Genomic DNA, 230686 nt, shown 5'->3' with positions numbered 1-230686 from the left:
CGACCTGCGGCTCGTGTTCCGGCATGTTCACCGCCAACTCGATGAACTGCCTCGCCGAGGCCATCGGCCTGGCCCTGCCGGGCAACGGCTCGGTGCTCGCCACGCACACCGCCCGCAAGGGCCTGTACGAGCGCGCGGGCGCCACGGTCGTCGAGCTGGCGAACCGCTACTACGGCGAGGACGACGACTCCGTCCTGCCGCGCAACATCGCCACCCACGCCGCGTTCGAGAACGCGATGGCGCTGGACATCGCGATGGGCGGCTCCACGAACACGATCCTGCACCTCCTGGCCGCCGCCAAGGAGGCCGAGGTCGACTACAACCTCGACCACATCAACGCGGTCTCGCGCCGCGTCCCGTGCCTGGCCAAGGTCGCGCCGAACGTCGCGGGCTCCAGGACGTACTACATGGAGGACGTGCACCGCGCCGGCGGCATCCCCGCGATCCTCGGCGAGCTGTACCGCGGCGGTCTCCTCAACGAGGACGTCAACACCGTCCACTCCGCCTCCGTCAAGGAATGGCTGGACACCTGGGACATCCGCAGCGGTTCTGCCTCCGACGAGGCGAACGAGCTGTGGCACGCGGCCCCCGGCTGCAAGCGCTCCGCCGAGGCCTTCTCGCAGTCCGAGCGCTGGGACACCCTCGACACCGACGCGGCGGGCGGTTGCATCCACGATGTCGCCCACGCGTACTCGAAGGACGGCGGCCTCGCCGTCCTGAAGGGCAACCTCGCCGAGGACGGCTGCGTCGTGAAGACCGCCGGTGTCGACGAGTCCATCTGGACCTTCGAGGGCCCGGCCGTCGTCTGCGAGTCGCAGGAGGAGGCCGTCGAGAAGATCCTGCTCAAGCAGGTCAAGGAGGGCGACGTCGTCGTCATCCGCTACGAGGGCCCCAAGGGCGGCCCCGGCATGCAGGAGATGCTCTACCCGACCTCGTACCTGAAGGGCCGCGGCCTCGGCAAGGCGTGCGCGCTCGTCACGGACGGCCGCTTCTCCGGCGGTACGTCGGGTCTGTCCATCGGCCACGCCTCGCCCGAGGCCGCCGCCGGTGGCGTCATCGCGCTCGTCGAGGACGGCGACCGCGTGCGCATCGACATCCCGAACCGTGGCATCGAACTCCTCGTGAGCGACGAGGAGTTGGCCGCGCGGCGCGAGGCCCTTGGCGGCGTCTACGCTCCCAAGGCCCGCGAGCGCAAGGTCTCGGCCGCTCTGCGCGCGTACGCCGCGATGGCCACCAGCGCCGACAAGGGCGCGGTCCGCGACGTGTCGCAGCTCGGCTAGTTCCTGGCTTTGAAGCCAGTCCCTGTCTTCGAAGTTCGAAGAGAGGCCCTAGGGATCGTCCGCCGTGGCGGCGCCGGAAACGGTGCCGTCCGGCGCGCTCCCGTACACCCGGCCGCCGCTCACGACCGGCGCCGGAATATCGGCCACCACCCGGTCCGATCGGCCCGCGGGCCGGGGACTGCTCTGTCCGACCGGACGGCCCGTGCGCCGGTCCACGGCGAGCAGCCGGCCGTCGGGGGCCGTCACGTATACCCGGTTCGAGGCGGCGTCGACTGCGGGCGCCGAGCCCCGGCTCACCGAAGTCTCCGACCGCCACACCTGCTTGCCGGACGCGAGGTCCTGCGCCACCAGCGCGCCGCCCGCCGCGAGTAGATAGGCGGTATCGCCGTGCAGCGCCACCGTCGCGGACGGCAGCGGCAGGGACAGCCGTACGCGACGTGCCACCGCCCCGTCCGTGAGGCGATGGCCGACGAGCGCGACGGTCTCGCCCGAGGCGTTCTGCTCCGCGCACCAGACGACCCCGTCGGACACCCCGATCGGGGTCGCCGTGCCCGGCGATCGCTGCTGCCAGCGGACGTCACCCGTCTCCGGATCCACCGCGCTCACCAGCGTGTTCGCGCCGTCGGGCGCGGGCGTCGTCGCATAGGCCAGGCCCCCACCGACGTACGAGAGGGCGGGTTGGATCGTCGACGTCCCGGGGAGACGGTGGCGCCACACCGGTCTCCCGGTCGTGCTGTCGACCGCGCTGAGCGTCCCGTCGGGCGCCGCGAGGAGCACCCGCCCCGCCGCCTGACGCACCTGCCCCTGGAACCGTGAAATGTCCATCGACCAGCGGGACTTGCCCGTATCGGGCGCCATCGCGACGAGCCGGGACCCGTCCGGGGTGAGCGCGTGCACCAGCCCGCCCGACACCACGGGCGCCGCCCCGACGACGTCCCCCGCCCCACCGGACGCCTTCCGCTTCCACCGCACCGAGCCGTCCCGCGGATCCAGCGACACGGCCAGCGCACCGGGCACGGTGCAGTTCAGGCTCCCGGCCCCGTACGAGCAGGCGGGCACGGCACCGGAGCCGAGCTTCCGCTGCCAGGGGTGGAACGTGGCGGGGGAGCCGGCCGGGGCGGTCCGGGTGCCGGTGCCCGAGCCGGGGTCGCTCCCCCAGAGGAGGGGCACGGTGAGCGCGCCGCTCAGCGCGAGGATGCCGGCGAGGGTGACGAGGGTGCGGGGTCGGGGGCGCTTCTGCGGGGTGGCCGGTGAACTTGACGTCTCTTCACGGGAGTTGGCGCTGGTCTGCTCGACCGGCTCCCGCTGTGCGGGTATGAACGCCTGCGTGTCGTACCGCGCCGAGATGTGCCGCAGCCGGGCCATCAGCTCGTCCGGCGTGGGCCGCTCCTCCGGCTCCTTCGCCAGACAGGCGAGGACGAGCGGCGCCAAATCCTCGGGCACGCCGGACACATCCGGTTCGTCGTGCACCACCTGATACGCCACCAGGTAGGGGCTGTCGGAGTCGAACGGGCCCCGGCCCGTCGCCGCGTGCACCAGGAGCGAGCCGAGCGCGAACACGTCGGCGGCCGGGCCGACCTCGCGCGGGCGGCGGAACTGCTCGGGCGCCATGAACGGCGGCGTACCGATCAACTTGCCGGTCTCCGTGCGCAGTTCGCTGTCCTTGGGGCGCGAAATCCCGAAGTCGATCACCTTGGGACTGTCCTCGGCGAGCAGCACATTGCTCGGCTTCAGATCGCGGTGCACGACACCGGCGCGATGGATGTCGCGCAGCGCCTCCGCCAGTCCGGCCGTCAGGTGCCGCAGCTGGGCGGGCTCCAGCGGACCGTTCCGCTTGACGTGCTCGGCAAGGGTCGGGCCTGGGATGAACAACGTTGCCATCCACGGCAGTTCGGCCTCCGGGTCGGCGTCGACGACCGGCGCGGTGAAGGCCCCGCTGACCCGCCGAGCGGCCGCCACCTCCTGCCGGAACCGGCCCCTGAACTCGGGGTCCCCCGCGAACTCGGCGTGCACCACCTTCACCGCGATCGGCAGCCCTGCCGCCGACCGCGCCAGGTGTACGACGCCCATGCCGCCCGCACCCAGGCGCTCCTCGAGCCGGTAGTGCCCGGCGTACTCCGGAAGTTCCGCTTCTGCGCCGGTCCCGATGCTGTTGTGTGACGGCATGTCCACCCCCGTGGATGACATCGCGATCTCCGTGCGCGCGCGACGCACGGAGCCTAGTCGATGGTTCGTACGAGCCGAACGAGCCTTGCTAGCCTGCGTGTTCGACAGCTCACCACATACATTTCAACGGGCCCTCAATGAACGCAGAACGGGCTTCGTTCGACGGGGAGACGCCACGCCATGGCAGTAGACGAACAGTCCGCTCAGTCCAGCCGGCCCAGCCAGTCCGTGGAAGCGGCGGCAGCGGCGATGTACTACCGGGTGGCCCCGGGCTACAACGTGAACGTCCGCAGTGGCCCCGGAACCCAGTACCGCGTGGTGCGGGTGCTGCCGCTGAGCGCGCAGGTGCCGATCTTCTGCCAGAAGCCGGGCGAGACGGTCGCGGGCCCGTACGGCACGTCGCGGGTCTGGGACAACATCGGCGTCGGCGAGTACGTCTCCGATACGTACGTGAAGACGGGCAGTGACGGCTACGTGGCGCCGCGCTGCGCCTGAGCCGCGTTAAAGGGGCCGCGCTAGGGGGCCGGGCTGCGGGTGCCGCGGCCCGGTCCGGTGATAATCGGGGGCGTGAGCGACGAAACCGGCACCCCCAGCACCTCCCCGGCCCCGGGGCCCCAGCCCGAGGAGATCCGCTTCTTCGGTACGACCTGGGTCGACCACAGCGGCAACTACGGCCTGCGCCGGGCCGCGGTCGGCGTGGGCGCGCTGGTCCTGGCGGCCGCCGGCTGCTTCGTCCTGCGCTTCGCCTACGAGGGCCTGGCGATCGCCGACGTCGGATCCCTCGTGAACCTGCTGCTCATCGTGATGTTCGCGGTTTGCAGCGCGCTCGCCTTCGCCCGGACCCGCACCGGCTTCACCGAGCGGCACGACCCCGAGAAGCAGGCGTCGCTGCGCGGCTTCCTGGCGATCGGCTTCGTGGGCGTCCTGATCGCCTACGCCCTGCGCTGCCTGGTCGAGGCCCCGGGCGAGAAGCTCCGCCGCGAGGAGTACGAGACGGCTCGCGCCCAGTACTCCCGCCGCACGGCGCGCCGCGCAGGCAACCCGGCCAAGAAGAAGCGCCGGTAGCCCTCCGGCCGCACGCCACGGGGCTCCGCCCCGGACCCCGCGCCTCAATCGCCGGCGGGGCTGGAAAGATCGGGGCTCTGCCCCGGACCCCGCTGCTCAATCGCCGCAGGGGCTTAATTTGCCCCGCCCACCTCCCACCACCCGCCCCCTCCGGGGGCGTCGGCCCGACGGGGTACCGCCACCGCCTTGGGCAATCCGGCGGCAGCTGCGGCTCCCCACCCGGGACGGCGAGGGGCGCCCCGGCCCTGGGCGACCTCCGCCAGCCACGGCTCCCCCACCCGAGGCGGTCGACGCCGCCCCCGCCTCGGGCAACCTGCCGCCAACCCCGGCTCCCCACCCGCTGCGGTCGACCGCACGCGCCTTGGGTAATCCGCCGCCCCGCACGGCTCCCCACCTGTTGCGGTCGACGCCCACCGCCTTGGGCAATCTGCCGCCTTGGGCGGCAGGGTGGGCAAGGCGGCACCCCGGCGCCGCGCGCCGATACATCGACCCCAGCCCGCTGCCGCCGCAAAACCCCGGCGCCGCGCGCGATACAACGGCCCCAGCCCCGCCGCCGCCCCGCAACCCCGACGCCGCACGCCGATACGACCGCCCCGCCGCGCGCCCCGCAACCCCGGCCGGGCGCCACCCAACCCACACCTTGACGCCCCCACCCCTCCGGAGGATTATTCATCGTGTGATGAATAAGTCGCCGTCACCCTCCACGGAAACCGCCGTCGAAGCCACCGACCTCACCGTGGTCCGAGGCCCCCACCCCGTCCTGCGCAACCTGAACTTCACCGTCCCGCGCGGCCAGATCACCGGCCTGCTCGGCCCCTCCGGCTGCGGCAAGTCGACCCTCATGCGCGCCGTCGTCGGCACCCAGGCCAAGGTCACCGGCACCCTCACCGTCCTCGACCACCCTGCCGGCCACCCCAAGCTCCGCTCCCGCGTCGGCTACGTGACCCAGGCCCCGTCCGTCTACCTCGACCTCACGATCCGCCAGAACCTCGCCTACTTCGCATCCGTCCTGCTCCCCGGCCGGTCCGCCGCCGCCCACCGCAACGCCGAAGTCGACCGCGTCCTCACCGACGTAGACCTCACCTCCCACGCCGACGCCCTCGCCGGAAACCTCTCCGGCGGCCAGCTCAGCCGCGTCTCCCTGGCCGTCGCCCTCCTCGGCACCCCCGAGCTCCTGGTCCTCGACGAACCGACCGTCGGCCTCGACCCGGTCCTCCGCCGCGACCTGTGGAACCTCTTCCACGACCTCGCCGCCCGCGGCGCCACGATCCTCGTCTCCTCGCATGTCATGGACGAGGCCGAGCGCTGCCACCGCCTCCTCCTCATGCGCGAGGGCGAACTGCTCGCCGACGACACCCCCGACGCCCTGCGCGAGCGCACCGCCGCCCCCACCGTCGAAGAGGCCTTCCTCCACCTCGTCGACGAGGCGAACGCGACGAACGCCGCCCGCCCCACCACCCACTGACGCACCCACTGACGCCCTCGCCGACGCCCCGGGAAGCCCGCCATGAACATGTACCGCACCACCGCCACCGCGCTCCGCGTCCTGCGCCAGCTCCGCCACGACCCGCGCTCGATCGCCCTGATGCTGCTCGTCCCGTGCGTGATGCTCTTCCTGCTCCGCTACGTCTTCGACGGCAACCAGGCCACCTTCAACTCCATCGGCGCCTCGCTCCTCGGCATCTTCCCGCTGATCACGATGTTCCTGGTGACGTCCATCGCCACCCTCCGCGAACGCACCAGCGGCACCCTGGAACGCCTCCTGTCCATGCCGCTCGGCAAGGCCGACCTGATCGGCGGCTACGCGCTGGCCTTCGGCACGGTCGCCGTCGTCCAGTCCCTCCTCGCCACGGGCCTCGCCCTCTGGGTCCTCGACCTCGACGTCACGGGCTCGGCCTGGCTCCTCCTCCTGGTCGCCCTCCTCGACGCCCTGCTCGGCACGGCCCTCGGCCTCTTCGTCTCGGCCTTCGCGGCATCGGAGTTCCAGGCGGTCCAGTTCATGCCGGCGGTGATCTTCCCGCAGCTGCTGCTCTGCGGCCTGTTCATCGCGCGCGACCAGATGCAGCCGATCCTCGAGGGGATCTCCAACGTGCTCCCCATGTCGTACGCCGTCGACGGCATGAACGAGGTCCTCAAGCACACCGACCTCACCGCCACCTACCTCCGCGACGTCGTGATCGTCGCCGGCTGCGCCGTCCTGGTCCTCGGCCTGGGCGCGGCAACCCTGCGCCGGCGCACGGCCTGAGCCCCCGGCGCCCGCCCGTTCCGCCCACCGGACACCCGCGAACGGCGGGCACACCCGATGCGAGGATGCCCCTGAACGACGGGACGAGGACGACGCCGCACACGGAAGGCCCCCAGTCACATGAGCCAGCACACCCGCCACAAGGTCGCCGTACTCGGCACGGGCAAGATCGGTGAAGCCCTGCTCAGCGGAATGATCCGCGGCGGCTGGGCCCCGAGCGACCTCATGGTCACGACCCGCCGCCCCGAACGCGCGGAGGAGCTCCGCAGCCGCTACGGCGTCACCCCGGTCACCAACCAGGAAGCGGCCAAGCAGGCCGACACCCTGATCCTCACGGTCAAGCCCCAGGACATGGGCACGCTCCTCGACGAGCTGGCCCAGCACGTCCCGTCCGACCGCCTCGTGATCAGTGGCGCGGCCGGCATCCCCACCACCTTCTTCGAGGAGCGCCTCCCCGAGGGCACCCCGGTGGTCCGCGTCATGACGAACACCCCGGCTCTGGTGGACGAGGCGATGTCCGTCATCTCCGCGGGCACGCACGCGACGAGCGCCCACCTGTCGCACGCCGAGGAACTCTTCGGCTCGGTCGGCAAGACCCTCCGCGTCCCCGAGTCCCAGCAGGACGCCTGCACGGCCCTCTCCGGCTCGGGCCCTGCCTACTTCTTCTTCCTGGTGGAAGCCATGACGGACGCGGGCATCCTCCTCGGCCTCCCGCGCGACAAGGCCCACGACCTCATCGTCCAGTCCGCCATCGGCGCGGCCACGATGCTCCGCGACAGCGGCGAGCACCCGGTCAAGCTCCGCGAGAACGTGACGTCCCCCGCCGGCACGACCATCAACGCGATCCGCGAACTCGAGAGCCACGGCGTACGAGCCGCCCTCATCGCCGCCCTCGAAGCCGCCCGCGACCGCAGCCGCGAACTGGCCTCCGGCAACAACAGCTGACCTGCGTACGAGCCCGGGGCGTGAAGTTGACACGCCCTGGGCCCATCCGTAGTGTTCTCCGAGTTGTCCGCCGTGAGCGCCGACCCCGGTCGGTCCCCGGACAACCATTCCGCAAGACCTCTTAAACGCTCGACGACTGGCTTCTGCTCGGTCGTCTTCTGCATTTACGTGCGTCTTTGCGAAATGAGGAATCCACGTTCGAAAGGACGCGACCCCGATTAGCTCGGGGGCCGGGAATCCGCTAAAGTCTCACTCGTCGGAACGGCCCAACAGCCGCGAAGACAAGCCCCGCTGACTGGGAATCAGGCCCGAAAGGATCTGATAGAGTCGGACTCGCCGGAAAGCCGAAAGGCCGGAAAGCGAAGAGCAAGACCAGCAGGACCCCGAGGAAATCGGCCGGTGAAACGGTCTGATAGAGTCGGAAACACGAAATACCGAAGGGAAGCGCCCGGAGGAAAGCCCGAGAGGGTGAGTACAAAGGAAGCGTCCGTTCCTTGAGAACTCAACAGCGTGCCAAAAATCAACGCCAGATATGTTGATACCCCGTCTCCAGCATCTGCTGGGGCGAGGTTCCTTTGAAAAGTCCTGCAGGCCTTTGGGTCGGCAGGCGCACAGCGAGGACGCTGTGAACGGTCGGATTATTCCTCCGACTGTTCCGCTCTCGTGGTGTCACCCCGATGACGGGGAAACATTCACGGAGAGTTTGATCCTGGCTCAGGACGAACGCTGGCGGCGTGCTTAACACATGCAAGTCGAACGATGAAGCCCTTCGGGGTGGATTAGTGGCGAACGGGTGAGTAACACGTGGGCAATCTGCCCTTCACTCTGGGACAAGCCTTGGAAACGAGGTCTAATACCGGATAACACTCCCATTCTCCTGGATGGGGGTTAAAAGCTCCGGCGGTGAAGGATGAGCCCGCGGCCTATCAGCTTGTTGGTGAGGTAATGGCTCACCAAGGCGACGACGGGTAGCCGGCCTGAGAGGGCGACCGGCCACACTGGGACTGAGACACGGCCCAGACTCCTACGGGAGGCAGCAGTGGGGAATATTGCACAATGGGCGAAAGCCTGATGCAGCGACGCCGCGTGAGGGATGACGGCCTTCGGGTTGTAAACCTCTTTCAGCAGGGAAGAAGCGAAAGTGACGGTACCTGCAGAAGAAGCGCCGGCTAACTACGTGCCAGCAGCCGCGGTAATACGTAGGGCGCAAGCGTTGTCCGGAATTATTGGGCGTAAAGAGCTCGTAGGCGGCTTGTCACGTCGATTGTGAAAGCTCGGGGCTTAACCCCGAGTCTGCAGTCGATACGGGCTAGCTAGAGTGTGGTAGGGGAGATCGGAATTCCTGGTGTAGCGGTGAAATGCGCAGATATCAGGAGGAACACCGGTGGCGAAGGCGGATCTCTGGGCCATTACTGACGCTGAGGAGCGAAAGCGTGGGGAGCGAACAGGATTAGATACCCTGGTAGTCCACGCCGTAAACGGTGGGCACTAGGTGTGGGCAACATTCCACGTTGTCCGCGCCGCAGCTAACGCATTAAGTGCCCCGCCTGGGGAGTACGGCCGCAAGGCTAAAACTCAAAGGAATTGACGGGGGCCCGCACAAGCAGCGGAGCATGTGGCTTAATTCGACGCAACGCGAAGAACCTTACCAAGGCTTGACATACACCGGAAACGTCTGGAGACAGGCGCCCCCTTGTGGTCGGTGTACAGGTGGTGCATGGCTGTCGTCAGCTCGTGTCGTGAGATGTTGGGTTAAGTCCCGCAACGAGCGCAACCCTTGTTCTGTGTTGCCAGCATGCCCTTCGGGGTGATGGGGACTCACAGGAGACCGCCGGGGTCAACTCGGAGGAAGGTGGGGACGACGTCAAGTCATCATGCCCCTTATGTCTTGGGCTGCACACGTGCTACAATGGCCGATACAATGAGCTGCGATACCGCAAGGTGGAGCGAATCTCAAAAAGTCGGTCTCAGTTCGGATTGGGGTCTGCAACTCGACCCCATGAAGTTGGAGTTGCTAGTAATCGCAGATCAGCATTGCTGCGGTGAATACGTTCCCGGGCCTTGTACACACCGCCCGTCACGTCACGAAAGTCGGTAACACCCGAAGCCGGTGGCCCAACCCCTTGTGGGAGGGAGCTGTCGAAGGTGGGACTGGCGATTGGGACGAAGTCGTAACAAGGTAGCCGTACCGGAAGGTGCGGCTGGATCACCTCCTTTCTAAGGAGCACTTCTTACCGAGTCCTTCGGGACGAGGTCAGAGGCCACTACGTCGGCAAATGTTCGACGGTGGTTGCTCATGGGTGGAACGTTGATTATTCGGCACGATCGGTTGGCTTCACTAGTACTGCTTCGGCGTGGAACGTGAGAGTGAACAGGTCGGGCCGGGCACGCTGTTGGGTATCTGAAGGTACGGCCGTGAGGTCGCCTTCAGTGCCGGCCCCAGTGCACTCGAACTTTAAGGGTTCGGGGTGATGGGTGGTTGGTCGTTGTTTGAGAACTGCACAGTGGACGCGAGCATCTGTGGCCAAGTTTTTAAGGGCGCACGGTGGATGCCTTGGCACCAGGAACCGATGAAGGACGTGGGAGGCCACGATAGTCCCCGGGGAGTCGTCAACCAGGCTTTGATCCGGGGGTTTCCGAATGGGGAAACCCGGCAGTCGTCATGGGCTGTCACCCGCTGCTGAATATATAGGCAGTGTGGAGGGAACGCGGGGAAGTGAAACATCTCAGTACCCGCAGGAAGAGAAAACAACCGTGATTCCGGGAGTAGTGGCGAGCGAAACTGGATGAGGCCAAACCGTATACGTGTGAGACCCGGCAGGGGTTGCGTGTGCGGGGTTGTGGGATCTCTCTTTTACGGTCTGCCGGCCGTGAGACGAGTAAGAAACCGTTGATGTAGGCGAAGGACATGCGAAAGGTCCGGCGTAGAGGGTAAGACCCCCGTAGTCGAAACATTAACGGCTCGTTTGAGAGACACCCAAGTAGCACGGGGCCCGAGAAATCCTGTGTGAATCTGGCGGGACCACCCGTTAAGCCTAAATATTCCCTGGTGACCGATAGCGGATAGTACCGTGAGGGAATGGTGAAAAGTACCGCGGGAGCGGAGTGAAATAGTACCTGAAACCGTGTGCCTACAAGCCGTGGGAGCGTCGCGCAAGGAACTTGTTCCTTGCGTCGTGACTGCGTGCCTTTTGAAGAATGAGCCTGCGAGTTTGCGGTGTGTTGCGAGGTTAACCCGTGTGGGGAAGCCGTAGCGAAAGCGAGTCCGAATAGGGCGATTTAGTAGCGCGCTCAAGACCCGAAGCGGAGTGATCTAGCCATGGGCAGGTTGAAGCGGAGGTAAGACTTCGTGGAGGACCGAACCCACCAGGGTTGAAAACCTGGGGGATGACCTGTGGTTAGGGGTGAAAGGCCAATCAAACTCCGTGATAGCTGGTTCTCCCCGAAATGCATTTAGGTGCAGCGTCGTGTGTTTCTTGCCGGAGGTAGAGCACTGGATAGGCGATGGGCCCTACCGGGTTACTGACCTTAGCCAAACTCCGAATGCCGGTAAGTGAGAGCACGGCAGTGAGACTGTGGGGGATAAGCTCCATGGTCGAGAGGGAAACAGCCCAGAGCATCGACTAAGGCCCCTAAGCGTACGCTAAGTGGGAAAGGATGTGGAGTCGCAGAGACAACCAGGAGGTTGGCTTAGAAGCAGCCACCCTTGAAAGAGTGCGTAATAGCTCACTGGTCAAGTGATTCCGCGCCGACAATGTAGCGGGGCTCAAGCGTACCGCCGAAGTCGTGTCATTCATACAACAGGGCCAACGCCTGTATGGATGGGTAGGGGAGCGTCGTGTGCCGGGTGAAGCAGCACCGGAAGGTAGTTGTGGACGGTTCACGAGTGAGAATGCAGGCATGAGTAGCGATACACACGTGAGAAACGTGTGCGCCGATTGACTAAGGGTTCCTGGGTCAAGCTGATCTGCCCAGGGTAAGTCGGGACCTAAGGCGAGGCCGACAGGCGTAGTCGATGGATAACCGGTTGATATTCCGGTACCCGCTGTGACGCGAAAGACATCGAATCCAGTGATGCTAAGGCCGTGAAGCCGTTCCGGACCCTTCGGGGAATGGAAAGTGGTGGAGCCGCCGGCCCAAGCTGGTAGTAGGTGAGCGATGGGGTGACGCAGGAAGGTAGTCCAGCCCGGGCGATGGTAGTCCCGGGGTAAGGGTGTAGGCCGTGCGGTAGGTAAATCCGTCGCACACAAGGCTGAGACCTGATGCCGAGCCGATTGTGGTGAAGTGGATGATCCTATGCTGTCGAGAAAAGCCTCTAGCGAGTTTCATGGCGGCCCGTACCCTAAACCGACTCAGGTGGTCAGGTAGAGAATACCGAGGCGTTCGGGTGAACTATGGTTAAGGAACTCGGCAAAATGCCCCCGTAACTTCGGGAGAAGGGGGGCCATTCCTGGTGATTGGACTTGCTCCATGAGCTGGGGGTGGCCGCAGAGACCAGCGAGAAGCGACTGTTTACTAAAAACACAGGTCCGTGCGAAGCCGTAAGGCGATGTATACGGACTGACGCCTGCCCGGTGCTGGAACGTTAAGGGGACCGGTTAGTCACATTTCGGTGTGGCGAAGCTGAGAACTTAAGCGCCAGTAAACGGCGGTGGTAACTATAACCATCCTAAGGTAGCGAAATTCCTTGTCGGGTAAGTTCCGACCTGCACGAATGGCGTAACGACTTCTCGACTGTCTCAACCATAGGCCCGGTGAAATTGCACTACGAGTAAAGATGCTCGTTTCGCGCAGAAGGACGGAAAGACCCCGGGACCTTTACTATAGTTTGATATTGGTGTTCGGTTCGGCTTGTGTAGGATAGGTGGGAGACTTTGAAGCGGCCACGCCAGTGGTTGTGGAGTCGTCGTTGAAATACCACTCTGGTCGTGCTGGATGTCTAACCTGGGTCCGTGATCCGGATCAGGGACAGTGTCTGATGGGTAGTTTAACTGGGGCGGTTGCCTCCCAAAGAGTAACGGAGGCGCCCAAAGGTTCCCTCAGCCTGGTTGGTAATCAGGTGTTGAGTGTAAGTGCACAAGGGAGCTTGACTGTGAGACCGACGGGTCGAGCAGGGACGAAAGTCGGGACTAGTGATCCGGCGGTGGCTTGTGGAAGCGCCGTCGCTCAACGGATAAAAGGTACCCCGGGGATAACAGGCTGATCTTCCCCAAGAGTCCATATCGACGGGATGGTTTGGCACCTCGATGTCGGCTCGTCGCATCCTGGGGCTGGAGTCGGTCCCAAGGGTTGGGCTGTTCGCCCATTAAAGCGGTACGCGAGCTGGGTTTAGAACGTCGTGAGACAGTTCGGTCCCTATCCTCTGTGCGCGTAGGAATATTGAGAAGGGCTGTCCCTAGTACGAGAGGACCGGGACGGACGAACCTCTGGTGTGCCAGTTGTCCTGCCAAGGGCATGGCTGGTTGGCTACGTTCGGAAAGGATAACCGCTGAAAGCATCTAAGCGGGAAGCCTGCTTCGAGATGAGTATTCCCACCCCCTTTGAGGGGTTAAGGCTCCCAGTAGACGACTGGGTTGATAGGCCGGATCTGGAAGCACCGCAAGGTGTGGAGGTGACCGGTACTAATAGGCCGAGGGCTTGTCCTCAGTTGCTCGCGTCCACTGTGTTGGTTCTGAAACCACGAACAACCCCGTATGTCGGGCCACGACTACGGTGCGGTTGACAGTTTCATAGTGTTTCGGTGGTCATAGCGTGAGGGAAACGCCCGGTTACATTCCGAACCCGGAAGCTAAGCCTCACAGCGCCGATGGTACTGCAGGGGGGACCCTGTGGGAGAGTAGGACGCCGCCGAACAAATTTTGAAGAAAAGCCCCGGACCGGGATACGGTCCGGGGCTTTTCTGCGTTTAGGGTCGAAGATATGGGAATGCGCTATGACCTCGTCATCTTCGACAACGACGGCGTACTCGTCGACAGTGAACCGATCTCCAATACGCTCCTGGCCGGCTATCTCACCGAGCTCGGGCACCCGACCTCGTACGAGGAATCCCTGCGGGACTACATGGGCGCCGCCATGCACCGCGTGCACGATGTGGTTCTCGAGCGGACCGGGCAGCGGCTTCCCGAGGACTTCGACGATGTCTTTCATGCGCGGGTGTTCGCGGCGTTCGAGCGGGAGCTGGAGCCGGTCGACGGGGTCGTCCAGGTGCTGGAGAGTCTGACGGCCGACGGGGTGCCGTACTGCGTCGCGTCCTCCGGGAGCCATGAGCGGATCCGTGTCGGGCACCGGAAGACCGGGCTCGACAAGTGGTTCGGGGACGAGCGGATCTTCAGTTCGCAGGATGTGGGGCGCGGGAAGCCGGCGCCCGATCTGTTTCTGTACGCGGCGGAGCGGATGGGGGTTCCGCCCGAGAAGTGTCTGGTCGTCGAGGACAGTCCGCTCGGTGTGCACGCCGCCGTCGCCGCAGGGATGGATGTGTACGGGTTCACCGCGATGACGCCCGCTGAGCGGCTCGGCCGGGCCGATGAACTCTTCGACGACATGCGGGAGTTGCCGCGGCTGCTTGAGTGAGGTCACGGTCGGCCCATGGTTTTGTGATCCATCTACCCACGGGTAAGGCGGAGGCCTACGCTGTGCCGCCATGACCGATGGGACAGCCGGGACGGCCGGCACGGTGGGTGGGCGGCTGCGGTGGGGTCGCGGGACTCTGGGGTTCAGCTTCTTCGCGCAGGGTGTCGCTTTCGCGTTGCTCGTGACCCGGATCCCCGCCATTCAGGACCAGTACGGGATATCCGACGCGCTGCTGCCCGTGTTCCTGGCCGCGGTGCCGGTGCTGGCCGGGGTCGGGAGCGTAGGCACCGAGCAGTTGGTGAAAAGGGTGCGGCCCAGTCGGGTGCTGCGGTGGTCGCAGCCAGTCGTGCTCCTGGCGCTGCTCGGGGTCGGGGCCGGGGACTCGATGGCCGAAGTGGCCGTCGCGCTCGCCGCGTTCGGTCTCTCCGTCGGGGCCCTGGACGCCTCGATGAACATGCTCGGCGTCAGCCTGCAGCGGGCGTACGGGCGCAGCATCATGCTCGGCTTCCATGCCGCGTACAGCCTCGGTGGGATCGTCGGGGCGTCGCTCGCGTGGGTCGGGGCGCACTGGGATCTGACGCTGTTCGTGTCGTATCTGCCGGTGGCGTGCGTGCTGTTGCCGTTCTGTCTCGTGGCGAGCCGGTGGTACGTGGACGGGCGGGCGGCCGACGGGGAGGCGGCCGCGCGAGAGCAGGCGCAGGGCGGCGGGATCGTTTTCAAGCTGCTGTTGCCGCTCTGCCTGGTGATGTCCTTCGCGTACATCGGGGACTCGACGGTCTCGAACTGGAGCGCAAAGTATCTGCAGGACGTGCTGGGCAGTTCGGAGCAGATGTCGACCGTTCCGTACAACGTCTACATGGTGATGACGCTGGTGGGGCGGTCCGTCGGGGACGTGGGCGTGCGGCGGTTCGGGGCCGTGGCCGTGGTGCGGTTCGGGGCTGTTGTGGCTGCCGGCGGGTTCGGTGTGGTGGCGCTGGCGCCGGGGGAGTGGGTGGGAATCCTCGGGTTCACGTTGCTGGGGCTCGGGTTGTGCGTGATCGTGCCGCAGACGTTCGCCGCGGCCGGGAGGCTGTTCCCGAAGGCGTCCGATGCGGCGGTGGCGCGGCTCAATATCTTCAACTACGTGGGCTTTCTGGTGGGTTCGCCGCTTGTGGGGGCCATCGGGGACGCGTGGAGTTACCGCGGGGCGATGCTCGTGCCCATGGCATTGGTGCTGATGACGCTGGTGTACGCCCCGTCGTTCCGGGAGCGGGGCGACCGATACGGTGGCGGGCATGAGCGGCCGCGCGCAATTGATGTGGGACCCGGCGGTAGCGGGGTATGACTTCGGGCCCGGACACCCGATGGATCCGATCAGGCTTGATCTGACCCGGAGACTGGTGGACGCGTTCGGGCTCGACCGGGACCTGGAGGTCGTCGCGGCCAAGGCGGCCGGGGAGTCGACGTTGCGGCTCGTGCACCGCGAGGACTACGTGGAGGCGGTCAAGGCCGCGTCCGTCGATCCGGCCGCGGCCGACCCGGCGTACGGGCTCGGGACCATGGACGATCCGGCGTTCGCCGGGATGCACGAGGTGTCCGCGCTGATCGCCGGGCAGTCGGTGGGGGCCGCAGAGAGTGTGTGGCGGGGGGACGCGCTGCACGCCGTGAACTTCTCGGGTGGCCTGCACCATGCGATGCCCGGGGCGGCGTCCGGGTTCTGCGTGTACAACGATGCGGCGCTGGCGATCGCGCGGCTGCTGGAGCTGGGCGCCGAGCGGGTCGTGTACGTGGATGTGGACGTGCATCACGGGGACGGGGTGCAGGCGGCGTTCTGGGAGGACCCGCGGGTTCTGACGATTTCGTTGCACGAGCATCCTCGTACGTTGTTCCCGCAGACCGGGTGGCCCGAGGAGACCGGGGCGGACGGGGCCGGTGAGGGGACGGCCGTGAATGTGGCGTTGCCGGCGGGGACCGGGGATGCGGGGTGGCTGCGGGCGCTGCATGCGGTGGTGCCGGAGTTGTTGGCGGAGTTCCGGCCGCAGGTGCTTGTGACGCAGCACGGGGCCGATACGCACTTCGAGGATCCGTTGGCGCATTTGGCCGTTTCCTTGGACGCGCAGCGGGCTGTGCAGGTCGCTTGCCACGAGTGGGCGCACGAGTACGCGGACGGGCGGTGGGTGGCCCTGGGTGGGGGCGGGTACGCCGTGGTGGATGTGGTGCCGCGGTCGTGGACGCATCTCGTGGGGATTGCGGCGGGGCGGGAGATCGCGCCCGAGTCGGTGATTCCTGAGGGGTGGCGGCAGGAAGTGTTCGCCCGTACGCGGCAGTTGGCTCCGCAGCGGATGACGGATGGGCGGTGGCCCGTGTCGTATCAGGGGTGGGAGGCGGGGTACGACCCCGCGGACCGGCTCGACCAGGCGGTTCTGGCTACGCGTAAGGCGGCGTATCCCTTGCGGGGGCTGTTGCCGTGATCGGCGGGCGGCGCCGGGGTCTTTGAGCGGTGCCGGGGTCGGCGCCTTCCGTAGGTGCGGCCTGCACCGGGGTGCCGCCTTGCCCACCCTGCCGCCCGATGGGGTCTCCCCTGCTCGAGGTTGTTCGAGAGCTTGGGGAAGGCAGATTGCCCAAGGCGGAAGGGCGTTACTCCGACCGTGGGGTGTTTGCTGGAAAGTGGGGGAACGGGGCGGGGCAATGGCGCAACATCACAAGGGTGTTGAGCGTCGGCGCCCTGCGGGCGCATCTGTTGGCGGCTCGGCTTGCCGGGCCCGTGGCGACCTCCCGTGAGGAGAGTCTGCGGAGCTACCGCCTGTTCGAGGCGCGGGATCCGCGAGTGATGCTCGGGCTCGACCCCGAGTGGGCTTGGGGGCACCGGGATCTGCTCGCGTTGATGGCGGACAAGTGTGGGGTTTCCGGGGACCCGGGGCACCGCACGGGGCACGATGTCATTGATCCGGAACGGACCCTGGCCGCGCTCGACGCGTTTGCGGAGCGCCTCGGCCGGGCCGCCGAGAGCCGTTCCCCAGTGCTGTTCGGGACGGGTCATCCGCATCGACTGCTCGGTTTCTACGCCGCGTTGGCGGACGCCCTGTCGGCGGTGGGCTGCCCCGTCCTCACCCCCGCGCAGGGTCGGAGTATCGACATAACGACCCGGTTCGGCCTACGCACGTACAACCTCGACTACGACCGAGGAGTCGCGCTGGTGCGAGAACCGGGCGCGTACCCGGTGCGAAGTGAGACCGGCGCGCACACCCACTCACCACTCCCGGTTCGGCTGGTGCTCGGTGCGCTTTCGGAGGCCGGCGAGCCGCTGCCCGAGCTGGTCATCGGGGACCACGGATGGGTCTGCGGTGCAGGTCAGTTGGGGTTTGACGCCATCGGTCTGGCCGATACGGACGATCCCGCCCTGTTCGTCGGTGAGGCCGAGGGACAGGTGTCCGTCGTCGTTCCACTTGATGACGCTGTGCGGTCTGATTACTACCGACCGCTTACTCGCTATGTACTCAATCGAGCGTGTCTGTCACAGTAGGCGGCCGATCGCTGCTCCTCTTCCCCACTCGCATCACCCGCCTCTACATTGGGGAGTGAGCACGCAACGACGTTGAGTCACCGGAAGGGGAAGCCGGTGGCCGTCGAGTGCGGAAGGTTCAGGTGTGTCATGGCTGCTGACCAGAGGCCTCTATCCGAGGTGGCGTTCCTGACCGTGGCGGAGGTCGCCGCGGTGATGCGAGTGTCGAAGATGACCGTGTACCGCTTGGTGCACAGCGGTCATCTGCCCGCGATCCGGGTGGGGAGGTCATTCCGAGTCCCGGAGAATGCGGTTCATGAGTACCTCCGTGACTCCTACGTGGGGGTGGACGCAGGCTGATCCAGGGGGTCCTGCGGACCTCGATTTCTGCTCGGCGCTCGGAGCGGGGTAGGCTAGCCCCTCGTAGGTCGTGTGGGCCCCAATGCAGCCCCGCACCGAGTGATTGTCCCTGCAACGCAGGGGTTGTCCGAGAAGTGAGCGAGGGTAGTCGTGGGCTCTGTCATTAAGAAGCGGCGTAAGCGGATGGCGAAGAAGAAGCACCGCAAGCTGCTGAAGCGCACCCGCGTGCAGCGTCGCAACAAGAAGTAAGCGGCAGCTGCTGTACAGCGCGCCTTGTGGCCCTTCCACCATCCGGTGGGAGGGCCACATTGCGTTGTGCGGACCGAGTGGCGACCGAGCGGGGGCGGCACTGCGTGACAGCTCCCTTGAACAGGCAATTGTTCACTTCGGAACCTCCCGTTACCTGCGAGTGTGGCCGTCGTCACTTCCTGCATCGAGCAGACATCACAGCGCAACATCGAACCGCTAACGTGGCCCGCAAGCAGTGATTGCGGAGCGCGGCGGGGCTGGGACGGAAGGTAGGCGCTGATCTTGGGCAAAGTCGTGCTCGTGACAGGGGTGGCCCGACAACTGGGCGGCCGGTTCGTACGCAGGATCCAGCGGGACCCCGAGGTGGACCGGGTGATCGGCGTGGACGCGGTGCCGCCGGCACACCATCTGGGCGGTGCCGACTTCCTGCAGGCCGACATCCGGCAGCCGACGATCGCGCGGGTGCTCGCCGAGTACTCCGTGGACACGGTCGTGCACATGGACGTGACGGGGACCCCGCTGGCCAGCGGCGGCCGCGGCACGGTCAAGGAGACCAACGTCATCGGCACGATGCAGCTGCTCGGCGCGTGCCAGAAGGCGCCGAACGTGAAGCGCCTGGTGGTGAAGTCCAGTACGAACGTCTATGGCTCCGCGCCGCGCGACCCGGCCGTCTTCACGGAGACGACGCCGCCGAAGTCGCTGCCGAGCGGAGGCTTCGCCAAGGACACCGTGGAGGTCGAGGGCTATGTGCGCGGGTTCGCCCGGCGCCGTCCCGATGTCGCGGTGTGTGTGCTGCGCTTCGCCAACATCCTTGGGCCGACGGCGGATTCGCCGCTCGCCGAGTACTTCTCGCTGCCGGTCCTGCCGACCGTGTTCGGCTACGACCCGCGGCTGCAGTTCGTGCACGAGGACGACGTGATCGAGGTGCTGCGGATCGCCTCGCACGAGCCGGCCCGCGCCACGTTGAACAGCGGCACGTTCAATATCGCCGGTGACGGTGTGCTGTTGCTGTCGCAGTGCTCGCGGCGGCTCGGCCGGCCGACGGTCCCGGTTCTCCTTCCCGCCGTGACCTGGGTGGGCGGCGCGCTGCGTACGCTGGGGGCGACGGACTTCTCGCCCGAGCAGATCCGGCTGCTCACGCACGGACGGATGGTGTCGACGGTCCAGATGCGCGACACACTGGGCTTTGAGCCCAAGTACACGACCGCGGAGGCCTTCGCGGAGTTCGTACGCGGCCGGGGCCCGGGACTGCTGCCGCCGCAGGCCCTCGCGGGGGCCGTCGACCGGATCGCCGCGCTGCCCTTCCTGAGCGGTGCCCGCACAGGTCCCAGCCACCCCCCGACGCAGAGCGCCAACTGAGGAGCGCATCAACGATGGCGGACGCCAAGGTCATTCCGTTCGACGACGACAGGTCGCGAGGGGCGGCGGCGAAGGGTGCCGCGCGCCGCGGCCGGGGCCCGGGGAGCGGCGGGCGACGCAAGGGCGAACCCGTGGCCGTACGGAAGGTGCGGCCCTTGCAGCAGCCACCGTCCGAATCCGCGCCCGAACCCGGGCCCGAGGAGCCGGGCGAGCCGTCGCAGGGCGGCGGCTGGGAGCGGAAGATCGCGGGCGGGCTCGCGTTTCTGCGGCGGCGGATCACCGGGGACTACGACGTCGACGAGTTCGGTTACGACGAGGAGCTCACCGACCAGGTCCTGATGTCGCTGCTCCGGCCGCTCGCGGAGAAGTACTTCCGGGTCGACGTGAAGGGCATCGAGAACATCCCGTCCGAGGGCGGGGCCCTGATCGTCTCCAACCACTCGGGGACGCTGCCGCTCGACGGCCTGATGATGCAGGTCGCCGTGCACGACAACCATCCGGCGAACCGCCACCTGCGGCTGCTCGCGGCCGACTTGGTGTTCATGCTGCCGGTGGTCAACGAGCTGGCGCGCAAGGCCGGGCACACGCTGGCCTGCGCGGAGGACGCGCAGCGGCTGCTCGAGAGCGGTGAGCTGGTCGGCGTCATGCCGGAGGGCTTCAAGGGCGTCGGCAAGCCGTTCAGCGAGCGGTACAAGCTGCAGCGCTTCGGGCGGGGCGGGTTCGTGTCGACCGCGCTGCGCGCCGGCACGCCGATCGTGCCGTGCTCGATCGTCGGGGCGGAGGAGATCTACCCGATGGTCGGCAACGCCAAGACATTGGCGCGGCTCCTCGGCTTCCCGTACTTCCCGATCACGCCCACGTTCCCGTGGCTGGGGCCGTTGGGCGCGGTGCCGCTGCCGACGAAGTGGACGATCCAGTTCGGCGAGCCGATCCCGACGGACGGCTACCCGCCGGAGGCGGCGGAGGACCCGATGCTGATGTTCAACCTGACGGACCAGGTCCGCGAACAGATCCAGCACACGTTGTACAAGTTGCTGGTGCAGCGGCGGTCGGTGTTTTTCTGAAGCCGTGTTCTTCTGAAGCGGTGTTCTTCTGAACGAGAACAGGGCCCGAGGCAAGCCTCGGGCCCTGTCTGCTGCGCGGTGCGCTACTTCGCGTCCTCGCCGTCGACGCCCAGGCCCGGCAGGAGGCCCGGGAGCAGCGGGGGCACCGTCACGTCCGGCTTCGGGGAGCCGGTGTCCGTGTCGGAGTCCGGGCTGTCGTCCGAGGAGGGCGGGGTCGTCTTGTCCTTCGGCGGGTCGAGAAGGCCGCCCGTGTTCTCGCCGAGCAGGCCCTCCTCGTCCTTGCCGGTGTCGGACGTGGACGGCTTCGGCTTCGTCGACGTCTTGCCGTCGTCGGAGGCGGAGCCGGATCCGGACGGGGTGGAGCTGCCGGTGTCCGGGGTGCCCGGCGACGTACCGTCCTGGCTGGTGCCCGGGCTCGTCGCGCCGCCCTTCTCGTCCGGGGTCCGCGGCAGCAGGGAGCGCAGCGGGCCGACTTCTTCGTCTATGGCGTCGAAGACCGAGCTGACCTGGTCCCGTACGTCTCCGAGCTGGACCGGCAGGCGGTCGCTCAGGGCCGTCCAGCTCTGCCTGTGCGCGTCGGAGAAGGTGGACAGGGCCTGGATCGGGCCGAGGGCGCCGTCGCGCTTGTACGCGTCGCTGAGGAGCCGGTGGCCCTCGGAGGCGTCGTACTGCACCCCGGAGAGCGCGCGCCTGACCTCACCCACGGACTCGTGGTCGAGCTGTCCGGTGCGGCCGCGCTCCATGAGCCGCCGCGCCTCGCTCAGCCGCGTCGACGCCTGGTCGAGGTAGGCCTGCCCCTTGTCGGAGTCGCTGTGCGCCATGCCCAGCTTGAGGTCCTCCATGCCGCGCTTGAGGCCGTAGAGGTGGTCGCCCGGCAGTGCGCTGGACGACGCCGCGGCCACACCGCTGAAGGCGCCCGCGGCCACGCCGACGGTGAGCCCGCCCGCCGCGATGCCCTTGCTCAGACGGGAGCGGGGCCGCAGCTTCCGCAGTGGACTCGCCCGGTGGGCGCCCTTGCCCTGGCGCTGCTTGGGTACGGAGGTGGCCGCGCCGCCCTCTTGGACCATGGCCTCCATGGCGGCGACGAGCTGCGCCCGCTGCACCATCTTGACCTCGGGATCGAACTCCGGCTTCGGCAGCTCGCCGAGAGCCGCGGCCAGGGACAGCAGCCCGCCCTCCTCGGCCGTCGCCGCATCGCTGCGCCGGGCGGCCGGTTCTTCTTCCGGTTGCTGCGCCGACGGGTCCTGGTCGGACTGGTCCTCCAGGGCCTGGGCGAAGGCGTTCGCCCGCCGGTGTGCCGAGACGTTCGCGATCACTGGCGGCACCTCCTCTCACTCATGACGGTCGACTTCCCAGGGGGTCCTGGGGTTGCACCCCGGACCCGGATACACACCAACGAGTGAGTGAATCCCGGTCGGGAGTGACCACAGGGAGCCTGCATCCCGCACAACGAGCGGCTCGGTACTTCGGTTACGCGCGAAAGGTGATCCGAGCGCGATCCCATCTCGCTTTCACCGTAGGTGAGTTGGAGACTGCGGGCAGTAACGGCCCCAGGGCTGAAGAAGAGGCCCCGGGGCTCAGCGGGCGTCGTCCGGCAGAAGGCGCGCCAGGGTGCGCACCGCCCGGTACTGGAGGGTCTTGATCGCGCCCTCGTTCTTGCCCATCGCGCGAGCGGTCTCGGCGACGGACAGGCCCTGCAGGAAGCGCAGCGTGACGCACTCCTGCTGCTGTGGGTTGAGGCGGCGCACGGCGTCGAGCAGCGCCGCGTTCGAGAGGGACTCCAGGACGGAGTCCTCGGGGGAACGCTCCACCTCGTTCGCATCGAGCATTTCGCCCGTGGTCACTTCGAGGCGGAAACGGCTCGACTTGAAGTGGTCCGCGACCAGGTTGCGCGCGATCGTGACCAGCCAGGCGCCGAAGTCGCGGCCCTGCCAGGTGAACGTGCCGATGCGGCGCAGCGCGCGCAGGAAGGTCTCACTGGTGAGGTCCTCCGCCGTCGCCTTTCCGCCGACGCGGTAATAGATATAGCGGTACACAGTGTCGCTGTACTGGTCGTAGAGCCGGCCGAACGCGTCGGCCTCGCCCCCTTGGGCGCGCTCGACCAGATCCATCATGCGGGCACTGTCGCTGTCGGCCGCGGGACGGCGGGCCGTAGGTGTGGCCGACCTGGCCGCGGTGCCCGAGGCGCCGGCGGACCCGGAACGGGCCCGTCTGCCGACGGTGGCCGCGGTCGAATCGGCCATGGCGAAACATGGCGAGGCAGGGGCGGGCACGGCCGACGCTGCCGCAGCGGCGAGGGCGGGGACGGCGTACGCGGTAGGGACGAAACCGCGCAAGCGGTCCACGACCGTCGCGTGCAGCGTTGCCAGGCCCGAGGCGTCAACCCCGACGTGTGGGTACACGGGACTCCCAGAGGCAGAGCTTCCATCACGTGCAGTGCGGGACCGTTCACCCGTCGTACTGACGCGTGGGTACCGGTTTGCGTCTGAGGAGAATAACGCTTCGTGCAGGGAGCACTACACCCAGTTGCTCAAATCACCGATTACGTCACTTCTGTAGTCGCTCGACGGCGTTTCAAGTACCAGAGAGTGACCACTTGTTGATCGATTACGTTCAAGTTCCGGCTCTGGTGGTGACGTGTTGTGGCCGAGTGGTACTTACAGGACTGGCGGGAGCGGGACACGGGTAAGACGGTCGGAATGTCGTCCTCGACCGCTCGGTGACCGTAGGCGACCGACCGTCAGCGACGGCGCCTGTGCAGTGCGATCGCCGCCGCCGTGCCGCCCGCGACCGCGCCGACGCCGGCCGCGGCGGGGATCCCGACCTTCGCGGCCTTGCGGCCCGTGCGGTAGTCCCGAAGGCGCCAGTCGCGCTCGCGCGCGTACTTGCGCAGCTTCGCGTCCGGGTTGATCGCGTACGGGTGGCCGACGAGCGAGAGCATCGGGATGTCGTTGTGCGAGTCGCTGTACGCGGCGCAGCGGCCGAGCTCCAGGCCCTCGGCGGAGGCGAGCGCGCGGACCGCCTCGGCCTTCGCGGGGCCGTGCAGCGGTTCGCCGACGAGCCTGCCGGTGTAGACGCCGCCGATGGACTCGGCGACCGTGCCGAGCGCGCCGGTCAGGCCGAGGCGGCGGGCGATGACCGTGGCGATCTCCACGGGCGCGGCCGTGACCAGCCAGACCTTCTGGCCCGCGTCCAGGTGGGCCTCGGCGAGGGCGCGGGTGCCGGGCCAGATCCGCTCGGCCAGGTACTCGTCGTAGATCTCCTCGCCGATGGACATCAGCTCGGCGACGCGGTGGCCCTTCACGATGGACAGGGCGCTGTTCTGCGCGTCCTGCATGTGCTCGGGGTCCTCGACGCCTGCGAGCCTGAACCAGGCCTGCTGCCAGGCGAATCGGGTCAGCTCCCGGCGCTCGAAGAACTTCCGCTTGTAGAGGCCGCGGCCGAAGTGGAAGATCGCCGCGCCCTGCATCACCGTGTTGTCCAGGTCGAAGAAGGCGGCGGCCTTGTCGTCGCCCGCGACCGGGAACTCCGGTTCTTGTAGGTCCTCGTCGACCGGCGGAGCCTGGTCCTCCAGCTCCTGGGAGGACTTGCGGGCGGCCTCGGCCGAAGCCTCGCCTGCCAGCACGCTCCGCGCGGTGGCGGAGCGCCTACGGGGTGTGAGCCATCCCATTCCATGCTTCGGCACGAAGTGCCTCCTACCGGGGTGGTGGTCGGGAGACGGGCGGGACATGTCGTGAGCATAGCCAGTCTGTTCGGGGGTTCCGGAGTCGCGCGGGTTTCGGGAGCCTGTCCGCACGTGAATTCTCGGCGACAGGAGGGCCGCGTGTGGGGCGAGAATGGCCGGTATGAGTCCCATTTTTCGCAACCGCGAGAAGAAGGATCCGCGTGAGCGGATCGTCACGCTGATCGGGAAGCCCGGCTGTCATCTGTGTGACGACGCACAGTCGGTGATCGAGAAGGTGTGCGCCGAGGTCGGCGCGGCCTGGGAGAAGAAGGACATCACCGAGGACGAGGAGCTGTACCGCAAGTACTGGGAACAGATCCCGGTCGTTCTCGTCGACGGAGCGCAGCACGATTTCTGGCGCGTGAAGGAGGAGCGGCTGCGGCACGCGCTCACTCGGTGACGGTCCGCGTACGAAGCCCCAGGTCGGTCGCGGCCGGCCGTGGTCCGGTCGCACAGGTCACTGACCGACCAGTCCAACTGGTCCCAAAAGTCGCTTAGGATCGGGGGCGGTTTTGGTCTCGGGGGCGTGGATCTTGGCAACGTTGAGGAGAGTGTGCCGTTTTGGCCTCCACAGGTGAGCAACGAAGCTACCTGCGCGCCGGTTCCAGGGAGGCGCGCGGGGCGCGCGTGAGCCCGGTCACGTTGGCCGGGCAAATCGGACACCATCTTTGTGCACGCGTTCACAAAGACATAGCCTGCATTCGACGGGGCGGTCGAGTAGCAGGGTGCCGCCCACAGCCCCGCTCTACCCGCAGGAGCACCGTGGCAACTGGCCGAACTCACCGACCGGCGACCCGCAGCCGAGGAATTCCCGAGGCCACCGTCGCCAGGCTTCCGCTGTACCTCCGAGCCCTCACCGCTCTGTCGGAACGCTCGGTACCCACGGTCTCCTCCGAGGAGCTCGCGGCCGCCGCGGGGGTCAACTCCGCGAAGCTGCGCAAGGACTTCTCGTACCTCGGTTCGTACGGGACCCGCGGCGTGGGCTACGACGTCGAGTACCTCGTCTACCAGATCTCACGCGAGCTGGGCCTCACGCAGGACTGGCCGATCGTGATGGTCGGTATCGGTAACCTCGGTGCGGCGCTTGCCAATTACGGTGGTTTCGCCTCGCGCGGCTTCCGCGTCGCGGCCCTGATCGACGCCGATCCGGCGATGACCGGCAAGTCCGTCGCGGGCATGGCCGTGCAGCACGCCGACGACCTCGAGAAGATCATCGACGAGAACGGCGTCTCCATCGGCGTCATCGCGACCCCGGCCGGTGCCGCGCAGCAGGTCTGCGACCGGCTCGTCGCCGCCGGGATCACCTCCATCCTGAACTTCGCGCCGACGGTGCTCTCCGTTCCCGACGGCGTCGACGTGCGCAAGGTCGACCTCTCCATCGAGCTGCAGATCCTCGCCTTCCACGAGCAGCGCAAGGCCGGCGAGAGCCCGGTGGAGGAGGCCGAGGGCGCGGTGGGTCTCGAAGGCCCGGCCGCCAAGGTCACCAAGCCCGCCGCCGAGAGGCACAACGACGAGCGCAAGGGACCCGACGGGGACGTGCCCGCCGTGATGCCGGCATGAGTCTCCTCGTCGTAGGTCTGAGCCACCGCAGCGCCCCTGTCAGCGTTCTGGAGCGTGCCGCGCTGAACGCGGACACCCAGGCGAAGCTGCTGCAGGACACGCTCGCCGCCGAACCGGCCGCCGAGGCCGCGGTGCTCGCGACCTGCAACCGCATCGAGCTGTACGCGGACGTGGACAAGTTCCACGCCGGTGTCGCCGAGCTGTCGACGCTGCTCGCGCAGCACAGCGGTGTGGGCCTCGAAGAGCTCACTCCCTATCTTTATGTGCACTACGAGGACCGGGCGGTGCACCACCTGTTCTCGGTGGCGTGCGGGCTCGACTCGATGGTGGTCGGCGAGGGCCAGATCCTCGGCCAGATCAAGGACACCCTCGCGCGCGCCCAGGAGCTGCACTCCGCGGGCAAGCTCCTCAACGACCTCTTCCAGCAGGCCCTGCGGGTGGGCAAGCGCGCCCACTCGGAGACCGGGATCGACCGTGCCGGGCAGTCGCTCGTCACCTTTGGCCTCGAGCAGCTCGCCGCCGGGCAGTCGGTGGACGCGTGGGCGCAGGGCAAGCGGGCGCTCGTGATCGGCGCCGGCTCGATGTCCTCGCTCGCCGCGGCCACGCTCGCGCGGGCCGGAGTGGCCGAGGTCGTCGTCGCCAACCGGACGGTGGAGCGCGCCGACCGCCTTGTAGAGATCTTGAACGAGGCCGGTACGGCGGCCCGTGCGGTCGCGATGGACGCCGTGGCGGACGAACTGACACGTGCCGACGTCGCCATCTCCTGCACCGGTGCGACCGGTCTCGTCCTGACCGCCGAGGCCATACGTTCCGCCGTCGCGGGCCGCACGCCGACCGCGGGCAGCGAGGTGCCCGGCTCCACGACTCCCGCCGCAGGCAAGGCCGGAAGCGACAGCCGCTCTGCCGAGACGGTGCGCGGCGGCTTCTCCGTCGAGGGCGAGGCCGCGGTCGCCGGCTTCGACGCCGCAGCCCTTGAGCAGCACGGCGCCTGGGTCGACAACGCGCCCGGTGAGCAGGTCCGCCTCTCCGAGGCCGAGACCATCGCCGCCCTCGCCGTCGCCGGACGGGTGCCGGAGATGCGCCGCGAGCGCACCCCCGAGCCCGTACGACAGGTGGCGCTGGCCCTGCTCGACCTGGCGATGCCGCGGGATGTCGACGCGGCCGCGCACCGGATCGACGGGGTCCGCCTCGTCGACATCGAGTCGCTCGCCGACGCCTCCGCGGACGCCCCCATGGCCGCCGACGTCGACCTGGTGCGGACCATCGTGGCCGACGAGGTCGCCGCGTTCGGTGCCGCGCAGCGGGCCGCGCACATCACGCCGACCGTCGTCGCGCTGCGCACGATGGCCGCGGACGTGGTGGCGAGCGAGATCGCCCGGCTCGACGGCAGGCTCCCCGGCCTGGACGAGAAGCAGCGCGCGGAGATCACCCAGACCGTGCGGCGCGTGGTGGACAAGCTGCTGCACGCGCCGACCGTACGGGTCAAGCAGCTGGCCGCCGAGCCCGGCGGTGCCGGGTACGCGGACGCCCTGCGGACCCTGTTCGACCTGGACCAGGAGACGGTCGCCGCCGTTTCCCGGGCCACCCCCCACGAAGCAGAAGGCAAGAATCGAGGCCCGGCATGACCGCCGAGAAAGCCCTGAGGCTGGGCACCAGGCGCAGCAAGCTGGCCATGGCCCAGTCCGGGCAAGTGGCCGAAGCCGTACGTCAGTTGACCGGCCGCGAGGTCGAGCTTGTGGAGATCACCACGTACGGTGACACCTCCCGCGAGCACCTCGCGCAGATCGGCGGCACCGGAGTCTTCGTCACCGCGCTGCGCGACGCGCTCGCCCGGGGCGAGGTCGACTTCGCGGTGCACTCCCTCAAGGACCTGCCGACCGCGCAGCCCGCTGAGCTGGCCCTCGCCGCCGTACCGGTGCGCGAGGACCCGCGGGACGTGCTGATCGCGCGCGACGGACTGAAGTTCACGGATCTCCCCGAGGGTGCCCGCGTGGGTACCGGTTCGCCGCGCCGCATGGCGCAGCTGAACGCGTACGCGCGCAGCCACGGCATACGGATCGAGACCGTGCCGATCCGTGGGAACATCGACACCCGGATCGGCTTTGTCGAGAAGGGCGAGCTGGACGCGGTGGTCCTCGCGGCCGCAGGGCTCAGCCGTACCGGTCGCAGCGAGGAAGTCACCGAGTTCCTCCCGACCGACATGATTCTGCCCGCCCCCGGCCAGGGGGCACTGGCCATCGAGTGTGCCGCCGACAACGGTGAACTCGTGGCCATGCTCGCCGAGTTGGACGACCCGCTCACGCGGGCCGCCGTGACCGCCGAGCGAACCCTGCTCGCCGCCCTGGAGGCCGGCTGCAGTGCACCTGTGGGTGCGCTGGCCGACCTGCTGGCCGACGGGCAGACTGCCAAGGAAATGCGCCTGCGCGGCGTCGTCGGTACCACCGACGGCTCCGAGCTGGTGCAGCTGACCACCACCGGTCCCGTGCCCTCGTCCGAGGACGAGGCGCTGGCACTCGGGCGGGAACTCGCCGCCGAGATGCTGGCCAAGGGTGCGGCCGGTCTGATGGGGGAGCGAGCACGATGAGCCCCACCACCGCTGTATCGACCGCCTGGGCACCTGGGCACGTCACCTTCCTGGGTGCGGGTCCCGGAGATCCGGGACTGCTGACCCTCAGGGCCGTGGAGGCCCTGTCCCGAGCGGATGTGCTGATCGCCGAGCCCGAAGTGCTCGACGTCGTGCGGACGCATGCCAAGGCCGGCGTGACCGTCCTCGACGCCACGGGTGCCCCGGAGCGCCCGGCGACCGCTGACGGCTCGTCAACTGCCGTCGTGGTCCCGGCTCTGAGGGACTGGGCCAATCTTGTCATGGAGGCCGCACGGGGCGGCAAGCGGGTCGTGCGTGCGGTCACCGGGGACCCCGGCCTCGACACGTACGCGGCCGAGGAGATGCTGGCCTGCGCGACCGCCGGCATCACCTTCGAGGTCGTGCCCGGCATCGCGGCGGCCGTGGGCGTGCCCGCGTACGCCGGAGTGCCGCTCCGTGACCAGCAGGGCGCCGACGTCCGCTTCGTGGACGCGGCCACCGCATCCGAGCGCTGCTGGACCGAGGTCGGCGCGTCCGACGGCACGGTCGTCGTGTCGACGACGCTCGACTCGGTGGGCTCCGCGGCCGGTGAGCTGGTGGCGGCGGGCCGCAAGCCCGACACCCCGCTGTCCGTGACGGTCGCCGGTACGACGACGCGCCAGAAGACCTGGACGGCGACGCTCGGCACCATCGCGCAGACGCTGAAGCAGGCCAAGGTGCTGCCGTCGCCGGAGGGCAACCGCCCGGTGATAGCCGTGGTCGGCGAGCGTTCCGCAGCCGCCCAGCGCGACCAGCTGTCGTGGTTCGAGTCGAAGCCGCTGTTCGGCTGGCGCGTGCTCGTCCCGCGGACGAAGGAGCAGGCGGTCTCGCTCTCCGACCAGCTTCGTTCCTACGGCGCCGTGCCGCACGAGGTGCCGACCATCGCGGTCGAGCCGCCGCGCACGCCGCAGCAGATGGAGCGCGCGGTCAAGGGCCTGGTGACGGGCCGCTACGAGTGGATCGCCTTCACCTCGGTGAACGCGGTCAAGGCCGTCCGCGAGAAGTTCGAGGAGTACGGGCTCGACGCCCGCGCCTTCGCCGGGATCAAGGTCGCGGCGGTGGGCGACCAGACGGCGCAGGCCCTCATCGCCTTCGGCGTGAAGCCGGACCTGGTGCCGAGCGGCGAGCAGTCGGCCGCGGGTCTCCTGGAGGACTGGCCGCCGTACGACCCGGTCTTCGACCCGATCGACCGCGTCTTCCTGCCGCGTGCCGACATCGCGACCGAGACCCTCGTCGCCGGGCTCATCGAGCTGGGCTGGGAGGTCGACGACGTCACGGCGTACCGGACCGTGCGCGCGTCGCCGCCGCCGGCGGACACGCGTGAGGCGATCAAGGGCGGCGGTTTCGACGCCGTTCTGTTCACGTCGTCGAGCACGGTGCGCAACCTGGTCGGCATCGCGGGCAAGCCGCACAACGTGACGGTGATCGCCTGCATCGGCCCGGCGACCGCCAAGACGGCCGAGGAGCACGGCCTGCGGGTCGACGTGATGGCTCCGGAGCCGTCGGTGCTCAAGCTGGCGGCCGCGCTTGCCGACTTCGGCACCAAGCGGCGGGTTGCCGCGATCGAGGCGGGTGACCCGGTCACCCGGCCCAGCGAGCGGCGACCCGGGTCGCGGCGCAGGCGCGCGGCTCCGTAAGGAAGAGTGTGGGGCGGGCATTTTCCGGGCTTACGGGTCCGGGTGCCCGCCCTTCCGGTTTACTCCGTTTTCCGGGCACGGCCCTACCTGGGCCCCGGTCGGCCTGCTTGTCCGGCTGGGGGTTCGGGGGTCGTCCCCCGGGAGAACACAGCACGTAGGTAGAGGTGGCAGGTTCAGTGACTCGGTACGGTTCTTTCCCCGGTTCGCGGCCGCGGCGGCTGCGGACGACTCCCACCATGCGGCGCATGGTCGCCGAGACGCGGCTGCATCCGTCCGACCTGATCCTCCCCGCGTTCGTGCGCGAGGGGATCGACGCCCCGGTGGAGATCGGCTCGATGCCGGGCGTGTACCAGCACACCCGTGACTCCCTGAAGAAGGCGGCGGCCGAGGCCGCGGAGGCGGGTGTCTCCGGGATCATGCTGTTCGGCGTGCCGCTGGACGAGAAGAAGGACGGGCGGGGCACGGTCGGTACCGACCCCGACGGCATCCTGCAGCTCGCGCTGCGCGACGTCCGCTCCGAGGTCGGCGACGACCTGCTCGTCATGTCCGACCTGTGCCTGGACGAGTTCACGGACCACGGCCACTGTGGCGTCCTCGACGAGCAGGGCCGGATCGACAACGACGCGACGCTGGAGCGGTACGCGGAGATGGCGCAGGTCCAGGCGGACGCGGGCGCGCACATCGTGGGCCCGAGCGGCATGATGGACGGTCAGATCGGCGTCGTACGCGATGCGTTGGACCAGATCGGGCGCGAGGACGTCGCCGTGCTCGCCTACTCGGTGAAGTACTCCTCCGCCTTCTACGGCCCGTTCCGCGAGGCCGTCGGCTCCTCGCTCAAGGGTGACCGCAAGACGTACCAGCAGGACCCGGCCAACATCCGGGAGTCCCTGCGGGAGCTGGCGCTCGACCTCGAAGAGGGCGCCGACATGGTGATGGTGAAGCCGGCGGGTCCGTACCTCGACATCCTGGCTCGGGTGGCCGACGAGGCGGACGTGCCGGTCGCCGCGTACCAGATCAGTGGTGAGTACGCGATGATCGAGGCGGCGGCGCAGCGGGGCTGGATCGAGCGGGACAAGTCGATCATGGAGTCGCTGCTCGGTATCAAGCGGGCCGGCGCGAACATGATCCTCACGTACTGGGCCACGGAAGTGGCGCGCAAGCTGGACTGACGTTTCCGGGGTGCGCGGGGTGGTCCGTGCCGGAAGAATTCCGGCATGACCACGAACTCGATGTCCGCGCGGGGCCTCAACAGGTCGACTCTGGCCAGGCAGCTGCTGCTCGACCGGGCAGCGGTTGGGGCCGAGGAGGCACTACGGCGGGTTGTCGCGCTCCAGGCGCAGCAGCCCGCTTCGCCGTATGTGGCGCTGTGGAACCGGGTGGCGGGGTTCGATCCGGCGGACCTGGACGCGGTGTTCGGGGACTTCCGGGCGGTGAAGTCGACGCTGATGCGGATCACGCTGCACGCCGTGCATGTCGACGACTACCGGGACTTCCGGGCGGCGGTGGAGCCGACGGTGCGGGGTGCGCGGCTGGGGGATCCGCGGTTCCGGGCGTCGGGGTTGGTGGCGGAGGACGCGGATGCGTTGCTGCCGGAGCTGCTGCGGATGGCCGAACGGCCGCGTACCACAGGGGAGTTGACGGAGTGGTTCACGGGGCGGGCCACCGGGGAGAAGGTGGTGACCGCCTGCCGCATGCTGCGCCAGTACGCGCCGCTGTGGCACGCGCCGGTGGCCGGCTCGCCGTGGTCGTACGCCTCCGACAAGCGGCAGTCGTTCGTGGCGGCGGAAGCGGGGCGGCGCCCGCGACTGCGGGACCCGGAGGCGATGGCCGAGGGACTGCGGTCCCTGATCCGCCGCTACTTGGCGGGGTTCGGGCCCGCGTCGGTGGCGGACATGGCCCAGTTCGCCCTCGTCCAGAAGGGCCGGGTGCGGGCGGCGCTCGACGAGGACCTGGAGCAGCTGAGCGGGCCGGGCGGCGAGGTGCTGTACGACGTGCCGGGCGGGGTGCTGCCCGGAGCCGAAGTCCCTGCCCCACCGCGTCTGTTGGCGATGTGGGACAGCGTCCTGCTCGCGTACGCGGACCGGGGCCGGGTGCTCCCGCCGGAGTACCGCAAGCACGTGACCCGGGTGAACGGCGATGTACTCCCGACGGTCCTCGTGGACGGCTACGTGGCCGGTGTCTGGCGTCTCGCCGCGGACGGCGGCGGCGTGGAGGTGGGCGCGTTCCGGCCCTTGCCGAAGCGGACGTGGTCCGATCTGGAGGCCGAGGCCCAGGGCGTGGCCCGCCTGCTGGCGGAGCGGGATCCGGGGGCGTACCGGCGCTATGACCACTGGTGGGAGAAGGGGATGCCGGTGGTGGAGACGCGGGTGCTGGCGCCCGGGTCGGCATGACGAAGGGCCCCAGGACACACCTCGGCCGCGGCGGTTCCCCCTTGGTCCGCCGCGGCCGATCCCCGTCGGGATGGTGGTCTAGTTGGGCTCGGACGTCACGTGGGTGTTGTCCGGCTTGAGCTCGCCGTCGTCCGCTGCGACAGCAGCCGGCTTGCTGGTCACGTGGGTGTTGAGCGGCTGGATGTCCTCGCCGTCCTCACCACCCGTGACGTGGGTGTTGTTCGGCTCGACGACCGGGTCCGGTTCTGTGCTCATGGTGATGCCTCCCCTGTGGGCGTGCTGGGCTGGACTGGGACGAGCCCAACCGGCCGCTCCCCCGTGGGCGGCCGGTTGGACCGCGGGCACTCACCCGGACTTCAGGTGAAGCGGCCCGTCCGGCGGTCCGTCTGCCCCCCGACGCGACGGCCCGGCAAGAATGAGACTGCACCCTCGCGATAAACGAACGATGAACGTCCCGAGGGACCGCTCTGAGGGGCCGCTCCGAGGGATCGCCCCGAGGGAGCGTCGCGGCTGAAGTCGCCGCTCGCTACGACGCCTTGGCCGGCGCCAGGAGTGACCGTACGTCAACGGCCTCCGGCGAGCCCAGTTCCTCGTAGATGTCGAGGGCCTCGCGCCAGCAGACCTCGGCGCGGCCCGATTGGCCGAGGTCCCTGAGGGCCTTGCCCAGGACGGTGAGTACGTTGCCCCGGCGCCACGCCCCGCCGATGCCGCGCAGCATCGTCAGCGCCGATTCGGCGTTGCTCGCGGCGCGCGTCGGCTGCTGGGCGTTCAGGTCCACCTCGGCCAGCCGGCACAGGGCCATGCCCTCCCAGAGCCGCTGGCGGCTGTTCCGGAAGATGACGAGCGCCTGCTCCAACTGCTCGGTGGCGGCCGCGTGTTGGCCCGTGCTGCCCAGTGCGAGGCCCAACGCGTAGCGGCCGTTCGCGACCCGGAGGGAGTGGCCGAGCCGCTCGTAGATCTCCGTGCCCTGCCGGGCGAGGGTGACCGCGGAGTCCGCGCGGCCGGTGGCCAGGTGGATCCGGGACAGGTTGCACAGGGGGCTGGCCGAGCCGGCCAGGTCCCCGCACGTCGTGAACTCCTTTATGGCCCGGTTGAAGTAGACCTCGGCGTCCTTGTGGCGGCTTTGGTAGAAGGCGATGTTCCCCAGGATGTTCGCCGCCCAGCAGCGCGCCAGCGGGTCGTCATGGGTCTCGGCGAGGGCGAGCGCCTGGTGCGCCTCCTGCTCGGAGCGGTCGAAGGCGCCCGAGAAGAGCCGTGCGTTGCTCAGCACCACGCAGGCCCTGCCCTCGCCCCGGACGTCGGCCATCGCCTGGGAGGCCTCGTGCAGCAGGGCGGCCGTCGCCTCGTACTCCTTCGCGTTGGCACCCGACTCGGCCAGGTCGACCGCCGCCCACAAGAGGTCGATGCCTCGGCGCAGGGTGCCCTTCCCGGTCGCCTGCCGGGCGCAGGCGAGGAGCGGAACCGCCTCGTTGTAGAGCCAGTCACGGCCCGTCTGCCGGTCGTCGAAGGAGAGCCCCGCATGGACGGTCGGCGTCAGGTGGTCCACCAGCCGGTCGCCGGGACGCTCGATCGAGTACACCTCTGCCGCCGTCGCCAGATAGAAGTCCAGCAGGCGGGAGAGCGCCCCGTCCCGGTCCGTGCTCGTCTCGTCCCGTTCCGCGCACGCACGCGCGTAGAGGCGTACGAGGTCGTGGTAGCGGTAGCGGCCCGGGGCGGCGGATTCCAGGAGGGAGGTGTCGACCAGGGACTCCAGGACGTCCTCCGTCGACTCGATGTCGAGGTCCAGGACCGCGGAGGCCGCCGCGAGGGAGATGTCGGGGCCGTCGGCGAGGCCGAGGAGGCGGAAGGCGCGGGACTGGGCCGGCTCCAGTTGGCCGTAGCCGAGTTCGAAGGTGGCCTTGACCGCGAGGTCGCCGGCCTGGAGCTCGTCGAGGCGGCGGCGCTCGTCGGCGAGCTTCGCGGCGAGGACCGAGACCGTCCATGTGCGGCGGGCCGCGAGGCGGGAGGCCGCGATGCGGATCGCCAGGGGGAGGAAGCCGCAGGCCGCGACGACGTCGAGCGCCGCCTTGCGTTCCGATGTCACGCGCTCCTCGCCGACGATGCGGGTGAAGAGGAGCAGTGCCTCGTCGGGCGACATGACGTCCAGGTCCACCAGGTGCGCGCCCACCAGGTCGACCATCCGGACGCGGCCCGTGATCAGCGCCGCGCAGCCCGCCGTGCCGGGCAGCAGCGGCCTGACCTGCGCCGCGTCCCGCGCGTTGTCGAGGAGGACCAGGGTCCGGCGGCCGTCGAGGGTCGAGCGGAACAGGGCCGAGCGCTCCTCCAGGGACTCGGGGACCGCCGACTCCGGGACGCCGAGCGCGCGGAGGAAGGAGCCGAGGACCGTCTCGGGTTCGGCGCAGCGCGGGCTCGTGCCCTGGAGGTCCACGTAGAGCTGGCCGTCGGGGAACGCGGCGCGCGCCGCGTGCGCCACGTGCACGGCGAGGGTGGTCTTGCCGACGCCACCGATGCCCGCCACCGCCGAGACCGCCATCACCGAGCCGGTGCCCGATTCGGAGGACGCGGCGGCGAGCGTCTCGCTGAGTTCCGTCACGAAGGACGCGCGGCCCGTGAAATCCGGAACCGTGGCCGGAAGTTGGGCCGGGCGCTGCGGTGTCTGCGAGGGCTCAGGTGGCTGCGCCGAGGGCTCCGCCAGGGACGGGTCCGCCTGGAGGATGCGCTGCTGGAGCTCCGAGAGGCCGGCGCGCGGGTCCACCCCGAGCTCGTCGGCGAGGAGGCGGCGGGTGTCCGCGTAGACGGCGAGGGCCTCCGCCTGGCGGCCCGAGCGGTAGAGCGCGAGCATCAGCAGTTCGCGCAGGCGCTCGCGGAGGGGGTGGTCCGCGGTGAGCGCGGTGAGGGCCGAGACCGCCTCCGCGTGGCAGCCCTGCTCCAGGTCCATGTCGAGGCGGTTTTCCAGGAGTTGGAGGCGCCATTCGTCGAGGCGGGCGCGCTCCGTCTCCGCGTGCGGACCCGGTACGTGGGCCAGCGGTTCGCCGTCCCAGAGGTCGAGCGCCTCGTTCACCAGCGTCCGCGCCCGGCACAGGTCGGCGGACTGCCGCGCCCGCTCGGCCTGCGCCGCCAGCTCCTCGGCCGCCACGAGGTCAAGGGCGTCGGGCCGCGCCATCCGCAGCGCGTAGCCGCCGGCCTCGGTCTCCAGGACGCCGGGGCCGAGGATCTTGCGCAGCCGTGAGGCGTACGTGCGGATCGCGGCCAGCGCCTGCGACGGGGACTCCTCGCCCCATACGGAGTCGATGAGTTCGGCCGCCGTCGCCGTGCGCCCCTGGCGCAGCAGGAGGGCGGCGAGGAGGGCGCGCTGCTGCGGGGAGCCGGTGGACAGGGGCTCTCCGCCGCGCCAGGCCCGCACCGGTCCGAGCACGCTGAAGCGCAGGTCGGCGCCGGTGGCCGGGGCCGCGTCCGAGGGGTCCTCGGGCGGGGCGGCACGCCGCTGCTCCGGTACCCGCGGTCCACCGGCCATCTTCACTGCTCCCTGCTGCCACGTCCGCACATCATTCTGCCGCGCCGTCCAACCGGCGCGCCGTGTCGCGCGCACATCAAAGACAACTCCCGTCAGTTTGCCTTGTTCCTGACGGAAACGTCAGCCATGGAAGGCACCCATCACAGAGACCTCACGCACGGGCCATCGGGAACCACTGGGTCCCCACTAGCTGACGGGTCGTCAGATCGGCGCTACCGTGAGCGCATGGAGACCACGGAGACAGAAAGCACCCGAAACGTTCAAACTCCCCTGGAATCGGCCGACTTCCCGCGAATCATCTCCGTCGACGACCACACGGTGGAGCCGCCGAACGTCTGGTCCGACCGGCTGCCGAAGAAGTTCCGCGACACCGGGCCCCGTATCGTCCGCGCCCCTCTGAAGGAAATGACCTTCCTGGGCGGGAAGTTCGCGCCGGTCATGGGCGCGCCCGGCGACGACGGGCCGATCGGCGACTGGTGGGTGTACGAGGACCTGCACCGGCCGCTGACCAGGCTCGACACGGCGGTGGGCTACGACAGGGACGAGATCAAGCTGGAAGTCATCACGTACGAGCAGATGCGGCCCGGGTCGTTCAGCGTGCCGGAGCGGCTCGCCGACATGGACGTCAACCACGTCCAGTCCGCGCTCTGCTTCCCCACGTTCCCGCGCTTCTGCGGGCAGACGTTCACGGAGGCCAAGGACCGGGAGCTCGGGCTGCTCGGCGTCCGGGCGTACAACGACTGGATGGTGGAGGAGTGGTGCGGGCCCGAGGCGCAGGGGCGGCTCATACCGCTGACCCTCGTACCGCTGTGGGACCCCGAGTTGGCGGCGGCCGAGGTGCGGCGCAATGCCGCGCGCGGGGTGCGGGCGGTCGCGTTCTCGGAGATTCCGCCGCATCTCGGGCTGCCGTCCATCCATACGGACGAGTGGGATCCGTTCCTCGCGGCGTGCGCCGAGACCGGGACCGTCATCGCCATGCACATCGGGTCCAGCAGCAAGATGCCGTCGACGTCGCCGGACGCGCCGCCGGCCGTCGGGTCGACCATCACCTTCGCCAACTGCTGTTTCTCGATGGTGGACTGGCTGATGAGCGGCAAGTTCGAGCGGTTCCCGAGCCTGAAGATCATGTACGCGGAGGGGCAGATCGGGTGGATCCCGTACATCCTCGAGCGGGCCGACGTGGTCTGGGAGGAGAACCGGGGCTGGGGCGGCGTCGCCGACAAGGTGCGCAAGCCGCCGTCGGAGTACTTCGCCGAGCACGTCTTCGGCTGCTTCTTCGACGACGCGTTCGGGCTGAAGAACCTCGACTCGATCGGGGTCGGGAATGTTCTGTACGAGACGGACTATCCGCACTCGGACTCCACGTGGCCCAAGTCGAAGGAGGTCGGTGAGGCGCAGATGGGGCACCTGGCGCCGGATGTGGTGGACCGGCTGGTGCGGGGCAATGCGATTGACCTGCTCGGTCTGGATCGGGATGGGTGCTGGAGGCCCTGATCGGGGGGCGGGTGTGGGGTGGCGGGGGCCGGGTGGCGGGGGCCGGGGGCTCGGTGCTCGGTGCTCGGTGCCCGGAGGCGGGGTTGCGGTCGCGGGGCTCTGCCCCGGGCCCCGCTGCTCAATCGCCGCAGGGGCTTTATTTGGGCCCCGCGCCTCGATCGCCGGCCGGGCTTGAAAGATCGGGGCTCTGCCCCGGACCCCGCGCCTCAATCGCCGGCGGGGCTTTATTTGGGGCTCTGCCCCATACCCCGCTGCTCAATCGCCGCAGGGGCTCTATTTGGGGCCCCGCGGGCTCTCGTCACCAGAGCGGGGATTGATTTGGGGCTCCGCCCCGGGGGGCCGGGGCGGAGCCCCGTGGCGTGGGACCGTGCGAGAACTCTTGCCTGACGCACCGTCAGACCTCAGGATGTTGCGCATCCGCCGAATGTGACGGACCGTCAGGAAACCTAGTGGCAGGGGTTCTCATGGCTTCGCTCGCCTACGGGATGCAGCTCCCGATTCAGTCCCAGAGCGCCATCTACGCCGAACCCTGGGAGGCCGGCGCCGGTGTGGAGGATCTCGCAGAGGTCGCCCGCACCGCCGACCGGAGCGGGTTCGACTACATCGCGAGCTGCGACCACGTCGCCATCCCGCGCCGGCTCGCCGACGCCATGTCGACGACCTGGTACGACCCCGTCGCCACGCTCGCCTTCCTGGCCGGCATCACCGAGCGCGTGCGGCTGCTCAGCCACGTCGCGGTCGTCGGCCTGCGGCATCCGCTCGTCTCGGCCAAGCAGTACGCGACCCTCGACCACCTCAGTGGCGGGCGGCTCGTCCTGGGCGTCGGGGCCGGGCACGTACAGGAGGAGTTCGAGGCGCTTGGCGTCGACTTCGCGCGGCGCGGCGCCGTGCTCGACGAGAGCGTGGACGCGTTGAAGGCCGCGCTCGGACCCGAGGAATTCCCCGTGCACAAGGGGGAGTTGTTTCGGTTCGAGGGGCTTGGGCAGCGGCCGAGGCCCGCCCAGGCGCGCGTGCCGATCTGGGTCGGCGGCTCCTCCGCCCCCGCCGTGCGCCGGGCCGCGCTCAAGGGCGACGGGTGGCTGCCGCAGGGCGACCCGCGGGACCGGCTCCCGCAGCAGATCGAGAAGCTGCGGCGGCTGCGCGCCGAGGCCGGGATCGAGGCGCCGCTCACCGTGGGCGCGATCACCGAGCCGCTGTACATGGGCGAGCCGACGTGGGACGTCGGGCGGCGCACCCTGTCCGGTTCGGGCGAGGCGATCGCCGAGTCGCTGCGGGCCTACGCCGCGATGGGCGTCCGGCAGATCCAGATCCGCTTCCGCAGCCGGACGCGCGAGGAACTCACCGACCAGATGGCGGCCTTCGCCGCCGATACCGCTCCGCACCTGAACGACGTCACCTGATCGACGTCATCCGATCGACGTCATCCGATCGACGTCATCCGACCGACGTCAACTGACCGACAAGTTAAGGGGTTTGACGCATGGGCAAGCTCGACGGACGCGTGGTCCTCATCACCGGTGCGGCGCGCGGACAGGGGGAGCAGGAGGCACGGCTCTTCGCCTCGGAAGGGGCGAAGATCGTCGTCGCCGATGTGCTCGACGATCAGGGCGAGGCCGTCGCCAAGGACATCGGCAACGGAAACGCCGTCTACGTACACCTGGACGTGAGCAAGGAGGAGGACTGGGTCGCCGCCGTCGGCTCGGCGAAGGCCGCCTTCGGGAAGATCGACGGGCTCGTCAACAACGCGGGGATTCTGCGGTTCAACGAGCTGGTTTCGACGCCTCTGGATGAGTTTCAGCAGATCATTCAGGTCAATCAGGTGGGGGCGTTTCTGGGAATCAAGACCGTCGCGCCCGAGATCGGTGCCGCGGGCGGCGGGTCGATCGTCAACACCTCCTCGTACACGGGGGTGACGGGCATGGCGTACGTCGGCGCGTACACCGCCACCAAGCACGCCATCGTGGGGCTCACGCGGGTCGCCGCGCTGGAGCTGGCCGCGCAGAAGATCCGCGTCAACGCCGTCTGCCCCGGCGCCATCGACACCGCCATGAGCAACCCCTCCCAGCTCGACCCCGAGGCCAACACCGAGGAGGCGGCCCAGGCGCTCGACGACCTGTACCGCAAGCTCGTGCCGCTCGGCCGGGTCGGGAAGCCGGAGGAGGTCGCGCGGCTCGCGCTCTTCCTCAGCTCCGAGGAGGACTCGGCGTACATCACCGGGCAGCCGTTCGTCGTGGACGGCGGGTGGCTGGCGGGCGTCAGCGTGCTGTGACCGCCCGTCCCCTTTCGAATCGAACTCTCGCTTGAACCCTTCGGGCCACCTCTCCAGCAGTAGCTGACGATGCGTCAGGTATTGACGGTGGGCGGGTCCGGTGGAACAGTCGATCCAACCAATCTGACGATGCGTCAGAAACTGACGAGGACGGTGAACCTCCTTGGAATTCGGGCTCTTTGTACAGGGATACTTGGGCAAGCAGGCGCTGACCGACCCGACGGCCGAGCACCGCGCGCTCATGAACGAGACCGAGTACGTCATCCAGGCGGACAAGTCCGGCTTCAAGTACGCCTGGGCGTCCGAGCACCACTTCCTGGAGGAGTACTCGCACCTTTCCGCGAACGATGTGTTCCTCGGGTACCTGGCCCATGCGACCGAGCGCATTCACTTGGGCTCCGGCATCTTCAATCCGCTCGCGCCGGTCAACCACCCGGTGAAGGTCGCCGAGAAGGTGGCCATGCTCGACCACCTCAGCGAGGGGCGGTTCGAGTTCGGCAGCGGGCGCGGCGCCGGCTCCCACGAGATCCTCGGGTTCATGCCGGGTGTGACCGACATGAACTACACCAAGGAGATCTGGGAAGAGACCATCCGCGAGTTCCCGAAGATGTGGCTCCAGGACGAGTACGTCGGGTTCAAGGGCAAGCACTGGGAGCTGCCGCCCCGCAAGATCCTGCCCAAGCCGTACGGGAAGTCGCACCCCGCCATGTGGTACGCCGCCGGGTCGCCGCCGTCGTACGCCATGGCGGCCAAGAAGGGGCTCGGCGTGCTGGGCTTCAGCGTGCAGAAGGTCTCCGACATGGAGTGGGTGCTCGAGCAGTACAAGACCGCCATCCAGGACCCGGACCCCATCGGTGACTTCGTCAACGACAACGTCATGGTGACGTCCACGGCGATCTGTGCCGAGACGCACGAGAAGGCGGTGCAGATCGCTGTGGGCGGCGGGCTCAACTACCTGCAGTCGCTGCTGTTCCGGTACCACGACACGTTCCCGCGGCCGGAGGGGATACCGGAGTGGCCCGAGCTGCTCCCGGACTACTCCGAGGAGATCATCGAGCTGCTCATCGCCGAGGAGCTGATGATCTGCGGGGACCCGGACGAGGTGCTGCAGCAGTGCAAGCGGTGGGAGCAGGCGGGCGCCGATCAGTTGTCGTTCGGGTTGCCGATCGGGGTGTCGCATGAGGACACGCTCAATTCGATCAAGCTGATCGGGGAGCACGTGATTCCGAAGATCGACACGGATCCGGTGCACCGGACGACCAGGTTCAGGTCGGCTGCGTAGTCCGTTTGAGCCGCCCCGGCTTTCCCCCTCCCGGACGGGAGAGCCGGGGCCCTGTCGTTGCACACGACTCGGGGCTCTGCCCCGGACCCCGCTGCTCAATCGCCGCAGGGGCTTGATCGTTGGGGGTACCACTCATGCTCGACCACCTCATCAAGGGCGCCACCGTTGTCGACGGGACCGGGGCGCCCGGGTTTGTTGCTGATGTCGGGATTCGGGACGGGCGGATTGCCGTTGTTGCCGAGTCCGGAAAGGTCGCCGAGGAGGCGCGGAGCACCGAGGATGCCTCGGGGCTCGTGCTCGCGCCCGGGTTCGTCGATCCGCACACTCATTACGACGCCCAGTTGTTCTGGGATCCGTATGCCACCCCCTCGTTGAACCATGGGGTGACGACGGTCGCCGGTGGCAACTGTGGCTTCACGCTTGCCCCGTTGAACCCGGAGCAGCCCGGTGACGCCGACTACACGCGGCGGATGATGTCCCGCGTGGAGGGGATGTCGCTGGTCGCCCTCGAGGAGGGTGCTCCGTGGACGTGGAATTCGTTCGGGGACTATCTGGGCGCTCTCGACGGGCGGATCGCCGTCAACGCCGGGTTCATGGTGGGGCACTGCGCCCTGCGGCGGTACGTGATGGGGGCCGAGGCCGTCGGCGGGCAGCCGACTCCTGAGCAACTCGACCGGATGGTCGGGCTGTTGAAGGACGCGATGGACGCCGGGGCCTGGGGGCTCTCCACCACCCAGTCGTCCTCGCACTCCGACGGGGACGGCGAGCCCGTCGCCTCCCGGCACGCGAAGCCCGCCGAGTTGATCGCGCTGAGCAAGGCGGTCGGTGAGTACGAGGGGACGCAGATCGAGGCCATCGTGGCAGGGTGTCTCGATCAGTTCAGTGACGATGAGATCGAGTTGTTCGTGGACATGAGCGCTGCTGCCGGCCGGCCGCTCAACTGGAACGTGCTCACCATCGATGCCTCCGTGCCCGAGCGGGTGCCGCGGCAGCTGGAGGCGAGCGAGCGGGCCCGGAAGTCGGGTGGGCGGATCGTCGCGCTGACCATGCCGATCCTGACGCCGATGAACATGTCCCTCGGGACGTTCTGTGCGCTCAATCTGATACCCGGGTGGGGCGAGATCCTCGCGTTGCCCGTCGATGAGCGGATCGCCAAGCTCCGCGACCCCGACGTGCGCGGCGAGATGCTGCGGCGCGCCGACAGCAAGGAGGCCGGCGTCTTCCGGCGGCTCGCGAACTTCGGGCGCTACGTCATCGGGGACACGTACTCCGAGGCCAACGAGGGTCTGAGCGGGCGGGTCGTCAACGACATCGCCGCCGAGCGGGGGCAGGAGCCCTTCGAGTGTCTCGTCGAGATCTGCGCCAACGACGGGCTGAGGACCGTGCTGTGGCCGATGCCGACCGACAACGACCCCGACTCCTGGGCGCTGCGGGCCGAGACCTGGAGCCACGAGGACGTCATGCTCGGCGGGTCCGACGCGGGCGCGCACCTGGACCGGATGTGCGGTGCGCCGTACACGACCCGGTTCATCGGGGACTGCCTGCGGGGACGGAAGCTGCTGGGGCTGGAGGAGGCGGTGAAGATGCTCACCGATGATCCCGCGCAGCTCTTCGGGCTGCGGGAGCGCGGGCGGATCCAGGAGGGCTGGCACGCCGACCTCGTGCTGTTCGATCCCGAGACCATCGATGCCGGCAAGGCGACTCTCCTGCACGATCTGCCGGGCGACAGCCCGCGGCTCGACTCCAAGGCCATCGGCATAACTGCCGTGTGGGTCAACGGGGTTGAGGCCATGCGTGAGGACGTCGTGAGTGGTGCCGTGCCCGGGAAGGTGCTGCGGTCGGGTGCCGATACGCGGACGGTGAGCACCAAGTGAGCGAATCACAGCGGCTGTTCATCGGCGGCGAGTGGGTCGAGCCCGAGGCCGGGCACTACGACGTCGTCGATCCGGCGCGCGAGTCCGTCGTCGGGCACGCCCCCGAGGCCTCGCGGCAGCAGGTGTACGACGCCGCGCGCGCGGCCCGCGACGCCTTCGGGTCCTGGTCGCGTACGAAGCCGGAGGAGCGGGCCGCGATTCTCGGCCGGGCCGCCGACCTCATGCAGCGGGACTTCGTCGCCAACGCCGGGCTGGCGCAGGCCGAGAGCGGGGCGACGACAGGGACCGCGCGCGGCATGCAGGTCGGCGTGGGCGTCTCGCGGTTCCGGCGGTACGCGAAGGGGGCCCTGGAACCGGTCGAGGAGGCGATGACGCCGCAGATCAACGAGGCCGGGCCGATGGGGAAGGCGGGCGTGACGGGCGCGCTCGCCGTGCGCCAGCCGGTCGGCGTCGTCACCTGCATCACTTCCTACAACAACCCGTGGGCCAACCCGGCGGGCAAGGTCGCCCCCGCGCTCGCCATGGGCAACACGGTCGTCGTGAAGCCCGCGCCGCAGGATCCGCTGTCCGTGTTCCGGATGGCGGCGGCCCTTGAGGAGGCGGGCGTCCCGGCGGGTGTCGTGAACGTCGTCAGCGGGACCGAGGTCGGCGTCGGCGAGGCCGCCGTCGACTCCCCGGACGTCGACATGGTGTCCTTCACCGGCTCCACCGCCGTAGGCCAGCGCATCGGCGAGGTCTGCGGCCGTTCCATGAAGCGGCAGTTGATGGAGCTGGGCGGCAAGGGCGCCGCGGTCGTCCTCGACGACGCGGACCTGGACTCGGCGGTGGCCGGCATCGGCACCACGTACGCCTTCTACAGCGGACAGATCTGCACGGCCCCGACGCGGGCGATCGTGCACCGGTCCGTGTACGACGAGTTCGTCGCCAAGCTCACCGCGTACATCGGCTATATGAAGGTCGGTGACCCGCGCGCGAAGGGGACCGTCGTCGGGCCCGTCATCTCGGCGGCACATCGGGAACGGGTCGAGTCCTACGTCGAGTTGGGGCGCAAGGAGGGTGCGACGGTCGTCGCGGGCGGCGAGCGTCCGGCCGGTCTCGACGAGGGGTTCTACGTCGCTCCCACCCTGCTCGCCGACTGCACCAACGACATGCGGGTGGTGCGCGAGGAGATCTTCGGGCCCGTCGTCGCCGTGGTCCCGTTCGACGGCGACGAGGACGAGGCGATCGCGCTCGCGAACGACTCCGACTACGGCCTCATCGACTACGTGTGGTCGGGCGATGTCGCGCGGGCCTTCCGGGTCGCGCGGCGGCTGCGGGCCGGCGGGGTCGGCGTGAACACCATCGGCCGGAACATGGAGGCCCCGTTCGGCGGCTTCAAGAAGAGCGGGGTGGGCCGGGACGTCGGCTCGTACGCCCTGCACGCGTACAGCGAGTGGCAGTCGATCGTCTGGCCGGGATAGCGCGCCATCACCATCGGCCACCATCACCATAGGCCGGGTGAACACCATCGGCCGCAACAGCACCACCAGCCCCACGGAACCCTCGGACCGCTCTCCTGCGTGTCTACAACTGAGCATGTGAAAATGCGCAATTGTAGATGGTCACTACGGCGGAACCGGGGGTTCCATGCAGGCGCTGGAGGCGCAGGATCCGCGCACGGTCGGTGCGTACCGGGTGCTCGGCCGGATCGGTGAGGGCGGCATGGGGCGGGTCTATCTCGCCCGTAACGCGGGAGGCCGCTCCGTCGCGCTGAAGTTCATCCACGCCGACATGGCGGCGCAACCGGGCTTCCGTGAGCGCTTCCGGCGCGAGGCGGACGTCGTGCGGCGGGTCGGGGCGCCGGGGACGGTGCCGGTCGTCGACACCGGTCTGGAGGAGCGGCATCCCTGGTACGCGTCGGAGTACGTGTCGGGGCCCTCCCTCCAGGACTCGGTGGATCGGTTCGGACCGCTGCCCGCAGAATCGTTGTGGCGGCTCGCGGCCGATCTCGCGCAGACCCTGGAGCATGTGCACGGCGACCGGCTCGTGCACCGCGACCTCAAGCCGTCCAACGTGCTGCTGTCGGCCGACGGGCCGCGCCTCATCGACTTCGGGATCGTGCACGCCGCGCTCGACGCGGGTCTCACCACGGCGGGCCTCACCTCGACCGGGGCGCGGATCGGCACCCCGGCCTACATGTCGCCGGAGCAGGCGTACGGCGAGAAGGTGACCGCCGCGACCGACGTCTACAGCTACGGGCTCACGCTCGCCTTCGCCGCCACCGGCGTCCAGCCGCACCGGGGCAGCCTCGACCCGCAGCTCCCGGGTGTGGTCGAGGAGTTGCGGAACCTCATCCGGCACTGCCTCGACCCGGAGCCTGAGCGGCGGCCGGACGCGGGTCAGCTCGTCGCCCAGGCACGCACCCGCGACGCCACGAGCGACACGTGGCTGCCCGCGCAGGTCGTCTCGCTGATCGCCCGCACGTCGGGGCAGCTCCTGAACCTGGAGGCGCGGGCCGACACGGTGATGCACGGGGCCGAGGCCGGCCCCGGGTCCACGCAGCCGGACGCGGGCGGCGTGTTCGGGCCGAGCGGCGGGGACTTCCACGACGCGGCCACGCGGGGGCCGGGAGTCGGCCCCGCGTCCCCGCCGCCGCCTTCGACACCGCCCCCGGCACCGTTCCCGGCCCAGCCCTCGACGCCGTACTCGACCCCGCCGGGCGGTGCGCTCCACGGGGGCCACGCCGGGTTCCACGGCGACGCTCAGCAGTCGACGGTCGATGCCTGGTCCTCCTCGTACGGGCGGCAGCAGCCCGCGGCGTACGGGGCGCGGCCGGTGTCGGGGCCGCCCCCGCGCGGTACCGCCGAGCGGCACGACGGGGGTCCCGGGCTGCCGGGGCGTCCGTTGCTCGGTCTCTTGTGGCTGGTGCCCGCGGGGTTCGCCGCGCTGGTGAAGTTCCCCAACGTGTCGGCGTTGATCGACGGCGCCGCCGTCGTCGTGCTGATCTCCAGGGCGGTCCTGTTGTACCGGCGGGGTGGCAACGACCGCGAGTACTTGGCGTTCTGGGCCGGTCTGGGGGCCGCGGTCGTGCTCGCCCTCTGCATCTCGCCCGGGACGCCCGCGCTGATGGCGATCCTCGCGCTCCTGACGCTCGCCCTGATCTACGCGGTGCCCACCGCCGTCAGCCGGTTCCGTGGCGGGGGCCGCCCGGCGGGGCGCGCGTGACGCAATCGGCACGGGAAAATTTTGAATCGGGCGAAATCGGGCCCGGCTTCGATTACCGAATATCGAACGCCGGGCCCGCTGCCTTGCTATCTGCCGGTAGGGTGAGTCGTGCGCCTGGAGATGATGGGGCGCACGCCCGAATTGCCCATGGATAACCAGCCGTCACGGCTGTGACAATTCCTGCCAGATCCAACTAGATGCGGAAACCGCAGGACTTAACGTCCTGTTCATGACTCAGTTGGACGCAGGGCCCTCGACGGGGCGGGCCGCAGACACCACCGGGGGCGGCGGGGGCAAGGGCCTCGGCGGGAACTCCGTCGGGCTGCTCGGCAGCGCCGTCATCGGCGTCTCCACGGTCGCCCCGGTCTACTGCCTGACCTCCACGCTCGGCTCCACGGCCGGCGAGGTCGGCCTCCAGATGCCCGCGGTGTTCCTCGCGGGCTTCCTGCCGATGCTGCTCGTGGCCTTCGCGTACCGGGAGCTCAACAAGGTCATGCCGGACTGCGGCACGTCCTTCACCTGGACCGTGAAGGCGTTCGGGCCGCGCGTCGGGTGGATGTGCGGCTGGGGCCTGGTGATCGCGACGATCATCGTCCTGTCGAACCTCGCCGGGGTCGCGACCTCGTACTTCTGGCTGCTCGCGGGCGAGATCAGCAACAACGCCTCGGTGGTGGCGCTCGACGACAACAAGGCCGTCCACATCCTCACGTGCCTGGCCCTGATCGCCGCGGCGACGGCGATCAGCTATCGCGGCATGACCGCGACGAAGGGCGTGCAGTACACGCTGGTCGGGCTCCAGCTGGTGGTGCTCGCCGTCTTCGTCGTGATGGCGGTGGCCAAGGCGGGCTCCGCGGACTTCGCCGGGACCTCGGTGGACTTCTCCTGGTCGTGGCTGAACCCGTTCTCGGTGCAGTCCTTCGGCGCGTTCACGGCGGGCCTGTCCCTCTCGATCTTCATGTACTGGGGCTGGGACACCTGCCTCACCGCCAACGAGGAGACCATCGGCAGCGACAAGACGCCGGGGCGCGCCGCGCTCATCGCGATGGTCGTCCTGGTCGGCTCGTACCTGGCGACGGGCGTCGCGGCGCAGATGATCGTCGGCTCGGGCGACAAGGGCCTCGGACTCGCCAACCCGGAAACGTCCGACAACGTCTTCGCGGCGCTCGCGGGCCCGGTGATGGGCCCGACGCTCGGCATCCTCCTGTTCGTCGCCGTCCTCGCCTCGGCCGCGGCCAGCCTCCAGACGACGTTCATCCCGGTCGCCCGCACGGTCCTCGCCATGTCGACGTACGAGGCGCTGCCGGCGTCGTACGCGCGCGTGCACCCGAAGTTCCGCACGCCGGGCCGCGCGACGGTCACGGCGGGCGTCGCCACGGCCGTCTTCTACACGGTCATGACGCTGGTCTCCGAGCACGTCCTCGTCGACACGATCTACGCGCTCGGCCTCATGATCTGCTTCTACTACGCCCTGACGGCCTTCGCCTGCGCCTGGTACTTCAAGGCGGAACTGCGCCGCTCGGTCCGCGACTTCACCTTCAAGGGCCTCTTCCCGCTGCTCGGCGGCGTCCTCCTGTCGGCGGTCTTCATCAAGACCCTCGTCGACATGTGGAACCCGGCGTACGGCAGCGGCTCCTCGGTCCTCGGCATCGGCTCGGTCTTCGTGATCGGCGTCGGCCTGCTGCTCGTCGGCGTGGTCATCATGCTGGTGATGGGCCGCCGCAGCCCGGCGTTCTTCCGCGGCGAGATCCTGAACCGGGAGACGCCGGTGCTGGTGGTGGAGGAGCCCTAGGGCGCCTCAGTCCCCCAGGAAGATCGGGTTCGTGAAGGCTGCCAGGGGGCCGGGGAGGCCCTGGGTCGTGGGGGTGTGGCGGATTTCCGCTCGTGCGTACGCCGCGTAGGACGCGGTCGTCGTCCAGGTCGCCGAGGTCGCGCCCGCCGCCGACGTGAACAGGGTGCCCTGGTCCGTGACGATGTGGAGGGTGCAGTCGGGTGCTGCCTTGGCCTTCAGGTGCACCGTGACCGGGGTGTCGGGGGCGACGGTCAGGCGGTCGCCGATGCCCGCCACCTCGCCCTTGCCGCCGGTTGCCGTGAAGGTGAGTTCGACCGACGAGGACTCGGCCACGTACGAGTGGCCCGCCTTGATGCCTGCCTGGATGGCCTCGCGGGTCAGGTCGTCCGCCAGGACCACGGTCTGGGGGCCGCCGACGCGGTCCGGGTCGCGGTGGGCGTCGCTGTTGCCCATCGCGGGGATCCAGCCCGTGCGGCCCTTTGAACGGGCGTACGCGACCAGGGTGTTGTCCCAGTCCGCCAGGGACACCTCGTCGTCCGGCGTGTACGGGCCGTTCCACACCTCCACCGCGTCCGCCTCGCCGAAGCCGAACTTCCAGCCGCAGCCGATGCACGTCGCGTGCGGGTGGGCGGGGACGACCAGGCCGCCCGCGCGGCGGACCTGCTGCGCGTACTTCGCCCAGCGGTTGTCGCGGGCCCGGTAGCGCCAGTCGATGAACGTGCCGGGGGCGGTGCCGAGGGCGACCACGTGGCCGTTGCGGGTGGTGATCTCCTCGCCGATCAGCACGAGGAGGTCGTCGCCCGCCACGTCCGACCAGTGGGCGTGGGACGAATACGTGTTGTGGTCGGACGTGTTGATGAAGTCCAGGCCTGCCGCGCGGGCCAGCTCGCCGATCTCCGCGGGCGTGCGGCGGCCGTCCGAGTACCAGGTGTGGATGTGGCAGTCGCCGCGGTACCAGGCGCGGCCCCGGCCGCGGGCGCGCTCCGGCGGGTACGTCGGGCGGGGGGTCTCGCCCGGCTTCCCGTGCGTCAGCGTCACCGTCACCTCGTACGGCAGGCCCTCCGGCGCCACCGTGTACGGGCCGAGCGCGATGTTCCAGGTGCCGGGGCGGACCGGGCCCGGGATGTAGCCGGGCGTCGCGTCGTCGGCGCGGACGAAGAACTCGGTGCGGGCGCCGCCGGACCAGCCGCGGAAGCCCTTGCCGCCGAGCTCCGTGCCGCGCTCGTCGAAGACACCGATGTCGAGGGCGTTGTTCTGGGTACCGGCCGGGAGCCCGGTGGCCTTCTCGTACGTGTAGGAGACCTTGATCTCGCGTACCCCTGAGGGCACCTCGACCGGGAGGTACACGTAGTCGGGCGCGCCCGGCGGCAGGGTGCCCTTGAGCGTCTTGGTGGACTGCGAGCCCTCGGCTGCATCGGCGGCATCGGCTGCGCTGGCGAAGCTCATGCCGGTGAGGGTAAGCGCCCCCGCGGCCCCCGTCGTGAGCAGCGCGCGTCTGCCGATGCCGTGTTCGTCGCCGGGCGTCTCGTCGGTGCACATGGTGCGGCTCCCCAGGGTGTCGGATGTGACGTGGGTGACCCTGGCATTGAGCCGTGAACTCCCCTCGAAGGGAAGGGGAGCGGCAGATTGCGTACGGCTATGGCTACAGCTATTGCTACGACTTCCGGCCGCGCAGGAACCGGGTCAGGACGAGCAGCACGACGATGACGACCAGCACGAGCAGGATCAGGCCGATCACCCCGAACGAGCTCTTCTTCTTCTTTTTCTTCTTGCTCTTCTTGCCGAACGATTTGTTGACGGTCTTGCCGACCTTCGTGATGACCGTCCTGTTGGTGGCCTGTGGGCTCGTCTTGGAGGCGGACTTCGTCGCTGGACTGTTCGCGGCAGCAGCTGTCGAAGTCGTCCCGGTCGTGGGGGCGGACGCGGATGCGGTCGCCGGAACACCGCCGAGCAGCAGCCCGCCCAGCAGCATCAGTACGGTCGTGGGTCGTGCGCGCAGAAGCATGCCGGGAGCGTAGGGGAGGACGGGGGCGTCGGGAAGGGCACAGGCGGGCGCCCTCGTAGTGTCCGGATGGCGCTCGTATGCTCGGTTCATGAGTGATCAGGACGCCGTACCGCAGCCCCCCGAGGCAGACCGTCCCACCGCCAACGCGATGCGCCGCGCACTGAAAAGGGCCAGAGACGGTGTGGCGCTCGATGTCACGGAGGCCGCCGTGCTGCTTCAGGCGCGCGGCGACGACCTGGCCGACCTCACCACGTCCGCCGCCCGCGTGCGCGACGCGGGCCTGGAGGCGGCGGGCCGGCCGGGTGTCATCACGTACAGCAAGAGCGTGTTCATCCCGCTCACTCGGCTGTGCCGTGACAAGTGCCACTACTGCACGTTCGTGACCGTCCCCGGCAAACTGCGCCGCGAGGGTCACGGAATGTTCATGTCGCCCGACGAGGTCCTCGACATCGCGCGCAAGGGTGCCGAACTCGGATGCAAGGAAGCCCTGATCACCCTCGGCGACAAGCCGGAGGACCGGTGGCCCGAGGCCCGCGAGTGGCTCGACGCGCACGGCTACGACGACACCATCGCGTACGTGCGCGCCATATCCATTCGCATCCTGGAGGAGACCGGGCTGCTGCCGCACCTCAACCCCGGGGTGATGTCCTGGACGGACTTCCAGCGGCTCAAGCCCGTCGCGCCCTCCATGGGCATGATGCTGGAGACGACCGCCGAGCGGCTCTGGTCCGAGCCGGGGATGCCGCACTACGGCTCGCCCGACAAGGAACCGGCCGTCCGGCTGCGGGTGTTGGAGGACGCGGGCCGCTCGTCCGTGCCGTTCACCTCCGGACTCCTCATCGGGATCGGTGAGACGTACGAGGAGCGCGCCGACTCGCTGTTCGCGCTGCGCCGCGTCGCCCGCTCGTACCACGGCATCCAAGAGCTGATCATCCAGAACTTCCGCGCCAAGCCGGACACGGCGATGCGCGGCATGCCGGACGCCGAACTCGACGACCTCGTCGCGACGGTCGCCGTGGCCCGCCACATCATGGGCCCCTCGGGGAACCTCCAGGCCCCGCCGAACCTCGTCGACGGCGAGTACGCGCGCCTCATCGACGCAGGGATCGACGACTGGGGCGGCGTCTCCCCGGTGACCATCGACCACGTGAACCCCGAGAAGCCGTGGCCGAAGCTGGAGGAGCTGGCGGCGCAGTCGGCGGAGGTCGGCTTCGAGCTGCGTGAACGGCTGTGTGTCTACCCGGAGTTCGTGACGCGCGGCGAGCCGTGGCTGGACCCGCGCCTGCTCCCGCACGTCAACGCCCTGTCCGACACCGACGGCCTCGCCGTGGCCGACGCGCCCGTCGTCGGCCGCCCCTGGCAGGAGCCCGACGAGGAGTTCACCGCCAGCGGCCGCACCGACCTGCACCGCACCATCGACACCGAGGGCCGTACGAAGGACCGTCGCGATGACTTCGACGTCGTGTACGGCGACTGGGAGGCGCTGCGCGAGCAGGCCGCGCCCGGCATGGTGCCCTCGCGCATCGACGGCGACGTACGCCAGGCGCTCAAGCAGGCGGCCGACGACCCGACGAAGCTCACCGACGACGAGGCACTCGCCCTCCTGCACGCGGACGGCCCGGCCCTCGACGCCCTCTGCGGCATCGCGGACGACATCCGTAAGTCGGTGGTCGGCGACGACGTCACGTACATCGTCACGCGGAACATCAACTTCACGAACGTCTGCTACACCGGCTGCCGCTTCTGCGCCTTCGCGCAGCGCCGCACGGACGCCGACGCGTACACCCTGTCCCTGGACCAGGTCGCGGACCGGGCCCAACAGGCCTGGGACGTAGGGGCAGTTGAGGTCTGTATGCAGGGCGGCATCCACCCGGACCTGCCCGGTACGGCGTACTTCGACATCGCGAAGGCGGTCAAGGAGCGCGTGCCCGGCATGCACGTCCACGCCTTCTCGCCGATGGAGGTCGTCAACGGCGCGACCCGCACCGGCATGTCCATCCGCGAGTGGCTGACCGCCGCGCGCGAGGCGGGCCTCGACTCCATCCCCGGCACGGCGGCCGAGATCCTCGACGACGAGGTCCGCTGGATCCTCACGAAGGGCAAGCTGCCGGCGGCGACGTGGATCGAGGTCATCAAGACCGCCCACGAGCTGGGCATCCGCTCGTCCTCGACGATGATGTACGGGCACGTGGACCAGCCCCGCCACTGGCTCGGCCACCTGCGCACCCTGGCGTCCATCCAGCAGGAGACCGGCGGCTTCACGGAGTTCGTGACGCTCCCCTTCATCCACACCAACGCGCCGGTCTACCTGGCGGGCATCGCGCGCCCCGGCCCGACCACCCGCGACAACCGGGCGGTCACGGCGATGGCCCGCGTCCTCCTGCACCCGCACATCCCCAACATCCAGACCAGCTGGGTGAAGTTGGGGACGGAGGGCGCGGCCGAGATGCTGCGCTCGGGCGCCAACGACCTGGGCGGCACGCTCATGGAGGAGACCATCTCCCGGATGGCGGGCTCGTCCTACGGCTCGTACAAGTCGGTCAAGGACCTGATCGCGGTCGCGGACGCGGCGGGCCGCCCGTCGAAGCCGCGGACCACCTTGTACGGGGAGGTGCCCGAGGAGCGGGTGGGCGCCGCCCAGGCGTCGGACGGCCATCTGCCGGAGCTGCTGCCGGTGTTGGAGCCGTAGGAGCGGGGCGCCACAGAACGGTCGGGTCCCGGGCCCGCCGCCGCTGACAAGGTGGGCGGCCGGGCCCGAGCGCGCAGGCTCTCCCGCTCTGCCTGCGCCACAGTCCGCCGCCGTACGTGGGATGGAGGGGAGCGGCGGGTGGGCGGCGCCGACACCGTCCATCTTCCGCGACATCCCGTGAGCGGGGCGGTATCAGGAAGGTACGGCCCGCTCCCGGGGCCGGTCTCGCCGTTTTGCGCGGGTCCGCTATCCGGTTCGCGCGAGGCTTCGCGAGGCGGCGAGCGTACGGGAAGGGGGCTCGCCGAACCGGTCCCGGTAGCGCCGGGAGAACCGGCCCAGGTGGGCGAAGCCCCAGCGGTAGGCGACCTCGGTGACCGTGGTCTCGCCGGGTGCGGCGACGCGCAGCGCCATCCGCACGTGCTGCATCCGCACCTCGTGCACGTACCCCATGGGCGTCATGCGCGCCTGTGACCGGAACGCCTCCTGCAGCGTGCGCAGGCCGACCTGGGCGACGGCGGCGAGCCGGTTCGCGTCCCAGGGCTCGGCCGGGTTGTCGCGCACCGCGTCCATGACGCGCTTCACAGCGACGGCGGGCATGGAGAGCGGAGGCGCGTCGAGGGCGTCGCGGTAGCGGTGGTCGGTGGCGAGCAACAGGCCTTCCAGCAAGGTCTGTTCGATCCGCCCCCGAACCATGGGGCTCTGGAGCAAGCCGCCCGGGCTGTTCGCGTCGAGCGCGGCCCAGCGCGCCAGACCCGCCCAACTGCGGCCGGCTCCCCGGGAGATGTCGAACGACGGGCTGAAGTCGGCATTGCGGTGTGCGGGCCTGCCCAGCAGTACCTCCAGCTGTCGGTGCACCGCCGCCTTGTCGATCTTGATGGTGAGGGTGTCGCAGTCGGGCGAGAAGTCGCCGACCCGGAAGCTCTTCGGGGGATTCATCATGCCGCCCGTGCGGGCCGACACGGGGGTGTCGGGCGCCCGGCCCTGACCGATGCTGAAGGAGCCGGTCGTCGGCGCCACGACGTGGTAGCCCTCCAGGTCGGGGACGTAGACCCGGATGGAGGCGCCGAACGACATGCGCCCGATCGTCACGCCACCCAGCACCACGACGTCGGCGTCGAGCTCGAAGTCCTGTGCCGTGGGCGTGTCCAGCTTCATGTCGTAGAACTGCTGCGACAGCACGGCGCGCGCCTCGTCCACGGAACGCGTGGTGAAGCGGTTGGCCGCGCTCGCAAGACCCTGCCCCTTGTCCGCGTCCATGGCGTCCCACCCTTTCCGATGCCCCTCAGCACCAGAAGACGTGTGTTTCCAGGGTCCTCCGTCGGGAGGGGCGGTGGGGCGGTTTTCGGGGCAATGTTTCCGGGGTTCGCGGATGTGGATGGCGCTCCGGAACCCGAGTTGGCGTGATCCGGTGATCCGGTACGCCACCCCCCAAAGAAAGGGTTGGGAAAAACCAAACCCACCCACCTCACCTCCGGACGTAAGCCACCGGAGGGGCATCACTCGCGAGAGTGACGATCGCCAACTCGACTGGCGAACAAGCGAGTTCGTGGTGCACTCTCTGCCGCATATGCAAAGCGGCCCCCGCCGGGACTGGCATCCCGGACGAGGGCCTAACCACCAAGGAAGAAAGAGGCTTCCCGATGTCTGGGCAACAGATTAGCGCGCCTTCGCGCGCCCATTCCGGCCGTTCGGCCACACCGCCACGCGGCCTTCACCGCTCCCGGGAGCGCCACATGTCCGAGTTCACCGTCGTCGGGCATCACCTGGCGCAGCACGAGAACCTCTCGCTCACCGCGATCGGCCCGGAGGTCATCGTGAGTGTCCAGGCTGACGGCCCGTACGGACCGCTGATCCCCATGCCCGAGCTCACGCCGGACGCTCTGCGGGCAGCCGTCGCCAGGATCGCGCCGAGCCGGGTGCCCGCGCTCACGCAACACCTCTTCGAGGCGACGACGAATGCGCAGCAGACCCAGAGCCTGGCACCTCTGCGAGCGTTCGTTCACTCCTGGGCCGTGTTCGTGGCGATCGAGCGGCACCCCGCGCGGGCAGCCCGGCTGCGGGAGCTGGAGGGGCTGGTCGATGCGGGAGAGGGAGACCTGCGTGCCCCCATGGCCGAGATCCGGGCGATCCGGGAGACGGCTGAGGCAGAGGCCGGGTTGTGACCGACTGGACCTGGGACTACAACCCGAGCGCCGAGTACGTCATGGAAGGGCTTCCGCCGGGAGTGGTGGCGGATTCATCAGCTTCCTCGCGATTCCCCGGCACGCCTGTGTCTACATCTGCAATGTGACCTGGTACGGCTGAGTTGCCATGGGGCTGAAACTTGTACGTGTTCACGCGGACGAAGCGGACATCGCGCTGATCAAAGAAGCGTCAGGACGCCTGGGAGTGTCCGAGGACGAGCTGATCAGAGAGGGAATCCATCGCATCGCGATGGCCTGCCGTGTCTGGGACGAGCCCTTCATCGCCGATGAGCAGACCATCGATCTGGGCGAGGCGGGACCCACGAACAACCGCCCGTGCTCCGCGTGAGCGCAGGCGTCCACGATCCCATCACTTCGTGAACATTCCTGGTCGACGTCGGTCGATTACAGTGCTCGAAGCCGAAGGGTCGAGGGTCGTGACAGGAGGAGTCCCCCATGGGCGCAGCGCCCAACGCGGCGGCCGTCTGGGGCCGCACCGAACAGCAGGACTTCCGCAGCAGAGTGCGCGGGACCCTGCTCGGTGGCGCACTCGGTGACACCCTCGGCGCCCCGCTCGACGGCCTCACGCTCGACGGGATCCACGCCGAGCACGGGGACGAGGGGCTCAAGCAGCTGGTGCCCGTGTACGGGCGGACCGGCGCCATCACGGCCGCCACCCAGTTGACCCTGTTCACCGTCGACGGGCTCATCCGCGCCCAGGTGCGCCGCGACACCGGCGCCTGGCACCCGCCGACCGATGTGCACCGCGCCTATCTGCGGTGGGCGGCGACCCAGCGCGACTGGGGTCCCGACCTGCGCCGCAAGGAGGACGGCTGGCTGGCCCGCGAGGAGTGGCTGTACTCGCGGCGGGGCGCCGCGCAGGCGTGCCTGCTGGGGCTCGGCAACGACGTCATGGGGACGCTCGACCGACCCAAGAACCTGGACGCGGACGGCGCCGAGGCGGCGACCCGCTCCGCGCCGTTCGGGCTCCTCGTCGGCTGGGAGCCGCAGCTCGTGTTCCAGCTCTCCGTCGAGTGCGCCGTGCACACCCACGGCGCCGCGGAGGCCTACCTGGCGGCGGGCGCGTACGCGGTCCTCGTACACGCCCTCGCGCGCGGCGACTCCCTCGACGCCGCCGTGCAGCGCGCCCTTGCCCTGCTCGCCGCGCGCCCCGGGCACCCGCCCGTCGCGGACGCGCTCAAGCACGCGCTCGGCGCCGTACGGCAGGGCATGCCGACCGCGGCGCGGGTCGGGGAGCTGGTGGGCGACGGGGACGCGACCGGCGTGCTCGCGGCCGCCGTGTACTGCGCGCTCGTCAGCGACGACATCCGGCACGGACTCGGCCTCGCCGTGCACCACGACGGGCCCTCCGCGCAGGTCGGCGCGTTGTGCGGGAGCCTGCTCGGGGCGCTGCACGGGGAGACGGCGTTGCCGCCCGCGTGGGTGGCGGAGGTGGAGGGTCGGCCCACGATCCTGGAGCTTGCGGACGACTTCGCGATGGAGATGACGCAAGGCGCTGCGCTGCATGGGCCGGGGTCGGCTTCGGCGGGGTGGCTGGCGCGGTACCCGCGGGCGTAGGCCGCACCCCGGAAGGTGCGGCCCAGTGGTGGTTGGTCCTTCGGTCAGTCCTTCACCCGTGATCCGAGTACGTTGTCGCTCGCGCCGGCCGGTGCCGGTACCGCCGCCGCAGCAGCGCCGTCGTCGTCGGAGTTGATGGTCGCGATGATCGCGTCGCGCTCCGGGGTGTCCTCGGGCTTGATGTAGCCGATGAGGATGTAGAGGACCAGGGAGACGGCGAGCGGGATCGACACCTGGTACTGGAGCGGCACGCCGCCCTCGATGTTCCAGCTGATCGGGTAGTTCACCAGCCAGAACGCGAGCAGACCCATGCCCCAGCTGGTGAGCGCGGCGGTCGGCCCGGAGCGGCGGAACTGGCGCAGCAGGCCGAGCATCATCGGGATCGCGATCGGGCCCATCAGACCGGCCACCCACTTGATGACCACCGTGATGATGTCCTTGAACGTGGGCGAGTTGACCTGCGTGGCGACCGCCATGGACAGGCCCAGGAAGATCACCGTCGTCAGTCGGGCCGCCAACAGGCCGGTGCGGGGGCCCCACTGCCGTGCCTTCGAGGAGAGCGCGGGTGCCACGTCCCGCGTGAAGACGGCCGCGATCGCGTTGGCGTCGGAGGAGCACATGGCCATCGTGTGCGAGAAGAAGCCGACGATGACCAGGCCCAACAGGCCGTGCGGCAGCAGCTGTTCGGTCATCAGGCCGTACGAGTCGGAGCCGTCCGGCTTCTGCGCCTGCACGAGCAGCGGCGACATCCACATCGGGAAGAAGAGGACGACCGGCCAGATCAGCCAGAGCGAGGCCGACAGGTAGGCGGACCGCTTGGCCTCGCGCCCGCTGCTCGTCGCCATGTAGCGCTGGGCCTGGTTGAGCATGCCGCCGTTGTATTCGAAGAGCTTGATGAAGAGGAACGCGAGCAGGAAGACCGTGCCGTACGGGCCGACCAGCGGCTTGTCGTGGCCCTGCAGCTCGGGCCGGCTCCAGGCCTCGAAGAAGCCGATGTGCTTGTCGCTGAGCTTGAGGACGACCGCGATGAACATCGAGACCCCGGCCAGCAACTGGATGATGAACTGGCCGAGTTCGGTGAGCGCGTCCGCCCACAGGCCGCCGATCGTGCAGTAGACCGCGGTGATGGCACCGGTGATGAGGATGCCCTGGTTCAGGGACACACCCGTGAACACGGACAGCAGGGTGGCGATGGCCGCCCACTTCGCGGCCACGTCGACGATCTTCAGCAGCATCCCGGACCAGGCGAGCGCCTGTTGGGTGCCCAGGTTGTAGCGATTCTTCAAGTACTCCAGCGGGGAGGCCACATGGAGCTTGGAGCGCAGCCGGTTGATGCGCGGCGCGAACAGCCGGGCGCCGATGGCGATGCCGAGCGCGATCGGGAAGGACCAGGTGACGAAGGACGTCACGCCGTAGGTGTACGCGATACCGGCGTACCCGGTGAACATCACCGCGCTGTAGCCGGACATGTGGTGCGAGATGCCGGACAGCCACCACGGCATCTTGCCGCCCGCGGTGAAGAAGTCGGAAACGTTGTCGACGCGCTTGTGGGACCAGACGCCGATCGCGACCATCACGCCGAAGTAGGCGATGAGCACGACCCAGTCGAGACTGTTCATGTGCCCCCTCCAGGGGTTCCGCTGCACAACGGTTGCCCCCGGTAAGGGTGTTGGGGACGTGGGGGATTGAACCTCCGTGCTTGGGGCCGGTCAAGGGTTCTGCAGTCATGGATATGAACCCCGGACAGAATTCAGAACGTGGCGAAACTCGGGGAGGGGCCGGTTCACCCTGGCTGACCTGCGGTATCGGCAGGTGTCCCGAGCCGGTCGGCTACCGCATGAGTTCTCCGGCGTTCACCAGGAGCTGCTGGCCGGTGATCGCGCGCGCCCGGTCGGAGGCGAGGAACACCGCCGCGTCCGCCACGTCCCCGTCCGTCGCGAGGTCCGGCAGCGCCATCCGCTCGGTGAGCCGCCCGAGCACCTCGTCCTCGGGCACGCCCTCGGTCTGCGCGGTGATCTGTACGTAGGCCTGCACGGGCGGGCCCCACATCCAGCCGGGCAGCACGGTGTTCACCCGGACCCGGTGCGGCCCGACCTCCCGCGCCAGCGAGTACATGGCGCTCGTCAGGGCGCCCTTGGACGCCGCGTACGCCGCCTGCCGGACCTGGGAGGGCGCCGCGATCGCCGACTGCGTCCCGATGAAGACGACCGAGCCGCCGCGCTCCTTGAGGGCGGGCAGGCAGGCGCGGGTCATCCGCAGCGTGCCGAACAGGTTCACGTCGACGACCTTGCTCCAGGTCTCGAAGTCGGCATCCTCCAGGCCGCCGAAGTAGCTGTCCCAGGCCGCGACGTGGACGACCGCGTCCACGCCACCGAATCGCTCGCGCGCCAGATCCGCGAGCGCCTCGCACTGCGCCTCGTCGGCGATGTCGGTCGAGCGGAACGCGGTCCGCTTGCCCTCCGGGTCCAACTCCTTTGCGCATGCAGCGAGATGGGCCTCGGTGCGCGCCCCGAGCACCGCGTTCCCGCCGTCGCGCAGCACGGCCTCCACCACCTGGCGGCCGAGCCCCGCGCCCACCCCGGAGACGATCACGGTCTTCCCCGCAAGCAGTTCCGCATTCACCATCGGTCGCCTCCTGGCTGTAGCAGCTCATCTGACGGTGCGTCAGAGTACGGCTGGGTGTGAATGGAGGGAAGGTCCTCGGCGTACTCGGGGACGATGTGGGCGGGATTGAACGGTGCACGCCCCTTCCCGGACGGCATGACGTACACGGCCTTGAACACCTCGGCCACGATGGTGCGTCGTTGTTCGAGGTTTCCCGTCTGCCACTCGGCTGCGTAGTCGCGGATCGACGGCTCGGCGCTCCGTGCGCCGGTGGCCTCCAACTGTCGTGACAGCTCGCGGAGTTGGGCGTTCAGGGTAGAGAGTGTCAGGTAGTAGTCGTCCGGGCTCATACCCCGAAGTGCGGCGTCATCTGTGGCCCACGCCCTGACAAGGTCCCGCTTCCGCTCGGTTATTGCCGAGATGTGGTCCTGGATCTCGGTCACCGATGGGAGTGGTGTGTCGACTGGGAGGGGGTCGTAAACCTGAGCCCGCGCCCAGTCCGCGATCAGCTCTTCCAGGCGGGCGTCGACCGGCGCCGCACGACGGCTGACCTTGCCACACGCGCCCCTGACCTTGCCCGGACAGTAGTAGATGACGTGCCCACGCCGGGATACCCACTTGGCGCTCATGGGCGCCTTGCAGATGCCGCATCTGAGGTATCCGGTGAACACGTACTTGCGCTGATTGGCGCCATCGGGGTTCCGCGAGATGCCCCGTTCCTGGTCGAGGAGCCTGCGGCGGCCGAGCTCCAGCTGGCTGTGGGCCCACACCTTCTGTGAGACGACGGGCTCCCATGTGCCCGTGACTGGAGTGCCGTCCTCACCCAGCAGGACGCGTTCCCATCCGTCCCGCTGGCGGGTGTACTCGCTGCGGTGCTTCCCCCGGTAGGAGACGAAGCCGCAGTAGCGGGGGCTGGTCAGGATGCCCTTCACCGCCGCGGGTGACCACGCGCCCCCACGTGGCGAGGGAATGTTGTCCTTGTTGAGTTCGCGAGCGATCCCGGCGATCGATGCGCCGGTCGTGAAACGCGAGTAGATGCGGCCCGCGATCCTTGCCCGGTCCTGGCGGAGGGTCCCGTCCGGGTTCCATGCGTAGGGGGCCCTGCCGGTCAGCTTGCCCGCTGCGGCATCCGCGAGATGGCCTCGTGCGACCCTCCGGGCGGTGTCCTCCGAAGCTTTGAGCGCCATGATGCACTGGATGCGGGCCGTGTGCCGATCGGGGCCATTGATCAGGTTGAGGCCCCCGGTGACACCTGCGGCGGGGTGCTTGGTGTGCTCGACGACATCGATCAGGTCTTCGAGGTCCCGGGGCTGACGCACCAGCCGGTCGGTGTCGTAGAAGATGACGCCGTCGATACGGCCCGTGAGGAGGTCGGCGAGCATGCGTCGGAACTCGGGACGTACGACCACCCAGTCGACCGAGCCGTCGGTCCGCATGATTCGTCTCTTCTTGAAAGCTCCGGTGTCGTTCTCCCGGTAGACCTCGGTGAATGTGCCCCACCCGAGCTCCGTCCGCCGCTGATCGGCATCCTCGAGCTGTAGGCCGACGCCCCGTTCATCTCCTCGCCGGTCGAGCGACGTGCGCAGATACGCGCCTGGGCGCCGGGGGACGTATGCATGTGGCGGATCGTCGGCGGAACGCCTGAGCGGAGCGGGGCGACGCGCCTGTTCAGGGATGACGATGGCGTCGGGCAAAGGTCCGGACTGCGCGTCGGTCGGAACGCGGTGCTCATTCATGAAGCCTCCTGGGCTACGGGCATTCTCACGCGATGAAAACTGACGTACCGTCAGACAGGCTGAGGCGGCTGGGAGATGGAGGGCAAGCGGTGGAAGGCGATCACGAGGACACCTATCCGGACCTGTACGCCAAACTGGCGTCGGTCGGTCCCTACGGCGCAAAGTTCGGGCATGCGCTCATCACGATGGTGGAGCCGCACGCGGGGCATGAGCGGGAGTACCACAGGTGGTACGAAGATGATCACTACATCGCTGGAGCGATGGCGATGCCGTGGATGTTCGCAGGCCGGCGCTGGGTGGCGACCCGTGAACTCCAGGAGCTGCGCTACCCGGAGAAGTCGGCCGTCGCACAGCCGGTGACCACCGGATGCTTCATCTCGACGTACTGGGTGACGGACGGGCGCTACGACGAGCACATGAAGTGGACCGTCGGAATCAACAAGAGGCTGAACCGGGACGGACGGGTCTACCAGGACCGGACGCATGTCTTCACGGCCTTCCAGGATCATGAGGCGACGGTCTATCGGGACGGAGCCGCCGGCCCGAGGGACTTCCATGCGCTCGACTACCCGTACAAGGGGCTCGTGGTGGAGGTCATCGACGCTGAAGGAGCCCAGCAGCGCACCGAGTTGCTGGAGTGGCTGCGGTCGGAGCATCTGCCGGAGGTGCTCCAGGGTGGCCCCGCGGCCATGGTGGTGGCCTTCCGGCCGACGCCATTGCCGGGGGACCGGATGACGTATGTGAAGCAGGTCGAGGGCGTCGACACCCGGCTGACGCTGCTCTGGTTCCTGGAGCGGGACCCGCGGGAGTGCTGGGAAGGGAACTTCACCGGCCTTGACTCCAGGGTTGCTGAATCGGGCCTGGGCCGCGTGGAGTTGGTGGCGCCGTTCATCCCGACCGTTCCCGGCACCGATCGATACCTCGACGAACTGCGCTGAACCACTGGTCGACGGTGGCGCACAGATGGACGACAACGTGTCGATTCGTCCGAGTCGGAGTCACGGTTCCTCCCGATTGCGGTCACGGACCGTACTGGATCGATGTCGGCGGGTGTCGACGTTGTGAAGTGTCCGGCCGCTCCTCTCGACCTTGCAAGCAGTTCTTCATGATCTGAAAACTTTCACTCGTGTGAGGGTGTCGCTGCGGCTTCCGCAACTGCGAGACTTCTGCCGGGAGGTCCGCATGGGAGAAGCAACATCCGCGCGTAGACGCAGAGTTGGAGCTCAGCTCAGACATTGGCGGGTGCGCGAAGGGCTCACGCTCCAAGACGTCGCCGATCGGCTGGAGGTGAGTCTTGCCACGGCGAGCAGATGGGAGACGGGGCGTACGAAACTCTCTCTCGACGTGTACTCCCGGCTCGCGGATCTGTACCGCGTGGGCGACGACCGCCGCTACTTCGAGGGGCTGTGCCGGGACGCGGACGACGCCGGCTGGTGGGCGAGCTACAGCGACGTGATCTCGCACGGGGTGCGGGATTTCATGGAGCTGGAGGCTCAGGCGTCACGGGAGTTCGTCTTCTGCACCATGACGGTGCCTGGCCTGTTGCAGACCGCCGATTACCGGCGGGCCGTCGTGCTGGCTCGAGGGGCACCGGACGACATGCCCCGGAAGGCGGACCTGGTGGCGGACATGAACTCGGCCAGGCAGGCCCTCCTGACGCGACTGTCGGAGCCGTTCGAACTGCATGCGGTCATCCAGGAAGCCGTGCTGTTGCAGGAGTTCGAAGAGCAGCCGGAGATCATGCGGGACCAGCTGCGACGGCTGAAGGAGCTGAGCGGTAGGGGCAACGTGGTGCTTCAGATCGTGCCGCTCCGAAAGTCTGTACACGCGGGAGCCAACGGGGACTTCACCATCCTCGTGTACGACGGCGGTGGCGCCACCGTCTACAACGAACTGCTCGCTTCCAGTGTCATGACGCATGATCCCGAGGAGGTCGATGCGTACAGGGCTGCGATGAAGGCACTGGTGGAAGATGTCGCGCTGCCCGTCGACGAGTCGCTCCGCCTGCTGCGGAAGTTGGCCCGCTAGGTAGGGCCAGCCGGTCGAAGACCACCGCGTCCGTCATCTGCGGGTTGTGGCACCCCAGCGGGTATGTGTCCTGGAGCTCGGGCGGCAGACGCAGGAACCCTTTGCGAATCGACGCCGACTTCGACGCATTCACGACCTACTGGTGGACGCTCTTGGTGAGCAGGCCCCGGACAGCGCCGAGCCCCCTCGGCCAGGACGGCGGACCAGTCGAGAGGGCTCTGTCAGTGGTGCGATGTTGCGTGGTGCTGTTTTGCATGTTGCGGTCTTGCGTAGTGCTTTCTTGCGTGTTCGGTTGTCTCACGGAGTTGGCTGGGGGGTCAGCTGGCGACCCGGCTCATCTCCGTGACGAAGGCGCTCCATGAAGCCGGCGCGAATGCCAGGTTCGGGCCCTGCGGGTCCTTGGAGTCGCGTACGTCCACCGCGTGGGCGGCGGGAGACTTGATCTCCACGCACGCGCCGTTCCCTGCGGAGTACGAGGACTTGATCCAGGTGGGCTGTGCGCCCTTGGTGATTGCCATGATCTGCTCCGGTCTGGCCATTGATCCCTTGCTGAGCCGCGGACTTGCTGCGGCTTTGCGCCAACACCATGTCGGTTGGTGGCGTGATCGACGCTACTCGCCGACCGGGGGCGGCGGTGGGGCCATTCACTCGACCGGATGGCATATTCCAGGTGGGTCTTCCATGAGCCCGTGGGAAAGGTGTACCGTGCGGCGCTTTCCCACGGGCCGGGCCCGGATCGGAGGCCTGAACTCTGCGGTCCGTTACGCGAGTTGGACTTCTTCGACCTTCAGTGAGTGTGTCGGACTTCAGCGCGTGTGGCGCTTCGCGGCTTCCAGGATGAACTGCCGGGACTGCTCCACGTTCAGCGCCTGGGCGCGCAGATGCTCGTACATGACGCTGTACTTCTGCACGTCCTGCGTCTTCTCCAGGTAGAGGTCGCTGGTGACGCCCTCGATGTAGACGACGCTGGAGTCCGCCGCGTCGGGGAACTCGAGAATCGCGTACTGCCCCGTGATCCCCGGATGCGCGCCCATCTCGAAGGGCAGCACCTGCACGGTGACATGGGGGAGCCCGGACACCTCCGCGAGGTGCTCCAGCTGCTCGCGCATCACCACGGACCCGCCGACGGCGCGGCGCAGCGCCGCCTCGTCCAGGACCACCCACAGGCGCAGCGAGTTGGCCTCGTCGTCGATCCGCTCCTGGCGGCGGATACGGACCTGGACGCGCTTCTCGACGTCCGTGAGCGAGGCCTCGGGCATCGCGCCCTGGATCAGCGCCTCCGCGTAGCCGCGGGTCTGCAGCAGACCGGGGATGCACTGCGACTCGTACACGCGCAAGGAAGCGGCGTCGGTCTCCAGGCCGATGTAGACGCTGTAGGGAATGTCGCCGAAGGAGTGCCACCAGCCTTGCTGGCGCGAATCCTTGGCCATTTGCATCAGCGAGTCGATGACCCGGTGGTCCTCGACCTCGTACACGCCGCACAGATCGCGTACGTCGCGCTGGCTGATGCTGCGCCGCCCGTTCTCCAGGCGGCTGATCTTCGACTGCGACACCAGCAGGCGCTCGGCGACCTCTTCGGCGGTCATGCCCTTGAGTTCGCGGAGCCGGCGCAGCTCCTGGCCCAACCGGCGTCGCCTGACGGTGGGATTGACGTTGGACGCCACGGACGTGCACCTCCGGCTACGTGCATTTCTTTGTTCTGCATACGTTGCGTGTCTATTGCTCAGCAGATTGCCACCCCGGGGCGGCTCTGCGCTGGGAAACGGCGGATGTGCACGGGACGCACATGCGGGTTGCACGTGCCTCCTACGCAGCACAAACGCGACCGCGCGGGGTGACGTGCCGGGGCGTCGTCCTCACGCCCGGCGCATCACCCCGCGCGGTACAGCGGCTCCCGGACCGGTTCTTGGGGACTACGGTGCGGCGCTGTGGTGCTACGGGTGGTGCTTGTGGTGCTGCGGGTGGTGCTGGTGCTGCGGTTCGCCTAGTGGGCCACGGCCCGAGCCATGGAACCGCGGCGTGGCTGCATCGGAACGCCGCGAGCGGGCTCCGGTGCGCCCCGACCGGCCGAGGGGGCCGGTGAGCGGCGTGGCTGTACCGCCACACCGTTCTGGACGTCCATCACGGCGTGCGCCACGAGGCCGCCCATCGGGTCGTGCCTGATCAGGTCCCGCAGCCGGGAGCGTGAGGACCTGCCCTCGTTGCCCGGATACAGGTGCTTGCCGAGTCCGACCGCATGGGCCAGTGCGGCGAGCGCCGCGGTCCGTGGGTCCGGTGGGACCCCGGTGCGGATCGCGCTGTCCAGCCGGGCTCTGATCTCCCGGCTGACCGCCGACTCCGTCGCTTGGTAGCGAGTCGTCGGCAGTACCCCGCACATCTGTCCGGCCACGGCATGCACCATGCCGCACCGCTCCAGGTGCGAGAGGTAGGTCTGTCGCAGGCCAAGTCGTGGCCCGCCTATCCAGTGGACGGCCCGTACGGGAGCGCCACGCCTTCGCAGCAACTCCAACGCGCAGTCCAGAGTCGGATCTCCGGTCGGCCGTGGTGCCACCACGGCGATACGATCCCCGTCTGGGGCTATCCGTCCGGCCAGCGCCAGCTCTACTAGCTGTGCTCCGGCCAGACCTAGGTCGAGCGACTGCGGCTGCGCTGTGGTACCCGTGGCCGGGTCCAGAGCGAGCAGCAGAAGCTCCTCCGGAAGTGTTCTGCGGCTCCTGCCCATCCATGCCTCCCCGCGTGGATGAATGACAGGGTGACCCCTCTCACATTGGTCTGTCGAGAGTGCGTGGGGGGTTTGGACGGGAACCTGTAGGTATGTCGTTCTCGTCTACCACGTGGGTTAAGCCCCCACACAGGACACTGGTACATGGTTCGGACAGGGCTGGTCTGTCCGGCGACAAGTGGTTGAGTGGTTCATTCGGTCGAGGAGGCATCGGTGGCGGGGACCCCCGACAAGTCGGGAGAGCACAAGGCGTCGGGAGGCCCGGCTCCGGAGGACCCGCGTCTCGCGGTGTCGCGGGGCGTGGACCAGGAGACGGCGGTGTTCTCGGTCCGCGACGCGGCGGGCGAGGACCCGGATACGGGCGCCTCGGCCCCCGATCCGGACGCCGGCGACGACCGCCTGCGGGCGGCCGTGGCGGCCTGGGTGGCGGGCGACGAGAGCCCCACCGACGCGTCTGCAGTTGCAAATTCGAGCGGTGGTGACGGGGAGGCGGATTCCGCGGCCGCGGGTGCGGGTGCGGGCGCCAAGCCCACCAACTCGGCCACCGGTTCCACTGGTGACGCCGACTCCGACGCGGACGACACCACGACCGACGCCGACAAGCCCTCCGGCGCGAAGGCGGCCGCTGAGAACGACGACAAGGCGGACGCCACGAGCGACAACAAGCCGACCGACAAGCCCGCCGCCAAGGCGGATGCCGGGGGCGATGCCCGGGGCGGCGCCAAGGCCGACGGCAGGCTGGCCGCCAAGGGTGACGGCAAGTCCACCGCCGGGGCGGGCGCCAAGCCGACTGCTGAGGGCGACGCGCAGGCGGATCCCCAGGGCGAGGCCCAGACGGATCCTCGGGGCGATGCCTGGGGCGGCGCCAAGGCCGACGCAAAGCCGGTCGCTGAGGGCGACGGCAAGGCGGCGGCTACAGGCGGCAGCAGGGCGGCCGCCGCCTCGGCCGCCAAGGGCGACAGCGAGTCCGACGCCAAGGGTGGCGGCAAGTCCGCCGCCGGGGGTGGCGGCAAGACGGCCGCTACGGGCGGCGCCCAGGCGGACGCGCAGCCGACTGCCAAGGGCGATGCCCACGGCGACGGCAAGACGGCCGCCAAGGCTGACGCCACGCTGGCCGCTGAGGGCGACAGCGAGTCCGACGCCAAGGGCGACGGCAAGACGGACGCCCAGGCGGATGCCAAGGGCGATGCCCGGAGCAACGGCCGGGACGGCGTCAAGTCCGGCGCCAAGCCGGTCGCTGAGGGCGACAGCAAGCCCGGCCCCATGCCGGCCGCCAAGTCCGACGCCCGTGGCGCCGGGAAGTCAGCCGGCAAGGCGGACGCCACGTCCGGCGCTCAGGCCGACGTGCAGTCGGTCGCCGAGGCCGGTGCCCAGGCAGCCGCCAAGGCCGACGCCAAGCCGGCCGCTGAGGGCGACAGCAGGTCCGACAGCAAGTCCGGCCCCAAGGCCGACGCGCAGCCGACCGCCAAGGGCGATGCCCGCGGCGACGGCAAGACTGACGCCACGTCCGCCGCTCAGGGCGGCGCGAAGCCGGACGCCAAGTCCGGTCCCAAGGGCGACGGGAAGTCGGCCGACGGTAAGGCGGCCGCTAAGTCCGGCGCCAAGGGCGGCGGGAAGCCGGTCGACAAGGCCGACAGCGAGTCAGCCGCTACATCCGGCGCCCAGCCGGACGCCGAGGCCGACGTCCAGCCGGCCGACAAGGCCGACAGCAAGGCGGCCGCCAAGGCCGGCGGGAAGCCGGTCGCCGAGGCCGCCAGCACCGCGGACGCCAAGTCCGACGGCAAGGCCGATGGGAAGTCGGCCGACAAGGCCGGTGCCAAGGCGGGCGGGAAGCAGGCCGCCAAGGCCGACGGGAAGTCCGACGCCAAGGGTGACGGCAAGGCCGACCAGCCCACCGCCGTCTTCAAGGCCGTCCCGCAGCCCGTTGATCAGCCGACCACCACGCTCAAGGCGGCCGGGACCGCCAAGAGCAGTAAGTTCGTGCCGCTCAAGGGGCTTGATGAGGGCAAGGCCACCGGTAAGGAGTTGCCGCCGGAGGCCGAGCAGCCCACCGTCGAGCCGGCCGAGCGGACGACCCAGCAGCCGTTGCCGCCGAAGCCGCCGCTCGACCTGCTCGCCGAGCTGACCAACACCCCGCCGCCCGCGGAGACCCGGGTCCGTACCGCGGTGCGCCGGGTCAAGGTGTGGACGCCGCTCGTCATCCTGTTGATCATCGTGTTCGGGGTCGTGCAGGCCGTTCGTCCGCTGCCGACGCCGTCCCTCACGCTCACCAGCGACGCCACGTACAGCTTCGACGGCGACAAGGCGTCGCTGCCGTGGCCGGGCGAGGGCCAGGGCTGGATGGACGTCCAGGGCATCGGCACGATGGACAACTTCGGCAAGCAGACGCCCGTGCCGATCGGTTCCGTCGCCAAGTCCATGACCGCGTACATCGTGCTCAAGGACCACCCGCTGAAGGCGGGCGCCGACGGTCCGTCGATCACCGTCGACGCCACCGCCGAGAAGGAGGGCGGCTACGACGCCGACGGGCAGAACGAGTCGACGCTCAACACCGTCAAGGAGGGCGACAAGATCTCCCAGAAGGACGCGCTCGCGGCGGTCATGATCCCGTCCGCGAACAACATCGCGCGTCTGCTGGCCCGTTGGGACGCCGGCTCCGAGGAGGCGTTCGTCAAGAAGATGAACGCCACCGCCAAGAAGCTGGGGATGAAGAACACCACCTACACCGACCCCTCCGGCCTCAAGGAGAGCACCGTCTCCACCGCCGAGGACCAGGTGAAGCTCGGCAACGAGCTGGTGCAGATTCCGGCGCTGACGGACATCACCAAGTTGCCCACCTGGACCGACCCGTCCGGCAAGAAGTGGACCAACTACAACCGCCTGGTGCCCTACGACGGCGCCATCGGCATCAAGACCGGCACGACGACCAAGGCCGGCGGCAACCTGCTCTTCGCCGCCACCAAGGACGCCGGCGGCTCGACCGTCACGGTCGTCGGCGCGATCCTCGGCCAGCACAAGGCGCCGATCATCGACACGGTCAACGCGGTCAGCAAGACCGCGATGCTCGCTGCCCAGGACGCCGTCACCTCGTCCACGGTCTTGAAGAAGGGCGACGTCGTCGGTTACGTCGACGACCAGCTCGGCGGGCACACCCCGGTCACGGTCACGAAGGACGTCAAGGCCGTCGGCTGGGCCGGCAAGACCGTGCACCTGCAACTCGCCGACCAGGACGGCAAGTCCGTGCCGCACACCGGCAAGTCGGGGGAGACGGTCGGCGTGCTCGAGGTCGGCGACGGTGAGGGCGGCGCCGTGGAGGTGCCGGTGGCCCTCCAGAAGGGCCTCACCGAGCCCGGATTCGGCGCGAAGCTGACCCGCGTCGGCTGATCGCCCCAAGGACCGCCCCCCGGTCCGCTCGTGGGAGGCCGAAGCCCTTCGGCCTCCCACGGCGCCCGTTCGCGGACCCCGTGCTAGCGTCGCGAGACCGGGCAGGCGGGGGACGCCCACCCGTTCATTCACAACGGCACACGGGTAAACGGGAGTGTAGGGAGTGGCCACAGCGAGGCCGACGCGCGCCGACGACGCGAAGCCCGGGACGGGCGGGAGCCGCCCCCGGACACAAGTCCCCGAGCAGCCCAAAGGGCATGCGAACACAGCGAATGCGGCCACCGGCGAACCGGACGTCGGCACGCGCCTGGCGCGTTTCGTCCGGCACCCCGTCACCCTCGCCACAGCGGTCGCCGCACTCCTCCATCTCATCTGGTTCTTCACGTTCGCGAACAGCGGCGGGGACCTCGCGGCGCAGGACGCCTGGGCCGAGTTCGTCGGTCGGCACCCCGACTCCGCGTACAACCTCGCCTGGTACGGCGGCATGCACCCGGTGTCGTACAGCGTGGTCTCGCCGTATCTGATGTCGGTGTTCGGCGTGCGCACGACGATGATGGGCGCAGGCACGCTCTCGGCGACGCTGCTGACCATGATCCTCATCCGTACGCGGGTGGTGGCGAAGCCCCTGTGGCCCGCGCTCGCCGGCGTCTTCGCGCTCCTGTGCAACGCCGCGTCGGGGCGCGTCACCTTCGGCCTCGGCATGATGTTCGGGCTCGCGGCGACGGCCGCGGTGTTCTGCTGGCCGTACCGCTGGCGCTACAAGCGCTGGGCGAAGGCGGCCGTGGCGGCGCCGCTCGCGGGCATCGCGACCGCCTGTTCGCCGGTGGCGGGGCTCTTCGTCGGACTCGTCGCCGTGGCGCTTTTCTTGCAGAAGCGGCGGCCCGGAGCGTACGCGCTCGGGCTCGCGCCGACCGCCGTCGTCGTGCTCTCCGCGTGGCTGTTCCCGTTCTCCGGTACGCAGCCGATGTCGTTCTGGTCGGCGTTGCTGCCGATGGTGTACGGCGTCCTCGTGTACGTCCTCGTGCCCAAGGAGTGGGTGACGGTCCGGATCACGTCCGCCGTCTACACCCTGGCGACCCTCCTGGTGTGGCTGATCAGTTCGCAGATCGGCTCCAACATCACCCGGCTCCCGATGCTGTTCGCGGGCGTCGCGCTGCTCGCGGCGCTGCCGTTCACGCAGAAGCGCTCGCGCAAGTGGTACGTCCTCGTGGTCACGTTCGTCGCCTTCAACGCGTGGATCGGCTTCAAGTCGGTCGACGACGTCGTGCGCACGACCCCGGCCGCCTCCTGGGCCCGTGAACTGGCGCCGCTCGTCAACGAGTTGCAGGAGGTCCGCGCCGAGCACGGCCGCGTCGAGGTGGTGCCCGCCCGCTCGCACCGCGAGGCCTCCGCGCTCGCCCCGTACGTGAACCTGGCGCGCGGCTGGAACCGGCAGGCCGACATGGAGCGCAACCCGCTCTTCTACGACGACACCCTCAACTCGGCGAACTACCGCGAGTGGCTGCGGCGTTGGGCCGTTCACTATGTGGTGCTGCCCAAGGACGAGCCGGACGGCAAGGGCGCGGAGCGCGAGCGGCAGTTGGTGCGGCGGGGTCTGCCGTACCTGAAGCAGGTGTGGGGCGACGCCAACTGGCAGCTGTTCGCCGTCACCGACCCGACGCCGCTCGCCGAGCCGCACGCGGTCGTCGACGCGGCGGAGCAGGGCGAGCTGACCATCGAGGTGACCCGGCCGGGGCGCGTACACATCCGCGTCCCGTACTCGCCGTGGCTGTCGGTCGTCGACGCCGAGGGCAAGAGCCTGGGGGCGCCGAAGGAGACGGAGGCGTCGAAGCGGGCGCGGGAGGCGAACGACTCCCTCCCGAAGCGGTACGCGAACGTGCACGGGTGCCTGGTGGAGACGGAGAAGGACGAGGCGGGGGACGCGTGGACGGAGCTGTTGGCCCCGAAGCCCGGCACGTATCGCCTTGCGGCGCCGTACCAGTTGCCTCGGGGGACGCCGTGCCCCGAGGAGCTCAGGTAGGCCCCATTTAAGCCCCGCTCTGGGACGAGACTCGCGGGGTCCGGGGCAGAGCCCCGAGGCCTCAGCCACGGCGCCGCCTGCTCAATCGCCGCAGGGGCTTAATCGGGCGTGATCACCACTCCGCGAAAGAACCGTCCGCGTGGCGCCACACCGGGTTGTGCCAGCGATGGCCGGAGGCGGCCGCCTTGATCACGGCCTGTTCGTCGATCTCGATGCCGAGCCCGGGCCCGGTCAGCCGCGCCATGTGCCCGTCCGTGGAGTCGAAGGCGAAGACGGACGGGTCGACGAGGTAGTCGCCGAGGTCGGAGCCCACGTTGTAGTGGATGCCGAGGCTGGTCTCCTGGATGAACGCGTTCGGCGACGCGAAGTCGACCTGGAGGCACGCCGCGAGCGCGATCGGCCCGAGCGGACAGTGCGGGGCCAGGCCCACACCGTGCACCTCGGCCTGCGCGGCGATCCGCCGGGTCTCCGAGATGCCGCCCGCGTGGCTCAGGTCGGGCTGCGCGAGCGCGATGCCGGAACGCAGCACCGGGTCGAAGTCCCAGCGGGAGTAGAGCCGTTCACCGGTGGCGACCGGAATGGACGTGGACGCGGTGAACTCGCCGTACTGCGATGTGAGTTCAGGGAGCAGCGGCTCCTCGATGAACATCGGGCGCAGCGGTTCGAGGGCGCGGGCGAGCTGCTTGGCCAGCGCCGGGGACGTACGACCGTGGAAGTCGACGGCGACGCCTCCGTCGGGGCCCAGCACGTCCCGCACGGAGGCGACGCGCTCGACGACCGCGTCGATCTCGCGCGAGGGCTCGAGGTGCCGCATCCGGCCGCCGACGTTCATCTTCACGGCGCGGTAGCCCTGTTCGAGGCGCTGCGCCGCGTGCTCGGCGGCCTCGCTCGGGTCGTCGCCGCCGATCCACGAGTACATCCGCATCCGGTCCCGGACGGCGCCGCCCAGCAGATCGTGCACCGGGACGCCGTGGAACTTGCCCTTGATGTCCCACAGGGCCTGGTCGATCCCGGACACGGCGGACGACAGCACGGGCCCGCCGCGGTAGAACCCGCCCTTCGTCATGACCTGCCAGTGGTCCTCGATCCGCAGCGGATCCTGCCCGACGAGGTAGTCGCTCAGCTCATCGACGGCAGCAGCGACAGTGTGCGCCCGCCCCTCGACAACGGGCTCTCCCCACCCGGTGACCCCTTCATCGGTCTCAACCTTCAAAAACAGCCAACGGGGAGCAACAAGGTAAGTGGTAAGCGAGGTGATCTTCATGACGCATCCTTACGAATAGGCTTCGGCGGCGATTGAGCCCAATGCAGCCCCGCCGGCGCTTGAGGCGCGGGGTCCGGGGCAGAGCCCCGCGACGTTCACCCCTGTGGCCGCAACAGTTCCGCCAACAAAGGAAGTTGCTCCGGATCCTCCAACGCCGAACCAACGGCGACGACCTTCGCCCCCGCCGCCAAATACGCGGCCGCGTTCCCCGCATCCATCCCGCCCGTGGCAACGAACGGCACCTCCGGGAACGGCCCCCGCATCGCCCGGAACCACTCCGTCCCGAGCACACTCGCCGGGAACGCCTTCAGCCACGTGCACCCGATCCCCCGTGCGGCCTGCACATCCGTGGCGGTGGCCACGCCGGGCAGATGCGGCAGCGCGGCCGTGAGACTGGCCCGCGCCACCTCCGCGTTCAACCCGGGGGCCACCGTGAACGCGGCGCCCGCGTCCACCGCCCACCCGAGCCGTTCGGTCGTGGTGACGGTCCCCGCGCCGACCGGCTTCCCGCGCTCCCGGCCCGCGGCGACCACGGCGGCCAGCACTCCCGCCGCCTCCTCGGTCTGCACGGGGACCTCGACGCACTCGATGCCGAGTTCCCATGCGCGTACGGCGAGTTCGACGGACTTGTCTGCGGGCATGCCGCGCAGGATCGCCATCACCGGTACTCCGGCGAACAGCTCATCGAACGTTGTGGCTACGGACGCCATCCCAGCTCCTTGGAGATCGTGTCGGCGGTGGTCATGAGGTCGGGCAGTACTTCGGATTCGAGCGCGCCCAGGTCGGCCCTGGCCTTGAGCGCGGTCACGGACGCGGCGGCGACGACCTCGCCGCTGCTGTCCCGTACGGGTACCGCGACGCAGTTCACGAAATCCTCGTACTCGCCGTCGTCGACGGCCCAGCCGCGGGCCCTGGCCTCGGAGAGGGCCTTGCGGTAGGCGTCGGGGGAGGTGATCGTCGTGCTGGTGTGCGGCGCGAAGTCGCAGTCGGCGAGCAGCGCGTCGGCCCGTTCCCTGGGGATGTGCGCCAGGATCGCCTTGGCGACTCCGGCGGTGTGCAGGGTGACCGGGCGGCCGATCTGCGAGTAGAGGCGCACCCCGTCGACCGGGTCGACCTTGTCGACGTACACGATCCGCTCGCCCTCCAGGGCGGCGAGGTGCACGGTGTGCCCGCAGCGCTCGCCGAGCAGCCGCAGGTGTTCGCCCGCGACGTCCTTCAGTCCGAACTGTTCCAGGGCGAGGTGGGCGAGCCCGGCGAGCCGGTGCCCGACCGCGTAACGGCCGTCGGGGAGCCGGCGCGCGAGGCCGCCCTCGGTCAGGGATTCCAGGATGCGCAGCGCGGTCGAGCGGTGCACGCCGAGGTGCTCGCCGACCTCGGTCTGGGTGCGCGGGCGGCGGGCGATGAACTCGAGGATGTCGATGGCGCGACGGACGGTCTGTGACATGGGGTCAGCGCTCCTGTGTGGTGGCGGGAACGTAATCCTCGATGCTGCGCAGCGTCCGCCCGGCCAGCCGATGCCCGAGCGCGAGCCGCTCGGCGGGCGTGGAACCGCCCAGCAGCCCGCTCAGATACCCGGCAGCAAAGGCATCCCCGGCACCGACCGTCTCGACGACATCGACGACGGGCGCCGCCACGAACTCGCCGCCCGCACCGGCGAATTCGGTCGCCCCCACATCCCCGTCCTTCACCACGAGGATGCCGCGCGGCGCGAGATGTTCCCGTACGTCCTCGGCGGTGGAGGTGCCCCACAGCGTCTCGGCCTCGTCGCGCCCTACGAGTACGACATCGGCGCGGCGGGCGAGTGCACGCAGCGCATCGGCCGCCGCGTCACGTGAACGCCACAGCGTCGGGCGGTAGTTGACGTCGAACGACACCTGCGTCCCGCTGTCCGCCGCCCGCTCCATGAGGGTGTCCACGAGCTCGGCGCAGCCGTCCGACAGGGCCGGTGTGATCCCGGTGAGGTGCAGCAGCCGTACGTCCGTCAGGTCGACGCGGTCCGCGTCGGCCGGCGTCATCCGGGACGCGGCCGAGCCCGCCCGGTAGTAGTGCACGCGGGTGCCGTCGGGGCCCGGGTCCTTGAAGTACACGCCGGTGGGGGCGGCCGGATCGGCGAGCACCCCGTCGACGCGCACGCCGCGCGAGGCGACCGCCGCGACGATCCGCCGCCCGAACGGATCGTCCCCGACCCGGCTCACCCACGCGGCCTCGTGCCCGAGGTCCGCGAGGTACTGCGCCACGGTCGACTCGGCACCGGCGACCGCGAGCCGCAGCTCCCGGCTCCGCTCGAGCCCCTCGCCGTCGGCGGGGGTGACCTGCGCCATCGTCTCGCCGAGGCAGACCGCCGTACCGGACATTCGCCGTCCTCCAATGACATCCCATTGACATCCCGATGGGCCCATGAAGAACATTAGCAGCCTTCACGCAACAGGCGTGCATATGTTGCAACATCGGGTCGTCAGTCGGCCCACCGAGCCCGGAAAGAGAGTGAGATGAGCCCGACGACGAGCACATCCACCCACAAGGAGCCGTCCGCTCCGAGAGACGCGAAGGTGATGAGCGCGCGCACCCGCCAGCGCCGCACAGCCGCCGCGAGCGTCGTCGGGTCGATCCTCGAGTGGTACGACTTCTTCCTCTTCGGCGCGTCGGCCGCGCTCGTCTTCAACAAGGTCTTCTTCCCGGACGTCTCGCCGTTCGCGGCGACCCTCGCCTCGTTCGCGACCTTCGGGCTCGGCTTCGCCGTGCGCCCCATCGGCGGCCTGGTCCTGGCCCACCTCGGCGACCGCATCGGCCGCCGACCGGTGCTGATCCTCACCGTGATCCTGATGGGCGTCGGCACTCTCGCCATCGGCTTCCTGCCGACGTACCACGCGATCGGCATCTGGGCCCCGATCCTCCTCGTGCTCTGCCGGATGATGCAGGGCTTCGGCGTCGGCGCCGAGCTCGGCGGCGCGTACGTCATGTCGACGGAGGCGGCCGAGGAGGGCAAGCGCGGGTTCTACGGTTCGCTGCCCGGCGCGGGCGAGTTCATCGGCGTCGTCATCGCCTCCGGCGCGGTGGCCGCCGTCTCGACGCTGCCCGAGGACGACTTCCTGAGCTGGGGCTGGCGCATCCCGTTCCTGGCCAGCGCCTTCGTGGTCGTGATCGCCCTGCTGATCCGCAACGCCGCGCCCGAGACCGAGCAGTTCGAGCAGGCCCGCGACAGCGGAAAGCGCGAAAAGCTCCCGGTCCTGGCCGCGATCAAGACCCGCCCCAAGGCGATCGCCCTGCTCATCGGCTCCGGCTGCGCCACCGCCATCGCCTCGTACGCGATCCAGGGCTATCTGCCCAGCTACCTCACCAACCAGCTGGGCCTCTCCTCCGGCACCTCCGTCCTCGGCATCACGATCGCCTCGGCGGTCTCGATCCTCACGATCCCCCTGGCGGGCGCGCTCTCCGACCGGGTCGGGCGCAAGCCGGTGATGATCGGCGGCGCGGTGGCCATCACGCTCTTCGCGTACCCCTTCTTCTGGCTGGTGGACACGCGCGAGCCGTGGCTGATCTACCTGGCGATCACCGTCGCCTTCGCGCTGATGCTGAACTCGATCTTCGCGGTCACCGGCACGTTCTACGCGGAGTCGCTGCCGACCGAGGTCCGCTACAGCGGTCTGGTCTTCGTCCGCGAGATCAACGGCGTTATCTTCGCGGGGACTTCGCCCTTCGTGGCGACGCTTCTCGTCGACGCGGGTGGCGACCGCCCCTGGTACCTGGCCGGGTACATGGCGCTGGCGGGCCTCGCGAGCGCGCTGTGCATATGGCGCCTCCCGGAGACGGCGCCGGTCCGCAATTTCAGCCCCTCCGGCGATTGAGGAGCGGGGTCCGGGGCGGAGCCCCGAGGCGTTATCCGGATGCGCGCCGCGACCGCATCCGGCCATGATGCGGATCATGCCGATCGACATCCCGCACATCATCAAGCCCGGCACCCTGGCGTCGGGCCCACAACCGACCCTCCACTCGACGGACGGTGAACTCGTCCTCCGCACACCCGAGTTCACCGACGCCCCCGCGATCCACGACGCCTTCCAGGACCCGGCCCTGCGCTACTGGCACATCCGCGGCATGGAGTCCGTGGACGAGGCCCGCGACTGGGTGACGTCGACGCACGAGGGATGGCGGGAGGAGACGGCCGCCCAGTGGTTCGTGGCCGGGGCGGCCGACGGGGCGCCGCTCGGCAGGATGGCGCTGCGCCAGATGAACCTCATGGAGGGCGTCGCCGAGGTCGGCTACTGGGTGCTGCCGGCCGCCCGCGGCCTGGGCGTGGCCCCCAGGGCGCTGGCGGCGATGACCGACTGGGCCCTCGATGTCGGCTTCCACCGCATCGACCTCCTGCACTCCACCCGCAACGAGCCCTCGTGCAAGGTGGCGCTCAAGGCCGACTACCCGCTGGAGGGCACGCGCCGCAGCTCGGCGCTGCACACGGACGGCTGGCACGACATGCACGTCCACGCCCGTATCAACGCCTGTGTCAACTCGTAGACCAAATCCATGCGTTGAGTGCTCTACTTGCCCCGATGGGCTCTTGACAGCGTGCGTACTGTTTCGCGACCTTTGAGCCCCATGGGGGGAAGAGGGGGGCCCATGAGCAGCATGCTCGCGTATCAACGCACCTGTCCGGTTACCGGTCCGAGCGCCGGCCCATGCACCCGCGGTGAAGGGCGGTCGAACCGACGTTGAACATCACGACGTACAGAGCCGATGAGCTCAGCGCGTCCTTGCGTTCCGCCTGGCACGAAACGATGGAGCAGTCTCCGGACTTCCAAAACCCGTTCCTGGCACCGGAGTTCGCGGAGGGGGTCGCCAGGTTCAAGGGTCGCGCGCACGTGGCGGTGCTGCGGGAGGGGGCCGAACCCGTCGGATTCTTCCCGTACGAGAAGGGGCCCGCGGGCATCGGCCGCGCCATCGGCATGGGCCTGTCCGACTGCCAGGCCTTGGTGCACCGGCCAGGAGTCACCTGGGACACCCGCCAACTCCTGCGCGCCTGCGGCCTGTCGGTGTTCGAGTTCGACCACCTCGTCGAGGAACAGAGACCCTTCGGCCGCTACGTCACCGGAACGTTCGCCTCACCCGTCCTCGACCTGAAGGACGGCAGCCATGAGACGTACGAGGAGTGGCTGAGGGCGACGTACCCCGGTCAGGCCAAGACGACGCTCAAGAAGGAGCGCCGCCTGACCCGCAACGTGGGGGAGATGCGCTTCGTCTACGACGAGCGCGACCCCAAGGTCCTGCACCAGCTGATGCGCTGGAAGTCGGCCCAGTACCGCCGCACCGGCCGCATGGACCGCTTCGCCCGCCCGTGGATCGTGCACCTGACGGACCATCTCTTCCAGGTCCGAGAGGACCACTTCACGGGAGTCCTCTCGGTCATCTACGCGGGCGACCGCCCGGTCGCAGCCCACTTCGGCCCGACGTCGAAGACGGTCTTCGCGGCCTGGTTCACCGCATACGACCCGGAGTTCAGCTACTACTCCCCGGGCCTCCTCATGCACCTGCGGATGGTCGAGGCCGCGGGCCGCGAGGGCATCCGCCTCATGGACTGGGGTCGCGGCGAGAAGGAGTACAAGGACTGGCTCAAGACCCGCGAACTCCGCGTGGCCGAGGGCTTCGCGACCCGCCCCCACCCCGCCGCAGCCGCCCACCGCCTCTGGCGCCGCCCGGTCCGCGGCCTGCGCAACACGGTGCTCGCGCATCCGGAGCTGCGGGAGCGGGCGGACCGTGTGCTGCGGACGGTGGGATCGATGCGGCAACGGCAGCGGCCGTAGCCGTCGGGGCGGCCCGCTTTTCGTGGAGGGCCGCCCTCAACCTCAACAGGGGGACGATCTACACAAGCACTCGTCGGCACTACGATCCGGTCCATGGAGTGCTTTGCCGCTTGGCGCACGCGGGTCTGAGGGCCCCGACTCGCCGCCCCTCGTTCGGGGCGGGAGCGGGCCGACCCATGCCCAGTTTCCCCTGGGTCCCAAGCCCTCAGCCCTCAGCCCGAAAGGCACCCTTCGATGCGTATCCGCGCATTCGCCCACGACGACGTGGCTCCACTCACCGACCTGACCATCGAGACGTTCCGGCCGTTCTTCGAGGAGGTCTTCCGCCCCTCGATGGGCGAGGTCATCTTCACGGTCCAGCACGGCAATTGGCGCGACGACTACCGACGACAGATCGCGAAACTCCACGCCCCCGAGCGCCACTCCTACGTCGCCGTCGCCGAGGTGGCAGGCGTGATCGCCGGCTACGTGGCGTGGGCCGTCGACCCGGACCGCAGACACGGCGAAGTCGTGATCCTCGCGGTCTCGTCCGAGCACCGCCGCCACGCCGTGGGTACGGCCCTGTGCGAGCACGCCTTCGAGCAGATGCGCCTGCGCGGAGCGGAGATCGTCGAAATCGGCACGGGAGGAGACTCCTTCCACGCACCCGCCAGGGCTCTCTACGAGCAACTCGGTTGCATCCAGAACCCGGTAGCTGTCTACTTCCGGCAGCTCTAGCCAGAGGAGAACTTGAGTGACCATTTCTTGCGTCATCCTCGATATCGGCGGCGTTCTGGAGATCACGCCGGAAACCGGGTGGGTGCGACGGTGGGAAGAGCGGCTGGACCTGCCACTGGGCACCGTCGACGAGCGGATGCACGACGTATGGCGGGCCGGGAGCGTCGGGAGCATCAGTGAGCGAGAGGTACAGGAGCAGGTATCGACCCGCTTGGGCCTCGATGGCTCCCTGGCCGAAGCCTTCATGGCGGATCTCTGGGCGGAGTACCTGGGGACGCCGAACGAGGAGCTCATCGACTACGTACGAGGGCTGCGGGGAACCTGCAGGCTGGGCATCCTGAGCAACAGCTTTGTCGGCGCCCGCGAGCGCGAGACGACGCTGTACCACTTCGACGAACTGGTGGAGCAGATCGTCTACTCGCATGAGCTCGGCATCGAGAAGCCCGACCAGCGCGCGTTCGATGCCGCGTGCGCCGCCTTGGCTGTGCGACCGGAGAACTGCCTGTTCATCGACGATGTCCCAGTCAACGTCGAGGCGGCCCGGACGGCGGGCATGCAGGCGCACCTGTTCGAGGACAACGCACGGACGGTCACGCGCATTGCCGCGCATCTGGAGACCGGGCCCGTGAGCCCAGTCTCCTTCGGCGCTCGACGGGCCGAGTGACTAAGGGCGGCGTAGTCGGACGGCAAGGAAGCAAATCCTGCCGCTACATGTCCGGCCCGTCGACACCTCGTCGAGCGTCAGGCGGGTAGATCACTATCGGTCTCTCGGACGTCACCATGGCATCAGCCTTGCGGCCCGCCTCACCGGCCGCGCGCTGACCTCGTCCAGCCTGTGTGAGACCCGTAACGAATCCCCGTGATCAATTTCCATCGCGCCTGGCCCGCCGCCTAGCGTCCCCCGGACACATCGACAGCCGGGGGGCTATTTCGAGCGGAGCAACACAGTGGCCCACCTGGCATACAGCGGCACAGGTGCCGGGAGACTCATAGGCGAGCTGCTGCCCGACTGGCTGGAGCTGCCGATCGCCGGGGCCATCTTCGCCGGGTTGATCATCTACGGCGTCATCCAGCGAATCCGCAATGGGTCCCCCGCGAACCGCCCCGAGAACATCGCGATACGCAAGGGCGCGGCACTCCTAACGGTCTGCTCGTCCGCCCTCTTGGAGATTCTCGGCGTGATCGGGATCTTCGCCTTCGGGTGGCCGTGGTGGGCAGGCGTCGCACCCGCCGCCTGGTGCGTCCTCGGCGTCTTCCTGCTCCGCTCGGCGCTCAAGGCGGGGGAGCAGCGCAAGTGAACCTGCGCGAAGACAAGTGGGAGGTCATCGCCCTCGCCGGGGGGACCCTGTCCACCATCGACCTCGTCACCACGTACACCGGCTGGGCCCGCGTGTTCTGCCTGGTCCTCGGCCTCTTCGGCATCAGCGCCTGGTGCCGGGAAATCCGCGTGAAGCGCCGCAAGCGCCGCAAGCGCCGCGACCTGCGCCGGGCCTGGCTGACGCACTTCGACCGCCTCATGCGCGACGAGGTGAAGCGCCGATGCCGCTGATCAAGCCCCAGCCCATGAATGTCGAGGTGTGGGTCCGCTTCCAGCACGCCCGCCGCAAGGCCCACATCTTCGCGGGCGCCGGGTTCGTCCTCGGCACCATCGGCATCGCACAGGGTTTCACGCCCCAGGCTTGGTGGGTACTCGGCGGCTCCGTCGTGGCCGCCGTGCCCTTCGAGTTGTTCTGCCGTCGCGTCAAGGCCGCCCAGCCGGAAGGTTTCCGCCGATGAAGCCGCCCGTCCTGGAGTTCGCGGTGCCGGTCGTCCTCGCCGTCGTCGTCGGCGCGGTCGGCATCGTCATTGGCGGCGGCTGGGGTCTCACGCTCGGCGGTGGGGCGCTGTATCTCGTCGTCAAGGCCCTGCTCGACGCCCTCGGCTTCGGCCTCTGGCGGCGCCGTCACTCCGACAAGAGGGGGGACGATGAGTAGATACCTGCGCCCCCTCGCCCTCGCTACGGCTGTCGTCATGGCCGTGGTCATCGTCGGCGGCCTGTCGCCACAGTGGGGCTCGCCGCTGGCCTTCGGCGTCTTCTACGCCGGGTTCATGGCCCTCCAGCGGTACGTGGACAAGGGGGACGACGATGATCAATAAGGTGCTCGTCCGGATCATGTACGCGCTGATCTTCGGCGGCGTGATCGCCTACGTCGCCCAGGGCCTCTTCCGCGACGGCTGGGTGTCGGCAGCCTTCGGGGTCGCCACCGTCGCCGTCTTCGGCCTCTGGAACCTGCGCCGGGCCACAGTGCCCCGCGACCGGCAGCTCGGCCCCGTCGGCAGGTTCCTGATCACCCCTACCGGCCTGGTGATCGGTCTGGCCGTGGTGGCGCTCGCCGGGGTGCTGGTCTGGCTCGGCCTGGGCGACTGCCCTCCATCGCCCGGCCCCACGACGTGCGATGTGCCCAGCCACATGAACTGGTAGCCGCACAGCAAAGAGCCCCGACCGGGGTGAGCGACCGGGGCCTTGCTGGTTTGTCTTCACTCATGCCTGCGCAACGGCGCACCGTCGGGCGCAGTGGTGGCGCATGCCACGACGAGTAGGTGAAGGGCTAGCGGCCGCCTACACAGTTGCCCGGATCAGCATCGTTGCCGCGCTCTGGCCCGCCGGCGGTTCGATGATCTCGGTGCGGACGTCGGTGAATCCGTGGCGGTGCAGGAACTCGGTCCACTCGTCGGGTGTGTGGTCGTGACGCATGCCGGCCCTGCCCGGCTTGAGTTCCTGGCTGTCGGCCGGGAGGTGGGAGAACGCGAGGACACCGCCGTCGTTCATGCGGGCCCGTACGAGGGGCAGTAGCTCGTCGGGGTCGACGAACCAGACTGCGCCGAAGATGGACAGCACCACATCGAAGGTGGCGGCCTCGGTGGTCAGGTAGTCGACGGCCTCGGCCGTGCGGAAGTCCAGGCCGGGCAAGTGTCCCCAGCGCTCGCGTGCGGCGGCCTCGCGGCTTGGGGCGACGTCCACGCCCGTGCAGGTGGCGCCGAGCGTGGCCAGGTGGGCGAGGTTGTCGCCGTTTCCGGAGCCCAGCTCCAACACCTTCAGGCCGGCCAACGGCGTGCCGAGAACGCCCTCGTCGGGGCCGTGGTCCGGGTACTGGGTCCAGTTGAGCCACGTCGACTGGCCCCGTGCGTTCACTGCACGGCGAAGTGTGCGCTCCTTGGCGAAGCGGTCCCAGGTCTCGGCGAGCGACATGCAGATGGTTCCTCTCACAGGGGAAGGGGCCCGCCCCGAATGTAGAGGGGTGGGCCCCAACTCTCTGTCTTTGTAGCCTACTTGCTCTTGCCCGTGTTGGGCGAGTCGGTGCACCCGGCGTGGCACTGTGTGCACTTCACGCCCATGTTCCAAAGCTCGCGGTCGATGACGAAGCCCGCGGCCTCGATCGCCGCGACGGTGGCCTCCAGGACCATCGGCCGGCCGTCGGCTTCGGCCTTCACCTTGTCGTCGTCGCTGACGCAGGCGACGTCGCCGTGATTCTTGCCTTCGCCACCGCCGTCGTTGGTGCACTGGACGCACAGATCGGTTTCGAGTTCGGGTACGTGGTGGACGTACCGGCCGAAGTGCCCGTAGGTGAACTGGTGGTACGGGATGGTGTCGAGCATGAACGAGTGAACGCCCTGGTCCACCTCGGGGGACGGGCCCACGAGGAGGTCGGGGTTCTCTCCGGCGGCCACGAAGTACGCGATCGTCTGGCCGAAGATGCGCTCTGCCTTGTCCTGGCCGATCTCGGGATCCCGCATGATCAGCTTCACTTGCCGCGCCCACACGTCCTGGGGAACGAACGTCTTAGGGTCGCGGATCTTCACGGCGGTGCTCATGCTGGTGTGCCTCCACGCGATGGGGGATTCGTGGTGGTGCCTGGGGAGCGTCCTCCGCCTCGGCGGCATCGCGGGCAGATGCAGGGCGGCATCACACCAGTCGCCATGGGCTCTCCGCCCTCGCCCTCGTAGAGGGTCCGTGAGGTGGTCTGCGTGCCGTCTGCTCTGACCGTGTACGCGCTGATGCGGATGGACATGGCTCCCATCCTGTGGACGCGGGGCGACCATCGCGGCGACACATCTGGCGTCCGAGAGGCGGTATGTCGGCGTCACACGAAGGCGTCAAACCGGTGTCATTGGACGAGGCGCGTAGCTAGCCTCGGACCATGACCACCACAGCACAGGTACAGACGAACGACGTCCTGCGTGCCGTGCGTATCGGCATGCAGCTCTCGCAGGACGAGTTCGCGAACGGACTCCGCAAGACCGGCAAGGAGCTGGGCGAACCCAACGATGCCAGCAAGCGCCTCGTACAGCGGTGGGAGTCGGGCCAGACCCGCACATGCCGCCCGCTGTACGCCCGCGCATTGCAGCGGTTCACGGGCCGCCCGATCGAAGCACTCGGGTTCGCGCTCGCCGTGTCAGCCTCCCGCGTCCACGAGGACGGCGCAGGCGGCCACGACATGGACGCCGGGGCAACCGGTGTCGCGGAGGCGGCCGAGGCACCCGAGACGGCGCCGGAAGCGCAGGCGGTGGACTACTCGGGTATCTGGCTGAGCCGCTACGAGTTCTACTCCTCCGGCCGCGACACCACGTACGAGGGCAAGCATCATGTCCTCGTCGTGCACCGGGACAACCGGCTCACGGCCGAGTCCCTGCCGGGCGCGTCCAGCAACCCCGACAGCCCCCTGCACCTCGACCTCACGACGGACCGGAACATCGTCACCGGGTCCTGGATCGAGCAAACCGCTTCGGATGGCTACTACCGGGGCGCCCGCTACCACGGGGCGATCCAGATGCTGATCGAGCCGACCGGGCGCCGGATGGCCGGCAAGTGGGTCGGCTTCGGCAAGGACTTCGACGTGAACACGGGACCGTGGGAACTGCGGCTCCTCGACACGTCGACGTCCAAGGCCACCGTGGAGCGCTACTCCCGCGCCCCGGAGTAGGCCCCGCCCGCACCACTCGGGACGCCGGTGCCGCGTCGTGGCGTCGACTGGCCTCGCGGCTCATGCGGCGGCTTGCTCGTCGTGCTCGCGCAGCATGCGCATCACGGTCGCAGGAGACGGGTGCTCCCGGCAGGGGCGTTCGAGGTCTACTGTCTGGGCGGCATCCTCGTGTGCCGACGCTGATCATCGTGATCGCGGTGCCCTGGAGAAAGGGTCGTCTTGATCCTCCTCATACCGGTGGTGTTTCTCGCTACCGTCGCATTGGTCATGTTCTTCCTGCTCCGGGGCCTCGGGGTTGCCCTGCCAGGGGACGCGCGTTGGTCCGGACAGGGCTGGCGCCGTCCAGTCGTGGCCGCCGCCTTTGCCTGCGCGGCCACGGCCACGGCCGCCTACTCATGGGGAGCCATGGGGCTGTTGTCGACCGTGGCGGTGGCGCAGGACGGCGGGGCGGACTCGGCGCCGTTTCCGTACGACCATCCATGCAGGGAGCAGTTGAAAGGGGCGGTGGACTATGACGTCCAGTTCCTCACCCTGCGCACCGTATGCGTGATGGACGACGGAACGCGGAGAGCAGTGGATGACGTGCCGCAGGGCGTTCGGGCGACGGCAGCGGGATCGGCGGCCTCTGCCGCCGTATTGACGGGCATCCTGTTGGCCACCGGGGCCTCGCGTGCACGCCCGAGGCCGGCGAGTGACGCTGACGACGTCGACCCCGCAATTCAGTAGCGGGCGTGGGCCTCGTTTCGGACTGTGCGGGAGTTGCACCGAGAGAGGTTCGCCCGCGGGCTGCGTGTGCGCGCTTTCTCGGCAGGATTCGAACCTGCGACACCCGCTTTAGGAGCTCGAACTAGGCGGCGTTGTGCAACTGTCGGCCATGGACGCGAAGGCCAGAGAGTGGTGCTGATGAACACCACTGTCCGGCGCCGTTGATGTCAGTCTTGGATGTCAGGAACTCACGTCATCGGGCACTGTGTTCGCTGCACATTGCTGCTGTGCCGCGTGGCGCTCCCGAGCCGCCAAGCGCTTGAGTCGACGGTTTCTCTGCCCGGCTGCTCGCTGCTGAGCTCTTACCATCCTTGCGTCCCGCGGGTCGCTGACGAGGTCGTAGTCGTAGAGAAGAAGTTCATTGTCGTCTTCTGCAATGAGCTCTCGCAGAGCCGCGATGTGTCGCTCGGGGTTGACCAGCCGGCGCTTCGACTCCAACCAGGCTGCGCGTCCGCCGTCGTTTTCGGCCATGCGGGGACCGTAGCGCACCTCCGGAACGAGGGGGAGTGCCTTCCTTGGCTGGGCCGCACACGACCCCGGAGGCCCTTTGGCTCTCAGAGGAAGTCGCTGGTAGGCGCCTTACGGGCGCTCGATCGGCTGGGATCCGTCCACAGATAGTCCACGGTTCCGTGGCCACGGCTTAGTCGATGACGCCTGGCTTCGGTGGCGTGGGTTGCGGTACTTCCCTGCTGTACTGCACACCCGGACGTCGTCTCGTTCGGCGTGCTGAGTACACCTGATGATGTCGGCAACGATGGAGACGCCGCTTAGGGATCGACTCCTTTGCTGTCCTCCTCAGTGCTCCCGGCCTCATAGAACGTTTCGGCCCGCTCTTGGATCATGTGCCACTCAAGTTCAGCGAGCAGCGACAGCATAAGCATGATCGCGATGATGCAATGACCGTCGTTCATGTGCTCCAGCGGCAGGCGATGCATTACCGCGTGTCGGGACAGGTTCTGTGGGAGTGGATCTTGCCTCTCCGGGAAGTACTGACTGAACAGTGGCTCGATCGGCGTGAGGACGACCTGGTCCTGCGGCCACCATTGCGGGTGCGGCTCCATACCCGCTGCCTTCTTCAGCTCGTCGTACATCTTGTACCGGGTTCGCTCCACGCGGGCTACGAGGAACATGATGTCCTCCGCCGCTGCCAGAGCGAGGCATCCAGCAGCGAGCAGGTGACCGTCCTCCCATGCGGCGAGTACACGCCGGGCGGTTTCGGGGTAGTCGGTATGCCAGCCGTCGGAGTCTTCCGGAACCGTGCGGCGACACGCGGTGCGTAGCTTCGCTTGGTGGCTTACGAGGACATCGAGCTTCGCGGCGTGGTGGTCATCAGCCTGGACGAGTTCACGGATGACGTCGGCGGGCGGTATCCACGCGACGGGGATGCCATGGTTCCTGGCGAGTGAGTGAAGCTGACTTAGGGTCGCACCGGAGCCCCACCAGTTCCGCTGCCGGACCCAGGTGTAGAGGTGTGGGACTGGTTGAGGGCCATCAACACTGGCGTCGTACCTGTCCCATTGATCGCCCCACTCCGCCAGCTCCTTGGGGCTCACGGCCATTCTTCCGGCCGACGGGTCGCCACTGTAAGTCATATCGGGCATGGTGCCCCAAGCCCTCACTCAAGAGCGTCACAACTTCTGTGAACCCGAACCACATCGCCGGTGAACGGCCCGCCAGTCCGGTCGCTTCAACGCACCCGTTCCACTGACACTTTGAGCCGCAGGCAGGCACGATTGGCTGGACGTTGCGGGACGGTATCGAGCGAGAAGCAGCGTCGGGGGAGAGCAGTGATGGGCATCGACGTGCAAGACCCTCGCGAAACGTGGGGACAGACTGCCTACGCGGTACTGGTCGAGGTGGCGCGTACGTATCACGCTGTCATCACCTACAAAGAGTTGGGACGGGAGGTTCAGGAGCGGTCTGGCATTCACACCCGTGCTCTGCTGCACAACTGGATCGGCTCAGTCCTCGGGCGCGTGGTTCGTGAAGCCCACCGAAGAGGAGATCCGCCCTTGACCGCGCTGGTCGTGCACAGCGACGACGGCATGGTGGGTGAGGGCTACAAGGAAGTGTTGGCGGTTGCGGGACAGCCGCCTGTACCTGGTGTGCTAGAGCGCGAACGCCATGCGGCCGAAGCGCGGCTCGCTTGCTACCGGAGATTCGGTGCCACGTTGCCTCCGGGAGGAGGAGTTCCTGCCCTTGCTCCCAGGCATCAGGCTGCCATTGAGCGTCAGCGGGCCCGTACCGTGCAGCCGCCAGCCTTTTGTGACGGTTGCTTCATGCAGTTGCCAGTGACGGGCATCTGCGACTCCTGTGGATAGAGACCTTGTTCAACCTACGCAGACGGCTCCGGAGGCCCTTTTGTGCGGTGGGTAGCGTGCTGGTCAGCGCCATGATCAACACGACAGTCCAGGGTTCTGTCCACAGGTGGTCCAGACGTAGGAGGCGCCACTGCGCGACCTGTCAGCTAGCGGAGGTGCGCTTCGGTGGGCAGTGCCTCCTCGGCACAAGGCGGCGTGAACTCTTCCCACACTGCGCTGCCGCGATGGTGGGCTGTACGTAGGACCACACCGATCGAACCTCTGTCGACAGCAACTTGGCGCATCATGGGTAGCAGTAGCGTGTCGTGATTGGTGCAACATGACAAGCAAGGGGGAGTAGTGCCGCACGTTCGCGGCTATTACCGCGCCGATGGCACCTGGGTGACCCCTCATTGGCGCGAGGGCCCGTCTGCCGACTATGGAGATCTTGATCTAGAGATCAATGGGGCCACGGTCCTTCTCTTCCTGATCATCTGCCTTACCCCGCTTACCCTGCTGTGCGTAGGGCTCGGATGGGCCGCAGACGTCGACTACTTCGGTGGAGCATGGTTCTGCGCTACTGCGGATGCTGGCTGCGTTCTCATGCTGCGCAGAAGGTGGCGGCTCCAGCGCGCGCAGGAAGTAGCCCGCATGCGTCGAGAGCTTCAGCTGGCACTGGATGACGAGCGCCAGCGGCGTGAGGCCCCGCCCGCCGAAGGGAACTTGGCACCGAACCCCTACGCGGATCGAGTCAATGAATGGCTGCTGTGGCAGACACCCGATGGCAGACCTGGACCCTACGCACCCACGGCCCGCCCACGTCGACCCAGTTGCACCCGATGCGGCACGCAGAAGTACGGCCATCCCGGAGCCGAAGTCTGCTTCTGGTGTGGAGAGTGACTGGGCGCGGGATCCCTGCTACGGCTGTTGGTGTTGTTGAGGTAATCCCTGCGTGGCGGCCGCGAGCTGTGGGTGAGTCCCACTTCAAATGCCAAGCGCTTAGAAGGCGGCTGGCACGATCGTTGCCACATCACCCTTGACCTGGTGTTGCTGGGTGACTATGTGCAAGAAATCAGCGTCTTCGACACGCATTCGACAGAGCAGGTTCCGCACGCCTACCGGCCAGGAGCCGAGTGAAGCTCGTGGAGCGAGTTGACCTGCCCAATCCAGAACTCAAGTCTCGTTGTTGCAGAGGAGCTCTTGGGGAGCATGCTGAGCTGCTGCGCGAGGGCGTAGAAACCAGGCCCAGCGTCGTTCGCCCCGAGGTAGTGAACCAGTGCAGAGATCATGAGCCCGCTCTTCGGGTAGTCCCGTTCCACGATCAGTCCAAGCAGGTAGCCCATGGCGGCACGCTCGTCCGCCTGTTCGAAGTCGAAGCCGGGAAGCCCAGTCCGCCGGGCCAGCACAGAGTTCATCTCTGTGTAGGTCGTGACCTTGCGGAGCTGTGCTCGCTCAACGAGGAACTTCAAGCCGGCGTCAGTCAGCTGTTCCCATACCACGTCGCTTCGGCCGTACATCGCCACCCCCTGCACTCGCGGTCCAGTCATCAAGTATGCCGATCTGGCTGACACGGTGTGGGCGGATTCGATTGCACACAGCTCCGGAGGCCCCTTGAGTCCCAGACGAGTACGCAGGTCACGGGCTTCAAATGGGTCGGCTGGCGGCTGTTCGTCCACGAATAGTCCACGAGCTGCGATCTGATCCGTAGCTCTATGTGGCTCGGCCATCAGCGATCGCGGCGACTGAAGTAAGGGTCATGACAGACAGAGCATGTCGCAGTTGCTGCACAGTAGCTAGCTGTCCGTGGTGCGCTGCCTTGCGGCTACTCACCTGTGGCTGTGGTCAAAGACTTGGTATGGCTCTCAAGTGGCGGGAAACCTACTATGAGTACATGGAGTTGGGGACTCTCGCGGTTGCAGCCATCGGAGCGATCTTCGGCGTCGGGACGACCCTTGTTGCCGATCTCGTGCGGTCGCGCAGAGAACAAGATCGGTACTGGAGTGAGACGAAGCGAATTGTGTATGCGCGCTTCTTGACGTCCCTGGCGCAGGCGCATAGCCGCATGATAGGCGCTGCGTTTAATGACCAGTTGGATGATGCCCGCCGAAATGGGGTTCACGGCGCCTTCCACAATGATCCTCAAAACAGTGACGCCAAGTCTGTGTTGCGGGAGTTGGGCATTGTCGCTCCGGATCGGATTTACCAAGAGGCTCTGCCGGTTTATCGCCAACTTCGCGCTATTCGAGAACTCCTCGCTTCCAGGCCTCTTCGGCCAGAATCAGCGGAATACGAAGCCGTGAGGCAGCCATTTTTCCGGGACTTGGAGACTCTGCAGAGGGCGATGCGAGACGATCTGCAACCGAGATCCTCCCGCAGGTCTTAGGCTTCCTGTCCGCGTCAACTTGGTGGCTCAATGTTTGGCCCTGCCGTGTGGGGGAGCGCCCTAACGGCCCCGCGGTGCGGCCTATCTCATGCCTGCCGTTCTCCGTGGTTCCCCGGCCGATCTGGCACGGGTCTGGCACGGCCTTGAGTGGTGAGGCGTCTGACCCTTGTCGCACTTCATCTGGCGCCCTGTGGATCGGACGGAAGGATGGTCTTCTCGTCTGTGTGCACTTCCGTGAGTAGTTGAGTGAAACAGCGAACATCCGACAGGTCCGTGCCGCGTAGGTCGGCTCGCGTGAGGTCGGTGTTGGCGAGGTTGGCGTTGGTAAGTACTGCGCCGCGTAAGTCGGCCCCGGTGAGGTTGGCGCCAACAAGACTCGCGCCGCGTAGGTCGGCCCCGGTGAGGTTGGCGCCAGCAAGGTTCGCGTCGATCAGAAAGGCGTCTGTGAGCGTTGCTCCCTCCAGGTTGGCGTTGGTGAGTGTCGCGTCTTTCAGAAAAGCGCTGGTGAGGTCGGCGTAGCTTAGAACTGCACCAGCGAGGTGCAGCTCGTGGAGAGTTAGACCTGCGCGAATGGATACGTACGGGCGCAGGTCTACATCTGTCAGAAAGTTCAGAGCTATCTGGATGTCGGCGTCTGGAGCTTGGGGCAGTTCTGAGGTGGTGGCTGTCTTGGAGGTGCGGTCGCGAATGAATTGACGCAGAACCGTGGCGGCATCGGAGGCGGCTTGCTCTGGTGCATCTTGAAAGATTTGTTCCATGGCGAGAATGCCGCCGATACGTACGTACTGCTGCTCCGAGCCGAGGCGCTCCAGAGCCTTGGTGAAGCGATCCGTGATTTGCCCCCGCCGAGTGAGGTGGTATGTGCGGGCGGTGTAGAACAGGGCCATGCCTGCACCGAGGGCGGCAGTGCCAGCGACTAGTGCGGTACGCAGACCAGTCACCAGAGCGGCCGACCCCTTCGCCAGCTCGCTGCGGTCCAGATACTCGCCGTCGATGACGTAGGGGCCTCGCCACACCAGCCACGGTAGGCCGATGAGTACGGCTGCCACACAAATCACGGTGAGCGTGCGCATGACCCGACGGCGACTGTGAGATCTCTGATTGAGCCTGATTCGCCGTTGCTGAAGGCGAGGCAGGTTATTCCACGGGACGCCGTAACGTGCCTGGAAGTGGCGTGCGTGGATGCCGAGCATGACCCGGCGGAGCGCATGCTGAGTCTTCATATTTGCTACATGCCCAGTACTTGGCCGTTCGCTCGCGTACAGGCCCGCCGCAGCACGTCACCCACCGAGGCCCTCTCGCCGGTTCTGCGCGCGATTCCCACTCATACTCAGCCCACCGCTCAACCCAGCTTCCATCCCGTCCGCCGTCGACCCACACGTATGTGGTGCGGGCGTGGTTCATGGCGTCCAGGTGGAGCGCGCCACTGTACGAACGACCTGGACGCCATGGGCCACGTCTGCTCGGCTTTGCCTGGGTCGACGGCGGACGGGATGGAAGCCCTTCACGCAACCACCCGCGGACCCGCACCCGGCGGCGTTTCCCCTGGCCCCCGGTGTCGGCCGATCCCCCGCCGGAGGCATCGTCTTTGATCGCGGCTGGTGGCCTGTGTGATCAGCGGGCCACAGGGCGGTTGTGGATCAGGCAGCGTGGGCCCGCCGGTTGTCGCCACCATGATCCGGCCTGATCGGTGACCCAAAGCGTCGTTGGCCTGTGGTGCGTAAGTCCCCTTGTTTCCTACGGCTCGTTGCTGGTTGTGGCCCTTTTGGGGAGCGCCGGGCGGTCGGCGACGCGCAGCCGGTGACGGAGGCATGGAGGCGGCGGGGCGGCGGCCGGCTGGCGCCGCCCCGTGGTGGGGCCTTCGATCCTTCTGGTTGATCGTGATGGCTCGGGCCGGATGGTGGTTGATGGGGTGTTCTTGTGCGTGCGCCTCGTGGGCTTACGGGTGTTGAAGGGTTCTCCCCACAAGGTCGGATCATGGTGGCGACAACCGGCGGGCCAGAGCGGCCGTTGATCCGCGACAGCGCCCTTTGGCGGTTGGGTTGGCAATGATCGACGGCACGGGGCGCCCCGTGCCGCGAGCGGAGCGAGCCTTGATGAAGTAGGGAAAGTTCTATCGCGCTGGCGTCAGCCGCTTGCCGTTGTTGCTCCGCACGCAAGGGCTTGCCCGATCCCAGGGGCCGGTCGTCTCGACCTCGGTCATGTACTCGTACACCTCGTCAGGCGACAGTCACTCCTCGGCTGACATACGACTGTCCTGCTCAGGGAGGGGTGTGGTGACCTTCGGTGACTGAGGCCGACGATGTCAGGTCTGGATGTCAGAAGGGGCCCACCTCCGAAAATTCGGAGGTGGGCCCCTTCTGGACTGGTGCCCCCGGCAGGATTCGAACCTGCGACACCCGCTTTAGGAGAGCGGTGCTCTATCCCCTGAGCTACGAAGGCGCGTGAACAGCGTAGCGGATCGGGTTCGGGGTGTGGGGGCGGCCGTGTGTCACGCCAATGGGGGACGTGGGGCGGCCGGGGGCGGCTGGGGCTGTTAAGCCGGAGGGACGAAAGGAAACGAGGGGGGACACGTCTCGTCGGATGCCGTGCGTGGCGTCCGGCCCCACTGAGTGGAGGGCCACTCATGCTCCAGAACCCCGCCCCCAGTACGCTCGCTGTCGACTTCACTCAAGGGCTGAACGACGCGTGGTCGAAGGTCGCCGAGTTCGTACCGAAGTTCCTCGGCTTCCTCGTCGTCATGGTCATCGGCTGGTTCGTGGCCAAGATGATCACCAAGCTCCTCGACCGGGGCCTCAGGAAGATCGGGTCGGAGAAGCTCGCCGAACGGGCCGGCTCGGCGAAGATGCTCGAAGGGTCGAAGTACGACACGACCGCGATCCTCTGCAAGGTCGTCTACGTCGCCCTGATGCTGATCGTGCTCCAGCTCGGCTTCGGTGTCTTCGGTGACAACCCCGTGTCCGACATGATCAACGGCATCGTCGCCTGGCTGCCGCGCGGCATCGTCGCGGTCGTCCTGATCGTGGTGGCCATGGCCGTCGCCAACCTGGTGCGCGACATCGTCACCAACACCCTGTCCTCCGTCTCGTACGGGAAGACCGTCGGCACCATCGTGTGGGCCTGCATCGTGGTCCTCGGTGCCATCGCCGCGCTCGGGCAGGCGGGCATCGCCACGTCCGTCACGCAGCCGGTGCTGATCGCCGGTCTCGCGGCCGGGGCCGGGATCCTGATCGTCGGTGTCGGCGGCGGGCTCATCGGGCCGATGCGGCAGCGCTGGGAGCGGTGGCTGAACATGGCCGAGGAGGAGACCGCCAAGGCGAGGGGGAATGTCGGCGGGAGTGGCGGTAGCGCCGGTGCCTATCAGGCGGGGCGTGAGGATGCCCTGACCAATCAGCCCGTTCAGGAGCGGGAGCGGTTCGACAACCAGTGACCTGCGCGGTGACCTAGACCAGGTCGAGCAGGTCGTGCCGTCTCACCAGCCAGCTGATGGCGGTGAGGCGGCACACCGCGTAGTCGTGGCCCACGGGCTCGAGCCAGCCGGTCTCGGTGAGCGCGTCGAGGAAGCCGAGTGAGTAGTCGGCGAGCACTTCGGCGTCGGGAGCCGGCGGGTGCAGCGTGGCCGAGCCGGCCTCCAGGCGTTCGCGGAGCTCCGCCACGTGCTGGTCGACCGCGGCCAGGAAGGCGGGCTCGAAGGCGAATTCGGCGAAGCGCGGACCGTACGCCTCGCTCACCTGGGCAAGAGGGGACATTCGTCCAACGTATGGGCGGGGGAGATCGATTGGACGTGGGTGGCGGGTGCTGTTGCTCACAAGTACCCCTTTTGTGGTGCCTTGTTCGTCACATCCGGCGGTCCGCACGTGATCGGTGAGACTGGGGGCATGGAGTTTTCCGCGTCCGGCAGGCCGCAGCCCGAGAATCCCGCTTCGGGCGGGGGCCCCACGTTGGCGCAGGTCGTCGGGGTCGTGGGGCGGGACGTCGTCCAGGTCGTGCACGCGCCGTGCGGGACGGACGTGGTCGTGGGCGGGGTCGGGGTGTTCGACTCCGGGGAGAGCTTGCAGGAGCGGGGGCGGGTGCTCATCGCGGTGGGGGTCGATACGTCCGATCCTGCTGCTGCTGAAGTGTTGCGCGCTGCCGATCGGGCTGGGGCCGCGGCTCTGGTGGTGCGGCGGGGTGCTGAAGGTGTGGCGCCGTTGCTCGGTGAGGTGGCCGACGGGGTGTCCACGGCGTTGCTCGCCCGTGCCCCGTGGGTGGACTGGGGCGAGCTGATCGGGCTGCTGCGGGCCGCGCTCGCGGCCGGTGGGGCGCGGGTGCCCGAACCCGGCGTCGACGTGGGGCTCGGGGATCTGCCCGCCCTCGCCTCTGCGCTCGCCGCGCTCGTCGGGGGTGCGATCACCATCGAGGACCCCGAGTCCAATGTGCTGGCGTACTCGCCCACCGCCGACACCGCCGACCCGTTGCGGCGGCTGACCATCCTCGGGCGGCGGGTGCCGCGGTGGCGGGTCGAGGAGCTGGCCGAGAGCGGGTTCCTCGCGGCGTTGTGGGCGGGGGATGTGGTGCATCGAGCTGCGGATGGGCGGTTTCCCGAGCGGCTGGCTGTTGCTGTGCGCGCCGGGGAGGAGGTCCTCGGGTCGCTGTGGGCGGCTGCCGACGGGGAGCCGTTGCCGGAGGGGGCCCGGGACGCGTTGCGGCAGGCCGCCGCCATCGCCGTGCCGCATCTGCTGCATCACCGGCTGCGGTCCCGGTCGGCGGAGGGGCGGCGTCGGCATGCGGTGCGGGCGCTGTTCGAGGATCCGTCGCCGGATGTGGGCGCGGCGGGCGCTGCGCTCGGCGTCGATCCGGGGCAGCCGTGTGCCGTGCTGGCGGGTGTGGTCGTGGGGGCGGTGGCACCGGAGGTGCGGGAGCGGGCCTTGCGGGCGGCGGCGTTGCGGGTTGCTGCGCATGGCGGGTCGGCGTTTGCGTACCGGGTCGAGGAGGGGGCGTCGGGGCTCCGCCCCGGATCCCGTTCTTCAAGCGCCGGAGGGGCTGGACAGGACGGGGACCGGATCGACGTGCTGTTGGCCGACCCCCGGCCCGACGCCGCCCAGCGGCTCGCCCGGGACCTCGCCGCCGTGCTGCGCGGCGCCGGGGTCAAGCCCCTCGTCGCCGTGGGGCCCGTCGTCGGCGGGCTGAAGGATGCCGTGGACTCGCGCGCCGGGGCCGACGAGGTGCTGCGGGTGCTGTGCGAGCGCGGGGAGCCCGAGGTGGCGGGCGCCGACGACGTGCGGTTCGCCCTGGACGCGCTGCGGGTGTCGGACGCCGTCGCCGCGCAGGTGCCGTCGGTCGGGGACGCCGTGGCGGCGCTCCTCGCGCACGACGAGCGGCACGGGACGGATCTGCCGCGCACGGTCGCCGCGCATCTGGCGTTCTTCGGGGACGCCGGGGCCACCGCCCGGTATCTGGGGATCCATGCGAATACGTTGCGGTACCGGCTGCGCAGGGCCCGTGAGCTGGGCGGCTTCGATCTCAACGATCCCGACGTGCGGCTCGTCGTCGAGCTGGGGCTGCGGCGGGCCGGGCTGATCCCGCTGCCGTGAGCTGCCGTGAGCTGCCGTGAGCTGCCGTGAGTAAGCCATGAGCCGCCGTGCGCACGACGGTGAGCTGCCGTGAGCGCGCCCGATGGGGCACCCCGTAGTGCCTCGCCACCACGTCCGCCCGCCCACCGTCGTGCGCACGCACCACGCGCGCGTGCCCGTCCGCCATCCCTTGTGCCGACCCACAGCGCCCCCACCCCGTACTTCGTGCCTGCGCACGCAGACACACCACCCCGCCGCGCTGCACAGTGACGAGTGCCAGGACCACCACCCCGTACGAGAAGTACGTGAAGTACGAGACGTACGAAGCAGAAGGCAGGCCACCCCCGATGCCGCAGCCCGTGCCGCCGCAGCCCCCCGCCTCCGCCGACCGCCGCGACGCCGCCCTGCGCGCCGCCGTCGAGCAGGGGCTCGTAGGGCCCGACGCCCCCGTGCTCGGGCTGCTCGACGTGGCCGGGGTCCGGGAGGCGGCGCGTGCGCTCAAAGCGGCGTTCGCGGGTGTCGAGGCGCGGCACACCTTCGCGGTGAAGGCCGCCTCGCTCGTCCCCGTGCTCGCGCTCCTGAACGAGGAGGGCATCGGCGCGGAGGTCGCGAGCCCCGGTGAGCTGGCGCTCGCGCGGGCGGCCGGGGTGCCCGCCGAGCGGATCGTGTTCGACTCGCCCGCCAAGACCGTCGGCGAGCTGCGTGACGCGCTGGCGAGCGGCATCGCCGTGAACGCCGACAATCCGCAGGAGCTGGCCCGCATCGACGAGCTCGTCGAGGAGTTCGGGGAGGGCTGCGCGCCCGTGGGGCTTCGGGTGAACCCGCAGGTCGGCAGCGGTTCGATCGGTGCGATGAGCACCGCGACCGCCACCTCCAAGTTCGGCGTCGCGCTGCGCGACGAGGGCGCGGAGCAGTGGGTCCTCGGCGCGTACAAGGCGCGGCCGTGGATGACGCGCCTGCACACCCACACCGGTTCCCAGGGTGTCGCCCTGGAGCTGATGGCCGAGGGCGTGCGCGCCGCGTACGACCTGGCCGAGAAGATCAACGCGCATGTCGGCCGGCAGCAGATCGACACCCTCGACATCGGTGGCGGCCTGCCGGTGAACTTCGAGTCGGACGACATCACGCCCGGCTTCGAGGAGTACGCGAGCATCCTGCGCCGCACCGTGCCCGGGCTCTTCGACGGGCGGTACACCCTCGTCACCGAGTTCGGCCGCTCGCTCCTCGCCAAGCAGGGCTTCATCGCCGCCCACGTCGAGTACACCAAGACCTCCGGCGGCCGCCGGATCGCCGTGACGCACGCGGGCGCGCAGGTGGCGACCCGTACCGTCTTCGCGCCCGAGTCGTGGCCGCTGCGGGTCGGTGCGTACGACGCCGAGGGCAGGCCGCGGACGAGCGCGCCGCTGGTGCAGGACGTGGCCGGGCCCTGCTGCTTCGCCGGCGACCTCGTGGCGCGCGGCCGTGAGCTGCCCGAACTGGAGCCCGGCGACCTCGTCGCGCTGTACGACACCGGCGCGTACTACTTCTCAACTCACTTCCACTACAACAGCCTTCCTCGCCCCGCTGTGTACGGATATGTCCTGAACGGAATTGGGACGGAAGCGGACAAGGTGACATTCGCCCCTGTGCGCTCCGCGCAGTCCCTCGACGAGGTGCTCGCCGAGTCCGGTGCCCGGTACGCCGGTTCGCTGCTCGGGCTCGTGGATTAGTTGCCCCTGTGAACGGTTTAAGGTGGCGTGTCGTCGCGTGGTGAGCCCGCGGCACACCCCACCGGGATCCGTTCCGATCTCGTGATTCGCCGAATCCGGCGGATCAGTCCTGTCCAACAGGTACGTCGCACACGCCTGCCCGCGTTCGCAAACGCGGGTGCGTGCGTGTGTGCGGCATGCCGTTTTGCACGTACGTCGGAGAACCATGGAGCACACAGCACAAGCCGAGTCCGAGGCTCGGCCCGCGCACGCCCCTGAGGCTGCGACCGAGAGCGGTGTGACCACGGGCGGCAAGGCCACGGCCGGAGCCATCCGTGAGGGGGGTTACGCGGCCGGCCTGCGCAATCGTCAGGTCCAGATGATCGCCTTCGGTGGCGCCATCGGCACCGGCCTCTTCCTCGGAGCGGGAGAGCGACTGAACGTGGCGGGCCCGTCCTTGGTGATCATCTTCGCCATCACCGGCCTGTTCGCCTTCTTCATCACGCGCGCGATGGGCGAGCTGGTCATGCACCGGCCCACGTCGGGCTCGTTCGTGTCGTACTCGCGCGAGTTCCTCGGTGAGAAGGCCGCGTACACGACCGGCTGGGTCTACTTCCTGCACTGGATATGCAGCGGCATCGCGGAGATCACCGCGGTGGCGATGTATCTGCAGTACTGGGCCGCCTTCCGCGACATCCCCCAGTGGACGCTCGCCCTGGTGGCGCTGCTCGTGGTGCTCGGCGCCAACCTGATCTCGGTGCGCTGGTTCGGTGAGTTCGAGTTCTGGTTCTCGATCATCAAGGTCGCCGCGATCCTGGCGTTCCTCGCCATCGGCTGCTGGCTGCTGGCGAGCCGTCACCCCGTCGACGGCCACAGCACGGGCCCGCAGCTGATCGCCGACAACGGCGGCATGCTGCCGAACGGCCTGCTCCCGGCCATCGTCCTGATCCAGGGTGTCGTCTTCGCGTACGCGGCCATCGAGATGGTCGGCATCGCCTCCGGCGAGACGGAGAACCCGCGCAAGGTGATCCCGCGCGCCATCAACTCCGTGTCGTGGCGCATCGTGCTGTTCTACGTCGGGTCCGTGCTGCTGCTCGTCCTGCTGCTGCCGTGGAGCGCGTACAAGGCCGGCGAGTCGCCGTTCGTGACGCTGCTCGGCAAGCTGGGCGTGCCCGGCATCAGCGGCATCATGAACTTCGTGATCCTCACGGCGGCCCTGTCCAGCTGCAACTCCGGCCTCTACTCGACCGGCCGCGTGCTGCGCTCGATGGGACTCGCGGGCTCCGCGCCCGGGTTCACCACGAAGATGAGCAAGAAGGGCGTGCCCTACGGTGGCGTGCTGCTGACCGCCACCTGCTACATCGCGGGCATCATCCTCAACTACATCGTGCCCGAGCGGGCGTTCTCGATCGTCATCAACTTCTCGGCGATCACGATGATCGGCACCTGGGTCATGATCATGATCTGCCAGATGGTGCTGCGCCGTAAGTCCCTGCGCGGCGAGCTGGAGCGCCCGTCGTTCCGGCTGCCGGGCGCGCCCTACACGAGCTGGCTGACCATCGTGTTCCTGGTCGCGGTCGTGGTCCTGATGGTCGTCGGCGGCGGCGACTCCGCGATGTCGGTGTACTGCTCGCCGCTGATCGTGGCGGGCCTGGTGATCGGCTGGTTCCTGACCCGCAAGCGGGTGGCCGAGCATGCGGCGGCCGCTTCGGCTTCGGCATCCGCTTCGGTGCCGGCACCGGCTTCGGCATCGGATTCGGCTTCGTAGGAGCCCTCAAGGCTGTCGGCGGGCGGTGTGCGTGAGGACCACGCGCGCCGCCCGCCGTGCTGTACGGGCCCGTTGGCCGGTGCACGTATCTTGACGTGGGTCGGGCCGCCGGACGTACCGTCCGACCATGGACGCTGATGCCGTGGATTCCGTGGAAGCGCTGCTGACCGCTCCGGGCGCCCCTTTCGCCGTCGTACGCGGCGAGGACGGGCGCCTTTCCTATGCCGACGGGCCGCGTACGTTGCGCGAGTTCGTCGAGACGACGTGGGCGTTCGGTGACACCCCCTTCGTCATCTCCGAGAACGGGCGCATGACCTACGGGGAGTTCTTCGCGGCGGCGTGCGCGCTGGCCCGCCGCTTCCTCGACGACGAGAGCGCGGGCGGGTACGGGCTGCGGCCGGGCGACCGCGCCGTCATCGCGATGCGCAACCACCCGGAGTGGCAGATCGCCTTCTGGGCCGCGCAGCTGGCGGGGCTCGTGGCGGTGCCGCTGAACGCGTGGTGGACCCCCGACGAGTGCGCGTACGCCCTCGACGACTGCGGCCCCGCGGTGCTGGTCGTCGACGGGGAGCGCTACGAACGGGTCCGCCCGTGGCTCGACGCGGCGAGCCGCCGACCCTGGACGCTGGTCTGCCACGAGGAGGGCCGGGAGGTGACCGGCGAGCGGACCGAACGGTGGGCGGACCTGCCCACCCCCGACCCCCAACTCGGCCCGCCCGACGTGGACATCGACCCGTCCGCGGACGCCACGATCCTCTACACCTCGGGTACGACGGGCCGCCCCAAGGGCGCCGTCGCCACCCACCACGCCCACATGGGCGCCGTCACGGGGCCCCGCTACGCCGCGGCCCGCACGGCGCTGGCCCGCGGCATCGTGCCCGGCCAGGGCCCGAGCCCCGTCGGCCTGCTCACCTTCCCCTTCTTCCACGTGGCGGCGTTCACCGGCTTCTACGCGGCGATGTGGGTGGGCGGCACGATCGTGGTGCTGCGCAAGTGGGACCCGGACACGGCGCTCGCCATGATCCGCGAACACGGCATCACCAGCTTCGGCGGCGTCCCGGCCACGGCGCTCCAACTCCTGGAACGCGCAAAGGAATTGGGCGACGAACTCCCCTCCCTTACGGGGTTCAGTACGGGCGGCGCCGCGGCCCCGCCCGGCATCGTGGCCCGCCTCACCGACCGCTACGGCGAGCGCATCGAGCCGCGCAACGGCTACGGCCTCACCGAGACGCTCGGCGGTGTGCTCTCCAACGCCGGTGAGGAGTACCGGAGTTGGCCGGGCAGCGTGGGCCGTCCGGCGCCCGCAGTGGAGGTACGGATCACGGACCCCCTCGGGGAACCGCTGCCGGACGGCGAGGTGGGCGAACTCTGCCTGCGCGGCCAGCCGTTGATCCGTGGCTACTGGAACGCTCCGGATGCCACCGGGGCGGCGTTCACGGAGGACGGCTGGTTCCGTACGGGGGACCTGGCGGTGCTCTCGGACGGCCGGGTCAGTGTCGTCGACCGGATCAAGGACCTGGTGATCCGGGGCGGCGAGAACGTCCACTGCGTGGAGGTGGAGGCGACCCTCCACGACCACCCGGACGTCCTGGAGGCGGCCGTCGTGGGCATCCCGCATCCGGTCCTGGGCGAGGAGGTGGCGGCGGTACTCCGCACCCGTCCGGGCTCTGAGGCGACCCCGGACGACATCCGGGCCTTCGCGGCGAAGTCCCTGGCGGCGTTCAAGGTCCCGACCCACGTGGTCCTCCAGGCCTCCGAACTCCCCCGCAACGCGACGGGCAAGATCCTGAAGCGTGAGTTGCGGGAGTCCTTGGCGTCCGGCTGACCGGGGGCGGGGTCGGGTCCGGGGCGGAGCCCGTGGCGTGTGGCGAGTCGAGCGCCCCGGGGCGGAGCTGCGAGTCGAGCGCCCCGGGGCAGCGCCCCGTGGCCTAGCTACGGGTGACGTATACCTGGTAGTCGCCGTCGGACGTGATCCCGCCGACGGTCACCCGCACCCCCGCGGACTTGTCCCGGAACACCTCACCGGCCTGATACGCCGCATCGGACAACTCCGCATGCACGTTCGGCTGCCGCGTGCACCCCCCACTGTCCGGCGTCGCGTCCTCGACCTTGACCGGTCCCTGCCCCGTGTCCACATCCGCGTCGACCTTGTACACCAGCACCCCGGCCCGGCACACCGCCTCGTCGTTGCCCCCCTGCGTACGCACCTCGATCGCGTACCCCGTCTTCCGGGTCAGCGGCACGAACACCAGCTTCGACCTGCCGTCGTTCCGCGCCAGCGGCGACAGCCGGTACTCGGTCGTGCCGGACTGCGCGGCGCAGCCGACCTGGCTGTCGTCGAGCCACCCGAGCTTCCACTTGTGCCAGCCGAGCAGATCGTTCCCGGCTCCCCAGTCCTCGCTCATGATGTCCCAGTGCCCGGCGGCCCCACCGCCGTCCTGCGTGTAGAGGTCCGGCAGCCCGAACACGTGCCCGTTCTCGTGCGGCAGCACCCGGTATCCGGTCTTGGCGTACGAGCCCGATCCGTCGTCCTGACGGGAGTACACGAACGACGCGTTGGACAGCGGCACCCCGTCGGCGACCGGCGCCTCGTGGTTGCCCGCGAACGTCACCGACAGCACGGTGTCCAGCGCGGAGGGCCCCGCGTTCGGGGTGACCAGGATGTTCACCAGGTCGTACCTGCGGAAGTCCACCTCGGGGTCGGCCGCCGCCGCGATGTCGTCGGCGAGCTTGCGGTAGCCGGGGTCGAAGGGGGCGCCGCGATCTATCCCGTACGCGGTGAACGGCTTGGGCATCCGCAGCCAGTGGTCGACCGGGGCCTCGGGAACGTAGTCGAGCTTTCCGTACGAGCCGGCGGCGAACCAGTCCTGGGTCTGCGGGAAGAACTCGCCGAGCCGCTCCTTCGCGGAGCCCTGCCCCGGCGCGTCGGGGAAGTCGACCATGAGGTTGAGGGCCCGCACGGTGCCGGTGGACCGGGCGTAGCCGGCGGCGGTGGGCAGCCCCTCCGACATCTGGACGCCGAACGAGCCGCGGATCATGCAGGGGGCGAGGGAGGTCGTGCGCGAGACGGCGACGGGACCTGCCGCGGTCGTCGAGTCGTCGAGGAGTCTTCCGGTGCTCGCGGTCATCGTCACGGCGAGCGCCACCGCCGTGCTCGCGGCGAGCAGCGCCCCACGGCGGCCCCTGCGTATCCGACGCACTGCTCGCATCCGCACCGCCTCACGCTCGGGTCCCTTTCGATCACCCTGTGTCGGGGCGTGGCGGGCCGCTCGCTGGGTGCGCCGATCGTGGGTTTCCGAGGTCAGAGGCGTGTGAGGCAGGTCACATGAAGGCCGGGAAATAACCGGGGACGGTCTCCCCGTTTAGACCGGTGTCCGCACGAACCGGGGACCAGGTCCCCACTTCACCCGAAGTTCGTGCACCCAGACCCGTGAAGGAGGCCGCCGTGACCACCGCGACCGAGAAGACGCAGCGCCGCGCCCCCCGCCCGCGGGCCGACGCGGTGCGCAACCGGGAGCGGATCGTCGACGCCGCGCGCGAACTGCTCGTGGAGCACGGTCCCGTCCTGCCGCTCGACGAGGTCGCACGCCGTGCCGGCGTCGGCAACGCCACGCTGTACCGGAACTTCAAGGACCGCGGCGAGCTGATGCACCACGTGGTCATCACGGTCACCGACACCATCACCGAGCACGCGGAGCGGGGGCTCGCCGCCGAGGATGCCGGCGAGACGACCGCGTTCGGCGCGCTGCGGACGTTCGTGCACGCCGCCGCGGAGGAGCGGATCGGCGCCCTGTGCCCGATGCTCGACGCCACCTTCGACAAGGACCACCCGGACCTGACCGCCGCCCGCGACCGCCTCACCGGCGCCGTCGAGCAGCTCACGGAACGGGCCCGTACGTCCGGTGACCTGCGCTCCGACGTCGGCGTCGGAGATCTGATGGTCGCCCTCTCCCAGCTCACCCGGCCGCTGCCCGGCACCGGCTGTCTGGGCTTCGACCGGTACGTCCACCGTCATCTGCAGCTGTTCCTCGACGGCCTGATGGCACCCGCCCGCTCGGAACTCCCGGGCGAGCCCGCGACCTTGGAGGACCTCCGCCAGGACTGACGTCCGCGCGCCTCTCCACCTCTTCGTAGAACTTCACCTTCGTAGAACTTCTTCACCGCAGAGCTTCGTCACCGCACAGCTTCGTACCAGACCGATTTCTCACGCTTATTCACGACTTGGAGTCCCGCTGTGGGTACCCCCTTGCCGGAAACGGCACCCGATTCGCGTCGCTGGAAGGCACTCGCCTTCATCGCGCTCGCCCAGCTGATGGTGGTCCTCGACGCGACCATCGTGAACATCGCCCTGCCCGCCGCCCAGACGGACCTCGGCATATCCGACGGCAACAAGCAGTGGGTCATCACCGCCTACGCGCTCGCCTTTGGTGGCCTGCTCCTGTTCGGCGGGCGCATCGCGGACCTGTGGGGCCGCAAGCGGGCCTTCACCGCCGGTCTTGTGGGCTTCGCGCTCGCCTCAGCGCTCGGCGGCGCCGCGCAGAACGAGGCGATGATGTTCGGCGCCCGTGCGTTGCAGGGCGTGTTCGGCGCGCTGCTCGCCCCGGCCGCGCTCTCGCTGCTCGCCGTGACGTTCACCGATGCCAAGGAGCGCGCCAAGGCGTTCGGCATCTACGGTGCGATCGCCGGTGGCGGCGGCGCCGTGGGCTTCATCCTCGGCGGCTTCCTCACCGAGTACCTGAACTGGCGCTGGACGTTCTTCGTGAACATCCCGTTCGCGATCGTCGCCGCCGCCGGTGCCTACTTCGTCATCCGTGAGCCGGCCGGTGGCCGCAACCGCTCGCCGCTCGACATCCCCGGCGTGCTGCTGTCCACGCTCGGCCTGGTCTCGCTCGTCTACGGCTTCACGCGCGCCGAGACCAACGGCTGGTCCGACGCGACCACCATCGGCATGTTCGTCGCCGCGGCCGTGCTGCTGTTCGCCTTCGTCGCCGTCGAGGCCCGGGTGAAGCACCCGCTGCTGCCGCTGCGCGTCGTCGCCGACCGCAACCGCGGCGGTGTCTACGCCTCGCTGGGTCTCGCGGTCATCGCGATGTTCGGCCTGTTCCTCTTCCTGACCTACTACCTGCAGCTCGTGAAGGGCTTCTCGCCGGTCAAGACCGGATTCGCGTTCCTGCCGATGATCGTCGGCATGATCACGGGCTCCACGCAGATCGGCGCCCGTCTGATGACGCGGGTCCGCCCGCGCCTGCTGATGGGTCCCGGCTTCCTGGTGGCGGGGCTCGGCATGCTGATCCTCACGCAGCTCTCGGTCGACTCCTCGTACGCCGGTCTGGTCATGCCCGCCCAGCTGCTGCTCGGCCTCGGCATGGGTACGGCGTTCATGCCCGCCATGTCGCTCGCCACGACCGGCGTCGAGGCCCGGGACGCGGGCGTCGCCTCCGCGATGGTCAACACCTCGCAGCAGGTCGGCGGCGCCATCGGCACGGCCCTGCTGAACACGATCGCGGCCTCGGCGACCACCGCGTACATCGCGGACCACGCGGCCGGAGCCACGAGCCGGCAGCTGCTTCAGGCGCAGGCCATGGTGAGCGGCTACACCCACGCCATCTGGTGGGCCGTCGGCATCCTGGCCGTCGCGTCCCTGATCGCCTTCACGCTCGTCAACACCGCTGCCCCGGGCGCGGGTTCGGCCGCGGCCTCCGGCGACACGGAGGGTGCGGAGGACGAGGTGCTGGTGCCGGTGGTCGCGCACTGACCACCCCTGCGTACGGGGCGGATCTCACCTGAGCCAGGGGAGATCCGCCCCGGCCTCCTTCGGCTGGAGTCCCTCGGCGACGATCATCATGATCTCGCCGAGGGACTTCTGCTGTTCGGGGGTGAGCCGTGCGAAGAGGGACTGGCGGACGGTCTCGACGTGCCCCGGCGCGGTCTTCTCCAGGACCTTCAGGCCGTCGTCCGTGAGGATCGCGAACTGCCCGCGCTTGTCGGAGGGGCAGTCCTCGCGCCGCACCCACCCGCTCTTCTCCAGGCGCGCGATCGCGTGCGAGAGTCGGGAGCGGGTGATCTTCGTTTCCCGCGCCAGCTCGGTCATCCGCAGCCGGCGCCGGGGCGCCTCGCTCAGCCTCACCAGGAGTCCGAAGTAGACGTGCGGCATCTTCGCGTCGCGCTGAAGTTGCCGGTCGAGGTGGTCCTCCAGGAGCGTGGTGGCATGGAGGTATGCGCGCCAGGTGCGCTGCTCGTCCTCGCTGAGCCACGTCGTGGCCTCCGCGTCGTTGCCGCCCGTGCCCGTGTGCTGCTGCTCCATGGTTCCCATCGTAGTCCTCCTTCTTGAAGATTAAACAAAGAAGGCTTAGTTTTGTCGGTAGCAAGAGCTTGAAACTTCAAGGAGGTCGTCGTGAACCGGATGCCAGCGCTCTACCTCTCCCACGGTGCCCCGCCGCTCGCCGACGACGCCCTGTGGCCGGGCCAGCTCGCCGAGTGGTCGGCCGACCTCCCGCGCCCCAGGGCGATCCTGATGATCTCCGCACACTGGGAGAACGCGCCGCTGGCCCTCGGCGCCACCGAGACCATGCCGCTCGTGTACGACTTCTGGGGCTTCCCCGAGCACTACTACGAGGTGACGTACGCGGCGCCGGGCACGCCCGAACTCGCCGAATCCGTCCGCAAGTTGCTGCGCGGCCCCGGCATCCCGGTCCAGGACGTGCCGGACCGGGGGCTCGACCACGGCGCGTACGTCCCGCTCGTCGAGATGTACCCGGACGCCGACATCCCCGTCCTCCAGGTCTCCATGCCGACGCTCGACCCGGCCCGGCTCATGGACATCGGCCGCCGCCTCGCGCCGCTGCGCGACGAGGGCGTGCTGATCGTCGGCTCCGGCTTCTTCACGCACAACCTCGCCGCGCTGCGGCAGGGCGGGATCCCGGCGTGGTCGTCGGAGTTCGACGACTGGGGGCACCGGGCGCTGGAGGCGGGCGACGTGGACGCGCTGCTCGACTTCACGCGGAAGTCACCGGCGGGCGCCCTGGCCCATCCCCGGACCGAGCACTTCGCTCCGCTGTTCGTCGCGATGGGCGCGGCGGATGCTTTCGGCGATCTTGAGGGGACGGGGCAGCGGAGCGTGATCGACGGGTTCTGGTTGGGGCTGGCGAAGCGGTCGGTGCAGTTCGGCGGTTAGAGGGCCTTCTCGTACCAGGCCACGTCCCAGTACTCCCCGAACTTCCGCCCCACCTCCTCGTACGTCCCCACATAGCGGAAGCCGAAGCGGGCGTGCAGCCGGGCCGACGCCTCGTTCGGCTGCGCGATGCCCGCGTACGCGCGGTGGATGTCCTGCTCGGCGAGGGCCTCGAAGAGCGCCTTGTAGAGCTGCGTGCCGACGCCGCGGCCGCCCGCGTCGGGCGCCAGGTAGATCGTGACCTCCACCGAGGTGTCGTACGCGGCTTTCGGGCGGAAACTGCTGGCTGTGGCGTAGCCGAGGATCCGTTTCGACGTCGTCTCAGTGGCAACCAGTAGCGGATGCCGTTCGTCTTCAAGGTGGGAGAGCAGCCAAGGACGTCGCTCTTCGGGAGTGAAGGCGGCCGTGTCGAATGTGATCGGCGTCTCACGTACATAGTGGTTGTAGAGGTCCGTGAGGGCCTCGAGGTCGTCCTCGACTCCTGGCCTGACCTGCACCTCTGTGGACTCGGACACCATTCTGACTCCCCTCTTCGCGCGTTGTGGCGCGACAGGGTACTGCATGATCAGAAAAAAGATGGGCGGCTTGGGAATTCTGTCCGGATTCCAGTCGTTGATTCCATCGGATGCAGGGCACCCGTAAGGCCCCCCAGGGGGCGTACAGCCGACCTACCACCGCAAGGGAGCACGCATGGCAACCCGTGCCGTAGCCCGTCGTAAGTCCGCCGCGTCCGGCGAGACTGACGCGGCACGCAGTGTTCGCGCCGTAGGCGGGGAGATCGCCGACCGCGACCTGGTCGGCATGTACCTCGACGAGATAGCGCGCACACCGCTGCTCGACGCCGCCAAGGAAGTCGAGCTGTCCCAGACCATCGAGGCGGGCGTCTACGCCCAGCAGATCCTCGACGGCACGGTCTCCGACAGCAAGGCTGCCGACCAGGCGTCCCGCGAGGAGCTGGAAGCTCTGGTCGCGGCGTCGGAGAACGCGAAGGACATCTTCATCAAGTCGAACCTGCGGCTTGTCGTGGCGGTCGCCCGCCGCTACCCGCGGTCCGGCCTGCCCCTGCTCGACCTGATCCAGGAGGGGAACGCGGGCCTGGTGCGCGCGGTCGAGAAGTTCGACTACCGCAAGGGCTTCAAGTTCTCCACGTACGCGACGTGGTGGATCCGTCAGGCCATCACGCGCTCGATCGCCGACCAGTCCCGCACCATCCGCCTCCCCGTCCACCTGGTCGAGGAGCTGGGCCGGATCCGCCGCGTGCAGCGCGAGTTCAACCGCGAGCACGGCCGGGAGCCGGAGCCCACGGAGATCGCCGCCGAGCTCGGCGCGAAGCCGGAGCGCGTCGTCGACGTCCTGGACTGGGCCCGCGACCCGGTCTCGCTGAACATGTCGGTGGACGACCAGGGCGAGACCCAGTTCGGCGACCTGCTCGAGGACACGTCGGCCGTGTCGCCCGAGCAGTCCGTGCTCACGCTGCTGCGCAGCGAGGAGCTGGACGACCTCATCGGCCGGCTCGACCAGCGCACCGCCTCCATCATCAAGATGCGGTACGGGATCGAGGACGGGCGCGAGCGGACGCTCACGGAGGTCGGCAAGGAGCACGGTCTTACGCGTGAGCGGATTCGGCAGATCGAGAAGCATGCGCTTCTTGAGCTGAAGAAGTTGGCGCGCGACACGGGGTTCGACGCGGCGGCGTGACCCGGTTTTTGTTGCGCCGTAGCGGTGTTGCGGTCTCGGGGCTCTGCCCCGGGCCCCGCGCCTCAATCGCCGGCGGGGCTTAAGTTGGTCGATTGCGTCAGCCGCGCGGCCAACTCGCTTACCGCTGTTGTCAGTTCCTCCGGGCCCCGGACCCTGAAGTCGTAGCCCGTCATCGCCAGGCGGATCGCCGTCCAGTGGAGTGGGTCCGTCGAGGTCGTTCGTAGGCGGCAGCGGTCGTCCGGGAGGGCTTCCGGGACGCCGACAGCCGCCGGGATGCGCTCCGCGACCGCCTCCGCGGGGGCGTCGAACTCCACGTCCAGTTCATAGGCGGCGCCTGCGCCCCACGAGGACACCGAGCGGCGTACGTACTCCGCCGCGTCCCCCTCCGGCACCTCCCGCGGAGCGAACCGCGCGCCCGTGGCGAACGGGTCCGCGATGCGGTCGACGCGGAAGGTGCGCCAGTCCTCGCGGTCGATGTCGTACGCGACGAGATACCAGCGGCGGCCCGTCGACACCAGCCGGTGCGGCTCCACCAAGCGGCGCGATTCCGCGGTGTCGCGCGCCCGGTAACCGAAGCGCAGACGTTCGCTGCCCGCGGCCGCCGAGGCGATCACGGTGAGCGTCTCGGGCGCGATCGTCGCGCCGTCTCCCGAGGTCAGGGGGATGGTGGCCGTCTGGAGCGTGGCCACCCGGTGCCGCAGCCGCGAGGGCAGCACCTGTTCGAGTTTGGTGAGGGCCCGTACCGAGGCCTCCTCGACGCCTTCGACCGCGTGTCCTGCCCCGGCCCGCAGGCCCACCGCGATCGCCACCGCCTCCTCGTCGTCGAGCACGAGCGGCGGCAGCGCCTTGCCCGCGACGAGCCGGTAGCCGCCGTCCGCGCCGAGCGTGGCCTGCACGGGATAGCCGAGGTCGCGCAGCCGGTCGATGTCGCGGCGCACGGTGCGCCGGGAGACGCCGAGCCGGTCGGCGAGCTCGCCGCCGGGCCACTCGCGCGGCGTCTGGAGCAGGGACAGGAGCGAGAGGAGCCGGGCCGGGGTGTCCGTCGGTGACGGCGTCATGTTCTCCATGGTTCCAGAATGGCGCGCATCTAGGACACGATCTGGCCTAGATGACTTCCAACTTTTCTCCCATGACCTCAACCGTAGAAACCGTAGAAACCGCCGATCCCTCCCGAAGGCGGTGAGGTTGTTTCGGGGGGCGTGGGGGACGGTGCGGTGGAGCCGGAGCGGGAGTTGGTGTGACGTCGCGGGGCTCTGCCCCGGACCCCGCTCCTCAATCGCCGGAGGGGCTTATTCGGTCCAAGGCCTCCAGGACCTGTGCCGGGCTGCCGCCCGGGGCCACCGCCCCGCCGATCCGCTCGCGGACCGCGGAGCGGACCTTGGGCCAGGAGCGCAGGCCCACCGGGTGGAACTCCGCGTCCGGCATCTGGTCGACGAACTTCCACAGCTTCCGCTGCGAACGGTCGGCCCGCAGCTTGTCGGAGGCCGTCACGGTCACCGGCAGCGTGGCCTGCGCGCCGCCGTACGTCTTCGCGGAGCCGGTGCCGAACAGGAACGTCAGGAACTTCCCGGCCTCCTCCACATGGCCGCCGCTCCTGAACGCCATCATCCAGTCGTTGAGCCCCACCGGGGGCGCCGCCTCGTTCCCCTCCTTGAGCGGGAACGGGGCGTGCGCGTACGGCAGTCGGGCCTTGTCCGCGGCGCCGAGCAGCACCGGGTGCGCGATGAGCATGCCGGCCCTCCCACGGAGGAACTGGGCGTACGCCTGCGTCCTGGTGAGCCTGCCCGGGGCGGCGCCCGCGAGGCCGGGCCCGACCAGTTCGTCGCGCAGCCAGGTCAGCGTCGCCTTGTTCTCGGCGGAGCCGAAGTCGTACCCGCCGAGATCCGCGTAACCGCCGCCGCCCGAGAGCAGCCACGCGAGGAGTTCGTCCTCCGCGGCCTCGGGGCCGAACTGCAGGGCGTACGGGGTGGGGACCCCGATGGCCTTCAACGCCTTTGCGGCGGCGCGGAGTTCGGCCCAGGAACGGGGCGGGCCCGCGAGGCCGGCCCGCGCGAAGAGGCCCGTGTTGTAGAAGAGGCGCGGGGTGCTGGCGAGGATCGGGATGCCGTACTGCACGGAGTCGACCCGGCCCGCGTCGGCGAAGGAGCGGACGAAGTTCGCCTGCGTGGGCACGTCGAAGAGCCGCTCCGCCGGGTACAGCAGGCGGTCCTCGGCGTACGGGGCGAAGAGGTGGCCCTGCGCGATGTCGGGGGCGCGGCCGTCCTTGACGCGGCGGGCGAGGACCGCGTCGATCTTCAGGAACGGGACGCGCTCCACCTCGACGTGGATGTCCGGGTGCTTCTTCTCGAAGGCCCGTACGACGTCGTCCCATTGGTCGCCGATGGAGGCGCCGACGCTCTTGTCGTAGCTGGCCACGAGGAGGTCGAGCGTGACCTTGCCGCCGTCGGCGCCGTCGCTCCCGTCGCCCGAACCGCAGCCGGTCAGGGCGGCCAGGGTGCCCGCCCCTGCTCCGGCCAGGCCCGTCGTCCTCAGAAAGTGCCGCCGCCGCACTGCTCTCGCCTCACTCACGTGGGGTTGGTCGATCCACTTGGCATGGTCATTGTTTGGAAGTGGCAGATTGTGCCACAGCGACATAGCATGTCCGCATGGCAGGTAGTGCGATGACGCCCCCGACTCCGACTCCGACTGCGACCTCGAGCCTGTCGCTGACGGAGCGGCGCAAGGCCGCCACGCGCCTGGACATCGCCCGCGCCGCGGCCGAGCTGTTCACGCGGGACGGCCTGCGGGCCACGCGCGCCGAGGACATCGCGCGGGCGGCGGGCGTCGCGCCGCGCACCTTCTACCGCTACTTCGCGACCAAGGAGGAGTCGGTCGCACCGCTCCTCGACGCCGGGGCCCACCGGTGGGCGGAGGCGGTCCGCGAGGCACCCGCCGACCTGCCGGTCCCCGCCGCGCTGCGGCACGCCGTCGAGCGCGCACTCGCCGGGGACGACCCGGCGAGTGCGGCGTCCCTCGGCTGGGTCCGCGCCCTGCTCCGCCTCACCGGGGAGAGCCCGGCGCTGCGGGCCGTCTGGAGCGACACGTGCCGGGTCTCGGAGTCGACCCTCCTCACGATCCTCGTGGAACGCACGGGCGCGGGGCCCGACCCCGACCTGCCGCTGCGCCTGCTCGCGGGCATGGCGACCACGGCGGTGCGGGTGGCGGTGGAGACGTGGGCGGGGTCGGAGGCCCCGACCACGGGTCCGTCCGGCCCGGCAGCACTGGCACTGGAGTGCCTGACCCGGTCGGGCCTGGCCGCCACGTCAAGCGTCGCCGCCACATCGAGCGCCTCCAACCCCTCAAGCCCCGTCGGCACATCAAGTGCCTCCGACACCTCAAGCCCTGCTGGCACATCGAGCGCCACCGGCAATTCAAGCCCCGCCGGCGATTGAGGCGCGGGGTCCGGGGCGGAGCCCCGAGTCGTCAACCCCGGGGGGCGTAATCCGAACGGGGACGTAATCCAAAGGGAGCCGAAATGAACAACCTCACCGGCAAGACGATCCTGGTCACCGGCGGAGCCCGCGGCATAGGCGCCGACGTCGCCCGCCTCGCCATCACCGCCGGCGCCGACATCGTCATCGGCGACGTACTGGACGACGAAGGCAAGGCCCTCGCCACCGAGCTCGGCGCCAAGGCCCGCTACACCCACCTCGACGTGACGTCGGAGGACGAGTGGCAGGCCGCGCTCGCCTACGCCACCACCGAGTTCGGCGGAGTCGACGGCCTGGTCAACAACGCCGGGATCTCCACCGGCATGCCCTTCGAGACGGAGAGCGTGGAGCGCTTCCGCCAGGTCCTCGACGTCAATCTCGTCGGCGTCTTCGCGGGCATGAAGACCGTCGTCCCCGCGATGAAGGAGGCGGGCGGTGGCTCGATCGTCAACATCTCCTCCGCGGCGGGCCTGATGGGCCTCGCGCTCACCTCCTCGTACGGCGCCTCGAAGTGGGGCGTGCGCGGGCTCACCAAGATCGCGGCGGTCGAGCAGGGCACCGCGCGGATCCGCGTGAACTCCGTGCACCCCGGCATGACGTACACCCCGATGACCGCGCAGGTCGGCATCCAGCAGGGCGAGGGGAACTACCCGAACACCCCGATGGGCCGCGTCGGCGAGGCCGGTGAGATCGCGAAAGCGGTGGTGTTCCTGCTGTCGGACGACTCCTCGTACATGACGGGCGCGGAGCTGGCCGTGGACGGCGGCTGGACCACGGGTCCGACGATGAAGTACGTGATGGGGCAGTAGTCGCCGCAGTCGCCGTGGTCCGCACAGGGCCCGGTCCTCCTCGCTGGAGGGCCGGGCCCTGTGGTGTGTGTACGTCGCAACGGATGCCCGTTTGTGTCTGTCGAATGCCCGAACCTGTTTACTTTCTGGAAATGCGGCCGTAGCCTCACATCAGAGCAACAGATTCGGGCACGCTCGCAGACGAAGGACACAGGTAAACGGACATGTACGCACCCGAGCGCCAGCAGGAGATCCTCCGCCTCGCCCGCGACGGCGGACGGGTCGACGTGCTGTCGCTGGCCGAGGAGTTCCAGGTCACCGCCGAGACCATCCGGCGCGACCTGAAGTCCCTCGACCGCGCGGGCCTCGTCCGGCGCGTGCACGGCGGCGCCATCCCGGCCGGTCGCCTCGACTTCGAGCCCGACCTCGCCGAGCGCGAGGGCACCGCGGCCGACGAGAAGGACCGCATCGCCCACGCCGCGCTCGCCGAGCTGCCGGCCGAGGGCAGCGTGATCCTCGACGCCGGATCGACGGTGTCCCGGCTCGCGACCGCGCTGCCGCTGGAGTCCGAACTGACCGTGGTCACCCACTCGTTGCCCACCGCGGCCCGGCTCGCCGACCACCCCGGCATCCAGCTCCACCTCGTCGGCGGCCGCATCCGGCACCGCACCCGCGCCGCCGTCGACGCCTGGTCGCTGCGCGCGTACGGGGAGATCCGCGCGGACGTCCTCTTCCTCGCGGCCAACGGCTTCTCCGCCGAGGCCGGACTCACCACGCCCGACCTCGCAGAGGCGTCCGTGAAGCGGGCCACCGTCGCCGCGGCCCGCCGCGTCGTGCTGCTCGCCGACTCCGGCAAGTGGGGCCAGGAACACTTCGCCCGGTTCGGCGACCTCGCCGATGTGGACCTGCTGATCACGGACACCGGCCTCGCCCCCGAGGACGCGGCGGCGATCGAGGCGGGAGGCACGGAGGTGCTCCGCGTATGACCCCACGAACCAGCACCGGCCCCACCGGCCCCACCGGCGCCACCAGCTCTACCGGCTCCACCAGCACCATTCGTACGCACGCAGTACAAGCAACGGAAGCGGCGACCCCGGCATGATCCTCACCGTCACCCCCAACCCCTCCCTCGACCGCACCTACGAGGTCCCCGGCCTCGACCGCGGCGAGGTCGTCCGCGCGAGCGGCGAGCGCATGGACCCGGGCGGCAAGGGTGTCAACGTGTCGCGGGCCGTGGCCGCCGCCGGAGCCCCCACGCTGGCCGTCCTTCCGCTGGGCGGCGCCCCCGGCGCCCTGGTCGCCGAACTCCTCGACGGACAGGGCATCAAGGTCGCCCCGGTCCCGGTCGAGGGCCACACCCGCTCGAACATCGCGCTCGCGGAAGCGGACGGAACCCTCACGAAGATCAACGCTCCGGGCCCCGAACTGTCCGCAGCGGAGGCCGAGTTGCTGCTGGGCGTCGTAGGGGAACGGTCGGCGGGCGCCGACTGGATCGCCTGCTGCGGCAGCCTGCCGCGCGGCCTGGAGCCCTCCTGGTACGCCGAGTTGGTGGCCCGCGCGCACGCCGCGGGCGCCCGCATCGCGCTCGACACCTCGGGCCCCGCGCTCCTCGCGGCCCTCCGTGAACGCCCGGACGTCGTCAAGCCGAACGCCGAGGAGCTCGCGGAGGCCGTCGGCCGCCCGCTCGCCACGGTCGGCGACGCGGTCAAGGCGGCAGAGGAACTACGGGAGTTGGGCGCGGTCGCCGTGCTCGCCTCGCTCGGCGCGGACGGCCAGATCCTGGTCGACGCGAGCGGCGCCTGGTTCGCCTCGGCCCCCGTCGACGCGGTGCGCAGCAACGTCGGGGCCGGCGACTCCTCCCTCGCCGGCTTCCTGATCGCGGGCGGCGAGGGCTCTCAGGCCCTGGCCTCGGCGGTCGCCCACGGCGCGGCGGCGGTCCAGCTGCCGGGCAGCGCCATGCCGACGCCGCGGGACCTCCGCCCGGCCGCGGTGGAACTGACGGCAGAGGTCCCGGTGGACCGCCCCTTGAAGGAGCCCGCGCGATGACGGCAGCCGCACACCGAAAAACCACCCCAGCCGCCCCACCACTCACCCCACCCATGCGTAGGCAAAGGAGCCCGCGATGACGGAGATGATCACCGCGGACCTGGTCGACCTCGACCTGTCCGCCGGAACGAAGGAAGCGGCGGCCAGGTCGCTGGCCGAACGCATGGTGACCCTCGGCAGGGTCACCGACCTCGACGGTTTCCTCGCCGACGTCGCGGCCCGCGAGGCCCAGATGCCGACCGGCCTGGACGGCGGCATCGGCATCCCGCACTGCCGCAGCGAGCACGTCACCGAGCCGACGCTCGCCTTCGGCCGCAGCGCCGAGGGCATCGACTTCGGCGCCCCGGACGGCCCCGCCGACCTGATCTTCCTGATCGCGGCCCCGGCGGGCGCGGACGACGCCCACCTCACGATCCTCTCCTCGCTGGCCCGCCAGCTGATGGACGAGGACTTCAAGTCGGCACTGCGCGCGGCGACCGACGCGGAGGCAGCGGCGGCGCTGATACGCGGCGACGAGCCGACCCCGGAACCCGTAGCGGCAGAAGAGGCCGAGTCCCCGGCTCCGGAGCCCGTAGAGCCGGAGCAGCCCGCGGCGGCAGAAACGTTCAAGATCGTCGCGGTCACCTCCTGCCCCACCGGCATCGCCCACACCTACATGGCGGCCGAGTCCCTGGAGAACACCGGCCGCGACACCGACGGCGTCGAACTCGTCGTCGAAACGCAGGGCTCCTCCGGCTTCACCCGCCTCGACCCGGCCGTCATCGCGGCCGCCGACGGCGTGATCTTCGCCCACGACGTCCCCGTACGCGAGAAGGAACGCTTCGCCGGAAAGCCCACGGTCGACGTCGGCGTCAAGGCCGGCGTCAACCGCCCCGCCGAACTCATCGCCGAGGTACGGGAGAAGGCAGCCCGCGGCGAGACCACGGGCCGCGCCGACGCGTCATCCACACCTGTGGACAACTCCGGTGAATCCACGGACGGTTACGGCACAAAGCTCCGCAAGTGGCTGATGTCGGGCGTCAGTTACATGGTGCCGTTCGTGGCGGCGGGCGGTCTGCTCATCGCGATTTCCTTTGCGCTCGGCGGTTACAAGATCGCCAACACCGACGTCCAGTCGGTCGTCGACGCCTTCAACTGGGGCTCGATGCACAGCTGGGCGGCCCTGATGTTCTGGACCGGTCAGGCGGCCTTCGGCTTCCTGGTGCCGGTGCTCGCCGGATACATCGCCTACGGCATGGCCGACCGGCCCGGCCTGGTGCCCGGTTTCGTCGCGGGCTCGATCGCGGTCACGATCGACGCCGGATTCCTCGGCGGCCTGGTCGGCGGTCTGATCGCCGGTGCGGTGGTCATGGCGATCCAGCGGGTCAAGGTGCCCGATGTGCTGCGCGGCATCATGCCGGTCGTGGTGATTCCGCTCGTCTCGTCGGCGGTCGTCGGCTTCCTGATGTTCGCTGTCGTGGGCCAGCCGATCGCCTGGGTGCAGACCCGTCTGACCGATTGGCTGGGTTCGCTGTCGGGCTCGAACGCGATCATCCTGGGCGTCGTACTCGGCGTGATGATGGCCACCGACCTCGGCGGCCCGCTCAACAAGGTCGCGTACGCCTTTGCGGTGGGCGGCCTCGCCAACCCCAACGACGGTTCGCTCAAGGTGATGGCGGCTGTGATGGCGGCGGGCATGGTTCCGCCGCTGGCCATGGCACTGGCGACGACGGTCCGGTCGAAGCTGTTCACGAAGGCTGAGCGGGAGAACGGCAAGGCGGCCTGGGTGCTCGGTGCGTCGTTCATCACCGAGGGGGCCATCCCCTTCGCGGCGGCCGACCCGTTCCGTGTCATTGTTCCGTCGATGGTCGGCGGTGGTATCACCGGCGCACTCTCGATGACCTTTGGTGCGACTCTTCGAGCCCCGCACGGCGGCATCTTCGTTGTCCCGCTCATCGGCAACGCCTGGCTCTACCTGGTGGCGATCGCGGTGGGCACGTGTGTGACAGCGGCGCTGACCGTTCTCCTCAAGTCCCTGCGCAAGCCCGCGGTTCAGCAGGCAGATCTCGCGGCAGCGCAGGACTCGGTGACTGACGCGGTGGCACCGTCACCGACGTCAGGTGCTCACGGGACCGCGGCGGAGCCGGGCACGAAGCAGCCTCAGCCCACTGCATGAGCGCACGGTAGGCGCTACATGCCTTGCAGAGCGGCGGCCTCTCGTCGAGGTCGCCGCTCTCGCGCGCTCGCACAGAGCGGTGATTCAGCCGTCGAACAGAGAACCCACCGCCGTCCGGAGGCCGGCAGGCCCCAGGTAGTGCACGCCGGACATGCCGAGCGCGACGGCCGCTTCCACGTTTTCGATCCGGTCGTCGACGAACAGGCATCGCTGGACCGGGGCTTGGGCCCGCTCGGCCGCGATCTCATAGATCTCCCGCTCGGGCTTGGCGACGCCCACCCGGGCGCTGTTGACGACGTGGTCGGCAAGGTCCGCCAGCCCCAGGGATTCGAGGTCCCGCTCCAGATCCAGGGTCGCGTTGGTCACCAGGACCAGGGGCACGCGCCTGCGTACCCGGCGCAGCATGTCCACGACCGCGTCGTCGCACCGGGTCGGAGCGTTTGCAAGCGCTGCCCCCAACTCTCGGGCCTGCGCGCGGGGGACCAGACCGGTGAGTGCCGATGCGATGGAGTGCACCCACTTCTCCTTGGTGATCTTGCCCAGAAGTAGCGGCAGGTCCAGCTCCGGGGCGAAGGCCACGTCTGCCGTCGTGCCCTCGGGGAGCCCAGCGGCACGCTCCAACTCGGCCAGTGGGGCCGTGTCGTAGAAGCGGATCACGTTGTCGACGTCGCACAGCACTGCGTCAATGGGTCTGTCGGGTATCCGGGAAGCCGTCACCAGCCATGAATAGCACGGTGCTGTCACACGCCCTGGAGCGCCGGGGCCGCGCGATCCGCCCAACGGATGTCGACCGTGGCCGGGTCGAACCAGCGGCCGCGAGGTGCAGGACGCAGCCGGACCTCGTCCACGTGTGCCGCCAATTGGGCACGCTGCTCGGGCAGTTCGAACGCTCCCCAGTGTGCGATGGCGTGTTGAGCGGATCGGATCGACTCGCCCTGGCGCCGGGCCAGAGCGCTGTAACGGTACGTGGCCCCGGCATCTGTCGTGACAGGGGTCGAGGGGACGGCAGCCGTGGCAACCTGCCGCAACCGCGCGAGCAATTGATCCGCCACGTAACTCTCCAGCGAGGCGGCGGTACGGGACAGCCGGCCGCATCCGCCGTTGATCGCGGGACAGCGGTAGAACGGCTGCCGCGTACCGGCGGCGGTGCCGGTACGCACCGTGCGTGAGGAGACGACCATCGACGCCCCGCATTCCGCACAGCGAACCCGGCCCGACAGGAGACGGGTGTACAGACCTGGCGGCGGACCGCTGTGGCCGCGCTCATGGGCCCCTTCGAGCTGCTCCTTCAGGCTGCGCACCGCGGGCCAGTAGGTCGCGGGCGCGGCGACGCGCTGCCATTCGCCCATGACCGGAAGGCCGACGTCGTCGTGCAGCACGAGATCGGGTGTCCACAACTGGCTACTGGCGCGCCGTTCTTCGGCCGAGGCGTAGATGCGGTATCCGGCGTTGCGCGGGTTGATGAGGCGGAGCAGCACGGTCTTTCGGGAGACCGGCTTGCCGGTGCGCCCCGTCACGCCGTGATCGAGCCAGTCCGCGCGGATTTCGCGTACGCAGGCACCCTCGGCCGCGGCTTCGATGCCGCGACGCAGCAATGATGCGGCGGGATCCTGCAAGCGGCCTTCCTTGTCCCACCCCCAGGCGGTCGCCCCGATGTGCGGCTGCCCCGCCAACGCCCGGTGCAGATTGGCGGACCGCTGACGCCGAGCCGTCGCATCCGCCTCACTGCCCCCGTCGAGGACCTGCTGCAGAAATCGCGTACGTCCTTCGTGCGTGGCCAGGTCGACCCCGCCCTCGACCGAACGTCCCAGCAGCTGCGGATGCTCCTCGTACACCGCGCACACCCGGGCGGCGTCCGACGCGCGGCGAGCGACCCGGTCGGCGTGGACGAAGACGAACCCGTCGATCACTCCGGCCGCGAGATCCGCGATGAGCTCGTCGAACGCGGGGCGGGGGACTCCGGGCAAGGAGGCGGAGCGGGCGTTGTCGTCATAGACACGGACCACGACACCACCGAGCGTGACCACGAGTCGACGGCACGCAGCCTCTTGGCGGGCCACCGCCCCACCATCCGGGGATCCGTCGGGCCCGCGTGCCACGTCCGACTGCCGGACGTAGATGCCCAGCGCTGCTGCTCGCATGTGTCGCCCCCACCAGGTGATCGATGCCATGAACGGTACGAGGGCTGTTGTGCGAATAGGCGTGTTCGCCGGGGGTTCACCCGAGCGTGCGATACGTGGCGTAGGTGGTTGATCGCCCAGCACGGGGGTGCTGTCCGGTGTTGCGAGATACGTCACGGTCCGGGACCAAAGTCCCGGACTGTGGTGTTCACTGGAACGCATGCCTGAGCACGTGTCGATCCTTCAGCAGCTGGGCCTGGCTCTGGTCGCTCTTGCGGCCGTGGCATGGGTGATCGGACTGGCCCGCCTGGCGCGCGCTGTCGCTTTCGGTCCGCCGCAGCCGCGGACGCAGCTGCCGATGGGCGCGCTGCCGACGCAGTCCCGCGCGCCCGCGCTGGAGTCGGTGCCGCTGACGGCCGACGAGCAGGACGCTTTCGCAGGACTGGTACGGGAGTTCAGCCGCCGGTAGTCCTGCCGGTGGTCCGGGGAGTGCCACCATCGACAGTCCCGCGGAGTGCTACCGCCGAGCCCGCGGGGATGACGCCGCCCGGTGCTCCATCGCCGCTCGCGCAGCGGCCTGCGTCGCGTAGACCTCGCACATGTGCCGCCCGTCCGGCGTCGCCGTGTGCTCGACCTCCCAGAGGCTGAGTTCGCAGCCGTCGCGCAGCAGGAACGCGTGCTCGTACAGCGCGAATCCGTGGCTGACGCGGCAGCCGAAGGCCTGTGTGATCTGGTGTGCGCACGCTTCCCGCAGCAGTCGCGCCGTGCCGGGGCCCGGTCGCGTCGTGACGTCGGGGTTCTCCGCGCGGCGCAGCAGGCGGCGCGCGTGGTCGACGGAGCTGTCCGGGTCGCCGGTGCCGAAGGTGCGGCGCATCGGCGGGGTCGGGGGGAGCTTGACGGGGGTCATGGGGACGTGGAGGTCGAACTCCGGCTCGGCCTCGTGGGGGAGCGGGAGCCGTCCCGTCGCCAGGTGCAGCTCGTCCTCGGACACGTAGACCTCGTGCTGCGGTGTGCCGTTCCGCCCCGTGTTGTGCACGAGCTCCCAGAGGGTGAGCGAGCCGCCGTCGATCAGCAGCCAGTTGTGCCGGTACGTCTCGCGGTGGCGGCCGCCGCTGTGGTGGGCCGAGTGCAGGGAGCCCGCGTACGCGAGGGCGCCGTCGAGCCGCTCGAGCGTCTCGTCGGGCAGGTCGAAGGAGTTGAGCGCGCGCCCGAGGAGTCGCCCGAGCTGCGCTTCGGGTGACGCGTCCGGCTCGGTGCCGAACCCGACACCGGGCTCGGAATCATGCGGAACGCTCAAGGCACCTCCCAAGTATTGCTTCGTGTCACCTCGTGGGTGCATACCGTAGTCCTTCGCTCGGACATCATGTCCGGGAAATGACAAACGGGGAACGGGATTTGAGCAACGTGCCTGGACAACGCACGGGCCGCGCGGGGGGTTCCCGCGCGGCCCGTGTCGGTGAGGGTTCGTGGTGGGTTCGTGGTGGGGTGGCGGCCGGTCAGGCGGCGCTGCCCGCCGTCCACTGACTCCACGCCATGTTCCAGCCGTTGAGGCCGTTGTCGGGGGCGACCGTCTCGTCGTGCGAGTTCTTCATGACCACGACGTCGCCGACGAGCGAGTTGTCGAAGAACCACTTGGCGGTCGTGTCGCCGCCCGCGCCCTTCACGTCCCGCATGCCGACGCAGCCGTGGCTGGTGCCCTGCGAGCCGAAGATGCCCGGTGAGCTCCAGTAGTTGCCGTGGATGAACGTCCCGGACTGGGACAGGCGCATCGCGTGCGGCACGTCCGCGATGTCGTACTCGCCGCCGAAGCCGACCGTGTCGCCGTTCATGCGCGTCTGCACGAACTTCTCCGAGATCACCATCTGCCCGTTGTACGTCGGGTGTTCGTTGCTTCCGGTCGAGACGGGGACCGTCTTGATCGTCTTGCCGTCGCGGACGACCGTCATCTCCTGCGTGTTCGCGTCGACCGTGGAGACCTGCGAGCGGCCGACGGTGAACGTCACCGTCTTGTCCTGCACGCCGTGCACCCCGTTCGCGCCCTCGACGCCGTCGAGGTCGATCTTCATGGTGACCTTGGAGCCGGCCTTCCAGTACTCCTGGGGCCTGAAGTCCAGGCGCTGCGCGCCGAACCAGTGGCCGACGACCTTCTGGCCGCCGCTGGACGTCACCGTGATGTGCGACTGCACGTCCTTCTTGTTGGTGATCGCCTTGTCGAACGTGAACGAGACCGGCATCCCGGCCCCGACCGTCGACCCGTCGTCCGGCGTGTACGTGCCGATGAAGCTGTTGGCGCCGGAGACCGTCGTGAAGATGGAGTTGGCGGCGGCCTTCTGCCCACTGCCGTCCTTGGCGGACGCGGAGATCCGGTACTTGGTGCCGCGCTCCAGCTGCTCCTTCGGCTTCCACGCCGCGCCGTTCTTCACGATCGTGCCGGGCACGGCCTTGCCGCTCGCCGACTCGGTCATCTTCACGCCTGTCAGCTTGCCGTCGCTGACCTTCACGCCCGTCGCGTTGATCGACGCGCCGGTCGAGCCGTCCTTGGCGGAGATGGTGATCTTCGGGGCGTCGTCGTTCTTGTTGTCGGCGGTGGCGTCGCCCCCGCAGGCCGTGAGCGTCAGTGCGCCGACGGCGATGGCCGCGCACACGACGGCTATGTTCTGCCTGCTCACGGTCTGCTCCCTTTTCGTGGTTTCTGCTGTTCCGCTGCTTCTCTACCGATGTGTGGGAAGAGCGCGAGACGGCCGGAGGGGTTCCCTCCGTTTGTTGTGAACGCAGCCACAGGGACAGTTCTGTTACGGGGCGGTGGATCTCTGTTACACGGTGTCGGGCCGGCCCCCGTAGAGATCGCTCTACGAGTAGAGGTCAGAGGTCGCTCTACGAATAGAGGTCGCTGTACGAGAGGTGGGTGCGGCCGCCGGCCGTTACGGACTCCGCCGTGCGCACGGCCCGCACGATCGCCCGCGTCACGAGGTCCGCGCCCGCCGCGAGGATCTCGTTGAGGGCAAGGGGGTTCGCGGCGTCGAGCGGGCGCTCCCCGGTGGCGAGCGCGAACACCGTGTCCCCGTCGTTGAGCAGATGCACAGGCCGTACGGCCCGCGCGATCCCGTCGTGCGCGGTACCGGCGACCTTCTGCGCCTGGGCGCGGGTGAGGTCGGCGTCGGTGGCGACGATGGCGAGGGTGGTGTTGAGGGGCGGCGGGCCGGTGGGCGCGGTGGCACCGCCCCACGCGCCGGCCCCGGCGGTGCGCCCGGCTCCGCCCGCCTCGTCCGGCGACCCCGCCCCGTCCAGCGGTCCCGCCCCGTTCGCAGCGGCCGCCTCCGCCAGCCGCTTGCCCGCCGCCTCGTGCGCCTCCGGCGTCGGGTACGTCACCGGTCCGCGTCCCGTGAAGAACTCGCCGTACAGCGCCCCGGTGGCCGGGTCCACGGCGGAGCCCGCGGCGTTCGCGACGACCAGGGCGGAGACGGTGATCCCGGATTCGAGGACCGTGGACGCGGTGCCGATGCCGCCGCGCAGCTTCCCGACGAGCGTGCCGGTGCCCGCGCCGATGTTGCCCTCCTGGACGGGGGAGCCGGGCTCCGTCGCGGCGGCGGCCTCGACCGCGGCGCGGCCCAACGCCGCGTCCGGCCTGGCCCGCCAGTCGCCGCCCCGGCCGAGGTCGAACACGCACGCCGCCGGAACCACCGGCACGACCTCCCCCGGGCGGGCGCCGGCCGGGACCCCGCGCCCCTGGTCCTCCAGCCACGCCATCACGCCCGACGCCGAGTCGAGCCCGAACGCGCTGCCGCCCGTGAGCACGACCGCCTCGATCCGCTGCACGAGATTGCGCGGGTCCAGCGCGTCGGTCTCCCGCGTGCCGGGGCCGCCACCCCGCACGTCCACGGCGGTGACCGCGCCGCCTTCCGGGGCGAGCACGACCGTCGTACCGGTCAGGAATCCGTCCCCGACACGGGTGGCGTGTCCGACGCGCAGGCCGGGGACATCGGTGAGGGCATCGTTGCGTGTCGTCATGTCCCATGCCTACCACGGGAGTTGGCGCCCGCCCGGGGTGGCCGGTCCCCGTCAGGCGGGCTGCGCCTCGCCCGTCCGCGAGGACAGCGTCACCCCGACCACCACCGTGAGCGCCGCGACGATCCCCGCCGCGAGCACCGCCCAGTGACCCGCGAACGTGCACAGGAGCACCAGCAACGCGCTGACCGGCAACGCCAGTTTCTGCGCGAGGCCCACCTTGAAGTACCGCGAGTGCAGCGCCCACACCAGCAGCAGGAACACCGCGGACGGGACCGTCACGGCGGCGGAGGCCGCGGTCGTGGAGATGTGCGCCTCGCCCACCGCCTGCTCGACGGCGACCTCGATGCCCGCGCCGATCGACGCCGCCGAGGCGAGGATGAAGAAGTGGCCGTAGCCCCATACGAACGCCTGCCGGTTGCTGCGCAGCCGGTCGTGGATCGGCACCGCGAAGTAGATCCACCAGGCGGCGAAGACGACGAGGAGGCCGCCGGCCGCGATCGGCAGGAGCTCGCCGAGCGCGTCGTTCTCCTCGATGCCCGACTTCACCGCGACCGTCGCCGCGGCGATCGACTCGCCGAGCACGATGATCGTGAACAGGCCGTAGCGCTCGGCGATGTGGTGCGGGTGCCAGGACGTCTGCCGGTCCCGCTCCGCGTACACCGGTACGCACATCTCCAGGATCGCCATCGCCAGGAACACCCAGCCCTGCGCCGCCGTGGGCGTGAACAGCAGTGCCAGCCAGCCGACCTGGCAGGCGAGCACCCCGCCCGCGTACCGCAGCGCCACCCGGCGCTCGGCGCCCGTGGTGGAGGCTGCGGCCCGCAGCCAGTGCGTGGCCATGGCGACCCGCATGATGAGGTAGCCCAGCCAGACCACCATGTAGTTGTCGTGCGCGAACGCCTGTGAGACCCCGGCCGCGAGCACCAGCACGCCCGCGATCTGGACGAGTGTGATCAGGCGGTAGAGCGCGTCGTCGTTGTCGTAGGCCGAGGCGAACCAGGTGAAGTTCATCCACGCCCACCAGATGGCGAAGAAGACGCGCGCGTAGTCGATCACGCCGGCGCCCGAGTGGCCCTCCGCGACCGCGTGCACCAGCTCCGCCCCGCCCTGCGCGACGGCGACGACGAAGCACAGGTCGAAGAACAGCTCCAGCGGTGAAGCGGCCCGATGTTCCTCGTCGCGCCCCCTCTCGACCATGCGGCGGATCGGGGAGCGCTTGTCTGGGGTGGACGTCATGCGCCCACCCCAGCAGATCCGGCCGCGCCGTGGGGGATTCGGCACGCAGTCCGCACGTGCACGGCAGCCCGCGGTACCACGGAAATCCGGCACATTTCTTGTGAATGCGTTCACAAGCGAACATGGGTCGAAAGTCCCGAGGAAAACCCCAGGTCACCCCGGAAGTGCCAGCGGATTCCGGCCCGAAGTAAGGCCCTACGGTCCTGAACTCAGGACCATTGCCGCCCCTCCGGCGAGCCCCGCAGGAGTGCAATGAACACGTAGCAACCCACCGGTCGAAGAGATGGGGAAGGTGCCGCAGATGACTGCCACTCCCGCGGAAAAGACGACGCACGGCGAGGCCTGGGACGGCTTCAAGGGAGGGCTGTGGCGGGACGCCGTCGACGTCCGCGACTTCGTCCAGCAGAACTACACCCCCTACGAGGGTGACGGCTCCTTCCTCGCGGGACCGACCGAACGCACAACTGCCGTATGGGACAAGCTCCTCGGGATGTTCCCCGCGGAGATCGAGCGCGGCGTCCACGACGTCGACGCGAAGACCCCGTCCCGCATCGACGCCTTCCGGCCCGGCTACATCGACGGCACCGCCGCCGATCACACCGACCTCATCGTGGGCCTCCAGACCGACGCCCCGCTGAAGCGCGCGATCATGCCCAACGGCGGCTGGCGGATGGTCGAGGGCGCCCTCAACGCGTACGGCTACGAGGCCGACCCCGAGGTCCGCGAGATCTACACCCACCTGCGCAAGACCCACAACGAGGGGGTCTTCGACGCCTACACCCCCGAGATCCGCGCCTGCCGCTCCTCCGGCATCATCACCGGCCTCCCGGACGCCTACGGCCGCGGCCGCATCATCGGCGACTACCGCCGCGTCGCCCTCTACGGCGTCGACCGTCTCATCGCCGCCAAGCAGGCCGACAAGGACAAGCTCAGCGCCGCCTGGCCCACCGAGCACGTCATCCGGGACCGCGAGGAGATCTCCGAGCAGATCAAGGCGCTGAACGAGCTCAAGGCCATGGCCATGTCGTACGGCTACGACATCTCGGGCCCGGCCCGCACCGGCCGCGAGGCCGTCCAGTGGCTGTACTTCGCCTACCTCGCCGCCGTGAAGGAGCAGAACGGCGCGGCCATGTCGATCGGCCGCATCGACAACTTCCTCGACATCTACCTGCAGCGCGACATCGAGGCCGGCCGGATCACCGAGTCCGAGGCCCAGGAGTTCATCGACGACTTCGTCATCAAGCTCCGCATCGTCCGCTTCCTGCGCACCCCCGAGTACAACGACCTCTACTCCGGCGACCCGACCTGGGTCACCTGGTCGATGGCCGGCATCGGCGAGGACGGCCGCCCGCTCGTCTCGCGCACCACCTTCCGCGCGCTGCAGACCCTCTACAACCTCGGCCCGGCCCCCGAGCCGAACCTGACGGTCTTCTGGTCGCGTGAACTGCCGCGCGGCTTCAAGGACTTCGCCTCCCAGGTCGCCATCGACACCTCGGCCATCCAGTTCGAGTCCGACGAACTGATGCGCCCCAAGTACGGCGACGACACCGCGATCGCCTGCTGCGTCTCCGCGATGGCCGTCGGCAAGCAGATGCAGTTCTTCGGCGCCCGCGTGAACGTCGCCAAGGCGCTCCTCTACGCGATCAACGGCGGCCGCGACGAGAAGTCCGGCAAGCAGGTCGTGGAGGGCTTCGAACCCATCGAGGGCGAGTACCTCGACTACGAGACGGTCGCCGAGCAGTACGACGCGATGCTCGACTGGCTGGCGAGGACCTACGTCCACGCGCTCAACGTCATCCACTACATGCACGACAAGTACGCCTACGAGCGCATCGAGATGGCCCTGCACGACCAGGAGATCCTGCGCACCATGGCCTGCGGCATCGCGGGTCTGTCGGTCGCCGCGGACTCCCTCTCGGCCATCAAGCACGCGAACGTCAAGGTCATCCGTGACGAGACCGGCCTCGCCGTCGACTACGAGATCGAGGGCGACTACCCGGCCTACGGCAACAACGACGACCGCGTCGACGAGATCGCCAAGCGCATCGTCCACGGCTTCATGGAGAAGGTCCGCAAGCACCCGACCTACCGGAACGCCGTGCACACCCAGTCGGTGCTCACGATCACCTCGAACGTCGTCTACGGCAAGAAGACCGGCAACACCCCGGACGGCCGCCGCGCCGGCACTCCCTTCGCCCCCGGCGCCAACCCGATGAACGGGCGCGACGAGCACGGCTACATCGCCTCCGCCCTGTCGGTCGCGAAGCTGCCCTACGACGACGCCGAGGACGGCATCTCGCTGACCAACACGATCACCCCGGACGCCCTGGGCCGCACCCCCGGCGAGCGGATCGGCAACCTGGCCGGCGTGCTCGACGGCTTCATGGCCAGCGACGGCTTCCACATGAACGTCAACGTCCTCGACAAGGCGACGCTCGAGGACGCCATGGAGCACCCGGAGAACTACCCGCAGCTGACCATCCGGGTCTCCGGGTACGCGGTGAACTTCGTCCGCCTGACGCGTGAGCAGCAGCTGGACGTCATCAACCGCACCTTCCACGGCTCCCTCTGAGCCGGTCCTCCCGACCGGGACACCCTGAAGGACACGAGGAGGAACGCCATGACCGTGCTGCTCACCCGGACCGCGAGTGACCTCGGCGCGAACGACGCCGCCACCCCGGCCGCCGCCGCGACCCACCGCCCCATCGAGGGCTCGGTGCACTCCTGGGACCTGTCGACCGGCGTCGACGGGCCGGGCACCCGCTTCGTGACGTTCCTCTCCGGCTGCCCGCTGACCTGCCTGTACTGCCACAACCCCGACACCTGGAAGATGCGCAACGGCAAGCGCACCGCGGCCGACGCGATCGTCGCCGAAGCCGCCAAGTACACCCGGTTCATCGAGGCCGCGGGCGGCGGCGCCACCATCAGCGGCGGCGAACCGCTGCTCCAGCCGGTCTTCGCCGGTGAGCTGCTGCACCGCTTCAAGCACGAGCTGGGCCTGCACACCGCCCTCGACACCTCGGGCTTCCTCGGCGTGCGCGCCACCGACGCCCTGCTGCGCGATGTGGACCTGGTGCTGCTCGACATCAAGTCCTGGGACCGCGCCACCTACAAGCACGTCACCGGGCGCCCGCTGCAGCCGACCCTCGACTTCGCGCACCGCCTCGCCGACCTCGGCAAGAACGTGTGGGTGCGCTTCGTGCTCGTCCCCGGCCTGACCGACGACCCCGCCAATATCGAGGGCGTCGCCGCGTTCGCGGGCTCCCTCGGCAACGTCTCCCGGGTCGACGTGCTGCCCTTCCACAAGCTCGGCGAGGCGAAGTGGCAGGCGCTCGGCAAGACCTTCACGCTGCACGACACCCCCTCGCCCACCCCCGAGCAGGTCGCCTCCGCCAAGGCGATCTTCGAGTCCCACGGCCTCACGGCCGTCTGACCCGGCACGCCGGGGGCCGTCGCTCCCGGCGACGTACCCTGGAGCCATGAGCAGCCCCGCCCCGGACCCCGAGAAGCGCGACCTCGAAAAGCGCGATGCCGAAAAGCGCGATCCCAAGAAGCGCGACCCCAAGGCCGCGCTGATCTTCGACGATCCGCTGACGGCGCAGTCCTCCGACGACACGGACCGCGGCTGGGGCGAGCGGCCGACAGCCGGCGACAACAGCGCCGCCGACCTGGCCCGCTTCCTCGACGAGAAGCCGCCCCACCACATCTGAAGGGCCGCGGCCAGACCCGCTAGGGCTCGGTGTGCCCCGAGCCGCGCTGCGCCACGAGCGCGTCGCGGATCTCCTTGAGCACCTCCAGCTCGGAGACCTCCAGCACCTCCTGGGTGCCTTCCTTCTCGGCCTTCTTCGCGGCCTGCCGGGCGAGGTACTTGGCCATCGGCAGCACCATCAGGAAGTACACGACGGCGGCCGTGATCAGGAAGCTGATGGCGGCACTGAGGACAGTGCCCCACATGATCTGAATGCTGTCGTCGCTGCCGGCTTCGCACGTGCCCTTCAGGCAGTACGCGTACTTGTTCAGGTCCTGCGTCCCGAACGCTCCGACGATCGGGTTGATGACCCCTTCCACCACAGCGTTCACGATGTTGGTGAATGCGGCGCCGATGACCACGGCGACCGCCAGGTCGATCACATTCCCGCGCATGAGGAAGGCCTTGAAGCCTTCCCACAGGCTCGGTCCGTTGTTCTCGCTCACCAGAAGGCCTCTCTTCACATGTCCAGGTAGTGGAGCAAACGCTTCCGCAACCTACGACAGTTCGGGTCAGACCTGTCCAATTCGGTAGCTCGAACGGGGGACTTGCGGAGATATACGTCACCACACCGTCACCGCCAACCTAGAAGCGGCTCCGGCGCCCGCGAGTCGCGCCGCGGTCGCGCGTTCCACCGTCAGCACCACCAACGCCCCGCCCGTCGTCGAGGTTTCGCCGATATCGCCGCCTTGACCGAGAGTTGGCCTCGGCTTCGGCACGGACGCCACCCGCGCGCCGGACGCGAGCACCCGCACCCCCGGCCCGCCGTCCGCCCGCGCCGCCACCACGTCGACCCGGTCGCCCGGTCGCAGCAGCCGTACCGCCCCCGCGTCCGCGATCCGCACCGGCGCCGACACCGGCACGGCGGACGCGTCGGCCCGCCCGCCCGGCGCCGCCGCGTGCGGGGGCTCGGGCCCGCCTCCCGCGCCGGACGACGGCACCGCGACCGCCAGCGCCGCCGCGGTCAGGACGAGCCCCGCCGCCACGGCCGGCCGGTGCCGGCGCCTGCCCGCGCGCCCCGGCCGCCACCGCGCGCCGCGTACGTGCACGGGAGGGAAGGGCGGCACCTCGGACGTCGGGGGAATGCTGAGCTGGTACGGGACGGGTACAGATGCGGACACAGTCGCCACCGCCTGCGGATCGGTCGGGCCGGACGGGCACCGCGCCCGTCTCGCCGACCACCATCCGCCTCCGCGCCGCATCCCGCCGGAGCCCGTGCACTACCGAGCGGTTGTGGACAACTCCCTCACCCGAAGGGGAGATTCAGGCCTCACGAGGGGATATTCAGGTCTCACGGCAGCCTCAGGGCAGCATCACGGCAGCCTCAGGGCAGCATCACGGCAGCCGGAAACCCGGATCCATCCCGCCCAGCGCCCCGGCGCACGGGCAGTCCCGCTCCGCGTCCGCCGGCAGCCCCGCCACCGCGTCGAACAGCACCGTCCGCAGCCGGTCCACGTTGGCCGCGAACACCTGGAGCACCTCGTCGTGCGAGACGCCCTCGCCGCTCTCCGCGCCCGCGTCCAGATCCGTGACGAGGGTCAACGACGTGTAGCAGAGCTCCAGTTCACGGGCGAGCATCGCCTCGGGATGCCCGGTCATCCCGACCACCGACCAGCCCATGGCGGCATGCCACTGCGACTCGGCGCGGGTGGAGAACCGCGGCCCCTCGACCACCACGAGCGTCCCGCCGTCCACCGGTTCCCAGTCCTTGCCGCGCGCCGCCTTCACCGCGACCCTGCGCCCCGCGGGGCAGTAGGGGTCGGCGGGCGAGACGTGCACGACGTTCGGCACGGTCCCGTCCGGGAGCGGATGCCCGTCGAAGTAGGTCTGCGCCCGCGACTTCGTACGGTCCACGAACTGGTCGGGCACGAGCAGCGTCCCCGGCCCGTACTCGGGCCGCAGGCCGCCCACCGCGCACGGGCCGAGTACCTGGCGCACACCCACGGAGCGCAACGCCCACATATTGGCGCGGTAGTTGATGCGGTGCGGCGGCAGATGGTGGCCGCGGCCGTGCCGGGGCAGGAAGGCGACCCGGCGCCCCGCCACCTCACCGAGGAAGAGCGAGTCGCTCGGCGGTCCGTAGGGGGTGTCGACGCTGATCTCCGTCACGTCGTCCAGGAACGAGTAGAAGCCGGAGCCGCCGATCACACCGATCTCGGCGCCGGCGCTTGCGTTCACGTTGCTCGCGTTGGTCCCCATGGTCAGCACAGTAGTCACGTCGGGAACGCCGAAGACCCTGTCGTCGGATGACGACAGGGTCTCGTAAGAATTCGCGGCGTGGTTACGCGGCGGAGGACGTCGAAGAACTCGACGAGCTCGACGAAGACGAAGACGAAGACGAAGAGGACGTCGACGGCTTCGAGTCGGAGGACGACTTCGAGTCCGAGGACTTCGACTCCGAACCGGACGACGACTCGGATCCGGACGACGACTTCGAGGCCGACGCCGGGCTGCTGCTCGACGAGGAGCCGCGGCTGTCATTGCGGTAGAAGCCGGAGCCCTTGAAGACGATGCCGACGGCCGAGAACACCTTCTTGAGGCGGCCGTTGCAGCTGGGGCACTCGGTCAGGGCGTCATCGGTGAACTTCTGCACCGCCTCGAGGCCCTCGCCGCACTCGGTGCACTGGTACTGGTAAGTCGGCACTGTGTCTTCCTCCTGGCACTCTCACTCGATGAGTGCTAACGACGATCCATAGTGACCTATTCCGCGGGATCAGTCCACTGCCACGGGCTCGCGGTGACCCACACCACGTGCCACGGTCCGTCCCGTCGAGGGCGGCGCGAGCCGCGAGCGCAGCAGGAACATGACCACCAGGGCGAGCACCGTGCCGCCCATCGGGACGAGGAATCCGGCGCCGTCCCAGAAGCGGTCCTCCAGCTGTCCTGACACCGTCACGGCGGCCGCCTGACCGAGCGCGACCGCCCCGGTCAGCCAGGTGAAGGCCTCGGTGCGGGAGCCCGCGGGGACGATCTTGTCGACCAGCGTGTAGCCCGTGATCAGGGACGGCGCGATGCACACGCCGACCAGCAGGCCGAGCCCGGCGAGCAGCACCACGGACTGCGCCGCCCACAGCCCCGAGGCCATGACGGCGAGGGCCGTGTAGCCGACGAGGAGCCGGCGCTGCGGGGAGATCTTCCACGCGATGGCGCCGCAGACGAGGCCCGAGAGCATGTTGCCGGCGGCGAAGATCCCGTAGAGGACGCCGTTGAGGCCGGGCTCGCCGATCGCCTCGGTGTACGCGGCGAGCGAGACCTGCATGCCGCCGAAGACGGAGCCGATGCCGAGGAACGTGACGATCAGGACGCGCACACCGGGGACGCGGAGCGCGGAGGCGTTCTGCACGCGCGCGTGCCCCTCCAGGCCGGCCACGGGGGGCTGGGTGCCCTTCTGGGCGGCGAACAGGAGGCCGCCGACGAGCGTGAGCGCCGCCTCGGTGATCAGGCCCGCGGCGGGGTCGATGCCGGTGCACAGGGCCGTCGCGAACAGCGGGCCGAGCACGAACGTGAACTCGTCGGTGACCGACTCGAAGGCGGCGGCCGTCTGCATCAGGGGCGAACCCTGCAGCTTCACGCCCCAGCGGGAACGGACCATGGGCCCGATCTGCGGGGTCGAGGCACCCGTGGGTACGGCGGCCACGAACAGCGCCCACGTGGGCGCCCCGGACAGGGCGAGCGCGGTGAGCGTGAGCCCGGCCGCGGAGTGCACGAGCACGCCGGGCAGCAGTACGGCTCGCTGCCCGAAGCGGTCGGCCAGCTTGCCGCTGTAGGGCGCGAAGAGCGCCATGGCGACACCGGTCGTCGCGGAGACCGCGCCGGCGGTGCCGTAGGAGCCGGTGGTGTGCTGCACGAGCAGCACGATGGAGATCGTGAGCATCGCGAACGGCTGGCGCGCCGCGAAGCCGGGAAGCAGGAACGTCCAGGCCCCGCGGGTGCGCAGGAGCTGCCCGTAGCCGGGGCGCTCGGCCCGCTGGGTGCCGGGATCGGTGACCGTGTCCTTCTGTGGCACGGCCCTCGCCTTTCTGCCGCCTGGTAGCGCGCTGTCCTCCTGGTCGAGGGGTGCGCGCCGAGAGCCGTCCTCATGCGCCGGGAACCGAGTGATACCTACGGTCCGCGCCAGGAGAGGCCCTGGGCCAAGCAGATCGAACGCTGTGAAGCACAGCGCTGCAAGGGGACCGCGGCCGCTTTGCGGTCGCGCCGGCTCTACGTCAGGCAGAGTCGGTCGTACATGGTCTGTGCATCCATGCTAACGGGCTTCCGGGCCCGCGGTACCCAACCAACCGGCCAGCTTGCCGCCGAGGGCGACGGCCCGCAGGCGCGCCTCCGCGGCGTCCCGCACCGGGTCCGTGGCGACCACCAGGAGTTCGTCGCCCCGGCGCAGCACGGTGGTCGGGGCGGGCACGGACGAGGTGCCGTCGCGGACGACGAGCGTGACGGCGGCGCCCTTGGGCAGCCGCAGCTCGCCGACCTCCACGCCGTGCATCCGCGAGCTCTCCGGGATGGAGACGGACAGCAGGTGCCCGCGCAGCCGCTCCAGGGGCGCCGATTCGATGCCGAGGTCGGCGGCGTCGGAGGAGCCGGCGAGGCGCAGCTTTCCGGCGAGCCACGGCAGCGTGGGGCCCTGGATGAGGGTGTAGACGACGACCAGGACGAAGACGATGTTGAAGATCCGCTGGCTGTCGGCGACGCCCGTGACCATCGGGATCGTCGCCAAAATGATGGGTACGGCGCCGCGCAGCCCGGCCCATGACATGAGGGCCTTCTCCGCCCACGGTATGCGGAAGGGCACCAGGCTGACGACGACCGACAGGGGGCGCGCGACCATCGTGAGGACCAGGCCGATGAGGAGCGCGGGCACGATGTCGTCGGCCAGTTCGTGCGGGGTGACCAGCAGGCCGAGCAGGACGAACATGCCGATCTGCGCGATCCAGCCGAGCCCTTCGGCGAAGCCGCGGGTGGCCGGCCAGTGCGGCAGCTTGGCGTTGCCCATCACCATCGCCGCCAGGTAGACGGCGAGGAATCCACTGCCGTGGGCCATGGCGCCCGCGGCGTACGCGGACGTGGCGATGGCCATGACGGCGATCGGGTAGAGGCCGGAGGCGGGCAGGGCCACGTGCCGCAGGCCGAAGGAGCCGAGCCAGCCGACCGCGAGCCCGATGGCGGCGCCGATCGCGAGCTCCAGGGCGATCTCGCCGATGAGGACGTACCAGTGCTCTATGGGGCCCGCGGCGGAGAACGCGACGACAAGGATGACGACAGGGGCGTCGTTGAAGCCGGACTCCGCCTCCAGGACGCCGGTCACGCGTGCCGGAAGCGGCACCCTACGTAGAACGGAGAAGACCGCCGCCGCGTCCGTGGAGGAGACCACCGCGCCGATGATGAGTGCCTGTCGCCATTCGAGGCCCACCAGGTAGTGCGCGCCGACGGCCGTCACTCCCACGCTCACCGCGACGCCCACGAGGGACAGGGCGGCGGCCGCTGGGAGCGCGGGTTTGATCTGCTTCCACTTCGTGCCCAGACCGCCTTCGGCGAGGATCACGACGAGCGCCGCGTAGCCGATGACCTGCGTCAGTTCGGCGTTGCTGAAGTCGACGTGACCGATCCCGTCCTGGCCCATGACGACGCCGATGCCGAGATAGAGCAGGAGGCTCGGCAGTCCGCTGCGCGAGGAGATGCGCACGGCGGCGACCGCCACGAGCAGCACGAGTGCGCCGACGAGCAGGAGCTGGTTGAGCTGGTGGACAGTCAGGGGCTGTTCCTTCCAGGAGGGAAACTGCGACAGGGAAGTTACTTCGTTACCTTACCTAATCGTTAACGCTTTCTTGATGCCGGTTTCGTCACGCCGCTCTTCGTAGAACCCTGCTTCCCGACTCCGCGTCCGGAGCCGCACCGCACTGCTCGTAAGGTTGCTCTCGCCCGCAGCCAGCGAAGGACAGCAAGGATCCCGCCGATGCCCTCCACTACGAATGCCTCTGCCGGCAGCCCACCCGGTAAGAAGAAGGGGCGCCGAGCCCGACTGATCGTCATCGTCCTCGTGTTGGCCGTCCTCGCGGGCCTCGGATTCGGTGCCTACTGGAGCGTCGACAGCGTCCGCGCGTCCATGCCGCAGACGACGGGGTCCATCCAACTGGACGGGCTCGACGGGCCGGTGCAGGTCAAGCGGGACAGCTACGGGATCCCGCAGATCTACGCGTCCACGGACCACGACCTGTTCATGGCGCAGGGCTACGTGCAGGCGCAGGACCGCTTCTACGAGATGGACGTGCGGCGCCATACGACCTCCGGTCGGCTCTCCGAGATGTTCGGCAAGGGCCAGGTCAAGACCGATGAGTTCCTGCGCACCATGGGCTGGCGCCGGGTGGCGCAGAAGGAATACGACACCAAGCTGTCGCCCTCGACCAAGAAGTACCTCCAGGCGTACTCCAAGGGGGTCAACTCCTATCTGGGCGGCAAGAGCGGCAAGGACATCTCCGCGGAATACGTCGCGCTCGGCTTCGAGAACGACTACAAGCCGCAGAAGTGGTCCCCCGTGGACTCGGTGGCCTGGCTCAAGGCAATGGCCTGGGACCTGCGCGGCAATATGCAGGAAGAGATCGACCGCTCGCTGATGACGAGCCGGCTCGGCCCGAAGCAGATCGCCGACCTGTACCCCGACTACCCCTACACGCGGCACAAGCCGATCGTGCAGGAGGGCGGGTACAACAGCGCCACGAAGTCGTACGACGCGTCCTCGGGCGGCACGAGCACACAGTCGACCGGGGCGGCGGGCACCGGCCTGACGGGCGACGCAGGGGCCCCCAGCGGCCTCCAGAGCCAGCTCGGCGGCCTCTCCAAGGTCCTGGACGAGATCCCCGACTCGGCGGGCCTCGGCCCCAACGGCAACGGCATCGGCTCCAACTCCTGGGTGGTCTCGGGCGACCACACCATCACCGGCAAGCCGCTGCTCGCAAACGACCCGCACCTCGCGCCACAACTGCCGTCCGTCTGGTACCAGATGAGCCTGCACTGCACGAGCGTCTCCAGCAAGTGCCAGTACGACACGTCGGGTTACACCTTCGCCGGCATGCCGGGCGTGGTCATCGGCCACAACCAGAACATCTCCTGGGGCCTGACCAACTCGGGCGTCGACGTCACCGACCTCTACCTGGAGAAGTTCAGCGGCGACGGCTACCTGGTCGACGACAGGACGGTGCCCTTCAAGACCCGCAAGGAGACCATCAAGGTCGCCGGCGGTGACTCCAAGACGATCACGGTGCGGGAGACCGACAACGGGCCGCTGCTGTCCGACCGCAACTCCGAACTCGTGAAGGTCGGCAAGAAGGCCGGCGTGGACGCGGCGGCCCCCGACCGCGGCGACGGCTACGGCATCGCGCTGCGCTGGACCGCGCTGCAGCCGGGCAACACCATGGACGCCGTCTTCGGGCTCGACAAGGCGTCGAACTGGTCGGAGTTCCGCAAGGCCTCCGCCGACTTCCAGGTGCCCTCGCAGAACCTCACCTACGCCGACACCGAGGGCAACATCGGCTACCAGCTGCCGGGCCGGATTCCGACCCGCGGCGAGGGCGACGGCTCGCTGCCGTCCCCCGGCTGGGACTCCAAGTACCGCTGGACCGGCTACATCAAGCAGGACGAGCTGCCCTACGAGTTCAACCCGAAGCGCGGCTACATCGTGACCGCCAACCAGGCCGTGGTCGACGACAGCTACCCGTACACGCTGACCAAGGACTGGGGCTACGGCACCCGCAGCCAGCGCATCACCGACCTGATCGAGTCGAAGATCAAGGACGGCGGGAAGATCTCCACCGACGACATGCGCACCATGCAGATGGACAACAGCAGCGAGATCGCCAAGCTGCTCGTGCCCTACCTGCAGAAGATCGACGTCCAGGACAAGGACGTCAGGGACGCGCAGCAGCTCCTGGAGAACTGGGACTACACCCAGAACCCGGACTCGGCCGCCGCGGCGTACTTCAACTCCGTGTGGCGCAACATCCTCAAGCTCGCCTTCGGCAACAAGCTGCCCAAGGAGCTGCGTGTCGAGGGCCAGTGCCTGAGCGTCGAGCCGGTCGACAAGTCGGGCCCCGCCGACGAGGACCGCAAGGTCCGCGAGTGCGGCGAGCGGGACACGCACTCGGCGCAGCCGGACGGCGGCGACCGCTGGTTCGAGGTCGTCCGAAAGATCATCAAGGATCCGAAGAACGACTGGTGGAAGACGCCGGGCAGCCGCACGAACGAACCCACCGAGAACCGTGACCAGCTGTTCAAGCGCGCCATGGAGGACGCCCGCTGGGACCTCACGGCCAAGCTCGGCAAGGACATCGACACCTGGAGCTGGGGCCGGCTGCACAAGCTGGAGCTGAAGAACCAGACCCTCGGCACCGAGGGCCCCGGCTGGCTGCAGTACGTGCTCAACCGCGGCCCCTGGAAGCTGGGCGGCGGCGAGGCGGCCGTGAACGCGACCGGCTGGAACGCCGCGGGCGGCTACGGAGTCGACTGGGTGCCGTCCATGCGGATGGTGGTCAACATGGCGGACCTCGACAAGTCCAAGTGGATCAACCTCACGGGCGCCTCGGGGCACACCTTCAGCGACCACTACACGGACCAGACCGAGAAGTGGGTCAAGGGTGACCTGCTGCCGTGGCACTTCTCCGAGAAGGCCGTCGGCGACAGCACCGAGGACTCGCTGGTCCTGAAGCCGTAGCCGGATCAACACCGAAGGGGCCTCACGCGTGCGCGTGAGGCCCCTTTCGCATGTGCGGTGCGGTGGTCAGAAGCGCCGCACGCCCGAGGGCGTCACCACCGCGTCCACGGCCTTGTCGTGCGCCTCCTGGGGGAGGTGCGCGACGACCTCGCTGTCGTGGAGCAGGACGACCAGTGCGGGCCGTGCACCGGCTGCCTCCAGGCGAGCGAGCACCCGGTCGTACGAGCCCCCGCCGCGGCCGAGCCGCATCCCACGCGCGTCCACGGCGAGCCCCGGCAGCAGCACCGCGTCCGCCTCCAGGACGGCGGCGGGGCCGAGCCGCTCGCCGCCGGGCTCCAACAGGGCCATCTTTCCCGGGTGTCGCACCGTGGTGAGCGAAGCCGCCCCGTCGTACGCGCCCCAGTCCAGGTCGTTGTCGGGCAGCAGGGCAGGCAGCAGTACGCGCGTCCCGCGCGCGCGAAGGGCGTCGAGGAGCGCGCCCGTCCCCGGCTCGCCGCCCACGGAGACATACGCCGCCACCGTGCGGGCGTTCGCCAACTCGTCGAGTTCGAGAGCTCGGCGGGCCACGGCCCGCTCCGTCTCCCGTATGTCATCCTCCGTCAACGAGTTCCTCACCCGGAGGAACTCCCTGCGCAATGAACGCTTGTCAGGGTGGACGCCGCGCGGATCTTCTGCGGGCTCATCGGTGTGCGGACTCATAGCCGGGTCACAAACCTCTCCTATTCGACGCATATATGTGCCTTCAAAGCGGACCCACAGATTCCGCCCATAGCAGCCGGATATGGTGACTCGCATGACTGACGCGCACACCAGGATCACCAAGGCTGTCATCCCCGCCGCGGGCCTCGGCACCAGGTTCCTGCCCGCCACGAAGGCGACTCCCAAGGAGATGCTCCCGGTCGTCGACAAGCCGGCGATCCAGTACGTGGTCGAAGAGGCCGCGTCCGCGGGACTCGGCGACGTACTGATGATCACAGGTCGCAACAAGCGCCCGCTGGAGGACCACTTCGACCGCAACCACGAGCTGGAGGCGGCCCTTCAAAAGAAGGGCGACGCGGACCGCTTGGCCAAGGTCCAGGAGTCCAACGACCTCGCCACGATCCACTACGTGCGCCAGGGCGACCCCAGAGGCCTCGGCCACGCGGTCCTGTGCGCCGCCCCCCACGTGGGCGACGAGCCGTTCGCGGTGCTGCTCGGCGACGACCTGATCGACCCCCGCGACCCCCTGCTCCAGAAGATGGTGGAGGTCCAGGAGGAGCACGGCGGCAGCGTCATCGCGCTCATGGAGGTGGAGCCCTCCCAGATCCACCTCTACGGATGTGCCGCGGTCCAGGCCACATCGGACGGCGCCGTCGTACAGGTCACCGACCTGGTGGAGAAGCCGGATCCGGCCGACGCCCCCTCCAACTACGCCATCATCGGCCGCTACGTACTCGACCCCGCCGTCTTCGACATACTGCGCAAGACCGAGCCCGGCCGCGGCGGCGAGATCCAGCTCACCGACGCGCTCCAGCAGCTCGCCGCCGACGAGAAGATCGGCGGCCCCGTGCACGGCGTCGTCTTCAAGGGCCGCCGCTACGACACCGGCGACCGCGGCGACTACCTCAAGGCGATCGTCCGCCTCGCGTGCGAACGTGAGGACCTGGGGCCGGAGTTCCGCGCCTGGCTGCGCGGCTACGTCGCCGAGGAGATCTGACACCCCGCTCGCTCCCCGGCGGACCTGCGCCTCGGTGCGGCACCCCACCTCCAGGGCGTCACACAATGCCCGTGGTAGTAACACCGGAGTACCAGAAAACCGGCACGAGGAGCAGGGGAGCAGCAGTGAACAGTTTCAGTGCCACGACGGACCGCGCGCAGATCTGGTCGGTGGACGAGCATCTGGAGGACATCCTCGCCACCGTCACCGCGCTCGACCCCATCGAGCTCCAACTCCTCGACGCGCAGGGCTGTGTGCTCGTCGAAGAGGTGACGGTCCCGCTGTCGCTGCCGCCGTTCGACAACAGCTCGATGGACGGGTACGCGGTGCGCGTCGCGGACATCGCGGGCGCGAGCGAGGAGTTCCCCGCCGTGCTCACGGTGATCGGCGACGTCGCCGCGGGCCAGGCCGAACAGCCCACCGTCGGCCCCGGCGAGGCCGCCCGCATCATGACGGGCGCCCCGCTGCCGCCCGGGGCCGAAACCGTGGTTCCCGTGGAGTGGACCGACGGAGGGCTCGGCGCGGGCCCCGTCACCTCGATGGCCGCCCACAGCACGGCCCCTGAGGGCGCCTCAGGAGAGGTCCGCGTGCACCGCCCCGCCGAAGCACGCGCGCACGTACGCGCGCAGGGCAGCGACGTACAGGCGGGCGACCGGGCGCTCACCGTCGGCACCGTCCTCGGCCCGCCGCAGATCGCGCTGCTCGCCGCCATCGGCCGCGGCACCGTACGCGTGTGCCCGCGCCCGCGCGTGGTCGTCGTCTCCACCGGCACCGAACTCGTCCAGCCCGGCGAACAGTTGGCGCCGGGCCAGATCTACGACTCCAACAGCTTCGCCCTCACCGCCGCCGCCCGCGACGCCGGAGCCATCGCCTACCGGGTGGGCGCGGTCGACGACGACGCCGAGACGCTGCGCTCCACCATCGAGGACCAGCTGATCCGCGCCGACCTCATCGTGACGACGGGCGGCGTCAGCGTCGGCGCGTACGACGTGGTCAAGGAGGCCCTGACCGGCATCGGCGACCCGGACGACGAGGAGGGCATCGGAGCCGGCAGCGGCGTCGAGTTCCGCAAACTCGCCATGCAGCCCGGCAAGCCGCAGGGCTTCGGCTCCATCGGCCCCGACCACACCCCGCTGCTCGCGCTGCCGGGCAACCCCGTGTCGTCGTACGTCTCCTTCGAACTGTTCGTACGCCCCGCGATCCGCACCCTGATGGGCCTGCCCGAGGACACCGTGCACCGCCCGAAGGACCGCGCGACGCTCACCGCCGACAAGGCGCTGACCTCGCCCTCAGGCCGCCGCCAGTTCCTGCGCGGCGTGTACGACGCCGAGGCCGGCGAGGTCGCCCCCGTCGGCGGCGCCGGCTCGCACCTCATCGCGGCGCTCGCGCAGGCGGACTCGCTGATCGTGGTCCCCGAGGACATGACGTCGGTGGAGCCGGGCACCGAGGTGGACGTGGTCCTGCTGGGCTGAGAGAGCCGATTGTCGGAGGCTCGCGATAGCGTGTCGCGCACAAATCGTCCGGCGCGCCGCACCGCGCACGGCTCGGATCGGGAGCGCCACACCAGCATGAGTACTTCGCCAGACCAACAGGACCAGCAGGACAGGACCGGCCGGCTCACGCACATCGACGAAGCGGGCGCCGCCCGCATGGTCGACGTATCGGAGAAGGACGTCACCGCGCGCACCGCCCGCGCCAGCGGCCGCGTCCTCGTCTCGCCGCGCGTGGTGGAGCTGCTGCGCGGCGAGGGCGTGCCCAAGGGGGACGCGCTCGCCACGGCGCGCATCGCGGGAATCATGGGCGCCAAGCGCACCCCCGACCTGATCCCGCTCTGCCACCCGCTGGCCGTGTCCGGCGTGAAGCTCGACCTGTCCGTGGCGGACGACGCCGTGGAGATCCTTGCCACCGTGAAGACCACGGACCGCACGGGAGTCGAGATGGAGGCGCTCACGGCGGTCTCGGTCGCCGCGCTCACCGTCGTCGACATGGTCAAGGCGGTCGACAAGGGAGCGGTCATCTCGGACGTACGGGTCGAGGAGAAGACCGGGGGCAAGTCCGGGGTCTGGAACCGGGAGGCCAGGGCATGACCGACAGCTACCGCGCCCTCGTCGTCACGGCCTCCAACCGGGCTGCCGCCGGGATCTACGAGGACAAGGGCGGCCCCTTGATTGCGGAGGGCCTGAGGAAGCTGGGCTTCGCCGTCGAGGGCCCCCAGGTGGTGCCGGACGGCGACCCCGTGGAGGCCGCCCTGCGGGCCGCGGTCGAGGCGGCGTACGACGTCGTGATCACCACCGGCGGCACCGGCATCTCGCCCACCGACCGCACCCCCGAGGCGACGGCCCGCGTCCTCGACCGCGAGGTGCCGGGCATCCCGGAGGCGATCCGCGCGTACGGCCGGGAGAAGGTGCCCACGGCGGCGCTCTCGCGTGGCCTCGCGGGGGTCGCCGGGCGCACACTGATCGTGAACCTGCCGGGTTCCAGCGGGGGCGTGAAGGACGGGCTCGCCGTTCTCGGGCCGCTGCTGACCCACGCCGTCGACCAGATCCACGGCGGCGACCACCCCAGAAGCGATCCCAGACCCGATGTCCAGGCACCCGGGGGTGCGCGCTGAACAGCCCGTCGTGGCCCGTCGTGCTGGTGGAGGGCGATGTCGTCCTCCGCCCCATAAGGCTGCGCGACCAGCGTGCCTGGCGCGAAGTGAACCGGCGCAACCGCGACTGGCTGCGCCCCTGGGAGGCGACCATCCCGCCGCCCACCCCGAGCGGTCCGATCACGCACCGCCCGACATACCGTCAAATGGTGCGCCACCTGCGCTCGGAGGCGAACGCGGGCCGGATGCTGCCCTTCGTCGTCGAGTACCAGGGCCGCCTCGTCGGGCAGTTGACCGTCGCCGGGATCACCTGGGGGTCGATGTGCTCGGGCCATGTCGGGTACTGGGTGGACCAGTCGGTGGCGGGCCGGGGCGTGATGCCGACGGCCGTCGCGCTCGCGGTCGACCACTGCTTCCGCACCGTGGGGCTGCACCGCATCGAGGTCTGTATTCGGCCGGAGAACGGGCCGAGCCGCAGGGTCGTGGAGAAACTCGGATTCCGCGAGGAGGGGCTCCGCCCACGGTATCTCCACATCGACGGGGCCTGGCGCGACCATCTTGTCTTCGCGCTCACCGCCGAAGAGGTCCCGGAAGGACTCCTGAAGCGTCGACGTCGCGAGCGGCGTGGAAACGCCGCAGGTCCGAGTGCCCCCAACGCGGTCGATCCCGGCACCCCCTCGAAATGAAATAAATGTTCGAAATTGATCGATGAGGCACCGTCAGGGGTCATTGAATTCCCCCGAAGGTCGTCCTGTTGATCACATCGATCGCAAAAAAGCTCGGATTATCAGCCAGATCGTGCGACACACCGACTCAATTGGCGGATGACCCCGTGCAAACCCCTCTACGGTGTGTCCGTGAGCAGCAGCGGCCTCATCTACGCAGTCATCGTCGGGGCCTGGGCCGCCTACTTGGTGCCGATGTGGCTCCGTAGGCAGGACGAGTTGAACGAAGCTCGTCCGACGGAACGCTTCAGCACCGCCATCCGGCTTCTCTCCGGCCGGGCGGGCATGGAGCGCCGGTACGCCAAGGACCTGCAGGCGCGCTCGCCCGAGGCGGACGAGCGGCGCGGCGACCCGGTCGACCCGGACGCACCCACCGAAGGGGTGGACGTCCGGAACGTCGGCATGTCTCCTTCCGGGGAGCGACGCGCCCCGCACGCGGGGCGTGAACGCCGCGAAAGCCGTGAACACCACGATTCCGCCCGGGAGTTCGCGGAACCGAACCGCGAGCGGGCGGTACCCGCCCGTGAACGCGTGGAACCGACCCGCGAACGCGTGGAACCCGCCCGCGAGCGCGTGGAGCCCGCCGCCCGCGAGCCCGAACCGGCGGCCGAGCCCACGGCGCCCGCCAAGTCCCGGGCCGCCCGCGCCGCTTCCGCCGCCGCCGAGGCACAGGCCGCGCGCGCCCGGCGCACCAAGGTGCTCGCGCGCCGCCGCCGTACGACCGTGCTGCTCTTCGCCGCCTTCACGATCGGCGCCGTCGTGGCAGCCGTCGGCGGCGTCGCGTTCCTGTGGGCGCCCGCGGCCCCCGCCCTGCTCCTCAGCGCGTACATCGTCTACCTGCGCACGCAGGAACGCCGCCGCTACGCCTACGTCATGGACCGCCGCCGCGCCGAGGTCGCCGCGCAGCGACTGCGGGAGCGCCAGCCGCGCAGGCGGCAGCCGGCCGCGGCACGCGCCGCGGCCGAGGACCAGGAGGAAGGACCATCGGTGGACGAGACCGCCACCGATCCCGGCCTCGAGGCCCTCGCCGCCGACCGGCGCGCCCTCGTCGAGCAGACCGACCATCAGGAGTGGGTCGACCAGCAGCGCGAGCGGCAGCGCCACCCGGGCCCCGGCGACAGCTGGGACCCGGTCCCCGTGCCCCTGCCCACGTACGTCACCGCCCCCGTCGCCCCACGCGCCACCGGCGGCATCGACTACAACGCACCCGAGACGTGGAGCTCCGCCCGCTCCTCCGCCGCGGAACAGGCCGCGCAGCAGCAGGAGGAGCACACCCCGGACTCCGCGGAGTCCGCCGAGCCGGTGGCCGACGACGGCCGCAGCGACGCCCGCCGCGCCGCCTCCGCCCGCCGCTCCCGCGAGCGCGGCCGCACGCCGCTCTTCGACCAGTTCGACGACGGCGCCGACGGCAGGCCGCGCGCCGCCAACGAGTGAGCCGGACCACTCCGGAACCCGCCCGGCTGACCAGCCAGGGAACGGATTTCCAAGCACCCGGATCGGGGTGCTAGAGTTTCACTCGTTGCAAGGGCGTGTGGCGCAGTCCGGTAGCGCACCTCGTTCGCATCGAGGGGGCCAGGGGTTCGAATCCCCTCACGTCCACTGCAATGAAAGCCCCGACGGGAAACCGTCGGGGCTTTCGCGTTTCTCCGTGAGGACGACGCCTACAGCTTCTTCGCGAAGCACCGGCTCAACTCGTCGAACCGGTAGTGGCCGAACTTGGCGCACGGCTCGTAACCGCTCGACGTGTACAGGGCTATCGCCTCCGGCTGCTTGAGGCCCGTCTCCAGAACCATGCGCGTACGCCCCGCCTCCCGGGCGTCCTCCTCCAGCGCCGCGAGAATCTGCCGCGCCAGACCCAGACCGCGCGCCTCCGGAGTGACGTACATGCGCTTCAGCTCGGCGTCGCCGTCCGCGTACCCCTCCTCGTTCTCCTCCTGGCCGCGCCAGCCGCCGGTCGCGAGCGGCGTGCCCGAGGCGTCGTACGCGATCAGGTAGAGGCCGCGCGGCGGCTCGAACATCGTCGGGTCCAGCGGCGTGACGTCGCCCTCGTCGCCGTACCGCTCCGCGTACTCGAGCTGGACGCGGTCGTTCAGCGCGATCGCGTCGCGGTGGCCGAAGGAGGTGGGGCGCAGGAGCGGGGCCTCGACTCCAGGAAGCTGAATACTCATACGAACCATCGTAACTCTATGCGGGAGCTTGCGGTCGAGTCTTTCGATATGCCGGTATCGTGCCGGGGTGCTGACTGTGACCTCTGTGAATGTGAACGGGCTCCGGGCCGCCGCCAAGAAGGGCTTCGTGGAGTGGCTCGCCGAGACCTCCGCCGACGCCGTCTGCCTCCAGGAAGTGCGCGCCGAGCCGCACCAGCTGCCGGAGAACGTGCGTGAGCCCGAGGGCTGGCACGTCGTGCACGCGCCGGCCGCCGCCAAGGGGCGGGCCGGTGTCTCCCTCTATACGCGGCGCGAGCCGGAGCGGGTGCAGATCGGGTTCGGCTCGGCCGAGTTCGAGGACAGCGGCCGCTACGTCGAGGTGGACCTGCCGGGCGTCACCGTCGCCAGCCTCTACCTGCCCTCCGGCGAGGTCGGCACGGAGCGCCAGGACGAGAAGATCCGGTTCATGGGGGAGTTCCTGCCCTACCTGAAGTCCCTGCGCGAGCGGGCCGCCGCCGACGGCCGCGAGGTCGTGGTCTGCGGCGACTGGAACATCGCCCACCAGGAGGCCGACCTCAAGAACTGGAAGGGCAACAAGAAGAACTCCGGCTTCCTGCCGGAGGAACGCGCATGGCTGTCCTCCGTCTTCGAGCCTACGGACGGCGGCTACGTCGACGTGGTCCGCTCACTGCACCCGGACGTCGAGGGGCCGTACTCGTGGTGGTCGTACCGGGGGCGGGCTTTCGACAACGATGCAGGTTGGCGCATCGATTATCAGATTTCGACGCCGGGGCTCGCCGGGCGCGCGGTGAAGGGCTTCGTCGAGCGGGCCGCCACGCACGACGAGCGGTGGTCGGATCACGCACCCGTCACCGTCGTGTACGAGTAGGCGCCCGAGCCAGGAGCCAGGAGCCAGGAGCCAGGAGCCAGGGAGCCGACATGACTGGGCCCCGTCCGGAGATCCGGACGGGGCCCAGTCACATGTGTTCAGGTGGCGTCACTGCTGGAAGCGGTCCTTGGCGTCCTGGGCGGCGTCCTGCGCCTTGTCCTTGGCCTGGTCCATGCCGTCCTTGGCGCGGTCCTGGCCTTCCTCGGACTTGCCCTCGGAGCCGCCCATGGCGTCCTTGGCCTTGTCCTGCAGCTGCTCGGCCTTGTCCTTGAACTGGTCAGAGATACCCATTTGATGCACTCCATGAAGGGTGGGGGTTGGGCCTCGACCAGACTTACACGGTGCCCGATTCGCCGCATTTTGATCAATGACGGACTGTGTTCGGGATGGCGGGTGGGATGAGGAAAGTGCAGGTCAGTGGCCTCGTGCGGCCTCGTCGGCGGCGCCGCCCGCGCCCACGAGGCCCTTGGAGACGGTGTCGAGGCGGCCCTCGAAGCGCCGCATCCGCTGCTGGCCGATGACTCCGATCGCCGCGGGCAGGTATCCGCGTATGCCCTGCATGCCGCGCAGCCACCACTGCGCGTACACGTGGGGCGAGCGGCGCTCGATGCCCGCCACGAGGCGGTCGACCGCCGGGCCCAGCGGGTACGTCTTGTTCGACGGCCACGGCAGCTGCTGGCGCAGCTCGCGCATCACATCGTCCTGGTCGGCGCCGCGCACCATGTCGGTGTCCGTCCACGACAGGTAGCCGACGCCGACGCGTACGCCCTTGTGGCCGACCTCGGCGCGCAGGCTGTGCGCGTACGCCTCCACGCCCGACTTGGACGCGCAGTAGGCGGTCATCATCGGGGCGGGTGTGATCGCGGCGAGGGAGGCGATCTGCAGCAGGTAGCCGCGGGACTCCGTCAGTACGGGGAGGAAGGCGCGGGCCGTCACGGCGGAGCCGATGAGGTTGACCTCGATGACGCGGCGCCATGCCACCGGGTCGGATTCGGCGAAGGGGCCGCCGGTCGCGACGCCCGCGTTGGCGATGACGATGTCGACCTTCCCGAAGCGGTCCTTGACCTCCTGGGCGACCTGCGCCATCGCCACGTGGTCCGTGACATCCGCGTGCCACCAGTCGGCGTCGGAGTGCAGCCGCCCGGCCACCTGCTTCAGCTCGTCCGGTTCGAGCCCGACGAGCGCGATCTTCGCGCCGCGTGCCGACAGCTTGCGTGCGAGCAGTTCGCCCACGCCGCGCGCGGCTCCCGTGACGACCGCGACCTGACCTTCGAGACTGACCCTGCTCATGCGGCATCGGCCCCCTTCTGCGACTGAGATTGCGACTGTGACTGTGATTTCGGCTGTGCGTACTTCTGGGAGAGGTCGCGGATCTTCGTCGTGACGGCCTCGGGGGCCTCGACGGGTGTCATGTGGCCGAGGCCCGCCAGTTCGGTCAGGCCCGCAGAGTTGGGGAGCGCGGCGGCGATCCGGCGGGCGTGCGCGACCGGGGTGAGGCGGTCGTCGGTGCCTGCGACGACGGCGACCGGCATGGTCAACTGCTCGACCCCGGCGTCCAGTTGGAGGTGTTCGAGTACGTGTGACCAGCCGTAGCGCACCTCGCGCGGGCAGGCGTGCACGATCCGTGCGCAGGCCTCGACCTTGTCGGCGGCCGAACCCGGGCCCATCGTCGCGTACTTGAGGACCCGCTTGCCGATCGGTGTGACGGGTCCGAGCGGTGCCTTCGAGCCGAGGATCGTGCGGGTGAACCGGGTCCGCAGGTTGCTCGCTCGCATCAGCGGCACCACGGTCGCCTCGGCCACGAGCTGCGAGCTTCCGGTGCTGCACAGCAGGACGGCGGCCGCGTGCTCCTGGAACTTGGGGCGCCCGGCGGCGGCCATCATCGTCATGCCGCCCATGGAGTGCCCGGCGAGCACCGCCTGCTCGCCCGGCTCCAGCGTCGCGCCGAGCACGGCCTCCAGGTCGTCGGCCAACATGTCGGTGGTGTACGGGAGTTGGGTGGCTGCCGGGCTGCGGCCGTGCCCCCGCTGGTCGTACACGATCACCCGGTGGTCGGTGGCGAGGGCCCGCGTCTGCGCTGCCCAGAACGCCGTGGAGCAGGTCCAGCCGTGCGAGAGCAGCACGGCCGGGGCACCCTCGGGGCCGTGCACCTCGACGTGGAGCCGTGCCCCGTCCGCGGAGGTGACGGTCAGCTCGCGGGCGGCGACGGGCGGTGCGTACGGTCCCGTCGTCACATGGCGCATCAGACGGCTCATGCGGCGTTCACCTTGGCCTTCTTCTTGGTACGCGTGGGCGTGGCCGGCTCCGCGGGCGCGCGCACCACCTCGTACTCGCCTACGTCGACATGCCGGGTGGCGTGCCGGAATTCGGTGGTCGTGCCCGGCCACACCGTCGTGTTGACCCCGTTCTCGTCGAGGTACCAGCTGTTGCAGCCGCCGGTGTTCCACACGGTGCGCTTCATGCGGTCCTGCACGCGGTTGTTCCAGCCGGTGACGGCGGTCTCGCGCGGGTTGAGGGCGACGCGGCCGCCGAGGACGTGCAGCTGGCGCATGTAGTCGGCCAGGTAGTTCAGCTGGGCCTCGATCATCAGGATCATCGAGGAGTTCCCGAGGCCGGTGTTCGGGCCGATGACGGTCATGAAGTTCGGGAATCCGGCGGCCGTGGCGCCGCGCAGCGCCTTCATGCCGTTCTTCCACGACTGCATGAGCGTGTCGCCGTCGGCGCCGATCACCCGGTCCGCGATCGGCATGTCGGTGACGTGGAAGCCGGTGCCGAAGACGATCGCGTCGACCTCGGCCTCGCTGCCGTCCGATGCGACGAGGGTGTTCCCGCGGATCTCGCTCAGTCCGGAGGCGACGACGTCGACGTTGGGCTGGGCGAGCGCCGGGTAGTACGTGTTGGAGAGCAGGATCCGCTTGCAGCCGATGCGGTAGTCCGGGGTGAGCTTGGCGCGCAGCCCCGGGTCCTTGATCGCCCGGTGCATGTTCCGCTTGGCCAGCTGCTCGACCATGCCCAGTTCGTTCGGGTGCTTGGTGAACGCCTGGACCTGCAACTCCCGGATGCCCCAAAGGAGTCCGCGGCGCGCCTGGGTGGTGAAGGGCAGCTGTCGGTGCAGCCAGCGTTCGGCGGGTGAGATGGCCCGGTCGGCGCGCGGCATCACCCACGGCGGCGTGCGCTGGAAGAGGGTGAGGTGCCCGACCTCCTTCTGGATGGCCGGCACGATCTGGATGGCCGACGCACCCGTCCCGATCATGGCGACGCGCTTGCCCCGCAGGTCGTACTCGTGGTCCCACTGCGCGGAGTGGAAGACCTTGCCGGGGAAGGTGTCGATCCCGGCGATGTCCGGCGTCTTCGGGTCGGACAGCGGTCCGGTGGCGGACACGACGACGTCGGCGGTGAGCTTCCCCTTCGCCGTGTCGATCTCCCACCACAGCTGGTCGTTGTCCCAACGCAGCTGCGTCACCTCGGAGTTGAGGCGGATGTGCGGCCGAAGGCGGAAGGTGTCGGCGACGTGCTCCAGGTACTCGCGGATGTGCTCCTGCCCGGAGAACGTCCGCGGCCAGTCGGGGTTGGGTGCGAACGAGAAGGAGTACAGGTGGGACGGCACGTCGCAGGCGCATCCCGGGTAGCTGTTGTCGCGCCAGGTCCCGCCGACCGAGTCGGCCCGCTCCAGGACCACGAAGTCGGTGATCCCCTCGCGCCGCAGCCTGACCGCCGCGCCGAGGCCGCCGAAGCCGGACCCGATCACCGCCACTCGTACGTGCTCGTGCTCCTGCTCGGGCATCCCGGCGCCTCCTTTGCCGCAGCGACTCTGCCAGTGAACACTGGCGTAATTCGGAGAGTAGAGGCTCTGCGTACTCATGGGTAGGGGTCGGGCCAAGGAAAGTTACCGGCAGTACGGCATAAGGTTTCCGACGTGGCACAGGATGAGACGGGACACGGAAAGAAGCACGAGTACCGCATGGAGGAGCTGGCGAAGGCGGCCGGTATCACGGTCCGCACCGTGCGCTTCTACCGTGAACGCGGGCTCATCAAGCCGCCCCGCCGCGAGGGCCGCATCGCCTGGTACGACGAGACGCACCTGGACCGGCTGCGCACGATCGCCTCGCTCCTGGACCGCGGCCACACCCTCAACGGGATCAGCGAGCTCTCCGAGGCCTTCGACCGCGGCCGCGACGTCGGTGAACTCCTCGGCGTGCAGCCCACGGAGGAGGTCCCCGTCCGTCTCTCCGCCGCCGAGCTCGCCGACCACTTCGCCGACGACGTCACGCCCGAGAACCTCCAGGCGGCCCTGGATCTCGGCTACTTGGGCATCGACGGCGAGGAGATCGTGCACATCAGCCGCCGGCTGCTCGACATCTCGGCGGCCCTGGTCCGTGAGGGCATCCCGCTGGCCGACGTCCTGGCGGCGGCCAGGCGCGTGCGTGAACACGCCGACGCCCTGGCCACCCTCTTCACCGACCTCGTCGCCGAGCACGCCTCCGACAAGGACATCGACCGCCTGCGCCCGCTGGCGAAGGGAGTCGTGGAGGCGGAGCTGTCCCTTGCGCTCGACCGCAGGCTGGAATCGCCCGACGGGTCACCTGGGTAGCCACCAACGGGCCTTGTAGATCCCGCCGTTGACGTACTTGAAGGACCCGGTCGGCCGGTGCAGGCTCACGGTCGTCGTCCACCAGGTCTCCCCGAGCCCGGGCTCAGGGACGGTGGTGACCACCCGCCCGGTGCGCGGATCGTCCCCCACGCATTTCACGGACTTCCGGACGATCTCCGAGGCCCCCGCGAAGTCCTGTACGAAGCTGCGGCTCGCGATGTCGTACTGGAACACCGACGCGCTCGTCGTCACCCACATCCGCCCCGGAACCCCGGCCACGGGGAACAGGTCGTGCCCGCCGGCGGACTTGCCCGGAGTCGCGACCGGCAGGGCCACGCCGAACCGCCGCACCAGCGAGGGCCGCACCCGCGTGCCCTCCACCCCGTAGGCCACCAGCTCGTCGTCACCCATGACCCACAGCACCTCGCGCGCCCGGTCCCAGTGCAGCCCGTGCGCCCCCTTCAGCTCGGCCTCCGTGTACCGCGTGGAGTGCGGCCCGAGGGACGCCGCGTACAAGCGCACCCGCGCGCCCGTGCTGCACGCGACGGCGACGTTCCCGTCCGGCAGGATCTCGGCGGTGTGCGGGTTGATCAGATCGTCTCCGGGGCCGAGCGCCCCGGCCCAGTAGCGGCGCCCGCTCGGCCACTCCACCACGCCCACGAACCCGAACGAGGCCGTGGTCAGCACGAACGTACGCCCGCGATACCGGCGCACCTTCGCCTCGCTCGGGTACACCCAGCTGATGTCGGGCTCGACGTCCCGGTACCGGGTGTCGCCCAGGGGCGAGAACGCCCAGCGCACGACGCCGGGATTCTCCGCCGGGTCCCACACCCCCACCCGCGAATCCATCACCAGCAGCCGCTTGCTCGCCTGCTCGGTGATGAGGACGGGTGGCAGCCCGGGAGTCGCCGCCGCGGCTCTCCCCGTACTGCCGAGTGCCAGCGCCGCCCCGATTCCCGCGGCGCCGAGCAGGACCCCTCTTCGTGAACCGTGCGAAGAACCCTGCGAGGAACTCTGCGAAGAACCCTGCGACATGAAATCCCCCTGGGAGACAGGTAGTCGACCGCGTCATCGCCATGTACGCGCCCAGAATCTGTCATGCCAGGGGGAAGCGGGTAAGCCCTCCGCAGGACATTGGTCCGGCGGAGGTTCGGTCAGCGCGGCGGCAGCTTCGGCCGCCTCCGGTCGGGGACGTCCGAGTAGTCCGGCGGCGTCGTCGCGCCCTGTTCCGTCAACAGGTTGAGCGCCAGCTCCACCGCGTCGTCGAGCTGGGCGTGCCGGCCCTCCGCCCAGTCGAGGGGGGTGCGCAGGGCCTCGATGTCCGGTTCCACGCCCCGGTTCTCGATGGACCAGCCGTACTGGGGGAACCAGGCCGCGTTCATCGGCACCGTGATCACCGTGCCGTCGCCGAGCTTGTGGCGCCCGGTCATGCCGACGACGCCGCCCCAGGTGCGCTGGCCCACGACCGGGCCGAGCGCCAGCAGCTTGAACGCGGCGGCGATCATGTCGCCGTCCGACGAGGTCGCTTCGTCGGCGAGGGCGACGACGGGACCGCGCGGGGCGTTCGAGGCGTACGACACCGCCTGCGCGTTGCGGGTCAGGTCCCAGCCGATGATCTTTCGGGTGAGTTTCTCGACGACCAGCTCGCTGATGTGGCCGCCCGCGTTGCCGCGTACGTCGACGATGAGCGCGGGCCGGGAGACCTCCATGCGCAGATCGCGGTTGAACTGGGCCCAGCCGGAGCCGCCCATGTCGGGGATGTGCAGATAGCCGCACTTGCCGCCGCTCAACTCCCGTACGACGGCGCGGCGTTTGGCCACCCAGTCCTGATAGCGCAGCGGGCGTTCGTCGACGAGCGGGACGATGGCGACGCGGCGGGGGCGGCCGCCGCCTTCCGCGCACGTGAAGGTCAGCTCGACGGTCGTGCCGCCGGCGCCCGCGAGCAGCGGGTAGGGGCCCGTGACCGGGTCGACCGGGCGGCCGTCGATGTGGGTGAGGACGGCGCCGTCGCGGATGCCGGTGCCGGCGAGTGGGGAGCGGGCCTTGGAGTCGGAGGAGTCGCCGGGCAGGATGCGCTGGAGCGTCCAACGGCCGTCGCGGCAGACGAAGTTGGCGCCGAGCAGGCCCTGCGCCCGCTGGTAGTGCGGCGGGCCCTCGTTGCGGCGGGCGGCGGCCACGTAGGCGTGGGACGTGCCGAGTTCGCCGAGGACTTCTCGTAGGAGATCCGCGAACTCGTCGGGGGAGGCGACCCGTTCGACCAGCGGCCGGTACTGGTCGAGCACCGCGTCCCAGTCGATGCCGCACATGTGCGGCTCCCAGAAGTAGGCGCGGATGATCCGGCCCGCCTCGTCGTACGCCTGCCGCCACTCGGCCGCCGGGTCGGCCTCGTGCAGGATGCGGCGCAGGTCGATCCAGACGGTGGTGTCGTTGTCACCCGCCTCCGTGGCGGGCACGGCCTCCAGTTCGCCCTCGTCGACGACGACGAGCCGGGAGCCGTCGCCGCTGACCGCGAACCAGTCCATGTGGGCGACGAGTTGGGACTTCTTCCCCTTGACCAGGTCGAAGTGTTCGAGGGTGGGCTGGGCCGAGGGGTCGGCCGGGTTGGCGAAGGTCTCGCCGAGCGCGCCCGAGATCGGCCAGCGCAGCCACACCAGGCCGCCGCCTGCGACCGCGTGCAGCGACGAGTACTTGGACGCCGAGACGGGGAACGGCACGACACGGTTGGCGAGGCCCTCGATCTCCACGGTCGGCGTGCCGTCGCCGCCCGCGTCCTCGACCGGGTCGAGGCCGCCCGCCGCCGTCCGACCGTCGGGGGAGAGGGCGAACGGGGACGGCGTCGCGGACGACAGCGGTACGAGGTAGGGGCGGCAGCCCAGCGGGAACGACAGGTCGCCGGTGTGCACGTCGTAGACGGGGTCGAAGCCGCGCCAGGAGAGGAAGGCGAGATAGCGGCCGTCCCGCGTGAACACCGGGTTCTCGTCCTCGAAGCGGCCGTTGGTGACGTCGACGATCGTCGCCGACTCGCCCTTCCCCGGGGGGACCGCGCCGATCGCGGTGGAGCCGCCGCCCCGGTTGATCCGGGCCATCTTGATCTGCCGCAGCGAGCGGCCGATGCCCGGGTGAGACCAGGTCAGCCAGGCGCCGTCGGGGGAGAAGGCGAGGTCACGGACGGGCCCGTTCGTGGAGCGGATCAGCTCGGTGACGGTCGGTTCCTCCAGCGGCGCCTCGCCGCCCTCGTCGCCCACGTCGACGAGGAGCAGCCGCCCGTCGTTCGAGGCGATCGCGAGCCGCTCCCCGTCCGGGTCGGAGACCAGCTCCTGTACGCGGCCCAGCCGGCCGGAGGCGAACCGGCGCGGTGCCCGGTCGCCGCTGGCCCGCGGCAGGTAGGCGATCTCGACGGCGTCCTCGCCGTCGGCGTCGGTGATGTAGGCGACCTGGCCGCCCGAGCCCAGCATCTCGGGCAGGCGCACGCGCACGCCCGGGGTGTCGGCGATGGTGCGGGCGGGGCCGTCGCGGTGCGTGAGCCAGTACAGGCTGCCGCGGACGACGACGGCGCTGGCCCGGCCCGTCTCGTCGACGGAGAGCGAGTCGACGTGCTGGGCGGCGGGGACCTGGTAGCTGCGGCGCCCGGCGCGGGGGCCGCCGAGCCGGACCCGCAGCTTGCGCGGCACCGAGTCGGGGTCGAGGTCGTCGAGGATCCACAGGTCGCCCGCGCACTGGTAGACGACGCGGGTGCCGTCGGTGGTGGCGTGCCGGGCGTAGAAGGAGTCGTGGTCGGTGTGGCGGTGCAGGTCGGTGCCGTCGGGGCGGCAGGAGTAGACGTTGCCGATGCCCTCGTGGTCGGAGAGGAACGCGATGCGGCCGTCCACGAACATCGGGTCGTCGAGATGTCCGTCGAGGTCGGCGAGGATGCGCTGTCCGTGCACCCACAGCCGGCCCTGCGCGCCGCCCCGGTAGCGCTTCCAGGCGGCCGGTTCGTGCGGCGCCGTACCCGTCAGGAGCAGGGTCTGCCGCTCCCCGTCGATGTCGGCGACCTGGATGTCGGAGACCGGGCCCCAGGGGAGTTTGCCGCCGGGGGAGCCGTCGGTCGGGACGCTGTAGGCGAAGGTGAAGTACGAGAAGGGCTCGCCGTGCGAGGCGACCGCGAGGATGTCGCACCGGCCGTCCTTGTCGGGGGGAGTCCAGCCGCGCACCTGGGTGTCGACGCTGCCCCAGTACGTGAGCCGGCGCGCGGAGCCGCCGTCGACCGGCGCCACATGGATCTCCGGGTCGAGGCTGCGCCACGTCGTGTACGCGATGTGCCGGCCGTCGGGGGAGAAGCGCGGGTGGCTGACCTTGGTGCGGTCGACGGTGACCCGCCAGGCCCGCGTCGAGCCGTCGAGCGGCGCGACCCACAGGTCGTCCTCGGCGGCGAAACACAGCCGATCGCCGCTGATGTGCGGGAAACGCAGGTACGCCCGGCCGTCCGCATCGTCGGTTGCCTCAGTCGCCTCAGTCACCTCCTCATGCTTTTCCGCGACGCGGCCTCCGGCAACCGGGACTCACTGAGAAGGGTGTGCGGGAAGGTGTGCGAGAAGGTGTGGCGCAGCGCACGAACGAAACCGTTTCGTTTCGCTAGGGGGCAGGGTACTTTTATGGCGTACGCATACGGAGAGGTCGGGTGGGTGACATGGTCGCCGAGGCAACGACGCGTCGCAGCCGGATCACGCCCGAGCGCGAGGCCGAGCTGTACGGCGCCGTGCTCGAACTTCTCCGCGAGGTCGGCTACGACGCCCTGACCATGGACGCCGTGGCCACCCGGACCCGGTCCAGCAAGGCCACGCTCTACCGTCAGTGGGGCGGCAAGGCCGAGCTGGTGGTGAAGGCGCTGCGGAGCCAGAAGCCGCACTTCGACGTGGTCGACACCGGCTCGCTGCGCGGTGATCTGCATGCGATGGCCGTCCGCGAGGACGACTGCCACATGGAGCAGAACAGCGCGCTGATGCGCGGCCTGATGGTGGCCGTGCACGCCAATCCGGATCTGCTCGCGGCCTTCAAGGAGTGGATCGTCGCTCCCGAGGTGTCCGGTCTCGACCGGATGCTGCGCAGAGCGGTGGACCGAGGCGAGATCCGGGCCGACAACCCGGCGCTCGGCTACGCGCTCCACATGCTGGTCGGCGCGTTCGCGACCCGCACGCTCATCGACGAAGAGCCACCGACGCAGGAATACCTCGTCTCGTACATCGACGCTGTGGTCCTCCCCGCCCTCAGCGCCTGACCCTTTCCCAGCGCCTGACCCTTCCCCACCGTTCCACCTGACGCACAACCGCTCATGTCGTCGGGCCGATCACACATGCCCTGCTGTCCTGTTGGACCCACGACCTGACCGGGAGTACGCCTCCGTGGCCACATTCCTCTACAAACTCGGCAAACTCGCGTTCCGCCGACGGCACTTCGTCGCCCTGATCTGGGTGGCCCTGCTCACGCTCGCGGGCGTGGGCGCCGCCACCGCGCCGACCGCCGCCTCCAGTTCCTTCTCCATACCGGGGACCGAGGCCCAGAAGGCCTTCGACCTGCTCGACCAGCGCTTCCCCGGATCCGCCGCCGACGGGGCCACCGCCCGCGTCGTCTTCGAGGCGCCAAAGGGGGAGAAGCTCACCGACGCGGCCAACAAGGCCGACATCCAGGACACCGTCGCCGAGATCAAGTCCAGCTCGAAGCAGGTCGCGTCCGTCGCGGACCCGTTCGTCGCGAAGACGATCAGCAAGAACGGCACGATCGCCTACGCCTCGGCGACGTACAAGGTCTCCTCGATGGAGCTGACCGACGCCGACCGGGACGCGCTGCAGGACGTCATCGACGAGGCGAAGCAGACCGGTCTGACCGTCGAGGTCGGCGGTGACGCGCTCCAGGCCATGCCGGAGACGGGCGCCACCGAGGTCATCGGCATCGCGATCGCGGCCGTCGTCCTGGTGATCACGTTCGGCTCGCTGATCGCGGCCGGTCTTCCGCTGCTGACCGCGCTGATCGGTGTCGGCATCGGCGTCTCCGCCATCACGGCGCTCGCCAACGTGCTCGACCTGGGCAGCACCACCTCCACCCTGGCGATGATGATCGGCCTCGCGGTCGGCATCGACTACGCGCTGTTCATCGTGTCCCGGTACCGGGGCGAACTCGCGGAGGGCCGGGACCGGGAGGAGGCCGCCGGGCGGGCCGTCGGCACCGCAGGGTCGGCCGTCGTCTTCGCCGGGCTCACCGTCGTCATCGCGCTGGTCGGCCTCGCGGTCGTCAACATCCCGATGCTGACGAAGATGGGCATCGCGGCCGCCGGCACCGTCGCCATCGCCGTGCTCATCGCGCTCACCCTGATCCCGGCGCTGCTCGGCTACGTCGGCAAGCGGGTGCACGGCCGCAAGGCCCGTAAGGACCTCGGTGAGAAGAAGGAGCCCAAGGTCAACATGGGCACCCGCTGGGCCGGCTTCGTCCTGCGCCGCCCGGTCACCGTCCTGATCGCGGGCATCGTCGGCCTCGGCGCCATGGCCGTCCCGGTCGCCTCGCTCGAACTCGGCCTGCCCGACGACGGCGCGCAGCCCACGAGCACCACCCAGCGCAAGGCGTACGACCTGCTCTCCGAGGGCTTCGGGCCCGGCTTCAACGGCCCGCTCATGACGGTCGTCGACGCCAAGGGCGCGGCCGACCCGAAGGCTGCGGTCTCCGAGGTCGTCCGGGAGATCAAGGGCACGGACGGCGTCGCGGCCGTCACCCCGGCGACGTTCAACAAGGCCGGCGACACCGCTGTCATCAGCGTCGTCTCCAAGTACAAGCCGTCGTCGGTCGACACCGAGAACGTCGTGCACGACATCCGCGACGCGGGCGCCGACATCAAGGCGGACTCCGGCGCCGAGCTGAGCGTCACCGGCTCCACGGCCATGAACATCGACGTCTCGCAGAAGCTCAACGACGCGCTGATCCCCTACCTGGCGCTCGTCGTCGGCCTCGCGTTCCTGCTCCTGATGGTGGTCTTCCGCTCGATCCTGGTGCCGCTGAAGGCGGCGCTCGGCTTCCTGCTGTCGGTGCTCGCCGCGCTCGGCGCCGTCGTCGCGGTGTTCCAGTGGGGCTGGCTCGGTTCGCTGTTCGGCGTCGAGCAGACCGGTCCCGTCATGTCGATGATGCCGATCTTCATGGTGGGCGTGGTCTTCGGTCTCGCGATGGACTACGAGGTGTTCCTCGTGACGCGCATGCGTGAGGCGTACGTCCACGGGGAGCGGCCCGCGCAGGCCGTCGTCACCGGGTTCAAGCACGGGGCGCGGGTGGTCACGGCCGCGGCGATCATCATGATGGCGGTGTTCGCGGGCTTCATCGGAAGCTCCGAGCAGATGGTGAAGATGATCGGCTTCGGCCTCGCCATCGCCGTCTTCTTCGACGCGTTCATCGTCCGTATGACGCTCGTGCCCGCCGTCCTCGCGCTGCTCGGCAAGAAGGCCTGGTGGCTGCCGAAGTGGCTGGCGCGGGTGCTGCCGAACGTGGACGTGGAGGGCGAGGGGCTGCGGACGGCCGACGCCGACCGTCCGGACGACGAGCGGGAGCTCGTCAGCGCGTGACGCCCTTCAGCGGGTGATGCCCTTCAGCGGGTGATGCCTTGAGGGGCCTTGGCCGGGGTGACGGTCGTGTAGGTGCGGCGCAGGAAGCGGACCAGCGCTTTCGTGTCGAACTGCACGACCGTCACCCCGCTCGGCTTGTGCGGCGCGTGGAACTCGATGACCGTCTGCACGCGACCGCACGGCCAGATCCGGACGGCGCCGCCGGTGACCGGGGCGCGCAGGCCGCGTTCGAGCAGCTCGCGGGGGAAGGCTCCCCACTCGCCGGAGCCGGGCAGTGCGACATGGACCGTGCCGCTCTCGTGGCGCAGCACGACGGGGACCGCCTGGCCGGCCTCGGGGGAATCGGTGACGACCCGGGCTCGCGCGTACTGCTCTACGTACTGCTCGACAACCGTCATGTCCTTAAATGTCGCATATACGGGGGTGTACAGACCAGGGATGGCCGGGGGGTAATCGGCGCTGAGACGCTATTGCAAGGCGTTCGCAACAAAGCACTATCATCGAACGGTTCACCGGACGCCGAACCCGGACGTCGAAACCGGACCCTGCCCCCGGCCCCCGAGCGGAGCTCCCTGCCATGCATGTCCCTGACGGATTCATCAACGCCCCCGTGTCGGCCGCCACGGGCGTCGTCGCCGCGGGCGCCGTCGCCGTCAGCCTGCGCGGCGCCCGCCGCGAGCTGGGCTCCGAGCGGGCCGCACCGCTCGCGGGCCTTGTCGCGGCGTTCATCTTCGCCGTGCAGATGCTCAACTTCCCCGTTGCCGCGGGCACCAGCGGACACCTCCTCGGCGGCGCGCTGGCCGCGATACTCGTGGGGCCCTATACCGGGGTCCTCTGTGTGTCCGTGGTGCTGCTCATGCAGGGCGTGCTCTTCGCCGACGGCGGCCTGACCGCGCTCGGCGTGAACATCACCGACATGGCGATCACCACGACCGTCGTCGCCTACCTCGTCTTCCGCGGCCTGGTGAAGCTGCTGCCGCGCACCCGCCGCTCGATCACCGTGGCGTCCTTCGTCGCGGCGCTGCTGTCCGTCCCGGCCGCCGCGGTCGTCTTCACCCTGATCTACGCCATCGGGGGGACGACCGACGTCTCCATCGGCAAGGTCGCCACCGCGATGGTCGGCGTGCACATCCTCATCGGCATCGGCGAGGCCGTGATCACCGCGCTCACCGTCGGCGCGGTCGTCGCCGTGCGCCCCGACCTCGTGTACGGGGCCCGGGGCCTGCACCAGCCGCTGAAGCTGAAGGTGAACGGGGAGCTGGTGGACGCGGCCACCCCGGTGACCGCCCCCGTGGCCGCCCGCTCGCGCCGCAAGGTGTGGCTCGTCGGCCTGGCAGCCTCCCTCGTCCTCGCCGGCTTCGTCTCCTTCTACGCCTCGGCCAACCCCGACGGACTGGAGAAGGTCGCCCACGACAAGGGCATCGACCAGAAGGCCAAGGAGCACGCCTCCTCCGACTCGCCGCTCGCCGACTACGGCGTGAAGGACATCGCCAACGGCCGCCTCTCCGGCGGCCTCGCCGGGATCATCGGCGTCGGCGTCACCGTCGTCGCCGGGACCGGGATCTTCTGGGCGCTGCGCAGGCGGCGCGCCGGCGACGTGGCCTCGACCGAGGTCCCTGCCGCTTCGGAGCGGGTGTCCTGACATGGGCGCCGGTCACGCCCACCAGCTCTACCGCGCCGGGGCCTCGCCCGTGCACGCCCTGCCGCCGCACACCAAGCTGGCCGCGGTCTTCTGCTTCGTTCTGGTCGTCGTCTCCACCCCGCGCGAGGCGATCTGGGCCTTCGGCCTGTACGCCGTGCTGCTCGCGGCGGTGGCGGCGACGGCGCGGGTCCCGGCGGGCTTCCTGCTGAAGCGGCTCCTCATCGAGGTCCCGTTCGTCGCCTTCGCCGTCCTCATGCCGTTCGTGGCGGAGGGGAGCCGGGTGCAGGTCCTCGGGATGTCGCTGAGCGAGAGCGGACTGTGGGGCGCGTGGAACGTGCTCGCCAAGGGCACGCTCGGCGTCGCCGCCGCGGTCCTGCTCGCCTCGACCACCGAACTGCGCGAACTGATCCTCGGCCTGCAACGCCTCAAGCTGCCCCCGCTCCTCGTCCAGATCGCCTCATTCATGATCCGCTACGGCGACGTCATCACCGACGAGATGCGCCGCATGAAGATCGCCCGGGAGTCGCGCGGCTTCGAGGCGAAGGGCGTACGGCACTGGGGCGTCCTCGCCAAGTCGGCGGGCGCCCTGTTCATCCGCTCCTACGAGCGCGGGGAGCGGGTGCACCTCGCCATGGTCAGCCGTGGTTACGCGGGGGCGATGCCGGTGATCGACGACCTGGCGGCGACCCGGACCCAGTGGTCGTACGCGCTGACCCTGCCGTGTGCGGCGCTCGTGGTGTGCCTGATGGGATGGACGCTGTGACTTCTTCTGCTTCTCCTGCTGCTTCTTCTGCGCCCGCTTCCCTGGACGTCTCCGGGCTCGCCTTCGCCTACCCGGATGGGCACCAGGCCCTCTTCGGCGTGGACCTGCGCATCGGCAAGGGCGAGCGGGTCGCGCTGCTCGGGCCGAACGGCGCGGGCAAGACGACCCTCGTCCTGCACCTCAACGGCATCCTGACCGGCGGTGCGGGCACGGTGACGGTGGCGGGCCTGCCCGTCGACAAGCGCAACATGGCGGAGATCCGCCGCAAGGTCGGCATCGTCTTCCAGGACCCCGACGACCAGCTGTTCATGCCGACGGTCCGCGAGGACGTCGCGTTCGGCCCTGCGGCGTCGGGCATGAAGGGCCCGGAGCTGGAGGCGCGCGTCCGCAAGGCGCTCTCGCTGGTCGGCATGGAGGAGTTCGCGGACCGGCCCCCGCACCACCTCTCCTTCGGTCAGCGCCGCAGGGTGGCGGTGGCGACGGTCCTCGCGATGGAACCCGAGATCCTGGTCCTCGACGAACCGTCCTCCAACCTCGACCCGGCCTCCCGCCGCGAACTCGCCGACATCCTGCGCTCGTTGGACGTGACGGTCCTGATGGTCACGCACGACCTGCCGTACGCCATGGAGCTCTGCCCCCGCGCGGTGATCCTCAGCGGCGGCGCGATCGCGGCGGACGGGGCGACCGGCGACCTGCTCGTGGACGAGAACCTGATGACGGCGCACCGCCTGGAGCTCCCCTTCGGCTTCGACCCGAGGTCGGTGGCGGGGCGGACGGCGTGACCGAGGGCCTGTCGTTTGGATCAGGCCGGGCTCGCGGGGCCCGGCACGCACGCTCGCGGCGTTGTCGTCGGTCTTCCCCAAGCTCTCGGCTTCGCTCGAGCAGGGGAGGCCCCATTCGCTCCGCGTCGACTCCCTCCTCCGCCTTGCGATCGCACGCTTCCCCAAGCTCTCGGCTTCGCTCGAGCAGGGGAGGCCCCACTACCCCGCTCCCTGATCCGGCCTGATCCAAACGACAGGCCCTAGGCCACGTGAGCGGCCCGCGGAAATCAACGGCCGCCGCGACCTGTTGCACCCTCCGTGGACATAGCAGTGAACGGTACGGTCGCCCCCGGATTCGAAGGTGTGCGCACCGCCTTCGGTGAGAATTTCACGGCCCGCGGAGAGCGCGGCGCCGCGCTCGTCGTGTACCGGGACGGGCGCAGGATCATCGACCTGTACGCGGGCACGCGGGACGTCGACGGGGGCGGGGCCTGGCAGCCGGACACCGCCCAGATCCTCCGCTCCGGCACCAAGGGGATCGCCGCCGCGGCCCTCCTCCTGCTCCATCAGCGCGGCGAGCTCGACCTCGACGCGCCCGTCGGCTCGTACTGGCCCGAGTTCAAGGCGCACGGCAAGGAGGACGCGCTGGTCCGGCACGTCCTCGCCCACCGCGCCGGCGTCCCCGCCCTCGACCGCCCGCTCACCCCTGCCGAGGCCGCGGACCAGGACCTCGCCGCGGCGGCCGTCGCGGCCCAGGCCCCCGTCTGGCGGCCCGGCACGGACCACGGTTACCACGCGCAGACGTACAGCTGGCTCACGGCCGAGCTGGTGCGGCGGACCACGGGGCGGTCGATCGGGGAGTACGTCGCCGAGCAGATCGCCGCCCCGGTCGGCGCCGACGTCTGGATCGGCCTCCCGGACGGCGAGGCCCACCGGGTCGGCCGCGTCGGCCCCGTGGAGCCCCCGGCCACCGGCGGTCTGCGCTCCCGCCCCAAGCGGGCCATCGTCGAGGCGTACGAGAACCCGGACTCGCTCACCAGCCGCGCCTTCGGCACGATCGCCCCGTCCGCGGACGAGAACGCCCCGGCCTACCGCGCGGCCCAGCTCCCCGGCTCGAACGGCATCGGCACGGCGGAGGGCCTGGCCCGCTTCTACGCGTCGCTGATCGGCGAAGTCGAGGGCGGGATACGGGTGTTCAGCCCCGAGACCGCCCAACTCGCCCGCACGGAAGCCTCGTCGGGACCCGACCGTGTCCTGATCTCGCCGTCCCGCTTCGGCCTCGGCCACATGCTGCACGGCGTGGCCTCCCCGCTCCTCTCCCCGAACTCCTTCGGCCACCCGGGTCGCGGCGGCGCCCTCGGCTTCGCCGACCCGGAGTCGGGCCTCGCGTTCGGGTACGTAACAAACGGCATGCAAAAGGGAGTTACGGCGGACCCGCGGGCCCAGGCCTTGGTGAAGTCCGTGCGGGAGGCACTGAACGCGGGTTAGCGTCCGCGTATGAAGCGCTTCGAGGATCACGCGGCTCTGATCACCGCGGCCGGGAGCGGCATCGGCGCCGCCACCGCGCACCGGCTGGCCGGGGAGGGCGCGCGCGTCCTCGTCACCGACATCGACGAGGCGGCAGCGGGGAAGGTCGCCGCCTCGATCCGTGAACAGGGCGGTACGGCAAGGGAGTTCGCCTGCGACGTGGGCGACAGGGCCGCCGTCGAGGCCGCGGTCGCGTACGCCGTCGAGACCTTCGGGCGGCTCGACGTCCTCGTCAACAACGCCTGCGCCTGCCACCCCGACGCGCCGCTCTTCGAGGACGAGGACGACGAGGTGTGGGCCACCGACCTCGACATCACGCTCACCGGCGCCTATCGGTGCGCCCGCGCCGCGCTCCCGCACCTCGTCGCCTCCGGACGCGGCGCCATCGTCAACATCGGCTCCGTCAACGGCATCCAGGACTTCGGCAACCACGCGTACAGCGCCGCGAAGGCGGGGCTCGCGTCCTTGACCCGTACGTTGGCCGGGCACGCGGGACCGCGCGGCGTCCGCGTCAACCTGATCGCACCCGGCACGGTCCGCACCGCGGCCTGGGCGGGTCGGGGCGAACAGCTCGACACGATGCGGGAGTTGTATCCGCTGGGCCGGGTCGGCGAGCCGGCCGACATCGCGGCGGCGGTCGCGTTCCTCGCGTCGAGCGACGCGGCGTGGGTGACCGGGGCGGTGCTCCCGGTCGACGGTGGGACGACCGCGATCAGCAGCGGCTTCAAAATCATGCGCGATTGAGCCCAACTCCGGCTTAGGGTCACGCCCATGAGTTCACTGGTGCGCCATATCACTTTCGACTGTGCCGATCCCTACGCCCTTGCGACGTTCTGGACCGGTGTCCTGGACGGCAAGCTCTCCGATGAGGACTTTCCGGGCGACCCGGAGGCCCTGGTGCACAGCGCGAACGCGACGCTGCTGTTCATCCGCGTCGACGAGGGCAAGACCGTCAAGAACCGGGTGCACCTGGACCTGCAACCGCAGGACCGCACCCGTGACGAGGAGGTCGACCGCCTCCTCGCCCTGGGCGCCACGCTCCACGAAGACCACCGCCGGCCCGACGGCAGGGGCTGGGTCACCCTCCATGACCCCGAGGGCAACGAGCTGTGCGTGGAGCGAGAGGCCGGCGCCCGTACCGCTTGACGCCCCGGGCCCCGCGGGCTCTCGTCGGCAAGCGCGGCTTCAATGGGCCAGCATCAGGCCGATCCCGGTCACCACCACACCCGCCGCCAAAAGCCTCGGCGCGCCGAAGCGTTCCTTGAAGAAGATCGCGCCGATCGCCGCCCCCACGATGATCGACGACTCCCGGAGCGCGGAGATCGGGGCGAGGTCGGCCCGCGTCTGGGCCCAGAGGACCAGGCCGTAGGCGAGGACCGAGAGCGCCGCGCCCAGCAGGCCCCGCCACGCGAACGGCCGCAGCCGCTCGACCAGTTCACCGCGCCAGCGATACGCCGCGTACACCGGGACCGCGATCCCTTCCAGCACCATCAGCCACGCGATGTAGCCCAGCGAGGAGCCCGAGGCCCGTACGCCCAGGCCGTCCACCACCGTGTACGAGGCGATCGACACCCCCGTGGCCAGCGCGGCGCCCAGCGCCCGCCAGTCCGGCTTGCGCCCCGATCCCCGTAGGCCCCACAGCGCCAGGCCCGTCAGGCCCGCGCTGGACACCGCGACGCCCGCCGCCTGCCAGCCGCCCGGCACCTCGCCCGCGAAGACCGCCGCGAGCACCGTCACCACCAGCGGCGCCGTGCCGCGCGCGATCGGGTAGGCCTGCCCGAAGTCGCCCAGTTTGAAGGAGGTCATCAACAGGGCGTAGTAGGCGATGTGGAGGAGGGCCGACGTCACCAGGTACGGCCATGCACCCGCCGCCGGGAGCGGTGCGAATATCGCCAGCACCAGGCCGATCAGCGTTCCGCCGCCCGATATGAGCGTGAAGCCGACCAGCTTGTCCGTGATGTGGTGGGCAAGGGCGTTCCACGAGGCGTGGGTCACCGCGGCGAGCAGCACCGCCGCGGCGACCACGGGAGTCATACGCGCACGTCCACGAGCGTGGCACCCGCGTGCGAGATCAACTCCTTGGGCGCCATGGGGAAGACGGCGTACGGACTGCCGGCCGCCGCCCACACCGTGTCGTGGTTGAGGAGGGAGCGGTCGGCGAGGACGCGCGTCTTGTTCGCGTGGCCGAAGGGCGGGACGCCGCCGATCGCGTAACCGGTGAACTCCCGGACGACGTCGGCCTTGGCGCGCGTGACCTTCTCGGCGCCCAGTTCATCGCGTACGAGGTCGAGGTCGACGCGGGACGCGCCGTCCATCAGGACGAGCACCGGCACCCCGTCCGCCGCGAAGATCAACGACTTGCAGATCTGGCTCAGTTCGCAGCCGATCGCCTCGGCCGCCTCCTGCGCGGTGCGGGTCGCCTCGGGGAAGCGCCGCACCCGCGGCAGGAGATCGGTGAGGCCCATCGCGGTGACGGCCTCGGCGAAACGAGGGTGTGCGGCTGTGCTGTTGCTGTTGCTGTCTTCCGCTGTCGTCATGGTCCGCACGCTAGCTCTGCGTGTACGGGACACGCGACCCTGTATCGGTCTCCGGTCAGCCGCCCGCGAGCAGCATCTTGCGGACCACGGGACCGGCCGAGTCGCCGCCGTGACCGCCCTGCTGCACCACGGCCGCCGCCGCGAGGTCCCCGCGCCAGGCCGTGAACCAGCCGTTGGGGTCCTTCTGCCCGTCGACCTCCGCCGAACCGGTCTTCGCGCCCATGTCGGAGCCGAGCCCGGACATCGGCTTCACGGCCGTACCGGCGATCGCCGTGTAGTGCATCAACTCCCGCAGCTTCGAGGCCGTCGACGCGGAGATGGGCTTCGACGCCTTCGCCAGCGTCCGGTCGTCGAAGTCCGGCGACACCAGGTACGGCTGGTGGAAGGCGCCCGCCTTCACGGTCGCCGCCACCGAGGCCATGTTCAGCGGGTTCATCCGGACGCCGCCCTGCCCGATCAGCGAGGCCGCCATCTGCGCGTCCGACATCACCGGCACCGCGCCGTCGAAGCTCGGCACCCCGATCGACCAGTTGTTCATGCCGAGGCCGAAGACCGACTGCGCCTGCTTGGTCAGCGAGTCGTTGTCGAGCTTCGGGGCCTGGCTGATGAAGGCCGTGTTGCAGGACGCGGCGAAGCTCGCCTTGAACGTGCCGTTCTTGATCTGGAACTTGTCGTCGTTCTGGAACTTCCAGTGCCCGTACGTGAAGTACTTCGGGCACGGGTGCTTCTTGTCGACGTCGGTGATGTTCTTGTCCAGCAGCATCGACGCCGTGATGACCTTCATCGTGGAGCCGGGCGCGAGCGAGCCCTGGAACGCCGTGTTGAACCCGGTGCTGGAGTTCGCCACCGCCAGGATCTCGCCGGTCGACGGCTTCACGAGCACGACCGAGGCCTTCTTGCGCGACTTCACCTGGGCCTCGGCCGTGGCCTGGAGCGCCGGGTCGAGCGTGGTCTTCACGGTGCCCGGCGTGCCCTTGGAGAGCGTGAGCAGCGTCTTGTCGGGCAGCGCGTTCTTGTCGTCGGACTTCTTCCCGGACTTCCCCCGCACGACGCGCAGTTCGACGCCCGCGGTGCCGCCCGCCTTCTTCCCGTACTTCTCGCGCAGCCCGTCGACGATGGTGCCGATCGACGGGTACTTCTTCGCGTCCAGCTCGGTGCCGTCCCGGTCGACGGCCTTGACCGGCGGATCGCCCGCCTCGCCGGTCTCCAGGTGGTCGCCGTCCTTCAAGTCCGGGTGCACGACGGAGGGTTGCCAGTCGACGAGGACCTTGCCGTCGCTCTTGCGGCGCTCGGCGGTCAGCGCGGAGTCGTACGCGAAGGGCTCGCTCAGCTCGGAGTCCGAACCGCTGCCCTTGCCCTCCTTGTACTCGACCGTGGACGTGACGTGGAAGGGGACCTCGGCGCCCTTGCGGGTGCCGGGAGCGAGCTTCAGGCCGGTGAGGTGGGCGTCCTTGGAGAGGCCGGCGAGCGCCTTCTTCGCGGCCGCCGCGTCGTTCGTGTACGCGGCCGCCTTCGCGGTCTCGCCCTGCTGCCAGGCGGTGAGGAAACCGTCGGCGACGGCCCGTACTTCCTTGGCGGTCGGTGGGCCCTTCGGGATCTCGGGCTTGTCGTCCGAGGCGGAGGCCGAGGTGCTGCCCGCCTGATCGCCGCTCCCGATCAGCGCGTACGCGCCGACGCCTGCCCCGATGACGGCGACGGCGGCGACGCCACCGATCACCAGGGCGTTCGTGTTGCGCCGCGTCTCACCGCGACGCTTGCCTCTGCTGCCCACCTGAGTCCTCCGGAGATCTACGGGTGGCCCAGGGTACGGGGTGGTCCTGAGCGCACTTTCCGTAGGACAGAACGACGTGGTAACGCCTGGCGATGCGTGGATTCACCGCCAGGCGCAGGGAGTCGTAGGGGAACTACGCTCCGGCCCGTAGCACCGCCGCGACGACCGGGCCCGCCGCGTCTCCGCCGTGCCCGCCGCGCGGCACCGTCGCGGCGGCCGCCACGTCGCCGCTGTAGCCCGTGAACCAGGAGTTGGCGTTGCCCTGGCCGTCGACCTCCGCGGAGCCGGTCTTCGCGCCCTTGTCGCCGGGAACGCCGGCCATGGCCGCGGCGCCGGTGCCGTTGGTCGCGGTCAGCCGCATCATCTGCCGCAGCTGGTCGGAGGTTCCGGGCTTCAGCCCCTTCGCCGTGGCGAGCGGGTGGTCGTCGACCTTGCGGGAGACGAGGACCGGCTGGTGGAACGTGCCGGTGATGGCGGTCGCCGTGACCGAAGCCATGTTCAACGGGTTCATCTGGACCCGGCCCTGGCCGATCATCGCGGCGGCGTCGTCGGAGTCCCCCGGCAGTTCGACCGAGCCGTCGCGGGAGACGATTCCCGTCTTCCAGTCCTTGCCGAGGCCGAACCGGTCCTCCGCCTCCGCGGCGAACTTCGTCGCGCCCAGGTCGTCGGAGAGCTTGATGAAGGCGGTGTTGCAGGAGCGGGCGAAGCTGTCGGCCAGCGTCGCGTTCTCGTTGGGCCGCATGCCTTTGAGGTTGCGGAAGGTCTGGCTCTGGGCGACCGCCGAATCGGGGCAGGGCGCCGGGCCGTTCGCCGAGGTGACCCCGTTGTCGATCAGTGCCGCGGCGGTCAGGATCTTCATCACGGAGCCGGGCGCGGTGCCGCCCTGGAACGCCGCGTTGAACTCGCCCTTGGCCTGGTTGGCGACCGCGAGCACCTCACCGGTGGACGGCTCGACCGCCACCACGGACGACTCCTGGTACTTCTTCACGGCCTGCTCGGCGGCCGCCTGCGCGGTGGCACTGATCGTCGTACGCAGCTTGCCGGGCCTGCCCTTGGCGAGCGTGAGGAGCGTCTTCGCGGAGCTCGTCTCCCCGCCGTCGTCGGTCCGCTCCACGTACGTCTCGATGCCGGGCGAACCCCCGGCGGAGTCCCCGTACTTGGCGCGCAGCTGGTCGAGGACCGGGCCGAGCGACGGGTACGCGTCCTTCGTCAGCACGGTGCCGTTGCGGTCCACGGCCTCGATCGGGGGCGCGGGCGCCTCTCCGGTGACGAGCGTGTCGCCCTTCTTCATCGACGGGTGCACCACGGCCGGCGACCAGTCGACCAGCGCCCGCCCCGTGGTCTGCCCGCGCACGACCCTGAGCGAGGAGTCGTACGACAGCGTCTTCGTCTTCTTGCCGTACGCGACGGTGGCCTTGACGTGGAAGGCGACCTTCGCGCCGTCCGCGTTCGTCGGCGTCAGCTCGGTGCGCGTGACGTGCGCCTTGTCGTGCCAGTCCTCGAGGACACGCATCGCGTTGTCGGCGTAGTCCGTGAGCCGCGCCGCGGCCGCCGGATCGTTCTTCTCCCACGCCGCGAGGAACTGCTCCGACGTCTCCTTCACCTCGTCGCCGGACGGTGGTCCCGACTTGTACTCCGACCCCTGCGACGACACGGTGTTCCCGCCCGTGACCGCCGTGACGAGGTTGTACGCCCCGTACCCGGCGCCGCCCACCATGACGGTGCACACCCCGCCGACGATGGCGATCTTGACCCCCTTGCGCATGAAGCGCTCCCCTCCCCAGGTTTACGAGAGGGACTGTAAGCACGAGGAGTGCCCCAGGGGGCGCGGGTTCATCAGATGATGTCCGAAGGTGTCCGGATTGAGATCACCAAGCTGACCGAAACCGGCTCACACCCACGTGTCCAGCCACATCCGTGACCGCCACGAGTCGACCGGGATCGCGTCGCCCGTGTAGATCGGCCAGAAATAGATGAAGTTCCACGCGATCAGCAGCACCAGGGCGCCCGCGGCCGCCGCGCCGATCACCCGCCGTCGCTCCGGTGAGCCCGGTTTGCCGATGATCGCGCCGAGCATCATCGCCAGGGCCAGACAGAGGAACGGGGCGAAGACGACCGCGTAGAAGTAGAAGATCGTCCGCTCCTGGTAGTTGAACCAGGGGAGGTAGCCCGCCGCGATGCCGCACAGGATCGCGCCCGCCCGCCAGTCGCGGCGGAAGAACCAGCGCCACAGCACGTACAGGAGCGCGAAGCAGGCCGCCCACCACAGCAGCGGTGTGCCGAGGGCGAGGACCTCGCGGGCGCACTTCTCGGTGGCGTCGGCGGGGCAGCCCTGCGCGCCCGGCTTCGGCGACTCGTAGAAGTACGAGACCGGGCGGCCGTCGACCATCCAGCTCCACGGGTTCGACTGGTAGGTGTGCGGCGAGCTGAGCGTGGTGTTGAAGTTCCACACCTCGTGCTCGTAGTGCCACATGCTGCGCACCCAGTCCGGCAGCCAGGTGAAGGTGCCGCCCTTGCCGTCGGTCACCGCCCAGTTGCGGAAGTAGCCGCCGGAGCCGTCGGTGGGGGAGAGGATCCAGCCGAGCCAGGACAACACGTAGGTGGCGATGGCCACGGGGACGGTCGAGACGAAGGCGGGCACGACGTCCCGCTTCAGGACCGCGCGGTACGGGCGCTCGGCGCCCGCCACCCGCCGCGAACCCACGTCCCACAGCACCGACATCAGCGCGAAGGCGGCCAGGAAGATGAAGCCGTTCCACTTCGTGGCGGCGCCTAGCCCGAGGCACAGGCCGGCCAGCAGCCGCCACGGCCGCCAGCCCAGGCGCAGCGTCTCCGCGATCTCGGCATCGGGGTGCGGCAGCCCGTACTCGTCCACCGGCAGCGCGGCGGCCAACTGCCCGCGCGTGCGCTCCCGGTCGAGCACCAGGCAGCAGAACGCCGCCACCACGAAGAAAACCAGGATCGAGTCGAGCAGCGCGGTGCGGCTCATCACGAACGCGAGCCCGTCCACGGCGAGCAGCGCGCCCGCCAGGCAGCCGAGGAACGTGGAGCGGAAGATGCGCCGCCCGATCCGGCAGACCATGAGCACGCACAGCGTGCCGAGGACCGCCGTCATGAACCGCCAGCCGAACGGGTCGAACCCGAACATCCACTCGCCGATACCGATGACGTACTTGCCCACCGGCGGATGCACGACGTACGAGGCGTCGTGCGGGATCGGTACGTTTCCGCCCGTGGCCAGGATCTTGTCGTTGGCGTCCTTGGGCCAGTTCACCTCGAAGCCGCGGTGGATGAGCGCCCACGCGTCCTTCGCGTAGTACGTCTCGTCGAATATCACGGCCTTCGGGCTGCCCAGGTTCCAGAACCTGGCGAGGCCCGCGACGAGCGTGACGAGCAGCGGCCCGACCCAGCCGACGATCCGCTCCGCCTGCGCGGCGGAGAACCGGCTCAGCCCGAAGGACGCCCACAGGCGCCCCCCGAGCGGCGGGAACGGCGGCACCAGGCGCGTGCCCACGTCTGAGCCTCTGGCCTGCGCCCGGTATCCGAACCTGCGCAGCCCGCGCAGCCACGACGACTGCTGCGGCTCCACGCTTGCGGTCTGCTCGGTCGGTGCGCTGGTCGGAGTCGCCCCGGACGACGACGCGGTACTGGTCACGCGCGCCATCGTAGGGAACACGACTGTGCGAGTGCCGTTCCCCGTGCCTGCGAGACTGGAAACGTGACTGGAACCGCAGAATCCCCCGAGTCCACCGGAACCCTCGTGCTCGCGGGCACGCCGATCGGTGATGTGGCGGACGCGCCGCCGCGGCTGGCCAAGGAGCTGGCCACCGCCGATGTCGTCGCAGCCGAGGACACCCGGCGCATGAAGCGGCTCACGCAGGCGCTCGGGGTGCAGGTCGGCGGGCGTGTCGTGTCGTACTTCGAGGGCAATGAGACCGCCCGTACGCCGGAGCTCGTCGAGGCGCTCGTCGGCGGGGCGCGGGTGCTGCTCGTCACGGACGCGGGGATGCCGTCCGTGTCCGACCCCGGGTACCGGCTGGTCGCGGCGGCCGTCGAGCGGGACATCCGGGTCACGGCGGTTCCCGGCCCCTCCGCCGTGCTCACCGCCCTCGCGCTCTCCGGGCTCCCCGTCGACCGCTTCTGCTTCGAGGGCTTCCTGCCGCGCAAGGCGGGCGAGCGGCTGTCCCGCCTCAAGGAGGTCGCCGAGGAGCGCCGCACCCTCGTCTACTTCGAGGCCCCGCACCGCCTCGACGACACCCTCGCCGCGATGGCCGAGGCCTTCGGCGAGGACCGCCGCGCCGCCGTGTGCCGCGAGCTCACCAAGACGTACGAGGAGGTCAAGCGCGGCCCCCTGAAGGAGCTCGCCGAGTGGGCCGCCGAGGGCGTACGCGGCGAGATCACGGTCGTCGTCGAGGGCGCGCCGGAGAAGTCCGCCGACGACCTCACCCCCGATGAGCTGGTGCGCAGGGTGCGGGTGCGCGAGGAGGCGGGGGAGCGCCGCAAGGAGGCGATCGCCGCCGTGGCCGCCGACGTCGGGCTGCCCAAGCGTGAGGTCTTCGATGCCGTCGTGGCGGCAAAGAATGCGGCGCGGGCCGCCCCATAAGCGCGTAAAGGACTAACCTGAAAAGCAAAGCGAAGACCGCGCGGCAGGGCCGTTTCGGCAGGGAAAGGCCAAATCGGATCCAATAGTCGACAGACCTTTTGCGCGCGGCCCGGCGGAGGCGTCCACTGGTTGAAGGGGACGCACCCGTCCCCACGCTGCCGCAGGGCAGCGTTTGTCCAGCGGGCAAGAGGAGCTGGCATGAGCGAGTTCGCAGTCTCCAAGACAGCCATTGGTGCGCAGACGCCCCCGGTCCCGAATCGCAGCGCGGCGACATCCATCGTCCACGAGTCGTATTCGTTCGCCTGCATGCGGTGCGGGCACGGCTGGGAGCAGTCCTACGAGATCGAGCACCACGTCGACGGGGAGGGTGCGGAGTTCGTGATGTACGTGGTCGGGGGCGAGCGGGTGCCGTCGCCGCTGACCAGGCCCACGTGTGTGAACTGCGAGGGCCACGTCGTACGCATCATGCGCGCGGGCCGTGTCTCCTCGGCCCGTGACGCGCTGCAGCACCACCGCACCCCGCAGTCCGGCCCGGTGGACGTGCCGGAGCCGGGCGCGGCGGAGCGCGAGGGGCACCACCACTGGCATCTGTCGGACCTGCTGCACCCCTTCAGCCACCACCACAAGCGGGACGAGTGACACCGGCTTCGTAGGATCGGGGGCATGAGCCCCAGCACCAAAGACGTCACCCCGCCGCCGCTGCCAGCGCCCCTGGAGATCGAGGTCGCCGACTCCCACACCCACCTGGACATGCAGGAGGGCACCGTGGAGGAGGGCCTCGCCAAGGCGGCGTCGGTGGGTGTGACCACGGTCGTCCAGGTGGGCTGCGACCTCGCGGGCTCGCGGTGGGCGGCCTCCGTGGCCGAGGAGCATGCGCGCGTGCACGCGACCGTCGCCCTGCACCCCAACGAGGCGCCGCGCATCGTGCACGGCGACCCGGACGGCTGGTCCCGGCAGGGTGCGAGGGAGCCGCTGGGCGACGCCGGGCTCGACGAGGCCCTCGCCGAGATCGACCGGCTCGCCGCCCTCCCGCACGTGAAGGGCGTCGGCGAGACCGGTCTCGACTACTTCCGTACGGGCCCCGAGGGCAAGGCCGCACAGGAGCGCTCCTTCCGCGCCCACATCGAGATCGCCAAGCGGCACGGCAAGGCGCTGGTCATCCACGACCGTGAGGCCCACGCCGATGTGCTACGCGTCCTGAAGGAGGAAGGCGCGCCCGAGCGCACCGTCTTCCACTGTTACTCCGGCGACGCGGACATGGCCCAAATCTGCGCGGAGAACGGCTACTTCATGTCGTTCGCGGGAAACGTGACGTTCAAGAACGCGCAGCCGCTGCGCGACGCGCTCGCGGTGGCCCCGCGGGAGCTGGTCCTGGTCGAGACCGACGCGCCCTTCCTCACGCCCGCCCCGTACCGCGGTCGGCCTAATGCCCCGTATCTCATTCCGGTCACGCTGCGCGCCATGGCCGAGGTCAAGGGCGTCACGGAGGAAGCCCTCGCGACGTCGGTCTCCGCCAACACCGCGCGTGCCTTCGATTACTGAGCGATAACGGTCACGGGCGCTCGCGTCCGCTCACCTTCGGGCAAAGTAGCCACGCAGAGTAGTCAGGGTGCTTTGGAGAGTGACTGACGCTCCGCTAGGTTCTGCTGGCCCGATCCGCCCCTCACCGGGGACCGGACACCTGTGAGTGGCCTGGAGCGTCGTCGTGAGCATTACGCCGCAGGAGACGTACGAGCGGTACGAGACGTACGAGCCGTACGAGCGGTACGAGACGTATGGGGAGCACGGGGCGTACGAGGCCTACGAGGCCTACGAGGCCTACGAGGAGGGGACCCAGGTCCCCGCCTCCGCCTCCGCCTCCGCCCCCGCCCCTGCCGCCGCGCCGACCGGCGGGCGGGCCGCCGCGCGGCGTGCCGCGCGCCGCAAGAAGGTGGCGCAGCGCCCCGAGTCGCTGCGCAGGCTGCTGCCGCAGGCGCTGGTCGTCGCGTTCCTCGCGGGCGGCACGTCCGCCTTCGTCGCCGACGACAAGGCGATCCACCTCAGCGTCGACGGCAAGGAGCGCACTCTGCACACCTTCGCCGACGACGTCACCGAACTCCTCGCCGACGAGGGCGTGGACGTCGGCGACCACGACGTCGTGGCGCCCGGCGAGACGGCCGATTTGGCCAGCGGGGACGAGGTAGCGGTCCGGTACGGGCGCCCCGTCAGGCTCACCCTCGACGGGCAGCGCCGCGAGGTGTGGACGACGGAGCGGACCGTGCACGGGGCGCTCAGACAGCTCGGGGTGCGGGCGGAGGGCGCCTACGTCTCGGCCTCCCGCTCTCAGCGCATCGCCCGCCACGGACTCGACCTCGACGTACGCACCGAACGCAGCGTCACGATCATGGCCGACGGCAACCGCCGCACCATCCGCACGAACGCGGCGACCGTGGGCGGGGCCGTCGAGGACGCGGGCGTCACGCTGCGCGGGCAGGACACCACGTCGGTGCCGCAGAGCAGCTTCCCGCGCGATGGGCAGGTCATCACGGTGATGCGGGTGACGGGGGAGAAGGAGGTCCGCGAGGAACCGATCCCCTACGCGACCGAGCGCACGGAGGACGCCTCGCAGTTCCAGGGCACGGAGGTCGTCACGCAGGCCGGTGAGCCCGGCATGAAGCGGGTCACGTACTCGGTGCGGACCGTCAACGGGGTCCGGGGGAAGCCGCGGCGCGTGCGGCAGGAGGTCGTGCGGGAGCCGCGTACGCAGCAGGTCAGGGTGGGTACGAAGCCGATGCCGACGTCCGTGGCCGGGGCGGACTCCCTCAACTGGTCCGGGCTCGCGGCGTGTGAGTCGGGCGGCCGGCCGGGAGCCACGGACGCGACCGGCACCTACGGGGGCCTCTACCAGTTCGACACGCAGACGTGGCAGAGCCTCGGCGGCTCGGGGCGCCCCCAGGACGCGCCTGCCGCGGAGCAGACGTACCGGGCGAAGAGGCTTTACGTCAGCCGTGGGGCCTCCCCCTGGCCACATTGCGGGGCGCGCCTCTAGCGGTGGCGGCACGGGGGTTACGGCCTCGGGGCTCCGCCCCGGACCCCGCTGCTCAAGCGCCGCAGGGGCTTGAATTGCCCACCCGCAGGCAATGGCCCGGCTCCCGCCCATTTCCCACCCACCCGCCCCCTCCGGGGGCGTAGGCCGCACGGGGTGCCGCCACCGCCTTGGGCGATCCGCCGGCAACCACGGCTCCCCACCCCCTGCGGTCAACCGCACCCGCCTTGGGCAAACCGCCGCCTGGGACGGTCCCCCACCCGTTGCGGTCGACCGCACCCGCCTTGGGCAATCCGCCGCCTGGGACGGTCCCCCACCCCCTGCGGTCGACCGCACCCGCCTTGGGCAATCCGCCGCCTGGGACGGTCCCCCACCCCCTGCGGTCAACCGCACCCGCCTTGGGCAATCCGCCGCCTGGGGCGGCAGGGTGGGCAAGGCGGCACCCCGGTGCCGCGCACCTCTTACGGCGGGCTCCGCCCCGGCACAGCGACCGGGCCCGGACGGGCCGAAGCCCTCGGAGGGGGCGGGCGGGTGGGGGATGAGCGGGCATCGGCGCAGCCGGATAGGCACCGGTGCCGCGCAACCAGGACGGGAGGAGCCGACCACGGCACGGTAAGACCCCGGTGCCGCGCAACACGGGCGAAGGGCCCCACCCCGGCACAGCTACCCTTGAACGGTGAGCACCAGTGACCCCCAGGGCCCCCTCCTCGGCGCCGCGGACATCCGCGAACTCGCTGCGGCGCTGAACGTCCGGCCGACCAAGCAGCGCGGCCAGAACTTCGTGATCGACGCCAACACCGTCCGCCGCATCGTCCGCACCGCGGAAGTGACCGAGGACGACGCCGTCGTGGAGGTCGGACCCGGCCTCGGCTCGCTCACCCTCGCCCTCCTCGAAGCGGCCCGCCACGTCACGGCCGTGGAGATCGACGACGTACTGGCCGCGGCCCTGCCCGCCACCATCGCGGCCCGCCTTCCGGCCAAGAAGGACGCCTTCGACCTCGTCAACATCGACGCGATGCAGGTCACCGAGCTTCCCGGCCCGGCCCCCACCGCCCTCGTCGCGAACCTCCCGTACAACGTCGCGGTCCCCGTCCTGCTCCACATGCTGGAGAACTTCCCGACCATCGAGCGGACCCTCGTGATGGTGCAGGCCGAGGTCGCCGACCGGCTCGCCGCCGGGCCCGGCTCCCGCGTCTACGGCGTCCCGTCCGTGAAGGCCAACTGGTACGCGGAGGTCAAACTCGCCGGCCGGATCGGCCGCAACGTCTTCTGGCCCGCCCCGAACGTCGACTCCGGCCTCGTCTCCCTCGTACGCCGCACCGAGCCGATCCCCACCACCGCGTCCAGGCAAGAGGTCTTCGCGGTCGTCGACGCCGCCTTCGCCCAGCGCCGCAAGACGCTGCGCGCGGCGCTCGCCGGGTGGGCGGGGTCGGCGCAGGCCGCCGAGGAGGCCCTCGTCGCCGCGGGTGTCTCCCCGCAGGCGCGCGGCGAGGCGCTCACCGTCCACGAATTCGCCCGCATCGCGGAGGCCAAGCAGCAGTGACATCGGATACGTCGGTGACCGTACGCGTACCCGCCAAGGTCAACGTCCAGCTCGCGGTCGGCGGCGCCCGCCCCGACGGCTTCCACGACCTGGCGAACGTGTTCCTGGCCGTGGGCCTCTACGACGAGGTGACGGTGTCGGAGGCGGACGCCTTCGAACTCACCTGCACGGGACCCGGCTCCGACCAGGTCCCCCTGGACCGTACGAACCTGGCCGCGCGCGCCGCGTACGCCCTGGCGGCGCGGCACGGCCTCGGTGAACCCACCATCCGTATCCACATCGCCAAGGACATCCCGGTCGCCGGCGGCATGGCGGGCGGCTCCGCGGACGCGGCGGGCGCGCTCGTGGCCTGCGACGCGCTCTGGGGTACGAACGCCTCCCGCGAGGAACTCCTCGACATCTGCGCCGAGTTGGGCAGCGACGTGCCGTTCAGCCTGGTCGGCGGGGCGGCGCTCGGTACGGGGCGGGGCGAGAAGCTCGAACTCCTCGATGTGGGGGGCGAGTTCTGGTGGGTGTTCGCGGCGGCGGACGGCGGCCTGTCGACCCCGGCCGTCTACCGCGAGTTCGACCGCCTCAGCCCCGACGCTCCCGACCCCGTCGCCGCGCCCGCCCTTCTGGAGGCGCTGCGCACCGGCGACGTCGAGGCGCTCGCGGCCACGGTCACGAACGACCTCCAGCCCGCGGCGCTCTCCCTCTTCCCGTCCCTGAAGGACACGCTTGACGCCGGTACGTCGGCGGGGGCGCTGGCCGCGCTGGTCTCCGGCTCGGGGCCGACGACGGCGTTCCTGGCGGCGGACGAGGCCTCTGCGCGACGCGTGGCCGCGGGCTTGGCGGAGGCGGGCGTGTGCCGCACGGCCCGCGTGGCCCCATCCCCGGCCCCGGGCGCGACACTCCTCTGACTCGGCACGGGGCCCGGGCGCAGCCCCGACCTTCCAGCCCCGCCGGCGTTTGAGGCGCGGGGCCCGGGGCGGAGCCCCGATCTTTCAGCGCGGGGTCCGGGGCGGCGCCCCGTGGCGTGGGGACCGGCGGGGGTCCGGGGCAGCGCCCCGTGGCGTGGGGACCGGCCGGGGTCCGGGGCAGCGCCCCATGGCGTAGGACCGGCCGCGGTCCGCGGCAGCGCCCCGCGGCGTAGGACCGGCCCAGGTCCGCGGCAGCGCCCCGTGACCGGCACCCCGGCGGCCCGCGCCGCAAAGGCACTCCCGCACCCCCACTACGCTTGAAGACCGGCCCACCCCCGTGGCCCACCCCCCGGAGCGGAGCGAAATGGCAGTCAATCTGGTCAACGTCGAGAACGTCTCGAAGGTCTACGGCACCCGTGCCCTCCTCGACGGCGTCTCCCTCGGCGTACAGGAAGGCGACCGGATCGGCGTCGTGGGACGCAACGGAGACGGCAAGACCACCCTCATCCGCATGCTCGCCAAGCTGGAGGAGTCCGACACCGGACGCGTCACCCACAACGGCGGCCTGCACCTGGGCGTACTCACCCAGCACGACTCGCTCGACCCGAAGGCCACCGTCCGGCACGAGGTCATCGGCGACATGGCCGACCACGAGTGGGCGGGCAGCGCCAAGATCCGCGACGTACTCACGGGGCTGTTCGGCGGGCTCGACCTGCCGGGCTTCCCGCAGGGACTCGACACCGTGATCGGCCCGCTCTCCGGCGGCGAGCGGCGCCGTATCGCGCTCGCCCAGCTGCTCATCGCCGAGCAGGACCTGATCGTCCTCGACGAGCCGACGAACCACCTCGACGTCGAGGGCATCGCCTGGCTCGCCCAGCACCTGCGGGCCCGCCGCTCCGCCCTCGTCTGCGTCACGCACGACCGCTGGTTCCTCGACCAGGTCTGCACCCGCATGTGGGACGTGCAGAAGGGCGACGTCTACGAGTACGAGGGCGGCTACTCGGACTACGTGTTCGCGCGCGCCGAGCGTGAGCGGATCGCCGCGACCGAGGAGAGCAAGCGGCAGAACCTGATGCGCAAGGAGCTGGCCTGGCTGCGCCGCGGCGCCCCCGCCCGCACCTCCAAGCCGCGCTACCGCATCGAGGCGGCCAATGAGCTGATCGCGGACGTCCCGGAGCCGCGTGACAAGAGCGAGCTGATGAAGTTCGCGAACGCCCGCCTCGGCAAGACGGTCTTCGACGTCGAGGACGTCACCGTCCAGGCCGGCCCGAAGGTGCTGCTCAAGCACCTGACCTGGCAGCTCGGCCCCGGCGACCGCGTCGGCCTGGTCGGCGTGAACGGCGCGGGCAAGACGTCCCTGCTGCGCGCCCTCGACGAGGCCGCCCGCAGCGAGGGCGACGTACAGCCGGCCGCCGGAAAGATCGCCGTCGGCAAGACGGTCCGCCTCGCCTATCTCTCGCAGGACGTGACCGAACTCCCCGCCACGCTGCGGGTGTTGGAGGCCGTCCAGCAGATCCGCGACCGCGTCGACCTCGGCAAGGGCCGCGAGATGACCGCGGGCCAGCTGTGCGAGCAGTTCGGCTTCGCGAAGGACAAGCAGTGGACGCCGGTCGGCGACCTGTCCGGTGGCGAACGCCGCCGCCTTCAGATCCTGCGCCTCCTGATGGACGAGCCGAACGTCCTCTTCCTCGACGAGCCGACGAACGACCTCGACATCGAGACCCTCACCCAGCTCGAGGACCTGCTCGACGGATGGCCGGGCTCGATGGTCGTGATCTCCCACGACCGGTTCTTCCTGGAGCGCACCACCGACAACACGTACGCCCTGCTCGGCGACGCCACCCTGCGGATGCTGCCGCGCGGCGTGGACGAGTACCTGGAGCGCAGGCAGCGGATGATCGAGGCCGCGTCGCCCGCCCCCGCGGCCGCACCGGCCGCGGCCGAGAAGGCGGGGCCCTCCGCGGCCACTGGGTCTTCTAAAGATGTACGCGCCGCGAAGAAGGAACTCCAGAAGGTCGAGCGGCAGATGGACAAGATCTCCGAGAAGGAGACCAAGCTGCACGCGCAGATCGCCGACAACGCCACCGACTTCGGGAAGGTCGCGAAGCTCGACGCGGAACTGCGTGATCTGGTCGCGCAGCGCGAGGAGTTGGAGATGCGCTGGTTGGAGCTCGCCGAGGACGCCTGAGCCAGACAGGGCCCAGGCACACCGTGGGCCGGTCCTCCCCTGGGTACGGGGAAGGATCGGCCCGTTGCCTGTCGGCCGCGAGTGACAGGCGCGAGTGATAGAAAAGGGCCGCCGGAACGAGAACGTGCGATCCGGCCCACGGCGACTGGCCTTGCCGAAACTCAACGTCCCCGAGGTACCCAGGTCATGACCCAGCCACCCCCACCCCGCCCGCCGAACGAACCCCCGTCCCCGCAGGGCGAATTCGGCGCCCCACCGCCCATATCGCCGTACACCACCCCCGGTTACGGCACCCTGCGCACACCGCTCCCGCCCGTGAGGCAACAGCCGTACGAGCGGGCCCAGTACGACCAGGCCCAGTACGAGCAGTCCCAGTACGGCCACCCGCAGCCCCCCACCCGTAAAAAGGTGCCGCCGATCGCGCTCGTCATAGGCGCCGCGGTCGTGGCCATCGCGCTCATCGTCGGCGGCGGCTTCCTCTACGCCACGACGTCGGGCGACGACCCCGGCGTGGGCGCCACGGGCTCCGGCGGCGACAAGAGCGGCGACGGCTTCGGTGGTTCCGGGGCGGAGCAGGCCCCGGCCGACCCGTCGGCGAAGGTGACGCTGCGGCTGCCCGCGCCGAAGGTGGCGAAGCGGCAGGTGGACAGCGTCCAGGGCTCCTGGCTGACCGACAGGACGTACGCCAAGGCGGGCTTGAACCAGATCGTCGGGTACGACGCCGCGAGCGGCAGGAAGACCTGGACGCTCCCGCTGTCGGGGCAGACGTGCGCGGGGACGGACACCGTCACCGACGACGCGCTGGCGGCCGTGGTCAGCGAGGCGAGCGAGCGGCCCGCGAACGGCGACCACAAGCCGTGCAGCCAGATCACGGTCTTCGACGTCAACACGGGGCACAAGCTCTGGACGCAGAGCCTGGGCCAGGGCTCGAACCGGCGGATCTTCGAGGAGCTCTCCCTCTCGGGCAACACGCTCGCGGCGGGCGGCGGTCTCGACGGCGGCGCCGCCTTCGACATCAAGTCGGGCAACATCCTGTGGCAGCCCGACACCGGGGAGTGCCAGGACGTCGGCTACCACGGAGGCGCCCAGCTGGTGACGGTCCGCAAGTGCGGTACGTACGGCCACGCGACGTACGACGTCCAGCTCCTGGACCCGGTGACGGGCCAGCCCCGGTGGTCCTACAAGCTCGCCAAGGGCCTTGCCGACGTAAAGGTCCTGTCCACCAAGCCGGTCGTCTTCGGCGTGGGAAACGGCGCCGACACGGCGGGCACCATCACCGACGTATTCGCCCTGGACAGCCGCGGAAGGCTCGCGAGCAAGATCTCCATCGACGCCAAGAAGTACGACTTCGCCTGTGAGGTCGGAAAGACCGAGGGCTGCGCGAAGATCACCGTCGGAAATGGGCGGATCTATTTCGCGACCCGGTCGCAGGAGACCGACAGCGGATCGGGGCCGGCCAACGAGATCGTGTCGTACTCCCTGGAGACCGGGAAACGCACGGGCGACCGCGTCACGGGCGGCGACCACCACGACATCTTCCCGGTGCGCATGGACGGCGGAAACATCCTGGCGTTCAAGACGGGGGCAGCCAAGAAGGGCAGCCAGATCGTGACGATCGACCCCGGGACCATGAAGCAGTCGACCCTGGTGGAAACGCCTGCCACGCCCGCCGTCCGGAACATGATCGGCGGCATGGCGCCGGGCCGATCGAATTCCGAACTCCACTATTCCAAGGGGAGATTGTTCCTCGGTCAGCCCTTGATCGGTGAGCCCTACGCGGACGGCGGCCAACGGTACACGGCGGTCGGTTTCGGTACCGGATGAAAATGGTCGCGAAGTCGCCCTGAGCGAAAGCTTCTTGGCGCTGGCTTTGCGTTCCTGTACTCCCAAACATCCCTCAATGCACTGGATTTCAGCATTGAGGGCCGCTTCTGGCCGGTAGGGGGCGCGCATCCTCGAACAAGCGTGTAGCTTCCGGGGGATGAAGGAGGACGGGGAGTCGGGGGGCTCGCCTGTCCTTGGGGGGCCCGGGGGTTCGCGGGGACACCCGGGGTGGATTGGGGGGTTGGCCCGATGGGAGTGCGGCTGATGGTGGTCGACGACCACCGATTGCTGGCCGAGGCGTTGGCCTCGGCCCTGAAGCTGCGCGGGCACCGGGTGCTCGCGGCGGCCGCGCCTGCGGCCGGCGCGGCGGATCTGGTCATCTCGCGGGCGCCGGAGGTCTGCCTGCTGGGCACGGCGACCCCCGCGGAACCCGGCACCTTCGACCCGGTGATCCGCATCAAACGCGAGCGCCCGCAGGTGGCGGTGGTGGTTCTCGGCCCCGTCCCCTCGCCAAGAGGCATCGCGTCGGCCTTCGCCGCCGGCGCCTCCGGTTACGTACGGCACGACGAGCGCATAGAGGGCGTCGAGCGCGCCCTCATGAAGGCGCGGGCGGGGGAGGCCGCGGTGGCCCCCGCCCTGCTCCAGGGCGCGTTCGCGGAGTTGCTCAACCCGGCGGCCCAACCGGACGACGAGGGGCAGCGGTTGCTCCAGATGCTCACACCGCGCGAGGTCGAGGTCCTGGTGCGGGTCGCGGACGGCGAGGACACCCGGCTGATCGCGGCGGGCATGGGCATCGCCCCGTCCACGGCCCGTACGCACGTCCAGCGCGTCCTGATGAAGCTGGGCGTCGGCTCCCGCCTGGAGGCGGCGGCGCTGGCCGCGCGGACGGGCCTGCTGGACCGGGCGGGCCCGGTGGGCTCGCCAGAACCCGAGTCCTGAGCTACAGTTGATCTTGTTGGTCGCCGCAACTCGCGGCGGGTGACCATGCGTTGGTGGTCCAAGGAAAGACGCCCCGCTTCCTGCGGGGAAATGCAGGTGCAAGGCCTGCCCGGCGCTCCAGAAGTCCAAGGCCCGTTCCGCTCAGGCGGAACGGGCCTTGTGCGTTGCTGGAGCGACCGACTGTGACGTCTGACTACGGGATTCCCGTAGTCAGACGTCACAGTCCGGTGGCGCTACTCGGACGCCTCCGCCAGTTCTTCCGTCGTCGGCGGCTCCGTGGGGCGCAGCTTCATCCAGACCAGGAAGAACACTCCGAGGAGCAGCATGCCGATGCCGGTCCACAGGTTGATGTTGATGTCCTGGGCCTTCTTGAGGTCGGCGTCGGACGCCGTGAGGCCGGCGATCGTGACGATCACGCCGTACACCACGAAGAGGCCGCCGATGATGCGTCGCACGTCGAAGAGGCGGGCCGCCGTCGCCGACTTGGCCTCAAGCTCCTTCACTTCCTCGACGTGCTGGTTCATTTCGTCGCTCATGTCGTGTTACCTCGGACCTCAGAAGGAGAACGGGATGTAGCAGATGACGGCGAGGACGATCGCTCCCCAGCCCAGCAGGGCCGGCTTGCGGTACCAGGCGTCGTCACCCTCGGCCGGCGGCTCCTCCATGCCCGGCGACTTCGTGCCGTACACGAGACCGGCCAGCTCCTCGGCGGGCTTGGACTTGGTGCAGAGCGTGACCACGAACATCACCACGGCGCCGACCACGAAGGCGACGATCGAGGAGACGAAGTTGGCGCCCTGGTCCGAGGGGATCTCGATGACGCCCTGCTTGTAGAAGTAGAAGTAGTTCACCATCGCGGCCACGGTTCCGGACAGCAGCCCCCAGAAGCCCGCCGCCGGCGTCGTCCGCTTCCAGAACATGCCGATGATGAAGACCACGAACAGCGGGACGTTGAAGAACGAGAACAGCGTCTGCAGGTAGTTCATGATGTTGCTGAAGCTGCCCGCGATGAACGCGGTGCCCATGCCGATCACGACGCCGACGGCGGTGACGACGCGACCCGTCCCGAGGTAGTACCGGTCGCTCTGGCCCTTCTTGATGTACGCGGCCCAGATGTCGTTGGTGAACACCGTGTTGAAGGACGAGACGTTGGCCGCCATGCCCGCCATGAAGGCGGCGAGCAGGCCCGTCACCGCGATGCCGAGGACACCGTTGGGCAGCAGGTCGCGCATGAGGACCGGGATGGCGTCGTTGTACTGCAGGCCGTCCGCGGACTTGCCGATGGACGGCTCCATGACCAGGGCGATCAGACCGGGGATCACGACGACCATCGGGATGAGGATCTTCGGGAACGCGGCGATCAGCGGGGTGCGCTTGGCGGCGGAGAGGTTCTTCGCGGACAGCGCGCGCTGCACCTCGGCGAAGTTCGTCGTCCAGTAGCCGAAGCTCATCACGAAGCCGAGGCCGAGCACGATGGTCAGCCAGTTGGCGCCGAGCGGGTTGGCGTCGCCGATGCCCGTGCCCTGCCAGGCCGTCATGAACGAATCACCGTGCGAGCTGGACAGCGAGTCGGATATGCCGTCCCAGCCGCCGACGCGCTTGAGGCCGACGATGGTCAGCGGGATGAGCGCGGCGAGGATGACGAAGAACTGCAGGACCTCGTTGTAGATCGCCGAGGAGAGCCCGCCGATCGTGATGTACGCGAGGACGAAGAGGCCCGCGATGACGATCGCCAGCCACTGCGGCCAGCCGAGCAGCGCCTGGAGCACCAGGGCCATCGCGTACAGGTTGACACCCGCGATCAGCACCGAGGAGACGGCGAAGATGATCGAGGAGAGCAGGTGGGACGAGGGGCCGAAGCGGTGCAGCAGGAACTCAGGGACCGAGCGCACCTTCGACGAGTAGTAGAAGGGCATCATCACCAGGCCGAGGAAGACCATGGCGGGGATGGCGCCGATCCAGTACCAGTGCACCGTGTAGAGCCCGTACTGCGCCCCGTTGGCCGCCATGCCGAGGAGCTCGGTGGCGCCCAGGTTCGCGGCGACGAACGCGAGACCGGTGACCCAGGCGGGCAGGGAGCGTCCGGAGAGGAAGAAGTCCAGGCTGGTCTTCACGGACCGGCGAGCGGCGAAGCCGATGCCCAGCACCACGACGAAGTAGATCGCCATGATCGCGTAGTCGAGGCCATTGGTGGGCAGCCGGAGCCCCTCGGCCAGGGTTGTTGTGGGGGACAGCATGTAGATCTCGCTTCGTTGCGCGAACTGAAACAGTCCGGAACCTACGCCTCCGGCTTCAATAAGTGAACAGTTCCGCTGACGTTCTTTGTTGGATTGTGATCGAGATCCCGTTCTGACCCCTCGGGACGGCACGAGACAGCACAGAAAGCGCACAGCCCGCTGCGGGCAGTCGGTGCGGCCCGCTTCTCTTGACGCCACTGTTGGCTTATGCTTTGTTGTGTTTGGTTCTGTTTGGTTGGTGTGATGAGGAGCATCGGACGTGAAGAAGACGTCGACCCGGCTCGCCGACGGTCGTGAGCTCATCTATTACGACTCGCGCGACGACGTCGTCCGGGACGCGGCCGACCGCCGCCCCCTCGACCCCACCGTCACCACCTCCGAGGTGCGCCGCGACCCACTGCTCGGCGACTCCGTGGCGATCGCCTCGCACCGCCAGGGCCGCACGTACCACCCGCCGGCCGACGAGTGCCCGCTGTGCCCCTCCGAGGGCGAGCGACTGAGCGAGATCCCCGACTCCTCGTACGACGTGGTGGTCTTCGAGAACCGCTTCCCCTCGCTCGCGGGGGACGCGGGCCGCTGCGAGGTCGTGTGCTTCACGTCCGACCACGACAAGTCCTTCGCCGACCTCACAGAGGAGCAGGCGGGCCTCGTCCTCGACGCGTGGACGGACCGCACCGCCGAGCTCTCCCACCTCGACTCCGTCGAGCAGGTCTTCTGCTTCGAGAACCGCGGCGCCGAGATCGGCGTCACCCTCGGCCACCCGCACGGCCAGATCTACGCCTACCCCTTCACCACCCCGCGCACGGCCCTGATGCTGCGCTCCGCCGCCGAGCACAAGGAGCAGACCGGCGGCCGCAACCTCTTCGCCGACGTGGTGGAGAAGGAGGTCGAGGACGGCTCGCGGATCGTCCTCGACGGCGAGCACTGGGTGGCCTTCGTGCCCTACGCCGCCCACTGGCCGTACGAGGTGCACCTCTACCCCAAGCGCCAGGTCCCGGACCTGCTCGCGCTCGACGACGACGCACGCACAGAGTTCCCCAAGATTTATCTGGAACTCTTGAGGCGCTTCGACCGGATCTTCGGCGCTGACCAGCCGGCGACGCCGTACATCGCGGCCTGGCACCAGGCCCCGTTCGGTTCGCTGGACGAGTTCGAGGGCGTCAACCGCGATGATTTCGCGCTGCACCTCGAGCTTTTCACCGTCCGACGCACTTCCGGCAAGCTGAAGTTTCTCGCGGGTTCCGAGTCCGGCATGAGCGTGTTCATCAACGATGTGCCGCCGGAGACCGCGGCCGAGCGACTGCGAGAGGTAGCGAGCGAGTAATGGGTAAGGCCGATTCCAAGAAGTACCTGGTCACTGGCGGTGCGGGCTACGTCGGCAGCGTCGTCGCGCAGCACCTGATCGAGGCGGGTCACGAGGTCACCGTCCTCGACAACCTCTCCACCGGCTTCCGCGAGGGCGTCCCGTCCGGGGCTGCCTTCATCGAGGGTGACATCCGCGACGCCGCCAAGTGGCTCGACTCCTCCTACGACGCCGTGCTGCACTTCGCCGCGTTCTCGCAGGTCGGCGAGTCCGTCGTGAAGCCCGAGAAGTACTGGGCCAACAACGTCGGCGGCACCATGGAGCTGCTCGCCGCGATGCGCGCGGCGAGCGTCCGCAAGCTCGTCTTCTCCTCGACCGCCGCCACGTACGGCGAGCCGGTGAACACCCCGATCACCGAGACCGACCCGACCGCGCCCACTTCCCCGTACGGCGCCTCGAAGCTCGCGGTCGATCACATGATCACGGGCGAGGCGGCCGCGCACGGACTGGCTGCAGTGTCCCTTCGGTACTTCAACGTCGCGGGCGCGTACGGCAGTTGCGGCGAGCGGCACGACCCCGAGTCGCACCTCATCCCGCTCGTCCTCCAGGTCGCGCAGGGTGGCCGCGAGGCGATCAACGTCTTCGGCGACGACTACCCGACGCCCGACGGCACCTGCATCCGCGACTACATCCACGTCGCGGACCTCGCGGAGGCGCACCTGCTCGCCGTCGACGCCGCGCAGCCCGGCGAGCACCTCATCTGCAACCTCGGCAACGGCAACGGCTTCTCCGTCCGCGAGGTCATCGAGACCGTCCGCCAGGTCACCGGGCACCCGATCCCCGAGGTCGTCGCCCCGCGCCGCGGCGGCGACCCGGCCGTCCTGGTCGCCTCCGCCGACACCGCGCGCGAGCGCCTCGGCTGGAACCCGTCCCGCGCGGACCTCGCGGGCATCGTCGCCGACGCCTGGGCCTTCGCCCAGGCCCGCCAGTAGGAATCAGGGGCTTCAACTCATGTCCGTCGACGCGCAGTTCAAGGACCTGTACGGGTACGAGCCCGCCGGAGTGTGGGCGGCCCCCGGCCGCGTCAACCTCATCGGCGAGTACACCGACTTCAACGAGGGCTTCGTCATGCCGCTCGCGCTGCCGCACACCGCGGTCGCCGCGGCGGCCCGGCGCGAGGACGGCGTGCTGCGCCTGCACTCCGCCGACATCGACGCCCCGGTCGTGGAACTGCGCGTCGACGACCTCGCCCCGCTGTCGAAGTACGGCCAGGGCGGCTGGGCCGCATACCCGGCGGGCGTCGTCTGGGCGCTGCGCGAGGCGGGCCACACGCTGACCGGCGCGGACATCCACCTCGCCTCCACGGTCCCGACCGGCGCGGGCCTCTCGTCGTCGGCCGCGCTCGAGGTCGTCACGGCGTATGCGATGAACGACCTGTACGAACTCGGGCTCACGGGCGCCGAGTTGGCGGTGCTGGCGCAGCGCGCCGAGAACGCCTTCGTCGGTGTGCCGTGCGGCGTCATGGACCAGATGGCCTCGTCGTGCGCCACCGAGGGGCACGCGCTGCACCTCGACTGCCGCGACCTGTCCATCCGTCAGGTCCCCTTCGACCTGGCGGCCCACGGCCTCCAGCTGCTCGTCGTCGACACCCGCGTCAAGCACGAGCTGGGCGACGGCGCGTACGCGGAGCGGCGCGCGGGCTGCGAGGAGGGCGCGCGCGTCCTCGGCGTGAGTCACCTGCGCGATGTCCCGTACGCCGAACTGGGCAGGTCCGTAGCGGAGTTGGAGCTGGCCGGGGTCGACGAGAAGGTCGTCCGCTACGTCCGCCACATCGTCACCGACGACCACCGCGTCGAGCGCGTCATCGAGCTGCTCGACTCCGGCGACGTCCGCGCCATCGGCCCGATCCTCGTCCAGGGCCACGTCTCGCTCCGCGACGATCTGCGCATCTCCTGCCCGGAGTTGGACCTGGTCGTCGGCACGGCGATGACGTCCGGCGCGATCGGCGCCCGGATGACGGGCGGCGGCTTCGGCGGCTCGGCGATCGTCCTGGTGGAGTCGGACGAGGCCGACACCGTCACGAAGTCGATCACCGACGCCTTCGCGGAGGCCGGCTTCACGGCACCGCGAGTCTTCCCGGCAGTGCCATCGGCGGGGGCGCGCCGTACCTCGTGACGGCTACCCCAGCCGCTTCGTCAGCGTGAACTCCTTGATCCCGGGCGGGTAGTCCGGGATCACGGACACCACGTCGTATCCATGCAGCCGGTAGAAGCCCGGGGCCTGAAAGTCCCAGGTCTCGACACGGGAGCCCCGGCACTCGCGCTCCTCGTGCGCGAGGCGCTCCGCCTCCGCGAGGAGCCGGGAGCCGAGCCCCGCCCCGCGGTGCTGCTCGGAGACCCACAGCAGATCCACGTGCAGCCAGAACGCCCACGTGTACGCGTCGAGCCCCGCCGCCAGTGCGCCGTCCTCGTCCAACACCCATACCTGGAGCGGGACATGCTGGTCGGCAGGGGTGCCGCGCAGCTCACGAAGGTCCGGTGACGCCGCCGTATTGGTCTCCCTCAGCAGCGACCGGAGCAGAAGGGCGCGCTCCTTGTCGACTTCTGTCTCGATGCGAAACATGCGCATCACCATAAACGCGCAGGACAGTCGCTGCTCCGCCAACCGACAACCAGTTCTGCGAATTGACTTCCCCTGGGGGCCGTCGCCTCTACTCTGAGGACAGCACCGGTGGGGGCCGGTGCCGATCAGGGGGCGAGACAGCCGGGTACGACGCCCGGAGCGGGGGTAGCGGTTGTGCGCACGGCGGCGGCCGTGCCGTTGCGGCGACCCGTACTCCGGGCGCCGTACCTGTGTTGGTCCGACCCCGGCGATGGGGTATCCCCTGCTCCTTCAGGGAGCTCGGGGAAGGGGGTAATCACGTGGTTCGTATCCGGGTCCTGGTGGTCGACGACCATCGCATCTTCGCCGAGTCGCTCGCGGCGGCGCTCGCCGCCGAGCCCGATGTCGACGTGTCGGCCGCGGGAAGCGGCCCCGCGGCCCTGCGCTGCCTCGACAGGGCTGTCGCCGAGGGACGCCGCTTCGATGTGCTGCTGATCGACGCGGACCTGGGCGCGGCATCGTTCCAGGGCATGCGCGCGCCGACGGCGGTACCCGACAGCGCCTCGCAGGACGGCCTCGTCGACGGCATCTCCCTGGTGGCGGGCGTCCGTTCGGGCCAGCCCGCCGTTCGCACGGTGGTGCTCGCCGAGCGGGACGATCCGCGCCGTGCGGCGCTCGCGCTCCAGGCGGGGGCGTCCGGCTGGGTCGCCAAGGACTGTTCCCTGTCGCGCCTGCTGACCGTCATACGGGGCGTGCTGCGCGAGGAGACACATCTGCCGCCGGCGCTGCTCACGGGCGTACTGCGGGAGTTGACCGCGGCGCGCAAGCACCGCACCGAGTCCGAGCGGCTCGTCGAGTCCCTGACGCCGCGGGAGCGCGAGGTGCTGCGCTGCATGGTGGCCGGTCTCGGCCGCAAGGCGGTGGCGGAGCGGCTGTTCCTGTCGCCGCACACGGTGCGGACACACATGCAGAACGTACTGGGCAAGCTCGGGGTGCACTCGACCCTCGCGGCGGTCGCACTGGCCCGCAGGGCGGGCGTGGGCCCGGCGGACCTGGAGGCGGCCAGCTGAGGCCTTACGTCTTGGGCGTCAGCCCGGGATGTTGTCGAACGGCGCGGTCAACTGGCGGAGTAGACCCGCCAGTTCACCTCGCTGCGTACGCGAAAGCTCCGCCAGGATCGCCCGCTCCTGGTCGAGCAGCCCGGCCAGGGCCTGGTCGGCACGGTCGCGGCCCTCGTCCGTGAGCCGGACCAGGACGCCGCGGCGGTCACTGGGATCCGGCAGTCGCTCGACGAGGCCCTTCTTGGCGAGCCGGTCGATACGGTTGGTCATCGTGCCGGACGTCACCAGCGTCTGCGTGAGCAACTGGCCGGGAGAGAGCTGATACGGCGTGCCCGCGCGGCGCAGGGCCGTCAGGACGTCGAACTCCCACGGCTCCAGGTTGTGCTCGGAGAAGGCCAGGCGGCGGGCCCTGTCGAGATGGCGCGCGAGCCTGCTGACCCGACTGAGCACCTCAAGGGGCTCCACGTCGAGGTCGGGGCGCTCTCGGCGCCACGCTGAGACCAGACGGTCGACCTCGTCCTCCATGACGATCAGTGTAGGGGGTGTGTCGACATGAAGTCTCTTGAGGTCGACTATCTTGACATCGAGATATATGCGGAAGACGCTTGACGACATGACGCCCACACCCACCTGGGACCCCCAGCAGTATCTCCGGCACGCCGACCACCGCGGCCGCCCCTTCGTCGACCTGCTCGCCCGAGTCCCCGCCCTGCCGGGGGAGCCCGCCCGCATCGCCGACCTCGGCTGCGGCCCCGGCAACGTCACGACGCTGCTCACCGAACGCTGGCCCACAGCCCGCATCACCGGCTACGACAACTCGCCCCAGATGCTGGAACAGGCCCGCGCCCACGCCAGTGACCGCCTCGACTTCGCCTACGCGGACGCGGCCGACTGGGCGCCCACGGAGACGTACGACCTGCTGATGTCGAACGCGACGCTGCAATGGGTCCCGGACCACGCCGAGGCCTTCCCCCGGTGGATCGACGCGGTGGCCCCCGGCGGAACGTTCGCCTTCCAGGTGCCCGGCAACTTCGATGCGCCCAGCCACGTCCTGATGCGGGAGCTGGCGGAATCGGCCCACTGGAAGGGCCGGTTGGCCGGAGTGCTGCGCCACGGGGACGCGGTGCTCACGCCTGCGGCCTACCTGGAGCGGCTCGCCGGCCTCGGCTGCGAGGTCGACGCCTGGGAGACGACGTACATGCACCTGCTGGCGGGCGCGGATCCGGTCCTGGACTGGGTCAAGGGCACGGGCCTGCGCCCGGTCCTGACCGCGCTCGCGGACGACCCGGAGGCGCGCGACGCCTTCGTCGCCGAGTACCGGGACCTGCTCCGCGAGGCGTACCCGGCGACGGAGCACGGCACGGTGCTGCCGTTCCGGCGGATCTTCGTGGTGGCGAGGCGCTCATGACGCTGGTCGGGGTGGACCACGTACAGCTCGCGGCGCCGCCGGGCAGCGAGGAGGTCCTGCGGTCCTTCTACGTAGACGACCTCGGCATGACCGAACTCCCCAAACCACCAGTGCTTGCGGCGCGGGGCGGCTGCTGGTTCCGGTCCGGGTCCGCGGAACTCCACCTGGGCATCGACCAGAACTTCCACCCCGCCAAGAAGGCCCACCCGGGCCTCCTGGTCCGCGACATCGAGGCGTACGCGCGACGGCTGGCGGGGCGTGGCGTGGCGGTCGAGTGGGACGACCTACTGCCGGGGTGGCGGCGCTTCTATTGCTCGGATCCGGTAGGAAACCGACTGGAGATTCTGGAGCCAGAGCCTCAATAATCCAGCCCCTGCGGCGTTTGAGCAGCGGGGCCCGGGGCGGAGCCCCGCGACCGCAACGCCGCTGCCGCGCATCAACTCTTCCGGTGCCCTATCAGCCGCGGCTTCGGCTCGAGCCCATCGAGACCGTGCCACGCCAGATTCACCAGATGCGCAGCGACCTCCGCCTTCTTCGGCTTGCGCGCGTCCAGCCACCACTGCCCCGTCAACGCGACCATCCCGACCAGCGCCTGCGCGTACAGCGGCGCCAGCTTCGGGTCGAAGCCGCGGTTCTTGAACTCGCGGCCGAGGATGTCCTCGACCTGCGTCGCGATGTCGGAGATCAGCGACGCGAAGGAGCCCGTGGACTGCGGGATGGGGGAGTCGCGGACCAGGATGCGGAAGCCGTCCGTGTACTCCTCGATGTAGTCGAGGAGCGCGAACGCGGCCTGTTCGCACAGTTCGCGCGGATGTCCGGCCGTGAGTGAACTCGTGACCATGTCCAGGAGCTGGCGCATCTCGCGGTCCACGACCACCGCGTACAGGCCCTCCTTGCCGCCGAAGTGCTCGTACACCACCGGCTTGGAGACCCCGGCCTTCGCCGCGATCTCCTCCACCGACGTACCCTCGAAGCCCTTCGCGGCGAAGAGGACGCGACCGATCTCCAGGAGCTGCTGACGCCGCTCCGCCCCCGTCATCCGCGTTCTGCGCGTGCGCCGAGCCTTCTCCGGCCGCTCGGGCCGGTCGCTGCTCGCGTTGCCAGGGGTGCTTGAGTCGGTCTCCACGTCCCCATCATGCCGTGCCGCGCTCACGCGGCATCGGCGACCTTCTCCTTGCGGCGTGAGGCGATGCGGTCCTTCGACGGCCAGCGCACGTCGTGCGCCCAGCCCAGCTGCTCGAACCAGCGGATGAGGCGGGCCGAGGAGTCGATCTGGCCGCGCTCCACCCCGTGCCGCGCCGACGTCGGGTCCGCGTGGTGCAGGTTGTGCCAGGACTCGCCGCAGGACAGGACGGCCAGCCACCACACGTTGCCCGACTTGTCGCGGGACTTGAAGGGGCGCTTGCCGACGGCGTGGCAGATCGAGTTGATCGACCACGTCACGTGGTGAAGGAGCGCAACGCGGACGAGCGAGCCCCAGAAGAACGCCGTGAACGCGCCCCACCACGACATCGTCACCAGACCGCCGATCAGGGCGGGCAGGAACAGCGACAGCATCGTCCAGAAGATGAACTGGCGGGAGATCGCGCGGATCGCCGGGTCCTTGATCAGGTCCGGCGCGTACTTCTCCTGCGAGGTCTGCTCCTCGTCGAACATCCAGGCCATGTGCGCCCACCACAGGCCCTTCAGGAGGGCGGGGACCGTCTCCCCGTACCGCCACGGCGAGTGCGGGTCGCCCTCGGCGTCGGAGAACTTGTGGTGCTTGCGGTGGTCGGCGACCCAGCGCACGACCGGGCCCTCCACCGCGAGCGAGCCCATGACCGCCAGCGCGATCCGCAGCGGGCGCTTCGCCTTGAAGGAGCCGTGCGTGAAGTACCGGTGGAAGCCGATCGTGATGCCGTGGCAGCCGATGAAGTAGAACGCGACGAGCAGGCCGAGATCGAGCCAGCTCACTCCCCAGCCCCAGGCCAGCGGCACCGCCGCGAGCACGGCGAGGAACGGGAGGACGATGAACAGGAGCAGTGTGATCTGTTCCACGGAGCGCTTCTTTTCGCCGCCGAGCGTCGCGGAGGACGAGGTGGCGGGGGGTTCTGACGCCGGACCGGGAGCTTCTTCGATCACATCGGTACTGGTGGCCATGGGAGTCCCCTGTAAGTCGAGGGTTGAGACGGGCTGAGACGGGTCAGGAGATCCACGGGGATCCGCGGACAGCTTGCCTACGGTTTCGTAACCTACGGCACCGTAAGTACGTAAGCGTGCAGCCGGGCGGCAAGAGGCTCCGAGCCTCGCCGTCGGCGGTGGCACATATCCTTGGAATCGGTCGGACAGCGCGGTCCGCTCTGAATCTCCACCCCGGGTCTAGTACCCGGATCCGGGGATCCTTCCTCCCGACGTGCTTCACCACCTGCTTCACCATTGCAAGGAGCCGCACCTGTGAGCAGTGCCGACGAACAGACCGCTGCGACGAGCACCAGCGCCGAGCTGCGCGCCGACATCCGTCGGCTCGGTGACCTGCTGGGCGAGACCCTGGTCCGCCAGGAGGGCCCGGAGCTCCTCGACCTGGTCGAAAAGGTCCGCCGCCTGACCCGCGAGGACGGCGAGGCCGCCGCCGAGCTCCTGCGCGGCACCGAGCTGGACACCGCGGCCAAGCTGGTCCGCGCCTTTTCCACGTACTTCCACCTGGCCAACGTGACGGAGCAGGTGCACCGTGGCCGCGAGCTGCGCGCCATGCGGGCCGCCGAGGGCGGACTGCTCGCCCGCACCGCGGACCGGCTCAAGGACGCCGACCCGGACCACCTGCGCGACACGGTCAAGCACCTGAACGTACGCCCCGTCTTCACCGCGCACCCGACGGAGGCCGCCCGGCGAAGCGTCCTCAACAAGCTGCGCCGCGTCGCCGAGCTCCTGGAGACCCCGGTCCTGGAGACCGACCGGCGCCGCTACGACACCCGCCTCGCCGAGAACATCGACCTGGTGTGGCAGACGGACGAGCTGCGCGTGGTCCGCCCCGAGGTCACGGACGAGTCCCGCAACGCGATCTATTACCTGGACGAGCTGCACGCCGGCGCCGTCGGCGACGTCCTGGAGGACCTCACCGCCGAGCTGGAGCGCGTCGGCTTCAAGCTCCCCGAGGACAGCCGCCCGCTCACCTTCGGCACCTGGATCGGCGGCGACCGCGACGGCAACCCGAACGTGACGCCGGCGGTCACCTGGGACGTCCTGATCCTCCAGCACGAGCACGGGATCAACGACGCGCTCGACATGATCGACGAGCTGCGCGGCTTCCTGTCGAACTCGATCCGCTACACGGGCGCCACCGAGGAGCTGCTCACCTCGCTCCAGTGCGACCTGGAGCGCCTCCCGGAGATCAGCCCCCGCTACAAGCGGCTCAACGCGGAGGAGCCCTACCGGCTCAAGGCCACCGCGATCCGGCAGAAGCTGGAGAACACCAAGACGCGGCTCGCCGACAACACCCCGCACCGGGAGGGCCGCGACTACCTCGGCACCGCCGAGCTGCTGCACGACCTCAAGCTCATCCAGACGTCGCTGCGCGAGCACCGTGCCGGACTGTTCGCCGAAGGCCGCATGGACCGTACGATCCGTACGCTCTCCGCCTTCGGTCTGCAGCTCGCCACGATGGACGTCCGCGAGCACGCCGACGCGCACCACCACACGCTCGGCCAGCTCTTCGACCGGCTCGGCGAGGAGTCCTGGCGGTACGCGGACATGCCGCGCGACTACCGGGGCAAGCTGCTCGCCAAGGAGCTCCGCTCCCGCCGTCCGCTGGCCCCGACCCCGGCGCCGCTCGACGCCGAGGGCGAGAAGACGCTCGGCGTCTTCCACACCATCACCAAGGCGCTCGACGTGTTCGGGCCCGAGGTCATCGAGTCGTACATCATCTCGATGTGCCAGGGCGCCGACGACGTGTTCGCCGCCGCCGTGCTCGCCCGCGAGGCCGGTCTCATCGACCTGCACGCCGGCTGGGCGAAGATCGGCATCGTGCCGCTCCTGGAGACGACGGACGAGCTCAAGGCCGCCGACACGATCCTCGAGGACATGCTCTCCGACCCGTCCTACCGGCGCCTCGTCGCGCTCAACGGCGACGTGCAGGAGGTCATGCTCGGCTACTCCGACTCCTCGAAGTTCGGCGGCATCACCACCTCGCAGTGGGAGATCCACCGCGCCCAGCGCCGCCTCCGCGACGTCGCCCACCGCTACGGCGTGCGCCTGCGCCTCTTCCACGGCCGCGGCGGCACCGTCGGCCGCGGCGGCGGCCCCTCGCACGACGCGATCCTCGCCCAGCCCTGGGGAACCCTGGAGGGCGAGATCAAGGTGACCGAGCAGGGCGAGGTCATCTCCGACAAGTACCTCGTGCCGTCCCTGGCCCGCGAGAACCTGGAACTGACCGTCGCGGCCACGCTGCAGGCCTCCGCCCTGCACACGGCGCCGCGCCAGTCCGACGAGGCCCTCGCCCGCTGGGACGCCGCCATGGACGTCGTGAGCGACGCCGCCCACACGGCGTACCGCAAGCTCGTCGAGGACCCGGACCTGCCGAACTACTTCCTCGCCTCCACGCCGGTCGACCAGCTCGCCGACCTGCACCTCGGCTCGCGGCCCTCCCGCCGCCCCGGCTCGGGCGTCTCGCTCGACGGACTGCGCGCCATCCCGTGGGTGTTCGGCTGGACCCAGTCACGGCAGATCGTGCCCGGCTGGTTCGGCGTCGGCTCCGGCCTCAAGGCGCTGCGCGAGGCGGGCCTGGACACCGTCCTCGACGAGATGAACGAGCGCTGGCACTTCTTCCAGAACTTCATCTCCAACGTCGAGATGACGCTCGCGAAGACCGACCTGCGGATCGCCCGGCACTACGTCGACACCCTCGTGCCCGAGAACCTCAAGCACGTCTTCGACGCCATCGTGACCGAGCACGAGCTGACCGTCGCCGAGGTGCTGCGCATCACGGGCGAGGACGAACTCCTCGCCGCGCAGCCCGTGTTGAAGCAGACGTTCGCGATCCGCGACGCCTACCTCGACCCGATCTCGTACCTCCAGGTCGCCCTGCTCAAGCGGCAGCGCGACGCGGCGGCCGCGCACGAGGAACCGGACCCGACGCTCGGCCGCGCCCTGCTGCTCACCGTGAACGGTGTGGCCGCGGGCCTGCGCAACACCGGCTGACCCTGGGGCCGTTCAAGAAGCGGCTAGAAGCTGACGGCGACGAAGGCCGCCGTCAGCAGCGCGATTCCGGCGCCTCCCGTGATCCACGTGAGGCGCCGGTTGCGTATCCCGCCCGCGAGCACCACCGCCGCGAGCAGCAGCCCGCCGCCGAGCGGCACCCAGGCGTGCAGAAATCCGGCGGTACCCGCGCGCACCGCCGAGGTCGAATCCGGCTTGAGGACGACGGGGAAGCGCGCGCCCTTCTTCTCCCCGATCGAGCGGTCGATCGTCACGCTCGCATGCCGCACGGCGGTGGGGGAGGCCGGCGAGAACGGGCCCGTGCACGTTCCGTCCGCACACCGGGTCACCGTCATCGTGCCGCGCTCACGGCCCGTCGGGAAGATCACGTGCTGCGCCGCACCCCACGAGGCCCAGACACCGGCGATCAGCAACAGCGCGGCGACCACGGCCGCCGCGACTTGACGGGCAACAGGCAACATGGCCGGGATCCTTGGCCATCACCCTGCGTACGGTCAACTCCCGGCGGAATCCCGCCCCGACAAGTCCGTACAGGTCAGGAGTTGTAAGTCGACTGCGCGCGCTCGAGACCCTCGATCACGAGCGCCTCCGCGGCGTCGGCGGCCCGGTCCACGAAGTAGTCGAGCTCCTTGCGCTCCGTCGACGAGAAGTCCTTGAGCACGAAGTCCGCGACCTGCATCCGACCCGGCGGACGGCCGATCCCGAACCGCACCCGGTGATAGTCACTGCCCAGCGACTTCGTGATCGACTTCAGACCGTTGTGCCCGTTGTCGCCGCCGCCCAGCTTCAGGCGCAGCACCCCGTAGTCGATGTCCAGCTCGTCGTGGATCGCCACGATGTGCTCCGTCGGCACCTTGTAGAAGTCGCACAGCGCGGTGACGGGACCACCCGAGACGTTCATGTACGACATCGGCTTCGCGAGGATCACCCGGCGGTTCAGGGGCCCAGGCGGGCCGATCCGCCCCTCGATGACCTGTGCCTGCCCCTTGGTCGCCCGCTTGAACTTGGCGCCCATCCGCTGTGCGAGGAGATCGGCCACCATGAAGCCGACGTTGTGCCGGTTCATCGCGTACTCGGGCCCAGGGTTGCCCAGCCCGGCGATCAGCCAGGGAGCGTTCTCGTCGGACATGCACATTCCTTAGGTGTACGTCGATACGTCGCGATACAGCGATACGGGGTGGTGGGCCGCGCCCACCACCCCGTACAGGTCAGACCCTGAAGGCTCAGGCCTCCGCGGCGGCCTCGTCGCCCTCGGCGTCGGCCGGGGCCTCCTCCGCCTGCGCGGACAGGACCTGGAGCACGACGGCGTCCTCGTCCGTGGACAGCGTGGTGCCCTTGGGCAGCTTGATGTCCTTGGCGTGGATCGAGGCACCGGCCTCGAGGCCCTCGACGGAGACGGTGACCGACTCGGGGATGTGCGTCGCCTCGGTCTCGACCGACAGCGTGTTCAGCACGTGCTCGAGCAGGTTGCCACCCGGGGCCAGCTCGCCCTCGGTGTGGACGGGGAGCTCGACGGTGACCTTCTCGCCGCTCTTCACCTGGAGCAGGTCGACGTGGACCAGGAAGCTCGTGATCGCGTCACGCTGCACGGACTTCGGGATGACCAGCTCGGTGGACTTGCCGCCGTCGACGTCCAGACGGATCAGGACGTTCGGGGTACGCAGGGCCAGCATCAGGGCGTGCGAGTCGAGCGTGATGTGCTTCGGCTCGTCGCCGTGGCCGTAGACGACACCGGGAACCTTCTCGACCTGGCGCAGACGGCGGGAGGCACCCTTGCCGAACTCGGTGCGGGTCTCGACGGAAAGCTTGACCTCGGACATGCTCTTCAACTCCTCGTAGAACTAGGGGAAATAGTCACCCGGCCACGAACGGCCTGCTACGAAGAGCGCGTCGATAACGGACAGCCGACCTTCTGAGAACAGAAGTGCGGCCTCCCTCGCCGAGCAACTTCAGCAGTTTACCCGGCGGGGGAGGCCGCACCCAAATGGATCTTCAGTGAGGAGATCCGCTACGAGATCAGGCCTCGCCCTCGAAGAGGCTGGTCACCGAGCCGTCCTCGAAGACCTCGCGCACCGCGGAGGCGATCGTCGGCGCGATCGAAAGCACCGTGATCTTGTCGAGCTCCAGCTCGCCCGGCGTCGGCAGCGTGTCCGTGAAGACGAACTCGCTCACCTTCGAGTTCTTCAGGCGGTCCGCGGCCGGGCCGGAGAGCACACCGTGCGTCGCCGTCACGATGACGTCCTCCGCACCGTGCGCGAACAGGGCGTCGGCGGCGGCGCAGATCGTGCCACCGGTGTCGATCATGTCGTCGACGAGCACGCAGACGCGGCCCTTCACGTCACCGACGACCTCGTGCACGGTGACCTGGTTGGCGATGTCCTTGTCGCGGCGCTTGTGGACGATCGCCAGCGGGGCGCCGAGGCGGTCGCACCAGCGGTCGGCGACGCGCACGCGGCCGGCGTCGGGGGAGACCACCGTCAGCTTGTTGCGGTCGACCTTCGCGCCCACGTAGTCCGCCAGGATCGGCAGCGCGAACAGGTGGTCCACCGGGCCGTCGAAGAAGCCCTGGATCTGGTCCGTGTGCAGGTCGACCGTCAGAATGCGGTCGGCACCGGCGGTCTTCATCAGGTCCGCGACCAGGCGCGCCGAGATGGGTTCACGTCCACGGTGCTTCTTGTCCTGCCGCGCGTAACCGTAGAACGGCACGATGACAGTGATGGAGCGGGCCGACGCACGCTTCAGCGCGTCGATCATGATCAACTGCTCCATGATCCACTTATTGATCGGAGCCGTGTGGCTCTGGATCAGGAAGCAGTCGGCACCGCGAGCGGACTCCTGGTAGCGGACGTAGATCTCGCCGTTGGCGAAGTCGAACGCCTTGGTCGGGACGATCCCGACACCGAGCTGGTGCGCGACCTCCTCGGCAAGCTCGGGGTGGGCGCGGCCAGAGAAGAGCATCAACTTCTTCTCGCCCTGCGTCTTGATCCCGGTCACAGCACTAGTCTCCTCAGACGAGTTCGTCCGCCGCAGCTGCCCGCGCGTCCCATTAGCAGCGAGCCAGGCGAATCGTGAGCACCTATCACGGTACGCCGTGTCGGGCGCACCTGTTTCCGGTCAGACCACGTCAGTCCGCGGTTTCCGGATTCCTGGAAGCCGCCTCCGCCGCCTTGGCAGCCGAGCTCCCCGGTCGCTTTCGGGCCACCCAACCCTCGATATTCCTTTGCTGGCCCCGCGCCACGGCCAACGAGCCGGCCGGCACATCCTTCGTGATCACGGACCCGGCGGCGGTGTACGCACCGTCCCCGATAGTGACAGGAGCCACAAACATGTTGTCCGAACCGGTCTTGCAGTGGGACCCGACGACGGAGTGATGCTTGCTCTCCCCGTCATAGTTCACGAAGACACTCGCGGCACCGATGTTGGTGTGATCGCCGATCGTCGCGTCACCCACGTACGAAAGATGCGGCACCTTCGTGCCCTCACCGATCGACGAGTTCTTCGCCTCGACGAACGTCCCGATCTTCGACTTCAGACCGAGCCGGGTACCGGGCCGCAGATACGCGAACGGACCGACGGACGCCTCCGGACCCACCTCCGAGCTGTACGCGACCGTGTTGTCGACCCGGGCCCCCGCACCCACGCGGGTGTCCGTGAGACGGGAGTTGGGACCGACCACGGAGCCCTCGGCGAGATGCGAGGCGCCCAGCAGCTGAGTGCCCGGCAGAACGGTGGCGTCCCGCTCGAAGGTCACGGCGACATCTACGAAGGTGCTGGCCGGGTCGACGACCGTCACACCCGCGAGCATCGCCTGCTCAAGGAGCCGGTCATTGAGAGTGCGGCGGGCCTCGGCCAACTGCACCCGGTTGTTGATCCCGGCGATCTCACGGTGATCGCGCGCCACGGACGCACCGACCCGGTGCCCGGCCTCCCGCAGAATCCCGAGCACATCGGTGAGGTACTCCTCACCCTGGGAGTTGTCGGTCCGCACCTGCTTCAGCGCCTCGACGAGCAGCCGCCCGTCGAACGCGAACACACCCGAGTTGATCTCACTGATCGCGCGCTGCGCCTCGGTCGCGTCCTTGTGCTCGACGATCGCGGTGACGGCGCCCGAGACGTTGTCCCGGACGATCCGGCCGTAGCCGGTGGCGTCGGGGACCTCGGCGGTCAGCACGGTCACGGCGTTGCCGTCGGCGGCGTGCGTGGCGGACAGGGCCTGGAGCGTCCCGCCGGTGAGTAGCGGGGTGTCGCCGCAGACCACGACGACGGTGCCGTCGAGGTCCGCGCTCCCGCCGGTCAGCCCTTCGAGCCCCATCCGTACGGCGTGCCCCGTGCCGTTCTGCTCGGCCTGTACGGCGGTGCGGGCCTCGGCGTCGACCGCGCCCACGTGCGCGGCGACCTTCTCCCGCTCGTGGCCGACGACCACGACGAGCTGCTGGGGGTTCAACTCACGGGAGGCGGCGAGGACATGGCCGACCAGTGAGCGGCCGCAGAGTTCGTGCAGGACTTTAGGGGTGGCCGACTTCATACGGGTGCCCTCACCCGCTGCGAGTACGACGACGGCTGCCGGGGTGTTGGCGCTGCTCACGGGTGGGCCCTTCGGCGTCGGATGCGTTGTGGGGTGGACATCCGCAGGATACCGGGGCGTTTTGGGCCGGGCATGGGGGCGGGGCCCGACCGTTTCGATCGGGCCCCGCAACCGCCTAGAGCTCCCCCGCCAGGACTTGAACCCGGACAGATGGCACCAAAAGCCACAGTGCTGCCAATTACACCACGGGGGAATGCTTCTACCTAAACCGGACATTACGTCAGGCTGTCGGTCGGGCTCCCAACACTATGCCGTACCAAGAGCCTTCGATGCGACGGTACATGTCGGCTGCTCGCGGGACGCGGATGGCCGGGCGGCCGTGCCAAGTCGGCGTTCATACGCGCGCGCTGCTCCTCCGGTGCGGGCAGGAGCGGGGTGGTGGAGACCACTGCGTAAAACTCGCCGGAAATCGGGCACCCGGCGCCCGTAGTCTGGAGGGCATGACCACAGCGGGGGAAGTTCACCGAGCCGCGGCCGGGGGGCCGTGGTGGTGGGCGCGGCGCAGGGCTGCCGCGCTGGATGTGGTGCTGGCGGTGGCGTCCGCGGTGGAGTGTGCCGTGGAAGGGGTGCCGTTCGCGCACAAGGCCGGGCTGCCGGTCTGGGTGGGGATCCTTTTCGGGGTGCTGACCGGCTCGACGCTCGTGCTGCGGCGGCAGTGGCCGATCGCCGTCGTGCTGATCTCGGTGGCGGTGACCCCGGCGCAGATGGGCGTGATGCTGACGGTCGTCGGGCTGTACTCGCTTGCGGCGTCGGAGGTGCCGCGGCGGATCATCGGGGCGCTCGCGGGCATGTCGTTCCTGGGCACGTTGATCGTGTCGGTGGTGCGGGTGCAGCAGGACTCCGCGGCGCACGCGGACACGTTCCAGGTGGCCAACTGGGTCGTGCCGTTCCTCGCGATCACCACGGCGCTCGGGGTGACGGCTCCGCCGTTGCTGCTCGGGCTCTACGTGGGTGCGCGGCGCCGGCTGATGGATTCGCTGCAGGAGCGCAACGAGTCGCTGGAGCGGGAGTTGGGGCTGCTCGCCGAGCGGGCCGAGGAGCGTGCCGAGTGGGCGCGGGGCGAGGAGCGGACCCGGATCGCGCGGGAGATGCACGACGTGGTGGCGCACCGGGTGTCGTTGATGGTGGTGCACGCGGCGGCGTTGCAGGCGGTCGCGCGGAAGGACCCCGAGAAGGCCGTGAAGAACGCGGCGCTGGTCGGGGACATGGGGCGGCAGGCGCTCACCGAGCTGCGGGAGATGTTGGGGGTGCTGCGGGCCGGGGAGCCGGTGCCGCGGCGGGCGGACCGGATGCCGTTGGAGGCGGTGGGGGTGGCCGCCGCGGCGGCGGCCTCCCGGGCCGAGGCGGAGGTGGAGGCCGGGCCGTGGCTCGCCGAGCTGGAGGATCTGGTCGGGCAGTCGCGGGAGGCCGGGATGGTCGTCGAGGTGTCCGTGGAGGGGGAGTCGCGGGGGTACGCGGCGGCGGTGGAGCAGACGGCCTACCGGGTCGTCCAGGAGGCGCTGACGAACGTGCACAAGCACGCGGCGGGCGCGAAGACGTACGTCCGGCTCGCGCATCGGGGCGCGGAAGTGGCGATGCAGGTGGAGAACGAGCCGCCACCGGAGCCGGGCGCTGCCGCGTCGGCGGGGCTGCCGTCCGGAGGAAACGGTTTGGTGGGCATGAAGGAACGTGTCGCCGGGCTCGGCGGCGTGTTCGTGTCGGGCCCGACGGACGCGGGCGGCTTCCGGGTATCGGCGGTGCTGCCGGCGGTGTTGTAGGGGGCGGAGTCGGGGCTGGCCCCACGCCCGCGTTGCGCGGTACCGGTCGCCACCCGGGGTGCCGGGCCCCTCTGGGTCGAACCCCGCTGGGCCGGAGCCCCCGGAGGGGGCGGGCGGGTGGGAGATGGGCGGGGTGCGGCTACAGGCGTGCGTGCCACGTTGCCCGGCGGACCGTTGGTGCCCAAGGGCGCGTCGCCGCCCGAGAGCGTCCCGCTGCGGGCGGCCAGGCCCGGTTACCTAGGCGGAGGTTGGCGGGCAGGTCCGGTTACCCCGGAGGAGGTCGGCGGCCAGGCCCGGTTACCCCTGCGGAGGTAGGCAACCCGGCCCGGTTACCCCGCACGGGGTCGGCAACCCGGCCCGGTCACCCCGGAGGGGACAGGCGTGGAGGCTGGAGGCCCGTGATCAGGGTCGAGAGGGCCTCGTCTATGTCGGGGCCCAGGTACCAGTCGCCGCTGTGGTCGAGGGCGAAGATGCGGCCCTCCGTGTCGATCGCCAGCAACGCCTCCGTGCCCGACTCCGCCCCCAGCGGCGCGAGTTCCGTGTCGAGGGCGCGGCCGAGGTCGCCGAGGGTGCGGGCCGCGTGGAGGCCGTGGAGGGGGTCCAGGTGCGGCTGGGCGGGGGCGATGTGCCGGCCGGGGCCCGTGGGTGTGAGGTGGAGGCCGCCGAATTCCGCCCAGGCCTCGACCGCCGCGGGGAAGACCGAGTGGCGGTGGCCGGCGGGGGAGACGTGCGTACGTAGCGCGTCCGCCCAGAACTCCGCCTGCTTGATGTCCCAGCGGCCCGGCTGCCATCCGGCGACCCGCAATGTGGCGTCGACCAGGTCGGAGAAGCGGGCGTCCTGGGAGGTGGGGTGGGGCATCAGTGCGCGGCCTCGTTGTCGTCGTGCGGGGTGTTGTCCGTTTCGGGGGCCACTACGTGGACGCCGAAGTGGGCCGTCAGCGCCGTACAGGCGCGGCAGGGTCGGGCGAAGCCGCCGTGCAGCGGGTCCCCGTCCTCGCGGATGCGCCGGGTGGTGAGCTTGGACTGCTTGAGGGCCTTGCGGGCCTCTCCGACGGTCATGGGCCGGCGGCGGGCCCGCTTCGACTTCTCCGCGCGCTCGGTGTCGCTCGCCGTGAGGTGCCGGGAGACGAGGATGGCCTCGGCGCAGCGCCCCGTGAAGCGGTCGCGCTGCGCGCTGGTCAACGTATCCAGGAAGTCCTGGACCAACGGGTGCAGGGACGGGGCCTTTTCGCCGCGGGCCGCCGTCGCGGTGAGGGTGGTGCCGCGCACGGAGAGGGCGGCGGCGACGGTGGGGAGTATGCCGTCCCGGCGCACGCCAAGGGTGGGTACGGCGCCGGCGTCGGTGGCGCTCCAGCCGACGCGCGGGTCGTCGCCGGGCTGCTCGTCCGCGGGTGCAGTTTCCTCTGCGGTACCGCTGCGCATCTGTTGTTTCCCCTCCTGCAGTTCCCCACTGCAATCCCCCTGGTTGCCTGCACAGACTGCCAAACGGGCCCGCGGGTGCGGAAGCCGGACCCCGATCTCGGCCCTGTCACGCCCGATCGTCACGTGGTGGTGATGCTCAGGTGACTGCTGGTCATGGAACCGGAGGCCCGGTGACCGGTGTCGCACAACCGCATAGGCTGTCGTTTGATTCGTACGGATCAGGAGCAGGTCCGGAACAGACCCGGGACAGCACCGGGACAGATCCGCAACCGTCACCAGCGCCGCAGGGGGCAACAGCCATGACGACAGGTCGGCTCGGGCAGCAGGCCGCGCCGCCGAACGCGGCTTATGCCGGGCAGGTCGTGCACTTCCCGGACCCGGTCCGCGCTGCCCGTCATCCGCGCGGAGTTCGCGTGGATGATGACGGTTTCCCGGATTTCTCCCCGTATGCCCGTGCCGTTGCGGAGATCGCGGATCCGCCGCAGGGCTTCGGTGTCGACGAGTTGCGGCTGACGGACTACGTGTCGGCGAACGCGGCGCTCGCCGCGTCCGGGCACGAACTGTGGGACATGATCCCGCCGGTGGCGACGCCGCACGGCTGGACGTGGCACCACGCGCGCGGCTCGCGGCGCCTCGAACTGGTTCCGGTCGAGGTGAAGGCGCTCCTTCGACACCACGGTGGTCTGGCGACGGCGCCGGTGGACCAGCACAAGCGTGGCACGCGGCCGTTGCAGGACACGCGGCCCGTGCACTTCGGTCTCCCGAAGTCCGGGGTCGCGGTGTCGGAGAGCCAAGTGCTCTCCGCGGAAGAGGACTTGGGGTTGCGGCTGCCGGGGGCGTACCGCTCGTTCCTGAAGGCGGGCGGCGGTTGTGCGCCCGTCGGGACGGGCCTGGACGCCGAGTTGGGCCTCCTGGTCGACCAGCCGTTCTTCACGGTGCGCGACGAGGCGGCCGTGAACGACCTGGTGTATGTCAACAAGTGTCTGCGCGATCACCTGACGAAGGACTATCTGGGTGTCGCGTTCGTGCAGGGCGGGTTGCTCGCCGTGCAGGTGCGGGGCGACGCGGTCGGCTCCGTGTGGTTCTGCGCGTACGACGACGCGCGGGACAGCGGCGAGACGGCGGTGCTGCCGGTGGCCGAGCGGGTGGAGCGGCTGCTGCTGCCCTGCGGTGCGGACTTCGACGGTTTTCTGTCCCGACTCGCGGGCAGTCCGCCGGAGTTGGAGACGGTGGCGAATCTGATGGTGGACGGCGGCTTCGCGCGTGCCGTTCCGGTCGCCGGTGGGGAGTGAGCTTGCGATGGTGACGTTCGCGCAGGCGCAGGAGCGCGCCGAGGAATGGATCAACGGGGAGATGCCCGCGTATCAGCACCGAGAGGTGCGGGTGCGGGAGTTCGAGCTGGGCTTCGTCGTGTGGGCGGAGGACCGGGAGGCCGGTCCGGTGTCCGACGGCGGGCGCCAGCGCCTGGTGATCGCGCGGGACAGTGGGGACGCCTCGCTGTGGCCCTCGCTGCCGGTGGGTGAGGTGATCCGGCGGTACGAGGAGGAGTACGGGCTGCCGGACGCGCCGGCCGAGCCGTCGGCTCCGCGGTCGCCGGAGCGGGTGGACCTGAACCAGACGTCGTTCCTGCTGACTCCTCCGGAGTGGTTGCAGGAGGAGGCGGACCGGCGTTCGGACGCGCCGGCCGAGCCGGTGGCTTCGGCTGCGCCGGGCCTGGCGAAGGCCGCGGCTTCGGCTCCGGCCGACGCGACGCCCGCGGATGCGGTTCCTGCGCGGGTCGACGCCGAGCCGCAGGACGCCGTGCCCCCGGTCCCGGTCCCGGCCGATGCGACGCCGTGGGCCGGTACGGACACGAACGGGATGGGCGACGAGGAGGACCGTTCGGTTCCGCTGCCCGACACGGTGTTCTCGCCGCCGCTCGCCGAGGACGCGCCGCCGCCCGGTGTCACGCCGGACGCGCAGACGGCCCGCATCGTGGGCCCCATCCCGCCGCCCCCTCCGCCGCCTCCGTCGGACGTCCCTGTGACGTACGCCAACCAGCAGGCCGCGCCCGACGCGGGTGCGCACCCCCCGTCGGCTCCCTCGTACGGCTTCCCGCCGGCTGCGTCCGACACGGGCTCCCAGCCTCCGTCGGCTCCGCCTGCTCCGGCTCCCTCGTACGGCTTCCCGCCGGCCGCGTCCGACACGGGCTCCCAGCCTCTGTCGGCTCCGCCCGCTTCTTCGTACGGTTTCCCGCCGGCTGCGTCCGACGCGGGTGCGCAGCCCCCCTCGGCTCCGCCTGCTCCGGCCCCTTCGTACGGTTTCCCGCCGGCGGCGTCTGACACGGGCTCCCAGCCTCCGTCGGCTCCGCCTGCTCCGGCTCCCTCGTACGGTTTCCCGCAGGCCGCGCCTGATGCGGGCTCCCAGCCTCCGTCGGCGCCGCCTGCCCCCACGGCCTCGTACGGCTTCCCGCAGGGTGCGCCCGACGCGGGTGGGCAGCCTCCGTCGGTGCCGCCCGTAGCTCCCGCTTCCGCCGAGCGGGCCGATTCCTATGGCTATCCGCAGGGCGCGGCCGGGGCCTCGTTCCCGCCGCCCGCTCCGGGGACCGCGGTTCCCGGGCCGCCGCCTCCGGGGGCTTCGTACGGTTACCCGCAGGACGGTCCCGGGGCCCGCGACGCCGGCGGTCGGCCGCTGCCGCCCGGTGCCGGTGACATCGCGAACGCCGCGACCAGCAAGGCCGAGCCCCCGCGGGGTGGCGGCGCGCAGACTCCGCCGCCGCCGGGACCGCCCGGTGCCCCGGCGGGTGGCTACGTCCCTACGCAGATGATGCCGCCGCCCGGCCCGGACGGGCCGCCGCAGACGCCCGGAGAGCCCGGCCCGCCCCCGCCTCCCGGTGCTCCCGGTGCTCCCGGCGAGGGCGTGCATCATGCCGCGACGATGCTCTCGGGTCCGCCTCCCGGCGGCCCCGTGGGGCAGGCCCCGCCTCCGCCTCCCGGAGCCCCTGGTGCTCCCGGCGAGGGCGTGCACCACGCCGCGACGATGCTCTCGGGCCCCGGCCCGCAGGGCCCCGACCCGTCGACTCCGCCCCCGCCCCCCGGCGCTCCCGGTGCTCCCGGCGAGGGCGTGCACCACGCCGCCACGATGCTCTCGGGCCCCGCCCCGCAGGGCCCCGGCCCCGGCCCCATGCCCCCGCCCGCTCCCGGTCAGCAGATTCCGGGCGCGCCCCCGGCGGCGTACGGGTATCCGCAGCCGCAGCAGCGTCAGCAGCCCGCCCAGCCGGCGGGGCAGCCGACCGTGGGGCCCGGCTATCAGGCCGTGCTGCGGTACCGCGCGCCCGACGGGTCCGAGCAGCAGCTCATCCGGCGGTCCGCGCCGGGGACGCCGCACCCGGAGTGGCAGATCTTCCACGAGCTGCGCGGCATGAGCGTGCCGCCGGACCAGGTTCTCGAACTCCACACGGAGCTCGAGTCCTGCTCGCTGCCCGGCGCGTACTGCTCGCGCATGATCCAGGAGCAGTGGCCGCAGGCGCGGATCACGTCGATCGCGCCGTACGGCACCGATCACGCGAGCCGTCAACAGGGCATGCAGCAGCTCCTCGCGCACCAGGGCGAGCTGCACCAGGTCGCCGACGGCCCGGCGCGCCCGGCCCCGGTGCGCGCCCCGCTGCAGCCCGCGCACCCCGCGCCCCCGGTCCCGCCGGAGGCGATCGCGCAGGAGCTGGCGGCGGCGTTCGGCCCCGGTGTGTTCCGGTTCGACCAGCGGGCCGTGTCGCGGCAGGGCGTCCCTGACACCGTGGCGCACACGCTCGTCGTCGCGGGTCTTCCGTCCGACTTCGGGCCGTTCTTCTGGGCGCAGGCCCAGCCGGGCCGCCCCGTGCCGACGCTCGCCGAGCTGGCGCAGGAGCGTGGCGTGCAGGCGGCGTCGGACGCGGGCTCGTACCTCGTGATGGGCAGCGACTTCGGCAAGGCGCTGTGCGTGCAGTACGGGACGGCGAACATCGTGGCCGTGCCGGTGGAGGCGGGGCCCGACGGCGCCCCGGCCCCGCCGCAGTTCGTGAACAGCGGGCTGCCGGAGTTCGCCCGCTCCATCGCCCTGCTGGGCCGGATGTGGCGGCTGCGCTTCGGGCTCAACCAGGAGCAGGCGGGCCGCTGGACCGTCGACTTCCAGGCGGAGCTGAGCGCGATCGACTCCGCGGCGCTCGGCTCGCCCGAGACCTGGTGGTCGGTGCTGCTGGAGCAGATGTGGGACGGGCTGCTGTAGGCGGCCGCGTACGGCGGTGACGGGGCGCTCGACCTGCGCGACGGGCCGGGCGCCCCGATCATGCGCACATGGCAGCTGAGTGGAGTGAGCCGACGACGGTGCGGGCGACGCGGCCGCGGCGGCGCTGGCCCCGGCGGGTCGGACTGACCCTGCTCGTCGTCCTCGTGGTGCTCGCCGCGTACGGCATCGGCCTGTATTTCTGGGCGGGTTCGCGGCTGCAGACCACGGACGCGTTCAGCGACTACGACGGCCGTCCGGCCGCGGGCGCGGGCACGAACTGGCTGCTGGTCGGTTCGGACTCGCGGGAGAACCTGACGCCCGAACAGCGCAAGGACCTGCACGTCGGCAACGACGAGGGCAATCGCACCGACACGATCATGGTGCTGCACTACGGGGACAACGGCCCGTATCTCGTCTCGATCCCGCGCGACTCGTACGTCTCGATCCCGGGGTACGGCAAGAACAAGATCAACTACGCGTACTCGGTGGGCGGCGCGAAGCTGCTCACGCAGACCGTGGAGCAGTCGACGGGGCTGCGCATGGACCACTACGCGGAGGTCAGCTTCCTGGGTCTCGTCGATGTCGTCGACTCGCTCGGCGGGGTCGAGATCTGTGTGGCCGACGGCGGCCTGCACGACGAGAAGTCGGGCGCCGACTTCGACGCGGGCTGCCAGACGATGAACGGCACGCAGGCCCTGCAGTACGCGCGTGCCCGCTACTCCGACCCGACCGGCGACCTGGGCCGGGTCAAGCGGCAGCAAGACCTGGTGGACGCGATCGCCCACAAGGCGCTCAGCCTGCGGGTGCTGGTTCCGCCGTGGAGGCTGATCCCGTTCATGAGCGCCTCGCTCGACGCGCTGACCGTCGACAAGGACACCGGGGTCGGCGCGCTGGCGAACATGGGCGTGAAGATGTCCGATCCGGCCTCGACGACGACCGTTCCTGTGGGCAGTGAGCCCGATGTTTCGGGGGTCGGGGACGTGGTGATGTGGAACGAGAGCGAGGCCGATCAGCTCTTCACCGCACTGCGCGAGGACAAGGCGATTCCGACTTTCGACGGCAATTGACGCATCCTGGACCGAGTGGGTCGACCTGGGCGTCACGTGTGTCGGAATGTGGCCGCCTCGGGTTGTTCCATCAAGATATGCGCCAATCGCGCAAAATGTCGTAGATCGGGCTTGCCGGTGCCGGTCGGTGCCTTGCCGGAGAGGGGATCCAGATGAGCGGTGCGGGTGGAGCGGAGTCGTCGCAGTACGGCTTCGTCGGCGTACGGGGTCGGGGGTATCGGCCCGAGCAGGTGGAGGCCGCCGCCGCCAAGCTCTCCGGGGAGCGGGACGAGGCCTGGGAGCGGGCCGCGCGCCTGACCGTCCTCGCCAAGGAGATGGAGGAGGAGGCCGAGCGGCTGCGTGAGGCCGTCGCGAACCTCGCCCCGCAGACGTACGAGACGCTCGGCAAGCGGGCCCAGTACCTCCTGGAGCTGGCCGAGGAGGAGGACACCGCCGTGCGTGGCGCCGCGCTGGCCGACGCGCAGGCCGAGGCCGATGCCGCACGCGCGGCGGCGGACGAGGCGCGTGACGACGCGCAGGCGCACTCCGACGAGGTGCGCGGCAAGGCGGAGGAGTACGCGCAGCGGCGTATCGCGGCCGGGCAGGCCGAGGCCGACGACATCCGGGTGTCCGCGCGGCGCGACGTGAAGGAGATGCGGGGCGAGGCGCTCGCGGCGCTGCGCGAGATGCGTGAGCGCACGGACGCGAACCTCGCCGACCAGGCCAAGGAGCACGCCGAGCGGATCGAGGAGGCGGACCGGGAGGCGGCCGAGCAGGTGGCCGCGTCCGAGGCGTGGGAGGCGGGCGCCGTCGCCGAGGCCGAGGAACGCCTTTCGGAGGCGAAGCGGGTGCTCGGTGAGACCGAGGAGGAGGCGCGGCACGGCCAGGAGGACGCGGAGGCCGCGGCGGCGGAGCTGCTCGCGCAAGCGCGTGCGCGTGCGGAGCGGATCGAGCGGGAGACGGAGTCGATCCTCGAGGGCCACGAGGGGGAGCGCGAGGAGATGCGGTCCCACATGGAACACGTCCGCGCCTCGCTGGCCACGCTTACGGGCAAGGCGTCCGCCGAGGCGGAGTGACACCCACCCGTCCCCACGCCACGGGGCTCTGCCCCGGACCCCGCTGCTCAATCGCCGCAGGGGCTTGAATGCTCCAGCCCCGCCGGCGATTGAGGCGACCCGGCCCGGCGGCGATTGGCATTTCCAGCCCCGCCGGCGTTTGAGGCGCGGGGGCCGGGGCGGAGCCCCGTGACGTGGGGGCGGACGAGTGCACCGTTAAGGTTGGGCGGTCGTCAAGTGGTGCGCGGATGCGAAAGGTTGAGTCGACATGGGTGATGGCCAGCTGCCACCGGAGGTGGAGCGCGGGGCGGTCCGGCGCATCACGATCGTGGGCGAGGACGTACTGCGCCGCCGCTGCGAACCCGTCACCGACACCCTCTTCGGCACGCCCGAACTCGACCGCCTGATCGACGACATGTTCGCCACGAACCACGTCGCGCACGGCGCGGCCATCGCCGCCAACCAGGTCGACGTGGACCTCCAGCTCTTCGTCTACGACATGGAGGACGACTGGGGTGTCCGGCACACCGACCACATCTGCAACCCCGTGCTCGACGAGCAGCCGCCGGCGGAGCGCAGGCTCGTCGACGACATGGAGGGCTGCCTCTCCGTGCCGGGCCCCTACAAGGCGGTGGCGCGCGCCGACCACGCCGTCGTGCGCGGCCAGGACAAGGACGGCAACCCGATCGTCGTCGAGGGCCGCGGCTACTTCGCCCGCTGCCTCCAGCACGAGACGGACCACCTGTACGGCCGCCTCTACATCGACCGCCTCGCCAAGCGCGAACGCCGGGACGCGCTGCGGGAGATGGAGGAGCTGAAGGACGGCGTACTCACGCGCCGTGCCGAGTTGGCGGAGCGGCTCGGGAAGTAGCGCCCGGGGGCGCTCTCAGCGCCGCGTGCTCTCGCTCGGCGCCGTCGCCGAGCCCGCCAGGATCCACGCCTCCACGGCCTCGTACTGCTGCCGCTGGGTGTCGGCCCTGCGCCGGTCCGTGAGGACCGTGCCGAGCCAGCCGAACAGGAAGCCCAGCGGGATGGACACGACGCCCGTCGTCGTGAACGGGAACCAGTTGAAGTCCATGCCGGGGAACGCCGAGGTCGGCGAGCCCGACACCAGGTTGGTGCCGGTCATCAGGACGACGCAGGCCGCCGTCCCGCCGAGCAGCGTCCACAGCAGACCCGCGCGCGTGTAGCGGCGCCAGAAGAGGCTGTAGACGAGGGCCGGTGCGAGGGCGGAGGCGCCCAGGCAGAACGAGAGCGTGATCAGTGGTTGCAGATTGCGGTGCTGGAACGCGCAGGCCAGGGCGATCGCGAAGGCGCCGACGCCGAGGGCGGACATTCGGGCGATGGTCAGTTCCGAACGGTCCGTCAATCCCCGCTTGCTGTACGCGATCACGTCGTGCGCGAGGGAGTTCGCGCAGGCCAGGATCATGCCCGCGACCGAGGCGAGCAGCGTCAGGAACAGCGCCGTGGTGACGGTGGTGAACAGCAGGGACTCGCCCGTGCTCGTCGTCGCGCCGAAGACGGCCCGCGCCCCGAGCAGATAGGCCGTGTTGCCCTGCCGGTCCGCCTGCGTGATCGCCTGGCTGCCGAGCATCGCCGTCGCGCCGAAGGCGACCACGGAGATGATCAGGACGAACAGGCCGACCGCGGACACCGCCCAGGTCATCGAGCGGCGCACCTCGCGCGCGTGCCGGGCCGTGTACATGCGCATCGTGACGTGGGGCAGCGCGGCCCCGCCGACGACCACCGTCAGCTCCGAAGTGATCATGTCGAGGCGGGGTGCGGGGCCGTGCGTGAACTGGAGGCCCGAGCTCAGATAGGCGTTGCCCGCGCCGCTGCCGCGGGCGGCGGCCGCGAGCAGGGTTCCGGGGTCCCAGTCGAAGCGGCGCAGGACGAGCAGGGCGATCACCAGGCCCGAGCCGAGCAGCATCACGATCTTGAAGATCTGAATGACGGCGGTGCCCTTCATGCCGCCGATCACCGCGTAGCTGATCATGAGTGCGCCGAGCGCGATCACGCCGGCCGTTTTGAAGATCTCGTTGGTGAAGCCGAGCAGGAACGCCAACAGGTCGCCCGCGCCCGCCAGTTGGACCAGCATGATGGGCATCAGGGCGGCGATCGTGGCCGCGCAGGCCGCCATCCGCACGGAACGGCCCGGCATTCGCCGCGCCAGCGTGTCGCCCATCGTGAACCGGCCCGCGTTGCGCAGTGGTTCGGCCAGCAGGAACATCAGCAGCATCAGGGAGAGCGCCGTGCTCAGGGCGAGCACCACGCCGTCGTAGCCGAGCAGCGCGATGATGCCGCCGGTGCCGAGGACGGTGGCCGCTGAGATGTAGTCGCCCGCGATGGCCAGGCCGTTGCGGATCGGGCCGAGGCGGCCGAAGCCCGTGTAGAACTCCTCGAGGCCGTCGCGGTCGGGGCCGGTCAGGACGCACAGCAGCAGCGTGATCGTCGCCACCGCGGTGAACGCGACCAGGGACATGGCGTCGGTGGACGCGGCGGCGACGGCCGGACCCGTGGTCATCGCGCGTAGCCCCCGCCCTTGCGGCACTGACGGCGGATCCGGTGGACGAGCGGGTCCACGCGGCGTCGCGCCGAGTACTCGTACAGGACCAACGCCAGGCAGGTGACCGGGAGTTGGCACAGGCCGATGAGCAGTCCCGTGGAGAGGCCGCCGGTGGCCGAGCGGTTCATGAGGCCCGGTGCGAACGCGGAGAGCAGCAGGAACAGCGTGAAGTACCCGAGGGCGGTGAGGGTGGCGACGCGGCGCTGCCAGCGGTAGGCGGTGCGCAGCAGGCGCAGTTCGCCGCTGGGTGCGTCGGGATGGCGCGGAAGGCGGTGCGAGTGGGGGTGAGCGGGGGCGCGCGTGTGGGGAGGGGGGTACGCCTGGAACGGATAGGGCTGCGACGGGTGCGGCTGGGACGACATCCCTGTTCTCCTTGCGTGGCTCGGGTCCGCCGGGGACTGGGCGGACCGCAGGGAGTGTGTGGGGAGCCGGAACGTTACTCGTAGGTAGACGAGTTGGGGAGCGTTTGGGTGAACGATCAGTCGGTGCCGGGCGACTTTTCTTGTACGTGAGGTGAGTGTTGCTGGTGGGGGAGTTGTGCCGCGGATGACTTTTCCTGCCCGCTCTTCTCCGCTACGGGATCGGGAGCCTCCGATTCCAGGACGGGAAAGCGCCGCGGGGCCAGCGTCAGGAGAACGAGCAGGGCGACTCCGGCGGCGCAGGCCGCGCCGACGTACACCGAGTCGACCGCCGCGTCGATCGCCCGGCGCACCTCGTCGGCGCCCGAGTCGCGCGCCACCGCGTCGAGGTCGGCGCCGGAGCCGAGGCGCCCCGCGATCACCCCGTTGGCGACCGCTCCGAAAGCGGCGGCGCCGACCGTCTGCCCGATCTGCCGGTAGAAGAGGACCGACGCGGTGGCGGTGCCGCGCTCCGCCCAGCCGACCGTGGACTGCACGCCGACGATGAGCGGGAGCTGGAAGAGACCGAGGGCCGCGCCGAGCAGCAGGCTGAGCAGCGTGGGCTGCCAGACCTCACCCGGATACGGCAGCAGCAGCGGGAACGCGGCGAGCAGCACCAGCGCCCCCGCCATCCCGATCGCGGCCGTGTCCCGGAAGCCGATCCTGCGGTACACGTGCTGGCTCAGGGCCGCCGAGACCGGCCAGCTCAGCGTCATGACGGAGAGCACGAAGCCGGCGGCCGTGGGGGACAGGCCGAGGACGGACTGTGCGTACGTCGGCAGGAACGCGGTCGGCGCCACCATCAGCAGGCCCATCGCGCCGAGCGCCAGGTTGACCGCCGCGATGGTGCGCCGCCGCCACACCCAGCCCGGCAGGATCGGCTCGGCCACCCGCCGCTCGATCAGGAAGACGGCGCCGATGAGCGCAACTCCCGTACAGAGCAAGGCGATCGAGGGGACCGACCCCCACGCCCACGCGACCCCGCCCTGCACCAGCCAGGTCAGCAGCGCCCCGCCGGCCGCGAACACCGCGAGCGCGCCCGCCCAGTCGATCCGCGGCCGCGCCGCGTTCTCCCGGTCCGCCCGGGGTTCGTGCAGGTGCCGTACGAGGAGGAAGAGCGCGACGGCGCCGACCGGCAGGTTGATCAGGAAGATCCAGCGCCAGCCCGCGAACGAGGCGAGCAGCCCGCCGAGCGCCGGGCCGAGGACCGACGAAGTGGCCCACACGGTCGACAACTTGGCCTGGATCTTGGGGCGTTCCTTCAGGGGGTAGAGGTCGGCCGCCAGGGTCTGCACGGTGCCCTGGATCGCGCCGCCGCCCAGGCCCTGCACCACCCGGAAGGCGATCAGGGCGCCCATGTTCCACGCGGACGCGCACAGCAGCGAGCCGACCAGGAACAGCACGCTGCCCGCGATCAGCACGGGCTTGCGGCCGAAGGTGTCCGACAGCTTCCCGTACACGGGGAGGGTGACGGTGACCGCGAGCAGATAGCCCGAGAACAGCCAGGAAAAGACGGAGAAGCCGCCGAGGTCGCCGACGATCTGCGGCACCGCGGTCGAGACGATGGTCGTGTCGAGCGCGGCGAGCGCCATGCTCAGCATCAGCGCGGCGACGACGGCTCCGCGGCGTCGGTCGGTGGTCCCCTGCATGTGTTCCCCCTGCACGTATCTACGTCAGGAGCTTATGCGGGTGGAGGCGCCCCTGAGTAGACGTCCACCGAGGGGTGGACCTCCCCTAAGGGGACCTCCGTACAAGGGGCCAGGGGCGGTTCGTCCCGATGGAGGACGAGCGGGCGCAGGGGGGTTCGTAGCGTTTGGGTGGTGGGGTTTTCCCCCGGAAAAGACGGGGCTTTTCCACAACGCGCCGGGGTACCCCGCTCCACCAGACTTGGCCGCACAAGGCGTTGATCCCACGCATCCGAGGCGTGACCGACTTAGGAGACTTACCGTGACTACGGCTGCAACCATTCCCGGGTACAGGGACACTGGACAGAGTTCGGCCGTCGCCGCGCGGGCGCTTCAGCTCGTGAAGGCGTACGGGACGGGGGAGACCCGAGTCGTCGCGCTCGACCATGTCGACGTGGACATCGCCCGCGGCCGGTTCACCGCGATCATGGGCCCTTCGGGCTCCGGTAAGTCGACGCTGATGCACTGCCTGGCGGGCCTGGACACGGTCACGTCCGGGCAGATCTTCCTCGACGAGACCGAGATCACCGGCCTCAAGGACAAGAAGCTCACCAAGCTGCGCCGGGACCGCATCGGCTTCATCTTCCAGGCGTTCAACCTGCTGCCGACGCTGAACGCGGTCGAGAACATCACGCTCCCGATGGACATAGCGGGCCGCAAGCCGGACGCCGCGTGGCTGCGCCAGGTCGTCGAGACCGTGGGGCTCGCCGACCGCCTGAAGCACCGGCCCACGCAGCTCTCCGGCGGACAGCAGCAACGGGTCGCCGTGGCCCGGGCGTTGGCCTCCCGGCCGTCGATCATCTTCGGTGACGAGCCGACCGGAAACCTCGACTCGCGCGCCGGCGCCGAGGTCCTCGGCTTCCTGCGCCGCTCCGTCGACGAGCTGGGCCAGACGATCGTGATGGTCACGCACGACCCGGTGGCCGCCTCGTACGCGGACCGCGTCCTCTACCTCGCCGACGGCCGCATCGTCGACGAGATGGCGCGCCCGACCGCCGAGGCCGTCCTCGACCGCATGAAGGACTTCGACGCCCGAGGTCGCACATCATGAGTGCCAACACGGTCATGAAGACCTCGCTGCGCAACTTCGTCGCGCACAAGGGCCGGATGGCCCTCTCGGCGGTCGCCGTGCTGCTCTCGGTCGCCTTCGTCACGGGAACCCTCGTGTTCACCGGCACGATGGACAAGACCTTCGACAAGCTCTTCAGCGCCACCGCGTCCGACGTCACCGTCAGCCCCAAGGGCTCCGGGACCGAGGGCAGCGACACCGGGCGGCCCGAGTCGCTGCCCGCGTCCGCGCTCGCGGCCGTGAAGAAGTCCGAGGGCGTCAAGTCGGCCGAGGGCGCGGTCAGTTCGATGAACGTGACCGTGGTGAACTCCGACAACAAGAACATGGGGTCCACCACCGGCGCACCGACCATCGCGGGCAACTGGACGCACAACGACCTGCGGTCCATGGAGATCACCACCGGGCACTCGCCGCGCGGCCCCACCGAGGTCATGGTCGACTCCGACACGGCGGACAAGCACCACCTGAAGCTGGGCGACGAGCTGCGCACCATCGCCGCCACCGGCGACTTCAAGGCGAAGATCACCGGCATCGCCGCCTTCAAGGTGACCAACCCCGGCGCGGCCGTCGTCTACTTCGACACCGCGACCTCCCAGCGTGAACTCATTGGAAAGACCGGGCAGTTCACCCAGATCAACGTCGCCGCGGACAGCGGCGTCAGTGACACGCAGCTCAAGAAGGACGTCGCCGCGGCTCTCGGCACCGGCGGCGCGTACAAGATCCAGACCCAGCAGGAGACCGCGGATGCCAACGCCGCGGACGTCGGCTCCTTCATGGACGTCATCAAGTACGCCCTGCTCGGCTTCGCCGGCATCGCCTTCCTCGTCGGCATCTTCCTGATCATCAACACGTTCTCGATGCTGGTCGCCCAGCGCACCCGCGAGATCGGCCTGATGCGCGCCCTCGGCTCCTCGCGCAAGCAGGTCAACCGCTCGGTGCTGGTCGAGGCGCTGCTGCTCGGCGTCGTCGGCTCGGTGGTCGGCGTCGGCGCGGGCGTGGGCCTGGCCGTCGGCCTGATGAAGCTCATGTCGTCCATGGGCATGGAGCTGTCCACCGGCGACCTCACCGTGAAGTGGACGACCCCGGCGATCGGCCTGCTGCTCGGCATCGTCGTCACCGTCCTCGCCGCGTATCTGCCGGCCCGCCGCGCGGGCAAGGTCTCCCCGATGGCCGCGCTGCGCGACGCGGGCACCCCGGCCGACGTCAAGGCGGGGGCCGTACGCGCAGTCATCGGCCTCGTCCTCACGGGCGGCGGCGGGTACGCGCTGTACCTCGCCGCGCAGGCCGACAAGGCGAGCGAGGGCTCGCTGTTCCTCGGCGCGGGGATCGTCGCCTCGCTCATCGGTTTCGTCGTCATCGGCCCGCTGCTCGCCGGCATCGTGGTCCGCGCCATCAGCGCCGTGCTGCTGAGGATGTTCGGCTCGGTGGGCCGCATGGCCGAGCGCAACGCGCTGCGCAACCCGCGCCGCACCGGCGCCACGGGCGCGGCCCTGATGATCGGCCTCGCGCTCGTCGCCTGCCTCTCCGTCGTCGGCTCCTCGATGGTGGCCTCGGCGACCGACCAGCTCGACAAGTCGGTCGGCGCGGACTTCATCGTCGAGCCGAGCAACGGCGACATCACACCGCAGGCCGCCGCGGCCATGAAGAAGGTCCAGAAGGGCGGGAGCGTCTCCCATGTCACCGAGGTCAAGTTCGTCAAGGCGACACTGACCACCCCCTCCGGCGCCAAGGAGAAGGAGGAGATCTCCGCGGCGAGCCCGAGCTACGCCGAGGACCTGCGGCGCGACATGACCTCCGGGCAGCTCTCGGCGGCGTACGGGAAGAACGCGATGTCGGTCGGCTCGGAGTTCGCCGAGCGCCACCACATCAAGGCCGGTGACACGATGACCGTCGCCTTCGACCACGGGCGGACCGCCAGGCTCAAGGTCGCGGCGATCACCTCGGACGAGGACACGGTCTTCGACAAGGGCGCGATGTACACGAACGTCGCGACGGCCACGCGATACCTGCCGGCGGACCGGGTGCCGCTGAACGGGATGATGTTCGCGAAGGCGGAGCCCGGCAAGGCCGACCAGGCGTACAAGGCACTCAAGGCCTCCGTCGCCGCCGACCCGACCGTCAAGGTCAAGGACCAGACCGACTACAAGCAGACGCTGAAGGACCAGATAGGCCAGCTCCTGAACATGATCTACGGGCTGCTCGCGCTCGCGATCATCGTGGCGGTGCTCGGCGTCGTGAACACGCTGGCCCTCTCGGTGGTCGAGCGAACCCGCGAGATCGGCCTGATGCGGGCCATCGGCCTCTCGCGCCGCCAGCTGCGCCGCATGATCCGCCTGGAATCGGTGGTCATCGCCGTCTTCGGCGCACTCCTCGGCCTCGGGCTCGGCATGGGCTGGGGCGCCACCGCACAGAAGCTGCTCGCCCTGGAGGGCCTCGGCGTCCTGGAGATCCCCTGGCCGACGATCATCGCGGTCTTCATCGCCTCCGCCTTCGTGGGCCTCTTCGCGGCCCTGATCCCGGCCTTCAGGGCAGGCCGCATGAACGTCCTGAACGCAATCGCGACGGAATAGCCGTCCGGCCTCCTGCCCCCGCGGAACTTCATCCGCGGGGGCCTTTGGGCGGCTGGGCCATTCAAGCCCCTGCGGCGCTTGAGCAGCGGGGTCCGGGGCGGAGCCCCGATCTTTTCAGCCCCGCCGGCGTTTGAGGCGCGGGGTCCGGGGCAGAGCCCCGAGTCCGCAACCCCGGGTAGCCGGAAACGTTCAAACGGGTGAGCCCCCGGAGGACGACGTACGCTGGAACCCCCGGCCCGTACCACGTGTCGGGCCCTTCGCGTTGCCCACTGACCCGGGACGGATCTTCTCCATGAGCCTGCACGGACTGCTCGACGCCGTCGTCAAGGACGCGGCCCTCGCTGAAGCGGTGAAGGCCGCGGGGGACGGCAACCGGATGCACGTCGACCTGGTGGGCCCACCCGCGTCCCGCCCCTTCGCGATCGCCGCGCTCGCCCGCGAGGCGAAGCGCCCCGTCCTGGCGGTGACCGCCACCGGGCGCGAGGCCGAGGACCTGGCCGGCGCGCTGCGCTCGCTGCTGCCGGAGAGCGGCATCGTCGAGTACCCGTCGTGGGAGACGCTGCCGCACGAGCGGCTCAGCCCGAGGTCGGACACCGTCGGCCGCCGCCTCGCCGTGCTGCGCCGCCTCGCCCACCCCACCTCCGACGACCCGGAGACGGGCCCGGTCTCCGTCGTCGTCGCGCCCATCCGCTCCGTGCTGCAGCCGCAGGTCAAGGGCCTCGGCGACCTGGAGCCCGTGGCCCTGCGCAGCGGGCAGAGCGCCGACCTGGAGGAGACCGTCCAGGCGCTGGCCGCGGCGGCGTACGCCCGGGTCGAACTCGTGGAGAAGCGCGGCGAGTTCGCCGTGCGCGGCGGCATCCTCGACGTCTTCCCGCCGACCGAGGAGCACCCCCTCCGTGTCGAGTTCTGGGGCGACGACATCGAGGAGATCCGGTACTTCAAGGTCGCCGACCAGCGCTCCCTCGAAATCGCCGAGCACGGCCTGTGGGCCCCGCCCTGCCGCGAGCTGCTGCTCACCGCCGACGTCCGCGCCCGCGCGGCGGACCTCGCAGAGCAGCACCCTGAGCTGGGCGAACTGCTCGGCAAGATCGCCGAGGGGATCGCCGTCGAGGGCATGGAGTCCCTCGCCCCCGTCCTCGTCGACGACATGGAGCTGCTGCTCGACGTGCTGCCGGCCGGATCGATGGCCATGGTCTGCGACCCCGAGCGCGTACGGACCCGGGCCGCCGACCTCGTAGCCACCAGCCAGGAATTCCTCCAGGCGTCGTGGGCCGCATCCGCCACCGGCGGCAAGGCCCCCATCGACGTAGGGGCGGCGTCCCTGTGGGCCATCGCGGACGTCCGGGACCGGGCGCGCGAGCTCGGGATGATGTGGTGGTCGGTGTCCCCGTTCGCGGCGGACACCGTGGACGGGGAGGCGGACACCCTTCAGCTCGGCATGCACGCTCCGGAGACGTACCGCGGTGACACCGCCCGCGCGCTCGCCGACACCAAGGGCTGGCTCGCCGACGGGTGGCGCGCGGTCTACGTCACCGAGGGCCACGGCCCCGCGGCCCGCACCGTCGAGGTGCTCGGCGGCGAGGGCATCGCGGCCCGCCTGGAGAAGGACCTCGGCGAACTCGCCCCGTCCGTCGTCCAGGTGTCCTGCGGCAGCCTCGAATTCGGCTTCGTGGACCCGGGGTTGAAGCTCGCCGTCCTCACCGAGACCGATCTCACCGGGCAGCGGGCCGCAGGCAAGGAAGGCGCCCGCATGCCCGCGCGGCGCCGCAAGACGATCGACCCGCTCACCCTCGAATCCGGCGACTACATCGTGCACGAGGCGCACGGTGTGGGCCGCTACATCGAGATGGTGCAGCGCACGGTGCAGGGCGCGACCCGCGAGTACCTCGTCGTCGAGTACGCGCCCGCCAAGCGCGGCCAGCCCGGCGACCGCCTCTACATCCCCACGGACCAGCTGGAGCAGATCACCAAGTACGTGGGTGGTGAGGCCCCGACGCTGCACCGCCTGGGCGGCGCCGACTGGACGAAGACGAAGGCGAAGGCGAAGAAGGCGGTCAAGGAGATCGCCGCCGACCTGATCAAGCTGTACAGCGCGCGCATGGCGGCGCCCGGCCACGCCTTCGGCTCGGACACCCCCTGGCAGCGGGAGCTGGAGGACGCGTTCCCGTACGTGGAGACGCCCGACCAGCTGACCACGATCGCCGAGGTCAAGGAGGACATGGAGAAGACGGTCCCGATGGACCGGCTGATCTGTGGCGACGTCGGCTACGGCAAGACGGAGATCGCGGTCCGCGCCGCGTTCAAGGCGGTCCAGGACGGCAAGCAGGTCGCGGTCCTCGTACCGACGACCCTCCTCGTGCAGCAGCACTTCGGCACGTTCACCGAGCGGTACGGCCAATTCCCCGTCAGCGTCAAGGCGTTGAGCCGCTTCCAGACGGAGACCGAGTCGAAGGCGACGCTCGAAGGACTGCGGGACGGCTCGGTCGACATCGTCATCGGCACGCACCGCCTGTTCTCCTCCGAGACCAAGTTCAAGGACCTGGGCCTCGTCATCGTCGACGAGGAGCAGCGCTTCGGTGTCGAGCACAAGGAGCAGCTGAAGAAGCTGCGGGCCAACGTCGACGTGCTGACGATGTCGGCGACCCCCATCCCCCGTACGCTCGAAATGGCGGTCACCGGCATCCGCGAGATGTCGACGATCACGACGCCGCCGGAGGAGCGCCACCCGGTCCTGACCTTCGTCGGCCCGTACGAGGAGAAGCAGATCGGCGCCGCGATCCGCCGCGAACTGCTCCGCGAGGGCCAGGTCTTCTACATCCACAACCGGGTCGAGTCCATCGACAGGGCGGCGGCCAGGCTCCGGGCGATCGTGCCGGAGGCGCGGATCGCGACGGCGCACGGCCAGATGTCCGAACAGGCCCTGGAACAGGTCGTCGTGGACTTCTGGGAGAAGAAGTTCGACGTCCTCGTCTCGACGACGATCGTCGAGTCCGGCATCGACATCTCCAACGCGAACACGCTGATCGTGGAGCGCGGCGACAACTTCGGCCTGAGCCAGCTCCACCAGCTGCGCGGCCGCGTGGGCCGAGGCCGCGAGCGCGGCTACTCCTACTTCCTCTACCCGCCCGAGAAGCCCCTGACGGAGACCGCGCACGAACGCCTCGCCACCATCGCCCAGCACACGGAGATGGGCGCGGGCATGTACGTCGCGATGAAGGACCTGGAGATCCGCGGCGCCGGAAACCTGCTCGGCGGCGAGCAGTCCGGGCACATCGCGGGCGTCGGCTTCGACCTGTACGTACGCATGGTGGGCGAGGCGGTCGCGGACTACCGCGCCTCGCTCGAAGGCGGCGTCGAGGAGGAGCCGCCGCTGGAGGTCAAGATCGAGCTCCCGGTCGACGCGCACGTCCCGCACGACTACGCGCCCGGCGAGCGCCTGCGCCTCCAGGCCTACCGCGCCATCGCCTCCGCGAACACGGAGGACGACGTCAAGCAGGTCCGCGAGGAACTCGTCGACCGCTACGGCAAGCTGCCGGAACCGGTGGAGAACCTGCTGCTCGTGGCGGGCCTGCGGATGCTGGCGCGGGCCTGCGGGGTCGGCGAGATCGTGCTCCAGGGCAACAACATCCGCTTCGCGCCGGTGGAGCTGCGGGAGTCCCAGGAACTCCGCCTCAAGCGCCTCTACCCCGGCACGGTCATCAAGTCGGCCACCCACCAGCTCCTCGTGCCGCGCCCGAAGCCGAAGAAGATGGGCGGCAAGCCGGTGGTCGGCCGGGAACTGCTGGCGTGGGTCGGGGAGTTCCTGACGACGATCCTGGGTTCGTAGCACCTGGAGTCTCAGCGGCGACGGTGGTGGGCCCGGACCCTTGCGGGGGTCCGGGCCCACCACCGTCTTCCGCGTTCCGGGCCGCCGCGGTCCGTGCATGCGCTATCTTTCTCCCCCGATCCTTCACATTTCCATCACATACGGGATGCGCATGTCGTACACACCAGCCCCGCCGGCTGCTCCCCGGGGCGGCGAGCCCCTTGCGAACTTCGGCGCCCGATGCGCCGGACGGGCCCTCATAGCCGTGCTCAGCTTCGGCCTGCTCGCCTGGCTGCCCTTCGCGTGGACCGCGCTGCGCCGGCGCTCGGCGGGGGACGCGGGGCTCGCCGCCGTCGCGTTCGTCGGCGCGGTGGTGGCCGTGGTGATCGGCACCGGTGGCGCCGGAGCGGTCGTGGCCGTCGTTCTCGCCCTCGGCGGGGCCGTCCTCGCCGGACTGCGCACGCCGCGCACGCGGATGGTCCAACAGCCGTCGCTGGGCGGGTCGTTGGCGGCCGTCGCCGGAGCCGCGGTCGCCCTGATGGTCGCCGTGGGCGTCTTCGGCGCCGGTACGTCCCCGAAGACCGATGACGTCGCCGACTCGCGGTCGGTGCGTCCCGCCGCGTCCACGACGACGCCCGCCCCGGTCACGTCCTCGCCGCGGCCGTCCGCCACGCACAGCGCGACGCCGAGTGCGACACCGAAGCCGACGCACTCGGCGACCCCGACCCCGACGCCCACCCCGACCCGCACCAAGACGCAGGCCCCGGCCCCGACGCCCACCAGGACCAAGGCCCCGCCGCCCGCCCCCACGCACTCCAGGACGCAGGCTCCGGCCGCCCCGGCCTGCGAGATCGTCTCCAGCGCGGGCAACTGCTACAGCGCGGGCCAGTTCTGCCGCAACGCCGACGTCGGGAGCACCACGCACGCCGAGAACGGCCGGATCATCAAGTGCGCCTCGGACGGCAGCCGCAACCGCTGGGTCAACACCTGACGGACACCTGCGACAGCGCCGCCGCCAGCCGCTCCCGCACCGCCACCTGCGCCGTGCTCCGCCGGCCGATGCCGGTGCCCGCGCCGGTGACGACGGCCGTGCGCCGGGCCGTGGCGGTGTTCGTGGTGTTCATGCGGGGATCGTCCGACCTTGACGCCAGTGACAACGTCGAGTCGAATCGGCCCGCAGGCGATGTCGGTTGATCGGGAAGAGTGGTCGTGGCGGACAGCCGTGAGGGTACGTCGGCGGGCAGCGGGAAGGCCGCGCGCGATGAGGGTCCGGCGTCGGTGCGGATCGCGCACATCGCCGCGTTGGCGGGAGTGTCGGTGCCGACGGTGTCGCGGGTGCTCAACGGCAGGCCGGGGGTGTCCGACGGGACCCGGGCCCGGATCGAGGAACTGATCAGCGAGCACGGATACCGCAAGACCTCCGACAACAGGCAGAAGTTCGTGGAGCTGATCTTCCGCGAGCTGAAGAGCATGTGGGTGGGGGAGATCATCCGCGGCGTCGAGGAGGTGGCCCGCAGGAACCGGGCCGGTGTCATCGTCTCCAAGTTCGGCCTGCACGACGCGGACGCCTCGGTCGACGACACCGTGGGGCGGCGCCCGCTGTGCGTACTGTCGGTGTTCCAGCTCCCCGAGGCGGAGCGCGAGCGGCTCAGGGCGAAGGGCATCCCGTACGTCGTCTTCGACCCGATGGACGACGTGCCCGACGGCGTCCCCTACGTCGGCGCCACCAACTTCAAGGGCGGCCGGTCGGCGACGCGCCACCTGATCGCCCTCGGCCACCGGCACATCGCCCTGATCGGCGGCCCCGACCACGCGTTCTGCCTTGCCAGGGCGGCCGGTTACCGATCCGCGATGGAGGCGGCCGGGCTGCCCGTGGACCCGGACGCGACGGTCCGTGGGCCGCTCACGCGCGAGGGCGGCCAGGCCGCGGCCCGGGCGCTGCTGGGCCGCCCCGACCGGCCCACCGCGATCGTCACCGCCAACGACATGCAGGCACTCGGCGTCTACCAGGCGGCGCGCGAGGCCGGGCTGCGCGTCCCGCAGGACCTGAGCGTGGTCGGCTTCGACGACATGCCGGTCGCCGTCTGGGCCGATCCGCCGCTGACGACGGTGCGCCAGCCGCTCGACGAAATGGCCGCCTCCGCAACGGAGTTGGCCCTCGCGCTGGGCCGTGGGGAGCGGGTGCGGCAGCTCGGTGTGGAGATCGCCACGGAACTCGTGGTCCGCGAGAGCACGGCGGCGCCGCGGAGTTGAGCGCTGCCGCGCCGACCGGATTTTTTCTCCGTCCTCCAAGTCGCCCGCTCACCAGTGGTGTTGAAACTTTCCCGCAAGAGTTTCGGTCCAGCTGCCGAAACAATTGCGCGAGAAGCGTTGACCGCTCACCGTCAAGCCCTCCATCATTCCTACGTCCGAAGGCCCGGCCGTCGTCCGGTATTTCGACCAATGGCGGCCTGAGCTGCACGCATGCGCACCCCCCCACACCCAAGGAGTTCACGCATGTCGTTGAAGCGACGTACCTTCCTCGGCCTGACCGCGGCCGCGACGGCGGGGCTGAGCGTCCCCCTGCTCGACTCCGGGCTGCACCCGGCCTCGGGGGCCGAACAGGCCGCGCCCGCACAGCAGTTCGCGATCGGAGTGCGCCAGTTCAACTGGAGCCGCGGCAGCCGCTCCCTGTTCACCAAGGTCTTCTACCCGACCCCCGGCGCCCCCGGCGGCGCCCCCGTTCCCGACGCCCCGCTCGCCGACGGCGTGTTCCCCGTCGCGGAGTGGAACCACGGCGCGTACGGCAACTCCGACTCGTACGCCTCGCAGACCCACGCGATAGCCTCCGCCGGCTTCATCTGTCCGGCCCCCTCGATCTCCGACAACACCAACATCGGCTCCGTATACGGCGGGGAGTGGTCGAAGGACGTCTCCGAGGTCCTCACCCGGACCCTGGCCCTGAACCAGAGCGGCCCCTTCGCCGGGCACATCGACACGGCGGCGGGCGTCGGCGTCTCCGGGCACTCGATGGGCGGCATGACCATCCACGGCCTGCTGACCGCCTGGCCCGACGACCGGATCGTCGCCGCCGTACCGGTCGCCTGCGTCGACATGGGCACCCCCGCCGCCTCGGTCCACGCGGGCACGCTGTTCATCCACGGCGACAAGGACCCGACCTGCGACTACGCCCTGGCCCGGCGGGCGTACGCGGAGCTGCCGGCGACCAAGGCGTTCCTCACCCACCTCGGCGCGGACCACGCCTCGTACCTGAACCCGGGGTTCCCCACCTTCGACCGGACCCAGAACACCCTCGTGGACTGGTTCCGCTGGCGCCTGTACGACGACACCGCCGCCCGCGACCGGCTCGCCGCCGACGCCACCGGCGACGGCACGCGCTGGGAAGCCGCCCTGTCCTGAGCCCCACAAGGCCCCCCACCAGAGAGGGAAGCGCCATGACCGACAGCTCCTCCAGAACCCGCACCTCACGACGGACCAGATCCGTGCTCGTCGCCGCGGCGGCCGGCGCCCTCGCGGCAGCCGCCGCCCTGACCCTGTCGCCCACCGCCCAGGCCGCCGACACGCTCGGTGGCGCGGCCGCCGAGCACGGCAGGTACTTCGGCGCCGCGGTCGCCCCGCGCCTCGGCGAGAGCGACTACGAGTCCACGCTCAACCGCGAGTTCTCCAGCGTCGTCGCCGAGAACGCGATGAAGTGGGACGCCACCGAGCCGAGCCCGAACCAGTTCAACTTCAGCGGCGGCGACGACCTCGTCAACTACGCACAGCAGCGCGGCAAGTTCGTCCGCGGCCACGCCCTCGTCTGGCACGCCCAGCAGCCCGGCTGGGTCCAGGGGCTGACCGGCGACAGCCTGCGCCAGGCCATGCGCAACCACATCACCAAGGTCGCGGGACACTACGCGGGCAAGATCGACACCTGGGACGTGGTCAACGAGGCGTACGAGTGGGACGGCAGCCGACGCCAGTCCAACCTGCAGAAGCAGCTCGGCGACGGCTGGATCGAGGACGCCTTCCGCACCGCGAAGGCGGCCGACCCCAAGGCCAAGCTCTGCTACAACGACTACGGCACCGACGGCGTCAACGCCAAGAGCGACGCCATCTACCGGATGGTCAAGGACTTCCGCGCCCGCGGCGTCCCGCTGGACTGCGTCGGCTTCCAGAGCCACCTCTCCTCGAACGAGAACCTCAGCACCTATAAGCAGAACCTCCAGCGCTTCGCCGACCTCGGCGTGAACGTACAGATCACCGAACTCGACGTCGGCGGCTCCGGCTCGGCGCAGGCCAACGTGTACCGGCAGGTCGCCCAGGCCTGCGTGGCCGTCGCCCGGTGCAACGGCATCACCGTGTGGGGCGTCACCGACAAGTACTCCTGGCGCTCCCAGGAGACCCCGCTCCTCTTCAACGGCTCGTACCAGAAGAAGGAGGCGTACGGCGCGGTCCTCTCGGCGCTGAACAGCGCGACGGGCTGAGCCGGCCGGCCCCGGCCCTGTGGCGTTTACGACACCGGCGAGCGCCGAACTCACGTATCTGCTGGGCCCGTTGTGGGTAGCCGTCATCGGGTCGGGCCTGCTGCTTTCCGTGGCCACGCTGGGCATCGGCACGGTGTGATCATGCCTCGGATACGGTGAGTGGACCGAACGCGAACAAAAGGGGAGGTAGCGCCGTGCTGCGAGGCGCTGTACGGGCCGGGGCCGCCGTGCTGGTGGCCGTGGTCGCCGTCACCGGGTGCGAGGCGGCGACGGGCGGGGGCGGCGAGGCCGGTCCGGAGCCCCAGGGCAAGGCGGGCAGCGCGCTCGCCGCCGTCGGCTCGCTGACCGTCAAGGGGCGTGCCCCGAAGACCGGTTACGCGCGGGAACGGTTCGGCAGCGCCTGGGCCGACACCAACTCCAACAGCTGCGACACCCGTGACGACATCCTCAAGCGGGACCTGGAAGGCGTGCGTTACTCGGACGGCGACTGCAAGGTCGTCTCCGGCACGCTCTCCCCGGACCCGTACGGCGGCAAGGACATCTCCTTCACGCGCGGCCGCAGCAAGGTCGACATCGATCACCTCGTCGCGCTGTCCGACGCCTGGCAGAAGGGCGCCTTCCAGTGGGAGCCGAGCAAGCGCATCGCGTTCGCCAACGACCCGCTGAACCTCCTTGCCGTCGACGCGACTCCCAACCGCAGCAAGGGAGATGGCGACACCGCCACCTGGCTGCCGCCCAACAAGGGGTACCGGTGCACGTACGTCGCCGGGCAGGTCGCCGTGAAGAAGAAGTACGGGGTGTGGGTGACCGCCGCCGAGCGCGACGCCATGAAGAAGGTGCTGGGCACCTGCCCGGACCAGAAGCTGCCGACGGGCGGAAATCCGACTGCGGCGCCTCCGCGCTTCCATGCACGATGACCGCATGAGCACGCATCCCGCCGCCCCCGACGGCCTGACCGTCACCACCCTCGCCGAGCGGCCCGAACTGGTCGGGCCGCTGTGGGCCATGCCCGACAACTGGCCCGTCTTCGTGCCGCACGACCCGGTCGGCGCCCTGCTGATGCACCGGGTGCGCGACGAGCTGCCCGAGTACGTGCTCGTCGCCACCGACGCCGAAGGGGCCGTCGTGGCCCGGGGCTTCAGCGTGCCGTTCGCGCTGCGCGCCGAGGGGCGCGGGCAACTGCCCGACCGGGGCTGGGACCAGGTGCTGACGTGGGCCTTCGCCGACCGCGCGGCCGGACTCGCCCCGGACACCGTCAGCGCGATCGAGATCACCATCGTGCCCGGGATGCAGGGCAAGGGACTGTCCGGGCGGATGCTCGCGGCGATGCGGGACAACGCGCGCGCCCGGGGTTTCCGCGAGGTCGTCGCGCCGGTCCGGCCGAGCGCCAAGCACCTGGAGCCCGCGACCCCGATGAGCGCATACGCGTACCGCGTAAGGGAGTCGGACGGGCTGCCCGCCGACCCGTGGCTGCGCGTGCACGTCCGCGCGGGCGCCGTCATCGACAAGGTGGCGCCCGCCTCGATGACCGTGTCCGGATCGCTGGAGCAGTGGCGGACGTGGACGGGCCTCGCCTTCGACACCGCCGGTCCGGTCGAGGTGCCCGGCGCGCTGGTGCCGGTGCGCTGCGAACCGGAGGGCGGCTACGCCGTGTACGTCGAGCCGAACGTGTGGATGCGGCACGCGCTGTGAGCGCCTGCCGCACCACCCCCCTGTGAGCTCCTCGCTCGGCTGCTACAGCTTCAGGTCCCATTGCGTGCCGTCGTAGTCGAAGCTCGGCGTGACCTCGACGGTCAGGTTCTTCGCGTCCGCCGGGGCGTCGAATCCGTAGACGACCGTGGCCTTCTTGCCGGGCAGGATCGTGCCCTCGAAGCCCATGGCGACCTTGTCGTCGACGATCTGCTCCGCCTTGGTGCCGGCCTCGCCCGCGCGGGCGTTCGCGGTCAGCAGGGTCGCGTCGAACTTCTCCTTGGAGTCGTTGGTGACGGTGACGGTGACCTTGTAGGCGTGGTTGCCGTTCTTGTGGCCCGCCGCGTACTCGCTCGGGTTGAACGTGACCGCGTTGGAGACGGAGACGGTCAGGTCGTCGTCGTAGACCACGGAGTCGCCCGCGGCGAGCGTCTTGCCGGCGGCCGGCTTCTCGTCGCCCTTGCCGCTCTCGCCGTCCTTGTCCTTCGCGTCGCCGGACGACTTCGCGTCCTTGGCCTTCGTGTCGGACACCGACTTGTTGATCTCGTCGACCGCGTCGTCCACCGCCTTGAACGTCGTGTACGCACCGAAGACCGCGAGGCCCATGGCCGCGAGGCCGAGGATCGTGCCGGTCAGGGCGACACCCTTGTTCGTGGCCTCGCCGCGCTTGGCCCTGCCGCGCCCCGTCAGGCCCAGGATCAGGGCGATCACACCGAGGATCCCGGCCAGCCAGAACAGCAGCGGGATCAGCCCCGACAGGGCGCCGATGACGCCGAGGATCAACGCGGCCGTCCCCAGCCCGTTGCGCGCGACCTGCTGCGGCGGCTGCTGCTGGAACGGCGGGTACTGGGGGTGCTGTTGGGGCGAATGGGGTGACTGGGGCGGCTGGGTCTGGGACATAGCTGTTCCTCCGATGAGAGAAGCCAACCTCCCCCCGGCTTTCCGTGTATCCGGCGGTTGGCTGAGGCAATAACAGCACTGTCTGTGAACCGAGTCAACCGCGTACACGGAACTTGATGCGCTCACGGCTGTGAATGCGGGTCTTACGCGGGAGTCTGTATGGTCGGTCGCACAGGCACGTCAGGACGTATCTGCGGGACAGGCGTCCGGAGGGGAGTCGGCTCGGTGCAGGACAACGCGACAGAGGTGACGGCCGCGGGAATCGCCCGGCTCGCCGGGGTGGGGCGCGCCGCCGTCAGCAACTGGCGCCGCAGGCATGCGGACTTCCCCAGGCCGGTCGGCGGCACCGAGACCAGCCCCTCCTTCGCGCTCACCGAGGTCGAGGAGTGGCTGCGCGACCAGGGCAAGCTCGCCGAGGTCCCGCTGCGCGAGCGCGTGTGGCAGCAGCTCGCGGGGCACCCGGCGGGCCCGGTCGCCGCCCTCCTGCACACGGGCTGCGCCCTGCTGCTCGTGCACGACCGGCCCACGGAATGGCTCACGCTCGCCGCGACCGACAAGGACCGCGACCTGGCCCAGCGCCTGTCGGCCGCTCTCGAAGGCGTCCTCACCCCACGCTTCGGCCACGCCACGGAGCGGGCGGTCGGCACGCCGTCGCCCGCCGACCTGCTGCCTTCGGTGCCGCTGCTGCGCGGCGCCGCCGAACTCGCCGCGGAGCTGGGCGCCCGCGGCACCTTCGCGTTCCTGCTCGGCCGGCATCTCGATGCCAACCCGCGCCAGTACACGCTCACCCCGCAGGGGCCCGCCGAACTGATGGCCGCGCTCGTCGGCCCCGCCACCACCACCCTCGACCCGGCCTGCGGCACCGGCGCCCTCCTCGACGCCGTGCGCGCCCACGACTCGCGGCCCGGCCGCACCCTGTACGGCCAGGACGCCTCCGTCGAACTCGCCGCGCTCACCGCGCTCCGCCTCGCCCTCGACGGCAACGGCGGGACGGACGCCCCTGCCGTGCGCACCGCCGCCGCCGACACCCTGCGCGCCGACGCCCTGAGCGACGTACGGGCCGACGCGGTGCTCGCCCACCCGCCGTTCAACGAGCGCGGCTGGGGCCACGACGAGCTGGCCTACGACCCGCGCTGGGAGTACGGCCTCCCCGCCCGCACCGAGTCCGAACTGGCCTGGGTGCAGCACGCGTTGGCGCGCCTGAAGGACGGCGGCAGCGCCGTGCTCCTGATGCCGCCCACCGTCGCCTCGCGCCGCTCGGGCCGCCGGATCCGCGCCGACCTGCTGCGCCGCGGCGCCCTGCGCGCGGTGATCGCGCTGCCCGCGGGGGCCGTCCCGCCCAACAACATCCCGCTGCACCTGTGGGTGCTGCGCCGCCCCGGCGCGGGCGCGCCCGCCGCCCCGGAGCTGCTGCTCGTCGACACGTCCTCGCTCGCCGAGTCCGGTGACGTACGGGAGCAGCAGGTGTGGGACGAGGTGCGCCGCACCGTGCTCGACGCCTGGCGCGCCCACGACCGGGACGGCTCCCTGGAGGAGCGGCCGGGCCTCGCCCGCTCCGTGCCCGTCATCGACCTGCTCGACGACGAGGTCGACCTCGCGCCCGCCCGCCGCCTGCCCCCGCCGGCCACGGGCGGCGGCGCGGCAGAGCTGACCGCCGTACGCGAGGAGCTCGCCGACACGCTGCGGCTCACCACGAAACTCGCCCCGCGGGCCGTCCCCGACGCCACGGCCCCGGCCCGCTGGCCACTGACGACGGTCGGCGAACTCGCGCGCGCGGGCGCCCTGTCGCTGCGCACCGCGGCGACGGGTGGCGGCCCGGGAGGCCACGCGCGCGTACCCGTACTCACCGACCACGACGTCCTGACGAGCACGGCACCCTCCGGAGCCCACTCCGCGGACGACGACCCCGTGATCCTGGAAGTCGGGGACGTCGTCGTGCCGGTGGTCGGTGGCACCGCCGCCGTGCGCGTCGTCGACGAGGCGGACGCGGGCGCCGCGCTCGGCAGGGGTCTGGCCCTGCTGCGGCCCGAACCGGCCGCGCTCGACCCGTGGTTCCTCGCGGGCTTCCTGCGCTCCACGGCCAACAACCGCCAGGCCTCCAGCCACGCCTCCACCGCCACGCGCCTCGACGTCCGGCGCCTCCAGCTGCCCCGCCTGCCCCGCGCCGAACAGTCCGAGTACGGCGAGCGCTTCAAATCCCTGGCCACATTCGAAAACACCCTCCGCCACGCGTCCCGCCTCGGCGAACAACTGGTCCAGGGCCTCCACGACGGCCTGACGGCGGGCACCCTGCCACCGAACAGTTAGGCCCGGCGCCGGTTGGGCAAATCCAGCCCCGCCGGCGATTGAGGCGCGGGGTCCGGGGCAGAGCCCCGCGGCGTAGGACCGGCGGGCCCGCCACGACCGGAGGCACCCGTTCCACAAGAGCCCGGTGTGAGCGGAGCGACATCCGTTCCGTACAACCCCGGTCCCGTTGTCCGAGTCCGCCTATACGCTCGAAGGAACCGGCATCGCATTGCCGCGTGTTCCACCCCGCACAAGTGACCAGGAGCTGCCATGTACGGGCCCGGCGCGGCGCCGCCCCGCCGCGAGAGCGACGGCGCGGTCATCACCCTGAGGGTGCTGTTCCCTGCGCTGTCCGTGCTGACTTGCGGCCTGCTCTCCTGCGCCCCGCTGTTCCGCATCGCGGCGCTGCGACGCAGGCCGCTCGACTGGGCCCTGGCCATCGCCTCGTTGCCGGTCAGCATCACGCTGTTCGGCATCATCGGCTCGCTGCCGGAGGCGGACCCGCGCACCGACGTCGCCCTCGCCCTGCTGCTGCTCCTCGCGATCGGCAGCGCCGTGTACTTCCTCGTCTACGACATACGCAGGCCGCGCGCCGCGCTCCCGCCGAGCCCGTACGCCCAGACGCCCCCGCCGTCCGCCTACGGACACCCGCGCCCGCAGCAGCCCTGGCCCACCGCACCGCCGCAGACGCACACGACGATGGGCACGCCCACACCCACGCCCACGCCTGCACCCGCGCCGACGCCCACACCCGCCCCGCCGCCCGCGCCGCCGCAGAACCAGGCCCCGCCGCCGCACCGCATCGACCAGGTCCGCGCCGAGCTGGACGAGCTGAGCGACTACCTGCGCAAGCAGGACGGCGGCCGGTGACCGGGCACCCCCAGGCCGGCGGCCGCGTCGTCGCCGGCCGCTACGAACTGTCCACGCTCATCGGCCAGGGCGGCATGGGCCAGGTCTGGACGGCGTACGACCAGCGCCTCGACCGCCGCGTCGCCGTGAAGCTCGTACGCCCCGACCGGGTCGCGGGCGCCGAGGCCGACGAGCTGCGCCGCCGCTTCCTGCGCGAATGCCGGGTCACCGCACAGGTCGACCACCCCGGCCTCGTCACCGTGCACGACGCGGGCAGCGACGGGGACGAGCTGTACCTCGTCATGCAGTACATCGACGGCGCCGACCTCGCCGACCACCTCGCCGAGCACAGCCCCTTCCCCTGGCCCTGGGCGGTCGCGGTCGCCGCGCAACTGTGCGCCGTGCTCTCCGCCGTGCACGCGGTGCCGATCGTGCACCGCGACCTCAAGCCACGGAACGTCATGGTCAAGCAGGACGGCACACTCACCGTCCTCGACCTCGGCGTCGCCTCCGTCCTCGACACCGACACCACCCGCCTCACCCACACCGGATCGCCCATCGGCACGCCCGCCTACATGGCGCCCGAACAGGCGATGGGCGGCGCCGTCGGCCCGCACACCGACCTGTACGCGCTCGGCGTGCTGCTGTACGAACTCCTCAGCGGCGACGTCCCGTTCGCGGGCACCACCGCCCTCGGCATCCTCCACCGCCACCTCTACGAGGCCCCCGTCCCGGTCCGCCAACTGCGCCCCGAAGTACCGCAGCCACTCGAACACCTGGTGCTGCGCCTGCTCGCCAAGGACCCCCAGGACCGCCCGGCCTCCGCCCAGCAGAC

194 protein-coding genes, 3 tRNA genes, 3 rRNA genes and 1 pseudogene (2 of these 201 running past the window's edge) are annotated in these 230686 nt (G+C 70.0%); 124 read left to right on the top strand and 77 right to left on the bottom strand.

Annotation, left to right across the window (positions count from 1 at the left end):
* Positions 1-1280, top strand: the 3' portion of a protein-coding gene (gene ilvD / locus OG746_RS02920; protein WP_266711283.1) for a dihydroxy-acid dehydratase. The gene continues 574 nt to the left of window position 1, outside the view; the window shows 1280 of its 1854 coding nt (coding positions 575-1854); its start codon lies off the left edge, out of view; it ends in the stop codon at positions 1278-1280.
* 48 nt (positions 1281-1328) lie between these two features.
* Here ilvD and OG746_RS02915 read toward each other — a convergent pair whose 3' ends face one another.
* Entirely contained in the window at positions 1329-3446 is a 2118-nt protein-coding gene (locus OG746_RS02915) for a serine/threonine-protein kinase (RefSeq protein ID WP_524540454.1), read from the bottom strand.
* A gap of 249 nt (positions 3447-3695) precedes the next feature.
* Between OG746_RS02915 and OG746_RS02910 the strand changes: the two genes are divergently transcribed.
* From OG746_RS02910 to OG746_RS02835, 16 genes and pseudogenes are all read left to right on the top strand, one after another.
* Positions 3696-3941 (top strand): peptidase, encoded by a 246-nt coding sequence (locus OG746_RS02910; protein ID WP_443063220.1) that lies wholly within the window; start codon positions 3696-3698, stop codon positions 3939-3941.
* 72 nt (positions 3942-4013) lie between these two features.
* On the top strand, positions 4014-4511 hold the full coding sequence (locus tag OG746_RS02905; RefSeq protein WP_266711280.1) for an EamA/RhaT family transporter: 498 nt from the start codon (positions 4014-4016) through the stop codon (positions 4509-4511).
* Between the two features lie 679 nt (positions 4512-5190).
* The gene (locus tag OG746_RS02900; protein ID WP_266711279.1) at positions 5191-5976 is read left to right on the top strand and encodes an ABC transporter ATP-binding protein; all 786 of its coding nucleotides are present in this window, start codon (positions 5191-5193) and stop codon (positions 5974-5976) included.
* A 4-nt stretch (positions 5977-5980) separates the two neighbouring features.
* A pseudogene (locus OG746_RS02895) lies at positions 5981-6756 on the top strand (ABC transporter permease); the annotation flags it as partial.
* A 120-nt stretch (positions 6757-6876) separates the two neighbouring features.
* The gene (proC, locus tag OG746_RS02890; protein WP_266711277.1) at positions 6877-7701 is read left to right on the top strand and encodes a pyrroline-5-carboxylate reductase; all 825 of its coding nucleotides are present in this window, start codon (positions 6877-6879) and stop codon (positions 7699-7701) included.
* Between the two features lie 691 nt (positions 7702-8392).
* Positions 8393-9918: ribosomal RNA gene (locus tag OG746_RS02885) — 16S ribosomal RNA — on the top strand.
* A 305-nt stretch (positions 9919-10223) separates the two neighbouring features.
* A 23S ribosomal RNA gene (locus OG746_RS02880) occupies positions 10224-13346 on the top strand.
* A 91-nt stretch (positions 13347-13437) separates the two neighbouring features.
* Positions 13438-13554 (top strand): 5S ribosomal RNA (gene rrf / locus OG746_RS02875).
* The 16S, 23S and 5S rRNA genes sit together here, the layout of an rRNA operon.
* 72 nt (positions 13555-13626) lie before the next feature.
* The gene (locus OG746_RS02870; RefSeq protein ID WP_266718678.1) at positions 13627-14271 is read left to right on the top strand and encodes an HAD family hydrolase; all 645 of its coding nucleotides are present in this window, start codon (positions 13627-13629) and stop codon (positions 14269-14271) included.
* Positions 14272-14341: 70 nt separating this feature from the next.
* The gene (locus tag OG746_RS02865; protein WP_524540365.1) at positions 14342-15595 is read left to right on the top strand and encodes an MFS transporter; all 1254 of its coding nucleotides are present in this window, start codon (positions 14342-14344) and stop codon (positions 15593-15595) included.
* On the top strand, positions 15546-16721 hold the full coding sequence (locus tag OG746_RS02860) for an acetoin utilization protein AcuC (protein ID WP_266711276.1): 1176 nt from the start codon (positions 15546-15548) through the stop codon (positions 16719-16721). Before OG746_RS02865 ends, OG746_RS02860 begins: the two co-directional genes overlap by 50 nt.
* Positions 16722-16957: 236 nt before the next feature.
* A complete protein-coding gene (locus OG746_RS02855) occupies positions 16958-17773 on the top strand; it encodes a phosphatase (protein ID WP_266711275.1) in 816 nt (271 codons plus the stop codon).
* Between the two features lie 129 nt (positions 17774-17902).
* Positions 17903-18112, top strand: coding sequence for a helix-turn-helix domain-containing protein (locus OG746_RS02850; protein WP_266711274.1), 210 nt, complete (start codon positions 17903-17905; stop codon positions 18110-18112).
* A gap of 150 nt (positions 18113-18262) precedes the next feature.
* Positions 18263-18361 (top strand): 30S ribosomal protein bS22, encoded by a 99-nt coding sequence (locus tag OG746_RS02845; protein WP_003948845.1) that lies wholly within the window; start codon positions 18263-18265, stop codon positions 18359-18361.
* A gap of 282 nt (positions 18362-18643) precedes the next feature.
* On the top strand, positions 18644-19720 hold the full coding sequence (locus OG746_RS02840; protein ID WP_266711273.1) for an NAD-dependent epimerase/dehydratase family protein: 1077 nt from the start codon (positions 18644-18646) through the stop codon (positions 19718-19720).
* Between the two features lie 14 nt (positions 19721-19734).
* Positions 19735-20784, top strand: coding sequence for a lysophospholipid acyltransferase family protein (locus OG746_RS02835; protein ID WP_266711272.1), 1050 nt, complete (start codon positions 19735-19737; stop codon positions 20782-20784).
* Positions 20785-20867: 83 nt separating this feature from the next.
* Here OG746_RS02835 and OG746_RS02830 read toward each other — a convergent pair whose 3' ends face one another.
* From OG746_RS02830 to OG746_RS02820, 3 genes are all read right to left on the bottom strand, one after another.
* Positions 20868-22100, bottom strand: coding sequence for a DUF5667 domain-containing protein (locus OG746_RS02830; RefSeq protein ID WP_266711271.1), 1233 nt, complete (start codon positions 22098-22100; stop codon positions 20868-20870).
* 261 nt (positions 22101-22361) lie between these two features.
* Positions 22362-23186 (bottom strand): ECF subfamily RNA polymerase sigma factor, BldN family, encoded by an 825-nt coding sequence (locus OG746_RS02825; RefSeq protein WP_266711270.1) that lies wholly within the window; start codon positions 23184-23186, stop codon positions 22362-22364.
* Between the two features lie 338 nt (positions 23187-23524).
* On the bottom strand, positions 23525-24514 hold the full coding sequence (locus OG746_RS02820) for an HAD family hydrolase (RefSeq protein ID WP_443063099.1): 990 nt from the start codon (positions 24512-24514) through the stop codon (positions 23525-23527).
* Between the two features lie 106 nt (positions 24515-24620).
* Between OG746_RS02820 and OG746_RS02815 the strand changes: the two genes are divergently transcribed.
* From OG746_RS02815 to OG746_RS02785, 7 genes are all read left to right on the top strand, one after another.
* Entirely contained in the window at positions 24621-24908 is a 288-nt protein-coding gene (locus OG746_RS02815) for a glutaredoxin family protein (protein ID WP_371590794.1), read from the top strand.
* 362 nt (positions 24909-25270) lie between these two features.
* A complete protein-coding gene (locus OG746_RS02810; protein WP_266711268.1) occupies positions 25271-26068 on the top strand; it encodes a redox-sensing transcriptional repressor Rex in 798 nt (265 codons plus the stop codon).
* Positions 26065-27693 carry a glutamyl-tRNA reductase gene (locus OG746_RS02805; protein WP_266711267.1) on the top strand — a complete coding sequence of 543 codons (1629 nt, stop codon included), beginning with the start codon at positions 26065-26067 and terminating at the stop codon, positions 27691-27693. The genes OG746_RS02810 and OG746_RS02805 overlap by 4 nt, the downstream gene beginning before the upstream one ends.
* Entirely contained in the window at positions 27690-28652 is a 963-nt protein-coding gene (hemC, locus tag OG746_RS02800; protein ID WP_266711266.1) for a hydroxymethylbilane synthase, read from the top strand. Before OG746_RS02805 ends, hemC begins: the two co-directional genes overlap by 4 nt.
* The gene (locus tag OG746_RS02795) at positions 28649-30328 is read left to right on the top strand and encodes a bifunctional uroporphyrinogen-III C-methyltransferase/uroporphyrinogen-III synthase (protein ID WP_266711265.1); all 1680 of its coding nucleotides are present in this window, start codon (positions 28649-28651) and stop codon (positions 30326-30328) included. Before hemC ends, OG746_RS02795 begins: the two co-directional genes overlap by 4 nt.
* Positions 30329-30504: 176 nt before the next feature.
* On the top strand, positions 30505-31497 hold the full coding sequence (gene hemB, locus OG746_RS02790; RefSeq protein ID WP_266711264.1) for a porphobilinogen synthase: 993 nt from the start codon (positions 30505-30507) through the stop codon (positions 31495-31497).
* Between the two features lie 45 nt (positions 31498-31542).
* Positions 31543-32718, top strand: a complete 1176-nt coding sequence (locus OG746_RS02785; RefSeq protein ID WP_266711263.1) for a winged helix DNA-binding domain-containing protein — start codon at positions 31543-31545, stop codon at positions 32716-32718.
* 78 nt (positions 32719-32796) lie between these two features.
* Here OG746_RS02785 and OG746_RS02780 read toward each other — a convergent pair whose 3' ends face one another.
* The gene (locus OG746_RS02780; protein ID WP_266711262.1) at positions 32797-32973 is read right to left on the bottom strand and encodes a hypothetical protein; all 177 of its coding nucleotides are present in this window, start codon (positions 32971-32973) and stop codon (positions 32797-32799) included.
* 271 nt (positions 32974-33244) lie between these two features.
* Complete coding sequence (gene afsR, locus OG746_RS02775) at positions 33245-36232, bottom strand: SARP-family global regulator AfsR (RefSeq protein WP_266711261.1); 2988 nt, start codon at positions 36230-36232, stop codon at positions 33245-33247.
* Between the two features lie 225 nt (positions 36233-36457).
* On the opposite strand from afsR, the gene OG746_RS02770 reads away from it, so the two are divergent.
* The 8 genes from OG746_RS02770 to OG746_RS02735 all read left to right on the top strand — a co-directional run bounded on the left by OG746_RS02770 (position 36458) and on the right by OG746_RS02735 (position 48144).
* Positions 36458-37726 carry an amidohydrolase family protein gene (locus tag OG746_RS02770; RefSeq protein ID WP_266711260.1) on the top strand — a complete coding sequence of 423 codons (1269 nt, stop codon included), beginning with the start codon at positions 36458-36460 and terminating at the stop codon, positions 37724-37726.
* Between the two features lie 464 nt (positions 37727-38190).
* A complete protein-coding gene (locus tag OG746_RS02765) occupies positions 38191-39126 on the top strand; it encodes an LLM class F420-dependent oxidoreductase (RefSeq protein ID WP_266711259.1) in 936 nt (311 codons plus the stop codon).
* Positions 39127-39206: 80 nt separating this feature from the next.
* Positions 39207-39995 carry an SDR family NAD(P)-dependent oxidoreductase gene (locus OG746_RS02760; RefSeq protein WP_266711258.1) on the top strand — a complete coding sequence of 263 codons (789 nt, stop codon included), beginning with the start codon at positions 39207-39209 and terminating at the stop codon, positions 39993-39995.
* 163 nt (positions 39996-40158) lie between these two features.
* Positions 40159-41277, top strand: a complete 1119-nt coding sequence (locus OG746_RS02755) for an LLM class flavin-dependent oxidoreductase (protein WP_266711257.1) — start codon at positions 40159-40161, stop codon at positions 41275-41277.
* A 134-nt stretch (positions 41278-41411) separates the two neighbouring features.
* On the top strand, positions 41412-43151 hold the full coding sequence (locus OG746_RS02750) for an N-acyl-D-amino-acid deacylase family protein (protein WP_266711256.1): 1740 nt from the start codon (positions 41412-41414) through the stop codon (positions 43149-43151).
* A complete protein-coding gene (locus OG746_RS02745; protein WP_266711255.1) occupies positions 43148-44611 on the top strand; it encodes an aldehyde dehydrogenase family protein in 1464 nt (487 codons plus the stop codon). The genes OG746_RS02750 and OG746_RS02745 overlap by 4 nt, the downstream gene beginning before the upstream one ends.
* A 166-nt stretch (positions 44612-44777) precedes the next feature.
* Entirely contained in the window at positions 44778-46355 is a 1578-nt protein-coding gene (locus OG746_RS02740; RefSeq protein ID WP_266711254.1) for a serine/threonine-protein kinase, read from the top strand.
* Between the two features lie 229 nt (positions 46356-46584).
* A complete protein-coding gene (locus OG746_RS02735) occupies positions 46585-48144 on the top strand; it encodes an APC family permease (RefSeq protein ID WP_266711253.1) in 1560 nt (519 codons plus the stop codon).
* A 6-nt stretch (positions 48145-48150) separates the two neighbouring features.
* Here the strand turns inward: OG746_RS02735 and OG746_RS02730 are convergent, their stop codons facing one another.
* Positions 48151-49683 (bottom strand): CehA/McbA family metallohydrolase, encoded by a 1533-nt coding sequence (locus tag OG746_RS02730; RefSeq protein WP_266711252.1) that lies wholly within the window; start codon positions 49681-49683, stop codon positions 48151-48153.
* 115 nt (positions 49684-49798) lie between these two features.
* Entirely contained in the window at positions 49799-50149 is a 351-nt protein-coding gene (locus OG746_RS02725) for a hypothetical protein (protein WP_266711251.1), read from the bottom strand.
* An 88-nt stretch (positions 50150-50237) separates the two neighbouring features.
* Here OG746_RS02725 and OG746_RS02720 point away from each other — a divergent pair, with 88 nt between their 5' ends.
* The gene (locus tag OG746_RS02720; RefSeq protein ID WP_266711250.1) at positions 50238-52838 is read left to right on the top strand and encodes a bifunctional FO biosynthesis protein CofGH; all 2601 of its coding nucleotides are present in this window, start codon (positions 50238-50240) and stop codon (positions 52836-52838) included.
* A 246-nt stretch (positions 52839-53084) separates the two neighbouring features.
* Here OG746_RS02720 and OG746_RS02715 read toward each other — a convergent pair whose 3' ends face one another.
* The gene (locus OG746_RS02715) at positions 53085-54095 is read right to left on the bottom strand and encodes an AraC family transcriptional regulator (RefSeq protein ID WP_266711249.1); all 1011 of its coding nucleotides are present in this window, start codon (positions 54093-54095) and stop codon (positions 53085-53087) included.
* A gap of 557 nt (positions 54096-54652) precedes the next feature.
* Here OG746_RS02715 and OG746_RS02710 point away from each other — a divergent pair.
* The 3 genes from OG746_RS02710 to OG746_RS02700 all read left to right on the top strand — a co-directional run bounded on the left by OG746_RS02710 (position 54653) and on the right by OG746_RS02700 (position 56599).
* The gene (locus OG746_RS02710; RefSeq protein ID WP_266718674.1) at positions 54653-55000 is read left to right on the top strand and encodes a DUF6247 family protein; all 348 of its coding nucleotides are present in this window, start codon (positions 54653-54655) and stop codon (positions 54998-55000) included.
* A gap of 148 nt (positions 55001-55148) precedes the next feature.
* Positions 55149-55370, top strand: coding sequence for a hypothetical protein (locus OG746_RS02705; protein WP_266711248.1), 222 nt, complete (start codon positions 55149-55151; stop codon positions 55368-55370).
* A 107-nt stretch (positions 55371-55477) separates the two neighbouring features.
* Entirely contained in the window at positions 55478-56599 is a 1122-nt protein-coding gene (locus OG746_RS02700) for an ADP-ribosylglycohydrolase family protein (protein WP_266711247.1), read from the top strand.
* Positions 56600-56643: 44 nt separating this feature from the next.
* Here the strand turns inward: OG746_RS02700 and OG746_RS02695 are convergent, their stop codons facing one another.
* The 3 genes from OG746_RS02695 to OG746_RS02685 all read right to left on the bottom strand — a co-directional run bounded on the left by OG746_RS02695 (position 56644) and on the right by OG746_RS02685 (position 60897).
* Positions 56644-58218, bottom strand: a complete 1575-nt coding sequence (locus tag OG746_RS02695) for a sodium:solute symporter family protein (protein WP_266711246.1) — start codon at positions 58216-58218, stop codon at positions 56644-56646.
* 211 nt (positions 58219-58429) lie between these two features.
* Positions 58430-59224: an SDR family oxidoreductase gene (locus OG746_RS02690; protein ID WP_266711245.1), complete on the bottom strand. Its 795-nt coding sequence runs from the start codon at positions 59222-59224 to the stop codon at positions 58430-58432.
* Entirely contained in the window at positions 59218-60897 is a 1680-nt protein-coding gene (locus tag OG746_RS02685) for a recombinase family protein (RefSeq protein WP_266711244.1), read from the bottom strand. The genes OG746_RS02690 and OG746_RS02685 overlap by 7 nt, the downstream gene beginning before the upstream one ends.
* Before the next feature lie 74 nt (positions 60898-60971).
* Here OG746_RS02685 and OG746_RS02680 point away from each other — a divergent pair, with 74 nt between their 5' ends.
* On the top strand, positions 60972-61877 hold the full coding sequence (locus OG746_RS02680) for a hypothetical protein (RefSeq protein ID WP_524540364.1): 906 nt from the start codon (positions 60972-60974) through the stop codon (positions 61875-61877).
* Positions 61878-62121: 244 nt separating this feature from the next.
* A complete protein-coding gene (locus tag OG746_RS02675) occupies positions 62122-62967 on the top strand; it encodes a helix-turn-helix domain-containing protein (RefSeq protein ID WP_266718672.1) in 846 nt (281 codons plus the stop codon).
* A 317-nt stretch (positions 62968-63284) separates the two neighbouring features.
* On the opposite strand, the gene OG746_RS02670 is transcribed toward OG746_RS02675, so the two are convergent.
* The 3 genes from OG746_RS02670 to OG746_RS02660 form a co-directional block, all read right to left on the bottom strand.
* The gene (locus OG746_RS02670) at positions 63285-63485 is read right to left on the bottom strand and encodes a DUF397 domain-containing protein (protein WP_266711242.1); all 201 of its coding nucleotides are present in this window, start codon (positions 63483-63485) and stop codon (positions 63285-63287) included.
* 288 nt (positions 63486-63773) lie between these two features.
* Entirely contained in the window at positions 63774-64631 is an 858-nt protein-coding gene (relB, locus tag OG746_RS02665) for a type II toxin-antitoxin system RelB family anti-toxin (protein ID WP_266711241.1), read from the bottom strand.
* Positions 64632-64951: 320 nt separating this feature from the next.
* The gene (locus OG746_RS02660; protein ID WP_266711240.1) at positions 64952-65689 is read right to left on the bottom strand and encodes a GOLPH3/VPS74 family protein; all 738 of its coding nucleotides are present in this window, start codon (positions 65687-65689) and stop codon (positions 64952-64954) included.
* A gap of 213 nt (positions 65690-65902) precedes the next feature.
* On the opposite strand from OG746_RS02660, the gene OG746_RS02655 reads away from it, so the two are divergent.
* Both OG746_RS02655 and OG746_RS02650 read left to right on the top strand, forming a co-directional pair.
* Complete coding sequence (locus tag OG746_RS02655; RefSeq protein ID WP_266711239.1) at positions 65903-69073, top strand: D-alanyl-D-alanine carboxypeptidase; 3171 nt, start codon at positions 65903-65905, stop codon at positions 69071-69073.
* Positions 69074-69236: 163 nt separating this feature from the next.
* Positions 69237-71093 carry a DUF8823 domain-containing protein gene (locus OG746_RS02650; protein WP_266711238.1) on the top strand — a complete coding sequence of 619 codons (1857 nt, stop codon included), beginning with the start codon at positions 69237-69239 and terminating at the stop codon, positions 71091-71093.
* Between the two features lie 112 nt (positions 71094-71205).
* Here the strand turns inward: OG746_RS02650 and dgoD are convergent, their stop codons facing one another.
* The 4 genes from dgoD to OG746_RS02630 form a co-directional block, all read right to left on the bottom strand.
* Positions 71206-72357, bottom strand: coding sequence for a galactonate dehydratase (dgoD, locus tag OG746_RS02645; protein WP_266711237.1), 1152 nt, complete (start codon positions 72355-72357; stop codon positions 71206-71208).
* A gap of 95 nt (positions 72358-72452) precedes the next feature.
* Positions 72453-73067: a bifunctional 4-hydroxy-2-oxoglutarate aldolase/2-dehydro-3-deoxy-phosphogluconate aldolase gene (locus tag OG746_RS02640; protein ID WP_266711236.1), complete on the bottom strand. Its 615-nt coding sequence runs from the start codon at positions 73065-73067 to the stop codon at positions 72453-72455.
* Positions 73055-73801, bottom strand: a complete 747-nt coding sequence (locus tag OG746_RS02635) for an IclR family transcriptional regulator (protein ID WP_266711235.1) — start codon at positions 73799-73801, stop codon at positions 73055-73057. Before OG746_RS02635 ends, OG746_RS02640 begins: the two co-directional genes overlap by 13 nt.
* A 4-nt stretch (positions 73802-73805) precedes the next feature.
* Positions 73806-74711, bottom strand: a complete 906-nt coding sequence (locus tag OG746_RS02630) for a sugar kinase (protein WP_266711234.1) — start codon at positions 74709-74711, stop codon at positions 73806-73808.
* A gap of 135 nt (positions 74712-74846) precedes the next feature.
* On the opposite strand from OG746_RS02630, the gene OG746_RS02625 reads away from it, so the two are divergent.
* The 11 genes from OG746_RS02625 (at position 74847) to OG746_RS02575 (ending at position 81330) form a co-directional block, all read left to right on the top strand.
* Complete coding sequence (locus OG746_RS02625) at positions 74847-76202, top strand: MFS transporter (RefSeq protein ID WP_266711233.1); 1356 nt, start codon at positions 74847-74849, stop codon at positions 76200-76202.
* Positions 76203-76278: 76 nt separating this feature from the next.
* Positions 76279-76869, top strand: a complete 591-nt coding sequence (locus OG746_RS02620; protein ID WP_266711232.1) for a GNAT family N-acetyltransferase — start codon at positions 76279-76281, stop codon at positions 76867-76869.
* 194 nt (positions 76870-77063) lie between these two features.
* Entirely contained in the window at positions 77064-78152 is a 1089-nt protein-coding gene (locus OG746_RS02615; RefSeq protein ID WP_266711231.1) for a GNAT family N-acetyltransferase, read from the top strand.
* A 234-nt stretch (positions 78153-78386) separates the two neighbouring features.
* Positions 78387-78869: a GNAT family N-acetyltransferase gene (locus OG746_RS02610; RefSeq protein ID WP_266711230.1), complete on the top strand. Its 483-nt coding sequence runs from the start codon at positions 78387-78389 to the stop codon at positions 78867-78869.
* Between the two features lie 16 nt (positions 78870-78885).
* Positions 78886-79533 (top strand): HAD-IA family hydrolase, encoded by a 648-nt coding sequence (locus tag OG746_RS02605; RefSeq protein WP_266711229.1) that lies wholly within the window; start codon positions 78886-78888, stop codon positions 79531-79533.
* Between the two features lie 283 nt (positions 79534-79816).
* Positions 79817-80167 (top strand): hypothetical protein, encoded by a 351-nt coding sequence (locus OG746_RS02600; protein ID WP_266711228.1) that lies wholly within the window; start codon positions 79817-79819, stop codon positions 80165-80167.
* A complete protein-coding gene (locus tag OG746_RS02595) occupies positions 80164-80418 on the top strand; it encodes a hypothetical protein (RefSeq protein ID WP_266711227.1) in 255 nt (84 codons plus the stop codon). The genes OG746_RS02600 and OG746_RS02595 overlap by 4 nt, the downstream gene beginning before the upstream one ends.
* Positions 80409-80645 carry a hypothetical protein gene (locus OG746_RS02590; RefSeq protein ID WP_266711226.1) on the top strand — a complete coding sequence of 79 codons (237 nt, stop codon included), beginning with the start codon at positions 80409-80411 and terminating at the stop codon, positions 80643-80645. Before OG746_RS02595 ends, OG746_RS02590 begins: the two co-directional genes overlap by 10 nt.
* Entirely contained in the window at positions 80642-80842 is a 201-nt protein-coding gene (locus OG746_RS02585; RefSeq protein ID WP_266711225.1) for a hypothetical protein, read from the top strand. Before OG746_RS02590 ends, OG746_RS02585 begins: the two co-directional genes overlap by 4 nt.
* Positions 80835-81005, top strand: coding sequence for a hypothetical protein (locus OG746_RS02580; RefSeq protein WP_266711224.1), 171 nt, complete (start codon positions 80835-80837; stop codon positions 81003-81005). Before OG746_RS02585 ends, OG746_RS02580 begins: the two co-directional genes overlap by 8 nt.
* Positions 80995-81330 (top strand): hypothetical protein, encoded by a 336-nt coding sequence (locus tag OG746_RS02575; RefSeq protein ID WP_266711223.1) that lies wholly within the window; start codon positions 80995-80997, stop codon positions 81328-81330. Before OG746_RS02580 ends, OG746_RS02575 begins: the two co-directional genes overlap by 11 nt.
* A gap of 138 nt (positions 81331-81468) precedes the next feature.
* Here the strand turns inward: OG746_RS02575 and OG746_RS02570 are convergent, their stop codons facing one another.
* The gene (locus OG746_RS02570) at positions 81469-82098 is read right to left on the bottom strand and encodes a class I SAM-dependent methyltransferase (RefSeq protein WP_266711222.1); all 630 of its coding nucleotides are present in this window, start codon (positions 82096-82098) and stop codon (positions 81469-81471) included.
* 77 nt (positions 82099-82175) lie between these two features.
* On the bottom strand, positions 82176-82721 hold the full coding sequence (locus tag OG746_RS02565; RefSeq protein ID WP_266711221.1) for a glycine-rich domain-containing protein: 546 nt from the start codon (positions 82719-82721) through the stop codon (positions 82176-82178).
* A 326-nt stretch (positions 82722-83047) separates the two neighbouring features.
* Between OG746_RS02565 and OG746_RS02560 the strand changes: the two genes are divergently transcribed.
* Positions 83048-83830, top strand: coding sequence for a helix-turn-helix domain-containing protein (locus OG746_RS02560; protein WP_266711220.1), 783 nt, complete (start codon positions 83048-83050; stop codon positions 83828-83830).
* Between the two features lie 219 nt (positions 83831-84049).
* Positions 84050-84556 (top strand): hypothetical protein, encoded by a 507-nt coding sequence (locus OG746_RS02555; protein ID WP_266711219.1) that lies wholly within the window; start codon positions 84050-84052, stop codon positions 84554-84556.
* A gap of 219 nt (positions 84557-84775) precedes the next feature.
* Here OG746_RS02555 and OG746_RS02550 read toward each other — a convergent pair whose 3' ends face one another.
* On the bottom strand, positions 84776-85066 hold the full coding sequence (locus OG746_RS02550; protein ID WP_266711218.1) for a hypothetical protein: 291 nt from the start codon (positions 85064-85066) through the stop codon (positions 84776-84778).
* Between the two features lie 296 nt (positions 85067-85362).
* The gene (locus OG746_RS02545; RefSeq protein ID WP_266711217.1) at positions 85363-86148 is read right to left on the bottom strand and encodes a hypothetical protein; all 786 of its coding nucleotides are present in this window, start codon (positions 86146-86148) and stop codon (positions 85363-85365) included.
* 237 nt (positions 86149-86385) lie between these two features.
* On the opposite strand from OG746_RS02545, the gene OG746_RS02540 reads away from it, so the two are divergent.
* Complete coding sequence (locus tag OG746_RS02540) at positions 86386-86916, top strand: hypothetical protein (protein ID WP_266711215.1); 531 nt, start codon at positions 86386-86388, stop codon at positions 86914-86916.
* 1094 nt (positions 86917-88010) lie between these two features.
* On the opposite strand, the gene OG746_RS02535 is transcribed toward OG746_RS02540, so the two are convergent.
* The 3 genes from OG746_RS02535 to OG746_RS02525 all read right to left on the bottom strand — a co-directional run bounded on the left by OG746_RS02535 (position 88011) and on the right by OG746_RS02525 (position 91720).
* Positions 88011-88412: a hypothetical protein gene (locus OG746_RS02535; RefSeq protein ID WP_266711213.1), complete on the bottom strand. Its 402-nt coding sequence runs from the start codon at positions 88410-88412 to the stop codon at positions 88011-88013.
* A gap of 1042 nt (positions 88413-89454) precedes the next feature.
* Positions 89455-90351 (bottom strand): pentapeptide repeat-containing protein, encoded by an 897-nt coding sequence (locus OG746_RS02530; RefSeq protein WP_266711211.1) that lies wholly within the window; start codon positions 90349-90351, stop codon positions 89455-89457.
* A 1293-nt stretch (positions 90352-91644) separates the two neighbouring features.
* Positions 91645-91720 (bottom strand) — tRNA-Arg (locus OG746_RS02525).
* Between the two features lie 184 nt (positions 91721-91904).
* Here OG746_RS02525 and OG746_RS02520 point away from each other — a divergent pair.
* Positions 91905-92708, top strand: a complete 804-nt coding sequence (locus tag OG746_RS02520) for a mechanosensitive ion channel family protein (protein ID WP_266711209.1) — start codon at positions 91905-91907, stop codon at positions 92706-92708.
* 13 nt (positions 92709-92721) lie between these two features.
* On the opposite strand, the gene OG746_RS02515 is transcribed toward OG746_RS02520, so the two are convergent.
* Positions 92722-93027, bottom strand: a complete 306-nt coding sequence (locus OG746_RS02515) for a DUF6401 family natural product biosynthesis protein (RefSeq protein ID WP_266711207.1) — start codon at positions 93025-93027, stop codon at positions 92722-92724.
* A gap of 129 nt (positions 93028-93156) precedes the next feature.
* On the opposite strand from OG746_RS02515, the gene OG746_RS02510 reads away from it, so the two are divergent.
* From OG746_RS02510 to OG746_RS02495, 4 genes are all read left to right on the top strand, one after another.
* Positions 93157-94851, top strand: a complete 1695-nt coding sequence (locus OG746_RS02510; RefSeq protein WP_266711205.1) for a PucR family transcriptional regulator — start codon at positions 93157-93159, stop codon at positions 94849-94851.
* A gap of 326 nt (positions 94852-95177) precedes the next feature.
* Positions 95178-96539, top strand: a complete 1362-nt coding sequence (locus OG746_RS02505; protein ID WP_266718670.1) for a type III PLP-dependent enzyme domain-containing protein — start codon at positions 95178-95180, stop codon at positions 96537-96539.
* A 205-nt stretch (positions 96540-96744) separates the two neighbouring features.
* Positions 96745-98286, top strand: a complete 1542-nt coding sequence (locus OG746_RS02500) for an amino acid permease (RefSeq protein WP_266711203.1) — start codon at positions 96745-96747, stop codon at positions 98284-98286.
* 127 nt (positions 98287-98413) lie between these two features.
* Complete coding sequence (locus OG746_RS02495) at positions 98414-100111, top strand: class I adenylate-forming enzyme family protein (RefSeq protein ID WP_266711201.1); 1698 nt, start codon at positions 98414-98416, stop codon at positions 100109-100111.
* Positions 100112-100214: 103 nt separating this feature from the next.
* On the opposite strand, the gene OG746_RS02490 is transcribed toward OG746_RS02495, so the two are convergent.
* Positions 100215-101495 carry a M6 family metalloprotease domain-containing protein gene (locus OG746_RS02490; RefSeq protein ID WP_266711199.1) on the bottom strand — a complete coding sequence of 427 codons (1281 nt, stop codon included), beginning with the start codon at positions 101493-101495 and terminating at the stop codon, positions 100215-100217.
* Positions 101496-101731: 236 nt separating this feature from the next.
* On the opposite strand from OG746_RS02490, the gene OG746_RS02485 reads away from it, so the two are divergent.
* The gene (locus OG746_RS02485; RefSeq protein ID WP_266711197.1) at positions 101732-102391 is read left to right on the top strand and encodes a TetR/AcrR family transcriptional regulator; all 660 of its coding nucleotides are present in this window, start codon (positions 101732-101734) and stop codon (positions 102389-102391) included.
* A gap of 129 nt (positions 102392-102520) precedes the next feature.
* Positions 102521-104041 carry an MFS transporter gene (locus OG746_RS02480; RefSeq protein ID WP_266711195.1) on the top strand — a complete coding sequence of 507 codons (1521 nt, stop codon included), beginning with the start codon at positions 102521-102523 and terminating at the stop codon, positions 104039-104041.
* A gap of 24 nt (positions 104042-104065) precedes the next feature.
* On the opposite strand, the gene OG746_RS02475 is transcribed toward OG746_RS02480, so the two are convergent.
* Positions 104066-104590 (bottom strand): MarR family winged helix-turn-helix transcriptional regulator, encoded by a 525-nt coding sequence (locus OG746_RS02475; protein WP_266711193.1) that lies wholly within the window; start codon positions 104588-104590, stop codon positions 104066-104068.
* 99 nt (positions 104591-104689) lie between these two features.
* On the opposite strand from OG746_RS02475, the gene OG746_RS02470 reads away from it, so the two are divergent.
* Positions 104690-105460: a dioxygenase family protein gene (locus tag OG746_RS02470; protein ID WP_266718668.1), complete on the top strand. Its 771-nt coding sequence runs from the start codon at positions 104690-104692 to the stop codon at positions 105458-105460.
* On the opposite strand, the gene OG746_RS02465 is transcribed toward OG746_RS02470, so the two are convergent.
* Positions 105457-105975 carry a GNAT family N-acetyltransferase gene (locus tag OG746_RS02465; protein WP_266711191.1) on the bottom strand — a complete coding sequence of 173 codons (519 nt, stop codon included), beginning with the start codon at positions 105973-105975 and terminating at the stop codon, positions 105457-105459. The two genes, OG746_RS02470 and OG746_RS02465, sit on opposite strands and share 4 nt — an antisense overlap.
* A gap of 172 nt (positions 105976-106147) precedes the next feature.
* On the opposite strand from OG746_RS02465, the gene OG746_RS02460 reads away from it, so the two are divergent.
* Positions 106148-107155, top strand: coding sequence for a sigma-70 family RNA polymerase sigma factor (locus OG746_RS02460; protein ID WP_266711189.1), 1008 nt, complete (start codon positions 106148-106150; stop codon positions 107153-107155).
* 62 nt (positions 107156-107217) lie between these two features.
* Here OG746_RS02460 and OG746_RS02455 read toward each other — a convergent pair whose 3' ends face one another.
* A complete protein-coding gene (locus OG746_RS02455) occupies positions 107218-108213 on the bottom strand; it encodes a helix-turn-helix transcriptional regulator (RefSeq protein ID WP_524540453.1) in 996 nt (331 codons plus the stop codon).
* A gap of 214 nt (positions 108214-108427) precedes the next feature.
* Positions 108428-109723, bottom strand: a complete 1296-nt coding sequence (locus OG746_RS02450) for an extracellular solute-binding protein (protein WP_266711185.1) — start codon at positions 109721-109723, stop codon at positions 108428-108430.
* 77 nt (positions 109724-109800) lie between these two features.
* Here OG746_RS02450 and OG746_RS02445 point away from each other — a divergent pair, with 77 nt between their 5' ends.
* The 5 genes from OG746_RS02445 to OG746_RS02425 all read left to right on the top strand — a co-directional run bounded on the left by OG746_RS02445 (position 109801) and on the right by OG746_RS02425 (position 115614).
* The gene (locus OG746_RS02445; protein ID WP_266711184.1) at positions 109801-110586 is read left to right on the top strand and encodes a TetR/AcrR family transcriptional regulator; all 786 of its coding nucleotides are present in this window, start codon (positions 109801-109803) and stop codon (positions 110584-110586) included.
* 83 nt (positions 110587-110669) lie between these two features.
* Positions 110670-111434 (top strand): glucose 1-dehydrogenase, encoded by a 765-nt coding sequence (locus tag OG746_RS02440; protein WP_266711182.1) that lies wholly within the window; start codon positions 110670-110672, stop codon positions 111432-111434.
* A gap of 203 nt (positions 111435-111637) precedes the next feature.
* Complete coding sequence (locus tag OG746_RS02435) at positions 111638-112399, top strand: DeoR/GlpR family DNA-binding transcription regulator (RefSeq protein ID WP_266711180.1); 762 nt, start codon at positions 111638-111640, stop codon at positions 112397-112399.
* A gap of 112 nt (positions 112400-112511) precedes the next feature.
* Positions 112512-113459, top strand: a complete 948-nt coding sequence (gene pfkB / locus OG746_RS02430) for a 1-phosphofructokinase (protein WP_266711178.1) — start codon at positions 112512-112514, stop codon at positions 113457-113459.
* 76 nt (positions 113460-113535) lie between these two features.
* A complete protein-coding gene (locus tag OG746_RS02425; RefSeq protein WP_266711176.1) occupies positions 113536-115614 on the top strand; it encodes a PTS fructose transporter subunit IIABC in 2079 nt (692 codons plus the stop codon).
* A gap of 84 nt (positions 115615-115698) precedes the next feature.
* Here the strand turns inward: OG746_RS02425 and OG746_RS02420 are convergent, their stop codons facing one another.
* Both OG746_RS02420 and OG746_RS02415 read right to left on the bottom strand, forming a co-directional pair.
* Positions 115699-116331, bottom strand: coding sequence for an HAD-IA family hydrolase (locus OG746_RS02420; protein WP_266711174.1), 633 nt, complete (start codon positions 116329-116331; stop codon positions 115699-115701).
* A 23-nt stretch (positions 116332-116354) separates the two neighbouring features.
* A complete protein-coding gene (locus OG746_RS02415; protein WP_266711172.1) occupies positions 116355-117755 on the bottom strand; it encodes a recombinase family protein in 1401 nt (466 codons plus the stop codon).
* Positions 117756-117954: 199 nt separating this feature from the next.
* Between OG746_RS02415 and OG746_RS02410 the strand changes: the two genes are divergently transcribed.
* Positions 117955-118203, top strand: coding sequence for a hypothetical protein (locus OG746_RS02410; protein WP_266711171.1), 249 nt, complete (start codon positions 117955-117957; stop codon positions 118201-118203).
* A 48-nt stretch (positions 118204-118251) separates the two neighbouring features.
* Here OG746_RS02410 and OG746_RS02405 read toward each other — a convergent pair whose 3' ends face one another.
* The 4 genes from OG746_RS02405 to OG746_RS02390 all read right to left on the bottom strand — a co-directional run bounded on the left by OG746_RS02405 (position 118252) and on the right by OG746_RS02390 (position 122978).
* Positions 118252-119031 carry a DUF6227 family protein gene (locus OG746_RS02405; protein ID WP_266711169.1) on the bottom strand — a complete coding sequence of 260 codons (780 nt, stop codon included), beginning with the start codon at positions 119029-119031 and terminating at the stop codon, positions 118252-118254.
* Between the two features lie 199 nt (positions 119032-119230).
* Positions 119231-120403: a L,D-transpeptidase gene (locus tag OG746_RS02400; RefSeq protein ID WP_266711167.1), complete on the bottom strand. Its 1173-nt coding sequence runs from the start codon at positions 120401-120403 to the stop codon at positions 119231-119233.
* Between the two features lie 205 nt (positions 120404-120608).
* Positions 120609-121742 (bottom strand): P1 family peptidase, encoded by a 1134-nt coding sequence (locus tag OG746_RS02395; RefSeq protein WP_266711165.1) that lies wholly within the window; start codon positions 121740-121742, stop codon positions 120609-120611.
* A gap of 51 nt (positions 121743-121793) precedes the next feature.
* On the bottom strand, positions 121794-122978 hold the full coding sequence (locus tag OG746_RS02390) for a low temperature requirement protein A (RefSeq protein WP_266711163.1): 1185 nt from the start codon (positions 122976-122978) through the stop codon (positions 121794-121796).
* 301 nt (positions 122979-123279) lie between these two features.
* Here OG746_RS02390 and pflB point away from each other — a divergent pair, with 301 nt between their 5' ends.
* Genes pflB through OG746_RS02375 form a run of 3 tightly spaced genes read left to right on the top strand, consistent with a single transcriptional unit; the run spans position 123280 to position 126688 of the window.
* Positions 123280-125550: a formate C-acetyltransferase gene (gene pflB, locus OG746_RS02385; protein ID WP_266711161.1), complete on the top strand. Its 2271-nt coding sequence runs from the start codon at positions 123280-123282 to the stop codon at positions 125548-125550.
* Positions 125551-125598: 48 nt separating this feature from the next.
* Positions 125599-126411: a pyruvate formate-lyase-activating protein gene (gene pflA, locus OG746_RS02380; protein WP_266711159.1), complete on the top strand. Its 813-nt coding sequence runs from the start codon at positions 125599-125601 to the stop codon at positions 126409-126411.
* 46 nt (positions 126412-126457) lie between these two features.
* Positions 126458-126688, top strand: coding sequence for a hypothetical protein (locus tag OG746_RS02375; RefSeq protein WP_266711157.1), 231 nt, complete (start codon positions 126458-126460; stop codon positions 126686-126688).
* A 19-nt stretch (positions 126689-126707) separates the two neighbouring features.
* Here OG746_RS02375 and mscL read toward each other — a convergent pair whose 3' ends face one another.
* From mscL to OG746_RS02345, 6 genes are all read right to left on the bottom strand, one after another.
* On the bottom strand, positions 126708-127172 hold the full coding sequence (mscL, locus tag OG746_RS02370) for a large conductance mechanosensitive channel protein MscL (RefSeq protein ID WP_426903118.1): 465 nt from the start codon (positions 127170-127172) through the stop codon (positions 126708-126710).
* Positions 127173-127289: 117 nt separating this feature from the next.
* A complete protein-coding gene (locus OG746_RS02365) occupies positions 127290-127847 on the bottom strand; it encodes an RcpC/CpaB family pilus assembly protein (protein WP_266711155.1) in 558 nt (185 codons plus the stop codon).
* A gap of 214 nt (positions 127848-128061) precedes the next feature.
* Complete coding sequence (locus OG746_RS02360) at positions 128062-128925, bottom strand: S-methyl-5'-thioadenosine phosphorylase (protein ID WP_266711153.1); 864 nt, start codon at positions 128923-128925, stop codon at positions 128062-128064.
* An 82-nt stretch (positions 128926-129007) separates the two neighbouring features.
* Positions 129008-129370, bottom strand: a complete 363-nt coding sequence (locus OG746_RS02355; protein WP_266711152.1) for an FmdB family zinc ribbon protein — start codon at positions 129368-129370, stop codon at positions 129008-129010.
* A 69-nt stretch (positions 129371-129439) separates the two neighbouring features.
* Positions 129440-130732 (bottom strand): MFS transporter, encoded by a 1293-nt coding sequence (locus OG746_RS02350; RefSeq protein WP_266711150.1) that lies wholly within the window; start codon positions 130730-130732, stop codon positions 129440-129442.
* 237 nt (positions 130733-130969) lie between these two features.
* Complete coding sequence (locus OG746_RS02345; RefSeq protein WP_443063218.1) at positions 130970-132505, bottom strand: potassium/proton antiporter; 1536 nt, start codon at positions 132503-132505, stop codon at positions 130970-130972.
* Positions 132506-132673: 168 nt separating this feature from the next.
* Here OG746_RS02345 and OG746_RS02340 point away from each other — a divergent pair, with 168 nt between their 5' ends.
* Positions 132674-135424, top strand: coding sequence for a penicillin acylase family protein (locus OG746_RS02340; protein ID WP_266711146.1), 2751 nt, complete (start codon positions 132674-132676; stop codon positions 135422-135424).
* Positions 135425-135490: 66 nt separating this feature from the next.
* Here OG746_RS02340 and OG746_RS02335 read toward each other — a convergent pair whose 3' ends face one another.
* Positions 135491-136123, bottom strand: coding sequence for a 5-formyltetrahydrofolate cyclo-ligase (locus OG746_RS02335; RefSeq protein WP_266711144.1), 633 nt, complete (start codon positions 136121-136123; stop codon positions 135491-135493).
* Between the two features lie 94 nt (positions 136124-136217).
* On the opposite strand from OG746_RS02335, the gene galU reads away from it, so the two are divergent.
* From galU to OG746_RS02300, 7 genes are all read left to right on the top strand, one after another.
* Positions 136218-137120 (top strand): UTP--glucose-1-phosphate uridylyltransferase GalU, encoded by a 903-nt coding sequence (galU, locus tag OG746_RS02330; RefSeq protein ID WP_266711142.1) that lies wholly within the window; start codon positions 136218-136220, stop codon positions 137118-137120.
* A 65-nt stretch (positions 137121-137185) separates the two neighbouring features.
* Positions 137186-138592 (top strand): molybdotransferase-like divisome protein Glp, encoded by a 1407-nt coding sequence (gene glp / locus OG746_RS02325; protein WP_524540363.1) that lies wholly within the window; start codon positions 137186-137188, stop codon positions 138590-138592.
* A gap of 96 nt (positions 138593-138688) precedes the next feature.
* Positions 138689-139207 (top strand): cyclic pyranopterin monophosphate synthase MoaC, encoded by a 519-nt coding sequence (moaC, locus tag OG746_RS02320; RefSeq protein WP_266711138.1) that lies wholly within the window; start codon positions 138689-138691, stop codon positions 139205-139207.
* Positions 139204-139731, top strand: coding sequence for a MogA/MoaB family molybdenum cofactor biosynthesis protein (locus tag OG746_RS02315; RefSeq protein WP_266711136.1), 528 nt, complete (start codon positions 139204-139206; stop codon positions 139729-139731). Before moaC ends, OG746_RS02315 begins: the two co-directional genes overlap by 4 nt.
* A 20-nt stretch (positions 139732-139751) precedes the next feature.
* Complete coding sequence (locus OG746_RS02310) at positions 139752-140396, top strand: GNAT family N-acetyltransferase (RefSeq protein ID WP_266711134.1); 645 nt, start codon at positions 139752-139754, stop codon at positions 140394-140396.
* A 171-nt stretch (positions 140397-140567) separates the two neighbouring features.
* Positions 140568-141869, top strand: coding sequence for a divisome protein SepX/GlpR (gene sepX, locus OG746_RS02305; protein WP_266711132.1), 1302 nt, complete (start codon positions 140568-140570; stop codon positions 141867-141869).
* 91 nt (positions 141870-141960) lie between these two features.
* Positions 141961-142034, top strand: a tRNA-Ala gene (locus OG746_RS02300).
* Positions 142035-142096: 62 nt separating this feature from the next.
* Here OG746_RS02300 and OG746_RS02295 read toward each other — a convergent pair.
* Positions 142097-142603 (bottom strand): GNAT family N-acetyltransferase, encoded by a 507-nt coding sequence (locus tag OG746_RS02295; protein WP_266711130.1) that lies wholly within the window; start codon positions 142601-142603, stop codon positions 142097-142099.
* A gap of 67 nt (positions 142604-142670) precedes the next feature.
* Here OG746_RS02295 and OG746_RS02290 point away from each other — a divergent pair, with 67 nt between their 5' ends.
* Positions 142671-143471, top strand: a complete 801-nt coding sequence (locus OG746_RS02290; RefSeq protein ID WP_266711128.1) for an exodeoxyribonuclease III — start codon at positions 142671-142673, stop codon at positions 143469-143471.
* A 108-nt stretch (positions 143472-143579) separates the two neighbouring features.
* Here the strand turns inward: OG746_RS02290 and OG746_RS02285 are convergent, their stop codons facing one another.
* The 4 genes from OG746_RS02285 to OG746_RS02270 all read right to left on the bottom strand — a co-directional run bounded on the left by OG746_RS02285 (position 143580) and on the right by OG746_RS02270 (position 147255).
* Positions 143580-143762 carry a hypothetical protein gene (locus OG746_RS02285; protein ID WP_266711126.1) on the bottom strand — a complete coding sequence of 61 codons (183 nt, stop codon included), beginning with the start codon at positions 143760-143762 and terminating at the stop codon, positions 143580-143582.
* Positions 143763-143885: 123 nt separating this feature from the next.
* The gene (locus OG746_RS02280; RefSeq protein ID WP_266711124.1) at positions 143886-144761 is read right to left on the bottom strand and encodes an SDR family oxidoreductase; all 876 of its coding nucleotides are present in this window, start codon (positions 144759-144761) and stop codon (positions 143886-143888) included.
* Positions 144758-145726 carry an alpha/beta fold hydrolase gene (locus OG746_RS02275; RefSeq protein WP_266711122.1) on the bottom strand — a complete coding sequence of 323 codons (969 nt, stop codon included), beginning with the start codon at positions 145724-145726 and terminating at the stop codon, positions 144758-144760. The genes OG746_RS02280 and OG746_RS02275 overlap by 4 nt, the downstream gene beginning before the upstream one ends.
* Positions 145723-147255: a flavin-containing monooxygenase gene (locus tag OG746_RS02270; protein ID WP_266711120.1), complete on the bottom strand. Its 1533-nt coding sequence runs from the start codon at positions 147253-147255 to the stop codon at positions 145723-145725. The genes OG746_RS02275 and OG746_RS02270 overlap by 4 nt, the downstream gene beginning before the upstream one ends.
* Positions 147256-147387: 132 nt before the next feature.
* Here OG746_RS02270 and OG746_RS02265 point away from each other — a divergent pair, with 132 nt between their 5' ends.
* Positions 147388-148062, top strand: coding sequence for a MerR family transcriptional regulator (locus OG746_RS02265; RefSeq protein WP_266711118.1), 675 nt, complete (start codon positions 147388-147390; stop codon positions 148060-148062).
* On the opposite strand, the gene OG746_RS02260 is transcribed toward OG746_RS02265, so the two are convergent.
* Positions 148051-149097 carry a DUF6528 family protein gene (locus tag OG746_RS02260; protein WP_266711116.1) on the bottom strand — a complete coding sequence of 349 codons (1047 nt, stop codon included), beginning with the start codon at positions 149095-149097 and terminating at the stop codon, positions 148051-148053. The genes OG746_RS02265 and OG746_RS02260 overlap by 12 nt on opposite strands.
* A gap of 119 nt (positions 149098-149216) precedes the next feature.
* Positions 149217-152561 (bottom strand): S41 family peptidase, encoded by a 3345-nt coding sequence (locus OG746_RS02255; protein ID WP_266711114.1) that lies wholly within the window; start codon positions 152559-152561, stop codon positions 149217-149219.
* A gap of 170 nt (positions 152562-152731) precedes the next feature.
* On the opposite strand from OG746_RS02255, the gene OG746_RS02250 reads away from it, so the two are divergent.
* Both OG746_RS02250 and OG746_RS02245 read left to right on the top strand, forming a co-directional pair.
* Positions 152732-153319 carry a TetR/AcrR family transcriptional regulator gene (locus tag OG746_RS02250; RefSeq protein WP_266711112.1) on the top strand — a complete coding sequence of 196 codons (588 nt, stop codon included), beginning with the start codon at positions 152732-152734 and terminating at the stop codon, positions 153317-153319.
* A gap of 124 nt (positions 153320-153443) precedes the next feature.
* Positions 153444-155642, top strand: a complete 2199-nt coding sequence (locus OG746_RS02245; protein ID WP_266711110.1) for an MMPL family transporter — start codon at positions 153444-153446, stop codon at positions 155640-155642.
* Between the two features lie 23 nt (positions 155643-155665).
* On the opposite strand, the gene OG746_RS02240 is transcribed toward OG746_RS02245, so the two are convergent.
* Positions 155666-156040 (bottom strand): SsgA family sporulation/cell division regulator, encoded by a 375-nt coding sequence (locus tag OG746_RS02240; RefSeq protein ID WP_266711108.1) that lies wholly within the window; start codon positions 156038-156040, stop codon positions 155666-155668.
* 179 nt (positions 156041-156219) lie between these two features.
* On the opposite strand from OG746_RS02240, the gene OG746_RS02235 reads away from it, so the two are divergent.
* The 6 genes from OG746_RS02235 to OG746_RS02210 all read left to right on the top strand — a co-directional run bounded on the left by OG746_RS02235 (position 156220) and on the right by OG746_RS02210 (position 161481).
* Positions 156220-157284 (top strand): energy-coupling factor ABC transporter permease, encoded by a 1065-nt coding sequence (locus OG746_RS02235; protein ID WP_266711106.1) that lies wholly within the window; start codon positions 156220-156222, stop codon positions 157282-157284.
* A 1-nt stretch (position 157285) separates the two neighbouring features.
* On the top strand, positions 157286-158047 hold the full coding sequence (gene cbiQ / locus OG746_RS02230) for a cobalt ECF transporter T component CbiQ (RefSeq protein WP_266711104.1): 762 nt from the start codon (positions 157286-157288) through the stop codon (positions 158045-158047).
* Positions 158035-158829 (top strand): energy-coupling factor ABC transporter ATP-binding protein, encoded by a 795-nt coding sequence (locus OG746_RS02225; RefSeq protein ID WP_266711102.1) that lies wholly within the window; start codon positions 158035-158037, stop codon positions 158827-158829. The genes cbiQ and OG746_RS02225 overlap by 13 nt, the downstream gene beginning before the upstream one ends.
* Before the next feature lie 303 nt (positions 158830-159132).
* Entirely contained in the window at positions 159133-160296 is a 1164-nt protein-coding gene (locus OG746_RS02220) for a serine hydrolase domain-containing protein (RefSeq protein WP_266718664.1), read from the top strand.
* A gap of 9 nt (positions 160297-160305) precedes the next feature.
* Positions 160306-161079 carry an SDR family NAD(P)-dependent oxidoreductase gene (locus OG746_RS02215; protein WP_266711100.1) on the top strand — a complete coding sequence of 258 codons (774 nt, stop codon included), beginning with the start codon at positions 160306-160308 and terminating at the stop codon, positions 161077-161079.
* Positions 161080-161106: 27 nt separating this feature from the next.
* On the top strand, positions 161107-161481 hold the full coding sequence (locus OG746_RS02210) for a VOC family protein (RefSeq protein WP_266711098.1): 375 nt from the start codon (positions 161107-161109) through the stop codon (positions 161479-161481).
* Positions 161482-161520: 39 nt separating this feature from the next.
* On the opposite strand, the gene OG746_RS02205 is transcribed toward OG746_RS02210, so the two are convergent.
* The 5 genes from OG746_RS02205 to OG746_RS02185 all read right to left on the bottom strand — a co-directional run bounded on the left by OG746_RS02205 (position 161521) and on the right by OG746_RS02185 (position 168298).
* Positions 161521-162369, bottom strand: a complete 849-nt coding sequence (locus tag OG746_RS02205; protein WP_266711096.1) for an EamA family transporter — start codon at positions 162367-162369, stop codon at positions 161521-161523.
* Positions 162366-162872: a YbaK/EbsC family protein gene (locus tag OG746_RS02200; protein ID WP_266711094.1), complete on the bottom strand. Its 507-nt coding sequence runs from the start codon at positions 162870-162872 to the stop codon at positions 162366-162368. Before OG746_RS02200 ends, OG746_RS02205 begins: the two co-directional genes overlap by 4 nt.
* 55 nt (positions 162873-162927) lie before the next feature.
* A complete protein-coding gene (locus OG746_RS02195; RefSeq protein ID WP_266711092.1) occupies positions 162928-164643 on the bottom strand; it encodes a penicillin-binding transpeptidase domain-containing protein in 1716 nt (571 codons plus the stop codon).
* Between the two features lie 133 nt (positions 164644-164776).
* Positions 164777-166408 carry a penicillin-binding transpeptidase domain-containing protein gene (locus tag OG746_RS02190; RefSeq protein WP_266711090.1) on the bottom strand — a complete coding sequence of 544 codons (1632 nt, stop codon included), beginning with the start codon at positions 166406-166408 and terminating at the stop codon, positions 164777-164779.
* 126 nt (positions 166409-166534) lie between these two features.
* Positions 166535-168298, bottom strand: coding sequence for a dolichyl-phosphate-mannose--protein mannosyltransferase (locus OG746_RS02185; RefSeq protein ID WP_266711089.1), 1764 nt, complete (start codon positions 168296-168298; stop codon positions 166535-166537).
* Positions 168299-168361: 63 nt separating this feature from the next.
* Here OG746_RS02185 and rsmI point away from each other — a divergent pair, with 63 nt between their 5' ends.
* From rsmI to OG746_RS02140, 9 genes are all read left to right on the top strand, one after another.
* Complete coding sequence (gene rsmI, locus OG746_RS02180; RefSeq protein WP_266711088.1) at positions 168362-169246, top strand: 16S rRNA (cytidine(1402)-2'-O)-methyltransferase; 885 nt, start codon at positions 168362-168364, stop codon at positions 169244-169246.
* Between the two features lie 198 nt (positions 169247-169444).
* Positions 169445-169885, top strand: a complete 441-nt coding sequence (locus tag OG746_RS02175) for a hypothetical protein (protein ID WP_266711086.1) — start codon at positions 169445-169447, stop codon at positions 169883-169885.
* Positions 169886-169909: 24 nt separating this feature from the next.
* The gene (locus OG746_RS02170) at positions 169910-170788 is read left to right on the top strand and encodes a TatD family hydrolase (protein ID WP_266711084.1); all 879 of its coding nucleotides are present in this window, start codon (positions 169910-169912) and stop codon (positions 170786-170788) included.
* 163 nt (positions 170789-170951) lie between these two features.
* Positions 170952-172274, top strand: a complete 1323-nt coding sequence (locus OG746_RS02165) for a resuscitation-promoting factor (protein ID WP_266711082.1) — start codon at positions 170952-170954, stop codon at positions 172272-172274.
* 673 nt (positions 172275-172947) lie between these two features.
* Positions 172948-173814 carry a 16S rRNA (adenine(1518)-N(6)/adenine(1519)-N(6))-dimethyltransferase RsmA gene (rsmA, locus tag OG746_RS02160; RefSeq protein ID WP_266711080.1) on the top strand — a complete coding sequence of 289 codons (867 nt, stop codon included), beginning with the start codon at positions 172948-172950 and terminating at the stop codon, positions 173812-173814.
* Complete coding sequence (locus OG746_RS02155; protein ID WP_266711078.1) at positions 173811-174713, top strand: 4-(cytidine 5'-diphospho)-2-C-methyl-D-erythritol kinase; 903 nt, start codon at positions 173811-173813, stop codon at positions 174711-174713. The genes rsmA and OG746_RS02155 overlap by 4 nt, the downstream gene beginning before the upstream one ends.
* A gap of 364 nt (positions 174714-175077) precedes the next feature.
* Positions 175078-176901 carry an ABC-F family ATP-binding cassette domain-containing protein gene (locus OG746_RS02150; RefSeq protein WP_266711076.1) on the top strand — a complete coding sequence of 608 codons (1824 nt, stop codon included), beginning with the start codon at positions 175078-175080 and terminating at the stop codon, positions 176899-176901.
* Positions 176902-177087: 186 nt separating this feature from the next.
* Positions 177088-178725 carry a BamB-related PQQ repeat family beta-propellar protein gene (locus OG746_RS02145; protein ID WP_266711074.1) on the top strand — a complete coding sequence of 546 codons (1638 nt, stop codon included), beginning with the start codon at positions 177088-177090 and terminating at the stop codon, positions 178723-178725.
* Positions 178726-178974: 249 nt separating this feature from the next.
* Positions 178975-179664 carry a helix-turn-helix transcriptional regulator gene (locus OG746_RS02140; protein WP_266711072.1) on the top strand — a complete coding sequence of 230 codons (690 nt, stop codon included), beginning with the start codon at positions 178975-178977 and terminating at the stop codon, positions 179662-179664.
* 233 nt (positions 179665-179897) lie between these two features.
* Here OG746_RS02140 and OG746_RS02135 read toward each other — a convergent pair whose 3' ends face one another.
* Positions 179898-180200, bottom strand: a complete 303-nt coding sequence (locus OG746_RS02135) for a hypothetical protein (protein ID WP_443063095.1) — start codon at positions 180198-180200, stop codon at positions 179898-179900.
* 18 nt (positions 180201-180218) lie between these two features.
* Entirely contained in the window at positions 180219-181901 is a 1683-nt protein-coding gene (locus OG746_RS02130) for a sodium:solute symporter family protein (protein ID WP_266711070.1), read from the bottom strand.
* Between the two features lie 259 nt (positions 181902-182160).
* Between OG746_RS02130 and galT the strand changes: the two genes are divergently transcribed.
* The 3 genes from galT to galK are packed head-to-tail and all read left to right on the top strand — an operon-like array spanning position 182161 to position 185379.
* Entirely contained in the window at positions 182161-183225 is a 1065-nt protein-coding gene (galT, locus tag OG746_RS02125) for a galactose-1-phosphate uridylyltransferase (RefSeq protein ID WP_266711068.1), read from the top strand.
* Positions 183225-184196, top strand: a complete 972-nt coding sequence (gene galE / locus OG746_RS02120) for a UDP-glucose 4-epimerase GalE (RefSeq protein ID WP_266711066.1) — start codon at positions 183225-183227, stop codon at positions 184194-184196. The genes galT and galE overlap by 1 nt, the downstream gene beginning before the upstream one ends.
* A 19-nt stretch (positions 184197-184215) precedes the next feature.
* The gene (galK, locus tag OG746_RS02115) at positions 184216-185379 is read left to right on the top strand and encodes a galactokinase (protein ID WP_266711064.1); all 1164 of its coding nucleotides are present in this window, start codon (positions 184216-184218) and stop codon (positions 185377-185379) included.
* A gap of 3 nt (positions 185380-185382) precedes the next feature.
* Here the strand turns inward: galK and OG746_RS02110 are convergent, their stop codons facing one another.
* Positions 185383-185838, bottom strand: coding sequence for a GNAT family N-acetyltransferase (locus tag OG746_RS02110; protein ID WP_266711062.1), 456 nt, complete (start codon positions 185836-185838; stop codon positions 185383-185385).
* A gap of 287 nt (positions 185839-186125) precedes the next feature.
* On the opposite strand from OG746_RS02110, the gene OG746_RS02105 reads away from it, so the two are divergent.
* Complete coding sequence (locus OG746_RS02105; protein ID WP_266711060.1) at positions 186126-186875, top strand: LuxR C-terminal-related transcriptional regulator; 750 nt, start codon at positions 186126-186128, stop codon at positions 186873-186875.
* An 18-nt stretch (positions 186876-186893) separates the two neighbouring features.
* Here OG746_RS02105 and tamR read toward each other — a convergent pair whose 3' ends face one another.
* Positions 186894-187391, bottom strand: coding sequence for a MarR family transcriptional regulator TamR (gene tamR, locus OG746_RS02100; protein WP_266711058.1), 498 nt, complete (start codon positions 187389-187391; stop codon positions 186894-186896).
* 88 nt (positions 187392-187479) lie between these two features.
* On the opposite strand from tamR, the gene OG746_RS02095 reads away from it, so the two are divergent.
* Positions 187480-188274: a trans-aconitate 2-methyltransferase gene (locus OG746_RS02095; protein ID WP_266711056.1), complete on the top strand. Its 795-nt coding sequence runs from the start codon at positions 187480-187482 to the stop codon at positions 188272-188274.
* Positions 188271-188639, top strand: coding sequence for a VOC family protein (locus OG746_RS02090; RefSeq protein WP_266711055.1), 369 nt, complete (start codon positions 188271-188273; stop codon positions 188637-188639). The genes OG746_RS02095 and OG746_RS02090 overlap by 4 nt, the downstream gene beginning before the upstream one ends.
* Before the next feature lie 71 nt (positions 188640-188710).
* Here the strand turns inward: OG746_RS02090 and OG746_RS02085 are convergent, their stop codons facing one another.
* Both OG746_RS02085 and OG746_RS02080 read right to left on the bottom strand, forming a co-directional pair.
* On the bottom strand, positions 188711-189400 hold the full coding sequence (locus OG746_RS02085) for a TetR/AcrR family transcriptional regulator (protein ID WP_266711054.1): 690 nt from the start codon (positions 189398-189400) through the stop codon (positions 188711-188713).
* Positions 189401-189423: 23 nt separating this feature from the next.
* A complete protein-coding gene (locus OG746_RS02080) occupies positions 189424-190413 on the bottom strand; it encodes an acyl-CoA desaturase (protein WP_266711053.1) in 990 nt (329 codons plus the stop codon).
* 294 nt (positions 190414-190707) lie between these two features.
* On the opposite strand from OG746_RS02080, the gene ppc reads away from it, so the two are divergent.
* Complete coding sequence (ppc, locus tag OG746_RS02075; RefSeq protein ID WP_266711052.1) at positions 190708-193446, top strand: phosphoenolpyruvate carboxylase; 2739 nt, start codon at positions 190708-190710, stop codon at positions 193444-193446.
* A 23-nt stretch (positions 193447-193469) separates the two neighbouring features.
* Here ppc and OG746_RS02070 read toward each other — a convergent pair whose 3' ends face one another.
* The 6 genes from OG746_RS02070 to OG746_RS02045 form a co-directional block, all read right to left on the bottom strand.
* A complete protein-coding gene (locus OG746_RS02070) occupies positions 193470-193925 on the bottom strand; it encodes a hypothetical protein (RefSeq protein ID WP_266711051.1) in 456 nt (151 codons plus the stop codon).
* 74 nt (positions 193926-193999) lie between these two features.
* A complete protein-coding gene (gene pth / locus OG746_RS02065; RefSeq protein ID WP_266711050.1) occupies positions 194000-194599 on the bottom strand; it encodes an aminoacyl-tRNA hydrolase in 600 nt (199 codons plus the stop codon).
* Between the two features lie 88 nt (positions 194600-194687).
* The gene (locus OG746_RS02060; RefSeq protein WP_266711049.1) at positions 194688-195284 is read right to left on the bottom strand and encodes a 50S ribosomal protein L25/general stress protein Ctc; all 597 of its coding nucleotides are present in this window, start codon (positions 195282-195284) and stop codon (positions 194688-194690) included.
* 196 nt (positions 195285-195480) lie between these two features.
* Complete coding sequence (locus OG746_RS02055) at positions 195481-196458, bottom strand: ribose-phosphate diphosphokinase (RefSeq protein WP_266711048.1); 978 nt, start codon at positions 196456-196458, stop codon at positions 195481-195483.
* A gap of 130 nt (positions 196459-196588) precedes the next feature.
* Positions 196589-198049, bottom strand: coding sequence for a bifunctional UDP-N-acetylglucosamine diphosphorylase/glucosamine-1-phosphate N-acetyltransferase GlmU (gene glmU, locus OG746_RS02050; RefSeq protein WP_323179536.1), 1461 nt, complete (start codon positions 198047-198049; stop codon positions 196589-196591).
* A 121-nt stretch (positions 198050-198170) separates the two neighbouring features.
* Positions 198171-198242 (bottom strand) — tRNA-Gln (locus OG746_RS02045).
* 247 nt (positions 198243-198489) lie between these two features.
* On the opposite strand from OG746_RS02045, the gene OG746_RS02040 reads away from it, so the two are divergent.
* Positions 198490-199806: a sensor histidine kinase gene (locus OG746_RS02040; RefSeq protein WP_266711047.1), complete on the top strand. Its 1317-nt coding sequence runs from the start codon at positions 198490-198492 to the stop codon at positions 199804-199806.
* Positions 199807-200167: 361 nt separating this feature from the next.
* Here OG746_RS02040 and OG746_RS02035 read toward each other — a convergent pair whose 3' ends face one another.
* Together OG746_RS02035 and OG746_RS02030 are read right to left on the bottom strand one after the other, a co-directional pair.
* Positions 200168-200665, bottom strand: a complete 498-nt coding sequence (locus OG746_RS02035) for an SUKH-3 domain-containing protein (protein WP_266711046.1) — start codon at positions 200663-200665, stop codon at positions 200168-200170.
* The gene (locus tag OG746_RS02030) at positions 200665-201228 is read right to left on the bottom strand and encodes a YwqJ-related putative deaminase (RefSeq protein ID WP_266711045.1); all 564 of its coding nucleotides are present in this window, start codon (positions 201226-201228) and stop codon (positions 200665-200667) included. Before OG746_RS02030 ends, OG746_RS02035 begins: the two co-directional genes overlap by 1 nt.
* 299 nt (positions 201229-201527) lie before the next feature.
* On the opposite strand from OG746_RS02030, the gene OG746_RS02025 reads away from it, so the two are divergent.
* The 5 genes from OG746_RS02025 (at position 201528) to def (ending at position 208439) form a co-directional block, all read left to right on the top strand.
* On the top strand, positions 201528-202520 hold the full coding sequence (locus OG746_RS02025) for an HNH endonuclease (RefSeq protein WP_266711044.1): 993 nt from the start codon (positions 201528-201530) through the stop codon (positions 202518-202520).
* 7 nt (positions 202521-202527) lie between these two features.
* Positions 202528-205467 (top strand): SUKH-4 family immunity protein, encoded by a 2940-nt coding sequence (locus OG746_RS02020; protein WP_266711043.1) that lies wholly within the window; start codon positions 202528-202530, stop codon positions 205465-205467.
* A 68-nt stretch (positions 205468-205535) separates the two neighbouring features.
* The gene (locus OG746_RS02015) at positions 205536-206534 is read left to right on the top strand and encodes an LCP family protein (protein ID WP_266711042.1); all 999 of its coding nucleotides are present in this window, start codon (positions 205536-205538) and stop codon (positions 206532-206534) included.
* Positions 206535-206686: 152 nt separating this feature from the next.
* On the top strand, positions 206687-207589 hold the full coding sequence (locus OG746_RS02010; RefSeq protein ID WP_266711041.1) for a cellulose-binding protein: 903 nt from the start codon (positions 206687-206689) through the stop codon (positions 207587-207589).
* A gap of 247 nt (positions 207590-207836) precedes the next feature.
* Positions 207837-208439, top strand: a complete 603-nt coding sequence (gene def / locus OG746_RS02005) for a peptide deformylase (RefSeq protein WP_266711040.1) — start codon at positions 207837-207839, stop codon at positions 208437-208439.
* Positions 208440-208454: 15 nt separating this feature from the next.
* Here def and OG746_RS02000 read toward each other — a convergent pair whose 3' ends face one another.
* The 3 genes from OG746_RS02000 to OG746_RS01990 form a co-directional block, all read right to left on the bottom strand.
* Complete coding sequence (locus OG746_RS02000; protein WP_266711039.1) at positions 208455-210092, bottom strand: sodium/solute symporter; 1638 nt, start codon at positions 210090-210092, stop codon at positions 208455-208457.
* On the bottom strand, positions 210089-210496 hold the full coding sequence (locus tag OG746_RS01995; RefSeq protein WP_266711038.1) for a DUF485 domain-containing protein: 408 nt from the start codon (positions 210494-210496) through the stop codon (positions 210089-210091). Before OG746_RS01995 ends, OG746_RS02000 begins: the two co-directional genes overlap by 4 nt.
* 116 nt (positions 210497-210612) lie before the next feature.
* Positions 210613-212181 carry an MFS transporter gene (locus OG746_RS01990; protein ID WP_266711037.1) on the bottom strand — a complete coding sequence of 523 codons (1569 nt, stop codon included), beginning with the start codon at positions 212179-212181 and terminating at the stop codon, positions 210613-210615.
* Between the two features lie 298 nt (positions 212182-212479).
* On the opposite strand from OG746_RS01990, the gene OG746_RS01985 reads away from it, so the two are divergent.
* The 4 genes from OG746_RS01985 (at position 212480) to OG746_RS01970 (ending at position 220652) form a co-directional block, all read left to right on the top strand.
* A complete protein-coding gene (locus OG746_RS01985) occupies positions 212480-213268 on the top strand; it encodes an ABC transporter ATP-binding protein (RefSeq protein ID WP_266711036.1) in 789 nt (262 codons plus the stop codon).
* On the top strand, positions 213265-215856 hold the full coding sequence (locus OG746_RS01980; RefSeq protein WP_266711035.1) for an ABC transporter permease: 2592 nt from the start codon (positions 213265-213267) through the stop codon (positions 215854-215856). Before OG746_RS01985 ends, OG746_RS01980 begins: the two co-directional genes overlap by 4 nt.
* 292 nt (positions 215857-216148) lie before the next feature.
* Positions 216149-219682, top strand: coding sequence for a transcription-repair coupling factor (mfd, locus tag OG746_RS01975; RefSeq protein ID WP_266711034.1), 3534 nt, complete (start codon positions 216149-216151; stop codon positions 219680-219682).
* A gap of 151 nt (positions 219683-219833) precedes the next feature.
* The gene (locus OG746_RS01970; protein WP_266711033.1) at positions 219834-220652 is read left to right on the top strand and encodes a hypothetical protein; all 819 of its coding nucleotides are present in this window, start codon (positions 219834-219836) and stop codon (positions 220650-220652) included.
* Here the strand turns inward: OG746_RS01970 and OG746_RS01965 are convergent.
* Positions 220642-220785, bottom strand: coding sequence for a hypothetical protein (locus OG746_RS01965; RefSeq protein WP_266711032.1), 144 nt, complete (start codon positions 220783-220785; stop codon positions 220642-220644). The two genes, OG746_RS01970 and OG746_RS01965, sit on opposite strands and share 11 nt — an antisense overlap.
* Positions 220786-220870: 85 nt before the next feature.
* Here OG746_RS01965 and OG746_RS01960 point away from each other — a divergent pair, with 85 nt between their 5' ends.
* The 5 genes from OG746_RS01960 (at position 220871) to OG746_RS01940 (ending at position 225819) form a co-directional block, all read left to right on the top strand.
* On the top strand, positions 220871-221914 hold the full coding sequence (locus OG746_RS01960; RefSeq protein ID WP_524540362.1) for a LacI family DNA-binding transcriptional regulator: 1044 nt from the start codon (positions 220871-220873) through the stop codon (positions 221912-221914).
* 243 nt (positions 221915-222157) lie between these two features.
* Positions 222158-223060: a poly(ethylene terephthalate) hydrolase family protein gene (locus OG746_RS01955; protein WP_266711031.1), complete on the top strand. Its 903-nt coding sequence runs from the start codon at positions 222158-222160 to the stop codon at positions 223058-223060.
* A 35-nt stretch (positions 223061-223095) separates the two neighbouring features.
* Positions 223096-224127 (top strand): endo-1,4-beta-xylanase, encoded by a 1032-nt coding sequence (locus tag OG746_RS01950; RefSeq protein WP_266711030.1) that lies wholly within the window; start codon positions 223096-223098, stop codon positions 224125-224127.
* 194 nt (positions 224128-224321) lie between these two features.
* Positions 224322-225044 carry an HNH endonuclease family protein gene (locus OG746_RS01945; protein WP_266711029.1) on the top strand — a complete coding sequence of 241 codons (723 nt, stop codon included), beginning with the start codon at positions 224322-224324 and terminating at the stop codon, positions 225042-225044.
* 4 nt (positions 225045-225048) lie between these two features.
* Complete coding sequence (locus tag OG746_RS01940) at positions 225049-225819, top strand: N-acetyltransferase (protein ID WP_266711028.1); 771 nt, start codon at positions 225049-225051, stop codon at positions 225817-225819.
* A gap of 42 nt (positions 225820-225861) precedes the next feature.
* On the opposite strand, the gene OG746_RS01935 is transcribed toward OG746_RS01940, so the two are convergent.
* Positions 225862-226716, bottom strand: a complete 855-nt coding sequence (locus OG746_RS01935; protein WP_266711027.1) for a DUF4190 domain-containing protein — start codon at positions 226714-226716, stop codon at positions 225862-225864.
* A 225-nt stretch (positions 226717-226941) separates the two neighbouring features.
* On the opposite strand from OG746_RS01935, the gene OG746_RS01930 reads away from it, so the two are divergent.
* The 3 genes from OG746_RS01930 to OG746_RS01920 all read left to right on the top strand — a co-directional run.
* Positions 226942-229023 (top strand): N-6 DNA methylase, encoded by a 2082-nt coding sequence (locus OG746_RS01930; RefSeq protein ID WP_266711026.1) that lies wholly within the window; start codon positions 226942-226944, stop codon positions 229021-229023.
* 249 nt (positions 229024-229272) lie between these two features.
* Positions 229273-229872 carry a hypothetical protein gene (locus OG746_RS01925; RefSeq protein WP_266711025.1) on the top strand — a complete coding sequence of 200 codons (600 nt, stop codon included), beginning with the start codon at positions 229273-229275 and terminating at the stop codon, positions 229870-229872.
* Positions 229869-230686: the 5' portion of a serine/threonine-protein kinase gene (locus tag OG746_RS01920; RefSeq protein ID WP_323179535.1), read on the top strand. It continues 718 nt past the right edge of the window; the window shows 818 of its 1536 coding nt (coding positions 1-818); it begins with the start codon at positions 229869-229871; the stop codon falls past the right edge of the window. Before OG746_RS01925 ends, OG746_RS01920 begins: the two co-directional genes overlap by 4 nt.

Source organism: Streptomyces sp. NBC_01016, from assembly GCF_026341035.1.
Taxonomy (GTDB): Bacteria; Actinomycetota; Actinomycetes; order Streptomycetales; family Streptomycetaceae; genus Streptomyces.
This window is presented reverse-complemented; position numbering and strand designations above follow the sequence as displayed.

What these genes read in the sequence shown, in the direction of transcription:
- OG746_RS02295 (WP_266711130.1), bottom strand. Translation starts at nt 142,603, where the DNA reads ATGAGTATTCAGCTTCCTGGAGTCGAGGCCCCGCTCCTGCGCCCCACC.
- OG746_RS02675 (WP_266718672.1), top strand. Translation starts at nt 62,122, where the DNA reads ATGGGAGAAGCAACATCCGCGCGTAGACGCAGAGTTGGAGCTCAGCTC.
- OG746_RS02635 (WP_266711235.1), bottom strand. Translation starts at nt 73,801, where the DNA reads ATGTCACAGACCGTCCGTCGCGCCATCGACATCCTCGAGTTCATCGCC.
- OG746_RS02015 (WP_266711042.1), top strand. Translation starts at nt 205,536, where the DNA reads ATGGCAGCTGAGTGGAGTGAGCCGACGACGGTGCGGGCGACGCGGCCG.
- mfd (WP_266711034.1), top strand. Translation starts at nt 216,149, where the DNA reads ATGAGCCTGCACGGACTGCTCGACGCCGTCGTCAAGGACGCGGCCCTC.
- OG746_RS02770 (WP_266711260.1), top strand. Translation starts at nt 36,458, where the DNA reads ATGGAGACCACGGAGACAGAAAGCACCCGAAACGTTCAAACTCCCCTG.
- OG746_RS02410 (WP_266711171.1), top strand. Translation starts at nt 117,955, where the DNA reads ATGCCTGAGCACGTGTCGATCCTTCAGCAGCTGGGCCTGGCTCTGGTC.
- OG746_RS02870 (WP_266718678.1), top strand. Translation starts at nt 13,627, where the DNA reads ATGCGCTATGACCTCGTCATCTTCGACAACGACGGCGTACTCGTCGAC.
- pflB (WP_266711161.1), top strand. Translation starts at nt 123,280, where the DNA reads ATGACTGCCACTCCCGCGGAAAAGACGACGCACGGCGAGGCCTGGGAC.
- OG746_RS02705 (WP_266711248.1), top strand. Translation starts at nt 55,149, where the DNA reads ATGGGGCTGAAACTTGTACGTGTTCACGCGGACGAAGCGGACATCGCG.
- OG746_RS02210 (WP_266711098.1), top strand. Translation starts at nt 161,107, where the DNA reads ATGAGTTCACTGGTGCGCCATATCACTTTCGACTGTGCCGATCCCTAC.
- OG746_RS02835 (WP_266711272.1), top strand. Translation starts at nt 19,735, where the DNA reads ATGGCGGACGCCAAGGTCATTCCGTTCGACGACGACAGGTCGCGAGGG.
- OG746_RS02425 (WP_266711176.1), top strand. Translation starts at nt 113,536, where the DNA reads ATGACGGAGATGATCACCGCGGACCTGGTCGACCTCGACCTGTCCGCC.
- OG746_RS02110 (WP_266711062.1), bottom strand. Translation starts at nt 185,838, where the DNA reads ATGGTGATGCGCATGTTTCGCATCGAGACAGAAGTCGACAAGGAGCGC.
- OG746_RS02080 (WP_266711053.1), bottom strand. Translation starts at nt 190,413, where the DNA reads ATGGCCACCAGTACCGATGTGATCGAAGAAGCTCCCGGTCCGGCGTCA.
- OG746_RS02285 (WP_266711126.1), bottom strand. Translation starts at nt 143,762, where the DNA reads ATGGGTATCTCTGACCAGTTCAAGGACAAGGCCGAGCAGCTGCAGGAC.
- OG746_RS02235 (WP_266711106.1), top strand. Translation starts at nt 156,220, where the DNA reads ATGCATGTCCCTGACGGATTCATCAACGCCCCCGTGTCGGCCGCCACG.
- OG746_RS02095 (WP_266711056.1), top strand. Translation starts at nt 187,480, where the DNA reads ATGACGCCCACACCCACCTGGGACCCCCAGCAGTATCTCCGGCACGCC.
- OG746_RS02820 (WP_443063099.1), bottom strand. Translation starts at nt 24,514, where the DNA reads ATGTCCCGCCCGTCTCCCGACCACCACCCCGGTAGGAGGCACTTCGTG.
- OG746_RS02550 (WP_266711218.1), bottom strand. Translation starts at nt 85,066, where the DNA reads ATGGCCGAAAACGACGGCGGACGCGCAGCCTGGTTGGAGTCGAAGCGC.
- OG746_RS02795 (WP_266711265.1), top strand. Translation starts at nt 28,649, where the DNA reads ATGAGCCCCACCACCGCTGTATCGACCGCCTGGGCACCTGGGCACGTC.
- OG746_RS02735 (WP_266711253.1), top strand. Translation starts at nt 46,585, where the DNA reads ATGACTCAGTTGGACGCAGGGCCCTCGACGGGGCGGGCCGCAGACACC.
- OG746_RS02200 (WP_266711094.1), bottom strand. Translation starts at nt 162,872, where the DNA reads ATGACGACAGCGGAAGACAGCAACAGCAACAGCACAGCCGCACACCCT.
- glp (WP_524540363.1), top strand. Translation starts at nt 137,186, where the DNA reads ATGCCCGTGGTAGTAACACCGGAGTACCAGAAAACCGGCACGAGGAGC.
- OG746_RS02520 (WP_266711209.1), top strand. Translation starts at nt 91,905, where the DNA reads ATGCTCCAGAACCCCGCCCCCAGTACGCTCGCTGTCGACTTCACTCAA.
- OG746_RS02445 (WP_266711184.1), top strand. Translation starts at nt 109,801, where the DNA reads ATGGCAGGTAGTGCGATGACGCCCCCGACTCCGACTCCGACTGCGACC.
- OG746_RS02190 (WP_266711090.1), bottom strand. Translation starts at nt 166,408, where the DNA reads ATGCGCAAGGGGGTCAAGATCGCCATCGTCGGCGGGGTGTGCACCGTC.
- OG746_RS02240 (WP_266711108.1), bottom strand. Translation starts at nt 156,040, where the DNA reads ATGACGGTTGTCGAGCAGTACGTAGAGCAGTACGCGCGAGCCCGGGTC.
- tamR (WP_266711058.1), bottom strand. Translation starts at nt 187,391, where the DNA reads ATGGAGGACGAGGTCGACCGTCTGGTCTCAGCGTGGCGCCGAGAGCGC.
- OG746_RS01965 (WP_266711032.1), bottom strand. Translation starts at nt 220,785, where the DNA reads ATGAACACCACGAACACCGCCACGGCCCGGCGCACGGCCGTCGTCACC.
- OG746_RS02515 (WP_266711207.1), bottom strand. Translation starts at nt 93,027, where the DNA reads ATGTCCCCTCTTGCCCAGGTGAGCGAGGCGTACGGTCCGCGCTTCGCC.
- OG746_RS02280 (WP_266711124.1), bottom strand. Translation starts at nt 144,761, where the DNA reads ATGAGCAGGGTCAGTCTCGAAGGTCAGGTCGCGGTCGTCACGGGAGCC.
- OG746_RS02850 (WP_266711274.1), top strand. Translation starts at nt 17,903, where the DNA reads ATGGCTGCTGACCAGAGGCCTCTATCCGAGGTGGCGTTCCTGACCGTG.
- OG746_RS02205 (WP_266711096.1), bottom strand. Translation starts at nt 162,369, where the DNA reads ATGACTCCCGTGGTCGCCGCGGCGGTGCTGCTCGCCGCGGTGACCCAC.
- galU (WP_266711142.1), top strand. Translation starts at nt 136,218, where the DNA reads ATGACTGACGCGCACACCAGGATCACCAAGGCTGTCATCCCCGCCGCG.
- OG746_RS02760 (WP_266711258.1), top strand. Translation starts at nt 39,207, where the DNA reads ATGGGCAAGCTCGACGGACGCGTGGTCCTCATCACCGGTGCGGCGCGC.
- OG746_RS02560 (WP_266711220.1), top strand. Translation starts at nt 83,048, where the DNA reads ATGACCACCACAGCACAGGTACAGACGAACGACGTCCTGCGTGCCGTG.
- OG746_RS02435 (WP_266711180.1), top strand. Translation starts at nt 111,638, where the DNA reads ATGTACGCACCCGAGCGCCAGCAGGAGATCCTCCGCCTCGCCCGCGAC.
- OG746_RS02670 (WP_266711242.1), bottom strand. Translation starts at nt 63,485, where the DNA reads ATGGCAATCACCAAGGGCGCACAGCCCACCTGGATCAAGTCCTCGTAC.
- pflA (WP_266711159.1), top strand. Translation starts at nt 125,599, where the DNA reads ATGACCGTGCTGCTCACCCGGACCGCGAGTGACCTCGGCGCGAACGAC.
- OG746_RS01935 (WP_266711027.1), bottom strand. Translation starts at nt 226,716, where the DNA reads ATGTCCCAGACCCAGCCGCCCCAGTCACCCCATTCGCCCCAACAGCAC.
- OG746_RS02680 (WP_524540364.1), top strand. Translation starts at nt 60,972, where the DNA reads ATGAAAACTGACGTACCGTCAGACAGGCTGAGGCGGCTGGGAGATGGA.
- OG746_RS02335 (WP_266711144.1), bottom strand. Translation starts at nt 136,123, where the DNA reads ATGAGTCCGCACACCGATGAGCCCGCAGAAGATCCGCGCGGCGTCCAC.
- OG746_RS02865 (WP_524540365.1), top strand. Translation starts at nt 14,342, where the DNA reads ATGACCGATGGGACAGCCGGGACGGCCGGCACGGTGGGTGGGCGGCTG.
- afsR (WP_266711261.1), bottom strand. Translation starts at nt 36,232, where the DNA reads ATGGCCGGTGGACCGCGGGTACCGGAGCAGCGGCGTGCCGCCCCGCCC.
- def (WP_266711040.1), top strand. Translation starts at nt 207,837, where the DNA reads ATGGGTGATGGCCAGCTGCCACCGGAGGTGGAGCGCGGGGCGGTCCGG.
- OG746_RS01925 (WP_266711025.1), top strand. Translation starts at nt 229,273, where the DNA reads ATGTACGGGCCCGGCGCGGCGCCGCCCCGCCGCGAGAGCGACGGCGCG.
- OG746_RS02135 (WP_443063095.1), bottom strand. Translation starts at nt 180,200, where the DNA reads ATGAGCGACGAAATGAACCAGCACGTCGAGGAAGTGAAGGAGCTTGAG.
- dgoD (WP_266711237.1), bottom strand. Translation starts at nt 72,357, where the DNA reads ATGAAGATCACCTCGCTTACCACTTACCTTGTTGCTCCCCGTTGGCTG.
- OG746_RS02415 (WP_266711172.1), bottom strand. Translation starts at nt 117,755, where the DNA reads ATGCGAGCAGCAGCGCTGGGCATCTACGTCCGGCAGTCGGACGTGGCA.
- moaC (WP_266711138.1), top strand. Translation starts at nt 138,689, where the DNA reads ATGAGTACTTCGCCAGACCAACAGGACCAGCAGGACAGGACCGGCCGG.
- OG746_RS01995 (WP_266711038.1), bottom strand. Translation starts at nt 210,496, where the DNA reads ATGTCGTCCCAGCCGCACCCGTCGCAGCCCTATCCGTTCCAGGCGTAC.
- OG746_RS02630 (WP_266711234.1), bottom strand. Translation starts at nt 74,711, where the DNA reads ATGTCCGGTACGGCGGTCTGCCTCGGCGAGACGATGGCGCAGGTCACC.
- OG746_RS02700 (WP_266711247.1), top strand. Translation starts at nt 55,478, where the DNA reads ATGGGCGCAGCGCCCAACGCGGCGGCCGTCTGGGGCCGCACCGAACAG.
- OG746_RS02440 (WP_266711182.1), top strand. Translation starts at nt 110,670, where the DNA reads ATGAACAACCTCACCGGCAAGACGATCCTGGTCACCGGCGGAGCCCGC.
- pfkB (WP_266711178.1), top strand. Translation starts at nt 112,512, where the DNA reads ATGATCCTCACCGTCACCCCCAACCCCTCCCTCGACCGCACCTACGAG.
- OG746_RS02145 (WP_266711074.1), top strand. Translation starts at nt 177,088, where the DNA reads ATGACCCAGCCACCCCCACCCCGCCCGCCGAACGAACCCCCGTCCCCG.
- OG746_RS02625 (WP_266711233.1), top strand. Translation starts at nt 74,847, where the DNA reads ATGAGCCCGACGACGAGCACATCCACCCACAAGGAGCCGTCCGCTCCG.
- OG746_RS02785 (WP_266711263.1), top strand. Translation starts at nt 31,543, where the DNA reads ATGACCACGAACTCGATGTCCGCGCGGGGCCTCAACAGGTCGACTCTG.
- OG746_RS02575 (WP_266711223.1), top strand. Translation starts at nt 80,995, where the DNA reads ATGATCAATAAGGTGCTCGTCCGGATCATGTACGCGCTGATCTTCGGC.
- OG746_RS02540 (WP_266711215.1), top strand. Translation starts at nt 86,386, where the DNA reads ATGGGCATCGACGTGCAAGACCCTCGCGAAACGTGGGGACAGACTGCC.
- OG746_RS02725 (WP_266711251.1), bottom strand. Translation starts at nt 50,149, where the DNA reads ATGCTTCTGCGCGCACGACCCACGACCGTACTGATGCTGCTGGGCGGG.
- OG746_RS02475 (WP_266711193.1), bottom strand. Translation starts at nt 104,590, where the DNA reads ATGGAGCAGCAGCACACGGGCACGGGCGGCAACGACGCGGAGGCCACG.
- OG746_RS02815 (WP_371590794.1), top strand. Translation starts at nt 24,621, where the DNA reads ATGGCCGGTATGAGTCCCATTTTTCGCAACCGCGAGAAGAAGGATCCG.
- OG746_RS02010 (WP_266711041.1), top strand. Translation starts at nt 206,687, where the DNA reads ATGAGCGGTGCGGGTGGAGCGGAGTCGTCGCAGTACGGCTTCGTCGGC.
- OG746_RS02170 (WP_266711084.1), top strand. Translation starts at nt 169,910, where the DNA reads ATGAGCCCCAGCACCAAAGACGTCACCCCGCCGCCGCTGCCAGCGCCC.
- OG746_RS02510 (WP_266711205.1), top strand. Translation starts at nt 93,157, where the DNA reads ATGGAGTTTTCCGCGTCCGGCAGGCCGCAGCCCGAGAATCCCGCTTCG.
- OG746_RS02035 (WP_266711046.1), bottom strand. Translation starts at nt 200,665, where the DNA reads ATGCCCCACCCCACCTCCCAGGACGCCCGCTTCTCCGACCTGGTCGAC.
- OG746_RS02225 (WP_266711102.1), top strand. Translation starts at nt 158,035, where the DNA reads ATGGACGCTGTGACTTCTTCTGCTTCTCCTGCTGCTTCTTCTGCGCCC.
- OG746_RS02660 (WP_266711240.1), bottom strand. Translation starts at nt 65,689, where the DNA reads ATGGGCAGGAGCCGCAGAACACTTCCGGAGGAGCTTCTGCTGCTCGCT.
- OG746_RS01990 (WP_266711037.1), bottom strand. Translation starts at nt 212,181, where the DNA reads ATGCAGGGGACCACCGACCGACGCCGCGGAGCCGTCGTCGCCGCGCTG.
- OG746_RS02585 (WP_266711225.1), top strand. Translation starts at nt 80,642, where the DNA reads ATGAAGCCGCCCGTCCTGGAGTTCGCGGTGCCGGTCGTCCTCGCCGTC.
- OG746_RS02025 (WP_266711044.1), top strand. Translation starts at nt 201,528, where the DNA reads ATGACGACAGGTCGGCTCGGGCAGCAGGCCGCGCCGCCGAACGCGGCT.
- OG746_RS02610 (WP_266711230.1), top strand. Translation starts at nt 78,387, where the DNA reads ATGCGTATCCGCGCATTCGCCCACGACGACGTGGCTCCACTCACCGAC.
- OG746_RS02495 (WP_266711201.1), top strand. Translation starts at nt 98,414, where the DNA reads ATGGACGCTGATGCCGTGGATTCCGTGGAAGCGCTGCTGACCGCTCCG.
- OG746_RS02690 (WP_266711245.1), bottom strand. Translation starts at nt 59,224, where the DNA reads ATGGTGAATGCGGAACTGCTTGCGGGGAAGACCGTGATCGTCTCCGGG.
- OG746_RS01940 (WP_266711028.1), top strand. Translation starts at nt 225,049, where the DNA reads ATGAGCACGCATCCCGCCGCCCCCGACGGCCTGACCGTCACCACCCTC.
- OG746_RS02505 (WP_266718670.1), top strand. Translation starts at nt 95,178, where the DNA reads ATGCCGCAGCCCGTGCCGCCGCAGCCCCCCGCCTCCGCCGACCGCCGC.
- OG746_RS02460 (WP_266711189.1), top strand. Translation starts at nt 106,148, where the DNA reads ATGGCAACCCGTGCCGTAGCCCGTCGTAAGTCCGCCGCGTCCGGCGAG.
- OG746_RS02375 (WP_266711157.1), top strand. Translation starts at nt 126,458, where the DNA reads ATGAGCAGCCCCGCCCCGGACCCCGAGAAGCGCGACCTCGAAAAGCGC.
- OG746_RS02315 (WP_266711136.1), top strand. Translation starts at nt 139,204, where the DNA reads ATGACCGACAGCTACCGCGCCCTCGTCGTCACGGCCTCCAACCGGGCT.
- OG746_RS02070 (WP_266711051.1), bottom strand. Translation starts at nt 193,925, where the DNA reads ATGTTGCCTGTTGCCCGTCAAGTCGCGGCGGCCGTGGTCGCCGCGCTG.
- proC (WP_266711277.1), top strand. Translation starts at nt 6,877, where the DNA reads ATGAGCCAGCACACCCGCCACAAGGTCGCCGTACTCGGCACGGGCAAG.
- OG746_RS02805 (WP_266711267.1), top strand. Translation starts at nt 26,065, where the DNA reads ATGAGTCTCCTCGTCGTAGGTCTGAGCCACCGCAGCGCCCCTGTCAGC.
- OG746_RS02580 (WP_266711224.1), top strand. Translation starts at nt 80,835, where the DNA reads ATGAGTAGATACCTGCGCCCCCTCGCCCTCGCTACGGCTGTCGTCATG.
- OG746_RS02275 (WP_266711122.1), bottom strand. Translation starts at nt 145,726, where the DNA reads ATGAGCCGTCTGATGCGCCATGTGACGACGGGACCGTACGCACCGCCC.
- OG746_RS02530 (WP_266711211.1), bottom strand. Translation starts at nt 90,351, where the DNA reads ATGCGCACGCTCACCGTGATTTGTGTGGCAGCCGTACTCATCGGCCTA.
- OG746_RS02780 (WP_266711262.1), bottom strand. Translation starts at nt 32,973, where the DNA reads ATGAGCACAGAACCGGACCCGGTCGTCGAGCCGAACAACACCCACGTC.
- OG746_RS02750 (WP_266711256.1), top strand. Translation starts at nt 41,412, where the DNA reads ATGCTCGACCACCTCATCAAGGGCGCCACCGTTGTCGACGGGACCGGG.
- galK (WP_266711064.1), top strand. Translation starts at nt 184,216, where the DNA reads ATGTCCGTCGACGCGCAGTTCAAGGACCTGTACGGGTACGAGCCCGCC.
- OG746_RS02565 (WP_266711221.1), bottom strand. Translation starts at nt 82,721, where the DNA reads ATGAGCACCGCCGTGAAGATCCGCGACCCTAAGACGTTCGTTCCCCAG.
- OG746_RS02465 (WP_266711191.1), bottom strand. Translation starts at nt 105,975, where the DNA reads ATGGTGTCCGAGTCCACAGAGGTGCAGGTCAGGCCAGGAGTCGAGGAC.
- hemC (WP_266711266.1), top strand. Translation starts at nt 27,690, where the DNA reads ATGACCGCCGAGAAAGCCCTGAGGCTGGGCACCAGGCGCAGCAAGCTG.
- cbiQ (WP_266711104.1), top strand. Translation starts at nt 157,286, where the DNA reads ATGGGCGCCGGTCACGCCCACCAGCTCTACCGCGCCGGGGCCTCGCCC.
- OG746_RS02150 (WP_266711076.1), top strand. Translation starts at nt 175,078, where the DNA reads ATGGCAGTCAATCTGGTCAACGTCGAGAACGTCTCGAAGGTCTACGGC.
- OG746_RS02715 (WP_266711249.1), bottom strand. Translation starts at nt 54,095, where the DNA reads ATGGACGCGGACAAGGGGCAGGGTCTTGCGAGCGCGGCCAACCGCTTC.
- OG746_RS02390 (WP_266711163.1), bottom strand. Translation starts at nt 122,978, where the DNA reads ATGACGTCCACCCCAGACAAGCGCTCCCCGATCCGCCGCATGGTCGAG.
- OG746_RS02455 (WP_524540453.1), bottom strand. Translation starts at nt 108,213, where the DNA reads ATGACGCCGTCACCGACGGACACCCCGGCCCGGCTCCTCTCGCTCCTG.
- OG746_RS02215 (WP_266711100.1), top strand. Translation starts at nt 160,306, where the DNA reads ATGAAGCGCTTCGAGGATCACGCGGCTCTGATCACCGCGGCCGGGAGC.
- OG746_RS02360 (WP_266711153.1), bottom strand. Translation starts at nt 128,925, where the DNA reads ATGGGGACCAACGCGAGCAACGTGAACGCAAGCGCCGGCGCCGAGATC.
- OG746_RS02860 (WP_266711276.1), top strand. Translation starts at nt 15,546, where the DNA reads ATGAGCGGCCGCGCGCAATTGATGTGGGACCCGGCGGTAGCGGGGTAT.
- OG746_RS02740 (WP_266711254.1), top strand. Translation starts at nt 44,778, where the DNA reads ATGCAGGCGCTGGAGGCGCAGGATCCGCGCACGGTCGGTGCGTACCGG.
- OG746_RS01980 (WP_266711035.1), top strand. Translation starts at nt 213,265, where the DNA reads ATGAGTGCCAACACGGTCATGAAGACCTCGCTGCGCAACTTCGTCGCG.
- OG746_RS02060 (WP_266711049.1), bottom strand. Translation starts at nt 195,284, where the DNA reads ATGTCCGAGGTCAAGCTTTCCGTCGAGACCCGCACCGAGTTCGGCAAG.
- OG746_RS02260 (WP_266711116.1), bottom strand. Translation starts at nt 149,097, where the DNA reads ATGTCGCAGGGTTCTTCGCAGAGTTCCTCGCAGGGTTCTTCGCACGGT.
- galE (WP_266711066.1), top strand. Translation starts at nt 183,225, where the DNA reads ATGGGTAAGGCCGATTCCAAGAAGTACCTGGTCACTGGCGGTGCGGGC.
- OG746_RS02695 (WP_266711246.1), bottom strand. Translation starts at nt 58,218, where the DNA reads ATGAACAGTCTCGACTGGGTCGTGCTCATCGCCTACTTCGGCGTGATG.
- OG746_RS02175 (WP_266711086.1), top strand. Translation starts at nt 169,445, where the DNA reads ATGAGCGAGTTCGCAGTCTCCAAGACAGCCATTGGTGCGCAGACGCCC.
- OG746_RS01970 (WP_266711033.1), top strand. Translation starts at nt 219,834, where the DNA reads ATGTCGTACACACCAGCCCCGCCGGCTGCTCCCCGGGGCGGCGAGCCC.
- OG746_RS02490 (WP_266711199.1), bottom strand. Translation starts at nt 101,495, where the DNA reads ATGCGAGCAGTGCGTCGGATACGCAGGGGCCGCCGTGGGGCGCTGCTC.
- OG746_RS02130 (WP_266711070.1), bottom strand. Translation starts at nt 181,901, where the DNA reads ATGCTGTCCCCCACAACAACCCTGGCCGAGGGGCTCCGGCTGCCCACC.
- OG746_RS02620 (WP_266711232.1), top strand. Translation starts at nt 76,279, where the DNA reads ATGCCGATCGACATCCCGCACATCATCAAGCCCGGCACCCTGGCGTCG.
- OG746_RS02730 (WP_266711252.1), bottom strand. Translation starts at nt 49,683, where the DNA reads ATGTGCACCGACGAGACGCCCGGCGACGAACACGGCATCGGCAGACGC.
- OG746_RS02470 (WP_266718668.1), top strand. Translation starts at nt 104,690, where the DNA reads ATGCCAGCGCTCTACCTCTCCCACGGTGCCCCGCCGCTCGCCGACGAC.
- OG746_RS02765 (WP_266711259.1), top strand. Translation starts at nt 38,191, where the DNA reads ATGGCTTCGCTCGCCTACGGGATGCAGCTCCCGATTCAGTCCCAGAGC.
- OG746_RS02270 (WP_266711120.1), bottom strand. Translation starts at nt 147,255, where the DNA reads ATGCCCGAGCAGGAGCACGAGCACGTACGAGTGGCGGTGATCGGGTCC.
- OG746_RS02395 (WP_266711165.1), bottom strand. Translation starts at nt 121,742, where the DNA reads ATGACGACACGCAACGATGCCCTCACCGATGTCCCCGGCCTGCGCGTC.
- OG746_RS02000 (WP_266711039.1), bottom strand. Translation starts at nt 210,092, where the DNA reads ATGACCACGGGTCCGGCCGTCGCCGCCGCGTCCACCGACGCCATGTCC.
- OG746_RS02590 (WP_266711226.1), top strand. Translation starts at nt 80,409, where the DNA reads ATGCCGCTGATCAAGCCCCAGCCCATGAATGTCGAGGTGTGGGTCCGC.
- OG746_RS02140 (WP_266711072.1), top strand. Translation starts at nt 178,975, where the DNA reads ATGGGAGTGCGGCTGATGGTGGTCGACGACCACCGATTGCTGGCCGAG.
- OG746_RS01950 (WP_266711030.1), top strand. Translation starts at nt 223,096, where the DNA reads ATGACCGACAGCTCCTCCAGAACCCGCACCTCACGACGGACCAGATCC.
- OG746_RS02640 (WP_266711236.1), bottom strand. Translation starts at nt 73,067, where the DNA reads ATGGCGTCCGTAGCCACAACGTTCGATGAGCTGTTCGCCGGAGTACCG.
- OG746_RS02570 (WP_266711222.1), bottom strand. Translation starts at nt 82,098, where the DNA reads ATGTCGCTCGCCGAGACCTGGGACCGCTTCGCCAAGGAGCGCACACTT.
- OG746_RS02500 (WP_266711203.1), top strand. Translation starts at nt 96,745, where the DNA reads ATGGAGCACACAGCACAAGCCGAGTCCGAGGCTCGGCCCGCGCACGCC.
- OG746_RS02040 (WP_266711047.1), top strand. Translation starts at nt 198,490, where the DNA reads ATGACCACAGCGGGGGAAGTTCACCGAGCCGCGGCCGGGGGGCCGTGG.
- OG746_RS02915 (WP_524540454.1), bottom strand. Translation starts at nt 3,446, where the DNA reads ATGCCGTCACACAACAGCATCGGGACCGGCGCAGAAGCGGAACTTCCG.
- OG746_RS02900 (WP_266711279.1), top strand. Translation starts at nt 5,191, where the DNA reads ATGAATAAGTCGCCGTCACCCTCCACGGAAACCGCCGTCGAAGCCACC.
- OG746_RS02020 (WP_266711043.1), top strand. Translation starts at nt 202,528, where the DNA reads ATGGTGACGTTCGCGCAGGCGCAGGAGCGCGCCGAGGAATGGATCAAC.
- OG746_RS02340 (WP_266711146.1), top strand. Translation starts at nt 132,674, where the DNA reads ATGCCCTCCACTACGAATGCCTCTGCCGGCAGCCCACCCGGTAAGAAG.
- OG746_RS02720 (WP_266711250.1), top strand. Translation starts at nt 50,238, where the DNA reads ATGAGTGATCAGGACGCCGTACCGCAGCCCCCCGAGGCAGACCGTCCC.
- OG746_RS02535 (WP_266711213.1), bottom strand. Translation starts at nt 88,412, where the DNA reads ATGTACGGCCGAAGCGACGTGGTATGGGAACAGCTGACTGACGCCGGC.
- OG746_RS02910 (WP_443063220.1), top strand. Translation starts at nt 3,696, where the DNA reads ATGTACTACCGGGTGGCCCCGGGCTACAACGTGAACGTCCGCAGTGGC.
- OG746_RS01955 (WP_266711031.1), top strand. Translation starts at nt 222,158, where the DNA reads ATGTCGTTGAAGCGACGTACCTTCCTCGGCCTGACCGCGGCCGCGACG.
- pth (WP_266711050.1), bottom strand. Translation starts at nt 194,599, where the DNA reads ATGTGCATGTCCGACGAGAACGCTCCCTGGCTGATCGCCGGGCTGGGC.
- OG746_RS02030 (WP_266711045.1), bottom strand. Translation starts at nt 201,228, where the DNA reads ATGCGCAGCGGTACCGCAGAGGAAACTGCACCCGCGGACGAGCAGCCC.
- OG746_RS02090 (WP_266711055.1), top strand. Translation starts at nt 188,271, where the DNA reads ATGACGCTGGTCGGGGTGGACCACGTACAGCTCGCGGCGCCGCCGGGC.
- OG746_RS02250 (WP_266711112.1), top strand. Translation starts at nt 152,732, where the DNA reads ATGGTCGCCGAGGCAACGACGCGTCGCAGCCGGATCACGCCCGAGCGC.